At 73.4% G+C, this 223,631-nt stretch carries 214 protein-coding genes, 2 tRNA genes, 1 rRNA gene, 1 other RNA gene and 1 pseudogene (1 of these 219 running past the window's edge); 112 read left to right on the plus strand and 107 right to left on the minus strand.

Annotated elements, in window-relative coordinates; all coding sequences use genetic code 11:
* Window positions 1-8: 8 nt before the first annotated feature.
* Together rrf and HOQ23_RS06985 are read left to right on the plus strand one after the other, a co-directional pair.
* Window positions 9-125, plus strand: a 5S ribosomal RNA gene (gene rrf, locus HOQ23_RS06980).
* Between the two features lie 93 nt (window positions 126-218).
* A complete protein-coding gene (locus HOQ23_RS06985) occupies window positions 219-1,322 on the plus strand; it encodes a tetratricopeptide repeat protein (RefSeq protein WP_172213232.1) in 1,104 nt (367 codons plus the stop codon).
* Here HOQ23_RS06985 and HOQ23_RS06990 read toward each other — a convergent pair whose 3' ends face one another.
* Window positions 1,323-1,835 (minus strand): hypothetical protein, encoded by a 513-nt coding sequence (locus HOQ23_RS06990; protein WP_172213234.1) that lies wholly within the window; start codon window positions 1,833-1,835, stop codon window positions 1,323-1,325.
* Between the two features lie 90 nt (window positions 1,836-1,925).
* Here HOQ23_RS06990 and HOQ23_RS06995 point away from each other — a divergent pair, with 90 nt between their 5' ends.
* Both HOQ23_RS06995 and HOQ23_RS07000 read left to right on the plus strand, forming a co-directional pair.
* The gene (locus HOQ23_RS06995) at window positions 1,926-2,759 is read left to right on the plus strand and encodes a PP2C family serine/threonine-protein phosphatase (protein WP_172213236.1); all 834 of its coding nucleotides are present in this window, start codon (window positions 1,926-1,928) and stop codon (window positions 2,757-2,759) included.
* Window positions 2,760-2,917: 158 nt separating this feature from the next.
* Window positions 2,918-3,436, plus strand: a complete 519-nt coding sequence (locus tag HOQ23_RS07000; RefSeq protein ID WP_172213238.1) for a DUF3145 domain-containing protein — start codon at window positions 2,918-2,920, stop codon at window positions 3,434-3,436.
* Window positions 3,437-3,463: 27 nt separating this feature from the next.
* On the opposite strand, the gene HOQ23_RS07005 is transcribed toward HOQ23_RS07000, so the two are convergent.
* From HOQ23_RS07005 to HOQ23_RS07035, 7 genes are all read right to left on the minus strand, one after another.
* A complete protein-coding gene (locus HOQ23_RS07005; RefSeq protein ID WP_172213240.1) occupies window positions 3,464-3,916 on the minus strand; it encodes a hypothetical protein in 453 nt (150 codons plus the stop codon).
* Between the two features lie 140 nt (window positions 3,917-4,056).
* Window positions 4,057-5,499 (minus strand): acyl-CoA carboxylase subunit beta, encoded by a 1,443-nt coding sequence (locus HOQ23_RS07010; RefSeq protein WP_172213242.1) that lies wholly within the window; start codon window positions 5,497-5,499, stop codon window positions 4,057-4,059.
* The gene (gene fabF / locus HOQ23_RS07015) at window positions 5,499-6,749 is read right to left on the minus strand and encodes a beta-ketoacyl-ACP synthase II (protein WP_172213244.1); all 1,251 of its coding nucleotides are present in this window, start codon (window positions 6,747-6,749) and stop codon (window positions 5,499-5,501) included. The genes HOQ23_RS07010 and fabF overlap by 1 nt, the downstream gene beginning before the upstream one ends.
* 35 nt (window positions 6,750-6,784) lie before the next feature.
* Window positions 6,785-7,030 (minus strand): acyl carrier protein, encoded by a 246-nt coding sequence (locus HOQ23_RS07020; protein ID WP_172213246.1) that lies wholly within the window; start codon window positions 7,028-7,030, stop codon window positions 6,785-6,787.
* A gap of 96 nt (window positions 7,031-7,126) precedes the next feature.
* On the minus strand, window positions 7,127-8,128 hold the full coding sequence (locus tag HOQ23_RS07025; protein ID WP_172213248.1) for a beta-ketoacyl-ACP synthase III: 1,002 nt from the start codon (window positions 8,126-8,128) through the stop codon (window positions 7,127-7,129).
* Window positions 8,128-9,312, minus strand: coding sequence for an acyltransferase domain-containing protein (locus tag HOQ23_RS07030; RefSeq protein WP_172213250.1), 1,185 nt, complete (start codon window positions 9,310-9,312; stop codon window positions 8,128-8,130). Before HOQ23_RS07030 ends, HOQ23_RS07025 begins: the two co-directional genes overlap by 1 nt.
* A gap of 138 nt (window positions 9,313-9,450) precedes the next feature.
* Entirely contained in the window at window positions 9,451-10,653 is a 1,203-nt protein-coding gene (locus tag HOQ23_RS07035) for a PucR family transcriptional regulator (protein WP_367650410.1), read from the minus strand.
* A gap of 91 nt (window positions 10,654-10,744) precedes the next feature.
* On the opposite strand from HOQ23_RS07035, the gene HOQ23_RS07040 reads away from it, so the two are divergent.
* Window positions 10,745-11,698: an alpha/beta fold hydrolase gene (locus HOQ23_RS07040; protein ID WP_367650411.1), complete on the plus strand. Its 954-nt coding sequence runs from the start codon at window positions 10,745-10,747 to the stop codon at window positions 11,696-11,698.
* 107 nt (window positions 11,699-11,805) lie between these two features.
* Here HOQ23_RS07040 and aceE read toward each other — a convergent pair whose 3' ends face one another.
* Entirely contained in the window at window positions 11,806-14,544 is a 2,739-nt protein-coding gene (gene aceE, locus HOQ23_RS07045; protein ID WP_367650412.1) for a pyruvate dehydrogenase (acetyl-transferring), homodimeric type, read from the minus strand.
* 361 nt (window positions 14,545-14,905) lie between these two features.
* Between aceE and HOQ23_RS07050 the strand changes: the two genes are divergently transcribed.
* The 4 genes from HOQ23_RS07050 (at window position 14,906) to HOQ23_RS07065 (ending at window position 17,805) form a co-directional block, all read left to right on the plus strand.
* Window positions 14,906-15,346, plus strand: a complete 441-nt coding sequence (locus HOQ23_RS07050; RefSeq protein WP_367650413.1) for a DUF3052 domain-containing protein — start codon at window positions 14,906-14,908, stop codon at window positions 15,344-15,346.
* A 48-nt stretch (window positions 15,347-15,394) separates the two neighbouring features.
* On the plus strand, window positions 15,395-17,026 hold the full coding sequence (locus HOQ23_RS07055) for an AMP-binding protein (protein ID WP_367650414.1): 1,632 nt from the start codon (window positions 15,395-15,397) through the stop codon (window positions 17,024-17,026).
* The gene (locus tag HOQ23_RS07060; RefSeq protein WP_172213256.1) at window positions 17,023-17,508 is read left to right on the plus strand and encodes a peroxiredoxin; all 486 of its coding nucleotides are present in this window, start codon (window positions 17,023-17,025) and stop codon (window positions 17,506-17,508) included. Before HOQ23_RS07055 ends, HOQ23_RS07060 begins: the two co-directional genes overlap by 4 nt.
* Window positions 17,509-17,733: 225 nt before the next feature.
* Window positions 17,734-17,805: transfer RNA gene (locus HOQ23_RS07065), tRNA-Val, on the plus strand.
* A gap of 43 nt (window positions 17,806-17,848) precedes the next feature.
* Here the strand turns inward: HOQ23_RS07065 and HOQ23_RS07070 are convergent.
* Complete coding sequence (locus tag HOQ23_RS07070; RefSeq protein WP_172213257.1) at window positions 17,849-18,142, minus strand: DUF6221 family protein; 294 nt, start codon at window positions 18,140-18,142, stop codon at window positions 17,849-17,851.
* A gap of 317 nt (window positions 18,143-18,459) precedes the next feature.
* Here HOQ23_RS07070 and HOQ23_RS07075 point away from each other — a divergent pair, with 317 nt between their 5' ends.
* From HOQ23_RS07075 to HOQ23_RS07090, 4 genes are read left to right on the plus strand one after another with little or no spacing between them, the layout of a single operon-like run.
* The gene (locus HOQ23_RS07075; protein WP_172213258.1) at window positions 18,460-20,787 is read left to right on the plus strand and encodes an HAD-IB family hydrolase; all 2,328 of its coding nucleotides are present in this window, start codon (window positions 18,460-18,462) and stop codon (window positions 20,785-20,787) included.
* Complete coding sequence (locus tag HOQ23_RS07080) at window positions 20,787-22,025, plus strand: zinc-binding dehydrogenase (RefSeq protein ID WP_172213259.1); 1,239 nt, start codon at window positions 20,787-20,789, stop codon at window positions 22,023-22,025. The genes HOQ23_RS07075 and HOQ23_RS07080 overlap by 1 nt, the downstream gene beginning before the upstream one ends.
* A complete protein-coding gene (locus HOQ23_RS07085) occupies window positions 22,022-23,602 on the plus strand; it encodes a lactate racemase domain-containing protein (RefSeq protein WP_172213260.1) in 1,581 nt (526 codons plus the stop codon). Before HOQ23_RS07080 ends, HOQ23_RS07085 begins: the two co-directional genes overlap by 4 nt.
* A complete protein-coding gene (locus tag HOQ23_RS07090) occupies window positions 23,602-24,534 on the plus strand; it encodes a lysophospholipid acyltransferase family protein (RefSeq protein ID WP_172213261.1) in 933 nt (310 codons plus the stop codon). The genes HOQ23_RS07085 and HOQ23_RS07090 overlap by 1 nt, the downstream gene beginning before the upstream one ends.
* Before the next feature lie 9 nt (window positions 24,535-24,543).
* Here HOQ23_RS07090 and HOQ23_RS07095 read toward each other — a convergent pair whose 3' ends face one another.
* From HOQ23_RS07095 to HOQ23_RS07115, 5 genes are all read right to left on the minus strand, one after another.
* Entirely contained in the window at window positions 24,544-25,761 is a 1,218-nt protein-coding gene (locus tag HOQ23_RS07095) for a Dyp-type peroxidase (RefSeq protein WP_172213262.1), read from the minus strand.
* Window positions 25,758-26,321: a copper chaperone PCu(A)C gene (locus HOQ23_RS07100; RefSeq protein WP_172213263.1), complete on the minus strand. Its 564-nt coding sequence runs from the start codon at window positions 26,319-26,321 to the stop codon at window positions 25,758-25,760. The genes HOQ23_RS07095 and HOQ23_RS07100 overlap by 4 nt, the downstream gene beginning before the upstream one ends.
* 96 nt (window positions 26,322-26,417) lie before the next feature.
* A complete protein-coding gene (locus HOQ23_RS07105; protein WP_172213265.1) occupies window positions 26,418-27,161 on the minus strand; it encodes a hypothetical protein in 744 nt (247 codons plus the stop codon).
* A gap of 25 nt (window positions 27,162-27,186) precedes the next feature.
* Window positions 27,187-27,693: a MarR family transcriptional regulator gene (locus HOQ23_RS07110; protein ID WP_172213267.1), complete on the minus strand. Its 507-nt coding sequence runs from the start codon at window positions 27,691-27,693 to the stop codon at window positions 27,187-27,189.
* The gene (locus HOQ23_RS07115; RefSeq protein ID WP_172213269.1) at window positions 27,668-29,347 is read right to left on the minus strand and encodes an MDR family MFS transporter; all 1,680 of its coding nucleotides are present in this window, start codon (window positions 29,345-29,347) and stop codon (window positions 27,668-27,670) included. Before HOQ23_RS07115 ends, HOQ23_RS07110 begins: the two co-directional genes overlap by 26 nt.
* 232 nt (window positions 29,348-29,579) lie before the next feature.
* Between HOQ23_RS07115 and HOQ23_RS07120 the strand changes: the two genes are divergently transcribed.
* Window positions 29,580-30,011 (plus strand): hypothetical protein, encoded by a 432-nt coding sequence (locus tag HOQ23_RS07120; RefSeq protein WP_172213271.1) that lies wholly within the window; start codon window positions 29,580-29,582, stop codon window positions 30,009-30,011.
* A gap of 22 nt (window positions 30,012-30,033) precedes the next feature.
* The gene (locus HOQ23_RS07125) at window positions 30,034-30,969 is read left to right on the plus strand and encodes a serine/threonine-protein kinase (RefSeq protein WP_172213273.1); all 936 of its coding nucleotides are present in this window, start codon (window positions 30,034-30,036) and stop codon (window positions 30,967-30,969) included.
* Here the strand turns inward: HOQ23_RS07125 and HOQ23_RS07130 are convergent.
* The 3 genes from HOQ23_RS07130 to HOQ23_RS07140 are packed head-to-tail and all read right to left on the minus strand — an operon-like array spanning window position 30,956 to window position 33,385.
* A complete protein-coding gene (locus HOQ23_RS07130) occupies window positions 30,956-31,633 on the minus strand; it encodes a response regulator transcription factor (protein WP_172213275.1) in 678 nt (225 codons plus the stop codon). The genes HOQ23_RS07125 and HOQ23_RS07130 overlap by 14 nt on opposite strands.
* Complete coding sequence (locus HOQ23_RS07135; protein WP_367650415.1) at window positions 31,618-33,087, minus strand: ATP-binding protein; 1,470 nt, start codon at window positions 33,085-33,087, stop codon at window positions 31,618-31,620. Before HOQ23_RS07135 ends, HOQ23_RS07130 begins: the two co-directional genes overlap by 16 nt.
* Window positions 33,071-33,385, minus strand: coding sequence for a hypothetical protein (locus HOQ23_RS07140; RefSeq protein ID WP_172213277.1), 315 nt, complete (start codon window positions 33,383-33,385; stop codon window positions 33,071-33,073). The genes HOQ23_RS07135 and HOQ23_RS07140 overlap by 17 nt, the downstream gene beginning before the upstream one ends.
* A 202-nt stretch (window positions 33,386-33,587) precedes the next feature.
* Here HOQ23_RS07140 and HOQ23_RS07145 point away from each other — a divergent pair, with 202 nt between their 5' ends.
* Window positions 33,588-35,120: an AMP-binding protein gene (locus tag HOQ23_RS07145; protein ID WP_172213279.1), complete on the plus strand. Its 1,533-nt coding sequence runs from the start codon at window positions 33,588-33,590 to the stop codon at window positions 35,118-35,120.
* A 145-nt stretch (window positions 35,121-35,265) separates the two neighbouring features.
* Here the strand turns inward: HOQ23_RS07145 and HOQ23_RS07150 are convergent, their stop codons facing one another.
* Complete coding sequence (locus HOQ23_RS07150; RefSeq protein ID WP_172213280.1) at window positions 35,266-35,574, minus strand: antibiotic biosynthesis monooxygenase; 309 nt, start codon at window positions 35,572-35,574, stop codon at window positions 35,266-35,268.
* A gap of 51 nt (window positions 35,575-35,625) precedes the next feature.
* Here HOQ23_RS07150 and HOQ23_RS07155 point away from each other — a divergent pair, with 51 nt between their 5' ends.
* The 3 genes from HOQ23_RS07155 to HOQ23_RS07165 are packed head-to-tail and all read left to right on the plus strand — an operon-like array spanning window position 35,626 to window position 38,737.
* On the plus strand, window positions 35,626-36,786 hold the full coding sequence (locus tag HOQ23_RS07155) for a Nif3-like dinuclear metal center hexameric protein (protein WP_172213282.1): 1,161 nt from the start codon (window positions 35,626-35,628) through the stop codon (window positions 36,784-36,786).
* Window positions 36,738-37,526, plus strand: coding sequence for a zinc ribbon domain-containing protein (locus HOQ23_RS07160; protein WP_367650416.1), 789 nt, complete (start codon window positions 36,738-36,740; stop codon window positions 37,524-37,526). Before HOQ23_RS07155 ends, HOQ23_RS07160 begins: the two co-directional genes overlap by 49 nt.
* Window positions 37,523-38,737 (plus strand): bifunctional RNase H/acid phosphatase, encoded by a 1,215-nt coding sequence (locus HOQ23_RS07165; RefSeq protein ID WP_172213284.1) that lies wholly within the window; start codon window positions 37,523-37,525, stop codon window positions 38,735-38,737. Before HOQ23_RS07160 ends, HOQ23_RS07165 begins: the two co-directional genes overlap by 4 nt.
* A 24-nt stretch (window positions 38,738-38,761) precedes the next feature.
* On the opposite strand, the gene yaaA is transcribed toward HOQ23_RS07165, so the two are convergent.
* Window positions 38,762-39,541, minus strand: a complete 780-nt coding sequence (yaaA, locus tag HOQ23_RS07170) for a peroxide stress protein YaaA (RefSeq protein WP_172213286.1) — start codon at window positions 39,539-39,541, stop codon at window positions 38,762-38,764.
* Window positions 39,542-39,558: 17 nt separating this feature from the next.
* Here yaaA and HOQ23_RS07175 point away from each other — a divergent pair, with 17 nt between their 5' ends.
* A complete protein-coding gene (locus HOQ23_RS07175; RefSeq protein ID WP_172213288.1) occupies window positions 39,559-41,112 on the plus strand; it encodes an RNB domain-containing ribonuclease in 1,554 nt (517 codons plus the stop codon).
* Window positions 41,113-41,116: 4 nt separating this feature from the next.
* Here the strand turns inward: HOQ23_RS07175 and HOQ23_RS07180 are convergent, their stop codons facing one another.
* Window positions 41,117-43,666, minus strand: coding sequence for a SpoIIE family protein phosphatase (locus tag HOQ23_RS07180; protein ID WP_172213289.1), 2,550 nt, complete (start codon window positions 43,664-43,666; stop codon window positions 41,117-41,119).
* A gap of 115 nt (window positions 43,667-43,781) precedes the next feature.
* The gene (locus HOQ23_RS07185; protein ID WP_172213290.1) at window positions 43,782-44,360 is read right to left on the minus strand and encodes a TMEM165/GDT1 family protein; all 579 of its coding nucleotides are present in this window, start codon (window positions 44,358-44,360) and stop codon (window positions 43,782-43,784) included.
* A gap of 368 nt (window positions 44,361-44,728) precedes the next feature.
* Between HOQ23_RS07185 and HOQ23_RS07190 the strand changes: the two genes are divergently transcribed.
* Window positions 44,729-45,625, plus strand: a complete 897-nt coding sequence (locus HOQ23_RS07190) for a hypothetical protein (RefSeq protein WP_172213291.1) — start codon at window positions 44,729-44,731, stop codon at window positions 45,623-45,625.
* Entirely contained in the window at window positions 45,622-45,984 is a 363-nt protein-coding gene (locus HOQ23_RS07195; protein WP_367650417.1) for a TraR/DksA family transcriptional regulator, read from the plus strand. The genes HOQ23_RS07190 and HOQ23_RS07195 overlap by 4 nt, the downstream gene beginning before the upstream one ends.
* 63 nt (window positions 45,985-46,047) lie before the next feature.
* On the opposite strand, the gene HOQ23_RS07200 is transcribed toward HOQ23_RS07195, so the two are convergent.
* On the minus strand, window positions 46,048-47,304 hold the full coding sequence (locus HOQ23_RS07200; protein WP_172213292.1) for an amidohydrolase: 1,257 nt from the start codon (window positions 47,302-47,304) through the stop codon (window positions 46,048-46,050).
* A 43-nt stretch (window positions 47,305-47,347) separates the two neighbouring features.
* Window positions 47,348-47,533 (minus strand): hypothetical protein, encoded by a 186-nt coding sequence (locus HOQ23_RS07205; RefSeq protein ID WP_172213293.1) that lies wholly within the window; start codon window positions 47,531-47,533, stop codon window positions 47,348-47,350.
* Between the two features lie 296 nt (window positions 47,534-47,829).
* Between HOQ23_RS07205 and HOQ23_RS07210 the strand changes: the two genes are divergently transcribed.
* Window positions 47,830-48,231, plus strand: a complete 402-nt coding sequence (locus tag HOQ23_RS07210) for an Hsp20/alpha crystallin family protein (RefSeq protein WP_172213294.1) — start codon at window positions 47,830-47,832, stop codon at window positions 48,229-48,231.
* Window positions 48,232-48,237: 6 nt separating this feature from the next.
* Here the strand turns inward: HOQ23_RS07210 and HOQ23_RS07215 are convergent, their stop codons facing one another.
* The 5 genes from HOQ23_RS07215 to HOQ23_RS07230 all read right to left on the minus strand — a co-directional run bounded on the left by HOQ23_RS07215 (window position 48,238) and on the right by HOQ23_RS07230 (window position 54,066).
* Window positions 48,238-50,181, minus strand: a complete 1,944-nt coding sequence (locus HOQ23_RS07215) for a cation-transporting P-type ATPase (protein WP_216653871.1) — start codon at window positions 50,179-50,181, stop codon at window positions 48,238-48,240.
* Window positions 50,182-50,190: 9 nt separating this feature from the next.
* Window positions 50,191-50,832 (minus strand): cation-transporting P-type ATPase, encoded by a 642-nt coding sequence (locus tag HOQ23_RS20515; RefSeq protein WP_216653873.1) that lies wholly within the window; start codon window positions 50,830-50,832, stop codon window positions 50,191-50,193.
* A gap of 75 nt (window positions 50,833-50,907) precedes the next feature.
* Window positions 50,908-51,834: a carbamate kinase gene (arcC, locus tag HOQ23_RS07220; RefSeq protein WP_172213295.1), complete on the minus strand. Its 927-nt coding sequence runs from the start codon at window positions 51,832-51,834 to the stop codon at window positions 50,908-50,910.
* Between the two features lies 1 nt (window position 51,835).
* Window positions 51,836-52,837: an ornithine carbamoyltransferase gene (argF, locus tag HOQ23_RS07225; RefSeq protein WP_172213297.1), complete on the minus strand. Its 1,002-nt coding sequence runs from the start codon at window positions 52,835-52,837 to the stop codon at window positions 51,836-51,838.
* A 5-nt stretch (window positions 52,838-52,842) separates the two neighbouring features.
* Window positions 52,843-54,066 (minus strand): arginine deiminase, encoded by a 1,224-nt coding sequence (locus tag HOQ23_RS07230; RefSeq protein ID WP_172213299.1) that lies wholly within the window; start codon window positions 54,064-54,066, stop codon window positions 52,843-52,845.
* A 161-nt stretch (window positions 54,067-54,227) separates the two neighbouring features.
* Here HOQ23_RS07230 and HOQ23_RS07235 point away from each other — a divergent pair, with 161 nt between their 5' ends.
* Window positions 54,228-55,775 (plus strand): YfcC family protein, encoded by a 1,548-nt coding sequence (locus HOQ23_RS07235; protein WP_172213301.1) that lies wholly within the window; start codon window positions 54,228-54,230, stop codon window positions 55,773-55,775.
* 10 nt (window positions 55,776-55,785) lie between these two features.
* Here the strand turns inward: HOQ23_RS07235 and HOQ23_RS07240 are convergent, their stop codons facing one another.
* Entirely contained in the window at window positions 55,786-56,037 is a 252-nt protein-coding gene (locus tag HOQ23_RS07240) for a hypothetical protein (RefSeq protein WP_172213303.1), read from the minus strand.
* Window positions 56,038-56,332: 295 nt separating this feature from the next.
* Between HOQ23_RS07240 and HOQ23_RS07245 the strand changes: the two genes are divergently transcribed.
* Together HOQ23_RS07245 and HOQ23_RS07250 are read left to right on the plus strand one after the other, a co-directional pair.
* The gene (locus HOQ23_RS07245; RefSeq protein ID WP_172213305.1) at window positions 56,333-57,013 is read left to right on the plus strand and encodes a response regulator transcription factor; all 681 of its coding nucleotides are present in this window, start codon (window positions 56,333-56,335) and stop codon (window positions 57,011-57,013) included.
* Between the two features lie 194 nt (window positions 57,014-57,207).
* Window positions 57,208-58,974: a sensor histidine kinase gene (locus HOQ23_RS07250; RefSeq protein WP_172213307.1), complete on the plus strand. Its 1,767-nt coding sequence runs from the start codon at window positions 57,208-57,210 to the stop codon at window positions 58,972-58,974.
* A gap of 25 nt (window positions 58,975-58,999) precedes the next feature.
* Here HOQ23_RS07250 and HOQ23_RS07255 read toward each other — a convergent pair whose 3' ends face one another.
* On the minus strand, window positions 59,000-59,872 hold the full coding sequence (locus tag HOQ23_RS07255; protein WP_172213309.1) for a universal stress protein: 873 nt from the start codon (window positions 59,870-59,872) through the stop codon (window positions 59,000-59,002).
* Between the two features lie 284 nt (window positions 59,873-60,156).
* Here HOQ23_RS07255 and HOQ23_RS07260 point away from each other — a divergent pair, with 284 nt between their 5' ends.
* The 4 genes from HOQ23_RS07260 to HOQ23_RS07275 are packed head-to-tail and all read left to right on the plus strand — an operon-like array spanning window position 60,157 to window position 65,028.
* On the plus strand, window positions 60,157-62,877 hold the full coding sequence (locus HOQ23_RS07260; protein ID WP_172213311.1) for an HAD-IC family P-type ATPase: 2,721 nt from the start codon (window positions 60,157-60,159) through the stop codon (window positions 62,875-62,877).
* A gap of 58 nt (window positions 62,878-62,935) precedes the next feature.
* On the plus strand, window positions 62,936-63,769 hold the full coding sequence (locus tag HOQ23_RS07265) for an alpha/beta fold hydrolase (protein ID WP_172213313.1): 834 nt from the start codon (window positions 62,936-62,938) through the stop codon (window positions 63,767-63,769).
* A complete protein-coding gene (locus HOQ23_RS07270) occupies window positions 63,762-64,349 on the plus strand; it encodes a TetR-like C-terminal domain-containing protein (protein ID WP_216653883.1) in 588 nt (195 codons plus the stop codon). The genes HOQ23_RS07265 and HOQ23_RS07270 overlap by 8 nt, the downstream gene beginning before the upstream one ends.
* A gap of 4 nt (window positions 64,350-64,353) precedes the next feature.
* Complete coding sequence (locus HOQ23_RS07275; protein ID WP_172213315.1) at window positions 64,354-65,028, plus strand: maleylpyruvate isomerase N-terminal domain-containing protein; 675 nt, start codon at window positions 64,354-64,356, stop codon at window positions 65,026-65,028.
* Here the strand turns inward: HOQ23_RS07275 and HOQ23_RS07280 are convergent.
* The 3 genes from HOQ23_RS07280 to HOQ23_RS07290 form a co-directional block, all read right to left on the minus strand.
* Window positions 65,025-66,464: a GntP family permease gene (locus HOQ23_RS07280; protein WP_172213317.1), complete on the minus strand. Its 1,440-nt coding sequence runs from the start codon at window positions 66,462-66,464 to the stop codon at window positions 65,025-65,027. The two genes, HOQ23_RS07275 and HOQ23_RS07280, sit on opposite strands and share 4 nt — an antisense overlap.
* 2 nt (window positions 66,465-66,466) lie before the next feature.
* On the minus strand, window positions 66,467-67,000 hold the full coding sequence (locus HOQ23_RS07285) for a gluconokinase (RefSeq protein ID WP_216653885.1): 534 nt from the start codon (window positions 66,998-67,000) through the stop codon (window positions 66,467-66,469).
* 79 nt (window positions 67,001-67,079) lie between these two features.
* On the minus strand, window positions 67,080-68,750 hold the full coding sequence (locus HOQ23_RS07290) for a bifunctional 3'-5' exonuclease/DNA polymerase (protein ID WP_172213319.1): 1,671 nt from the start codon (window positions 68,748-68,750) through the stop codon (window positions 67,080-67,082).
* A gap of 89 nt (window positions 68,751-68,839) precedes the next feature.
* On the opposite strand from HOQ23_RS07290, the gene HOQ23_RS07295 reads away from it, so the two are divergent.
* Both HOQ23_RS07295 and HOQ23_RS07300 read left to right on the plus strand, forming a co-directional pair.
* Window positions 68,840-69,412 carry a class I SAM-dependent methyltransferase gene (locus HOQ23_RS07295; RefSeq protein ID WP_172213321.1) on the plus strand — a complete coding sequence of 191 codons (573 nt, stop codon included), beginning with the start codon at window positions 68,840-68,842 and terminating at the stop codon, window positions 69,410-69,412.
* A 131-nt stretch (window positions 69,413-69,543) separates the two neighbouring features.
* Window positions 69,544-70,743, plus strand: a complete 1,200-nt coding sequence (locus tag HOQ23_RS07300; RefSeq protein WP_172213323.1) for an endonuclease/exonuclease/phosphatase family protein — start codon at window positions 69,544-69,546, stop codon at window positions 70,741-70,743.
* Window positions 70,744-70,783: 40 nt separating this feature from the next.
* Here the strand turns inward: HOQ23_RS07300 and HOQ23_RS07305 are convergent, their stop codons facing one another.
* Window positions 70,784-71,080: a hypothetical protein gene (locus HOQ23_RS07305; protein WP_172213325.1), complete on the minus strand. Its 297-nt coding sequence runs from the start codon at window positions 71,078-71,080 to the stop codon at window positions 70,784-70,786.
* Between the two features lie 32 nt (window positions 71,081-71,112).
* On the opposite strand from HOQ23_RS07305, the gene HOQ23_RS07310 reads away from it, so the two are divergent.
* Window positions 71,113-71,778 (plus strand): alpha/beta fold hydrolase, encoded by a 666-nt coding sequence (locus tag HOQ23_RS07310; protein WP_172213327.1) that lies wholly within the window; start codon window positions 71,113-71,115, stop codon window positions 71,776-71,778.
* Window positions 71,779-71,856: 78 nt separating this feature from the next.
* Here HOQ23_RS07310 and HOQ23_RS20520 read toward each other — a convergent pair whose 3' ends face one another.
* Window positions 71,857-72,534 (minus strand): GNAT family N-acetyltransferase, encoded by a 678-nt coding sequence (locus HOQ23_RS20520; protein ID WP_172213329.1) that lies wholly within the window; start codon window positions 72,532-72,534, stop codon window positions 71,857-71,859.
* A 113-nt stretch (window positions 72,535-72,647) separates the two neighbouring features.
* Here HOQ23_RS20520 and HOQ23_RS07320 point away from each other — a divergent pair, with 113 nt between their 5' ends.
* Entirely contained in the window at window positions 72,648-73,958 is a 1,311-nt protein-coding gene (locus tag HOQ23_RS07320; protein ID WP_172213331.1) for a CaiB/BaiF CoA-transferase family protein, read from the plus strand.
* Window positions 73,959-74,007: 49 nt separating this feature from the next.
* Here the strand turns inward: HOQ23_RS07320 and HOQ23_RS07325 are convergent, their stop codons facing one another.
* Window positions 74,008-74,601: a TetR/AcrR family transcriptional regulator gene (locus HOQ23_RS07325; RefSeq protein ID WP_172213333.1), complete on the minus strand. Its 594-nt coding sequence runs from the start codon at window positions 74,599-74,601 to the stop codon at window positions 74,008-74,010.
* A gap of 90 nt (window positions 74,602-74,691) precedes the next feature.
* Here HOQ23_RS07325 and HOQ23_RS07330 point away from each other — a divergent pair, with 90 nt between their 5' ends.
* Window positions 74,692-76,146, plus strand: coding sequence for a DHA2 family efflux MFS transporter permease subunit (locus HOQ23_RS07330; protein WP_172213335.1), 1,455 nt, complete (start codon window positions 74,692-74,694; stop codon window positions 76,144-76,146).
* An 18-nt stretch (window positions 76,147-76,164) separates the two neighbouring features.
* On the opposite strand, the gene HOQ23_RS07335 is transcribed toward HOQ23_RS07330, so the two are convergent.
* Together HOQ23_RS07335 and HOQ23_RS07340 are read right to left on the minus strand one after the other, a co-directional pair.
* Window positions 76,165-77,202, minus strand: a complete 1,038-nt coding sequence (locus tag HOQ23_RS07335; protein WP_172213337.1) for an RNA polymerase subunit sigma-70 — start codon at window positions 77,200-77,202, stop codon at window positions 76,165-76,167.
* A 101-nt stretch (window positions 77,203-77,303) separates the two neighbouring features.
* Window positions 77,304-78,524, minus strand: coding sequence for an MFS transporter (locus HOQ23_RS07340; RefSeq protein ID WP_172213339.1), 1,221 nt, complete (start codon window positions 78,522-78,524; stop codon window positions 77,304-77,306).
* A gap of 23 nt (window positions 78,525-78,547) precedes the next feature.
* Between HOQ23_RS07340 and HOQ23_RS07345 the strand changes: the two genes are divergently transcribed.
* The 5 genes from HOQ23_RS07345 (at window position 78,548) to HOQ23_RS07365 (ending at window position 83,869) form a co-directional block, all read left to right on the plus strand.
* The gene (locus tag HOQ23_RS07345) at window positions 78,548-79,135 is read left to right on the plus strand and encodes a TetR/AcrR family transcriptional regulator (protein ID WP_172213341.1); all 588 of its coding nucleotides are present in this window, start codon (window positions 78,548-78,550) and stop codon (window positions 79,133-79,135) included.
* Window positions 79,136-79,307: 172 nt separating this feature from the next.
* Window positions 79,308-80,081, plus strand: a complete 774-nt coding sequence (thiM, locus tag HOQ23_RS07350; protein WP_172213343.1) for a hydroxyethylthiazole kinase — start codon at window positions 79,308-79,310, stop codon at window positions 80,079-80,081.
* Between the two features lie 76 nt (window positions 80,082-80,157).
* Complete coding sequence (locus HOQ23_RS07355; RefSeq protein WP_216653888.1) at window positions 80,158-81,540, plus strand: LLM class flavin-dependent oxidoreductase; 1,383 nt, start codon at window positions 80,158-80,160, stop codon at window positions 81,538-81,540.
* Window positions 81,537-83,111, plus strand: a complete 1,575-nt coding sequence (locus HOQ23_RS07360) for a rhodanese-like domain-containing protein (protein WP_172213345.1) — start codon at window positions 81,537-81,539, stop codon at window positions 83,109-83,111. Before HOQ23_RS07355 ends, HOQ23_RS07360 begins: the two co-directional genes overlap by 4 nt.
* 104 nt (window positions 83,112-83,215) lie before the next feature.
* Window positions 83,216-83,869, plus strand: a complete 654-nt coding sequence (locus HOQ23_RS07365) for a GntR family transcriptional regulator (protein WP_172213347.1) — start codon at window positions 83,216-83,218, stop codon at window positions 83,867-83,869.
* Between the two features lie 23 nt (window positions 83,870-83,892).
* Here HOQ23_RS07365 and HOQ23_RS07370 read toward each other — a convergent pair whose 3' ends face one another.
* A complete protein-coding gene (locus HOQ23_RS07370; protein ID WP_172213349.1) occupies window positions 83,893-84,300 on the minus strand; it encodes a hypothetical protein in 408 nt (135 codons plus the stop codon).
* A 169-nt stretch (window positions 84,301-84,469) separates the two neighbouring features.
* A complete protein-coding gene (locus HOQ23_RS07375; protein WP_216653889.1) occupies window positions 84,470-84,766 on the minus strand; it encodes a hypothetical protein in 297 nt (98 codons plus the stop codon).
* A gap of 616 nt (window positions 84,767-85,382) precedes the next feature.
* Here HOQ23_RS07375 and HOQ23_RS21480 point away from each other — a divergent pair.
* The 5 genes from HOQ23_RS21480 to HOQ23_RS07400 all read left to right on the plus strand — a co-directional run bounded on the left by HOQ23_RS21480 (window position 85,383) and on the right by HOQ23_RS07400 (window position 87,620).
* Window positions 85,383-86,075 (plus strand): LuxR C-terminal-related transcriptional regulator, encoded by a 693-nt coding sequence (locus HOQ23_RS21480; RefSeq protein WP_367650418.1) that lies wholly within the window; start codon window positions 85,383-85,385, stop codon window positions 86,073-86,075.
* 81 nt (window positions 86,076-86,156) lie between these two features.
* Window positions 86,157-86,585, plus strand: coding sequence for a MarR family winged helix-turn-helix transcriptional regulator (locus tag HOQ23_RS07385; RefSeq protein WP_216653890.1), 429 nt, complete (start codon window positions 86,157-86,159; stop codon window positions 86,583-86,585).
* Window positions 86,586-86,605: 20 nt separating this feature from the next.
* Window positions 86,606-87,025: a hypothetical protein gene (locus HOQ23_RS07390; RefSeq protein ID WP_172213351.1), complete on the plus strand. Its 420-nt coding sequence runs from the start codon at window positions 86,606-86,608 to the stop codon at window positions 87,023-87,025.
* Complete coding sequence (locus tag HOQ23_RS07395) at window positions 87,022-87,288, plus strand: hypothetical protein (protein WP_172213353.1); 267 nt, start codon at window positions 87,022-87,024, stop codon at window positions 87,286-87,288. Before HOQ23_RS07390 ends, HOQ23_RS07395 begins: the two co-directional genes overlap by 4 nt.
* Window positions 87,285-87,620, plus strand: coding sequence for a rhodanese-like domain-containing protein (locus HOQ23_RS07400; protein WP_172213355.1), 336 nt, complete (start codon window positions 87,285-87,287; stop codon window positions 87,618-87,620). Before HOQ23_RS07395 ends, HOQ23_RS07400 begins: the two co-directional genes overlap by 4 nt.
* 206 nt (window positions 87,621-87,826) lie before the next feature.
* Here HOQ23_RS07400 and HOQ23_RS07405 read toward each other — a convergent pair whose 3' ends face one another.
* Window positions 87,827-87,991, minus strand: a complete 165-nt coding sequence (locus HOQ23_RS07405; RefSeq protein ID WP_172213357.1) for a DNA-binding protein — start codon at window positions 87,989-87,991, stop codon at window positions 87,827-87,829.
* A 159-nt stretch (window positions 87,992-88,150) separates the two neighbouring features.
* On the opposite strand from HOQ23_RS07405, the gene HOQ23_RS07410 reads away from it, so the two are divergent.
* The 3 genes from HOQ23_RS07410 (at window position 88,151) to HOQ23_RS07420 (ending at window position 89,108) form a co-directional block, all read left to right on the plus strand.
* Complete coding sequence (locus HOQ23_RS07410) at window positions 88,151-88,429, plus strand: hypothetical protein (protein ID WP_172213359.1); 279 nt, start codon at window positions 88,151-88,153, stop codon at window positions 88,427-88,429.
* Complete coding sequence (locus HOQ23_RS07415; protein WP_172213361.1) at window positions 88,426-88,722, plus strand: hypothetical protein; 297 nt, start codon at window positions 88,426-88,428, stop codon at window positions 88,720-88,722. The genes HOQ23_RS07410 and HOQ23_RS07415 overlap by 4 nt, the downstream gene beginning before the upstream one ends.
* Window positions 88,723-88,877: 155 nt before the next feature.
* Window positions 88,878-89,108: a hypothetical protein gene (locus HOQ23_RS07420; protein ID WP_172213363.1), complete on the plus strand. Its 231-nt coding sequence runs from the start codon at window positions 88,878-88,880 to the stop codon at window positions 89,106-89,108.
* A 254-nt stretch (window positions 89,109-89,362) separates the two neighbouring features.
* On the opposite strand, the gene HOQ23_RS07425 is transcribed toward HOQ23_RS07420, so the two are convergent.
* The 10 genes from HOQ23_RS07425 to HOQ23_RS07470 all read right to left on the minus strand — a co-directional run bounded on the left by HOQ23_RS07425 (window position 89,363) and on the right by HOQ23_RS07470 (window position 97,145).
* Entirely contained in the window at window positions 89,363-89,878 is a 516-nt protein-coding gene (locus HOQ23_RS07425) for a hypothetical protein (RefSeq protein WP_172213365.1), read from the minus strand.
* A gap of 85 nt (window positions 89,879-89,963) precedes the next feature.
* Window positions 89,964-93,218, minus strand: a complete 3,255-nt coding sequence (locus HOQ23_RS07430; RefSeq protein WP_172213230.1) for a hypothetical protein — start codon at window positions 93,216-93,218, stop codon at window positions 89,964-89,966.
* Entirely contained in the window at window positions 93,218-93,496 is a 279-nt protein-coding gene (locus HOQ23_RS07435) for a hypothetical protein (protein ID WP_172213367.1), read from the minus strand. The genes HOQ23_RS07430 and HOQ23_RS07435 overlap by 1 nt, the downstream gene beginning before the upstream one ends.
* A gap of 46 nt (window positions 93,497-93,542) precedes the next feature.
* Window positions 93,543-93,962 (minus strand): hypothetical protein, encoded by a 420-nt coding sequence (locus tag HOQ23_RS07440; RefSeq protein WP_172213369.1) that lies wholly within the window; start codon window positions 93,960-93,962, stop codon window positions 93,543-93,545.
* Window positions 93,959-94,336 (minus strand): hypothetical protein, encoded by a 378-nt coding sequence (locus HOQ23_RS07445; protein ID WP_216653891.1) that lies wholly within the window; start codon window positions 94,334-94,336, stop codon window positions 93,959-93,961. Before HOQ23_RS07445 ends, HOQ23_RS07440 begins: the two co-directional genes overlap by 4 nt.
* Window positions 94,337-94,531: 195 nt before the next feature.
* Window positions 94,532-95,482: a hypothetical protein gene (locus HOQ23_RS07450; RefSeq protein ID WP_172213371.1), complete on the minus strand. Its 951-nt coding sequence runs from the start codon at window positions 95,480-95,482 to the stop codon at window positions 94,532-94,534.
* 210 nt (window positions 95,483-95,692) lie between these two features.
* Window positions 95,693-95,872 carry a hypothetical protein gene (locus tag HOQ23_RS07455; RefSeq protein WP_172213373.1) on the minus strand — a complete coding sequence of 60 codons (180 nt, stop codon included), beginning with the start codon at window positions 95,870-95,872 and terminating at the stop codon, window positions 95,693-95,695.
* Window positions 95,872-96,201: a hypothetical protein gene (locus HOQ23_RS07460; protein WP_172213375.1), complete on the minus strand. Its 330-nt coding sequence runs from the start codon at window positions 96,199-96,201 to the stop codon at window positions 95,872-95,874. The genes HOQ23_RS07455 and HOQ23_RS07460 overlap by 1 nt, the downstream gene beginning before the upstream one ends.
* Window positions 96,201-96,899, minus strand: a complete 699-nt coding sequence (locus HOQ23_RS07465) for a hypothetical protein (protein ID WP_172213377.1) — start codon at window positions 96,897-96,899, stop codon at window positions 96,201-96,203. The genes HOQ23_RS07460 and HOQ23_RS07465 overlap by 1 nt, the downstream gene beginning before the upstream one ends.
* Window positions 96,900-96,944: 45 nt before the next feature.
* Window positions 96,945-97,145, minus strand: a complete 201-nt coding sequence (locus tag HOQ23_RS07470) for an AlpA family transcriptional regulator (RefSeq protein ID WP_172213378.1) — start codon at window positions 97,143-97,145, stop codon at window positions 96,945-96,947.
* A gap of 96 nt (window positions 97,146-97,241) precedes the next feature.
* Between HOQ23_RS07470 and HOQ23_RS07475 the strand changes: the two genes are divergently transcribed.
* Both HOQ23_RS07475 and HOQ23_RS07480 read left to right on the plus strand, forming a co-directional pair.
* Window positions 97,242-97,736, plus strand: coding sequence for a hypothetical protein (locus tag HOQ23_RS07475; RefSeq protein ID WP_172213380.1), 495 nt, complete (start codon window positions 97,242-97,244; stop codon window positions 97,734-97,736).
* Window positions 97,733-98,854, plus strand: coding sequence for a site-specific integrase (locus HOQ23_RS07480; RefSeq protein WP_172213382.1), 1,122 nt, complete (start codon window positions 97,733-97,735; stop codon window positions 98,852-98,854). Before HOQ23_RS07475 ends, HOQ23_RS07480 begins: the two co-directional genes overlap by 4 nt.
* 30 nt (window positions 98,855-98,884) lie before the next feature.
* Here the strand turns inward: HOQ23_RS07480 and rnpB are convergent.
* Window positions 98,885-99,295, minus strand: an RNA gene (rnpB, locus tag HOQ23_RS07485) — RNase P RNA component class A.
* Between the two features lie 52 nt (window positions 99,296-99,347).
* Here rnpB and HOQ23_RS07490 point away from each other — a divergent pair.
* Window positions 99,348-99,791 (plus strand): tetratricopeptide repeat protein, encoded by a 444-nt coding sequence (locus HOQ23_RS07490; protein WP_216653892.1) that lies wholly within the window; start codon window positions 99,348-99,350, stop codon window positions 99,789-99,791.
* A gap of 15 nt (window positions 99,792-99,806) precedes the next feature.
* Here HOQ23_RS07490 and HOQ23_RS07495 read toward each other — a convergent pair whose 3' ends face one another.
* Window positions 99,807-100,370, minus strand: a complete 564-nt coding sequence (locus HOQ23_RS07495; RefSeq protein WP_172213384.1) for a hypothetical protein — start codon at window positions 100,368-100,370, stop codon at window positions 99,807-99,809.
* Window positions 100,371-100,517: 147 nt separating this feature from the next.
* The gene (gene map / locus HOQ23_RS07500; protein WP_172213386.1) at window positions 100,518-101,366 is read right to left on the minus strand and encodes a type I methionyl aminopeptidase; all 849 of its coding nucleotides are present in this window, start codon (window positions 101,364-101,366) and stop codon (window positions 100,518-100,520) included.
* Between the two features lie 24 nt (window positions 101,367-101,390).
* On the opposite strand from map, the gene HOQ23_RS07505 reads away from it, so the two are divergent.
* Together HOQ23_RS07505 and HOQ23_RS07510 are read left to right on the plus strand one after the other, a co-directional pair.
* On the plus strand, window positions 101,391-101,594 hold the full coding sequence (locus HOQ23_RS07505; RefSeq protein WP_172213388.1) for a hypothetical protein: 204 nt from the start codon (window positions 101,391-101,393) through the stop codon (window positions 101,592-101,594).
* Window positions 101,595-101,597: 3 nt separating this feature from the next.
* Window positions 101,598-101,870 carry a hypothetical protein gene (locus tag HOQ23_RS07510; RefSeq protein WP_172213390.1) on the plus strand — a complete coding sequence of 91 codons (273 nt, stop codon included), beginning with the start codon at window positions 101,598-101,600 and terminating at the stop codon, window positions 101,868-101,870.
* Between the two features lie 25 nt (window positions 101,871-101,895).
* Here the strand turns inward: HOQ23_RS07510 and HOQ23_RS07515 are convergent, their stop codons facing one another.
* From HOQ23_RS07515 to HOQ23_RS07530, 4 genes are all read right to left on the minus strand, one after another.
* Complete coding sequence (locus tag HOQ23_RS07515) at window positions 101,896-102,309, minus strand: VOC family protein (protein WP_172213392.1); 414 nt, start codon at window positions 102,307-102,309, stop codon at window positions 101,896-101,898.
* Between the two features lie 5 nt (window positions 102,310-102,314).
* Window positions 102,315-103,496 (minus strand): PQQ-dependent sugar dehydrogenase, encoded by a 1,182-nt coding sequence (locus HOQ23_RS07520; RefSeq protein ID WP_172213394.1) that lies wholly within the window; start codon window positions 103,494-103,496, stop codon window positions 102,315-102,317.
* Between the two features lie 113 nt (window positions 103,497-103,609).
* Window positions 103,610-104,464 carry a 3-methyl-2-oxobutanoate hydroxymethyltransferase gene (gene panB, locus HOQ23_RS07525; protein ID WP_301539724.1) on the minus strand — a complete coding sequence of 285 codons (855 nt, stop codon included), beginning with the start codon at window positions 104,462-104,464 and terminating at the stop codon, window positions 103,610-103,612.
* 101 nt (window positions 104,465-104,565) lie between these two features.
* On the minus strand, window positions 104,566-105,078 hold the full coding sequence (locus HOQ23_RS07530) for a VOC family protein (protein WP_172213398.1): 513 nt from the start codon (window positions 105,076-105,078) through the stop codon (window positions 104,566-104,568).
* Between the two features lie 116 nt (window positions 105,079-105,194).
* On the opposite strand from HOQ23_RS07530, the gene HOQ23_RS07535 reads away from it, so the two are divergent.
* The 10 genes from HOQ23_RS07535 to HOQ23_RS07580 all read left to right on the plus strand — a co-directional run bounded on the left by HOQ23_RS07535 (window position 105,195) and on the right by HOQ23_RS07580 (window position 117,718).
* Window positions 105,195-105,953: a methyltransferase domain-containing protein gene (locus HOQ23_RS07535; RefSeq protein WP_172213400.1), complete on the plus strand. Its 759-nt coding sequence runs from the start codon at window positions 105,195-105,197 to the stop codon at window positions 105,951-105,953.
* An 82-nt stretch (window positions 105,954-106,035) separates the two neighbouring features.
* Window positions 106,036-108,258, plus strand: coding sequence for an NAD(+) synthase (locus HOQ23_RS21485; protein WP_367650419.1), 2,223 nt, complete (start codon window positions 106,036-106,038; stop codon window positions 108,256-108,258).
* Between the two features lie 151 nt (window positions 108,259-108,409).
* A complete protein-coding gene (glnA, locus tag HOQ23_RS07545) occupies window positions 108,410-109,747 on the plus strand; it encodes a type I glutamate--ammonia ligase (RefSeq protein ID WP_172213402.1) in 1,338 nt (445 codons plus the stop codon).
* A gap of 123 nt (window positions 109,748-109,870) precedes the next feature.
* Window positions 109,871-112,849, plus strand: coding sequence for a bifunctional [glutamine synthetase] adenylyltransferase/[glutamine synthetase]-adenylyl-L-tyrosine phosphorylase (locus tag HOQ23_RS07550; protein ID WP_172213404.1), 2,979 nt, complete (start codon window positions 109,871-109,873; stop codon window positions 112,847-112,849).
* 164 nt (window positions 112,850-113,013) lie between these two features.
* Window positions 113,014-113,640 carry a TasA family protein gene (locus HOQ23_RS07555; protein ID WP_172213406.1) on the plus strand — a complete coding sequence of 209 codons (627 nt, stop codon included), beginning with the start codon at window positions 113,014-113,016 and terminating at the stop codon, window positions 113,638-113,640.
* Window positions 113,641-113,983: 343 nt separating this feature from the next.
* Window positions 113,984-114,601, plus strand: coding sequence for a TasA family protein (locus tag HOQ23_RS07560; protein WP_172213408.1), 618 nt, complete (start codon window positions 113,984-113,986; stop codon window positions 114,599-114,601).
* Window positions 114,602-114,855: 254 nt separating this feature from the next.
* A complete protein-coding gene (locus HOQ23_RS07565) occupies window positions 114,856-115,518 on the plus strand; it encodes a TasA family protein (protein WP_172213410.1) in 663 nt (220 codons plus the stop codon).
* Between the two features lie 182 nt (window positions 115,519-115,700).
* The gene (locus tag HOQ23_RS07570; protein ID WP_172213412.1) at window positions 115,701-116,321 is read left to right on the plus strand and encodes a TasA family protein; all 621 of its coding nucleotides are present in this window, start codon (window positions 115,701-115,703) and stop codon (window positions 116,319-116,321) included.
* Window positions 116,322-116,702: 381 nt separating this feature from the next.
* Window positions 116,703-117,353, plus strand: a complete 651-nt coding sequence (locus HOQ23_RS21190; RefSeq protein WP_216653893.1) for a signal peptidase I — start codon at window positions 116,703-116,705, stop codon at window positions 117,351-117,353.
* Between the two features lie 5 nt (window positions 117,354-117,358).
* Complete coding sequence (locus HOQ23_RS07580; RefSeq protein WP_253945300.1) at window positions 117,359-117,718, plus strand: Hpt domain-containing protein; 360 nt, start codon at window positions 117,359-117,361, stop codon at window positions 117,716-117,718.
* Window positions 117,719-117,734: 16 nt separating this feature from the next.
* Here HOQ23_RS07580 and HOQ23_RS07585 read toward each other — a convergent pair whose 3' ends face one another.
* Window positions 117,735-118,481: a response regulator transcription factor gene (locus HOQ23_RS07585; protein WP_172213416.1), complete on the minus strand. Its 747-nt coding sequence runs from the start codon at window positions 118,479-118,481 to the stop codon at window positions 117,735-117,737.
* Window positions 118,482-118,608: 127 nt separating this feature from the next.
* Here HOQ23_RS07585 and HOQ23_RS07590 point away from each other — a divergent pair, with 127 nt between their 5' ends.
* Window positions 118,609-119,103: a hypothetical protein gene (locus HOQ23_RS07590; protein ID WP_172213418.1), complete on the plus strand. Its 495-nt coding sequence runs from the start codon at window positions 118,609-118,611 to the stop codon at window positions 119,101-119,103.
* 124 nt (window positions 119,104-119,227) lie between these two features.
* Here HOQ23_RS07590 and HOQ23_RS07600 read toward each other — a convergent pair whose 3' ends face one another.
* Window positions 119,228-120,682 carry an NUDIX domain-containing protein gene (locus tag HOQ23_RS07600; protein ID WP_253945273.1) on the minus strand — a complete coding sequence of 485 codons (1,455 nt, stop codon included), beginning with the start codon at window positions 120,680-120,682 and terminating at the stop codon, window positions 119,228-119,230.
* Between the two features lie 104 nt (window positions 120,683-120,786).
* On the opposite strand from HOQ23_RS07600, the gene HOQ23_RS20805 reads away from it, so the two are divergent.
* From HOQ23_RS20805 to HOQ23_RS07625, 5 genes are all read left to right on the plus strand, one after another.
* The gene (locus HOQ23_RS20805; protein WP_216653895.1) at window positions 120,787-122,025 is read left to right on the plus strand and encodes a lipase family protein; all 1,239 of its coding nucleotides are present in this window, start codon (window positions 120,787-120,789) and stop codon (window positions 122,023-122,025) included.
* Window positions 122,026-122,073: 48 nt separating this feature from the next.
* A complete protein-coding gene (locus HOQ23_RS07610; RefSeq protein ID WP_172213420.1) occupies window positions 122,074-122,691 on the plus strand; it encodes a GNAT family N-acetyltransferase in 618 nt (205 codons plus the stop codon).
* A 59-nt stretch (window positions 122,692-122,750) separates the two neighbouring features.
* Window positions 122,751-124,280, plus strand: coding sequence for an ABC transporter permease subunit (locus tag HOQ23_RS07615; protein WP_367650420.1), 1,530 nt, complete (start codon window positions 122,751-122,753; stop codon window positions 124,278-124,280).
* Window positions 124,277-125,041 carry an amino acid ABC transporter ATP-binding protein gene (locus HOQ23_RS07620; protein WP_172213422.1) on the plus strand — a complete coding sequence of 255 codons (765 nt, stop codon included), beginning with the start codon at window positions 124,277-124,279 and terminating at the stop codon, window positions 125,039-125,041. The genes HOQ23_RS07615 and HOQ23_RS07620 overlap by 4 nt, the downstream gene beginning before the upstream one ends.
* A 61-nt stretch (window positions 125,042-125,102) precedes the next feature.
* Window positions 125,103-125,178, plus strand: a tRNA-Gly gene (locus HOQ23_RS07625).
* Window positions 125,179-125,230: 52 nt separating this feature from the next.
* Here the strand turns inward: HOQ23_RS07625 and HOQ23_RS07630 are convergent.
* Window positions 125,231-125,521: a DUF1540 domain-containing protein gene (locus HOQ23_RS07630; RefSeq protein WP_172213424.1), complete on the minus strand. Its 291-nt coding sequence runs from the start codon at window positions 125,519-125,521 to the stop codon at window positions 125,231-125,233.
* Between the two features lie 218 nt (window positions 125,522-125,739).
* On the opposite strand from HOQ23_RS07630, the gene HOQ23_RS07635 reads away from it, so the two are divergent.
* Window positions 125,740-126,570 (plus strand): calcium-binding protein, encoded by an 831-nt coding sequence (locus tag HOQ23_RS07635; RefSeq protein ID WP_172213426.1) that lies wholly within the window; start codon window positions 125,740-125,742, stop codon window positions 126,568-126,570.
* Between the two features lie 83 nt (window positions 126,571-126,653).
* Here HOQ23_RS07635 and HOQ23_RS07640 read toward each other — a convergent pair whose 3' ends face one another.
* Entirely contained in the window at window positions 126,654-128,813 is a 2,160-nt protein-coding gene (locus HOQ23_RS07640; protein WP_172213428.1) for an ABC transporter permease, read from the minus strand.
* A 156-nt stretch (window positions 128,814-128,969) separates the two neighbouring features.
* Between HOQ23_RS07640 and HOQ23_RS07645 the strand changes: the two genes are divergently transcribed.
* A complete protein-coding gene (locus HOQ23_RS07645; protein ID WP_172213430.1) occupies window positions 128,970-129,578 on the plus strand; it encodes a TetR/AcrR family transcriptional regulator in 609 nt (202 codons plus the stop codon).
* 43 nt (window positions 129,579-129,621) lie between these two features.
* On the opposite strand, the gene HOQ23_RS07650 is transcribed toward HOQ23_RS07645, so the two are convergent.
* The 17 genes and pseudogenes from HOQ23_RS07650 to ureA form a co-directional block, all read right to left on the minus strand.
* Window positions 129,622-130,410, minus strand: coding sequence for a DUF427 domain-containing protein (locus tag HOQ23_RS07650; protein WP_172213432.1), 789 nt, complete (start codon window positions 130,408-130,410; stop codon window positions 129,622-129,624).
* A 125-nt stretch (window positions 130,411-130,535) separates the two neighbouring features.
* Window positions 130,536-130,895 (minus strand): hypothetical protein, encoded by a 360-nt coding sequence (locus tag HOQ23_RS07655; protein WP_172213434.1) that lies wholly within the window; start codon window positions 130,893-130,895, stop codon window positions 130,536-130,538.
* Window positions 130,896-131,067: 172 nt separating this feature from the next.
* On the minus strand, window positions 131,068-132,963 hold the full coding sequence (locus tag HOQ23_RS07660) for a RecQ family ATP-dependent DNA helicase (protein WP_172213436.1): 1,896 nt from the start codon (window positions 132,961-132,963) through the stop codon (window positions 131,068-131,070).
* A gap of 76 nt (window positions 132,964-133,039) precedes the next feature.
* A complete protein-coding gene (locus tag HOQ23_RS07665; protein ID WP_172213438.1) occupies window positions 133,040-133,993 on the minus strand; it encodes an alpha/beta hydrolase in 954 nt (317 codons plus the stop codon).
* Window positions 133,994-134,056: 63 nt separating this feature from the next.
* A complete protein-coding gene (locus tag HOQ23_RS07670; protein ID WP_172213440.1) occupies window positions 134,057-135,022 on the minus strand; it encodes an alpha/beta hydrolase in 966 nt (321 codons plus the stop codon).
* Window positions 135,023-135,187: 165 nt separating this feature from the next.
* Window positions 135,188-136,753: a peptide chain release factor 3 gene (locus HOQ23_RS07675; protein ID WP_172213442.1), complete on the minus strand. Its 1,566-nt coding sequence runs from the start codon at window positions 136,751-136,753 to the stop codon at window positions 135,188-135,190.
* An 82-nt stretch (window positions 136,754-136,835) separates the two neighbouring features.
* Window positions 136,836-138,224 (minus strand): glutamate decarboxylase, encoded by a 1,389-nt coding sequence (locus tag HOQ23_RS07680; RefSeq protein WP_172213444.1) that lies wholly within the window; start codon window positions 138,222-138,224, stop codon window positions 136,836-136,838.
* A gap of 72 nt (window positions 138,225-138,296) precedes the next feature.
* On the minus strand, window positions 138,297-140,390 hold the full coding sequence (locus HOQ23_RS07685; RefSeq protein ID WP_172213446.1) for a YhgE/Pip domain-containing protein: 2,094 nt from the start codon (window positions 140,388-140,390) through the stop codon (window positions 138,297-138,299).
* A complete protein-coding gene (locus HOQ23_RS07690) occupies window positions 140,387-141,202 on the minus strand; it encodes an ATP-binding cassette domain-containing protein (RefSeq protein WP_172213448.1) in 816 nt (271 codons plus the stop codon). Before HOQ23_RS07690 ends, HOQ23_RS07685 begins: the two co-directional genes overlap by 4 nt.
* 67 nt (window positions 141,203-141,269) lie before the next feature.
* Window positions 141,270-142,196, minus strand: a complete 927-nt coding sequence (locus tag HOQ23_RS07695; RefSeq protein WP_172213450.1) for an urea transporter — start codon at window positions 142,194-142,196, stop codon at window positions 141,270-141,272.
* A 17-nt stretch (window positions 142,197-142,213) separates the two neighbouring features.
* Window positions 142,214-143,206 (minus strand): urease accessory protein UreD, encoded by a 993-nt coding sequence (locus HOQ23_RS07700; RefSeq protein ID WP_172213452.1) that lies wholly within the window; start codon window positions 143,204-143,206, stop codon window positions 142,214-142,216.
* The gene (gene ureG, locus HOQ23_RS07705) at window positions 143,203-143,838 is read right to left on the minus strand and encodes an urease accessory protein UreG (protein ID WP_172213454.1); all 636 of its coding nucleotides are present in this window, start codon (window positions 143,836-143,838) and stop codon (window positions 143,203-143,205) included. The genes HOQ23_RS07700 and ureG overlap by 4 nt, the downstream gene beginning before the upstream one ends.
* Window positions 143,839-143,902: 64 nt before the next feature.
* Window positions 143,903-144,598, minus strand: a complete 696-nt coding sequence (locus tag HOQ23_RS07710) for an urease accessory UreF family protein (protein ID WP_216653897.1) — start codon at window positions 144,596-144,598, stop codon at window positions 143,903-143,905.
* A 9-nt stretch (window positions 144,599-144,607) separates the two neighbouring features.
* Complete coding sequence (ureC, locus tag HOQ23_RS07715) at window positions 144,608-146,332, minus strand: urease subunit alpha (protein WP_172213456.1); 1,725 nt, start codon at window positions 146,330-146,332, stop codon at window positions 144,608-144,610.
* 101 nt (window positions 146,333-146,433) lie between these two features.
* Window positions 146,434-146,742 (minus strand): annotated as a pseudogene (locus HOQ23_RS07720) (urease subunit beta); the annotation flags it as partial.
* A 47-nt stretch (window positions 146,743-146,789) separates the two neighbouring features.
* Entirely contained in the window at window positions 146,790-147,659 is an 870-nt protein-coding gene (locus tag HOQ23_RS07725) for a cobalamin biosynthesis protein CbiX (RefSeq protein WP_172213460.1), read from the minus strand.
* Window positions 147,660-147,662: 3 nt separating this feature from the next.
* Window positions 147,663-147,968, minus strand: a complete 306-nt coding sequence (gene ureA, locus HOQ23_RS07730; RefSeq protein WP_172213462.1) for an urease subunit gamma — start codon at window positions 147,966-147,968, stop codon at window positions 147,663-147,665.
* A gap of 190 nt (window positions 147,969-148,158) precedes the next feature.
* Here ureA and HOQ23_RS07735 point away from each other — a divergent pair, with 190 nt between their 5' ends.
* Genes HOQ23_RS07735 through crcB form a run of 3 tightly spaced genes read left to right on the plus strand, consistent with a single transcriptional unit; the run spans window position 148,159 to window position 152,479 of the window.
* On the plus strand, window positions 148,159-151,608 hold the full coding sequence (locus HOQ23_RS07735) for an FUSC family protein (protein ID WP_172213464.1): 3,450 nt from the start codon (window positions 148,159-148,161) through the stop codon (window positions 151,606-151,608).
* Window positions 151,608-152,102 carry a CrcB family protein gene (locus HOQ23_RS07740; RefSeq protein WP_172213466.1) on the plus strand — a complete coding sequence of 165 codons (495 nt, stop codon included), beginning with the start codon at window positions 151,608-151,610 and terminating at the stop codon, window positions 152,100-152,102. The genes HOQ23_RS07735 and HOQ23_RS07740 overlap by 1 nt, the downstream gene beginning before the upstream one ends.
* Window positions 152,099-152,479 carry a fluoride efflux transporter CrcB gene (gene crcB / locus HOQ23_RS07745; RefSeq protein WP_172213468.1) on the plus strand — a complete coding sequence of 127 codons (381 nt, stop codon included), beginning with the start codon at window positions 152,099-152,101 and terminating at the stop codon, window positions 152,477-152,479. The genes HOQ23_RS07740 and crcB overlap by 4 nt, the downstream gene beginning before the upstream one ends.
* Window positions 152,480-152,510: 31 nt before the next feature.
* Here the strand turns inward: crcB and HOQ23_RS07750 are convergent, their stop codons facing one another.
* Both HOQ23_RS07750 and HOQ23_RS07755 read right to left on the minus strand, forming a co-directional pair.
* The gene (locus HOQ23_RS07750; RefSeq protein ID WP_216653899.1) at window positions 152,511-154,121 is read right to left on the minus strand and encodes an ABC transporter permease; all 1,611 of its coding nucleotides are present in this window, start codon (window positions 154,119-154,121) and stop codon (window positions 152,511-152,513) included.
* The gene (locus HOQ23_RS07755) at window positions 154,118-155,041 is read right to left on the minus strand and encodes an ABC transporter ATP-binding protein (protein ID WP_367650421.1); all 924 of its coding nucleotides are present in this window, start codon (window positions 155,039-155,041) and stop codon (window positions 154,118-154,120) included. Before HOQ23_RS07755 ends, HOQ23_RS07750 begins: the two co-directional genes overlap by 4 nt.
* A 157-nt stretch (window positions 155,042-155,198) precedes the next feature.
* Between HOQ23_RS07755 and HOQ23_RS07760 the strand changes: the two genes are divergently transcribed.
* On the plus strand, window positions 155,199-157,625 hold the full coding sequence (locus tag HOQ23_RS07760; protein ID WP_172213472.1) for a phosphoketolase: 2,427 nt from the start codon (window positions 155,199-155,201) through the stop codon (window positions 157,623-157,625).
* A gap of 13 nt (window positions 157,626-157,638) precedes the next feature.
* Here the strand turns inward: HOQ23_RS07760 and HOQ23_RS07765 are convergent, their stop codons facing one another.
* Together HOQ23_RS07765 and HOQ23_RS07770 are read right to left on the minus strand one after the other, a co-directional pair.
* Window positions 157,639-158,316: an AI-2E family transporter gene (locus HOQ23_RS07765; RefSeq protein WP_216653901.1), complete on the minus strand. Its 678-nt coding sequence runs from the start codon at window positions 158,314-158,316 to the stop codon at window positions 157,639-157,641.
* 53 nt (window positions 158,317-158,369) lie between these two features.
* Window positions 158,370-159,503 carry an acetate/propionate family kinase gene (locus HOQ23_RS07770; RefSeq protein ID WP_172213474.1) on the minus strand — a complete coding sequence of 378 codons (1,134 nt, stop codon included), beginning with the start codon at window positions 159,501-159,503 and terminating at the stop codon, window positions 158,370-158,372.
* 118 nt (window positions 159,504-159,621) lie between these two features.
* Here HOQ23_RS07770 and HOQ23_RS07775 point away from each other — a divergent pair, with 118 nt between their 5' ends.
* The gene (locus HOQ23_RS07775) at window positions 159,622-159,837 is read left to right on the plus strand and encodes a hypothetical protein (RefSeq protein WP_172213476.1); all 216 of its coding nucleotides are present in this window, start codon (window positions 159,622-159,624) and stop codon (window positions 159,835-159,837) included.
* A 39-nt stretch (window positions 159,838-159,876) separates the two neighbouring features.
* Complete coding sequence (locus HOQ23_RS07780) at window positions 159,877-160,032, plus strand: hypothetical protein (RefSeq protein WP_172213478.1); 156 nt, start codon at window positions 159,877-159,879, stop codon at window positions 160,030-160,032.
* A 16-nt stretch (window positions 160,033-160,048) separates the two neighbouring features.
* Here HOQ23_RS07780 and HOQ23_RS07785 read toward each other — a convergent pair whose 3' ends face one another.
* Window positions 160,049-160,681, minus strand: coding sequence for an endonuclease (locus HOQ23_RS07785; RefSeq protein WP_172213480.1), 633 nt, complete (start codon window positions 160,679-160,681; stop codon window positions 160,049-160,051).
* 79 nt (window positions 160,682-160,760) lie between these two features.
* Window positions 160,761-161,897 carry a phosphotransferase family protein gene (locus HOQ23_RS07790; RefSeq protein ID WP_172213482.1) on the minus strand — a complete coding sequence of 379 codons (1,137 nt, stop codon included), beginning with the start codon at window positions 161,895-161,897 and terminating at the stop codon, window positions 160,761-160,763.
* Window positions 161,898-162,070: 173 nt separating this feature from the next.
* On the opposite strand from HOQ23_RS07790, the gene HOQ23_RS07795 reads away from it, so the two are divergent.
* From HOQ23_RS07795 to HOQ23_RS07810, 4 genes are all read left to right on the plus strand, one after another.
* Entirely contained in the window at window positions 162,071-162,676 is a 606-nt protein-coding gene (locus HOQ23_RS07795; RefSeq protein ID WP_172213484.1) for a TetR/AcrR family transcriptional regulator, read from the plus strand.
* A gap of 170 nt (window positions 162,677-162,846) precedes the next feature.
* Window positions 162,847-163,578 (plus strand): GntR family transcriptional regulator, encoded by a 732-nt coding sequence (locus HOQ23_RS07800; protein ID WP_172213486.1) that lies wholly within the window; start codon window positions 162,847-162,849, stop codon window positions 163,576-163,578.
* A gap of 70 nt (window positions 163,579-163,648) precedes the next feature.
* Window positions 163,649-164,767, plus strand: coding sequence for a hypothetical protein (locus HOQ23_RS07805; RefSeq protein ID WP_172213488.1), 1,119 nt, complete (start codon window positions 163,649-163,651; stop codon window positions 164,765-164,767).
* Between the two features lie 150 nt (window positions 164,768-164,917).
* Window positions 164,918-166,222 carry an OFA family MFS transporter gene (locus HOQ23_RS07810; RefSeq protein ID WP_172213490.1) on the plus strand — a complete coding sequence of 435 codons (1,305 nt, stop codon included), beginning with the start codon at window positions 164,918-164,920 and terminating at the stop codon, window positions 166,220-166,222.
* A 150-nt stretch (window positions 166,223-166,372) separates the two neighbouring features.
* Here HOQ23_RS07810 and HOQ23_RS07815 read toward each other — a convergent pair whose 3' ends face one another.
* Window positions 166,373-168,010, minus strand: coding sequence for an ABC transporter substrate-binding protein (locus HOQ23_RS07815; RefSeq protein ID WP_172213492.1), 1,638 nt, complete (start codon window positions 168,008-168,010; stop codon window positions 166,373-166,375).
* Window positions 168,011-168,200: 190 nt separating this feature from the next.
* Here HOQ23_RS07815 and HOQ23_RS07820 point away from each other — a divergent pair, with 190 nt between their 5' ends.
* Window positions 168,201-168,971 carry a GTP pyrophosphokinase family protein gene (locus HOQ23_RS07820; RefSeq protein ID WP_367650422.1) on the plus strand — a complete coding sequence of 257 codons (771 nt, stop codon included), beginning with the start codon at window positions 168,201-168,203 and terminating at the stop codon, window positions 168,969-168,971.
* Here HOQ23_RS07820 and HOQ23_RS07825 read toward each other — a convergent pair.
* The 4 genes from HOQ23_RS07825 to HOQ23_RS21490 form a co-directional block, all read right to left on the minus strand.
* Complete coding sequence (locus HOQ23_RS07825) at window positions 168,945-170,909, minus strand: FtsX-like permease family protein (RefSeq protein WP_172213494.1); 1,965 nt, start codon at window positions 170,907-170,909, stop codon at window positions 168,945-168,947. The genes HOQ23_RS07820 and HOQ23_RS07825 overlap by 27 nt on opposite strands.
* 5 nt (window positions 170,910-170,914) lie before the next feature.
* Window positions 170,915-171,691 (minus strand): ABC transporter ATP-binding protein, encoded by a 777-nt coding sequence (locus HOQ23_RS07830; protein WP_172213496.1) that lies wholly within the window; start codon window positions 171,689-171,691, stop codon window positions 170,915-170,917.
* A gap of 145 nt (window positions 171,692-171,836) precedes the next feature.
* The gene (locus tag HOQ23_RS07835) at window positions 171,837-172,502 is read right to left on the minus strand and encodes a response regulator transcription factor (protein ID WP_172213498.1); all 666 of its coding nucleotides are present in this window, start codon (window positions 172,500-172,502) and stop codon (window positions 171,837-171,839) included.
* On the minus strand, window positions 172,499-173,794 hold the full coding sequence (locus tag HOQ23_RS21490; RefSeq protein WP_172213500.1) for a histidine kinase: 1,296 nt from the start codon (window positions 173,792-173,794) through the stop codon (window positions 172,499-172,501). The genes HOQ23_RS07835 and HOQ23_RS21490 overlap by 4 nt, the downstream gene beginning before the upstream one ends.
* A gap of 97 nt (window positions 173,795-173,891) precedes the next feature.
* Between HOQ23_RS21490 and HOQ23_RS07845 the strand changes: the two genes are divergently transcribed.
* The 14 genes from HOQ23_RS07845 to HOQ23_RS07910 all read left to right on the plus strand — a co-directional run bounded on the left by HOQ23_RS07845 (window position 173,892) and on the right by HOQ23_RS07910 (window position 189,958).
* Entirely contained in the window at window positions 173,892-174,587 is a 696-nt protein-coding gene (locus tag HOQ23_RS07845; protein ID WP_172213502.1) for a hypothetical protein, read from the plus strand.
* Between the two features lie 162 nt (window positions 174,588-174,749).
* Window positions 174,750-176,387, plus strand: a complete 1,638-nt coding sequence (locus tag HOQ23_RS07850) for a class I adenylate-forming enzyme family protein (RefSeq protein ID WP_172213504.1) — start codon at window positions 174,750-174,752, stop codon at window positions 176,385-176,387.
* A complete protein-coding gene (locus tag HOQ23_RS07855; protein WP_216653903.1) occupies window positions 176,384-177,895 on the plus strand; it encodes an acyl-CoA carboxylase subunit beta in 1,512 nt (503 codons plus the stop codon). Before HOQ23_RS07850 ends, HOQ23_RS07855 begins: the two co-directional genes overlap by 4 nt.
* A complete protein-coding gene (locus HOQ23_RS07860) occupies window positions 177,892-178,716 on the plus strand; it encodes an enoyl-CoA hydratase-related protein (RefSeq protein WP_172213506.1) in 825 nt (274 codons plus the stop codon). The genes HOQ23_RS07855 and HOQ23_RS07860 overlap by 4 nt, the downstream gene beginning before the upstream one ends.
* A gap of 215 nt (window positions 178,717-178,931) precedes the next feature.
* Complete coding sequence (locus tag HOQ23_RS07865; RefSeq protein ID WP_172213508.1) at window positions 178,932-180,122, plus strand: acyl-CoA dehydrogenase family protein; 1,191 nt, start codon at window positions 178,932-178,934, stop codon at window positions 180,120-180,122.
* 11 nt (window positions 180,123-180,133) lie between these two features.
* Window positions 180,134-181,276: an acyl-CoA dehydrogenase family protein gene (locus HOQ23_RS07870; protein WP_172213510.1), complete on the plus strand. Its 1,143-nt coding sequence runs from the start codon at window positions 180,134-180,136 to the stop codon at window positions 181,274-181,276.
* On the plus strand, window positions 181,269-182,528 hold the full coding sequence (locus tag HOQ23_RS07875) for a CoA transferase (RefSeq protein WP_172213512.1): 1,260 nt from the start codon (window positions 181,269-181,271) through the stop codon (window positions 182,526-182,528). Before HOQ23_RS07870 ends, HOQ23_RS07875 begins: the two co-directional genes overlap by 8 nt.
* Window positions 182,525-183,817, plus strand: a complete 1,293-nt coding sequence (locus HOQ23_RS07880; protein ID WP_172213514.1) for a CaiB/BaiF CoA-transferase family protein — start codon at window positions 182,525-182,527, stop codon at window positions 183,815-183,817. Before HOQ23_RS07875 ends, HOQ23_RS07880 begins: the two co-directional genes overlap by 4 nt.
* 10 nt (window positions 183,818-183,827) lie before the next feature.
* A complete protein-coding gene (locus HOQ23_RS07885; RefSeq protein ID WP_172213516.1) occupies window positions 183,828-184,352 on the plus strand; it encodes a MaoC family dehydratase N-terminal domain-containing protein in 525 nt (174 codons plus the stop codon).
* A 23-nt stretch (window positions 184,353-184,375) separates the two neighbouring features.
* Window positions 184,376-184,843: a MaoC family dehydratase gene (locus tag HOQ23_RS07890; protein ID WP_172213518.1), complete on the plus strand. Its 468-nt coding sequence runs from the start codon at window positions 184,376-184,378 to the stop codon at window positions 184,841-184,843.
* A complete protein-coding gene (locus tag HOQ23_RS07895) occupies window positions 184,840-186,045 on the plus strand; it encodes a thiolase family protein (protein ID WP_172213520.1) in 1,206 nt (401 codons plus the stop codon). Before HOQ23_RS07890 ends, HOQ23_RS07895 begins: the two co-directional genes overlap by 4 nt.
* A 1-nt stretch (window position 186,046) precedes the next feature.
* Window positions 186,047-186,496, plus strand: a complete 450-nt coding sequence (locus tag HOQ23_RS07900; RefSeq protein WP_172213522.1) for a Zn-ribbon domain-containing OB-fold protein — start codon at window positions 186,047-186,049, stop codon at window positions 186,494-186,496.
* Entirely contained in the window at window positions 186,493-188,220 is a 1,728-nt protein-coding gene (locus HOQ23_RS07905) for an amidohydrolase family protein (RefSeq protein ID WP_172213524.1), read from the plus strand. Before HOQ23_RS07900 ends, HOQ23_RS07905 begins: the two co-directional genes overlap by 4 nt.
* 118 nt (window positions 188,221-188,338) lie before the next feature.
* Window positions 188,339-189,958 carry an ABC transporter substrate-binding protein gene (locus HOQ23_RS07910; RefSeq protein ID WP_172213526.1) on the plus strand — a complete coding sequence of 540 codons (1,620 nt, stop codon included), beginning with the start codon at window positions 188,339-188,341 and terminating at the stop codon, window positions 189,956-189,958.
* A gap of 68 nt (window positions 189,959-190,026) precedes the next feature.
* Here HOQ23_RS07910 and HOQ23_RS07915 read toward each other — a convergent pair whose 3' ends face one another.
* Genes HOQ23_RS07915 through HOQ23_RS07925 form a run of 3 tightly spaced genes read right to left on the minus strand, consistent with a single transcriptional unit; the run spans window position 190,027 to window position 194,055 of the window.
* On the minus strand, window positions 190,027-191,658 hold the full coding sequence (locus tag HOQ23_RS07915) for an NAD(P)/FAD-dependent oxidoreductase (protein ID WP_172213528.1): 1,632 nt from the start codon (window positions 191,656-191,658) through the stop codon (window positions 190,027-190,029).
* On the minus strand, window positions 191,655-192,611 hold the full coding sequence (locus tag HOQ23_RS07920) for an alpha/beta hydrolase (protein WP_172213530.1): 957 nt from the start codon (window positions 192,609-192,611) through the stop codon (window positions 191,655-191,657). The genes HOQ23_RS07915 and HOQ23_RS07920 overlap by 4 nt, the downstream gene beginning before the upstream one ends.
* Window positions 192,612-192,636: 25 nt before the next feature.
* Entirely contained in the window at window positions 192,637-194,055 is a 1,419-nt protein-coding gene (locus tag HOQ23_RS07925; RefSeq protein WP_172213532.1) for an aldehyde dehydrogenase family protein, read from the minus strand.
* A gap of 121 nt (window positions 194,056-194,176) precedes the next feature.
* On the opposite strand from HOQ23_RS07925, the gene HOQ23_RS07930 reads away from it, so the two are divergent.
* Both HOQ23_RS07930 and HOQ23_RS07935 read left to right on the plus strand, forming a co-directional pair.
* Window positions 194,177-195,592 carry an aldehyde dehydrogenase family protein gene (locus HOQ23_RS07930; RefSeq protein ID WP_172213534.1) on the plus strand — a complete coding sequence of 472 codons (1,416 nt, stop codon included), beginning with the start codon at window positions 194,177-194,179 and terminating at the stop codon, window positions 195,590-195,592.
* On the plus strand, window positions 195,589-196,749 hold the full coding sequence (locus tag HOQ23_RS07935; RefSeq protein ID WP_172213536.1) for a Zn-dependent alcohol dehydrogenase: 1,161 nt from the start codon (window positions 195,589-195,591) through the stop codon (window positions 196,747-196,749). The genes HOQ23_RS07930 and HOQ23_RS07935 overlap by 4 nt, the downstream gene beginning before the upstream one ends.
* A gap of 85 nt (window positions 196,750-196,834) precedes the next feature.
* Here the strand turns inward: HOQ23_RS07935 and HOQ23_RS07940 are convergent, their stop codons facing one another.
* Window positions 196,835-197,500, minus strand: a complete 666-nt coding sequence (locus tag HOQ23_RS07940) for a PadR family transcriptional regulator (RefSeq protein WP_172213538.1) — start codon at window positions 197,498-197,500, stop codon at window positions 196,835-196,837.
* A gap of 130 nt (window positions 197,501-197,630) precedes the next feature.
* Here HOQ23_RS07940 and HOQ23_RS07945 point away from each other — a divergent pair, with 130 nt between their 5' ends.
* The 4 genes from HOQ23_RS07945 to HOQ23_RS07960 all read left to right on the plus strand — a co-directional run bounded on the left by HOQ23_RS07945 (window position 197,631) and on the right by HOQ23_RS07960 (window position 202,506).
* Window positions 197,631-198,644, plus strand: a complete 1,014-nt coding sequence (locus HOQ23_RS07945) for an alpha/beta hydrolase (RefSeq protein ID WP_367650423.1) — start codon at window positions 197,631-197,633, stop codon at window positions 198,642-198,644.
* Window positions 198,625-200,223, plus strand: a complete 1,599-nt coding sequence (locus tag HOQ23_RS07950; RefSeq protein ID WP_172213542.1) for an NAD(P)/FAD-dependent oxidoreductase — start codon at window positions 198,625-198,627, stop codon at window positions 200,221-200,223. The genes HOQ23_RS07945 and HOQ23_RS07950 overlap by 20 nt, the downstream gene beginning before the upstream one ends.
* Entirely contained in the window at window positions 200,220-200,945 is a 726-nt protein-coding gene (locus HOQ23_RS07955) for an SDR family NAD(P)-dependent oxidoreductase (RefSeq protein ID WP_172213544.1), read from the plus strand. The genes HOQ23_RS07950 and HOQ23_RS07955 overlap by 4 nt, the downstream gene beginning before the upstream one ends.
* A gap of 67 nt (window positions 200,946-201,012) precedes the next feature.
* Window positions 201,013-202,506 (plus strand): class I adenylate-forming enzyme family protein, encoded by a 1,494-nt coding sequence (locus HOQ23_RS07960; protein WP_172213546.1) that lies wholly within the window; start codon window positions 201,013-201,015, stop codon window positions 202,504-202,506.
* Window positions 202,507-202,524: 18 nt separating this feature from the next.
* Here HOQ23_RS07960 and HOQ23_RS07965 read toward each other — a convergent pair whose 3' ends face one another.
* From HOQ23_RS07965 to HOQ23_RS08000, 8 genes are all read right to left on the minus strand, one after another.
* On the minus strand, window positions 202,525-203,502 hold the full coding sequence (locus tag HOQ23_RS07965; protein WP_172213548.1) for an MsnO8 family LLM class oxidoreductase: 978 nt from the start codon (window positions 203,500-203,502) through the stop codon (window positions 202,525-202,527).
* A gap of 96 nt (window positions 203,503-203,598) precedes the next feature.
* Complete coding sequence (locus tag HOQ23_RS07970) at window positions 203,599-204,450, minus strand: universal stress protein (RefSeq protein ID WP_172213550.1); 852 nt, start codon at window positions 204,448-204,450, stop codon at window positions 203,599-203,601.
* Window positions 204,451-204,534: 84 nt separating this feature from the next.
* Complete coding sequence (locus HOQ23_RS07975) at window positions 204,535-205,152, minus strand: DedA family protein (RefSeq protein WP_216653906.1); 618 nt, start codon at window positions 205,150-205,152, stop codon at window positions 204,535-204,537.
* Between the two features lie 135 nt (window positions 205,153-205,287).
* Window positions 205,288-205,491, minus strand: a complete 204-nt coding sequence (locus tag HOQ23_RS07980) for a DUF2892 domain-containing protein (RefSeq protein WP_172213555.1) — start codon at window positions 205,489-205,491, stop codon at window positions 205,288-205,290.
* Window positions 205,488-205,655 carry a hypothetical protein gene (locus HOQ23_RS07985; RefSeq protein WP_172213557.1) on the minus strand — a complete coding sequence of 56 codons (168 nt, stop codon included), beginning with the start codon at window positions 205,653-205,655 and terminating at the stop codon, window positions 205,488-205,490. The genes HOQ23_RS07980 and HOQ23_RS07985 overlap by 4 nt, the downstream gene beginning before the upstream one ends.
* Window positions 205,656-205,789: 134 nt before the next feature.
* Complete coding sequence (locus tag HOQ23_RS07990; RefSeq protein WP_172213559.1) at window positions 205,790-207,112, minus strand: DUF1501 domain-containing protein; 1,323 nt, start codon at window positions 207,110-207,112, stop codon at window positions 205,790-205,792.
* Window positions 207,113-207,122: 10 nt separating this feature from the next.
* Window positions 207,123-208,640: a DUF1800 domain-containing protein gene (locus HOQ23_RS07995; RefSeq protein WP_172213561.1), complete on the minus strand. Its 1,518-nt coding sequence runs from the start codon at window positions 208,638-208,640 to the stop codon at window positions 207,123-207,125.
* Between the two features lie 312 nt (window positions 208,641-208,952).
* Entirely contained in the window at window positions 208,953-209,987 is a 1,035-nt protein-coding gene (locus HOQ23_RS08000; protein WP_172213563.1) for an NAD(P)-dependent alcohol dehydrogenase, read from the minus strand.
* Between the two features lie 137 nt (window positions 209,988-210,124).
* Between HOQ23_RS08000 and HOQ23_RS08005 the strand changes: the two genes are divergently transcribed.
* From HOQ23_RS08005 to HOQ23_RS08015, 3 genes are all read left to right on the plus strand, one after another.
* Complete coding sequence (locus HOQ23_RS08005; RefSeq protein WP_172213565.1) at window positions 210,125-210,595, plus strand: tRNA (cytidine(34)-2'-O)-methyltransferase; 471 nt, start codon at window positions 210,125-210,127, stop codon at window positions 210,593-210,595.
* A 162-nt stretch (window positions 210,596-210,757) separates the two neighbouring features.
* Window positions 210,758-211,762 (plus strand): type I glyceraldehyde-3-phosphate dehydrogenase, encoded by a 1,005-nt coding sequence (gene gap, locus HOQ23_RS08010; RefSeq protein ID WP_172213567.1) that lies wholly within the window; start codon window positions 210,758-210,760, stop codon window positions 211,760-211,762.
* A 67-nt stretch (window positions 211,763-211,829) separates the two neighbouring features.
* Window positions 211,830-212,201: a hypothetical protein gene (locus HOQ23_RS08015; RefSeq protein ID WP_172213568.1), complete on the plus strand. Its 372-nt coding sequence runs from the start codon at window positions 211,830-211,832 to the stop codon at window positions 212,199-212,201.
* A 206-nt stretch (window positions 212,202-212,407) separates the two neighbouring features.
* On the opposite strand, the gene HOQ23_RS08020 is transcribed toward HOQ23_RS08015, so the two are convergent.
* Both HOQ23_RS08020 and HOQ23_RS08025 read right to left on the minus strand, forming a co-directional pair.
* Window positions 212,408-213,964, minus strand: a complete 1,557-nt coding sequence (locus HOQ23_RS08020) for an HNH endonuclease signature motif containing protein (protein WP_253945275.1) — start codon at window positions 213,962-213,964, stop codon at window positions 212,408-212,410.
* Between the two features lie 80 nt (window positions 213,965-214,044).
* Window positions 214,045-214,515: a MarR family winged helix-turn-helix transcriptional regulator gene (locus HOQ23_RS08025; RefSeq protein WP_172213569.1), complete on the minus strand. Its 471-nt coding sequence runs from the start codon at window positions 214,513-214,515 to the stop codon at window positions 214,045-214,047.
* 56 nt (window positions 214,516-214,571) lie between these two features.
* Here HOQ23_RS08025 and HOQ23_RS08030 point away from each other — a divergent pair, with 56 nt between their 5' ends.
* The 6 genes from HOQ23_RS08030 (at window position 214,572) to HOQ23_RS08055 (ending at window position 221,211) form a co-directional block, all read left to right on the plus strand.
* On the plus strand, window positions 214,572-215,621 hold the full coding sequence (locus HOQ23_RS08030) for a hypothetical protein (protein WP_172213570.1): 1,050 nt from the start codon (window positions 214,572-214,574) through the stop codon (window positions 215,619-215,621).
* Window positions 215,622-215,661: 40 nt separating this feature from the next.
* Entirely contained in the window at window positions 215,662-216,186 is a 525-nt protein-coding gene (locus HOQ23_RS08035) for a 2'-5' RNA ligase family protein (RefSeq protein ID WP_172213571.1), read from the plus strand.
* 59 nt (window positions 216,187-216,245) lie between these two features.
* Window positions 216,246-216,620 carry a hypothetical protein gene (locus HOQ23_RS08040; protein ID WP_172213572.1) on the plus strand — a complete coding sequence of 125 codons (375 nt, stop codon included), beginning with the start codon at window positions 216,246-216,248 and terminating at the stop codon, window positions 216,618-216,620.
* Between the two features lie 253 nt (window positions 216,621-216,873).
* Window positions 216,874-218,244 (plus strand): APC family permease, encoded by a 1,371-nt coding sequence (locus tag HOQ23_RS08045; protein ID WP_172213573.1) that lies wholly within the window; start codon window positions 216,874-216,876, stop codon window positions 218,242-218,244.
* A complete protein-coding gene (locus tag HOQ23_RS08050) occupies window positions 218,231-218,563 on the plus strand; it encodes a helix-turn-helix domain-containing protein (RefSeq protein WP_172213574.1) in 333 nt (110 codons plus the stop codon). The genes HOQ23_RS08045 and HOQ23_RS08050 overlap by 14 nt, the downstream gene beginning before the upstream one ends.
* A gap of 134 nt (window positions 218,564-218,697) precedes the next feature.
* Complete coding sequence (locus HOQ23_RS08055; protein WP_172213575.1) at window positions 218,698-221,211, plus strand: protein-arginine deiminase family protein; 2,514 nt, start codon at window positions 218,698-218,700, stop codon at window positions 221,209-221,211.
* An 83-nt stretch (window positions 221,212-221,294) separates the two neighbouring features.
* On the opposite strand, the gene HOQ23_RS08060 is transcribed toward HOQ23_RS08055, so the two are convergent.
* Window positions 221,295-221,888, minus strand: a complete 594-nt coding sequence (locus tag HOQ23_RS08060; RefSeq protein ID WP_172213576.1) for a GNAT family N-acetyltransferase — start codon at window positions 221,886-221,888, stop codon at window positions 221,295-221,297.
* 70 nt (window positions 221,889-221,958) lie between these two features.
* Entirely contained in the window at window positions 221,959-222,699 is a 741-nt protein-coding gene (locus tag HOQ23_RS08065) for an alpha/beta fold hydrolase (RefSeq protein ID WP_172213578.1), read from the minus strand.
* An 86-nt stretch (window positions 222,700-222,785) separates the two neighbouring features.
* Here HOQ23_RS08065 and HOQ23_RS08070 point away from each other — a divergent pair, with 86 nt between their 5' ends.
* Window positions 222,786-223,631, plus strand: the 5' portion of a protein-coding gene (locus tag HOQ23_RS08070) for a YafY family protein (protein WP_172213580.1). Its footprint extends 123 nt past the window's final position; the window shows 846 of its 969 coding nt (coding positions 1-846); its start codon is at window positions 222,786-222,788; its stop codon lies off the right edge, out of view.

Consider the following 223,631-nt stretch of genomic DNA (forward strand, 5'->3'; position numbering starts at 1 on the left):
GATAGAGTTACGGCGGCCATAGCGAAAGGGAAACACCCGGTCCCATCCCGAACCCGGAAGTTAAGCCTTTCAGCGCCGATGGTACTGCAACCGAGAGGTTGTGGGAGAGTAGGACGCCGCCGGACAAAAATTCCGTAGGGGCCACCATCTGGTGGCCCCTACGTGCATTTCGTCATAGAATTCGGCGTCCCGCGCCAGACCCAGGAGCACAGATCATCATGGCTGACCAGCGACGAAACCAGCGCCCCGAGGGCGACGGACCCGGACGCGGCGGTCGCCCCTCGGGTGGCAAGCCCTCCAGCGGCCGGCCGCAGAGCGGCGGGCGCGGCGGTTCGAAGCCCCAGAGCGGCGGCTCGAAGCCCCAGGGCAGCGGATCCAGCCGCTACGAGCGCAGCGACCGTCCCGAGCGTGGTGGCGACCGCCCGCGCAGCGGTGACCGTCCCGAGCGTGGTGGCGACCGCCCCCGCAGCGGTGACCGTCCCGAGCGTGGTGGCGACCGCCCCCGCAGCGGTGGTCGTCCCGAGCGTGGTGGCGACCGGCCCCGTGGTGGCGGGCGCCCCGAGCGTGGGGGTCGTCCCGACCGCGGCGGGCGCTCGGAGGGTCGCGGCGCCGAGCGCGGTCCGCGCACCGGTGACCAGGCCCGCTACGACGGCCCCGAGCTGCCGCCGGAGATCACGGGCCAGGAGCTCGACCGTGCCGTCGGCGCCCAGCTGAAGGGCCTTCCGGAGAAGCTCGCGGCCCGGATCGCGCGCCACCTGGTCGCGGCCGGCCACTTCATCGACACCGATCCCGAGCTGGCCTACCAGCACGCGATGGCCGCGCGCGCCCGCGCCGCCCGGCTCGCCGTCGTGCGTGAGGCCGTGGGCGAGGCCGCCTACGCCGCCGGGCACTACGCGGAGGCGCTCGCCGAGCTGCGCGCCGCCAAGCGGATGAACGGCGCCACGGCGTACCTGCCGATCATGGCCGACTGCCACCGCGCCCTCGGCCAGCCCGAGCAGGCGCTCAAGCTCGCCAAGAGCCCGTCGGTGGTGAACTTCGTCCCCGAGGCGAAGGCCGAGATGACGATCGTCGAGGCCGGGGCGCGCCGCGACCTCGGACAGTTCGACGCCGCGCTGCGCACGCTCGAGCTGGCGCCGCTCAACAACAAGACCCGCGCCTCCTGGGTCGTCCGGCTGCGCTACGCGTACGCCGACACCCTCGAGGCCGCCGGCCGCTACTCCGACGCGCTCGCGTGGTTCCACCGCACGAACGCGATCGACAGCGAGGAGATCACCGACGCCGCCGACCGCGCCGAGGCGCTCGAGAAGCGGCTCGCCGACTGATCAGCGGGCCAGCAGGGTGACCTGGCTGGAGGCTCCGGCGGTGCGCACGCCCCGCTGGAGCCCCTCGGCAAAGGCCAGGCGCACCGGCTCGATGCGGACGGTCCCGGGCTCGGTGCCGCTGACCCGCAGGGCGACCGTGTCGCCCGCCCCGAACTCGACGTCCTCGCTGTCGAGCACCTCCTCGCAGAACGCGAGCGGATCGGTGGTCACCCGGAACGAGCCATGACGGCACAGCAGCGGCTCGACCTCCACGGGCACGTCCGAGACGACCCGGACCCGCACGCCGCTCATCGTCAGCGAGCGGTCGAAGTCCGCGCCCGCGCCGAACACGCCCACGTGCACGGGAGTGCCGGCGGGCGTGGAGGCGACCACGGCCTCCTTGGAGGTCGGCAGGGCCGCCGGGCTGTTCACGTACCACGCGACGGCGCCCAGGAGGGCGGCGACGCCGACGACCGACAGTGCGAGCCGCACGCGGGGACTGCTGCTCAGGGCCAGGGGCGCGGGGGAGTCCACGGCCCGGAGCGTAGGGCACGCACGGAACCGGCGGGGGTTGACCGCGCCGATCAGGCAACGCTGTACTCACGATCGGCAGGAGGAGGGTCCATGCTCCGCTTCGCGGGCTCAGGCGCGAGTGAGGTCGGCCTGGTGCGGGTGCACAACGAGGACGCCGGCTACGTCGGTCGCACGTTGGCCGTGGTTGCCGACGGGGTCGGGGGAGCCGCGGCCGGTGAGGTCGCCTCCGCGACCGCGGTGCATGCCCTCGTCGCGTCCTGGCGCGCATCCCTGACGGCTGCTCCGGCTGGCGGTGGCGGCGTCGGGTGCCTGGAGGATCGGGTGGTCGCCGCGGCCGACGCGGCTCGCGCCGCCGTACGGCTCGCCGTCCAGCGCGACCTCAACCGGCTCGGCATGGCGACGACGGTGACCCTCCTGGCGTGTGACGGCGAGCGCGTCGTCCTGGGGCACATGGGTGACTCCCGCGCGTACCGATGGCGTGGCGGGACCCTCGAGCAGGTCTCCACCGACCACACCTACCTCGAGCAGCTGCGCCGTACGCCGCGCGTCTCGGCGGCGGTGCTGGCCACCCACCCGTGGCGCAAGGTCGTGCTGCGGGCGCTCGACGGCGACCCCGCCGACTCCGGGCTCGACGTCCTCGCGGTGGAGGTGCGGGCCGGGGACCGGCTGGTGCTGTGCACCGACGGCGTGAGCGACCTCCTCGACGACGCCACGTTGGCCGGCCTCCTCGACGGGGAGGCGGCCGACGTGGTCTCCGCCGTGGTGGAGGCGGCCCTGGCCGCCGGCGGGCGCGACAACATCACCTGCGCGGTGCTGGACGTCGTGGAGGTCCCCGACGAGCTCCGGCCGCCGGCGGGGCCGGGCCTGCTGCTCGGTGCGGTGCGCGACGGCACCAACGTGGTGTCCGCGGGCGCCGCCTCCTGACGGCGATCGCGACACGCACGCGCGTCACACTGGTGCGCAGCGGCCTCATGCGCCACAATGGTGCGACAACCGAACATCTGTCACACACGACTGATCTCTCCTCCATGACGAGACCGCTGGGGAAGGCGTAGCTCGCGCCGGAGAAGAAGGAGGTCACCGTGACCGCACGCACTGCCACCCGTTCGACGACGAGGGGCGTACTTTACGTCCACTCCGCGCCGTCCGCGTTGTGCCCGCACATCGAGTGGGCCGTCGGTGGTGTCCTTGGCGTGCCCGTGAGCCTGGACTGGACTCCCCAGCCGGCGCAGACGGGTACCTATCGCGCCGAGCTCTCGTGGACCGGTGCGACGGGATCCGCCGCCGCCATCGCCTCGGCGCTGCGCGGCTGGAACCAGCTGCGCTTCGAGATCACCGAGGAGCCGACCTCCGCCACGGAGGGCGCGCGTTACTCCTACACCCCCGAGCTCGGGGTGTTCCACGCCGTCACCGGCATCCACGGGGACATCATGATCCCCGAGGACCGGCTCAAGGCGGCCGTGGTCAAGGCCGCGCTCGGTGAGACGACGGTGCTCGTGGAGATCGACAAGCTGCTCGGCAAGCCGTGGGACGACGAGCTCGAGACGTTCCGCCACGCCGGCGACGGCGCGCCGGTGCGCTGGCTGCACCAGGTCGTCTAGGACCCCCGGCCGGCGTCGTTCCTGAGGTCAGGGGCGACGCAGCCGGAAGCGTGCCGGGAGCACCCAGCCCGACTCGGCCTCGAGCGGGCCGTTCTGGATCGTCATCTTCCCCTTGATCCGGAAGCGGCCCGGCCGGGTGCCGGTGCGGCACAGGCGGAACCAGGTGCGCCCGCGGGTCTCGTCGTGCCCCGACATGAGCACGTCCGAGGCGAGTGGGCGGCCGCCGGGCCCGATGAGGAACGTCTCCACCGCCCAGTCGCCGTCGGGCGGGGTGAAACGGTAGCGGTAGGCGTAGTCGTGGCAGCCGCGGCGCAGCACGCCGTCGGGACGGGCGATCTTCCCCCAGTCCGCCCGGTGGGCGTGGGCGGGGCCCGGTGTGGCGAGTGTGAGCCCGGTCGCGAGCAGGGCCAGGATGACCGGCGCGCTGGCGATCGCGCCGAGCCGTGTGGTGGTGGTGCCGCTTCCGTGCGTGTGATCCACGTCATGTCCAACGGCCTCGGGTGGCAGGCGTTACGCCGCGACGACCCGGTGCTGACCGGTGCTGGTCCCCGGCACGCGAGAAGGGCCCCACCTGGTGGTGGGGCCCTTCGTCGTGGGGCTGCGCCCGTGTGGCGCGTGCGTCAGAGCGGGATGTTGCCGTGCGCCCCGCGGCGTACGCCGTCGGCCTGGACGGCCGCGTCGATGGCGAGCGCGATCGCGGAGCGGGTCGTGCTGGGCTCGACGACCTCGTCGACGACGCCGATCTCGACGGCGCGCTCGACGCCGCCGGCGATGCGCTCGTGCTCGGCGGCGAGCTCGTTCTCGACCTGCGTGCGCAGGTCCGGCTCGACCTCGGCCAGGCGACGTCGGTGCAGGATGCGCACGGCGGCGACCGAGCCCATGACGGCGACCTCGGCGCCCGGCCAGGCGAGCACCTTGGTGGCGCCCAGCGAGCGGGAGTTCATCGCGATGTAGGCGCCGCCGTAGGTCTTGCGGGTGACCAGGGTGACGCGGGGGACCACGCACTCGCCGAACGCGTGCAGCAGCTTCGCGCCGCGGCGGACGACGCCGTCCCACTCCTGCCCGACGCCGGGCAGGTAGCCGGGCACGTCCACCAGGACGACCAGCGGGACGCCGAAGGCGTCGCACATCCGCACGAAGCGCGCGGACTTCTCCGCGGACGCGGAGTCCAGGCAGCCGCCCAGGCGCAGCGGGTTGTTCGCCACGACTCCGACGGTGCGGCCGCCGAGGCGGCCCAGCGCGGTGACCACGTTGGGCGCCCAGCGGGTGTGCAGCTCCTGCACCGAGCCCTCGTCGAGCACGGCCTCCACGAGCGGGTGCACGTCGTAGGCGCGCTTGCGCGACTCCGGGAGCAGCGCCTCCAGGTCGCGGTCCTCCACGTCGCTGACGCGCAGGCTGCCCTGGGCGCCCAGCAGGCTGGAGATCGCCCGGGCGCGCTCGAGCGCCTCGGCCTCGGAGTCGGTGAGCACGTGCACGACACCGGAGCGGCGACCGTGCGGCTCGGGACCGCCCAGGCGCAGCATGTCGACGTCCTCGCCGGTGACCGAACGGACCACGTCGGGGCCGGTCACGAAGATCCGACCCTCGGGGCCGAGGATGACCACGTCGGTCAGCGCCGGGCCGTACGCCGCGCCTCCCGCCGCCGGGCCGAGGACGACCGAGACCTGCGGGATCTTGCCCGAGGCCTGGGTCATCACCTGGAAGATCCGGCCGACGGCGTGCAGCGAGAGCACGCCCTCGGCGAGGCGTGCGCCGCCGGAGTGCCACAGGCCGATGATCGGCACCCGGTCGGTCATCGCGCGGTGGTAGGCGTCGACGACCACGCGGCAGCCGAGGTCGCCCATCGCGCCGCCCATCACGGTGGCGTCGGAGCAGAAGGCGACCACGGGGGCGCCGTCGACGTGGCCGATGGCGGCGAGCATCCCGGAGTCGTCGTCGGGGCTGATCAGCTCCAGCGTGCCTTCATCGAGGAGCGCGGTGAGCCGCTTGAGCGGGTGGCGCGGGTCCTCCTCGCGCGGCAGCTTCGCCGGGCGCGAGGTGGTGGGGGCGGGGGCGACGGTCATCAGAAGCTCCCGAACGCGACGGCGACGTTGGCGCCGCCGAAGCCGAAGGAGTTGTTCAGCGCCGCGATGTCGCCCTGCGGGAGCGGGCGAGCGGTGGTGGCGATGTCCAGGTCGACCTTCGGGTCCTTGTCGTCCAGGTTGATCGTGGGCGGGCTGACCCGCTCGTGCAGCGCCATCACGGTCGCGACCGCCTCGAGGGCGCCCGCGCCGCCGAGCAGGTGACCGGTCATGGACTTGGTGCTGGTGACCACCACGTCGTCGATGCCCGCGCCCAGGGTGGCGTGCAGCATCAGGCCTTCTGCGATGTCGCCGAGCGGCGTGGAGGTCGCGTGGGCGTTGACGTGCTTGATCGCGGAGGGGTCGATGTCGGACTCCGCCAGCGCGCGCAGGATGGCGCGCGAGCCGCCGCGGCCCTCCGGGTCCGGCTGGGCGATGTCGTGGGAGTCGGCGGTGATGCCGGCCCCGAGGACCTCGGCGTAGATCCGGGCGCCGCGCGCCTGGGCGTGCTCGAGGGACTCCAGCACGAGTACGCCGGCGCCCTCGCCGAGGACGAACCCGTCGCGTGCGGTGTCCCAGGGACGCGACACGGTGCTCGGGTCCCCGTCGTTCTTCGACAGCGCCATCATGTTGGCGAACGCCGCCATCGGCAGCGGGTGGATCGCGGCCTCGGTGCCGCCGGCGACGACGACGTCGGCGCGGCCCAGGCGGATCTGGTCGATCGCCATCGCGATGCCCTCGTTGCCCGACGCGCAGGCCGAGATCGGGGTGTTCACGGCGCCGCGGGCGCCGACGTAGAGGCTGATGTTCGCGGCTGCGGCGTTGGCCATCAGCATCGGGACCGCGAGCGGGGAGACCCGCCGCGGGCCCTTGGCCTTGAGGGTGTCGTAGTTGTCGAGCAGGGTGGTCACGCCACCGATGCCCGACGCCATCGCGACGCCGACCCGGTCGCCGTCAAGACCGTGGTCCTGGACGGCGTTCTCCAGGCCGGCGTCGCGCCATGCCTCCATGGCCGCGACCAGGGCGAACTGCGCCGAACGGTCCAGGCGGCGGGCCTTGACCCGCTCGAGGACGTCGGTCGGCTCGACGGCGATCCGACCCGCGATCTTGACCGGCAGGTCGGCGGCCCACTCCTCGGTGAGGTGACGCACGCCGGAGCGCCCGGCGAGCAGGCCCTCCCAGGTGCTGGCCACGTCGCCGCCCAGCGGGCTGGTGGTGCCGAGGCCGGTGACCACGACTCGGGTTCGACTCATCGTGTGTTGGCTCCTGATCGTTGGGGTGGGGTGGCTCAGGCCTGCGCGCGCTCGATGAACGCGACGGCGTCACCGACGGTCTTGAGGTTCTTGACCTCGTCGTCCGGGATCGAGACGCCGAACTTCTCCTCGGCGGCCACGACGACCTCGACCATCGAGAGCGAGTCGACGTCCAGGTCGTCGACGAAGGACTTGTCGAGCTGGACGTCGGCGGCGTCGACGCCGGCGACCTCGTTGACGATCTCGGCGAGGTCGGAGCGGATCTCTTCGGTGGTGGCCATGGGGCTTCTCCTTGGTCGTGGTCGTGCTGATGGATGGTGCTGTGGGTCGTGCGGGTGCTGCGGGGTCGTGCGGGTGGTGCGGCCCGGATGGGCGGCTCAGGGGACGACGACGACCTGCGCGGCGTACGCGAGGCCGGCGCCGAAGGCGATGAAGAGCGCCGTGTCGCCGGAGCGGGCCTCGCCCTCGGCGCGCATGCGCTGCAGGGCGAGGGGGATCGAGGCGGCCGAGGTGTTGCCCATCTCGGCGATGTCGCGCGCGATGCGCACGGTGGCGGGCAGCTTCATCGTGCGCGCCAGGGCGTCGATGATGCGCATGTTGGCCTGGTGGGGCACGAAGCAGTCGAGCTCGTCGGCGGTGATCCCGGCGCGCTCGAGCGCCTCCTGGCCGATCTTCGCCATCGCGAAGGAGGCCCAGCGGAACACCGGGTTGCCCTGCATCGTCAGGTGCGGCATCAGCGGCTCGTCGGCGGTGAGGACGTCGCGCCAGTCCTCGCGCTGCCGGATCAGGTCGAACTGCTCGCCGTCGGAGCCCCACACCACCGGGCCGATGCCGGGGGTGTCGCTCGGGCCGACCACTGCCGCGCCGGCGCCGTCGGCGAAGATGAACGCCGTCCCGCGGTCGGTGGTGTCGGTGATGTCGGAGAGCCGCTCGACGCCGATGACCAGCACGTGGCCGGCGGAGCCGCCGGTGACCATGTCGTTGGCCATCGCGATGCCGTGGCAGAAGCCGGCGCAGGCCGCGGAGATGTCGAACGCCGCGGAGTTCTCGGTGCCGAGCTCGTGGGCGATCAGCGTGGCGACCGCCGGGGTCTGCATCAGGTGGCTGACCGTCGCGACGATGACGCAGTCGATCTGCGCGGCCTCGAGGCCGGCGTCGGCCAGCGCGTGGCGCGCCGCGGCCGAGGCCATCATCTGCACGGTCTCCTCCGGGGAGGCCCAGCGGCGCGAGACGATGCCGGAGCGCTGCCGGATCCACTCGTCGCTGGAGTCGATCGCGTCCACGATCTCGGAGTTCGGTACGACGCGGGTCGGGCGGTAGGCGCCGACGCCCTTGATGGCGGCGTACCGCGCGCCGGTGGCGGGGGAGAGGGTGGCCATCAGGCGGCGCCCTCGGGGTGCAGGCGCAGCAGGGGCTGGCCGGGGGAGACCGGGTCGCCGTCCTCGACGAGCCACTCCACGACCTGGCCGCCGTGGGCGGCGGTCACCTGGATCCGGTCGCGCAGGCTGGCGACGTCGCCGACGGTGGCACCGGCGTGCAGCGCGCCGAGGTCGCGGGCCTCGGGGGCGACGTGGAAGGTGCCCTTGGCCGGGGAGACCACCATCCGCCAGGTGGGGCTGGCGCCGAAGTGGCTGGCCTCGCCGTGCTTGTCACAGAACGCGCGGGCGTCCTCGAGCTGGTCGGGGGTCTTCAGCGCGAAGGTCTCCACGCCCTTGAGGGCGCGCTTGGCGATGCCGGTCAGGGTGCCGGCCGGCGGCATCTCCAGGATCCCGGTCACGCCGAGGTCGGCCATGGTCTCCAGGCACAGGTCCCAGCGCACGGGGTTGGCGATCTGCCCGACGAGGCGGCGCAGCACCTGCTGGCCGTCGTGGACGATCTGGCCGTCCTTGTTGGAGATCAGGCGGGTGCGCGGGTCGTGGACCGAGACCGAGCGGGCCAGCTTCTCAAGGTGCCCGACCGCGGGGGCCATGTGCTCGGTGTGGAACGCGCCGGCGACGCTCAGCGGCATCAGGCGGGCCTTGGCCGGGCCGTCGGCGCGGAACGCCTCGAGCTGGGCGAGGGTGCCGGCCGCGACCACCTGGCCGGGGCCGTTGTCGTTGGCCGGGGTCAGGCCGTGCTCGGCGATCTTGGCAAGTACCTCGTCGCGGTCGCCGCCCAGGACGGCGGTCATCCCGGTCGGGGTCGCCGCGGCAGCGGCGGCCATCGCGTTGCCGCGCTCGCGCACCAGCACCATCGCCTGCTCGGCGGTGATCACCCGGGCGCCGGCCGCAGCGGCCAGCTCGCCCACGCTGTGGCCCGCGACCGCACCGATGCGGCTGAACGCGTCGGCCGGGTGGGGGAACAGCTCGAGGGCGGCGACCAGAGCGGTGGCGACCAGCAGTGGCTGGGCGATCCGGGTGTCGCGGATGGCCTCGGCGTCGGCCTCGGTCCCGTAGTGGGGCAGGTCGATGCCGGCGACGGTGGAGAGCCAGTCGAACCGCGACGCGAAGGTCGGGTCCTCCAGCCAGGGCCTCAGGAAGCCAGGCGACTGGGCGCCCTGGCCGGGAGCAACGATGACGAGCACGCGGACCACTCTGCCGGTCCCGGGCCCCGGATTCGGCTCCGCCGCTCACGAAAGTGTCGGGCGCTGTGTTGTGGGAACCCTACAAAAATCGACGTCGGAGGGGCCGACGGGCCCGCTGCGGTCGCCGAGCGGCGTGGATCACTCCTCCGCGGCGGTGCGTCCGGACTGCCGGCCGAGGACGAGGGCGATCTCCAGGGTGAAGGCGTCGCGGGGGTCCGCGGGGCTGAAGCCGGTGAGGTCGGCGGCCTGGCGCAGCCGGTAGCGCACGGTGTTGGGGTGCACGAAGAGCACGCGGGCGGTGCCCTCGATCGAGCCCCCGGCGCCGAAGTACGCCGCGAGGGTCTCGGCGAGCGCGGCGCGGGCCCGGACCAGCGGCAGGTAGACCTCCTCGACCAGCAGCCGGCGGGCGTGGCCGTCGCCGGCGAGCACCCGCTCGGGGAGCAGCTCGTCGCTCAGCACCGGGCGCGGCGCCTCGGGCCAGCCGGCCGCGGCGCGGTGCGCGGACAGCGCCGCCCGGGCGGAGGAGTGGGCGTCGGCGAGGTCGTTGACGACCGGCCCGACCACGACCGGGCCGTCGGCGAACAGGTCGGCGACCGCGCTGGCCCCGACGCGGGGATCGCGCGCGCCGCCGAGCACGACGACCAGCCGCTCGCCCTGCACCGCGCAGAGCGCCTCCATCCCGGCGGCGCGGGCGGTACGACGTACCTCCTCGAAGAGGTCGGTCTCGGTACGCCGTGCGGGGACGCCGCCCAGGACCACCGCCACGTCGCCGCGGGCCGACCAGCCCAGCGCGCTCGCCCGCGACAGCATGGCCTCGTCGGTCTCGGCGCGCAGCACCGCGTCGACGACGAGGGCCTCGAGGCGGGCGTCCCAAGCGCCGCGCACCTCGGCGGCGCGGGCGTAGACCTCGGCGGTGGCGAAGGCGATCTCCCGGGCGTAGCGGGAGACCGCGACGTGGGCGTCGGCGGAGTCCTCGGCGTCGAGCAGGTCGTCGAGGTTGGACTCCACCACCTCGATCGAGAGCCGGACCAGGTCGACGGTCTGGCGCAGGGTGATGACGCCGGCCAGCGCGCGCGGGGCGGCACCGAAGATCGAGGCGGCCAGCAGCGAGCCCTCGGGCGCCGGCGTCTCGCCGGGGTCGCGCCGGTACCAGTCCACGAACCCCTTGACGCCGGTCTGCACGATCACGCCCACCCAGGAGCGGTCCTCGGCGCTCAGCGCGCGGAACCAGGCGTACTCGGTCTCCATGCGGGCCATCGCGGCGGTGCTCAGCGCGCCGGTCGCCCGCTGGAGGGCGGCGGTGGCGCGCGGATGGGCGGTGACGGGGACGCGACGGGACACGACCCGAGGCTAGACCGCGGCGCGCCGCCGCGGACCCTCCGGTCTGGTTGAATCGGCAGTCTGGGCAAGCGGCGGGGAGACGGTGGTGGCGGTGGTGGTGCAGACGGCGCACGAGGTGCAGTCCGTGACGATCCACGGGCACCGGCGCGCCTTCGTCAAGGTCGGCACCGGGCCGGTGCTCCTGCTGCTGCACGGGATGGGCTGCGACCACACGACCTGGTCCCCGGTCATCGACGAGCTCGCGCTGCGCCACACCGTCATCGCCCCGGACCTGCTCGGCCACGGGGCGTCCGACAAGCCGCGCGCCGACTACAGCGTGGGCGGCTACGCGAATGCGATGCGCGACCTGCTGACGGTGCTCGGCATCAACCGGGTCACCGTGGTCGGGCACAGCCTGGGCGGCGGGGTGGCGATGCAGTTCGCCTACCAGTTCCCCGAGCGCACCGAGCGCCTCGTGCTGGTCGCCCCCGGTGGCCTGGGCCCCGAGGTCTCACCCCTCGTGCGGGCGGTCACCACGCCCGGGTTCCACCAGGTGATGGGCGTGCTCACCCTGCCCGGTATCCGCCACGTCGGCGTCGTCGGCATGCGGATGCTCGCCGGGAGCGGGCTGCCCCAGGCCCGCGACCTCGGCGAGGTCGCCACGATCTACGACTCGCTGCGCGACCCGGCCACCCGCCACGCGCTGCGTCACGTGGTCCGCGCGGTCGTCGACTGGCAGGGCCAGATCGTCACGATGGCCGACCGCGCCTACCTGACCAGCGCGCTGCCGATGGCGGTCGTGTGGGGCCGCGAGGACGCCGTGATCCCGGTGGAGCACGCCGAGCTCGCGGGCCGCCTCGCCCCGGAGGCCCGGATCGAGGTGATCGAGGACGCTGGGCACTTCCCGCACAAGGACCACCCGGTGCGCTTCGCGCGGATCCTGGCGGACTTCGTCGACGCCACGCCGCCCGCGACGTACTCCCGGGCGCGCTGGCGCGCCCTGCTCCGCGAGGGCGGTACGCCGGGCGCCGGCCCGCTGCGTGCGGTCGGCGACGGCCCGACCTGAGCCCTCCGGACGCGCCGGACGCCTGGACGCGTTGAACGCGACAGGGCCCGCCGCGCGAGGCGCGACGGGCCCTGGTCAGGCTGGGTCAGCCAAGGGAGCGGGACGCCTCAGGCGTCGCCACCCTCCTGCTCGACGTCGGCGACCGCGGTCGGGTCGTCGATGCGGTAGGTCGCGAACGCCTTCTCCACCTGGGCGCGGTCGACCTGCCCGGCGTCGGCCAGCGCCTGGAGCGCCTGCACGACGACCGACTGGGCGTCGATGTGGAAGAAGCGACGCGCGGCCGGGCGGGTGTCGGCGAAGCCGAACCCGTCGGCACCGAGCACCCGGTAGTCCCCGGGGACCCAGCGGGCGATCTGCAGCGGGACCGCACGCATGAAGTCCGACACCGCGACGACCGGGCCCTCGACATCGACCAGGCGCTCCTCGACGTAGGAGGTGCGCGGGTCGTCGCCGGGGTGCAGCAGGTTCCACTCCTCGGCCGCGACGGCGTCGCGGGCCAGCTCGTTCCAGGAGGTGACCGACCACAGGTCGGCCTGCACGCCCCAGTCCTCGCGCAGGATCCGCGCGGCGTCCTCGATCCACGGGTAGCCCACGCCGGAGCCCATCAGCGTCACCCGCGGGCCCTCGCCCTCGGCCTTCGCCGTCTGGTGCATGCCCTTGAGGATGCCCTCGATGTCGACGTCGGCCGGTTCGGCCGGCTGGGCGATCGGCTCGTTGTAGACGGTCACGTAGTAGATGACGTTCTCGCCGTTGCCCTCGGGCCCGCCGGTGCCGTACATCCGCTCGAGACCGTTCTGCATGATGTGCGCGATCTCGTAGGCGTGCGCCGGGTCGTAGTGCACCACCGCCGGGTTGGTCGCGGCCAGCAGCGGGGAGTGGCCGTCGGCGTGCTGGAGGCCCTCGCCGGTGAGCGTGGTGCGACCGGCGGTGGCGCCGATCAGGAAGCCGCGCGCGAGCTGGTCGGCCATCGCCCAGATCGAGTCGCCGGTGCGCTGGAACCCGAACATCGAGTAGAAGATGTAGAACGGGATCATCGGCTCGCCATGGGTCGAGTACGCCGACCCCGCGGCGGTGGCCGAGGCCACGGCGCCGGCCTCCGAGATGCCCTCGTGGAGCATCTGGCCCTGCTTGGACTCCTTGTAGGAGAGCAACAACTTGCGGTCGACCGACTCGTACTGCTGGCCGGCCGGGTTGTAGACCTTCGCGCTAGGGAACATCGCGTCCATGCCGAAGGTGCGGTACTCGTCCGGGGCGATCGGCACGAGGCGCTTGCCGATCTCCGGGTCGCGCATCCATTCCTTGAGCAGGCGGACCACGGCCATGGTGGAGGCGATCTTGTTCTTGCCGCCGCCCTGCTTGAGGTCCTTGTACGCCGCGTCGCCGGGCAGCGTCAGCGGCTTGGCGCGCTGCACGCGGCGCGGCACCGAGCCGCCGAGCTGGCGACGGCGCTCCATCATGTACTCGATCTCGGGGGACTCGGCGCCGGGGTGGAAGAACGGCGCGGCGCCGGTCTCCTCGTAGGAGCGCTCCAGGTCGCGGTCGGAGATCGGGAGGTAGAGGCGATCGCGGAAGCGCTTGATGTCCTCCGGGGTCAGCTTCTTCATCTGGTGGGTGGCGTTCTTGCCCTCGAGGGCGTCGATCGTCCAGCCCTTGACCGTCTTGGCCAGGATCACCGTCGGCTGACCGACGTGCTTGGTCGCGGCGTCGAACGCGGCGTACACCTTGCGGTAGTCGTGGCCGCCGCGCGGGAGCTTCGCGATCTGGGCGTCGCTCATGTGCTCGACCATCTTGCGCAGCCGCTCGTCGGCGCCGAAGAAGTGCTCGCGGGTGTAGGCGCCGTCCTCGACCGAATAGGTCTGGAAGTCGCCGTCGGGGGTGTTGTTCATCTGGTTGACCAGGACGCCGTTGACGTCGCGCGCCAGCAGGTCGTCCCACTCGCGGCCCCAGACGACCTTGATGACGTTCCAGCCGGCGCCGCGGAAGTTGGCCTCCAGCTCCTGGATGATCTTGCCGTTGCCGGTGACCGGTCCGTCGAGCTGCTGCAGGTTGCAGTTGACGACCCAGGTGAGGTTGTCGAGCTCCTCGCGGGCGGCGATCCGGATGGCGCCGAGGGACTCGGGCTCGGCCATCTCGCCGTCGCCGAGGAACGCCCACACGCGCTGGTCGCTGGTGTCCTTGATGCCGCGGTTGTGCAGGTAGCGGTTGAACCGCGCCTGGTAGATCGAGTTGATGCCCGTCAGGCCCATGGAGACCGTGGGGAACTCCCAGAAGTCCGGCATCAGGCGCGGGTGCGGGTAGGACGACAGCCCGGCGCCGGCCCCGTGCTGGACCTCCTGGCGGAAGCGGTAGAGGCGCTCCTCCTCCAGGCGGCCCTCGAGGAAGGCGCGGGCGTAGATGCCGGGGGAGGCGTGGCCCTGGAAGTAGATCTGGTCGCCGCCGCCGGGGTGGTCCTTGCCGCGGAAGAAGTGGTTGAAGCCGACCTCGTAGAGGCTCGCGGAGGACTGGTAGGTGGCGATGTGCCCGCCGACCTCGAGGCCCTTGCGGTTGGCGCTGGAGACCATCACCGCGGCGTTCCAGCGGATGAACGCGCGGATGCGGCGCTCGATCTCCTCGTCGCCCGGGAACCACGGCTCACGCTCGGGCGGGATCGTGTTGATGTAGTCGGTGGAGCGCAGGGCGGGCACGCCGACCTGCGTCTCGCGGGCCCGCTCGAGCAGGCGCAGCATCATGTAGCGGGCGCGCGAACGGCCACGCTCCTCGACGAGGGAGTCGAAGGAGGCGAGCCAGTCCGCGGTCTCGTCGGGGTCGATGTCCGGCAGCTGGGTCGGCAGTCCCTCGTGGATCACAGAAGGGGTGCTGCCGGAGCGAGTGCCTGAAGGGAAGGGTGTTTCCTCGGTCACCCGACCATGTTCCCACGCCGTGGAAGCGCGCGGTATCTACCGCCCAGTAGATGAGGGTGCGGGGTGCGAGAGCCCGTCGGAGCGACGGTTCCGGGAGCCGCGGACCCTGCCCGCGGGTGGTCGGACGGGCCCCTGGCGGGGGCTGCGAGGGGGCCGGACGGAGACCCGTCGAGGGGTCCTCGGGACGCCGTTCGTCGAGGTCGTGGCGTGTACCGGCTTGCGCAGCGGCCCCGACTCCGCTGGACTACTCCTCACATCCGGCTTCTCCGACCCCGGAGAGCCCTGTCCACAGATGTTGGAGGCCTCAGTGAGTTCGACCGCGGGTGGCGGGTCCACCCAGACAGGCGCCCCCGCCGATCCGGCTGCCCGGCTCGGCTTCAAGGCTGGCATGGTCATTCAGGAACTTGGCTGGGACAACGACGCCGACGACGAACTCCGCGTTGCCATCGAGAACGCCCTCGACGCCGACATGGTGGACGGCGACTACGGCAATGTCGTGGACGCCGTGCTGCTGTGGTGGCGCGCGGACGACGGCGACCTCGTCGACGGCCTGGTGGATTCCCTGACCGATCTCGTCGGCGGCGGCTCCATCTGGCTGATGACCCCGAAGGTCGGCAGGCCGAACGCCGTCGACGCGTCCGACATCGCCGAGGCGGCCCCGATCGCGGGTCTCGCGCAGACCACGACGGCGACCGTCAGCAAGGACTGGGCGGCGACCCGGCTGGTGGCGCCCAAGACCCCGGCCTGACCTGCCGGGCCGTACGTTCCTGACCGCGGCGACCGAAGGAACCGACCTGTGCTCGACACCCTGACGGCCCGGCTCTCCTCCACGGCCACGGCCGCCAGGGTGCTGCTCGGTTCCGGAATCGTCCGCCCGCACTCCCCGGCGGTCCTGCTCGGCCTGGTCACGACGCTGCGGCGCTGGGGCACCGGGCCGGCAGGCGGGTTCGCGAGCGTCGCGCTGCGCGCACCGGACCGGGTCGCGATCATCGACGACCGCGGGTCCGTGACGTACGCCGAGCTGCACCGCCGCGCCAACGCGCTGGCGCGCGGCCTGCGCGACCTCGGCGTCGGCGAGGGCGACTCGGTGGCGCTGATGTGCCGCAACCACCGGGGCTTCGTCGAGGCCACGATCGCGGTCAACCGCCTCGGCGCGGACGCGCTCTACCTCAACACCGCGTTCGCCGGCCCGCAGCTGCGCGAGGTCCTCGAGCGCGAGCAGCCGGCCGTCCTCGTCCACGACGAGGAGTTCGCCGGTCTCCTGGGTGACGGTGGCCCGGTCCGGGTGACCGCCTGGACCGACGAGCCGCCCGCGGACGGCGCCGCGGCCGACCGCCCCACCGTGGACGGCCTGGTCGCCGCGAACCTGGGGGAGGACCTCGAGGCGCCGCGACGCCACGGCCGCATCGTCATCCTGACCTCGGGCACCACCGGCACCCCGAAGGCCGCGCCCCGGGAGGAGCCCGGGATCGACGCCGCGGTCTCGCTGCTCTCCCGGATGCCGCTGCGCGAGGGCTGGCGCGCCCACATCGCGGCGCCGCTGTTCCACACGTGGGGCTACGCCCACCTCGCGCTGGCGATGCTGCTGGGCACCACGATCGTGCTCCGGCGCCGCTTCGACCCCGAGGACGCGCTGCGGACCGTCGCCGACGAGCGCTGCGAGAGCGTCGTGGTCATCCCGGTCATGCTCCAGCGCATCCTGGCGCTCCCCGAGGACGTGCTCGCGGCGCACGACCTGCCCACGGTGCAGGTGGTGGCCTCGTCGGGCTCGGCGCTGCCCGGCGACCTCGCGCTGAGCTGGATGGACCACTTCGGCGACCACCTCTACAACATCTACGGCTCCACCGAGGTCGCCTACGCCTCGATCGCCACGCCCGCCGACCTGCGCGAGGCGCCGACCTCCGCCGGCCGCCCGCCGTGGGGCACCGTCGTGCGCATCTACGACGAGGAGGGCCGCCCGGTGCCGGCCGGCGCCGCGGGGCGGATCTTCGTGGGCAACACGATCCTGTTCGAGGGCTACAGCGGTGGCGGCGGCAAGGACATGATCGACGGCCTGATGGCCACCGGCGACGTCGGCCGCTTCGGCGAGGACGGGCGGCTCTACGTCGAGGGACGCGACGACGAGATGGTCGTCAGCGGCGGCGAGAACGTCTTCCCCCGCGAGGTCGAGGACTGCCTGGCGCGCCACGAGGCGGTCCTCGAGGTGGCCGCGGTCGGCGTCGACGACGACGAGTACGGCAAGCGGCTGGTCGCCTACGTCGTGCTGCGCGACGCCGCGGAGGTGACCGACGTGCAGCTGCGCGAGTGGGTGAAGGAGAATCTGGCCAGGTTCAAGGTCCCGCGGGAGATCGTCATGCTCGACGAGCTGCCCCGCAACGCCACAGGAAAGGTCCTCAAGCGGGACCTGGTCAGGAAGGAGTCGTCGTGAGCACCGACCAGGAGGGCGTCGCAGGGCTGTCCCTCGGCGGGCTGGCGCCCGACTTCACGCTGCGCGACCAGTTCGGCCAGGACGTGACGCTCTCGTCCTTCCGCGGCTCCAAGGCCGTGGCGGTGCTGTTCTACCCCTACGCGTTCTCCGGTGTCTGCACCGGCGAGCTCGCGGGCGTGCGTGACCGCCTCGACGAGTTCCTGACCTTCGACACCGAGATCCTCGCGATCTCCTGCGACCCGATGTTCGCGCTGCGCGCGTTCGCCGACACCGAGGGCCACAACTTCCCGCTGCTCTCCGACTTCTGGCCGCACGGCGCCGTCAGCCGGGCCTACGACGTCTTCGACGAGCGGATCGGCGCGCCGCGGCGCTCGTCGTACGTCGTGGACCGCGAGGGCCTGGTGCGCTGGTCGGTGCACAACGCGATGCCCGACGGGCGCGACCTCGACGAGCACCTGCGCCAGCTGCACGCGCTCACCTGACGCCGGAGCGCAGGCGCTGGCCCGGAATGGGGTCCCGCGGACTAGACCGCCGGGGCCGATGGGGACGAACCCTCCCGTGGCGGCGGCGGATGCTCCTAGGATCGGGCGCGTCGGACCGCTGGTGACCCGAGACACCGGCGGTCCGACACCCATCTCGGGTCTCGCCACGCGGCCGCTTCGCGCAGGCCCCGGCGCCTCGTCTAGTCTGTGCCCGCGGACGTGCACGGGCGTATAGCTCAGCGGTAGAGCCCCTCGCTTACAACGAGGTGGTCGGGGGTTCGATCCCCTCTGCGCCCACCCAGCACCCGGCCGGCCTCGTGGCTCGGGTAGGTCGGCCGTGTCAGGGCCGCCAGGCGTCGAGGTAGTCCGCGTGTTCGGCGTACGGCTGCGCGAGGCGTCGCAGGATCGCGCCCTCGTAGCGGGGCAGGCCGTCGGCCGCCGCCGCCTCCGCCAGCTCCAGCAGGCCGCGCTTGGCCTCGCAGTCGGCGAGCACCCGCGCCACCCCGGTCACGGCGACGTGGTCGGCCTCCTCGGCCGGGACGTCGCGCCCGTGGCGGGCGTCGGACTCGACCTCGCGGGCCAGCTCCTCGTCCTCGGCGATGCGGGCCCGCACGAACTCCACGATCTCGTTCATGGCCCCAGCGTGACACCGCGGCCGTCGCGGGAGTCATTTCGGTTCGATCACTCGTTGAAACAAGTCGACCAACGTACGCCAGTTGCGCCATTGTGGGACCTCGCCCGCTGGCGGACCGGGCAAGCGCTTGCCCCGGGGCCGCCGCTGGCAGCGTCCGGTGTCCTACGGTCGGCCTACGGGGGGGTCGACCGCAGGACGCCGACGCGCGCGCTGCTCGAAGCAGGCGCGCCGGCAGGGTCGCGGCGGGCCCCACGGACCGCTTCGGTGTCGTACGGTGCTGAACGCCACCCTTGGGGAGCCAGCCCGCAGGAGGACCGATGCCGTCGTCCGAGTCGCCGTCTTCACCGCTGTCGCTCGCCGCGCGCCTGGAGGGCAGCCACGTGCTCCTCACCGGGGTGACCGGCTTCGTCGGTGAGGCGCTGCTGCACCTGCTGCTGAGCGAGGTGCCGGGGTGTCGCACGACGGTCCTGGTGCGTGCGCGGGGCTCGCAGGGCGCGCAGGCCCGGGTGGCCGCGCTGCTCGACAAGCCGATCTTCGCGGACGTCGTCGAGGCGGCAGGCGGCGCGGAGCGACTGCTGGCCACCACGCTCGGCGTCCTGGAGGGCGACCTGGCCGCGCCCCCGCCGCTGCCGGACGGGCTGGACGCGGTGGTGCACTGCGCCGGGGACGTCTCCTTCGACCCGCCGGTCGACCAGGGCTTCGCGACCAACGTGGTCGGCACCCGCGACCTGCTGGCGCGCATCGACGAGGCGCTGGCGCGCGAGGGGCGCGCCCCCGACACGTTGCACTACGTCCACGTCTCCACGGCGTACGTCGCGGGCCGCCGGCGCGGCCACGTCGCGGAGGCACCGGTGGAGCACGACGTCGACCTGGCGGCCGAGCTCGACTGGGGCCTGAGCCAGCGCGCCGACGTCGAGCGGCGCTCGCGCGCCGCCGAGCACCTCACCAAGGCGCGCCGCCGGGCCGAGCGCGAGCACGGCCGCGCCGGACTGCTCACGGCCGCGCGGGCCACGGAGGCGGCGCGGCGCGCATGGGTGTCCGAGGAGCTGGTGCGGATCGGCAGTGAGCGGGCCCGCAGCCTGGGCTGGACCGACTGCTACACCTTCACCAAGGCGCTCGGGGAGCGGGTCGTGGAGGGCTGGGCGGGCACCCACCGTGCCTCGATCGTGCGGCCCAGCATCATCGAGTCCGCCCTCGTCCGGCCCCACCCCGGCTGGATCGAGGGCTTCAAGATGGCCGAACCGCTGATCCTCGCCTACGGACGCGGCGAGCTCCCGGAGTTCCCCGCGGCCGTCGACACGATCGTCGACATCGTCCCGGTCGACCACGTCGTGGCCGCGCTCGTCGCGGTGCTGGCCCACCCGCCGCCGCCCGGCGCGCCGGCGTACTTCCACGTCACCTCCGGGGACCGCAACCCGCTGACCTTCGGGGTGCTCTACGCCGAGGTCCGCGGATACTTCGAGCGCCACCCGTTCACGACCGGCGACCGCGGCGCGGCCCGGCTGCCGGAGTGGCGCTTCCCCGGCGCGCCGGCGGTCGAGCGGCTGCTCACCACCAGCGAGCGCGCCCACCGGGCGGCCGACTACGTCCTGGGCCACGCCCCGCGCAGCGACCGGACCCGCGAGCTGGCCCGGCGCCTGGACCAGCAGGGCCGCCGCCTGGCGTTCCTGCGCCGCTACCTCGACCTCTACCACGAGTACGCCCAGGCCGAGCTCCGCTTCTCCGACCGGTCCACCGTGGGTCTGCTGGAGTCGCTCGCCCCCGAGGACCGGGAGCGGTTCGCCTTCGACACCGCCGTCATCGACTGGGGGGTCTACCTGCAGGAGATCCACTGCCCGGCGGTGACCGAGCCGGTGCGGGCGATGGACGAGCTGCGCCGCGCGAGGGGCCGCACGGCGCGCACCCGGGCGCGCGAGGTGGGGGAGCAGCCGGGCACCGCGGCGTTCTTCGACATGGACGGCACGCTGCTCTCCTCCAACGTCATCGAGACCTACCTGTGGATGCGCCTGCGCGAGCTGCCCGCCGGCGCCCGGTTCGCCGAGCTGGCCCGGATCGCGGCGAAGGTGCCCGCGCTGGTGCAGGCCGACCGGCGTCAGCGCAGCGACTTCCTGCGCACCGTCTACCGCGAGTACGCCGGGGCCCGCCTGGCCGACCTCGAGCAGGTCGTCGACGAGGAGCTGGCCGCCCACGTCGTGTCCCGGCTCTCGCCCGACGCGGTGCGCCGGATCCGCCAGCACCGCGCCGCCGGGCAGCGCACCGTGCTGATCACCGGCGCCATCGCCCCGCTGACCCGCCCGCTCGCCCCGCTGTTCGACCACATCGAGGCCGCCCGGCTGGCCGTCGACGAGCGCGGCGTGTGCACCGGCCACCTCGCGGGCTCGCCGCTGGTGGGGGAGTCGCGGGCGGCGTTCCTGCACTCCTGGGCCGCCGAGCACGACGTGGACCTCGCGGCCTCCTTCGCCTACGCCGACAGCCACTCCGACCTCCCGCTGCTCGCGGCGGTCGGCAACCCGGTCGCGGTGCGCCCGGACGTCGCGCTGTTCCGGCACGCGCGCCGCCAGCACTGGACGATCGTGGACTGGACCAGCCCGCCGTCCTCGGTGCGCTCGCTCAACCCCGCCGGCGGGAGCGGTGGTGCCCGGTGATGCTCGCCCTGGAGATGTTCCGCTCGGTGCCGCGCACCGTCGCCGGCCGGCTCGTGGGCGCCCGGCTGCCCGGCATCCTGTCGGGGTACGCCGCGCCGCTGCGGCTGACCACGCTGGACGCGCCGCGGGTCGCCCGGCCCGGCTGGGCGCGGCTGCGCACCCGGCTCTCGGGCATCTGCGGCTCCGACCTCGCGATGCTGTCGGGGCAGACCTCGCTGTACTTCTCCGCGGTCGTCTCGCTGCCGTTCGTGCCCGGGCACGAGGTCGTGGCCGAGCTGCTCGAGGACTGCGAGGACCTGCCGGCCGGCACCCGGGTGGTGCTCGACCCGGTGCTCACCTGCGCGGCCCGGGGTGTGGAGCCCTGCGGGTCGTGCGCCGTGGGCGCCACCAACCGCTGCGCGCGGATCACCGTGGGCGCGCTGTCGCCCGGGCTGCAGACCGGGTTCTGCCACGACACCGGCGGTGGGTGGGGCGAGCAGCTGGTCGCCCATCGCAGCCAGCTGCACCCGGTCCCCGACGACCTCGACGACGTGCAGGCGCTGCTGCTGGAGCCGATGGCCTGCGCGGTGCACACCGCGCTGCGGGCCGGGGTCCGTGCCGAGGACCGGGTGCTGGTCAGCGGCGCCGGGCTGGTCGGGCTGCTGACCACCCACGCGCTGCGCGCCCTCACCCCGGCCGGCGAGCTCCTCGTGGTCGCCAAGCACCCGCACCAGCGCGAGCTCGCGGCGGCGCTGGGCGCCAGCGAGGTCGTCGGGCCGGAGGAGGTGCTGCGCCGGGTGCGCCGCGCCACCGGCGCCTTCCAGGTGCAGCCGGAACTCTCCTCGCCGTACCTCCTCGGCGGGGTGGACGTGGCGGTCGACGCGGTCGGCTCGCGCCGCTCGCTGGAGACCACGCTGCACGCCACCCGGGCCGGTGGCCGCGTGGTGCTGTCCGGCATGCCCGCTCCGGCGGACCTCTCGGCGGCGTGGTTCCGCGAGCTCGAGGTGGTCGGCAGCTACGCCTCGGCGGCGCAGGAGCCGGCCGCGGGCGGGCCGTGGGCGGGGCGCAGCGCCTTCGAGATCGCCACCGGCCTGCTCACCGCCCCGGTGCTCGCCCAGGTGTCCGAGGCGGTCGCCCGCTATCCCCTCCACCGCTGGCGCGAGGCCCTCGACCACGCGCACTCCGCCGGCCGCCTCGGCACGGTGAAGGTGGCCTTCGACCCCCGCTCGTCCCCGCCCGCGCAGCAGGAGATCTCATGAGCCGACCCGGATTCGTGCTGGAAGTCGACGACCGCACCCCGCCGCTCGTGGTGCACGAGGGCCTCGGGTTCCGCCTGGAGCGCTTCCCGCTCGGCACCCGGGTGGTCTACCCGCCCGAGTCGCTGCCGGTGGTGCCCGACGTGGACGAGGCGATCCGCGAGGCGCTGCTGCACCCGGTCGACGCCGACCCGCTGCCGACGCTGCTGCACTCCGGGATGCGGCTCACCATCGCCTTCGACGACCTCTCGCTCCCGCTGCCCCCGATGCGCGCGCCCGACATCCGCGGCCGGATCATCGAGCACGTGCTCGGCCTCGCCGCCGACGCGGGCGTCGACGACGTCGCGCTGGTCGCGGCCAACGCGCTGCACCGGCGGATGACCCCCGCCGAGCTGCGCCACATCGTGGGGGAGCGGGTGTTCCGCTCCTTCCACCCCCAGGGGCTGCTCACCAACTTCGACGCCGAGGACCCCGACGGCCTCGCGCACCTCGGCACCACCGAGCACGGCGAGGACGTCGAGATCAGCCGCCGCGCGGCGGAGTCCGACCTGGTGGTCTACGTCAACGTCAACCTGGTCGCGATGGACGGGGGCCACAAGTCGGTCGGGATCGGGCTGGCGTCGTACCGCTCGCTGCGCCACCACCACAACGCGCACACGATGGTGCAGTCGCGCTCGTTCATGGACCACACCCGCTCCGCCATGCACCACTCGGCGTGGCGGATGGGGCGGGTGATCAAGGAGCACGTGCGGGTGTTCCAGATCGAGACGACCCTCGACAACGACGTCTTCCCGCGGCCCTACGACTTCTTCCAGAAGCGCGAGTGGGAGTGGTCGGTGCGCGACCAGGCCTCGATGCTCGCGGCCAAGCGCGGGCTGGCCGTCGCGCCGCAGCGGCTGCGCCACCGGGTCTTCCACGACCTGCGCAGCGGCTACGGGCTCACCGGCATCAGCGCCGGGGAGGTGGAGGCCGTGCACGCGCAGACCCTCGAGCGCGTGCACCGCCAGCAGCTGGTCGAGGTGCAGGGCCAGTCCGACGTGCTGGTGCTGGGGGTGCCGTACCTGGGCCCCTACAACGTCAACAGCTCGATGAACCCGGTGCTGGCGACCTGCATGGGGCTGGGCTACTACTTCAACTCCTACCTCCACCAGCCCGTCGTACGACGGGGCGGGGCGGTGATCCTCTACCACCCGCTCGACGAGGGGTTCCACCAGCTGCACCACCCCTCCTACGTCGACTTCTACGAGGAGGTGCTGGCCGAGTCCACCGACCCGGCGGTGATCGGGCAGAAGTACGAGCGGCAGTTCGCCGAGGACGAGTGGTACCGCCACCTCTACCGCACCTCGCACGCCTACCACGGGGTCCACCCGTTCTACATGTGGTACTGGGCGGCGCACGCGATGGACCACGTCGGGGACGTGATCTGGGTCGGCGCGGACCGCCGCGCCGCCACCCGGCTGGGGTTCCGCGCGGCCTCCACGCTCGCCGACGCGCTGGAGATGGCGAGCGGCACCGTCGGGCGCAGCCCCACCATCACCTACCTGCGCAACCCGCCGCAGCTGCTCGCGGACGTGCGCTGATGGGCTTCCTCGCCGACACCGCCGACGACGTGCGCACGGTGGCCCGCGGCTGGCGCTGGGGACGCCGCTCGCAGGTCCCGCGCTCCGCCGAGCCCTGGGTGCCCGCGCAGCGTGCGAGCGTCTTCCCCTCCGACTGGGCGCGCCGCCGGCCGGCGATCGCCGCGCGCGAGGTGGCGCAGAAGGGCGGGCTGGAGCCGCTGTTCCGTTCCCAGGTCCGCACCCGCGTCGAGGGCCTGGACGTGCTGGAGCGCCTCGAGGGGCCGGTGATCTTCGCCGCCAACCACGCCTCCCACCTCGACACCCCGCTGGTGCTGCTGTCGCTGCCCGCCGAGTGGCGGCGGCGTACGGCGGTGGCCGCGGCCGCGGACTACTTCTTCGACACCTGGTGGCGCGCGGTCGGGTCCTCGCTGCTGTTCAACACCTTCCCGATCGACCGGCACGGCGGCACCCTGGCGGCGACGCCGGGGGAGGTGCTGGCCGACGGCTGGAGCCTGGTGATCTTCCCCGAGGGGACCCGCTCGCGCGACGGCTGGACCGGGCCGTTCCGGATGGGCGCGGCCTGGCTGGCCCACGCCCACGGCGTGCCGGTGGTGCCGGTCGCGCACCGCGGGACCTTCGCCGCGATGCCCCGCGGCCAGGGCTGGCCGAGCCCGGGGCGCCGCCGGCTCACGATCCGCTTCGGCGAGCCGCTGCGGCCCGCTGAGGGAGAGTCGGTGCGCGAGTTCGCGCCACGGGTCCGCGCGGCGCTCGCCCAGCTGCTCGACGAGGACGCGACGACCTGGTGGGACGCGCGCCGACGCGCGGCGGACGGCGCCACGCCCGACCCGTCGGGACCGGACGTGGCGCCGTGGCGCCGGGTGTGGGAGCAGACCGCCTCGCCGCGGGTCGAGGACGAGCCCGGCGGGGCGCTGCTGCGCGCCTGGCGGCGCTGAGCGCGCCGCTCAGGCGAGCAGGGACTGCCCCAGCCAGCCGCCGGGCTCGAAGCCCGGGAGCACCGCGAAGCTCGCCGAGCCGATCGCAGTGGTCCACTCGTTGAGCGAGTCCAGCTCGTCCAGGGTCTGCTGGATCGGGACGAACTGGTCCAGCAGGTCGGCCTGGAAGCTGGAGAACACCAGCCCGGACTCCACGCCGCGCTCGGTGTCGAGCACGTAGTTGGCGCCCTTGCGGAAGATCCGGCGCCCGCCGTTGAGGCCCGGGTGGGAACGGCGCGCGTGCGCGTCGCGGGCGATCACCAGGCGCTCGCCGGACCGGGCCCGGAGGTCGATGTCGTCGGTCTCCTTGCTGCCGGTGAGTGGCGCCCCGTCGTCGAGGCGACGGCCCACGGAGCGCTCCTGCTCCTCGCGGGTCAGCTCGTCCCAGGTGTCGAGGTCCATCCGGATCCGGCGCACCACCAGGGTGGTGCCGCCGGCCCAGGCGCCCTCGCGGATCCAGACCGTCTCGTCGAACAGCGCGGTGCCCGGCTGCGGGTTGGCCGAGCCGTCGACCTGCCCGAACAGGTTGCGCCCGGTCACCGGCTGGCCCTGCGGACCGGTGCCGTTCCAGGACCCCTGCTGGCGCCAGCGCAGGGTCGCGAACGGCGCCGCGTCCGCCACGAGGCGTCGTACGGCGTGGGCGACGGTGGTGGCGTCGCGCCCGGCGACGAACAGCACCAGGTCCCCGCCGGTCCAGCGCTCCTGGAGCCGGTCGTGGCGCATCGGGGGCACCTCGCCGAAGCCGGCCGGGGGAGCGCCGAGGCGGCGCGGCCCGAAGGCCCCGGGCCCCGCGCCGACGGTGATGGTCAGGTCGGCGTTCGCGGTGGCCAGCCACGGCGCGGTGTCCCCGGGCGCCGGGCGGCCCTGGGTGAGGGACTCGACGTCCCCGGTCCACACCCGCATCAGCCGGCCGAGCGCGTCGCGGTCGGTGCCGGCCAGCAGGTCCAGGGCGACGACCTCGGTGACGTGGGCGGCCGGTGCCGCGACCCCCGGCTGGTGCGGTCCGTGCGGCGCGATGGTGCGCCCGGCCCAGGCCGAGCTGTCGGCGGCGTCGCCGGCCGGGACCTGCTCCTCCGCGCGGCCGCTCGATCCGGCGAGGGTCGCCCCGCCGACGCCGGCGGCCGCCCCCGCGACCGCCGTGCCGACGTAGCCCAGGAAGCCGCGGCGTCCGACTCCCGAGGTGCTCACGGGTGCTCGTGGTCCTCGTCGTCGCCGTGGTCGTGGGAGCCGTGGTCGTGGTAGCCGCCCTCCTCCTCGGTGAAGGCCTTCACCGGGGCGGTGACCTCCTGGGTGCTGCCGTCGGAGAACTCCAGGGTCAGCTCGACCTCGTCGCCGGCGTCGAGGTCGTCGGAGAGCCCCATGAGCATCACGTGGTAGCCGCCGGGCTGGAGCAGCTGGCCGCCGTGGGCCTTGAGCTCGACGCCGTCCGCGGCCTCCTGCATGACGGCCTTGCCGTCGACGTGGGCCATCTCGTGGATCTCGACGGTGCCGGCGACCTCGCTCGAGGCGGAGACGAGCGTGACGGCCTCGTCGCCCTGGTTGGCCAGGTCCATGAACGCCGCGGTCATCGAGGTGTCCTCGGCACCGTCGGTGGCACGGACCCAGGGGTCGGTGACGACGATCTCGGGTCCGCTGGTGGCCGCGGGCCCGGCCTGCTCGGTGTCCTCGCCGCAGGCGGTCAGCGCGAGGGCGCCGGTGAGGGCGAGCGCGCCGAGGGCGGACAGGCGGCGGGTGGTGGTGCGGTGCATCTGGTCTCCTCCAAGACAGGGGTGGCTGGCGCACGGACGCGCGCCGGGGCCGGGTCCGTCTCTGGACCCGGTGCGGTCGCCTGGACGCGGTCGCGCTCAGGCGGGGAGGAGACGCGGCGGCCCGCGGCGGGCCACGTCGTGGCCGAGGAGGCGGTCCGGCGCCGGCCGCCAGACGGTGGTGGCCGGCGGGCGGGGCCGGCCGGCGGCGAGCGTGTCGCGGACGAGGGCGAGCCCGGCGCGCAGCACCAGGTGGGCGCGGGTCGCCGTCTCGATCCGGGCGATGCCGAGGTGGATGAGGCGCCACAGCGCGGTCTCGCCGACCGCGAGCCACAGCCCGAGCGCCACGGCCCCGAGGGTGTGCGCGAGGACCATCGCCGGGCCCTGCTCGGCGAGGTGCGCGAGCTGGTGGCCGACCAGGCCGGTGGCCCAGGAGAGCGGATCGGTCGCGTGCTCGCCGGGGGCGGCGCCGGACGCGGCGGCGTACTGGTCGAGCAGCGGGCCGGTACGACGGCCCGAGGAGTCGGTGACCGGTGCCAGGACGGGGCCGGCCGGTGCGGTCGCGGCTGCTGCGGTGCTCGCGCGGTCACCGGCGTGGCCGGCGAGCGCGCTCAGCGCGACGTGGGTGAGCGCTTGGCCGCCGACGACCAGCGCGACCAGCCGGCCGGTGCCGGCGCGTGAGCGCAGGAACGGTACGGCGGCCGCCGTGCTCAGCCCCAGCAGCGCCAGGAGCGCGACGAGATGGGGGAGAGCACCGTCGGCGGCGACGTGGGAGACGACCCCGGCACCGAGCGCGGCCGTGGCGAGGACCACGGCTCGCGTCCACAGCAGCGGTGTGCTCATCGGGTCTCTCTCCTCGGGTGCCCCCTCAGGCTACCGAGCCACCGGGCTCCGCGTGCCCGGACCCGGTGGCCGGGGGAGTGATGTCGGCGTCGTTGAGCCGGGTGAGCAGCTCCCGCAGCCGCTGGACCTCGCCGAGGGTCCAGCCGTCGAGCCGCCCGTGCAGCAGCTCGCGGGCCCGGGCATCGGACGCCTCGAGGGCAGCGGCGCCGGACTCGGTCACCTCGAGCAGCTGGCTGCGCCGGTCGCCCGGGTCGCACTCGCGGCGTACCAGCCCGAGCTGCTCGAGCTGGGTGACCGCCCGGCTCACCGCGCCCTTGTCGGCGTGCAGCGCGTGCACGAGGGCGCTCTGCGGAGAGCGCCCGAGGCGCCGGGACGCGGTGAGCACGGCGAAGCCGAGCGGGTTGAGGCCGGGGTGGACCGAGTCCGCGTGGTCCCGCATCCGGCGCCGCGAGGCCGCGGCCATCCGGGTGAACTGGACCTCGATGTCCTCGACGGCCTCGGCGCGCTCAGCCGCGGTGGTCGCGTCCGTCACCGGGGTGCTCCGGTCCGTTCTGGCCGGCGGCCGCCTCGGCGGTCGTGGCCACGGCCACGGCGTCCTCCTCGGCGGTGAACTTCTCGTGGCGGGTCAGGGTGCCGAGCGCGAGGTTCGGCAGCAGGGCCACGGCGAGGACGGTCAGCAGACCCATCGGAGCGGCCACCACGAAGATGTCGGCGACCGAGGCGCCGTACACCGACTCCACGATGGCCCGCACCGGCTCGGGCAGGCTGCTCACCGCGGGGATGGAGCCGCTCTGCAGGGCCGCGGCGACCTCCTTGCCCTGGGACCCGAGCGAGCCGATGGCCGCCTGGAGGTCCCCGGCGCGCTCGGCCATGTGGGAGGTGACCTTGTTGCCGAGCACCGCGCCGAGGACGGCGACGCCGATGGTGCCGCCGACGGTGCGGAAGAAGTTCACGCCCGAGCTCGCGACGCCGAGGTCGCGCGGGGGCACGGCGTTCTGCACGACGAGCACGAGGTTCTGCATCACCAGGCCGACACCGGAGCCGAGGACGAACATGTAGACCGAGACCAGCACGAAGTTGGTGTCGTACTCGATCGTGCCCATCAGGCCCATGCCGATCGTCAGCAGGATCGAGCCGCCGAGCACGTAGGGCTTCCACACGCCGGTCTTGGTGATCTGGCGACCGGCGATGGAGGAGACCAGGAAGAGGCCCAGCATCATCGGCAGCGTCATCAGGCCGGACTCGGTGGCCGAGGCGCCGCGGGCCAGCTGCATGTACTGCGAGAGGAAGACGGTGGTGCCGAACATCGCGACGCCGACCGAGAGGCTGCCGATGACCGCCCAGGTGAAGGTGCGGTTGCGGAACAGCGTCAGCGGGATGAGCGGCTCGCTGGAGCGCAGCTCGACGGCGATGAACGCGGCGATCCCGACGACGGTGCCACCGACCATCCAGGCGGTGGTGGAGCTGGCCCAGTCGAAGGAGCTGCCCACCAGGGAGATCCAGATCAGCAGCGTGGAGACCGACGCCGACAGCAACACGATGCCGGCGTAGTCGATGCTCACCTTACGCTTCGGCAAGGGGTGCAGGTGCAGGGTCTTCTGGATCATCACCAGCGCGACGACGGCCACCGGGACCGCGACGTAGAAGTTGTAGCGCCAGTTGGAGAGGTCGGTGATCGCACCGCCGATGAGCGGTCCGCCGACGGTGGCCAGCGCCATGACGCCGCCGAACAGGCCCATGTACTTGCCGCGCTCGCGCGGGGAGATGATGTCCGCCATCGCGATCTGCGTCAGCGCGCCGAGACCACCGGCGCCGATGCCCTGGATGGCGCGGCAGCCGATCAGCCACTCGCTGTTCTGCGCGAAGCCGGCGGCGGCGCTGGCGAGGATGAAGATCACCAGGGCCAGCTGGAGCAGCAGCTTGCGGTCGAACAGGTCGGCCAGCTTGCCCCAGATCGGGGTGGAGACGGCGGTGGTCAGCAGGGTCGCGGTGACGACCCAGGTGTAGGCCGTCTGGCCGCCCCCGAGGTCGGCGAGGATCACCGGCAGCGAGGTGCTGACGACGGTCGTGGCCAGCATGGAGACGAACATGCCGAGCAGCAGCCCCACCAGAGGCTTCAACGGACTTCCCGAGGGTCCGGTGAGGGATGCGGCCGGGGAACCGGCCGCGACGGTGGGTGTGCTCATGCAGTGCTCCATAAGGTTGTCGACGACAATTGTTGTGCTTAGCAACGATAAACCCCCGTGCCCCGCCGGGTGGCATCCGCCGGACGTGAGAGTGCTCTCATCGTGGGCTCATCGCCGGCTCACCGCGGCCGATCAGAGTGGTCGGTGCCAGCACGGATCCGCCGCCACTCGGGGGCGGACCATCCCCATCCCCCCTGCGTGCCGGGCTCGCACCCGGCGGAGAGGAACCATCATGAGGAAGCTCGTGAGCATGGCCACCCTGGGCGTCGCCGGAGGCGTCGCGGCCGGTCTCGTCGCGTTCCAGACCCCGAGCGTCGCCGCCGACGAGGGCGCCTACCAGCGTAAGGACGACCAGCCCGACGTGGTAATGGCGGTCGACGACGAGGACGACGACGACACCTTCGGCCGTGACGCCGACACCTTCACCCGTGACGGCAAGACCAAGGCCACCCGCGACACCCGTAGCCGCGACACCGGCGACAGCCGCTCGCGCGCGGACAACACCAACAGCCGGGTGACCGCCGTGAGCCGGGACCGCGACCGCAGCCGCGGCGACCTCACCAAGGACTGGACCCGTGACGGCGGGGACAAGACCCGGGACCGCACCAAGAACTCCACCAACGACCGTTCGCGCAACGACACCCGCGGCGTCCGCCGCCGCTGAGCACGAGCAGGAGGAGAGCCAGATGAGCGTCACCACCGCCCCGGCCCGGCCCGCAGTGGCCGCCGCCAGCCCGGCCGTGGAGCCCGCCCGAGACGGGTGGGAGCTGCACGAGGGCGACCTGATCACGCCCGATCTCAGCGTCGTGCGCCTGCTCGGCGGTGGGTCGGCCTACGAGGCCTACCTCGCCTTCGACGAGGTCACCTACGGCCCGGTCGTGGTCAAGGTGCTGCGCCCGGGCCAGGTCGAGGACCCGGTCAGCCTGCGGGGGCTGCGCCGGGAGGTGGAGGCGCTCGGCACCGTCAACCACCCGGTGGTGGTGCGGGGCCTGCGCCACCAGCTGGACGGCCCACGGCCGCACGTCGTCCTCGAACAGGTCGACGGGCCGCGGCTGTCCACGCTGGTGCGCAGGTACGGCCCGCTCCCGGAGCAGCAGTACCTGCCGCTGGCGATCGAGGTCGCCGGCGCCCTGCACTACCTGCGCCGCCTCGGGTGGACCCACCTCGACATCAAGCCCGCCAACGTGATCATGGGGGCACCGGCCCGGTTGATCGACCTCTCCGTGGCTCGGCCGATCGAGGCGGCCGCCTCGCTGCGCAGCGTGATCGGCACCGACGCCTACCTCGCTCCCGAGCAGGCCGACCCCGAGGGCCCGGTGTCGCCCGGGCCGGCGAGCGACGTGTGGGGGCTGGCGGCGACGGTGTTCGAGGCCGTCGCCGGCTACCGGCCCTTCGAGTCCGGGGACACGGAGGCACGCGACGTACGCGAGCGGTGGCCGCAGCTGGTGCAGGCTCCGCGGGCGCTGCCCGAGGGGGTGCCCGGGGAGGTCGTCGAGGTGCTGGCGGCGGGCCTGGAGAAGGACCCCGCGCGCCGACCGCTGCCGGCGGAGTTCGCCGAGGCGCTCGAGCCCGCCCTGGCGCGTCAGCCGCGGGCGCGCTTCGCGGGGTTCAAGGTGCGCTGAGGAACCGGTAGCCCATGCCCCGGACCGTCTGGATGCGCGCCGCGCCGAACTTGCGGCGCAGGTAGCCGACGTAGACGTCGACCACGTTGGAGCCGGGGTCGAAGTCGAGGCCCCAGACATGGTCCAGCAGCTGCTCGCGCGAGAGCACCTGACCGGGGTTGAGCATGAAGATCTCGGCGAGGGCGAACTCGCGCGCCGACAGGTCGACCTCGTGGCCGGCGACGCTGGCGCGGCGGGTACGCAGGTCCAGGCGGACGCCGCCGGCCTCCACCGCGTCGCGGGCGCCGGCCTCGCCGCCGGGCTGGGCGTGGCGCAGGCGCAGCCGCACCCGGGCGACCAGCTCGGCGAAGCGGAACGGCTTGGGCATGTAGTCGTCGGCGCCGCCCTCCAGCGCCGACACGGTGTCGGTCACCGAGTCGCGTGCGGTGAGCACGATCACCGGGATCCGGGAGCCCTGCGCCCGCAGCTGCTCGAGCACCTCGAAGCCGTCCATCCCGGGCAGCCCGATGTCCAGCACCATCAGGTCGAAGTCCCCGCTCAGGGCGCGATCCAGCCCGCCCGGCCCGTCGGCGACGACGGTGGCCTGATGGCCCTCGGCGCGCAGGCCCTTGGCGACGAACGACGCGATCCGCGCCTCGTCCTCGACGATCAGGATGCGGGCCACGCGGGGACCTCCGGGTGCTCGGTGCGGGCGGGGACGGTCAGCACCACCATGGTCCCCTCCGTCCAGGTGGGGTCCAGCGCCACGGTGCCACCGTGGGCGTGGGCGATGGCACGGACGATGGACAGGCCCAGGCCGAAGCCCTCGTCGTCGGCCGGGACGGCGCTGCGGCCGAAGCGCTCGAAGATCCGCTCGCGGTCGGCCTCGGGGACGCCGGGACCGGTGTCGCGCACCCACCAGCGCAGCCGCGAGCCGTCCCGCGCCGAGCCCAGTGCGATGGTGTCGCCGGGCCCGGTGTGCTTGATGGCGTTGTCGCACAGCGCGAGCATCGCCTGGGTCAGTCGCTGCGCGTCTGCGTACGCCGTGCCCTCCGCGCGGGAGTCGAGGACCCAGCGGCGCTCGCCGAGCCCGCGGACCTTGGCCGCGACGTCGTCGGTGAGGGCGGCGAGGTCCACGGGCGCGAGCCGGACGAAGTCCGGACGGTCGCTCTTGGCGAGCAGGATCAGGTCGCCGACCAGTCGCGACATCCGGTCCACCTCGTCGAGCAGGAGCTCCTTGGTCTCGGCCACGTCGCTCGGGCTGCCGGTGTCGAGGACCTCGAGGTGGCCGCGGAGCACGGTCAGCGGCGTCTTGAGCTCGTGCCCCGCGTCGTCGAGGAACTCGCGCTGGCCCGCGAACGCCGCGTCCAGACGGGCCAGCATGTTGTTGACGGTGCGGGTCAGGGCGGTGATGTCGTCGTTGCCGGACTCGGGGATGCGGCGCGACAGGTCGGTCGCGCCGATCTCGTCGGCGGTCTCGCGCAGCGTGCGCAGCGGCGCCAGCAGGCGACCGGACTGCCAGAACGCGAACGCCGTGATGAGCAGCATCGACAACAACGACACGATCGCGTAGGTGCGCATGGTGTCGATCAGCTCGGCGCGGTCCTCGGCGAGCTTGACCGCCACGAGCAGCGCGCCGTGCTGGCGTCCGCGCACCAGCGGCTGGCTGGCGATCAGGACCTCGCCCTCGGAGGTGTCCAACCGGGTGCTGCCGCCGTCCCTGACCAGCGGGCGCGCGGCGTCCTGGAAGGCTGGGTCCTGGGCGAGCGGGTCGGCGGGGGAGCGCACCACCGGGCGGTCCCCGACCCAGCCGACCAGGAGCTCGTCGTCGTCGGGGACGTTGCGCTCCATGAAGAGCACCAGCACGTCCTTCACCGACGCGAACGGCTCGCCGGTCTGCGGGTCGACGCCCTCGCGGCTGAGCAGGTCGAACTCGTCGAGCTCCTGCTCGACCTCCTCGGTCGTCTGGGCCTCGATGCGCTGACTCTCGACCAGGTAGACGATCATGCCGGCGCCGCCGAGGGTCAGGCCGACGAGCAGGGCGACGGTGGCGGTGATGCGCGCGCGCACCGACACCCCGGACCTGCGCAGCCGGGCCCGGGGGCGGCCGGCCGGGGGGTGCTCAGTCGTCGTCCCCACCCCGGTCGTCGTCGCCGTCGTCGTTCTTGTCGTCGTCGTCCAGGTCGTCGAGGGTCCCGGGCTGCGGCACGACGACGTCGATGTCGTCGTCCGGGTCGTCCCGGTCGTCCGCGTCCGGCTCGGGGGAGCGGGTGATCGTGGTGCCCGGCACCGGCTCGGGCGCGGGCTCTGTGGGCAGGACGATGGCCGGACGCGGCGCGGGGTCCGGCACGGAGGACACCGCCAGTGCACCCGCGACGTACCCGCCGAGCGGCAGGACGAGACCGAGCCCGACGACGACCTGCCCCAGCCTGCTCATGATGAGGACGATCCTGCCCCACGATGGGCCCGGGGTGAGAGCACGATGAGAGGACTCTCATCCACGCGCTGCCGCTCGTCGAGGCCGACCGGCCGCTCGCCGCAGCGGATCGGCGCCGGCCGCGGGGCGGGTACCGCGTCACTACAGTGTCGTGCGTCACCTCCCAGATCCACCCCAGACCAGGTCGAGCCGAGGAGTGCCCGTGATCGTCCCGTTCAGTGTGTCCGACTTCATCGAGCGTGCGGTCGGGGTGTACGCCGACCGGGTGGGGGTCGTCGACGAGCCCACCCAGCCCGCCCCCAGCCAGGGCGAGCTCACCTACGCCGAGATCGGCGAGCTCGCCCGCCGCCAGGCCGCGCGGCTCGACGAGCTCGGCATCGGGGTCGGGGAGCGGGTCGCCGTCGTCAGCCACAACAGCTCGCGGCTGCTCACCTCGTTCTTCGGGGTCGCGGGGTTCGGCCGGGTGCTGGTGCCGGTGAACTTCCGGCTGCGGCCCGAGGAGGTCCAGTACATCGTCGAGCAGTCCGGCGCCCGGGTGCTCTACGTCGACCCGGAGGTCGACGAGGCGCTGGCGTCGGTCACCTGCGAGCACCGCTTCGTGCTCGGCGACGACGAGACCCTGTACGCCGCGCCGGGCGCGGAGCCGGTCGCGTGGGAGCCGGACGAGAACGCCACCGCCTGCATCAACTACACCTCCGGCACGACCGCGCGGCCCAAGGGCGTGCAGATCACCCACCGCAACATCTGGGTCAACGCCACCACGTTCGCGATGCACGCCGGGGTCGGCGACCGCGACGTGTACCTGCACACCCTGCCCATGTTCCACGCGAACGGCTGGGGGATGCCGTTCGCAGCGACCGGCCTCGGCGTCAAGCAGGTGGTGATCCGCAAGATCGACGGCGCCGAGATCCTGCGGCGCGTCGAGGAGCACGGAGTGACCTTCATGTGCGCGGCGCCGGCGGTCGTCGCCGCGGTGCTCGAAGCCGCCCAGACCTGGGACGGGCCGATCCCCGGACGCGACCGGGTGCGGATCATCGTCGCCGGCGCCCCGCCGCCGACGCGGACGGTCGCGCGGGTCGAGGAGGAGCTGGGCTGGGAGTTCATCCAGATCTACGGCCTCACCGAGACCTCCCCGCTGCTCACCATCAACCGCTCGCGCCAGGAGTGGGACCACCTCAGCCCCGACGAGCGGGCCGCCAAGCTGGTGCGCGCGGGTGCTCCGGCCCTCGGCGTACGACTGGCGCTGGGGCCCGACCACGAGGTGCTGGCCCGCTCGAACGTCGTGCTGGAGGGCTACTGGGAGAAGCCGGAGGAGACCGCGGCCGCGCTCGCGGACGGCTGGTTCCACACCGGCGACGGCGGCACGATCGACGCGGAGGGCTACCTCACGATCAAGGACCGCAAGAAGGACGTGATCATCACCGGCGGCGAGAACGTCTCCTCGATCGAGGTGGAGGACGTGCTCTTCTCCCACCCCGCGGTCGCGGAGGTCGCGGTGATCGGGGTGCCCGACGAGAAGTGGGGCGAGACGATCATGGCGCTCGTCGTCCTCGCGCGCGGCGAGGAGGTCACCGAGGCCGAGCTGATCTCCTGGTGCAAGGAGCGCGCCGCGGGCTACAAGGCCCCGACCGCCGTGGAGTTCCGCACCGACCTCGCCCGCACCGCCACCGGCAAGCTGCAGAAGTTCAAGCTGCGCGCGCCGTACTGGGAGGGCCGCGACCGCCAGGTCAACTGACACCCCGCCGAGTCGGCGTCAATGGCGCGCCGAGTCGGCGCTTGTGGCGCAGTTCTCCCCAGGAGTCCCACCACAAGCGCCGACTCGCGCAACCACAAGCGCCGACTCGCGCAACCACAAGCGCCGACTCGGGCAGAGGCAGGGGTCAGGCGGAGGGCTTGACGTCGAGGACGACCTCGAACTCCAAGAGGTTGGCGCCGGAGGCGACGGGCTTGCCGTGCTGGCCGGCGTGGGCGGTGCGGGCGTCGCCGTCGCGCCAGGCCGCGAAGGACTCCTCGTCGGCCCAGCGGGTGACGACGAAGTAGCGGTCCTCGCCGGCGGTCGGGCGCAGCAGCTCGAAGCCCTCGAATCCGGGGGAGCCCTCGACGGTGTGGGCGCGCTCCGCGAAGCGGCGCTCGAGCTCCTCGGCGGCCTGCGGCGGGACCGAGATGGCGTTGATCTTCACGACTGACATGTCCTCGAGCGTAGTCCTCGGGCGCCACGGGGCCCGGCTAGCCTGAGCGCCATGCCCTCCTCCGAGACGACCCTCCGTGACCTCGTCGACCTGCTCCACGGGTGGTACCCGCCCGCCACGGCCGAGTCGTGGGACGCCGTCGGGCTGGTCCTCGGGGACCCGGACGCGAAGGTGTCGAAGGTGATGTTCGCCGTCGACCCCACCGAGGCCGTCGCTCGCGAGGCCGTGGAGTGGGGCGCGGACCTGCTGGTCGTCCACCACCCGATGTTCCTCAAGGCCGTGCACGGCGTACCGGCCACGACCCCGAAGGGCCGCGCCCTCGCGACGCTGGCCATGGCGTCCTGCGCGCTGCTCACCGCCCACACGAACGCCGACCAGGCTGAGGGCGGCGTCTCGGAGTCCCTCGCACTCGCGCTCGGTCTCAGCGACCTGCGCCCGATCCTGAGCGCACCCGCGGCGGCGCTGGACAAGCTCACCGTCTTCGTCCCGGTCGACGCCGCCCAGGTGGTCCGCGCCGCGCTGGCCGAGGCAGGGGCCGGGCGGATCGGTGACTACGACCACGCGTCCTTCTCCACCCCGGGCGAGGGCCGGTTCCGCCCGCTGGCCGGTGCCCAGCCGAGCATCGGCCAGGTGGGGGTGCCCGAGGTGGTCGCGGAGGAGCGCGTGGAGGTCGTGGTGGAGCGCCACCTGCGTGCCCGGGTCGTCCACGCGATGCTGCGGGCGCACCCCTACGAGGAGCCGGCGTACGACGTGGTCGAGCTGGCGGACCCGCAGATCGCCGTCACCGGCACCGGCCGCATCGGCACCGTGCCGCGCACCACGTTGGGGGAGTTCGCCGAGACGGTGGCCGCGGCCCTGCCGGCGACCGCCCACGGCGTGCGGGTCGCGGGCGACCCCGACCGGCCGGTACGACGCGTCGCGCTGTGCGGCGGGTCCGGCGACTTCCTGCTCGACACGGTGCTCGGCACCGACGCCGACGTCTACGTCACGAGTGACCTGCGGCACCACCCGGCCTCGGAGTTCGTGGAGAAGGGCGGGCCCGCCCTGGTGGACGTGGCGCACTGGGCGGCGGAGTGGACCTGGCTGCCGACCGTGGAGGCGCGCGTGAAGGCGGCGCGGGGCGATACGGTGGAGACCCGCGTCAGCACGACGTGCACCGATCCGTGGACCTTCCGTCCGAATCACCCCGAAGCACCAGGAGCCCCGCGCTGAAAGCCGACCCGTACGCCCAGCTGAAGCTTCTCGATGTCCAGGCGCTCGACACCCGCGCCGACCAGCTGCGGCACCAGCGTGCCCGCCTGCCCGAGATCGCCCGCCTCGCCGAGCTGTCCGCCAAGCGCGCCGACGTGGCCAACCTCGTCCGTGACGCACGCATCGACGTCGACGACCTGACCCTGGAGCAGTCCAAGGTCGAGGCCGACGTCGAGCAGGTCAAGGTCCGCCGCGACCGTGACCGCGACCGCGTCGAGCAGGGCCTGATCACCAACCCGCGCGACCTCGAGCGGATGAACCACGAGCTGCAGTCCCTCGAGCGCCGGATCGCGAGCCTGGAGGACCAGGAGCTCGAGGTCATGGAGCGCCTCGAGACCGCGCAGGCCCGTCTCGACGAGCTCACCGGGATGCTCACCGAGACCGAGGCGGAGATCGCCGAGCTCGAGACCGCGCGCGAGGAGAAGCAGAGCGACATCGACGCCAAGCTCGTCGACGTCGAGGCCCAGCGCGGTCCGTCGGTCGAGGGCATGCCCAGCGACCTGCTCGCGCTGTACGACAAGCTGCGCGCCGCGAAGAACGGCATCGGCGCGGCCGAGCTGCGCCAGCGCCGCTGCAACGGCTGCCAGCTCGGCATCGACGCCGCCGAGCTCGCCTCGATCAAGGCGACTCCGGCCGACACGGTCGTGCGCTGCGAGGAGTGCTCGCGGATCCTGGTGCGCACCGCCGAGTCCGGGCTGTGAGCGCGCGCCGCGTCGTCATCGAGGCCGACGGCGGCTCGCGGGGCAACCCCGGCCCCTCGGCGTACGGCGCGGTGCTCCGCGACGCCGACACCGGCGAGGTGATCGCCGAGGACGGCACCACCCTCGGGGTGGCGACCAACAACGTCGCGGAGTACTCCGGGCTGATCGCCGGGCTGCGGCTGGCCGCCGAGCACGCGCCGGACGCCGAGATCGAGGTCCGGATGGACTCCAAGCTCGTCGTCGAGCAGATGTCGGGGCGCTGGAAGATCAAGCACCCCGACATGGTGCCGCTGGCCGCGGAGGCCACCGCCCTGGCGCCCTTCGGCACGACCTACACCTGGGTCCCGCGCGCCGAGAACGCCTACGCCGACCGGCTCGCCAACGAGGCCCTCGACGGGCGTCGCCACGGCGTGACGGTGCACCTCGACACCCGCGACGAGGAGTCGCTGCTCGAGGAGATCCAGAGCCCGGCGTCGGCCGCGGAGGGCGAGCGCCCGGCCACCATCCAGGCCCAGGCCCGCGGCTGGTCCGCCGGGACCGGCGAGCCCACCACGCTGGTGCTGGTGCGCCACGGCGTCACCGCCCACACCCTGGAGAAGCGCTTCTCCGGCGGCCTGGCCAGCGCCAACCCCGGACTGAGCGAGGAGGGCCGGGCGCAGGTGCGCGCCACCGCCGAGTGGATCGCGCCGATCGCCGAGCAGGTCGACCTCGTCGTCGCCTCGCCGGTACGTCGTACCCGTGAGTCCGCGCAGATCGTCGCCGAGGTCCTCGGGGTCGGGCTGGCCGAGGAGCCGGGCTTCGCGGAGATGGAGTTCGGCCACTGGGACGGACTCACCTTCGCCGAGGTGGCCGAGCGCCACCGCGACGAGCTCGACGCCTGGTTGGGCTCGCTCGACAACGCGCCGCGCGGCGGGGAGTCGTTCCGGGTCGTGCAGAAGCGGGTGCTCGCCGGCCTGGAGCGCGTGCTGGACGAGCACGCCGGCCGGACGGTCGTCGTGGTCAGCCACGTGACCCCGATCAAGACCCTCGTCGCGCACGCGCTCGGCGCGCCGCTCGACGCGGTCTTCCGCATGGAGCTCACGCCGGCGTCGGTCACGGTGGTCTCGTTCCACCCGCCGGGTCCGGGCGAGAGCGAGCCCCGCGCGTCGATGCGGCTCTACAACGCGCAGCCGCCGGCGCACGACGCCTTCCTCGACGCCGCCCGCTGGTAGGCCGCCCGCGGGTGGCCCGCCTCCTCAGAGGTCGCTGACCACGACGTCGAGCTGGGTGCCCTTCGCCGTGGGGGCGCCCACCTCGACGTGCCAGGACAGCTCGCGCAGCGCCTCGGCCAGCGCGTCCGGGGTGCGAGGGTCGGCGCCGGACTCCATCAGCGCCCGCACGATGCGGCCCTTGGTGGCCTTGTTGAAGTGGCTGACCACCTTGCGGCGCCCGCCCGACTCGTGGAGGACGCGCACGGTCGCCACCCGGGGCGCGAGGTCGACCGGCGGGCGCCAGAACGCGGCGTACGCGCTCGAGCGCAGGTCGACCAGGAGCCCGGTGCCCAGCGCCTCGGTCACGGCCGGACCGAGGTGCTCGCGCCACACCGCCGCCACCGGGCCCACGCCGGGCAGGGTGGTCCCGCCCGAGAGCCGGTACGCCGGGATCCGGTCGGAGGGCCGGACCAGGCCGAAGAGGGCCGAGGCGATCGCGACCCGGCTGCCCAGCCGGCGCTTGGCGGCGGGGGAGAGCGTCGCGACGTCCAGGGCGTCGTACAGCACCCCGGTGTAGACGGCGTCCGCGCGCGCCGTCGGCGCCTCCGCCAGGGTCGCGTTGGCGCCCACGAGGGCGAGCTGGGTGGACCCGATGCCGAGCACCTCGGCGGCCTTCTCCGGGTCGCCGGTGCACAGCTGCACCAGCGCCTCCAGCATCCGGGCGCGCGGCTCGGCGAGGACCGGGAGGGACAGGGAGGCGAGGTCGAGCGGCGTGCCGCGCCGGGGCGCGGCCTTGCCCTCGCTGGGGGGCAGCAGGATCAGCACGTGGTTATGGTGCCGTCATGCCGTCGAGTCGCGTCGTCCGGGTCCGCAGCGTCCACGAGGGAGTGGCGGCTGCGTCACTTCGCAGCGGGATCGAGGGGATCCGCGCCGAGCTGGGGGTGACCCCGGAGTTCCCGGGGGACGTCGAGGCCACGGCCCGGGAGAGCGCCGCGGCGCCGGTGCTGCCCGAGCTGGACCGCACCGACCTGCCGATGCTCACCATCGACCCGCCGGGGGCGCGCGACCTCGACCAGGCCCTGCACATCGCACGCGACGGCGACGGCTACGTCGTGCACTACGCGATCGCGGACGTCGCGGCGTTCGTGCGCCCCGGGGACCCCGTCGACCTCGAGGCGCGCCGCCGCGGCGAGACGCTCTACGGCGCCGACGCCGCCGTCCCGCTGCATCCCCGGGTCCTCTCCGAGGACGCCGCGTCGCTGCTGCCGGACCGGGTCCGACCGGCCCTGCTGTGGCGCATCGAGGTGGACGCCGAGGGGGAGGGGACGGCCGTCCTGGTCGAGCGGGCGCTGGTGCGCTCGCGTGCCCAGCTGAGCTACGCCGAGGCGCAGGAGCAGATCGACGCCGGCACTGCGCCCGAGTCGCTGCGCCTGCTCGCTGAGCTCGGCCCGCTGCGCCTGGCCCGCGAGGCGGCCCGCGGCGGGGTCTCGCTGCCGCTGCCGGACCAGGAGATCACCGTCGACGGCGAGCACTGGCGCCTCACCTTCCGCCGCCGGCTGCCGGTCGAGGAGTGGAACGCCCAGCTCTCGCTGCTCACCGGGTACGCCGCCGCGACGCTCATGCTGCATGCGCAGGTCGGCCTGCTGCGCACCCTGCCGCCCGCGGACCCCCGCGACGTCCAGCGCCTGCACCGCACCGCCCACGCCCTGGGCATCCACTGGCCGGCGGAGCTGCTCTACCCCGACTTCATCCGCACCCTCGACCCCGCGCGCCCGCACCACGCCGCGATGGTGGTGGCCTGCACCCGGCTGCTGCGCGGCAGCGGCTACACCGCGTTCGACGGCGAGCTGCCCGAACAGGCGCAGCACGCGGCGCTCGCCTCGGAGTACGCCCACGTGACCGCACCGCTGCGCCGCCTGGGCGACCGGTTCGCCGGGGAGGTCTGCGTGGCGGTGTGCGCGGGCCGTCCGGTGCCGGAGTGGGTGCGCGAGGCACTGCCCAGCCTGCCGGGCCTGATGCGCGACTCCGCGCGGGTGGCCGGCGCGCACGAGCGCGCGGTGCTCGAGCTGGCCGAGGCGGGGATCCTGCACGAGCGGGTGGGTGAGGAGTTCGCCGCCGTCGTGGTGGACGTGGACGACGACAATCCCCGCCGCGGCGAGATCACCATCGAGGACCCCGCGGTGGAGGCGACGCTGCGGGCCGACGAGGACCTGTCACTGGGCGCGGAGGTGCGGGTCCGGCTGGTGTCGGCCTCGGTCGAGGAGCGCCGCATCGAGCTCGCGCTGGTCCCGGGCACGGCGACGGGCGGTGCCCGGGTCGGGAGCGCGCAGCAGGGCGGCCAGCCCGCCTCCACCGGCTCCGCTTCCCACGGCGAGGAGCACCCGCCGCGCGGGTAGCCGCTCAGCGCAGCCGGATCACCAGCAGCGCGACGTCGTCCTCGCGGCGCTCGGGCCGCATCCGGGCGAGCAGCTCGTCGCAGCCGGTCTCGAGGTCCATGCCGGTGAGGTCGGTCAGGGTGTCGGCGAGCCGGTCGATGCTCTCGTCGATGCTCTCGTCGCGCTCCTCGACCAGGCCGTCGGTGTAGAACAGCACCACGTCGCCGCTGCCCAGCACGGTCTCGGCCTCGGCGCGCTCGACGTCGGGGGCGAAGCCGAGCAGCAGGTTGGGCTCCTCGGGGGCGAGCACGCTGACGGTGCCGTCGGTGCGGATCAGCACCGGCGGGGGATGCCCGGCGCTGCTCCAGCGCAGGCGCGCGGTGCCGGCCGCCCGCTCCTCGTCGGTCTGCTCGATGCGGGCCACGATCGCGGTGGCGGTGGTGCCGAGGTCGAGGGTCTCCATCGCCTGGTCCACGCCGCACAGCACCTCGGCGGGCCCGGCGCCGGTGTGCACGGCGATGCCGCGCAGCAGGCTGCGCAGCTGGCCCATCGCGGCGGCGGCCGCGATGTCGTGGCCGACCACGTCGCCGATCACGGCCACCGTGTCGCCGTCGCGCTGGACGAACGCGTCGTACCAGTCGCCGCCGACCTGGGCGGCCTGCCCGGCCGGCTCGTAGCGCACCGCGATCTCGAGGTGCTCGGGCTCCGGGGGGGCGGTCAGCAGGCTGCGTTGCAGGCCCTCCGCGAGCGCGCGCTGCTCGCCGTAGAGCCGGGCGTTGTCGATCGCCAGCCCGGCCCGGGCGGCGATCTCGTGCATGGTGCGCCGGTCGTCCTCGCTGAAGCCCGCGCGGTCGCGCCCGCGGAACGCGGAGACCAGGCCGACGGTGCGCCCGCGGCCGCGCAGCGGGACCACCAGTCCCGACTCCGGGTCGAGGGTCCGCAGCAGGGCGCGGGCCTCGCCGCCGACCAGCACCCGGCTGATCGCCAGCGCGGCGTCGTTCTCGATGAGGACGGGGCGACCGCCCTCGAGGGCTTGGGCGACGAAGGAGTCGTCGGTGAGCGAGGGGATGCGCAGGGAGGCGTACCGGTCGACCACCGGGCGCAGGTCGGGGTCGGCGTGCCACCAGCCGACGTCCTCCAGGCGCTGGCGCCAGGAGGCGGGGCCGTCCTTGACAAGGGTCACCAGGCACCAGTCGGCCAGCTCGGGCACCAGCAGCCGCGCGAGCCGGGCGACCGCGTTCTCGGCGTCGAGGGTGCCGGTCAGGGTGTCGCTGACCCCGGCCAGCAGCTCGCTGCGGCGGACGGCCTCGTCGAGCAGGGCGTCGGACTGGCGACGCGAGGTCACGTCGTTGAAGTAGACCGCCAGGCCGTCGGAGTGCGGCCAGGCCCGCACCTCGTACCACGCGTCCAGGGGCGGCGGGTAGTAGGCGTCGAACATGGTCGGCTGGCCCGACTCCATCGCGCCGCGGTAGTGGGTCTCGAAGTCGCTGCCCACCGCTGCAGGGAACAGCTCCCAGATGACGCTGCCGTTCAGCTGCTCGCGGCTGTGGCGCAGCACCCGCTCCGCCTCGGCGTTGGCGTAGGAGAAGCGCCAGTCGGGCCCGAGCTGGAAGAACGCGGTCGGCATCGTCTCCAGCACGCGCGCCAGGCGCGTCTCGCCCGCGTGCGCCTCGGTCGAGTCGAAGGCGGCGCCCAGGACCCGCGAGACGGTGCCGTCCGGGCCGGCGAGGGCGCGTCCGCGGACGGTCACCCAGCGGACCAGCTCGTCGGGGTCCGCGGGGTCGACGGGCAGGAGCACCCGGTAGTCGGCCGCATGGTTCCCGCCGGTCCGGACGGCCTCGGTCAGGGCGTCGTGCAGCCGGTCGCGGTCGGCGGGGTGGGCGAGCGCCTCGAAGGCCTCGATGGTGTGGTCGAACTCCGTACGGCTGGTGCCGAGCAGCTCCAGCAGCTGCTCGTCGGCGTCGAGCACCCCGGTGCGCAGGTCCCAGTCGAAGGTGCCGATGCCGGCGGCCGCCACGGCGAGCTGCCCGGTGACCCGGGCGGCCTCGTGGGCGGCGTTCAGGCCGGTCGGCTCGAGCTCGGCGACCAGCGGCGTGACGAGGTGCTCCAGGAGATCGCGGTCGTGCTCGGACCAGGAGCGCGGCGCGGTGTCGAGCACGCCCAGCACGCCGAGGATCCGGCCGCTCTCGCGCGCCACCGGCACGGCGAGGTAGGCCCCGACGCCACCATCGCGCACGCAGGCCAGCGCGGCGCTGCGCGCGTCGGCCCGCGTGTCGGGGAGCACCAGCGGCCCGGCGTCGGGATCCTCCCCTGCGTGGGCCAGGGCGAGCCGGCCGAGCGGGGCGGCCTCGGGGCCGCCGAGCTGCTCGTGCCCGGGCTCCCGGCCGTGCTCGGCCGCGTGCCCCAGCACGGCGGGCAGGTGGGCCAGGTCATCCGCCAGGACCAGGTGGGCCTGGGGTGCGCCGGTCAGGCGCGCCGCGAGGACGACGAGGCGGTCGATCCCCGTCAGCGAGGTCTCGCCGGGTCGCCGCGACGGCGCGCGGAGGTTCCCGGTCTCCTCGGTGGTCAAGTGCATGCCTCTCGTCGCCGGCGTCATCGTCGCTGCCGGAGGCACCCGGCGCCTTCTCTCACCCTTTCACATGACTGCCCCCGACCGGTGTCGAACGGGCCGGTGACCGGCGCGGGGCTGGTCACAGCGAGATGGCGCCCTCGACGAGCAGCAGCACGCCGAAGATCGCGAAGAGTGCCGCGGCGCCGTACTTGATGACCTTCTCGGGAAGCTTGCGCCCGAGCAGGGCGCCGACGATGATCGCGAGCGCGTCCGCGGCGACCATGCCCACGGTGGAGCCGATCCAGGTGCCGAGCCAGCCGTGCTGGGTGGCGAGGGTGATGGTGGCGAGCATCGTCTTGTCGCCGAGCTCGGCGAGGAAGAACGCGAGGCCGACGGCGAGGATCGCCGCGCCCGAGGCACTGCGGGCCTTCTTGGCCTCCTCCTCGGTGAGCTCGTCGCCGCGCAGGGTCCAGGCGGCGAAGCCGAGGAACGCCACGCCGGCCACGATCCCGATCCAGCTCTGGTAGTCGGCGAACGCGTCACCGATCGCATAGCCGATGCCGACGGAGGCGAGGTGGACGACCGCGGTGGCGACCGTGATGCCGATGAGCACGTCGCGGACGCGGTACCGCGCGGCGAAGGTCATTGCCATGAGCTGGCTCTTGTCGCCGAGCTCGGCGATGAAGATGACGGCGGTGGAGATCAGGAAGGCGGACATCGGTTCCTCTCGGCGCGGGCCGAGGACGCTCCCAGCTGCGGGGACGGCTCTCGACCAGACGCCCGTGACGGGTCTGTGAACTGGTCGAAAGTCTCGTCCGCCACCGAGGTGGCCTGCCGCACCGGACCCGGAGGTCAGCATGTCGACGCGGCTGTTGGGGACTACTCCCTTTCGCCACGGACGCTAGCACGCACGGCGGCGCCGACGGGGCCGGCCCGGCAGGCCGCGGTGTGGTCTTGGCCACGCGCCGGCACCCCGCGTCGCGGCCGTCCTCGCCGGGATTCCGCGGCGGCGGTGTCTGCTCGGTCCCCAGTCGGTGATCCGGGCCATGGCAGGCCGTGCCCGGGGTCGGTACCGTCGAGGGCGATATGGCTGACGAGAACCACGACCGACTCGACATCGACTGGGTGCGGACCACGGCCGGCGCTCTCGCGGCGGTCTCCACGGCCGTCCTCCTCTCGACCCTCGGCGCTGCGGGGACCCTGATCGGGGCGGCGCTGGGCAGCGTGGCCGCGACCGTGACCACGGCGCTGTACAGCCAGGGCCTGGCGCGTTCGCGGCAGAAGGTGACGGCGGTGCACCATCAGGCGCTGCAGAAGGTGGGCGTCGCGCAGGCCGACGTACGGCGGGCGGCCCAGGACCCCCGGGCGGGTGCCGAGCTCGACGAGGCGGGGGAGCGGCTGGAGCAGGCGCGCGCCGAGCTCGACGAGCTCGGCGGTGCCGGCGACCCCGATGCCGACGTGTTGCCGCAGGGCGACCCGCGACCCCTGCGCGAGCGCCTGCGGGCGCTGCCGTGGCGCCGGATCGGCGTGTACGCCGCCGGCACGTTCGCGGCCGCGGTGCTCGCGCTCAGCGTGGTGGAGGCCGTGGTGGGCAACCCCGTCTCGTCCTACACCGGCGGCTCCGAGAAGGGCGGCGGCACCTCGATCAGCCGGCTGACCGGATCGGACCGGGACACCGGGGACCGCGACGGCGGCTCCGAGCGCGACGGCTCGGGCGACCGCGACGGCTCCGACCGGGACGGCGACACCCGCCCCGACGACGGCGCCCCCCAGCCGGACCAGGACCAGGACGGCGCGACCCCGACCGAGGGGGGCTCCGAGGCGCCGGACGAGGACCTCGGGACGCCGTCCCCGAGCGCCCCGGCCACGCCCAGCGAGACCCCGCCGACCAGCAGTCCCACGCCGACGCCGGAGCTGTCCGAGGCGCCGACGCCCGGCCTCCGGGCGCCGTCGGGCTCGCCGACGGCGGGTGCGTCGGAGTGACCGGCGCCGACGCTCCCGAGGAACCCCGCGACGCCCACGCGCGCCTGGTCGCCGAGCGGGGCGCCGTGGTGGCCCGCCTCGCCGGGCTGCGCGGGGACCGGGAGCGGTTCGTGGAGGCCTCGCGCGACTCCAACGCCGACGACGAGCACGACCCCGAGGGGCACACGATCGCCTACGAGCGCTCGCAGGTCGACACCCATGTGCGGCTCGCCGAGCAGCGGCTGGCCGAGATCGACGCGGCCCTGGAGCGGCTTGCGGCGGGCGGCTACGGCGTGTGCACCCGCTGCGGCCGTCCGATCCCGCCAGAGCGCCTCGCGGTGCGTCCGGCGGCGAGCACCTGCGTGAGCTGCGCGGTCTGACCCCGGCGGAGGGGCACGGCGGGCCGAGCCCCGGCCGTGCCCCTCACCCCGGCCGTCGGTGCGTCACGCAGTACGCGCCGGCAGCCAGGCCCGCGCTGCCGTGACCAGCGCGGTGACCCCGAGTGACAGCGTCGGGTCGATCACCGGCGCGTACTTCGGGGAGTGGTTGGAGGGCACCTTCAGCAGCGCAGGATCGCTCAGGTCCCCGGTGGTGAAGAGCGACGGGTCGCTGCCGCCCAGCAGCCAGAACGACAGCGGGGCGTCGGCGCTGGTGGCCAGGATGCCGACGTCCTCGCTCCCTGCCCCGGCACCCGGATCGAGCAGGTGGTCGGGTCCCAGCCAGTCGCCGAACGCCTGGAAGGTCCGGGCCAGGGCGTCGTCGTCGTTGACCACGACCGGGAAGCGCTCGAACTCCGTGACCGTGGGGTCCTCGGGCGCCCCGGCCGCGGCCGCCTCGGCCCGCACGATGCGCCCGACGCCGTCGAGGATGTGCTGGCGGGTGGCGTCGTCGTAGCTGCGGATGTTCAACTGCAGCTCGGCCTCGCCCGGGATCACGTTCGCGGCCTGACCGGCGTGGATCGAGCCGACGGTCAGGACCGCGACCTCGGTGCTGGGGATCTCGCGGGAGATGATCGTCTGCAGCCGCAGCACCGTCGCGGCCGCCATCACGACCGGGTCCACCGAGCTCTGCGGCATCGACCCGTGGGCGCCCTTGCCGACGATCCGCACCCGCAGCGAGTCCGAGCCGGCGTAGGCCGCGCCGTGGTGCCCGGCGATCTTCCCGGCCGGGAGCGGTGACACGTGCTGGCCCAGGACCACGTCGGGGCGCGGGAAGCGGTCGTAGAGTCCGTCGTCGACCATGGCCTGCGCGCCCGCGGCGAGCTCCTCGGCGGGCTGGAAGACGAGCACCAGGGTCCCCGACCAGGAGGAGAGGTCGCCGGCCAGCTGCTGCGCCGCCCCCAGGAGACAGGTGGTGTGCAGGTCGTGGCCGCACGCGTGGGCCACCCCGACCACCGAGCCGTCGGCGCCGGTGGCGGTGACCGTGCTCGCGTAGTCCAGGCCGGTGTCCTCGGTGACGGGGAGGGCGTCCATGTCGGCACGCAGCAGGGCGGTCGGGCCGGGGCCGTTGCGGATGACCGCGACCACGCCGGTGCCACCGACCCCGGTGGTGGCCTCGATGTCGAGGGCGCGCAGCCGCTCGGCGACCAGGGAGGCGGTGCGGTGCTCGCGGAACCCGAGCTCGGGGTGCTGGTGCAGGTCCTTGTAGAGCGCGACCAGCGCCGGGTCCAGCGACGTGCCGGCGGGGACGGTCAGGGACATGCGTGCTCCTCGGGCTCGTCTGCCGGGCGCCCGGGCAGACGGCTCATGCCATCCCCGGGAGCGCGCCGAGCAGCAGGTGGACCAGGCGGACCAGGAGCAGGCCCACGGTCGCCCCGAGCAGCACCCCGAGGAGCACCATCAAGACGACGCCCGCTGTCGCGGTCGCTCGGCGGTGCCGCTCGAGGTAGCCGCCCGGGGTGCCGTCGGGGGAGTCGTGTGCTGTGGTCACCTGCCCAGCCTCGCCAGCGGCGCGCCAGCGGGCGCAGGGCCTTATGACGCCGTACGTCGATGACCTTGGACTCTCCGGGGGCTCCTCCGGGGCTCGACGGGCGGGGTGCCGGGCCGCCCGGGAGGAGCGTGGCCGCGCGTGGGGACGTGGGCGCTCCGGCGCGGGACACGGGGCGCGTACCGGGCCCCGCGATGACGAAGGATCGGACCGCCGGGGACGTTCTGCCCTGTCGGCGCGGCGCCGACGCCGCTTGCGTGACAGGGACACCGCAGAGGCACGAGGAGAGGAACCGGACCATGAGCAAGCAGGTGCAGCGCGACAACCAGTCACTCTTCGCCGACCTGATGGGGTGGATGAACTCCACGGTCGCGGAGCCCCAGGTCCGGGTCGAGGAGTGGGTCGAGGACGACCGGCGATTCATCCGGGTCGACCTGCCCGGGGTGGACCCGGACAAGGACATCGAGCTGACCGTCGACGGCGGGATGCTCCAGCTGCGGGGCGAGCGCCGGGCCGAGGAGCACCACCGCCACCGCACCGAGATCCGGTACGGCAGCTTCGCCCGGGCGCTCCCGCTGCCGGCCGGCACCCGGCCCGAGGACATCACCGCGGAGTACACCAACGGCGTCCTCACCGTGTCGATGCCGGCCGGGGACGCCTCTGGCACCCGCAAGATCCCGATCACGCGCACCGGGTCCTGAGATCGGTCACCCCGCCTGGCCCGCGGCCGGCCGCACCGGCTCGGCCGGGGCCGGGTCGGGCTGCCACGACCGGCGGCGGACCAGCGCCTTGGACGCGCCGTCGGCCAGCAGCACGCCGGGTACGGCGAGCGCGGCGAGCGCCCAGCCGAAGGTCGAGGGCCAGCCGCCTCCGAGCAGGTCGCGCATCCAGGGCACGCCGAGGAAGACCAGGAGCAGCACCACCTCGGCGGCGACGGCCGCGAGCAGCAGCCGGTTGCCCAGCGGGTTCATCCGCCACACCGGGTGCAGCGCGCTGCGACAGGCGAAGGCGTTGGCCATCTGGCCCAGGGAGATCGCGGCGAACGCGGTGCCCGACGCGGTGGCAAGCAGCGCGCCGGAGGGCACGTCTCCCCAGCTCCAGCCGCCGGCGCGCAGCACGAGGGTGAACGCGACCAGGGCGAGGACCGCCTCGGTGGCGCCGAGCACGAGGAAGGCACGCAGCACCACGGCCCGGTCGACGATGCGCCGGCGCGCAGGTCCGGCCATCACCTCGCGCCGGGCCGGCTCGGCGCCGAGGGCCAGGGCGGGCAGCATGTCGGTGCCGATGTCCAGGGCCAGCACCTGGAGCACCCCGATCGCCAGCGGGAGCTCGCCCCCGGTGAGCGCCCAGGCCGCGAACGGCGTGAGCTCGGCGACGTTGTCGCTGAGGTGGTAGGTCAGGAAGCGCCGGACGTTGAGGAAGGTCGCGCGTCCCAGCTCGATGGCGGTCACGATCGTCGCGAAGTGGTCGTCGAGGAGCACCATGTCCGCGGCCTCCCGGGCCACGTCGCTGCCGCTGGCGCCCATGGCGACGCCGACGTCGGCCTCGCGCAGCGCGGGGGCGTCGTTGACGCCGTCGCCGGTCATCGCGACCACGTGCCCGCGCCCCTGGAGGGCCCGCGCGATGCGCAGCTTGTCGGCGGGCGCCGCGCGGGCGACCACCACCCCGTCCGGCCGGTCCACGACGGCGGCCAGCGCCTCGTCGTCCGGGGGCAGGTCGCTGCCGTCCACCACCACGCCGTCCGGGCCGAGCAGGCCGATCTGCCGACCGATCGCGGCCCCGGTGCGGGGGTGGTCGCCGGTGATCATGGCGACCCGGATGCCGGCGCGTCGGCAGGTGGACAGCGCGTCGGCCACGTCGTCGCGCGGCGGGTCCTGGAGCGCCAGCAGGCCGACGAGGGTCAGGTCCTGCTCCATCGCGGGGTCGGCGGCGCGGTCCCAGTGCCCGACCGCGACGGCCAGGACGCGCAGACCGGCGTCGGCGAGCCGGGCCAGGTCCGCCGAGACACGTTCGGGCGTGGCCGAGCAGACCGCCAGGACCGACTCGGGGGCACCCAGCACGGAGACCACGCCGTCGGTCAGCGCCGAGCTGCGCCGGCGCTCGGCGGTGTAGGCGCAGCGGTCGCCGGGGTCGCCGGTGTCCACCCCGGTACGCAGCGCGAGGGCGTGCAGCGCCGCCTCCATCGGGTCGCCCGAGGCGGTCCACGTCCCGTCGACCTCGTGGACCCGTCCGGTGACGCAGCGCAGCGCGTGCAGCGCCGCCGTCCCCGCGGCACGCTGCGCGTCGTCGTCCCCGGAGATCTCGGCCCGGGGCTCGTAGCCGCTGCCGTGCACGGTCGCCCGGCCCGACGGCGTGATCACCTCGACGACGTTCATCCGGTTCTGGGTGAGCGTGCCGGTCTTGTCGGTGCAGATGAACGTCGTGGCGCCCAGCGTCTCCACGGCGTCGAGGCGGCGCACCAGCGCCTGGTGCCCGGCCATCAGCTGGGCACCGCGCGCCAGCGAGAGGGTGACGGTGGGGAGGATGCCCTCCGGCACGAGGGCGACCGAGACCCCGACCCCGAAGAGGAACGCCTCGGTGGCCCCGAGCCCCAGCCCGAGCGAGGCGGCGCCGAGGCCGAGCCCGGTGGCGGTCGCGATGACGGCGATCACCCGCACCACCTAGTTGAGCTGGGTGGTCATCGGGCTCGGCGGGCGGGTGGCGCCGCCGGCGAGCCGGGAGATGCCGGCGAGGGTGGTGTCGGCGCCGGTGGCGGTGACCCGGGCGCTGCCCTCGACCTGCACGACGTAGGTGCCGCACATGACCTGCTCCCCGGACGCGTGGGGGACCGCGGTGCTCTCACCGGTGAGCACCGACTCGTCGAGGGCCAGGCTGCGGCCCTCGACCACCTCCGCGTCGGCGCCGACGCGGTCGCCGGCGGCGAGCAGCACGAGGTCGCCGGGCACCAGGTCGGCGACCTCGACGTCGGTGACCCGGCCGTCGCGCACCACCCGGGTCCGGGACGGGACCAGGGCCTGGAGCTGCTCGGCGGAGCGGTCGGCGCGGTGTTCCTGCCAGAACGCGAAGGCGGCGTTCAGCACGATGATCGCGACGACCGCCACGGCGATCTCGGGCATCCCGGCGAGCACCGCGAGCCCCGCGGCGATCCAGAGCAGCAGGGCCAGCAGGTGGGTCAGCTGGGCCGCGAGCTTGCGCCAGGCCGGCTCCCGCGGTGCCGGCGGGAGCTGGTTGGGGCCGTGCTGGGAGAGCAGCTGCGCGGCCTCGGCGCCGGTGAGGCCGGCCTCGTCGACATGGTCGGTCATGGCGTCCCCTGGGTCGGCGCGACCGGTGGGTCACCGGACCCGGAGGCCCGGGGGGAGGGCCCCCGGGTCCGGCGGTCACTGACCGCGATAGCGCCCGGTCGTCGTGACGATCGTTCCCGACTTGCCGTCGAGGATCGCGGAGGCCTCGTCGAGGCTCCCGATCGCCGCCATGCCGCCGGTGACCTCGACGAAGCGGCATGCCGCCTCGACCTTGGGGCCCATCGAGCCCGCGGCGTACGTCACCGCGCGCAGCCCGGGCGGCGTCTCGCGGTGGATCGGCGCCTGGTCGGGCGTGCCGAAGTCCTTCATCACCGCCGGGACGTCGGTGAGCACCATCAGCGCATCCGCGTCCAGGGCCTCCGCCAGCACGGAGCTGGCGAGGTCCTTGTCCACCACGGCCTCGACACCGCACAGCTCGCCGACCTCGTCGCGCACCACCGGCACTCCACCGCCGCCCGCGCAGATGACGATCGCTCCGCTCTCGAGGAGCAGCCGGATCAGCCGCGTCTCCACGATGCGCTGGGGACGGGGCGACCCCACGACCCGGCGCCAGGAGTCGCCGTCCTGACGGATCTGCCAGCCCCGCTCCGCGGCGAGCTTGCGCGCCGTCTGCTCGTCGTAGGTCTCACCGACGAACTTGGTGGGGTTCTCGAAGGCGGGGTCGTTGGCCTCGACCAGCGTCTGGTTGATGATCGCCGCGACCGGCTGCCGCGGGATCTCGTTCTGCAGGGCCTGCAGGAGCCAGTAGCCGATCATCCCCTGGGTCTGGGCGCCCAGCACGTCGAACGGGTACGGCGAGGTGAGGCGCGGGTCGGAGGCGCTCTGCAGCGCCAGGACGCCGACCTGCGGGCCGTTGCCGTGCGTGATCACCAGCTCGTGCTCGTCGGCGAGCGGCGCCAGGGCGGCGATCGCCCGGCGGACGTTTGCCTCCTGCACGTCGGCGTCCGGTCGCTGGCCGCGCTGCAGCAGCGCGTTCCCGCCCAGGGCGGCGACGATGCGCATGTCAGCCTCCCAGGGTGGCCACGAGCACGGCCTTGATCGTGTGCATCCGGTTCTCGGCCTGGTCGAAGACGATCGAGCTGCTCGACTCGAAGACCTCGTCGGTGACCTCGAGGGCCTCCATGCCGGTGCGCTGGTAGATGTCCTCGCCGACCTTGGTGTGGCGGTCGTGGAAGGCCGGCAGGCAGTGCAGGAACTTCGCCTGCGGGTTGCCGGTCGCCTCCATGACCTGGGCGGTGACCTGGTAGTCGCGCAGGAGGCCGATGCGCTCGTCCCACACCTCCGGGGGCTCGCCCATCGACACCCACACGTCGGTGTAGATGAAGTCGGCTCCCTCGACCCCGGCGCGGACGTCCTCGGTCTGGGTGATCCGCGCCCCGGTCTCCTGGGCCCGCGCCTTGGCGGCGTCGACGACCTCCTGGGTGTTCCACAGCGCCTTGGGGGCCACGACCCGCACGTCCATGCCCATCATCGCGCCGGTGACCAGCAGCGAGTTGCCCATGTTGTTGCGGGCGTCGCCGAGGTAGGCGAACGTGATGTCGCGGTCCTGCTTGGCGCAGTGCTCGCGCATGGTGAGCATGTCGCAGAGCATCTGGGTGGGGTGCCACTCGTCGGTCAGCCCGTTCCAGACCGGTACGCCGGAGTACGCCGCGAGCGTCTCGACGTTCTCCTGGCGCGACCCGCGGTACTCGATGCCGTCGTAGAACCGGCCGAGCACCCGGGCGGTGTCCTCCATCGACTCCTTGTGGCCGATCTGGGAGCCGGACGGGTCGAGGTAGGTGACCCGGGCGCCCTGGTCGAAGGCGGCGACCTCGAAGGAGCACCGGGTGCGCGTCGAGGTCTTCTCGAAGATCAGCGCGATGTTCTTCCCGGTCAGCCGGGGCTGCTCGGTCCCGGCGTACTTCGCCTCCTTCAGGTCGGCGGCGAGGTCCAGGAGGAACGTCCACTCCTTGGTGGTGAAGTCGAGCTCCTTGAGGAAGCTGCGGTGACGCAGGTTGAAGGCCATGGAGATCAGATCCCTTCGCGCTCGAGCGGGCAGCTCATGCACCGCGGGCCGCCGCGGCCACGCCCCAGCTCGTTTCCGGCGATGGTGATGACCTCGACCCCCTTCTTGCGCAGGTAGGTGTTGGTGGTGACGGCGCGCTCATAGGCGACGACGACACCCGGGCGCACGGCGAGCACGTTGCAGCCGTCGTCCCACTGCTCGCGCTCGGCGGCGTGGACGTCCTGGACGGGGGTGAGGACCCGGATGTCCTTGAGCCCGAGCGAGTGCGCGATCGTCTTGTGCATGTCCTCCGGCGGGTGGGAGGTGACCTTCAGCTCGCCGGCCTTGTCGCCGCGCTTGATCGTGTAGGACGGCAGCATCCCGAGACCGGCGTACTTGGTGAAGGTCTCCTCGTTGACCATCGTCATGACGGTGTCGAGGTGCATGAACGCGCGGCTCATCGGCATCGACAGTGCCACGATCGTCTCGGCGCTGCCCTCCTGGAACAGCTTGCGGGCCAGTCGCTCGACGCCCTGCGGCGTCGTGCGCTCGCTCATCCCGACCAGGACCACGCCCCGGCCGATCACGAGGATGTCGCCGCCCTCGGTGGTGGCCGCGCCGGCCGCGGTGCCCTCGCCCCAGGCCTTGAAGTCCTGGTCGGCGAAGAACGGGTGCCAGCGGTAGATCGCGTCGTAGTGGATCGTCTCGCGCATGCGGGCGCGCTTGCGCATCGCGTTGATCGACACCCCGTCGTACACCCACGCCGAGGTGTCACGGGTGAAGAGGTGGTTGGGCAGCGGCGGGAGGAGGAAGTCGTAGGGCTCGAGGGCCTGGATCACCACGGACGCGGGCTCGTCGACGTGGTCCACCAACTCGGCCTTGGTCAGGCCGCCGATCAGGATCTCGGCCAGGTCCTTGTCGGACATCGAGTTCAGGTGGCCGTAGATCGAGTCGATGGCCAGGGGGCCGTAGATGCGCTCGTCCAGGGTGTGCTCGAGCACGTGCTTGCGTGCCTCGGGGATCGCGAGCGTCTCTGAGAGCAGGTCGCCGAGCAGGTGCACGTTGATGTCGAGGTCGCGCAGCGTGCTCGCGAACGCGTCGTGCTCCATCTGGGCCCTCTTGACCCACAAGACGTCGTCGAAGAGGAACTCGTCCTTGTTGCTCGGTGTCAGCCGCTTCAGCTCCAGCCCCGGGCGATGCAGGATCACCCGCTTGAGAAGGCCGACTTCGGAATTGACCTGGAGCGCCATGGCCCCTCCTTCTGCTTGGTGTGGCTCCCCACACAACGCCTCCGTCGCAGCGACCATGAGGGTCCAAGGTCCCACTGCCGCAATGACGATCGGCAGGTCTCACGCACCAGCGCCGAATGGTTCGTTGAGCAGGCTCCATTGCCGAGCAGAGAGGCAGGCACATGGTTTCCAACCGCCGCCGTCGAAGCCGTGGGAACGCGGACGCATCAGGCGCATCAGCCAGCTCCGAGCCCAGGACCTTCCATTTCCCGAGCGCCCTGACGGTGCTCGCCGCGGTCACCCTGCTGGTCTGGCTGCTGGCCTTCGTGGTGCCCACCGGCAGCTACCAGAACGACCCGGACACCGGTCGCCCGATCCCCGGCAGCTACGAGGAGACCAGCGACCCGCTCACGCTCGGCGGCCGGTTCGCCCAGCTCTTCCTGGCCCCGGTCAACGGCCTGTACGGCATCATGAACGCCGACGGCTTCGTCGGTCCCTACGAGACCGGTGAGCTGTACGGCGCGGCGGGGGTCTTCTTCTTCGTCATCGCCATCGGCGTCTTCATCACCATGTGCATGCGCACCGGCGCCATCGAGAACGGCGTCGCGCGGATCGCCGTCCGGATGCGCACCCGCAGCTCGGTGCTGATCATCGTGCTGATGATCCTGTTCTCCATCGGTGGCACCACGGAGGGCATGGCCGAGGAGACGCTCGGTTTCTATGCGCTGCTCATCCCGCTGATCCTGGCACTCGGCTACGACCGGATGGTCGTCGTCGGCGTCATCATGGTCGGCGCCGGCGTGGGGGTGCTGACCTCGACGGTCAACCCGTTCGCCACCGGCGTCGCCTCCGGGGGCGCCGACATCTCCATTGGCGACGGCATCGGGTTCCGCCTGCTCATGTACGTCCTGCTGGTGCCGGTGGGGATCTGGTGGGTGCTGCGCTACGCCCGGAAGGTGAAGGCCGATCCCGCCCACTCGATGGTCGGCACGGCCGAGGGGGACGACGAGCTGGTCGCCCAGGGCACCCGCGACGTCGGCCCGCTCCGCGGGCGCGACAAGCTGGTCCTCACCATCGTCGGGGTCACCTTCGTGTTCATGATCTTCTCGATCGTGCCGTGGGCGCAGGTGATCAACGGCCCCGAGGCCGAGAGCTACTCCTGGCAGCTGGACTGGTACTTCCCCGAGCTCGCCGCGCTGTTCGTGGCAATGTCGATCGTGGTCGGGCTGATCGGCGGCATGGGGGAGAAGGGCGTGACCGACACGGTGGTCTCCGGAGCCGGGGACTTCATCGGGGTCGGCCTGGTCATCGTGCTGGCCCGCGGCGTCACCGTGATCATGAACAACTCCGAGATCACCGGCACGATCCTGAACGCGATGGAGCAGGTCGTCGGGGACAGCTCGTCCTGGCTCTTCGGCGGGCTGATGTTCATGGTCAACATCCCGCTCGCGTTCCTGGTGCCGTCGTCCTCGGGGCACGCCGCCCTGGCGATGCCGATCCTGGCCCCGCTGGCGGACTTCGCCGGCGTCCAGCGGTCGATGGTCGTGACGGCGTACCAGTCGGCCTCGGGCCTGGTGAACCTGATCACCCCGACGTCCGCGGTGGTGATGGGTGGTCTCGCCCTGGCGAAGGTGCGCTACGACCACTACGTCCGCTTCGTGCTGCCGCTGGTGATCATCTTGTTCGTGCTCTGCCTGGTGCTGATCGCGGTCGGGTCGGCGCTCTCCTGAGAGGACCGCCTCACGCGGACGCGATGTCCCCGACACCGCCGCGCGCCTCGCCCGCAGCCCGCTCGTCGAGCAGGCTGCGGGCGATCGTCTCGCACAGGACGACCGGGTTGCGGGTGGTCCCCGCGCACCTCAGCACCAGGTGGTCGGCCTGGTAGACGATGCGGCGGATCAGGCCCGGAGCGAGGACGCCCTGGAACTCGGCGATCAGGCGCTCCGCCAGGTCGGTGATGTCGACGCGGTGGCTGGTGGCGTCCACACTCATCTCCCTCCGCATGTCCTGACCGGGCGGGGCCCGGTCTCGAGGTCAGGTGTCCCAGCGTGTGTTCGCAGGCGCTGCGCCGCATAGAGACGAACGGCCCCGCCCGATCGGGACCGACCCGGTGCACCTGGCGGGCGGATCCTGCTCGCCCGGAGGACCGTGCGAGCGCCGTGGCCGGTCGCTGCGTCGCACCGATGGCGGCGGGTGATCGTCATCACCGAAACTAGGGACTAAAGTCCCGGGCCAGCATGGCCCTGGACAGGGGCCGCCGTCGTCGTCGCCGTCGTACGTTCAGCCCATGTGGGAGTCCTCCGCAGAGCCCGAGCAAGGACCGCGCCCCCCGGTGACGGTCTTCCTCCTTGATGACCATGAGCTGGTCAGACACGGGATACGTGGGCTGCTCGAACGCGAGGGCGACATCGAGGTGGTGGGCGAGTCCGGGTGGGCCGCCGAGGCCGCGCGCCGGATCCCGGCCCTGCGGCCCGACATCGCCATCCTCGACGTGCGGCTCCCCGACGGCACCGGCGTGGAGGTCTGCCGCCAGATCCGCTCGGTCGACCCCGGGATCGCCGCACTGATGCTGACGTCCTACGACGAGGACGAGGCACTGTTCGCCGCGATCATGGCGGGCGCCGCCGGGTACGTCCTCAAGCAGGTGAAGTCGGTCGACTTCGTCGACACCGTACGCCGGGTGGCCGACGGGCAGTCGATGCTCGACCCCGCGGTCACCGCCCAGGTGCTGACCCGGTTGCGCAACGGCCCTCCGGAGGACCCCGTGACCAAGCACCTCACGCCGAAGGAGCACCAGGTCCTGGAGCTGGTGGGCCAGGGGTTCACCAACCGCCAGATCGCCGCCCGTCTGGGGCTGGCGGAGAAGACGACCAAGAACTACGTCTCCACGATGCTGGGCAAGCTCGGCGTGGAGTCCCGGACGCAGGCCGCGATCATCGCGGCACGTCAGAGCACCGCGCCGCGGTGATCGCGAGGCGCTGATGGTGCGCCGCTCCGGCCCGTCCGTGAGGGCTGGGCCGCGGCGGGCACCGCGCTCCGCGACGCCCGACCCGCGTGCGGTGTAGTCGCGCTGCAAACCCTGGTTGGAGAACACCACGACTGCTACGGTCCCAAAACTCGACCGGGCGGGTCGCGTGGGGACGTTTGTCGCATAGGAGCGCAATGCGAGATATCTCGGGAGAGCTCGCGGAGGAAGAGCCGTCCTCACCTCATGAGGACATTTCCTTCGAGGAGCTGATGCGGATAGCCGCCCAGCAGCTGGGCGACGTGAATGCCGAGCCGGACCGATGGCACCTGCTCCTCGACGTGGTCGTGACGATGGCGGCCGAGCTGTCGTTGGAGGACCTCCTGGCGAACATCCTCGAGGCGGCCGCGGACATGGCCCGCGCCCGTCACGCCGTGCTGGTCGTCGACGAGCCGGGCACCAGGGGACGCCGCCGCGCCCTGGTCGCCCACGGCCTGACCCATACGGAGGCCGCCGGCCTCGCGGGGCCCCTCGACGGCCTGGACGAGCCCCGGGGGCCGGGAAGGCCCGAGGACCCGGAGAGCCCCGAGAGCCCCGAGAGCCCCGAGAGCACTGGGAACCCCGGGGACCCCGAGGACGACGACCCCGCGGCGCCGGAGCCGGCACGGCGTACCCGCCTCGGCGTACCCGTGCGGCTGGGGGAGCGGGAGGCCGGCACCATCGTGCTGTCCGAGAAGCTGGACGGCTCGGACTTCACCGTGCACGACGAGCAGATCCTGCTGGCGCTCGCCGCCGCCGCGGAGGTGGCGATCGACAACGCTCGGCTGCGCGAGGAGGCGCAGCGGCGCGAGCGCTGGCTGGCCGCCGCCGCCGACCTGACGACGGCGCTGCTCCGCCCGGAGGCGGACGACACCGCGCTCCAGATCGTGGCCGACCGCACCCGCGAGCTCGCCGGCGCGGACATCGCTTGGGTCGTGGCCGCCCCGGACCCGGCCGCGCTGCGGCTCCAGGCGGTCTCCGGCCTGCCGGCGGACCCCGACGTGATGGCGGGGCTGTCCTTCGAGCGCTCCCTCGAGCGCTGCGTGGCCGTCTCGGGTCGCTCGCTCACGGTCCGCGCGCTCTCCGACCACCCGCGTGCCGTGGATGTCGCCAGGGTGCTCGCCGGCGAGCGGGCCGGGCCGGGGATGGTGGTCCCGCTGCGCAGCGCGATCGGCGTCGAGGGTGTGGTGGGGCTGGCCTGGTGGAGCGACGTGGACCCCACGGACGTCTCCCAGGACCCGAGCCTGCCGACCCTTCTGGCCGAGCAGGCGGCGCTCGCCCTCCACGTGGCCCGGGCGCGACGCGACCAGCAGCGCCTGGCGGTGCTCGAGGACCGCGACCGGATCGCCCGGGACCTGCACGACCTGGTGATCCAGCGGCTGTTCGCGATCGGCCTGGAGCTCCAGGGCACGGCCGGCCTCGGGGACGCCGAGGAGATGGGACGTCGTCTGGACGCCACCATCGAGGACATCGACGTGACGATTCGCGATATTCGCCGCACGATCTTCGGATTGCGCTCAAAACCGGATTCCGGAGATCCGCGCGCGGTCGTCGTGGAGGTCGTGGAACGGGCGGCGAGAATGATGAAGTTCCACCCCACGCTCGAATTCCGCGGGCCGGTGAAGATGCTCGCCTCCGACGATCTTCTCCCCGATGTCCTCGCGGTTCTCACCGAGGCTCTGTCCAATGCCGTGCGCCACGCGCACTCGGCGGTCTGCGCCGTGGAGGTCAGTGTCGGCGACGGCGTCACGGTGCGCGTCAGCGATGACGGGCTGGGGATGCCCGAGGGGGTGGAGGAGAGCGGCCTGGCCAACGTCCGGCTGCGCGCCGAGCGGCGCGGCGGCACGCTGACGATCACCTCCCAGCGCAACCGCGGCACCAGCCTGCTGTGGTGGGTGCCGTCGCCCGGCGACGAGATGGACTGATCTCGGGGCGCGTGCTGGGCAGCGCTCAGGGATGTCCGCCCAGCGGATTCCCGTTCACGGCGCCCGGGTGCAGCGCGGACGTCGGCGTGTCCGGGACCACGAGCACCGGACAGGCGGTCTGGTGGAGCAGGCCGCGGGTGACCAGGCCGAGCCCGGGTGCGGTGCGGTACACCGCCCGGCGTGCGCCGATCAGCAGCGCCGAGGACTCGTGGGAGTGGCCCACCAGGGCCTGCACCGGCGAGGCCACGTGGACCTCGAGGTTCACGAAGACGTCGGCGCGCTCGCGCAGGGCGCCGAGCTCCTCGACGATGCGGTGCGACCACCGGCTCAGCGCCGCCTCGGAGGGCCGGTGCCCGCCGGGGGGCTGCTCCAGGCCCCAGGCGTGCACGACGCGCAGCGGGAGCCGGTGGGCGGCCGCGACATTGAGAGCCACGCCGAGCAGGTGCCGCGAGGTCCCGGGATCGTCGACGGCAACGGTGATCGGCGGCCCCGGGACGGTCGTGGTGTGCCAGCCGGGCGGGACGCAGGCCACGGCGGGTACGCCGGCGGAGGCGTCGATGCGTCCCACGCCCTCGAGAAGCGCTCCGAGGTCGCTGCGCTGGGCCACCACGACCCGGGCGTCGGCCTGGGCACGGAGCGCGGACTCCAGCGTCGGGGCCGGGTGCAGCTCGCCGCTGACGGCGGTCGACGGGCCGGCCAGCGCCCGCGCGGTGCGCAGGGCGCGCTCCATGGGCGGGTGCGCTCCGCTCCGCGACCCGCGGTCGGGGCCTTCGTGCCCGACGATGCGCAGGCGGCACCCGAGGACCTCTGCCTCCCGCACGGCGAAGCGCAGGGCAGGGTCGAGGTCACGCATCGGGACGCCGATCACCACGCTCGACGCCCGGGTCTGGGGGGACACGACTGGCTACCACCTCGCTCGCCGGAGCACCCACCGTCTCGCGGGGGAACCGGGACGCGGCAGGGCTTGGTGCCGAGAACCGGGAGGACCAACGTCCCACCGTCGCCGGGTCCTCCACGTCGCGCTGCCGCACGCGGGCCGCGGGCCGCACGGGACCGTGAGCGTGCCTCGAAGGCGTCGGGCGTCCGGAAGGGGCCGGGGTCGTCGACCGCGCCGGGCGGGACCCGCCCGACAGGGGACCATCGGCCCTGTGACGGATGCGCCGGGGGCGGTCGACTCGGATGATGGACGCGGACACAGCCGACGTACGCGGACGGACCCCTCACGATCTGGCGGTCCCCGAGGTCCTCGCGCTCCTGCACACCGATGCCGACGCGGGACTGGACGGGCAGGAGGCGGCCCGCCGGCTGGCCGCCGACGGGCCCAACCAGCTGCCGCGCCCGCGCACGGCCGGACCGGTCCGGCGCTTCCTGCGCCAGCTGAACAGCCCGCTCGTCTACGTCCTGATCGCGGCCGGGATCGTCACCTTCGTGCTCCGGGAGTACGTCGACGCCTCGGTGATCGCGGGCGTCGTGGTGGTCAACGCGATCCTGGGCTTCATCCAGGAGTCCAAGGCGGAGTCGGCCCTGGACGCCCTGCGCTCGATGGTGACCACCGAGGCGCGGGTGATCCGCGACGGCTCGATCCGGACGGTGCCCTCGGAGGACCTCGTGACCGGGGACCTGGTCCTCGTCGAGGCCGGCGACAAGGTCCCGGCCGACCTGCGGCTGGTGCGGAGCACCGAGCTGCGCGCGGACGAGTCCGCCCTCACCGGGGAGTCGCTGCCGGTCGACAAGGCCGACATGGTGCTGGCGCCGGAGACCCCGGTCTCGGACCGGCGCAACATGCTCTACTCCGGCACGCTGGTCACCAACGGCACCGGCGCCGGGATCGTGGTCGCCACCGGCGCCGGCACCCAGCTGGGCGAGATCCACCGACTGGTCGGCAGCGCGGACACGATGGCCACGCCGCTGACCCGCAAGCTGGCGTCGTTCAGCACCTGGCTCACCGTCGTCATCCTCGCCCTGGCGCTGGTGACCTTCGTCGTCGGCGTGCTGCGCGGGGAGCCGGCGGCCGACATGTTCGTCGCCGTCGTCGCCCTCGCGGTGGGCGCGATCCCTGAGGGGCTGCCCGCGGCGGTGGCCATCACTCTCGCGATCGGTGTCTCCCGGATGGCGCGGCAGCACGCCGTGATCCGTCGCCTGCCCGCCGTCGAGACCCTCGGTGGGGCCACCGTCATCTGCTCGGACAAGACCGGCACCCTGACGCAGAACCGGATGACGGTGCGCACCTTGTGGACCTTCACCCAGGAGGTCCCCGTCGAGGGCGCGGACGCCGTGAGCCCGGGCGGGCCGCAGCCGGAGGTGCTCCTCGACGAGGCGCTGCGCTGGACGCTGGTGATCGGCGCCAACTGCAACGAGTCGCGGCTGGACGACGACGGCGGCGACATCGGGGACCCCACCGAGACCGCGATGCTGCGCGTCGCCCGACGCTACGGCGTCGGCACCCACACGCTGCCCCGTGTCGGCGAGGTGCCGTTCACCTCGGAGCGGCAGTACATGGCGACGCTGCACACCGATCCCGGGAGCGGCGGGCAGGTGCTGCTGGTCAAGGGCGCGGTCGAGCGGGTGTCGGCCCGGTGCACCGGGCAGCTCGGCGCCGACGGCTCGAGCCTGCCCCTCGACGCGGACGCGGTGCACGAGGCGGCCGAGCGGCTGGCCGCGGACGGGATGCGGGTGCTGGCGACCGCCGTCGCCCGGGACCCCGCGCCCGATGCGCTGGACGAGCTCGCCGCCGGCCGCGGCCACGGCCTGGTCCTCGCCGGTCTCCAGGCGATGATGGACCCGCCGCGCGACACCGCGCGGAGGGCGGTGGCGACGTGTCGCAACGCGGGGCTCCAGGTCAAGATGATCACCGGCGACCACGCCACGACGGCCGCCTCGATCGCCCGCCAGATCGGGATCCTCGGCAACGGCGCCCCGGAGGGGGTCCTGGCGGGCGCGGAGCTCGAGCGGGTCACCGACGAGGAGCTGCCGGACGCCGTGGAGCGGACCTCGGTGTTCGCGCGGGTGAGCCCGGACCAGAAGCTGCGGCTGGTCGGCGCGCTCCAGTCGCGCCACCACGTGGTGGCGATGACGGGGGACGGGGTCAACGACGCGCCGGCGCTCAAGCAGGCCGACATCGGGATCGCCATGGGGCGCGGCGGCACCGAGGCGGCGAAGGACGCCGCCGACATGGTGCTGCTCGACGACGACTTCGCGACCATCGAGGCGGCCGTCGAGGAGGGCCGCGGCGTCTACGACAACCTCACCAAGTTCATCGTCTGGACGTTGCCGACGAACCTGGGGGAGGGCCTGGTCATCCTGGTCGCGATCCTGCTCGGCGCGGCCCTGCCGATCCTCCCGACCCAGATCCTGTGGATCAACATGACCACCGCCGTCGCGCTCGGCCTGATGCTCGCCTGGGAACCGAAGGAGGCGGGCATCATGGACCGCCAGCCCCGGGACCCGCGCCAACCGTTGCTCACCCGCACGATGGTGCTGCGCACCGTGCTGGTCTCGGTGCTGTTGGTCGTGGGCTCGTGGTGGGTCTTCCAGTACGAGCGCGGCGCCGGGGCGTCCCTCGACGTGAGCCGCACCGCGGCGGTGAACCTGTTCGTGACCGTCGAGGCCTTCTACCTGTTCATCTGCCGCTCGCTGACCGGCCCGTCGTGGCGCGTCGGCCTGTTCACCAACCGGTGGTTGCTGGTCGGCGTCACGGTGCAGGCGATCGGGCAGGCGGCGCTGACCTACGTGCCGGCGATGAACACCCTGTTCCAGACCGCCCCGCTGGACTGGGAGACCTGGCTGCGGATCCTCGGCGTCGCGGTGGTCATCAGCCTCGTGGTCTCGCTCGACAAGGCTCGGGCGATCAGGTCCGAGGCGCGGTCCTCCGCTCGGACCGCGGTGGGTGCGGGGGCGGGGTGACACCAGGGGCTAATGCTGTTAGCCTTTTGGCTATGAGTATTAGCCACGTGGGGGAATCATGACCCAGCACCTCGCCCGGGAGAGCGGCCGGATCGCCTACGAGGTCGAGGGCGCTGGGCCGCTGGTCGTCCTCGCCCACGGGATGGGGGACAGTCGCGCGGCGTACCGGTTCCTCGCGCCGCAGCTCATCGCGGCCGGCCACCGCGTCGCGGTGACGGACCTGCGCGGGTGCGGGGAGTCGAGCACCGGCTGGCCGTCGTACACGCGCACCGACGTCGCGGGCGACCTGCTCGCGCTGGTGCGCCACCTGGGTGGCCCCGCCGTGCTGGTCGGGCACTCGTTCTCGGGCGGGTCGGTGACCATCGCGGCCGCGCAGGCGCCCGACCTGGTGCGCGGCATCGTCGAGCTGGCGCCCTTCACCCGCAGGCAGTCGCTCCGTCCGCGGGACCTGCGCGCGCGGAACCACCGCACCGCCATGCTCCGGCTGCTGATGACCGCCGTGCTGGGCAGCACCACCTGGTGGCAGCGCTACCTCGAGGTCGCCTACCCGGGACGCCGGCCCGCGGACTGGTCCGCCCAGCTGCGGCGGATGGAGGCCGAGCTGGGGGACCGCGGCCGGATGCGGGCGCTGCAGGCGATGGCTCGATCGGCCCCGGTCGACGCCGGTGCCCGGCTGGGCGAGGTCCGGTGCCCCGCACTCGTGGTGGAGGGCTCGCTCGACCCGGACTGGGCCGACCCGCGCGCCGAGGGGGAGGCGGTCGTGGCGGCGATGCCGGCCGGGATCGCGACGCTCGCGGTGGTCGAGGGTGCCGGGCACTACCCGCACACCCAGTTCCCCGACGAGACGGCCGCGCTGGTGCTGGGCTTCCTCGAGGCCAACGCCCGTGCCTAGGGCCGGGCTGGACGCGGAGCTGGTGGCGGCCGGCGCGGCCGCGCTCGCCGACGAGGTGGGGCTCGCGAACGTCACGATGGGGCTGCTCGCCGAGCGGCTCGGCGTACGCGCGCCGTCGCTCTACAAGCACGTCAGCGGACAGGCCGACGTGACCCGGCGGGTCGCCGTGCTCGCCCTCACCGAGCTCGGCGACGCCCTGCGCGACGCACTGGCGGGCAGAGCCGGCAAGGACGCCCTGACCGCGGCAGCGCGCACCCTGCGGGAGTACGTCGTCGCCCACCAGGGCCGCTACTCCGCCACCGTCCGCGTCGACCCCGACGGGGGACCCGACGACCCGCTCGTCGCCGCCGGTGCGCGGGTCCTGGACGCGCTGTCGGCGGTCCTGGTCGGCTACGAGATCGAGCCGGCCGACACGGTCCACGCGCTGCGGACGCTGCGCAGCCTGCTCCACGGCTTCGCGGTGCTCGAGGCCGCCGGGGGGTTCCAGATGCCCACCGACCTGGACGACAGCTTCACCTGGCTCGTCGACTTCGCGGATCGTGGACTGCGTGCGCACGGGGGCGGCGCGGGGGCACCATGACCGGATGGGGACCACACATTCGACCGACACGGCACCCACCGGGCGGCCCGAGCACCTCGCGGTGGCCGCCGCGGGGAGGACCGCGGAGCTGATCGCGGACCCGGCCGTAGCCCGGGGCTGGGGCGAGGACTCGGTGCTCCCGGGCTACCGGGTGGGCGGTCTGGCCGCCCACCTGGCACGCGCGCTCGAGACGGTGCGCACCTACCTCGCTGCCGACGCGCCGGCCGTGGACGCCCGGCTCGTCGACGCGGTGGGCTACTACCGCGCGGTCCTCGGTGAGCACGACCCGCGCAGCAGCGACTTCCACCAGGCCGTGCGCGAGCGCGGGGAGGCCCGTGTCGCCGCGGGCCACGACACGCTGGTGACCGAGGTCCGCGGCGCCGCCGACTGGTTCGCGGCCGAGGAGCTCGACCTCGACCGGCCGGTCAGCGTGCTCGCCGGCACCGCGATGCGGCTGGGCGACTACCTCGACACCCGGCTCGTGGAGATGCTCGTGCACGGGCGTGACCTCGCCGCCAGCGTCGCCCTCCCCATCCCGGCGTACGACGAGGAGGCGTGGCGCACGGTCGCGCAGGTGCTGACCCGAGCGACGGCGGCGCGCCACGGGTGGCGGGGCCTGGCGCTCGGCCTCGCGCGCCCCGAGCTCGGCGTCGGGGCGTTCACCGTCGGGCCCGCCTAGACGACCAGGCCCAGCAGCAGCACGAACACCAGGCCGACCACGGAGATCGCGGTCTCCATCACCGACCAGGACTTCAGCGTCTGGCCGATGGTCAGCCCGAAGTACTCCTTCACCAGCCAGAAGCCCGCGTCGTTGACGTGGCTGAAGAAGACCGAGCCGCAGCCGATCGCGAGCACGAGCAGCGCCAGCTCGGGGGAGTCCAGGCTCGCCGCGACGCCGCTGACGATCCCGCTGGCGGTGATGGTCGCGACGGTCGCGGACCCGGTGGCCAGGCGCACGCCGACGGCGACCAGCCAGCCGAGCAGGAGCGGGGAGATCCCCGAGCCCTGGGCCCAGTCGCCGATCACGTCGCCGACGCCGGCGTCGACGAGCATCGCCTTGAAGCCGCCGCCGGCCGCCACGATCAGCAGGATCGAGGCGATCCCCGGCAGCCCGGAGCCGAGGGACCGCTCGACCTGGGTGCGGTTCATGCCGGTGCGGAAGCCGAGGAACCACATCGAGACGAGGACAGCGGCGAGCAGCGCCACGGCCGGGGTGCCGATGAAGACCAGTGTCTGCAGCACGCGGCTGTCGTCGTCGTCGATGGTCAGCTCCGCGATCGCCCGCGCGAGCATCAGCACCACCGGCAGGGTGATGCACACGACCGCGGCCGCGAAGCCGGGGCGCCGGGTCACGCCCTCGGCGAGCGGGGTGCGGGCCTCGTCCTCGACGCCCGCGCCTGCGCGCCCCGAGGCGGGGCCGGCGTCCTCGGCGCCCGTGCCGGTGCCACCGGTGGGAGCGAGCGCGAGGGTGGTCGCGTGGGTGGGGACCCACTGCTCCACGAACCGCGCGAGCAGCGGGCCGCAGATGACCAGGGTCGGGAACGCGACGATCAGCCCGAACAGCAGGGTGAGGCCCAGGTCGGCGCCGAGGTTGTCGATGGCGACCAGCGGTCCCGGGTGCGGAGGCATCAGCCCGTGCAGCACGGACAGGCCGGCGAGGGCGGGGATCCCGACGCGCATGATCGGGATGTCCATCTTGCGGGCGACCAGGATGACCACGGGGACGAGCAGCACCACGCCGACCTCGAAGAACAGCGGCAGGCCGAGGATGGCCGCGATCAGCGCCATCGCCCAGGGCAGGCCGGCCTTGCCGACCCGACCGATGATGGTGTCGACGATCGTGTCGCTGCCGCCGGAGTCGCTCAGGATCTTGCCCACCATGGCGCCGAGCGCGATGAGCAGCCCGACCGACCCCACGGTGTCGCCGAACCCGACCGTGAAGCTGTCGACGATGTCGAGCGGCGCCACCTCGGCGGCGGTGCCCATCACGGCCGCGCCGAGGATCAGCGCGAGGAACGGATGGATCTTGGCCCACACGATGAGCACCACCACGGCGGCGATGCCCAGCAGGGCGGCGATGACGAGCTGGGTGTTGCCGGCATCGGTGAGCTCCATGGCTACTCCGTTCGGGGTGCGGGGAGGTGCAGCGACTCGACGGCCCGGGCGAGCACGTCGGGCACGGATCCCTCGACCGAGACCGTGACGCCGGGCTCGTCGGGCTCCAGCGGCTCGAGGGCGGCGTACTGGCTCGGGAGCAGGGAGGGCGGCATGAAGTGGCCGCCGCGGTGGCTGAGGCGGTCACCGACGAGGTCCTCCTGCGCCGCGAGGTGGCAGAACTCCACCTCGGGGCGTCCCTCGCGCAGCAGGTCGCGGTAGGAGCGGCGCAGCGCCGAGCAGGTGACCACGGCCGAGCGGCCGGCAGCGATCTCAGCGGACATCCAGTCCCCGATCGCCCGCAGCCACGGCCAGCGGTCCTCGTCGGTCAACGGGTGGCCCTCGTGCATCTTGGCGACGTTGGCCTCCGGGTGGAACGCGTCGCCCTCGGCGAAGGTCCACCCGGTGAGCGTGGAGATGCCCTTCGCGATGGTGGTCTTGCCGACTCCCGAGACGCCCATCACGACGATCTGCCTGACCCGTACCTCGGACCCCATGCTGGGACGGTACTGAACCGCGACGGCCGTGTCGCGGTTCAGTACGGGTCCGACGGCGAGCGGACGGCGCCGGGCTGGCTCAGGTCTCCGGGACGACGCCCACGCCCGACTTGCCGGCCTCGGCGTAGGACCGCACCGTCGAGACGCTCAGCGGGAAGTCGACGGGCAGGTCGCGGAACAGCAGGGCGGAGGCGGTGGCGGCCGCCGCGCGGGCCTCGGTGGCGACGGCCTCGGCGAGGGCGGCCGGTGCGTGCACGACCACCTCGTCGTGGAGGAAGAGGACCAGGTGCGGGTGCGAGGTGAGGGGACCGCTGCCGCCCAGGCGCCACAGCCGGTTGCGCAGGTCCGCGATCCAGCACAGCGCCCACTCCGCCCCGGTGCCCTGCACGACGAAGTTGCGGGTGAAGCGGCCGTACGCGCGCCGTACGCGGGCCTGGCGGTCGGGGTCGGCCGGCGACTCGCCCGGGTCGCGGCCGGGGTCCCCGGCGTCGCCGGCGTCGCCCGGGCGCGGCGAGCCGCGCCCCAGCAGCGTGCGCACCACCTGCCCGCGCTCGCCGGCGCGGGCCGCCGCCTCGAGGAGGCCGAAGGCGTCGGGGTAGCGCCGGGTGAGCCCGGCGACCATCCGCCCGCTCTCGCCGCTGGTGGCGCCGTACATCGCGCCGAGGAGGCCGAGCTTGGCCTCGTTGCGGCTGGCGACCGCGCCGTCCTCGACCATCCCCTGGTAGAGGTCGGTGCCGCGGGCGGAGCGGGCAAGGGCGCGGTCCCCGCTCATGCCGGCCAGCACGCGCGGCTCCAGCTGGGCGACGTCGGCGACGACGAGCACCCAACCGTCGTCGGCGATCGCCGCCGCGCGCACCTGCGCCGGGAACGACAGCGCCCCGCCGCCGTTGGACGACCAGCGCCCGGTGCTCGAGCCGGCCGGCTGGTACGACGGGCGGAACCGGCCGTCGCTGACCCACTGGTCGACCCAGGCCCACCCGTTGGTGGAGAAGAGCTGGGCCAGCTGCTTGTAGCGCAGCAGCGGCGCGATGCCCGGATGGGGCAGCGCGCGCAGCGAGGACGCCCGGGTGTCGGTGACCTCCAGCCCGGCCCGGCGCAGCGCGGCCAGCAGCTCGGGGCGGGAGTCGGGGTTGAGCCCCGGGGCGTCGAACGCGGCCCGTACCTGGGCGGCGAGCTCCTCGAGCCCGCGCGGGCGGGCGCCGCGCGGCGGTCGCGGACCGAGCAGGTCGGTGAGCAGCCGCTCGTGCACGTCGGCGCGCCACGGCACCCCGGCGTCCGTCATCTCGGCGGCGACCAGGGCACCGGCCGACTCCGCCGCGAGCAGCAGGCCCAGCCGGGACGCCTCGCCCGAGGCGACCACGGCCGCCTGCTGCCGGGCGTCCTCGAGGTCGGCGCGCAGGCACGCGGTGGCGTCGTCGACGGCGAACAGCGCCGGGTCCGAGGGGGTGCTGGGCCCGAGCCGGTCCCAGAGCGCCGACTGCTCGCCCTCCAGCAGCCCGGCGCCCACGGCGGGCGCGCGCCGCAGCAGGTGGTGGGCCAGCCGCAGGTCGTGGCAGCGCTCGACACGTACGCCGGCAGCCAGCAGCGGCGGGTACCAGCGCGCGGTGTCGTCCCACACCCACCGCGGCGAGCCGGCCTCGCGGGCGTCGACGAAGGCCGCCAGCTCGCTCCCCGCGATCACGCGCTCCGCGCCGTCGTCGACCACCAGCACCCGGTCCCCGGGCAGGCGCGACAGGGAGACGCGGGACATGCCACCACCCTCTCAGCCCACCCGCCGTCCCACGTCGTCGGCCGAGCGGCGTTCTGTTGGTCGAGCCTCTCGAGCCCTGGGGTCGCCGGATGAGCCGCGAGCACTGGGACCGCGAGGCCGCGACCTTCGACGACGAGGCGGACCACGGGCTCGCGGATCCCGCCGTCCGCGCCGCCTGGCGCGCGCTGCTGCTGGGGGTGCTGCCGCCGGCCCCGGCGCGGGTGGTCGACCTCGGCTGCGGCACCGGGACCCTGACCCGCCTCCTCACCGACGAGGGGTACGTCGTGGACGGCCTCGACCTCTCCCCGGAGATGGTCCGCCGGGCGCGGGCCAAGGTGCCCGAGGCCCGCTTCACGGTCGGCGACGCCGCCGACCCACCGCTCGAGCCCGCGGCGTACGACGTGGTGCTCGGCCGCCACGTGCTCTGGGCGCTGCCCGATCCCGCCGCCGCGTTCGCCGCCTGGGCGGGCCTGCTCGTGCCCGGTGGCGTCGCGGTCCTCGTCGAGGGCAGGTGGGCGACGGGCGCCGGCCTCCCGGCGGAGGCGGCCGCCGCGATCGTGCGGGGCGCGGGCCGGGAGGCGACGGTGCAGCCGCTGCCGGACCCTGCGCTGTGGGGTCGGGCGATCACCGACGAGCGCTACCTGCTGCTCAGCCGCCACTGAGCCGGCGTACCGGGCGAGCGGTCTGGACCGCCGTCCCGATACCGCCGAACGGGGATGCGCCTCTCGGTGCCGCCGACCACAGTGACCTGACCGCGGTCAGCGTGGACCGCCCGTCGATCGGAAACGCATCCATGAGACTCACCCACCGCCTGCTCGCCCTCCCCGCCACCGCCGCACTGGTGGTCGGCATGCTCGCCACGGGCGGGCCAGCGGCGGCGGAGCGATCGGACCCGGGGACAGCGCAGCTGGCCGGCCAGGCCCAGGGGGCCCAGGAGGTCGCCGCCCGGGGCGGGAAGAAGAGCGGGCCGAAGCTCAAGGTGATGACCCAGAACCTCTACCTGGGCTCCTCGCTCGACCCGGCGCTCAACGCGGGCACGGCCGGGGAGTTCCTCGGCGCGGCCGCGCAGATCTACGGCGGCGCCGTGGCCAGCAGGTTCCCGGTTCGTGCCGCCGCGATCGCCAAGACCGTGGCCCGCACCAAGCCGCACCTCATCGGCCTGCAGGAGGTCACCCGCTGGACGACGCTCCCGCTGGCCGCCGGCGCGAACCCCCCGTCGTACGACTTCTTGAAGATCCTGCAGTCCGCGCTGCGCAAGCAGGGGCTCTCCTACCGCGTCGCCGGGGTCGTGGACAACGCCACCATCGGCCCGGTTCCGCTGGTGGCGCCGCAGTTCGGCTGCGTGAACGTCGCCTCGACCAGCAGCTTCGACTGCGCGGTGACGCTGAAGGACCGCGACGTGATCCTGGTCCGCAAGGGCATCCGCGGCCTCGAGCTCGGCAAGGCAGTGACCGGCCGCTACGCGGAGCAGCAGTCCTTCCCGGTGCCGGGCACCGACGGCCTCACCCTCGACTTCGGCCGCGGCTGGGTGTACGTCGACGGCACGCTGCGCGGCTCGCGGTTCCGCTTCCTCAACACCCACCTGGAGATCGGTCGCTTCGGGGCCGTGCAGGAGGCGCAGGCCGCCGAGTTCCTCGCCGGTCCCGCCAAGGCCGGCCGCCCGGTGATCGCGACGGGTGACTTCAACTCCCCGGCCGACCCGACGGTCTCCACCACCAGCACGTACGTCGACCTGACGCGCCGCTGGTTCGACGACGCGTGGGCTGTCCGCGGCAGCGCGCTCGGCTTCACCTGCTGCCAGAGCGGGGCCCTGGACAACCCCACCAAGAGCCTGCGTACCCGCATCGACCTGATCCTGACGCGCGGCGTCCAGACCCGCTTCGCGCGGGTGGTCGGCGCCAAGCCGATCGCCGAGACCGTGCCGCGCTGGGCCTCCGACCACGCGGGCGTGGTGGCCGGCCTGCAGCTGAAGGCCAAGCGGACCGCTCGCTGAGCGGTCCCACCGACCCGACCGGTCCGGACCGGCTCGCGCCTCAGGGGCGCGGGTCGGTCCGGGTCCAGGGCTTCTCGTCGCGGCGGTGCCCGGTGCCGGCGAGGCACCTGCGACACACGGAGGTCACCTGGTCCGCGTCGCGCCCGGTCGCGGGCTGCACGTCGAGCCAGTCGATGTGGGAGAACCGGCCCAGCCTGGCCTTCTTGATCGGTACGCCGCACACCGTCTGGTTGGTGCCCGGCAGCCAGGCATGGACCTCGCCGGCCGGTGACCGGAAGCCGTCGGGGTCGATCCAGGAATCGGTGGCGGCCACGGCCGCCCGGACACGTCGGGGCATGGCCGTGCGGTACCCACCCGCACACTGAGGTGGTGGACGCCTCGAGGGTCATCGCCGTACCCGGCCTCGGTCTGGGGGTCGAGTCGTGGCGCCCCGTGCTCGCCGAGTGGGGCGTGGGGGAGGAGCGGGTGCGGCTGCTGCCCGGCTACGGCCTGCCGGTCGGGCCGGAGGGCGTCCGGGCTCCCGCCGAGCTCGCCGTGGACCTCTGCGCGACGCTGACGGGCCCGACCACGCTGCTCGGCCACTCGGCGAGCTGCCAGGTCCTCGCCCACGTCGCGCGCCTGCGTCCCGACCTCGTGGACGCCTTGGTGCTCGTCGGTCCGGCCACGGACCCGCGCGCCCGCTCCTGGCCGGCGCTGGCCGCGCTGTGGGTGCGGACCGCCGCGCACGAGGACCCGCGGCAGGTGCCGGTGCTCGTGCGCCAGTACCGGCGTACGACGCTGCGCTCCATGCGCGCCTCCATGGACGTGGCCCGGCGTGACGACCTCGCGGCGACCCTGGCCGCGGTCACGCGCCCCGTCGTGCTGGTGCGCGGCGCCCACGACCGGCTGGCCCGCCACGACTGGCTGCGCCACCTCGCCGACGGCGGGCCGGACCGACAGGTGGTCGAGATCGGGGGCGGTGCGCACATGGTGCCGATGACCCACCCCGGGCCCGTGGCGCGCGGGGCCGCGTCCGCCCTCAGCCGGCTGCGCTGACCCCGGCCGTGCTGACCCCGGCCGTGCTGACCCCGACCGTGCTGACTCCGACCGGGCCGACGCGCGACGCGCCGCCGCTCACGGGACGCGGTGGCCGTGGAAGGTCACCCGCCGGTGCAGCGTGAAACCGAGGCGCTCGTAGAGCTCGATGGCGCCCCGGTTGTCCTCGCTCGCGTGCAGGAAGGGCCGTTCCCCGCGCGCCAGGACCTGCCCGACCAGGTGGCGCACCAGCCGGCTCGCGTGCCCGCGTCCCTGCGCCTCGGGGGCGGTGCACACCGCGCTGATCTCGGTCCACCCCGGCGGCCGGAGCCGTTCGCCGGCCATCGCCACGAGGCGTCCGGCGTCGCGGACCCCGACGTACGTCCCCATCTCGACGGTCCGCTCCCAGAACGGCCCCGGGTGCGTGCGGTCGACCAGCGCGAGCATCTCCGGGACGTCCGCAGTGCCGAGGCGCACGACGTCCGCGTCCCGGACGGGCGGTACGGCGGTGGGGCCGACCATCTGCACGCCCGCCATCGCGAAGACCGGCTCCCAGCCGGCCGGCGGCCGCACCGGGGCGCTGAACAGGTCGGCGAACCCGCCGCTGCCCAGCAGGGCGGCCAGGTCGTCCCAGTCGGCGCGCTCCGGCCGGGGCGGTACGGCGACGAAGGTGGCGACGTCCGGCCGGTAGGCCAGGGCGCGCCCGCGCCGGCGGGCCAGCGGGGCGTGGCGCCCGCGCAGCGAGGCGGCGACGGGGTCGTCGGGAGGACCGGACACCGCCCCAGCATCCCGTGCGGCCTCCGGGCCCGGGTCGCCGGACCGCGCCAGACCACCCGGACCACATCGCGAGCGAGCGCGTCGCCGGTCCGTGGTGACGCGATCATGGGGCCATGACCTCCCGCGAGACCGCTGACAGCACCGCCCCACGGACCGGCGCCGACGCCCTGCCTCTGGCGGGGGTCCGGGTCGTCGAGCTCGGCAACTACATCGCCGCGCCGACCGCCGCGCGGATGCTCGCCGACTTCGGCGCCGAGGTCATCAAGGTCGAGCGGCCTCGGACCGGCGACGAGCTGCGCAACTGGCGCCTGTACGCCGGGGACACCTCGATGCTCTACCGCACCATCAACCGCGGGAAGCGGTCGATCGAGCTCGACCTGCGCTCCGAGCAGGGCCGCGAGACGGTGCTCGACCTGGTCGCGGTCTCCGACGTCCTGATCGAGAACTTCCGCCCCGGCACCCTGGACGCGTGGGGGCTGGGCGCCGACGTGCTCGCCGCCCGGAACCCCGAGCTGGTCGTGTCCCGGATCTCCGCGTTCGGCCAGACCGGCCCGATGTCGCAGCGCCCCGGCTTCGCGGCGGTCGCGGAGGCCTACGGCGGGATGCGCGAGCTGGTCGGCGAGAGCGACCGGCCGCCGTCGCGCGTCGGGGTCTCGATCGGGGACTCCATCGCGGGGCTCTACGCCGCGTTCGGCGTCGTGATGTCGCTGTTCGACCGAGACCGGCGGCGCGGGCGGGGCGACCGTGCGTGGGCGCCCACCGAGCGCCAGGTCGACGTCGCGCTGCACGAGGCGGTGTTCTCGATGATGGAGTCGCTGCTGCCCGACTACTCCGCCCACGGCGTGCTGCGGGCCCGCGCCGGCGGCCGGATGGAGGGGATCGCGCCGTCCAACGCCTACACCTGCGCGGGCGGTGAGTCGGTCGTCATCGCCGGCAACGGCGACTCGATCTACGGCCGGTTCATGGAGGCGATCGGGCGCCCCGACCTCGCCACCCAGCCCGACCTCGTGACCAACGCCGGGCGCTGGGCGCGCCGCGACGAGATCGACGACGCGATCAACGCCTGGACCGGCGCCCGCGACCGCGCGGAGGTGCTGCGGGTGCTCGACGCCGCCGGGGTGCCGGCCGGGCCGATCTACACGGCCGAGGACATCGTCGAGGACGAGCAGTACCTCGCCCGGGACATGGTCCAGCACCTGCCCGTCGACGTGGCCGGTTCCACCGTCGAGGTCGCCTTCCCGGGCATCGTGCCGCTCCTGGGCGAGCGCTCGGTGCCGGTCAGCGCCCCCGGCCCCGACCTCGGCGCCGACACCCACGCCGTGGTCGTCGACCTCCTCGGCCGGAGCAGCTGCCCGTGCCGCGACTGCGCCGCGGCCGCCTCGGCCGCCGAGGCCGGGCAGGAGCGGGTCGCGCCCCGCGGCTAGCGGCACCGCACGTCGCCCCGGACCGTCCGCGTTCCCCAGCCTTCGGGGCTCAGAGACCGCCTTGGCGCCGCAGCGACTCGCACGCGGCGTCGTACGTCGCGACCAGCCCGGGTCCCGAGGGATCGGCCGCCCACTGGTCCAGCGCGACCCGGACCACCGCCGCCGTGCGCACCAGCGCGACGCGCACGGTCAGCGGGTCCAGGCCGAGCGTCTCGGTGAGGGTCGCCTGGGCGCGGGCCAGCCGCTCCTCGTCGACCGCGATCGCCGCGAGCAGCAGCTTCGGCTCGTGCGCGACGAGCCGCCACTGGCGCAGGGTGTCGCGCCCGACGCCGTCGCGGCCGTCCTCGATGGCCGCGAGGGTGTCGCGCGACATCGCCGACAGCTGCGGCACGAGGGGCTCGCCCGGGCGCAGCGCGATCAGGGCCTCGTCGTAGGTGCGCTCGACGGCCGGATCGGGCAGGAGGGCGGCGCGCTCCTTGCTGACGGCGTAGCGGAAGACGGTGCGCGGTGACACGCCCGCCGCGTGGGCGATGTCCTCGACCGTGGTCCCGTCGACCCCGCGCTCCTCGAACAGCGCGAGCGCGGCCTCACGGATCTCGCGCTCCGTCTGGTGGCGCCGACGGTCCTGCAGGGCCTCGGTCATGAGATCAGCCTAGCGGGGAACAACGACACTTGCTGTCGCGTTGACACAGACTGCCACCACGGCATCCGCTGCCGCACGACCAGGAGAACCATGACGTCGCCCGCCACCACGGCACCCACGGACCACTCGGCTCCGTCCCTCCCGCCCGACCTGCGAGTGGGGCCGCTCATCGCCCTGCTGGTCGGCTCGGCGTTCGTCCTCATCCTCAACGAGACGATCATGAGCGTCGCGCTGCCGGAGCTGATGAGGGAGTTCTCGGTCGCCGCGACGAGCGCCCAGTGGCTGACCACGGCGTTCCTGCTGACGATGGCGATCGTCATCCCGGTGACCGGCTACCTGCTGCGACGCTTCACCCTGCGCCAGGTCTTCCTGGCCGCGATGATCTCCTTCGTCATCGGTACGGCGCTCGCCGGCGCGGCGCCGACGTTCGAGGTCCTGGTCCTCGCCCGGGTCATCCAGGCGGTCGGCACCGCGCTCGTGATGCCGCTGCTGATGACGACCATCCTCACCGTCGTCGAGCCCGCGCGGCGCGGCCGGATGATGGGCACGATGTCCATCGTCATCTCCGTCGCCCCCGCCATCGGGCCCACGGTGTCGGGCGTCATCCTCGACCGGCTCGACTGGCGGTGGATGTTCTGGATCGTCCTCCCGTTCGCGCTCCTCGCCCTCGGGCTCGGCGCGGCGTGGGTCCGCAACGTCACCGAGCCGGTGCGCTCCCGGATCGACGTGCCCTCCGTGGCGCTCTCCGCCTTCGCCTTCGGTGGCCTCATCTACGGGCTCAGCAGCATCGGGGAGTCCGCCGCCGGCCATGCGCCGGTGGCGCCGTGGATCCCGCTCACGATCGGTGCCGCGGCGCTCGGGCTCTTCGTCTGGCGCCAGCTCGCGCTGCGTGATCGCGCGCTGCTCGACCTGCGAGCCTTCGCCAGCAGCACCTTCGCGATCGCCGTCGTCCTGGTCGCCGTGAGCATGATGGCGCTGTTCGGCTCCCTCATCCTGCTCCCGATCTACCTCCAGTCCGTCCTCGGCCTCTCCACCCTGGACTCGGGCCTGATGCTGCTGCCCGGCGGGCTGGCGATGGGTCTGCTGGCGCCCGTCGTCGGCCGGGTCTACGACCGCGTCGGGCCGCGCCCGCTCGTCGTCCCGGGCGCGGCCATCTCCTCCGTCGCGCTGTGGTCGATGACGACCTTCGGCACCGGCACGAGTCAGGGGACGGTCGTGGCCGTCCACGTGCTGCTCAGCGTCGGCCTCGCGCTGATGCTCACCCCGCTGATGACCTCGGCGCTGGGATCGCTCCCGCAGCACCTCTACGCCCACGGCAGCGCCATCGTCTCGACGCTCCAGCAGGTCGCCGGCGCCGCGGGCACTGCCATCTTCATCACCGTGATGACCCGCGGCCAGGTCGCCGGCGCCGAGGACGGTCTCTCGCTCGTCGACGCCACCGCCGACGGGATCCATGCCGCCTTCCTGTACGGCGGCGTCATCTCGGCGATCGCGGTCGTGATCGCGTTCGCCGTACGACGCCCCGCGGTGCCCACGCCCTCCTGAGGGGATCGGCGGCTCGGCTCAAGGCAGCACCAGCGGCAGGTCGAAGAACGCGAGGTGCCGCGGCCCGAACGTGGTGATGGCGGTGATCTCGCCGCCGGCGACGGTGATCACGTCCAGGCCCTGGGCGCGGTGCTCGCCGCTCATCTCGCGGGTCTCCTCCGCGGAGGGGCGCTGGACGTAGTGGGCGAGGGCGGGCTGGCGGTTGGCCCAGGTCAGGACCGAGCGCCGCTCGCCCTGGTAGCGCTCCGAGGTGGGGTCGAGGTCCCGCGCGGTGAGCGTCATCAGGGCGGCGCGCCCCGCCAGCCAGTCCTGCTGCGACGGGATGGTCTGCTGCACGTCCGCGGCCAGGAGGTCGGCGATCCCCTGGAGGTCGGCGCGCTCGTGGGCCTCGGCGAGACGGCGTACGAGCGCGAGCTCCTCCGCACCGGGTTCCGCGCCCGCGGTGGGCTTCTCGTGCTCCGGCGCCAGGTTCACCCTCATGCTCAGCCGCGCCCGCTGCAGGGCGCTGGCCACCGAGGTGACGCCCCGGTCGAGCAGCGCCGAGGTGTCGTTGGTCGACCACCCGAGGACGTCGCGCAGGACGAGCACCGCGCGCTGCCACGGGGAGAGCTGCTGGAGGGCCACGACGAACGCCAGCTCGATGGTCTCCCGCGGCGCCGGGTCGGCGCCGGGCTCGCCGTCGGCTGGTGCGGCGGCGTCGAGCAGCCGGTCCGGGTACGGCTCCAGCCAGCCCACCGCCAGCGGCGGTCGGGCACCGGGTGACTCCACCAGCGGCGGCCGGAGGTAGCGGGTGACCCGCCGGTTCTCGCGGTCCAGGAGGTCCAGGCAGGCCAGGGTGGCGACCTTGTGCAGCCAGGCCCGCAGGGACGGCTCGGCGCGCAGGGTCCCGCGCCGTCGCCACGCTCTGAGGAACGTCTCCTGCACCAGGTCCTCGGCGTCGTGGAACGAGCCGAGCAGCCGGTAGCAGTGCACCCGCAGCTCGTGGCGGTGCGTCTCGACGGCGGCCGCGAAGGCCTCGGGCTCACCCACCAGCGTGGCGACCGACTCCTCGTCCATGCTGCCCCTCCTGGAGCTCGTGCCGGACCGTGGCCCCGGGGGGCGATCGTATGGCCGTCCGCCCCACGGGGGACAGGCCGCCGGGGAGGCGGTGGACGGGCTCAGGTCCTCCCGACGCTCCGGGCCTCTGCGCCCGGCTCGGCCGGGGCCGCGTCGAGCGCGGGGGCCGGGGGAGGGGGGAGCCGGCGGCGCCCCCCGCACGCGGCCGCGAGCACGGCGGCGAGCGCGGCAAGCAGGAACGTCGCCGACAGGTCGGCGCGCGCGGAGATCGCGCCCCCCGCCGACGACCCGGCCGCCTGGCCCACCACGAGGGTGATGAAGACGACGGAGGTGCCCGCGGCGGCCCGGGTCGGGACGAGGCGCGCGGTCCAGGCGATCAGGGCCGAGGTCGCCGCGACGAAGCCCCACCCGAAGACCGCGCACGCGAGGACGGTCAGCGCCAGCGGGCCGGGCGCGATCAGTCCCGCCGTCGCGAGGGCGGCGACCAGGGTGGTCAGCAACCAGGCGCGCGGTGCCGGAAGCGCGCTCAGCCGGCGCGCGGTCAGCACCGTCGCCGTGCCGCCGACGCCGATGCCGATCCACGCGAGGATCGAGCCGGAGTCGCTGGCGCCGGCGGCGACCAGATGGGCCCGCCCGTAGGTCCACACCGCGGACGAGGCGCCGCCGAGCAGCAGCGCGCCCGTGGCGGGAAGACCGAGCGCCGGCAGCCACCGGGTCCCGCCGCCGGCGGCGGTGGTCGGCTCCTCGACCGGGGTCGGGCGCGGCCGGTCGAGGAGCAGGACGCAGAGCCCGGCCGCGGCCGTGAGCGCCGCGCTCACCGCGAAGCCGAGCCGCCACTGGGTGAGCACCAGGGCCAGCAGGCCGGCGCCGACCAGGCCGGGGCCGGTACCGCTGTTGACCACGGCCTGGGCGCGGTCCCGTCGGGCGGTGGGGATGTTGCGCGCCACGACCGCCACCATCCCGGGTGAGGCGAGTCCGGCGCCGGCCGAGGCGAGGATCGCCGACGGCACCAGGAGCGCCATCCCGGGGGCGAGCGCCATGCCGAGCGCGCCGAACGACGCCGTGCCCCACGCGCCGACCACGAGCAGCCGCGCCCGGCCGGGCGCGAGCAGTCCCACCAGCGCTCCCGCGCAGTAGGCGGCCGAGGCCCCCGAGGACACGTAGCCCGCGACGGCGGAGCCCATCGACACCGAGGCCTGGATGTCGGGCAGGAACAGCCCGTAGGCCAGCCGCACCAGCCCGTAGGTCCCGGCGATCAGGCAGATGCCCGCGAGGACCAGGGCGGTCTCCCGATCGGGCCGCCACGAAAACGCTCGTTTCACTTTGCCAACCTATAGTTCAGGAGGTGAGCACCCGCGAATCCACCCGGACCCGGCTCCTGGACGCCATCGACGAGGTGGTCTTCGCCGCGGGCGACGCCACGGCGCCGGTGGACCGGATCCTGGAGCGGGCGGGCGTGTCGCCGGCGACGCTGTACCGGGCGTACGCCAGCAAGGACGAGCTCGTCGCCGCGGCCCTCGACCGGCGGCACCGCGAGTGGCTGGAGGTCTGGGACGCGGCGGTGGCGCGCGCCGACACCGACCGTGCCCGGTTGCTGGCGGTCTTCGACGCGCTCGAGGACTTCCGGGCGCGCGCGAGCGGCGCCCGGTGGTGCGCCTTCCTCGGGACCGCCGCCGGGTACGCCGACCCGCCGCCGACCCTGGCCGAGGCCTTGCGTCAGGAGTCCGGCGCGCTGCGCGCCCGGCTGCGCGAGCTCGCCGAGCCGGTCGCCGGGCCAGGGGCGGCCGCGCTCGCCGAGGCCCTGGTGCTCGTCTACTCCGGCGACCTCGCGATGCGGCTGCGTCCCGATGGCCCCGAGCCGGTCCCGGGACTCGCCCGGCAGGTCGCGGCGCTGCTCGTCGAGCACGCCGAGCACGCCGAGCACCTGCGGTAGGCGGCCGTCGTGGCGCCAGGGGGCGCGTCCCGACCGCGCGACGAGAGAATAAGTCGATGTCTTTAGTTGACTTCGGGGTGGCGCTGCATCAAACTGCATACAGTTGTATGCGTAGGTGCGAGGCGGTTGCCTCGGTGCCGCGCCACCCACCGTCGCGAGGAGCACGAAGCACATGGACACCCTGAGCTGGGCGGACGCGACGGCGCGCGCCGACGTGCGAGCGGTCCGCGAGCAGGCCCCGTTCGTCTACGGCCTCACCAACTTCGTCGCCGCCGGGCTCAGCGCCAATGCGCTGCTCGCGCTCGGCGCCGGCCCTGCGTTCGGTGCGGCCCCCGGCTGGGCCCGCGCATTCCCCGCCGGTGCCGGCGCGGTCTTCATCAACGGAGCGGCGATGATGTCGGGCGCCACCCCCGAGGACCTCCTCGAGGCGGCGTCGACGGCGGCCACGGCCGGTACGCCGTGGGTGCTCGACCCGGTCGCGGTGGGCGCCGGCGCCCCGGCGTACGACGACGTCATCGCCTCGCTCCTGGCCCACAGGCCGGCGATCGTCCGCGGCAACGCCAGCGAGGTCGCCGCGCTCGCCGGGCGTGCCGGCGGGGCCTCGGGCGTGGACTCCACGCTCGACTCGAGCGCCGTCGTCGGGCTGGTCGCCGAGCTGGCGGCCCGCCTCGAGACGGTGGTCGCGGTCTCCGGGGCCACCGACTACATCTCCGACGGGACCCGCACCGTGGCCGTCGCAGGCGGCTCGGAGATGATGCCGCGCGTCACCGGCACCGGCTGCAGCCTCGGTGGCGTCTGTGCTGCGCTCGCGGCGGTGACCGACCCGTTCGCCGCCGCGGTCGCCGCCCACGTCGCCTACGCCGAGGCCGGCGAGCGCGCCGGTGCCCGCACGAGCGGCCCCGGGTCGTTCGCCGTCGCGTTCCTCGACGAGCTCGCCGCGCTCTGACACGCCCCCTCTTCGTCCCCTCCACCCGCGCGGTCCGTCTCCGCGCACCACCTCGCCCGCACTGAGGAGATCCACCGTGCCCACCAAGAAGTCCATGCACCTGGCGGCGTTCATGAACGCCGGCCCGCAGGGCACCGTCGGCTGGCGCCACCCCGACGCCGGCGACGGCTTCCTGAGCGCCGAGCACTACATGCACATCGCCAAGGTCCTCGAGGACGCCTGCTTCGACCTGGCCTTCGTCCCCGACGCCCTCGCCGTGCCCCGCAGCCTCGGCGGCTCCTTCGACCCGGCGATCCGCTACGGCTCGGGCAGCCCGCGCCTGGACCCGATGACCGTCCTCTCGATCATGAGCGCGGTCACCACCGACCTGGGCGTGGCCGGCACGATCTCGACCGGCTACAACGAGCCCTACAACGTGGCCCGCCAGCTGGGCACCCTCGACCACCTGAGCGGCGGCCGCGCGGGCTGGAACATCGTCACCAGCTTCCAGGACGCCGAGGCGCAGAACTTCAACCAGGACAAGCTCCCCGATCGTGCGGCGCGCTACGCCCGCGCCGAGGAGCACCTCGAGGTGACCACCCGGCTGTGGGACTCCTGGTCCGACGACGCGCTGGTGCGCGACAAGGAGAGCGGCGTCTTCGGGCGTCCCGAGGAGGTCGAGGCCATCGACCACGTGGGGACCTACTTCCAGGTCCAGGGTCCGCTCGGCGTGCCCCGCACGCCGCAGGGCTACCCGGTGCTGATCCAGGCTGGCGCCTCGCCCGCCGGCCGCGACTTCGCCTCCCGCTGGGCCGACGTCGTCTTCTGCAGCCACGAGTCGCTGGAGTCGGGCATCGCGTTCTACCAGGACATGAAGAAGCGCGCCGCCGACCACGGGCGTGACCCCGACCAGCTGCTGATCCTCCCGGCGGCCACCACGGTGGTCGGCACCGACGTGCGTGACGCGATGGCCAAGCACGAGGCGTTCTTCGACCTCGTCGACCACATGGCCGGGCTCTCGCGGCTGGCCTACCACGTCAACGTCGACCTCACGAAGTACGACCTCGACGGCCCGCTGCCGTCGCTGGAGGTCGTCGGCGTGGAGGGCCACTACCGCGAGGTCGTGGAGTTCGCCGAGCGCGAGAAGCTCAGCATTCGCGAGATCGGGCGCTGGTACGGCGCGCGCACCGAGGGCAACATGATCGGCTCGGCCTCCGACATCGCCGACACCATGGAGCAGTGGATGGACAGCGGAGCCGCGGACGGCTTCATGATCCAGGCCACCCACGTCCCGGCAGCCTTCGAGGACTTCGCGGCCGAGGTCGTGCCCGAGCTCCAGCGGCGCGGCCTGTTCCGCACCTCCTACGAGGGCGCCACCCTGCGCGAGAACCTCGGCCTGCGCCGTCCCGAGCGGGGCGAGTGGCGCAACCGTGCCGCCTCCGCGCTGGCCGAGCGCCGCGCCGGCCAGGACGGCAAGTGACCTCGGCGAGCAGCCCGGTCTCCTCGCTGGTCCCGGCCGGCTGGCTGGTCGAGCACGCTGGCGACGAGCGGCTGGTCGTCCTCGACGCGAGCATCACTCGCGGCGAGGACGGCGACGGGCGGACCGTCTTCAGCGACGGCGAGGAGACCTACCGGGCCGGGCACGTCCCGGGCGCGGTCTTCGCCGACCTGTTCACCGTGTGGTCCGACCCCGATGGCGAGTACGGCTTCACCCGGCCGACGCCGGCGCAGGTCGAGGCGGCCGCCCGGGCCGCCGGGATCGGTCCGGACTCCACGGTGGTCGTCTACGACCAGCTGAGCGGGGCCTACGCCGCCCGGTTGTGGCTGGTGCTGCGGTCCTACGGGTTCCCCGACGTCCGCATCCTCGACGGCGGGTACGCCGCGTGGCTCGCCGCAGGTGGTGCGGTGGAGACCGGGCCCGGCGTCGAGCCGACGCTCGGCGCGGGGTTCACCGCGGTCGACGCCGGGGTCTTCGCCGACCTCGACGAGGTCCGCGAGGCGGCCCTGGGGCCCGACGCGGGCGTCCGGCTCGTCTGCGCGCTGCGGCGCCCGGAGTTCCTCGGCGACGAGACCCGCGAGCGGTCCGGGCACATCCCCGGCAGCGTGAACCTGCCCTACCCCGACGTGCTGGAGGAGGACGGGACGGTCTCGCTGGACCGGACCCGCGCGCTCGCGGCAGAGCTCGGCATCGACGCCGGCACACCGGTGGTGGCCTATTGCGGCGGCGGCGTGAACGCCGCGGGCCTTGCGCTGGCCTTCGTCGAGGCGGGCCTGCCGCTGCCGAGGGTCTACGACGCCTCCCTCAACGAGTGGCGCGCCCGCACCGAGCTGCCGATGGAGGTCGGCGAGGGGGCCGGCGCCATCCGGGAGACCCTGGTCGTCTTCGACATCGACGGCACCCTGCTGCACTCCGACGGCCAGCACAACACCATCATCACCGCGGTGCTGGCCGGCCACGGGCTGGACGCCACGATCAAGGCGTTCGGGACCTACACCCACTACACCGACTCCTGCGTCATCAACGAGGTCCACGAGGCGACCTTCGGGGCCCCGGCGAGTGCCGAGCTCCTGGAGCGGCTGGACCGCGAGTACCGCGAGGCACTCGAGGCCCACGTCGCCGAGCACCCCATCGTCGAGGTCCCCGGTGCACGCCGCGTCGTCGAGGAGCTCGCCGCCCTGCCCGGCGTACACACGGCGTTCGCGACCGGGTCGCTGCGCGGGATGGCCGAGCTGAAGCTCGCGATGGTCGGCGTCGACGCCGCCTCGGTCGTGCTGTCCACCGCGAGCGAGCACTACAGCCGCGAGGAGATCGTGCGGGCCGCGATCGCCGGCGTCGTCGAGCGGGTCGGCCACGACCGGCTGGACCTGGTCATCCTGGGCGACGGCGCCTGGGACGAGCGGACGGCGGCGCAGCTGGGGATCCCCTTCGTCGGGCTCGCCACCGGCAGCCACACGTTCGGCGCAGAGGCGGTCCGGGTCCTCGACGACTACACGGGCCTGACCGGGAGCGACCTGGTCGCGCTGGCCCGTCCCTGGCCGTCCTCCCTGTGATCGAGCAGACACCGTGTGCCGTGGGTCGCAGGCTCTGAGAGACTTCCGCCCGGTGCCGGCGGACCCGTCGGCGGACCTGTCGGTGGTGGGGGAGAGGAGGGGACGTGGCCAGCGCACGTGACACCGTCTACGCCGCCCTGCGGGCGCGGCTGCTGGACGGCGAGTACGCCCGCGACGTCTCACTGATCCCGCAGGCGCTGAGCGAGGAGTTCCAGGTCTCGCGCACCCCGGTCCGCGAGGCGCTCGCCCTGCTCGAGCAGGACGGCCTGCTGGTCTCCACCTCGCGCGGGTTCACCGTGCGCCTGCGCTCCGACGAGGAGATGCTGGAGATCTTCGAGGTCCGCGGGATCCTGGAGTCCAGCGCGGCGTACGCGGCCGCCACCCGGCGCAGCCCGATGGACCTGGCCCGGCTCCAGGAGCTCGCGCACCGCGCTCGCCGCGAGCCCGACCCCGCGGTCCAGCGCCGGCTCTTCAACCTCTTCCACGACTGCGTCCGCGACGCCGCCCACAACACGACGATCTCCACGCTGGTGAACACGCTGAGCGCGCAGATCAAGCTGGCGGCCCCGTGGAAGACCGACGAGTCCGACGAGGGCCTCGCCCGGTCGATGGCGGAGCACGACGCGATCCTCGCCGCGATCGTCGCCGGCGACGGCGAGGAGGCGCGCGCCCGGATGCTCGAGCACCTCGCCCACGACCGCGACAACCGGATCAGCCAGCTCGTCGCCAAGCTCGCCGAGCAGCCCGAGCTGGGCTGAATCGCCCCGGGCGTCGCGGCTGATCAGCAGGTGTCGTCGAGGGCGTCGTCGAGGTCGTCCACGGCATCGTCGAGCGCCTCGTTGGCCGATGCCACGTCGGCCAGGGTCGAGGGGTTCGGCGTTGCCCGCGCGGCGTCGAGGCTGGTCGACAGGTCCGCAGCGGCCTGCTCGACGGCGTCGATCTCGGCGGAGTGCTCGTCCGCCGCCTCGGCGCGGATCTGTTCCACGTCGGTCCGCACGTCGCCGGCCTCGGCCTCCAGCTTCGTGAGCGTGTCCTGGTCGAGGTCCCCGTCGGTGACGTCGATGATCGACGCGTCCAGGGAGTCGAGCGTCGCGCAGACCTCGGAGGAGTCGTCATCGCCGCACGCGGTCGTCGCCGTCAGCAGGAGGGTCGCCACGCAGACGAGCCCGAGCAGTGGTCTGGGTGTCATGCCACCAGAGTCCTCCCCGGGGATGCCCGCGGCCCTCACCCGGACGGTGTGATTCGCGGACCACTTCGTGGGTCGAGCGTGCCGAAACCAGGGGGGGTGGAGCTCGCTCAGGCGCGAGAGCGCCCCCGCCTCCGGACGGAGACGGGGGCGCTCGGCCGCTGCGCGATGGTCAGGCGTGGCTGTTGGTGCCCGCGTGGTCCGCGCGGTCGTCGAAGTAGTCGCGGCTCCCGGACTTGGCGAGCCCGCGGCTGATCATGTAGCCGATGGTCAGCAGCGTGACGTAGAACCAGGCCTCCTGGGCGCCGAAGTCGCCGGCGTCCACGACCGCCGCGGCGATCAGCACGCCGATGACGGTGGCGACGTACGCGATGAGCTCGGTCGTCTTGTAGGAGGACTTGGTCTCGGTGCTGATGCGACGCGCCCCTGTGGCGTCGGTGCTGACGGTGCGGTGAGCGGTGGTGCTCATGTGGGTGCTCCTTTTGTCGCCGGGCACCGGCGGTCCCATGTTGGTGCCGCCGGGTCCCCGGCCGGTAGGGGACTCCGCCTCCTGGCTCGGAGCGTGTCGCGAGCCGTGAGCGGCAACCCCAAGTGACCACCCGCTCCGGGCGACACTCCCGCCCGTGCGGGTGAGTCAGGAGGTTGCGGCTGCCGCACGCATCGAGGCGACGAACGTCAGCCCGATCGCGGTGACGGTGAGGATGGCGCACAGGGTGAAGGACCTCCAGGCGGTCGGTGCCACCCAGGACGGGACGAGGTCGTGTGGCTGCCCGTCCCACCATGCGCTGCGAGGACTGGCGAGTCGGGTTGAACGACTATGTCCGTGCCGTGGGCGCGCAGGTGCTGCACAGGCCGGTCGCCCAGGTCTTCGCGCACCGCCGGTCACACCGCGCCGTGAAGGACCTCAGCGGGACCCGGGAGGACACCTGCTGATCGCCGGCCGCGAAGGCGATCCGACGGCGGCGACTGCTTTGACCCCGAGGCGTGGTGTCCGCGTGCGACCTGCGAAACAGCCGGCGCGGCCGAAGGGGAGTCCCACTGCCGACAGGGCCCCGCTGGGCGACGGCTGGGTTAGGGTTTGGCTCGTGACTCACGACCCAAAGCGCCCGTTACGCCTCGCGATCGTCGACGACTATGCGGTGGTGGTGGCGGGGGTCGCGGCGTTCTTGGCAGACGAGCGGATCGACGTGGTCGAGACCGGCGCGTCGACGCCAGTTGTCTCGGACGTCGACGTAGTTCTGTACGACACGTTCGCCCAGGTGCAGGGCACCGGAGTCGACCTCGAGGACTTCGTACGCGACAGCGACGCCTATGTGGTGGTCTACAGCTGGAACCTCGATCACAAGCTGATCCAGGAGGCGATCGATGCGGGCGCACGGGGCTACCTGTCCAAGGTGCTGACCGGGCCCCAGATCGTGGCAGCCTTGGAGCGGGTCGTCCGCGGCGAGATCGTCATCCTCCCCGGCGACGAGGAGTCGAGCGTCGAGGGCGACGGCGACTGGCCCGGCCGCTCGGCCGGGCTGTCACCGCGCGAAGCGGAGGTCATCGCGCTGATCACTCAGGGGCTGAGTAACCAAGAGATCGCCGCGAGGGTGTTCCTGAGCATCAACACGGTGAAGACCTACATCCGTACGGCGTACCAGAAGATCGGGGTCACCCGGCGTCCGCAGGCGGTTCTGTGGGGCATGCAGAACGGGTTCCAGCCCGACACGCTGCGTACCATCGACTCCGAGCTCGTGCTGCGCACCAGTCGCCGCTTCCGGGGACCTGGGCGCTAGCGAATCCGCAGGACGTGACACCCGGGTTGACTACCCGACTCTCCTAGGTCCTCCCCGGGTCTCGCAACTAGCCTTCCGTTCATGTCCGACCTGCCTGGATCGCCGCCGTTCAGCCCGACCGTCATGCTCCTGACCGTCGCCCGGGTCTGGGACGCGGCGTACGCCGAGGCGCTCAAGCCGTTGGGCCTGACCACCCGCAAGTACGGACTGCTGGGTCATGTCCGCGGGACTCCGGGGATCTCGTTCAGCGAGCTGGCCCGGCGCTCGCGGATCACCGTGCAGAGTGCGCACACCGCCGTCGCGGCCTTCGTCACCGCCGGGCTCGTGGACGACGGGACGGCGCACGCCGGGTCTGCCTCGACCCTGCGGGTGACGGCCGCAGGGGAGGAGCTGCTGGCCCGCGCCGCTGAGGTGGTGTCCCGGCTGGACGAGGAGTTCGCGGGGCGGCACCCGGGGCTGACCGAGGCGCTGGCGGCCGAGTGGCGTGGCGTCGTCGACGAACGAGGCTAACCTTCAGTTAACCTGAAGGTATGGAGTCCCTCTTGTTGTCCGTCCATGTCCTGGCGGGCATCCTCTTCGTCGGCCCGGTCGCCGTCACCTGCAGCCTCTTCCCGCGCTACGCCGGCGCCGCCCCGGATGTCGCTGGCCTGCTGCACCGCGTCACCCGTGCGTACGGCGGGTGGGCGCTCGCCGTACCCCTGGTCGGCCTGGCCCTGGCCGCCGTGCAGGGGCGGACGACGGAGGTCTGGGTGGTCGTCGCGATGGTGCTCACCGCGATCGCGGGCGGTCTGCTGGCCCTGCAGATCGTGCCGCGTCAACGCGACGCGCTTCAGGGCGACGGCGCCGCCACCGGGCTCCGGACGCTCGGGATCCAGGCGGGCGTCTTCAACCTGCTGTGGAGTCTGGTGGTGGTCCTGATGATCACCCGCCCCGGATCGAGCAACGGGTGAGCCCGCTGCTGCGCGCGCTCGCCGTGCTCTCCGTGCTGGAGCTGGTCACCGTGGCCGTGCTGCTGGGCAACCTCGCCACCGTCCACGACGACGCGGTCACCAGCGTCCTGGGTCCCGCCCACGGGGCGACGTACCTGGCCGTCGCGACGACCGCGCTGCTGGGCCGTGGCCTGGCCGGGCGCACCCGGGCCGGAGCGCTGGTGCCCGCGATCGGCGGGCTGCTGACGCTGCTGAACGTACGCCGCGAGGCGGCCCACGGATGAGCCTGCGCCACTACCTGCACCGGCCGCCGGCGATCTCCGCTGCCGACGCGGTCCGCCTGGTCGCCGAGGGTGCGCTGGTCGTCGACGTACGCCGCGACTTCGAGTGGCGCCGCGCGCACATTCCCGGTGCCGTGCACGTTCCCCTCGACGAGCTGCCGCAGCGCTGCCTGGAGCTGCCCGAGGACCGGCTGCTGATCACCTTCTGCACCGGCGGGATCCGCTCGGCCGGGGCCGCGAACCTGCTGGTCGAGAACGGCTTCGACGCGGTCAACATGAGCCGCGGGCTGATCGACTGGCGCGCCGCGGGCGGCCCACTCAGCGCCGGGTCCTGATCCGGCGGGGTACCGGACGGTGCGACTGCTCGCGCTACAGGTCGGCGGGCGGGTGCGGACGGGCTGGCCTGTAGGCCGGGTTCTGTCCCCGTCTGATGGTCGTCAGTGACTGCTTATGGCTACTTGTGCTCTGACCTGCGGAAACGTCCATGCTCGGTCATTGCTATTTGCGGCTATTGGTGGCGCTCCTGCGGACTCTGTGCGGACTAGAGTCGGCCGGTCTTGCGCGCCCAGGACTCGATATCCGCCCTCTCCCAGATCGGTCCTGCCGCGAGGCGAGCGATGGGCTCGGGGAAGGTCGCCGTGGCGGCGAGCTGGCTGACGCGCTGGGAGGAGACGCTGAGCAGCTTGGCGATCTCTGCGACGCCCATGAGGTGATCCGACATACCGGGAAACACTAGGGCTTGACGTTCGTAAGGTCTAGGGGCACAGTGACCCTCGCCCTTACAAACGTCAAGGGCGACCCTCGGACCGGCTGGCGGGCCGGCCCGAGGGCCTAGGAACCACGTGCAACGGAGGCACGCAGAACCATGAGCACATCATCCACCACTCCCCACGACACCGTCCCCCCGTGCCCTGCCTGGTGCGTGCAGGAGTCCGGTCACAACCCGGAGGAAGTCGCGGAGGGCCGTCACGTTCACCGGGGGCCGTCGTTCGGCGACGTCACGGTCTACGGGAACGAGAACCTCGCGGACGGTAGCATCGAGTTCGACGCCATGGTCGACGCTGACGATTTCGTGGTCGATCGTTTGCGGCGGCTCGCCGCGGATGCTCTCACCGCCGCGGACTGGATCGAGGCGGTCCGTTGAGCACGCGCTGCCCGGCCTGGTGCGCCTACCACGCCGACGACGACCGGTTCGTGCCCGCTGACCCGCGCCTCGACCCTGCCCTGACCTACCACCGCGGCTGGAGCACGCTGGTGGGGCACGACGGCGAGGGGCGGGAGGTCTCGGCCGGTCTGCAGCGTGTTGACGACCCGGGCGCCGGCGTGGTCGGTGAGGAGGTCCTGCAGCTGTTGGACGGGGACACTGGTTGGGTCCGGGAGGACCTGCCGGCGGACTTCCTCGCGGAGCTCGTTGTGGCGCAGCTGAGGACGCGATAGCCAGAGGCTGTGTCGCGAGGGCCCCACCGTGGTGGTGGGGCTCTCGTTGCGTCTGGGCGGCCTCCCCGCAGGCAGGTGGCGCTCGACGAGGCGCCCGGGATCTGTTCGGATGGACGAATGATCCCCGTGATGACGACGGCCGCGTGGTGTAGACGATGAGCGCGGTGCTCAAGGTCGTCCTGGCCCGGCAGGTAGCGCCCGTGCAGCGCGTTGCGCTCACGCTCGAGGAAGCCGGCAACGCTGTCGGGCTCTCAGGCGACACGATGAGACAACAGGTGCTCGCCGGTCGCCTGCGGGCAAAGCGGAGCAAGGCGGCTGGGCGGGGACGGGTCCTGGTCAGCCCGGAGGCCCTGCGGGCGTGGTTCGACGCTCTCCCCGACGCGTGAAGAAGCGCAGCGTCGCGCCGGTAGCTCGCGTGGCCTTCACCCTGGACGAGGCCTCTGCAGTGGCACGGGTCGCCCCGCAGGTCCTGAAGGCGATGATCTTCCACGGCTTCCTCCGCGCCAAGCGCACTGGACAGCCGAGTTCGCGCCCTGGCCGCCTCTCATCGGGGAACGGCCGCTACCTGATCGGCGTGCGGGACCTAGCCGACTGGATGGCAGTCAGACCCGACAAGGGTGTAGGCGCGCCCCCGCAGTAGTCAGCAGGGCATCGCCGCCAAGATCACGGAGGTGACAGCCTGCGCAGCGTCTCGTTGCTTTCGCGTCTCGGGCGGGTAGCCGGTCAGCGGAAGGCGGAGCTGGGTGCCGTCGGCGAAGGTGATCACGTCGCGGGAGAACCAGTCGAGTTCGTCGGAGCCGTTGCCGCGCTCGCGCGGGTGGGAGTCCCGGATCTCGACCAGGGTGACTGCACTGACGCGCCGCGCCCATGCTGCGGCGGTGTCTGGTCTCTGGTCTCGAGTTGTTGCGGACCACTGGCCGGCGTACTCGCCTGTCTTGGTGGCCTGGGCGTAGAGCACGCGGGTGGGGGTCACCCAGACCGCGCGCCAGGTCGCCATCCGGGCGTTGTGGTCGAGGTCGACGTGGACGTGTGCGGCAAGAACTTCCTCGGTGCCGGCGAGGCGGGTGAGAGGTTCTTCGATCGCTCGAGGTGCGACGAGGTCGGTCAGGCTGTCGAGGAGTCGCTGGGGGGCTACTTGCTCCGTGCTGGATGTCATGGCAGGACGGTAGCGAGTGGCCTCCCCACCCCGCCGGCGGTGCCGTCCCGTCTGGCACGACAAGCAGCACCGCCGGGGGTGAGATTCAGCGGTCTCGCCGCCGGTTCCTCTTGCCCTTGGTCCCGGCCCCGTTGACGCCCTTGGTGACGTCGTCGGCGTTCTTCTCGGAGGCCTTCTTGTTGTTCCGGTCCGCCTTGCGGACGTCCTTGCGCAGCGCACGGACCTCGCGCTCGATGCCGTTCACGGACTTGTCGAGGCCTCGGATCGAGGATCCGTAGCGGGCGTCACCTCCGACCGCGCCGGCGCGCTGCAGCACCCGCTCGCGGACCTGGACGCGCTGGGTGAACCCGGCCAGCTCCGCGCGTGTCATCTCGGAGTAGGCCGCCATGCGGTCGATGTCTCCGGTGCCGATGACCTCGACCAGCGCCTGGCCCTTGAGGCCCTTGCGGCGCAGCTCGCGCGTGAGCCGGACGAAGGCGCGGCCCTCCCGGATGTCGGCGTCCGCGACCGACGACGCGCTCTGGGCGCCGCCGCTCCAGGCGTTCCCGCTCTGCTCCCACAGGTCGGAGCGCAGACCGGTGCTGATGCCGGAGGCGAGCTCGTCCCTGCGGGAGACCAGGGCGTCGCGCTTCTTGGTCTCCTTGTCGAGCACCTTCTCGGACTTCTCCAGCGCCCGCTGTAGCTCCTTGAGGCCGCGGGCGGACTCGTGGAGCCAGTCGACCAGGCCGGCGCCCTCGAGGTCGCGGTACGTCATGGAGGCGGCCGTCCCGACGCTGCGGCCCACGACGCCGCCGCCGGCGAACCCGGGGAGGTGGCCGTAGCGGGTACGGAGGAAGTCCCAGTCGCGGCGAACGTCCTCCTGAGGGATGACGACCTCACCGCGGTGCACGACGCCGGCGGGCTCGTACTTGCCGCCGGGGCCCGTGTAACCACCGGTGGAGTAGGAGCCCTTGCCCCGGCGGGGGGTGCCGCCGGAGACGAAGTCGACACCGGTGCTGTCGGTGCGCACGGTGTGGATGCGGATCGTCTTGTCGCCGATCTGGAAGTTGCGCAGCTCGTAGAGCTTGCCCATCGCCTCGCGGGTCTGGGCATCGACGATGATGACGCGCTTGGGCGGGATCTCCATCAGGCGATCGGCCAGCTCGCGGGCCTTCTTGATGGGCATGCCCATCGCGACCGCGGTGTCGATGAAGTTCTTCCGGGCTGCCTGCATCGCTCCGGCGGCGTTCTTCGCCCCCTTGCCCTGCGCGTTCCACGCCTCGGCGAGCGCGTAGAGCGAGCGCAGGTTGGCCTGGCCGGCGCGGGTGTTCTCGTTGACGGTGCGCCCGTTCTCCTTGAGCGCGTCACGGGCGTCGAGGATCGAGGCCTTGTAGTTCAGCTGAGCGTTGACGTTGCGCAGCCGCTCGGCGCGCAGGGCCCGCATGGAGGCGATGAGCTGGCCCCGGATGGTGTCGGCCTCTTCCTGCGCCGCCGCGGCAGCGGCGAGCAGCGCCGCCTCCTGCTGCTCCGCGGACAGGTTCGTGAACTTCATCGACTCCGCAAGCTCGCGCTGCGCGGCGGCGGCCTTCTGCTGCGCCTCGTAGGCCTCTTCGATGTCGGACTTGCCGAAGACTCCCTCGACGAAGTTCTTCGCGCCCGCGACGGCGTCGCCAGGGTTCGAGATCTGCCAGAGCGGGTTCCAGCCCTCCTCGCCGAACCGGTCGAGTTGGTTCCACAGCTCGCCGTACTTCTCGGTCGCCACGTCGAGCTCAGAGGTCACCCGCGTGAGGTCGGACCTGGTCGGGTTCGCCGATTCGAGGGACTTGTTCACCCGGTCGAGGGCGTCCCACAGGTCGTCGTTCGCCGCGGCGAAGTCCATCGTGAGACCGACACCGGCACCGATCGCCGCACCCCACGGGCCGGCGAGGGTGCCCATCAGCGCGAGGGAGGCGGTGTTCGCCAGCCCGATGTTGTCCGCGGCGCCACTGGTCAGTAGCGCCATGCCGGCGACCGCGGCACCCGCGGGCGCCGCCTCGCGGGCGAACCCGCGCACCGCCGAGCGTGCCTCAAGGGTCTTCGTGCTCGCGAACTGCGCGGACTGTCCGACCTTCGCGAACGCGGTGCCGACCTGCGCCACGCTCGGCAGGCTCGCCTTGATGTCTCGCGCGTGCCCGCCGATCAGGCCGGTGAGCCCGCCGGCGCCCGGGGCTGCCATGCGCGCCTGCAGGGCGCCCGTGGTCGCCAGGAGTCGGTTGTAGGCGGCCAGCGCGGCCATGCCAGCGAAGATCGGCGTGCCGATGTCCGACTTGGCGATCGCCGCGAGCACCTCGAGCATCTTGGTCAGGATCGGCAGGACCACGTCACCCACTGGGGCTGCGGCCTGGGCGATCCCGGACAGGGCATCGATGAAGGCGGCCACGAAGTCGAGCGCCTTGGGTCCGGTCTCGATCAGGTAGTCGAGGAACGCCTGGAAGGTGTCGTTGTCCTCGAGCCCGGCGGACCAGTCGGCGAAGGCCTCCGACATCTCCAGCAGGCCACCGGAGAACCGGCGGCTCGCCGGGTCGAAGGCGACCATCATGTTGGCGAGGCCGAGCCCGAAGTTGCCGAGCGTCGTCATGAACTCTGTGAGGATCGGCGCGGCGCGCTCGTCGAGGAAGTCGAAGAACGCGTCCCACTTCGGCCCGCCCAGGGACTCACCCGCGGTCGAGGCGAGGTCGCCGACCGAACCGGAGATCTCCGCGATGATCTGCCGCACCTGCGGCAGCCGGGTGAGCGACGCGTCGATGCCGTCCTCGAAGCCGGGCAGCATCCCCGCGCGGGCCGTCATCTGCAGGCTGCGCAGCGTCGGCTCGAGCTGGTCGAGGTAGCGCACGAACGACGCGGCGTCCGGGCCGAGCTTCTCCATCTCGAGGCGCATCTCCGCGAGGTTCTCCGCGGTCGGCTCCAGCTGGTAGGCGTTCAGCGCCTTGAGACCGTCCCCGAGACCCTTCAGCCCGAGGACCATGACGCCGATGCCACCCACCGCGGCGCCGACCTGGGTGGCCATCGCCGCGAGCCCCGGCACAAGGCCCGCGGCCAGTGGGAGGGTGGCGGGGCCAACGGCCGCCGCGGCGTCGAGCATCAGCCGGATGCGCCCGGTCAGCTGGTTGATCGACTGGTCGGCCTTGCGGGCGTTGCGCTCCACGCCGGGGAGGGCGTTCGCGTCGTTCAGCCCCGAGACGCCCCGGCGGGCGCGTACCGAGGACCCGTCGAGGTCGTTGAGGCCCTTGTCGAGCAGTGCCGTCGCCGCGTAGGCCCGGGCCATGCCGGAGGTGAACTGGTCGTCGAGCTCCAGTACGACGCGCTCGTGACGGGTACCCATCAGCGCCCCTCCTCGGCGTCGGCGGGGCAGAGGTGGGCGTCGATCTCGGCGAGGAGCTCCACGAGCTGGCACAGCAGCTGCACGGTCGGTGCGAAGTGGTGCGCCTCGGGGTGGCCCGCGAGCTGCGCGCGCACGAACTGGTCGGCGAGCGCAGCGACCGCGCGCACCGCATCCATGCGCTGGTCCTGGGTCATCGCGGTGAGCTGGCCGAGTAGCTCAGCGAGGGGAGTGTGGACGAGCTCGGGCAGAGCCGCGAGCTCGAGGTCAAGGGTGTTCATCGGGGGGGGGCCTCTCGGGGTAGGGGGTGTGAAGGAGCGGGCAGTCTCAGAACGACTCATCGGGTCCGCGCCGGGGCGCCTGGTCGAACAGGTCCACGGCCTCGCGGCGCAGGGCGGCCATGTCGACGCCGCCGGCCGGTGCCAGGCGGGCTGCTGCGAGTTCGGCAGAGGTGGCGTAGCCGGCCACCGGGACGGCGGCGGCGGTCACAGACCACGGCGAACCGTCCCGGATGGCGCGTCGCTGGTCGCGAGGCGACGTGATCTCGTGGCGCTGCAACCACCAGCTGCGCACCGCGGCGAACCGGGCGGCGGCCGAGCGACGTGCGGACATCGCCAACGGGTCAGCGAGATGCTCCTCGGCCGTCCACACCTCGACGCAGCGGCCGATGCGCAGGCTGGGCGGCACCTGGCCGGCAGCCGCGGCCGGCAACGCGCGCGGCGCCCGTGCACGCCGCCGCGCGCTCACTCGCTTGCCCCGGGGTCGAGGATCCGCCAACCCATCGAGACCATCGCCTTCGGAGTCAGGCCCAGGGACTCGGCCGCGTGCCGCGCCTCCTGGGCGACCCATGCCGAGGCGCGGTCCTCGAAGATCATCGACTCGTAGATCACGAGCGTGGCCACCGTCCCGCGCGCGGAGTCGTCCCACTGCGTCGCCTGAGGCGACTTCCACAGCTCGCGCCAGCGTGCGCGCTGGTGGGTGGTCCACTCCCGGCCCTTGGGCATCGAGGGCACCGGCAGGTCGCAACCGGCGGCTGGGAGGTCGATCAGGGCCTGTTTTGCCCCGATGGTGCCCCGATGCGCGCGGGAATTGGGCTTGCTGGGGTCACGCTTCGCGGGCATCGGCACCACCTCCCTGAGCGTGCGGGCGGGGTAGGCACAGGGCCGCCCCGGCCCCCGATTGAGGTTGATTGGTTGCCGCACCCCTCAGAGCCCTCCCCCACGGTCCCCTAAATCGAACAGGCGTTCGGGGGTACCCCCACCCCTTTCGAGCGGTGCTCGGCGGGCTGTGCGGGCACTCGGCGGCCGCGGACGCACTCATCGAGATGACCTACGCCCGTTCCTGGCGCCGGCATCGAGGAAGGCGGCGGTACCCGGGTCCCAGGTGCCCATCTGCGGCTCCGTCGGGCCGTCGAGGGCCGCGGCCGCGGCGGCTTCCTTCTCGGCTGCCAGCGTCGACTGGAGACGCTCGTAGGCGGCGTACATGTCCTCCGGGTCGGGCAACCACAGGTCCTCGCGGCTGACCACGGCGCGCACGGCCTTGCGCGCTGGCATGCCCTTGCCAGGCAGACCGCCGGGGCCCGGCGCGGAGACCTCGTGCAGCCCGGTCTCGAAGAAGTCCTGCCACCGGTACCCGACCCGGAAGTCGCTGTCACCGGGGATGCGCAGCGAGCTGGAAGCCAGCGCGTCTCGCTGACCGTTGCGGATCAGCCGGTACTCCCGGGTCTGGTGGGCGATGGTGACCAGGGCCTTCTGCTGCTTGGAAGTGGCCTGGGCGACGACCAGCGGGTCGGGCGCGTGGATGTCGAGGTCGCCGGCGTCGGCGTAGGCCTGGCGCAGGATGCCCGCCACCTCATCGAGTCGAGCACGCAGCCCGGCGAAGATCTCGGGTAGGGCGTTCGTGATCGCCTGAGGCAGGTGGTCCTCCGCGGATTCCTGTGCCCGCTGGAGGATCCGGGCGGCGATGTCGCGGCGGTCGTGCTCGAGGCTGGTGTCGACGGCGGCGGAGAGAGCCTCCTCGAGCTCCCCGCCGTTCCTCAGCGCAGCGAGCAGCTGCTGAGCCTCACCGCCCCGCGCCGGGGCGCTGGCGTACAGGTTCTGCAGGGCGGTCTCGAGCGTCTCGCGGGCGTTCAGCGCGGCGCGGAGCTGCTCGGGGATGACGGGGTACCGGCCGGCGCGGATGCTGGCGCGGAACGCTGCGGAGGGGAACGCCGCGTGCGCCGGGTCTCCGCCGGTGTCGTAGTCGTGGGTGGCGGGTGTCTTAGCCATGGGTGGTGCCTTCCTGGGATCGGGTGGTGGGTCGCACGCCGGTGGCGGCCTGCATCTGCGCGAGCGCCTCGGCGACCGCCGCGTCCAGCGCGGGCGACGCCGTGGCCGGGGGCTGTCCGGCCGCTCGTGGCCCCCGGACGCCGGTGGCAGCCCGCATCTGGGCGAGGGCTACCGCGGTAGCGGCGGGCGTGGCGGGAGTCGACTGGGTCATCAGGGCCTGCCCATCTCGGTCGAGACCGCGACGTACTGGCCCGGGCGATCGAGAACGCGCCACGAGCACAGCCCGCGGACCACGAGGTCGCGCGCGAGGCGTTCGAAGGTGGGCTGCCCGACGGACTCGGTCGTCCGGTAGTGCTTCGGGGCCTTGGTGCGGCGGTTGCGGCGCGGCATCAGCGGGCCACCTCCGTGGTGGTGATCATCGGGACGTGTCCTCCGTGGGTGGGTGTGTGGTTGCAGCCGTCGCAGCACGGGCCGCGGCGGATGGTCGTGAGGTTGTGGCAGGCCTGGTACGGCGCGGAGCAGATGCGACAAGAGACGTGCGCGAGCCATGGGCGGCAACGCCGGCACGGCACCGGCCGCCCTTCGTCGTCCTCGCCCAGCCAGCCGCCCCGGCACGTCTCAGCGTGCTCGCGCTGGGCGGCCGCCTCAGCCTCGAGGCGGGCGGCTTCGGCCTCGCGGTGCTCGCGTGCGTCGCTGGAGTCGAGCGGGATGGTCGCCATCAGCTGGCGGCCCGCTCGCTGATGCCGGCCGCGGCCAGGTGCCAGGCGTGGCCGGTGGGCTTACCGCACAGATCGCACCGCTGGGCACCGATGCCGGACTCGAAGGAGTGAATATAGGGATCGATCTGCTCTGTCGGCTCCGGGTCGGGCGCGACACCTAGAGGTACAAGCGGCGGCGGGGTCGTGTGTTCTGGGAGTAAGTCCTCCGTTGCTCCTAGGTCCTTCCTAGGGCCCCCTGTTTCCGGGGGGCTCGACCCACGGTTTGTGGGGGGCTGCTGCACCCCTGTTTCGGTGGGGCTCAGCCCCACTACTTCGGTAGGGCTGCTGCCCCCCTGTTCCAGTGGGGCTGAACCCAGGGCGCTGACGGTGAGCTTGTAGACCTGGCGATCGCCATGGCGAGGGTGCTCCACCAGCCGCTCGAAGACGCCCTCGCGCGCTAGCTGGCTGACCGCACGGCGGACGTACTCCTGCAGCTGGTCGCGCCTCGCAGTGACGCCAGGGTCGCTCTTGTCCTCGAGCGGGACCTCGTGCCCGAGCGCGCGCGCCAAGGGCTCCCAGCCGCCGAAGTAGAGCCGGGCCGGCTTCCCATCCACCGGGCGATCGAGCGCGGTCTGTGCCATCGCCATCAGCACCTTGTACGCGTTGCCCGGGAGTCGGCCGTGTCTGTGGACGACGATCTTCATCAGCTCAATGCCCATGCCACACCTCCCGCCGCGACGATGGCTGCCGTGCCGACGCGGCCATCAGGCGGCGGGCGTCCCGTCAGCGGCAGCGAACTGCTGGTCGATCCACGCCTCGACGTCCTGACGCCGGTAGACCACCCGCCGGCCGAGCTTGGCCGACTTTGGACCTGTTCTGGTGTTTGCGCGCCAGTAGCGCAGCGTGTTCAGCGGGATGCCGGTCAGCTCCGACACCTCCTCGATCCGCATCAGATCGGTCGCCATGAGGACCCCTTGAGTTCTAGTGGTTTTCGACTAGGAGAGACTGTACCCCCTCGGACGTGGTGGATCGTCATTAGAATTCCTAGTAGCGTGTCGCGCATGGATGACCAGAGCATCGGCCGCAATCTCCAGCGCCTCCGGGGCGCCATGAGCCAGCAAGTCCTCGCCGACGAGATGCGCGCGCGCGGCTTCAAGTGGTCTCAGGCCACCGTCTGGGCTGCAGAGAAGGGTGAGCGTCCCCTGCGCGTTACCGAGGCCAGTGCGCTCGTGGACATCCTGGGCGGTGGGTACGTCTATGGGCTCGGCCAGCTCGTAGCTCCAGACACGGAAGCCGAGCTGCTGGCTCAGATGCGCGCCGTCAAGGCGGCGTACAAGAGGCTCTCGGAGCAGGCCCACGAGTTCTTCGAAGCGCAGGCCGGCATCGAGGCCGCGTTGGACGACGCAGATCGGCACGACGACGCGATCTCGAGTCGGCTTCGCGATGACGCGAAGGACTGGCTGGGTAAGGAGCCTGCCGACGCCGTCCGGGAGGCCACCGAGGTGTGGAGGCGGGACTTCGACCCGCGTCGTGCCGGCGGGGCCTCCGAGTCATGAGCGGCAGCGTCAAGAAGCGCGACAACGGCAAGTGGCGGGCCCGGTATCGCGACGCCGGCGGCCGCGAGCACGCCCGGCACTTCGCGCGAAAGGTGGACGCGCAGCGGTGGCTTGACGAGGTGACCACGTCGGTCGTCACGGGGCAGTACGTCGACCCCAAGGCCGGTTCGGTGACCTTCAAGGCCTACGCCGAGCAGTGGCGGCTCGCCCAGGTCCACCGCCCGAGCAGCCAGGCGCACGTAGAGACGATGCTCCGACGGCACGCCTACCCGACGCTGGGGGAGCGGCCGCTGTCGTCGATTCTGCCGAGCGAGATCCAGGCGTGGGTGAAGCGGCTGAGCGTCGGAGGTGCCGATCGGAAGCCACTGGCGCCGTCGACGGTGAGCGTCGTGCACTCGATCGTGTCGTCGGTGATGAAGGCTGCGGTGAAGGACAGGCGGCTCGTGGCGAACCCGTGCGAGGGCACGCGGCTGCCGAAGACGGCGAAGCGGAAGGTGGTGCCTCCGACGACCGAGCAGGTCGAACAGCTGCGCGCAGCGCTGCCCGATCGGCTCCGCGCGCTGGTCATCTTCTCGGCTGGCACCGGGATGCGACCGGCCGAGGTTCGTGGCCTCACGCTCGACCGGCTGAACATGCTCCGGCGCGAGGTTGTCGTCGACCGGCAATTGGTCTCGGTCGTGAAGGGTCAGCCCGTGTTCGGTCCGCCGAAGACCGCGGCGAGCGAACGGACCATCCCGCTCCCGCAGGCGGTGGTCGATGCTGTCGCCGCGCATCTCGCGGCGTACCCGGCGAACGCAGACGGGCTCGTGTTCACGCTCGAGGGAGGGGAGCCGATCAGTCGGCAGGCGATGGGCCACTTGTGGCGCCCGCTCGCCGCGGCGGTGGGTCTGCCCGACCGGTCGGGGCCGCACGCGCTGAGGCACTACTACGCCTCGCTGCTGATTCGGTACGGCGAGAGCGTGAAGACCGTCCAGGCTCGGCTCGGGCACGCCTCGGCGGCCGAGACGCTGGACACCTACTCCCACCTTTGGCCGGACTCCGACGACAGGACCCGCGAGGCGATCGACTCGGTTCTTGGCGCTCCTGCGGACTCCTCGCGGACCGCCGCGGACAGCTGATCGAGTTTTCGCAGGTCAGAGGGGGTGTTGCGGACGGGCTGGCCTGTAGGCCGGGTTCTGTCCCCGGGGCCCTTGCGGGCGTCCGGGTGGCGACCATCCATCTACGACTGCCGTTGCCGACAGCCTCCAGCGATCTACCCGCGTGCTCGGGCGGGCCGCCCTCGAACGCACGCGCACCGCGGTGCGAAACCGCGGCTTCTTGACCTTGCTCCGGGTGGGGTTTACCTAGCCGGCCCGGTCGCCCGAGCCGCTGGTGGTCTCTTGCACCACCGTTTCACCCTTACCTCCCGGCCCGGTTGCCCGAGCCTGGAGGCGGTCTGTTCTCTGTGGCACTGTCCCGCGGGTCACCCCGGGTGGGCGTTACCCACCACCCTGCCCTGTGGAGCCCGGACCTTCCTCGACGCACTCCGAGGAGTACGGCGCGGTCGCCCGGCCAGCCCATCCGCGGGCACAGCCTCTCACATCCACGATCACACCCGTCTAGGTTGGTCGCATGGACGAGTCCTTCGAGGAGCTCCAGGCCCCGCCGGTGGTGTTTCCGGGCCAGCGCGGCCACGAGGCGGCGTACAGCACCGCCCACGACCTGCTGTCACGCCGCGCGCCGGTGGAGGCCCTCGAGGTGATCGAGCCGGCCTTGGCCGAGGAGCCCACCAACACCGGGCTGCGTTCGCTGCGGGCGTGGGCCTTCCTGATCCGCGCCCAGCTCGGGCGTGCCGAGGAGGAGCTGAAGGGCCTGGTCGCCGACAACCCCGACGACGACTGGGCGCGCCACGCGCTCGGGCGGGCGCTGGAGCGTCAGTCGCGCTTCGCCGAGGCGCTGCCGCACCTGCGCCTGGCGGCCGCGATGAGCGGGGACCCCGAGCACGAGACCGCGGTGCTGCGCGTCGAGCGCCGCCTCGCCGAGATCGGCGAGCGCTCCTACGACGACCTGGACTGAGCGCGGCGCCCGTGCTCAGCCGCGGGCGACCCAGCCCGTGACGCCCACGTCGGAGCCGTCGGCGGCCCCGGGGGCGTAGTCGGCGTCACGGCCGCCCTTCTCGGTGAGCACCGCGAAGCGGAGTGCGCCGTAGTCGCCGTCGTGCAGGCAGCGCGAGGGCAGCGCCAGCCGGGCCACGGTCTCCCGCCAGCGCACCCGGATGTCGGAGCAGGTCGGGCCGGCGACGCCACCGCCCTCGGGGTCGGGGTCGGTGAAGGCGCCCGGCAGCACCGAGGAGCGCACGAAGCCGTCGCGCGTGCGCTCGGCGACCAAGCGGATCCCGGTGTCCTTGCGGGGGCCGACACTGACGACCAGCTCACCGGACGCCTCGCGTGCGAACTCCACCCGCGCCACGATGCGGCGGTCCAAGTTGCGGAAGGTGACGCGGGTGATGTCGAGCTTCTTCTTCGCCGTGTCGCCGGCCGGGTCGACCACGACCAGCTGGGCGGCGTGGGCGCTCGGCGCTGCGGCGATGCCGAGCCCGGCGGTCGTGATCGTGGTGAGCAGTACGCCGGCCAGTGCCGTCCCCCGTGTCTTCATGGCCGGACCCTCCCACGGTGGGCGGCCTGGGCGGAGGGTGGCGCGCGGCGCGTCGTACGACGTCTTCGCAGGCGGTGTTGACGCTTCCGCAACCGCAGGACGCGTGTGAAGCGACGATAACCCCGCGTTACAGGTAGCCGCGGGCGCTCACACCTCCGTGAGCACCTCGGCGCCCTCGGGGGTGACCAGCAGGGTGTGCTCGAACTGGGCGCTGCGGCGGCGGTCCTGGGTGACGACCGTCCAGCCGTCGTCCCACATCTCCCACTCGTGGCTGCCGAGGTTGAGCATCGGCTCGATGGTGAAGGTCATGCCGACCTCGATCAGGTCGTCATAGCCGGACTCGTCGTAGTGGGGGACGATCAGGCCGGAGTGGAACGAGGTGCCGATGCCGTGCCCGGTGAACTCGCGGACCACGCCGTAGCCGAACCGCTTGGCGTAGGACTCGATCACCCGGCCGATGACGTCGATGCGCCGACCCGGACGCACGGCGTTGATGCCGCGGCGCAGCGCCTCGCGGGTGCGCTCGACGAGCAGCCGGCTCTCCTCGTCGACGTCGCCGGCGAGGAAGGTGGCGTTGGTGTCGCCGTGCACGCCGTCGAGGAACGCGGTGATGTCGATGTTGACGATGTCGCCGTCCTCGATCACCCGGCTGTCCGGGATCCCGTGGCACACCACCTCGTTGACGCTGGCGCACAGCGACTTCGGGAACCCGCGGTAGCCGAGCGTGGAGGGGTAGGCGCCGTGGTCGCAGAGGAACTCGTGGCCGATCCGGTCCAGCTCGTCGGTGGTGACGCCCGGGCGCACGTGGGAGCCGACCAGCTCGCGGGCCTGCGCGGCCAGGCGGCCCGCGCGGCGCATCCGCTCGATGGTGTCGGCGTCCTTGACCTCGCTGCCGGTGTACGCCGCGGGGGCGGGCTGGTCGACGTACTCGGGCCGCGGGATGTGGGCGGGGACGGGACGGCGGGGAGAGATGGTCGCAGGAGCCACAGGAGTCACGGACGGTGAGTGTAGGTTCTGGCCATGAGCGACGGTGAGTTCTGGTTCTGCCTCAAGCACCGCACGGTCGAGGGACGTGACGGGTGCCGCAACGCCGACCGGCTGGGCCCCTACACCTCGGCCGCCGAGGCCTCGCAGGCCCTCCAGCGCGTCGAGGAGCGCAACGAGTCCTGGGACAACGACCCCGAGTGGAACGACGACGCCGGGCCGGACACCGACGAGACCTGACCCATGGCCCCGCCCGCCTCGCGCGCGGTCTCCCCGTGGCCGTTCGTGGGGATGTCCGGGATGGCCGCCGCCTTCTTCCTCTACGCCGCCAGCGGCCTGGTCGCCCCGTGGTGGGGAGTCGTGCTCCTGCTCGCGGTGTGGCTGGCGCTCTTCGTCACCGCCTGCCGCTGGTGGACCGCACGCCCCCGCGGCGTCGTGGTGCTGGCGGTCGCGGCGATCGTGCTCTGGTACGTCCTGGTGCTCGCCGGTGACGTGCTGCTGGACTGGAACGGCTGACGCGCGTCGCACCAGGCCGATCCGCTCAGGCGACGAACAGGCAGAACGGGTGCCCGGCCGGGTCGGCGAGCACGTAGAGCGGTTCCTCTGGGTCGTCGGTGCGGTCCAGGAGCAGCCGCGCGCCCAGCTCCTCGGCCCGCGCCCGGTGCTGCTCCAGCCGGGGGAGGTCGGGGACGGTCAGGTCCAGGTGCAGCTGCATCGGTACGTCGTGGCTCGGCCAGGTCGTCGGCTCCAGGCGCGGCACCGCCTGGAAGGCCAGCCGGCGTGCGCCCGCGTCGTCGACGAGCACCAGCCAGTCCGCGTCGTCCGGTGTGCCGTCGGACGGGGGCTCGTCGCCGGGGCGGTAGCGCAGTCCGAGCAGCTCGCGGTAGAACTCCGCGAGCCCGCGGACGTCGGTGGTGTCGAGCACCGTGTGCAGTAGATGCGGGTACTCCTCCATGGTCCTCAGCGCGGGGAGACCCGCAGCACCTTGTCGTTGCCGCCGTTGGAGGTGGTGATCAGCAGCGAGCCGCCCGGCGCGACGCTCACCGAGCGCAGCCGGCCGTAGCGGCGCAGCGCGTCGGGCACCCGGGTCCGCACCACCTTGCCGCGGCGGTCGAGCTGGAGGAAGACGACCCGCTGGCCGGCCAGCGCGGCCACGGCCAGGTTGCCGCCGTAGGCGCCCCAGCCGCGCTCGGGCACGAACGCAGCGCCGCTGGTGGCGATCGTCGAGGGCCCCGAGCGCCAGCGGGCCGCGCGCTGGCGGCCGGGCAGCGACTGGTCGGTCATCGGCACCGACTGGTTGTAGCCGGGCACCGGGTTCCAGCCGTAGTCGCCGCCCCGGATGAGCCGGTTCACCTCGTCGTCGCGGTAGCTGCCGTGCTCGACCGACCACAGGGTGCCGTCGCGGCGCTGGGCGAGGCCCTGGACGTTGCGGTGGCCGTAGGTGAACACGTAGCGCTTGGCCTTCTTCCTGGCCTTCGCCCACGGGTTGCCCGGCCACGGAGCCCCGGTGGTGCGCACCAGGCGCAGCGTCTTGCCGCCGTAGGAGGAGAGGTTGCGCGGGTTGGTACCGACGGTGGCGTCCCCGGTGCCGAAGAGCAGCGAGCCGTCGCGCAGCACCAGCAGCCGGCAGCCGCCGTGGCGGCCATCGCGCGCCGCGGGGAGCCCGGACAGCAGGGTGCGCACGCGTACGGCGCGCCGGGCACCGGGGCCCAGGCGCCAGGCGACCACCTGCACCTGCGGCGAGCCGCCCGCGCCCCGCGCGCCCTGGCAGGTGTAGAAGCGCCGGTTGTCGGCGAAGCGCGGGTCGCCCTCCAGCGACATCAGGCCGGTCTCGCCGGACCGCCACACCTGCCGGCTCGGGAAGCGGACCTGCCGCTTGGCGCCGTCGCGCACCAGCCACAGCCGTGCGCTGTTGCGCTCGGTGACCAGCAGCCGCCCGCCGCCGATCGGCTGGACGTGCCAGGGGATGTCCAGGCCGCCGACGACGGTGCGCACCCGCAGCGCGGGCGCGGCCCGGGACGCGGGCGCCTCCGCTCGCGCGCCTGCTCCTGCGGCAGCGCCCGGGTCGGGTGCCGCCGAGGCGGCGGGGGAGAGGAACCCGAGGGCGAGCAGAGCGGTCGCGGCCACCGAGAGCGTGCGCATGCCCGCCGGTAACCACGACGCCCCGGTTCAGGCGGCGCGTCCGGCCCGCACCCCTGCGCGAGTAGGCGCTCGTGGTGCGACCAGCCGGCGGGCGCGCCGCCCGGGGGCCTGGCTCAGAAGGTGTGCTCGGGACCGGGGAAGGTGCCCGCGCGCACGTCGTCGGCGTAGGCCCGGGCGCCGTCGAGCAGGGTGGTGCGCAGGTCGGCGTACTGCTTGACGAAGCGGGGCATCTTGCCGGTGCGCAGCCCGAAGGCGTCCTGCCACACCAGCACCTGGCCGTCGCACTGGTTGCCGGCACCGATGCCGATGGTGGGGATCGAGAGCTCGCGGGTGACCTCCGCGGCGACGTCGCCGGGGACCATCTCCATCACCACGGCGAATGCGCCCGCGGCCTCGACCGCGCGGGCGTCGGCCAGGATGCGGCGCGCGGTCTCGCCGCGGCCCTGCACCCGGTAGCCGCCGAGGGTGTGCTCGCTCTGCGGGGTGAAGCCGATGTGCGCCATCACCGGGATGCCGCCCTGGGTCATGCGGGTGATGACCGGCGCCATCTCCTCGCCGCCCTCGAGCTTGACGCAGTGCGCGCCACCCTCCTTCATGAACCGCACGGCGGTCAGGTAGCCCTGCTCCGGGGAGGCCTGGTAGGAGCCGAACGGGAGGTCGCCGACCACCAGCGCGCGCCGCGCGGAGCGGGAGACCGCGCGGGTCAGCGGGATCAGCTCGTCGACCGTGACCGGCAGCGAGGTCTCGTTGCCGAAGACGTTGTTGGAGGCGCTGTCGCCGACCAGCAGCACCTCGATCCCGGCCTCGTCGAAGACCTGGGCGGTGTACTGGTCGTAGGCGGTGAGCATCGCGAAGCGCTCGCCGCGCTCCTTGAGCTCGCGCAGGTGGTGGGTGCGGATCCGCCGGCGGGGGGTGGCGGCAGGGGTCGCTGCGGCACCGCCGCCGTACGGCGAGGTCTCTTCGCTCATCGTCGAGCTCCGTTCCTGTGGCATCTCGAGGCTCCCTGCTGGAGTCCCCGGACGGACCTCAGGCTAGACCGGGGTGCCCGCGGCGATCACCGTGAGGGCCCTCACGTCCGTGAGGCGGCGTCTGCGGCCGCCTCGAGGTCGGCCACGACGATCCGGCGCATCCCGAGCATGGCCTCCTGTGCCGCGTGCGCCCGGGTCGGGTCCGGGTCGCGCAGCAGCTCGTAGAGGCGACGCGGGATGACCTGCCACGAGACACCGAAGCGGTCCTTGAGCCACCCGCACATCGACTCCTCCCCGCCGTCGCCGAGCCGGTCCCAGTAGTGGTCGGTCTCGGCCTGGTCGGCGCAGTCGATCTGGAAGGAGACCGCCTCGCTGAAGCGGAACTGCGGGCCGCCGTTGATGCCGCGGAACATCACCCCGCCGAGGGTGAAGTCGGCCGCGAGCACCTGTCCGGTGCCGCCGTCGGGGTCCGGCCGGCGCAGGACGTCGCCGACCGAGGACCCCGGGAAGACCGAGGTGTAGAAGTCCATCGCGGCCTCGAGGCCGTCGTCGAACCACAGGCAGGGACTGATCACGACGGTCGTCGGGAGCGAGCCGGGAACGGGTTCGGACATGGTTCCTCCAGGAGGGTGGTGCGCCGGGGTGCGCACGGAGTCAGACTGCTGGGGCAGTGCCGATTCATCGGGCGAGCTCCTCGCCCGCCCCAGGTGCCGAGTCCCGGGAGTCAGGTGTGTCCTTCGACGTGTCCGCGGAGGCCTACGACCAGTTCATGGGCCGTTACTCCGAACCGCTGGCCCCTCTCTTCCTCGCCGCCAGCGGCGTCGAGCCGGGCCAACGGGTGCTCGACGTCGGGTGTGGCCCCGGCGCGCTGACCGCTCGCCTGGTGGAGCGTCTCGGGCCCGGCTGCGTGGCGGCCGTGGACCCGGTGCCGGCCTTCGTGGAGGCCGCCCGCGCCCGCTGCCCGGGTGCGGTCGTACGCCTCGGTGACGCGCAGCGGCTGCCCTTCGACGACGCGTCGTACGACGTGGTGCTGGCGCAGCTGGTGGTGCAGTTCCTGCCCGACCCGGTGGAGGGGCTGCGGGAGATGGCCCGCGTGGCCGGTCCCGGGGGCGAGGTGGCGGCCTGCGTGTGGGACCACGCGGGGGAGGGTGGCCCGCTCTCGCCGTTCTGGGGTGCGGTGCGGGCGCTGGAGCCCGACGTGCTCGGGGAGGCGGCCCTGCCGGGCACCGGCGAGCACGACCTGGCCCGTCTGGCGAAGGAGGCCGGCCTGACGGTCACGGGGGCCGAACGGCTGACGGTGCGGGTGTGCCACGAGACCTTCGACGACTGGTGGGAGCCCTACACGCTGGGCGTCGGCCCGGCCGGGGCGCACGTCGCGAGCTGCCGCGGCGACTCCGCCGAGCGGCTGCGCGAGGAGTGCCGTCGTCGGCTGCCAGAGGCGCCGTTCGAGGTGCAGGCCTCGGCCTGGTCGGTCCGCGCCCGCGCCTAGCCCGCGTCCCGCCCGCCCGTGGCGGCGGTCCAACCCCGGCAGGGTGGAGGCGCGCACCGGCCCGGAGTGCCAAACTCACCGCGTGGACTTCTACTCCGCCTACGCCCACGGCTTCGCGCGCGTCGCCGCCGTCACCATGCCGGTGCGGGTCGCCGATCCGGCGACCAACCTCGCCACCGTGCTGGAGCAGGCCCGGGCCTGCCACGACGACAGCGTGGCGGTGGCGGTGTTCCCCGAGCTGTGCCTGTCCGGCTACGCCCTGGACGACCTGTTCCTCCAGGACCCGCTGCTCGACGCCGTGCTCGCCTCGATCGAGGTGCTCGTCAGCGCCTCGGTCGACCTGTCCCCGGTGCTGGTGGTCGGTGCCCCGCTGGTCTACGGCAACCGGGTCCTCAACACCGCCGTGGTGGTGCACCGCGGCCGGGTCCTCGGGGTGGCGCCGAAGTCCTACCTCCCGACGTACCGCGAGTTCTACGAGCGCCGCTGGTTCGCCCCCGGCGACGACGTGTCCGGGACCGTCGTCCTGGCCGGCCAGGAGGTGCCGATCGGGCCGGACCTGCTCTTCGACGCGATCGACGTGCCCGGCCTGGTCCTGCACGCCGAGGTGTGCGAGGACATGTGGGTGCCGGTGCCCCCGAGCGCCGAGGCCGCGCTCGCCGGCGCCACCGTGCTGGCCAACCTCTCCGGCAGCCCGATCACCGTGGGCCGCGCGGAGGACCGGCGGCTGCTGGTGCGCTCGGCGTCCTCGCGCTGCCTCGCCGCCTACGTGTACGCCGCGGCCGGCCAGGGCGAGTCGACCACCGACCTGTCCTGGGACGGTCAGACGATGGTCTACGAGCACGGCGAGCTGCTGGATGAGACCGAGCGGTTCCCCGACGGCCCCCGGCGCACCGTCGTCGACGTCGACCTGGACCGGATCCGCCTGGAGCGGCTGCGCACCGGCACCTTCGACGACAACCGTCGCGGCCTGGAGGCGCGCTTCGCCCGCACCGGGGCCATAGCGGGCGACGGCTTCTCCCGCACGTCCACTGGAGTGGGCAACGGCTCGGCCCGCTCCCTCTCGGGGGTCGGCGACGGGCTGGCCCGGCCCGCGGCCCCGGCCGCGGCCGCCGAGGGCGACGCGCGCCGCCGCGCGTCGGCGTCGGTCGGCCTGCGGACCTCGCGGGTGGGCCGCTTCCGCCGCGTCGAGTTCGAGCTCGAGCCGCCGGCCGGCGACGTGGGCCTGCGGCGCCGGGTGCACCGCTTCCCGTTCGTGCCCGCGGACCCCGAGCGGCTCGCCCAGGACTGCTACGAGGCCTACAACATCCAGGTCTCCGGGCTCGAGCAGCGGCTGCGCGCGATCGGGAACCCCAAGATCGTGATCGGGGTGTCCGGCGGCCTGGACTCCACCCACGCCCTGATCGTGGCCGCGAACGCCATGGACCGCCTCGGCCGCCCGCGCAGCGACATCCTCGCCTTCACCCTGCCCGGATTCGCGACCAGCGAGACGACCAAGAACAACGCCGTGCGGCTGATGGAGGCGCTCGGCACCACCCACGAGACCATCGACATCACCCCCGCCGCGCGCCAGATGCTCGCCGACATGGGCCACCCGTTCGCCCGCGGCGAGGAGGTCTACGACGTCACCTTCGAGAACGTCCAGGCCGGGCTGCGCACCGACTACCTGTTCCGTCTCGCCAACCAGCGCGGCGGGATCGTGCTCGGCACCGGCGACCTCTCCGAGCTCGCACTGGGCTGGTGCACCTACGGCGTCGGCGACCAGATGTCGCACTACAACGTCAACGCCGGCGTCCCGAAGACCCTCATCCAGCACCTGATCCGCTGGGTCATCGGTCACGACCAGCTCGAGGGCGAGACCGTCGCGGTGCTCCAGGAGATCCTGGACCAGGAGATCTCACCCGAGCTCGTGCCGAGCCGCGAGGACGAGCGCCCGCAGAGCACCGAGGACACGGTCGGGCCCTACGCGCTGCAGGACTTCACCCTCTTCCACGTGCTGCGCTACGGCATGCGCCCCAGCCGGGTCGCCTTCCTGGCCTGGCACGCCTGGCACGAGGCGGAGGCGGGGCAGTGGCCGCCGGGGTTCCCGGAGGACAAGCGGGTCGCCTACGACCTCGGGGAGGTACGCCGCTGGCTGGAGGTCTTCGTGCGCCGCTTCTTCGCCAGCCAGTTCAAGCGTTCGGCGCTGCCCAACGGGCCGAAGGTGAGTGCCGGCGGGACGATGTCACCGCGCGGCGACTGGCGGATGCCCTCCGACGCCAGCCCAGCCGCCTGGCTGGCGGACCTGGAGTCGGTGCCGGAGTCCTGAGCGTCCGCAGCGGCTCGGAAACCCTGCCGCAACGGGGTCGAAATCTGTCTGAAACATGCATGGTCGGGGCGTGGCGCACCTCACGCCGGGAGGCCCGGGCTCGCAGGCGGGTGCCTTCGCCGCTGTCCGCGCACGTGGATAGGGTGCGCTCATGAGCAAGCAGGAAGACTTCGTTCTCCGCGCTCTTGAGGAGCGAGACGTCCGGTTCGTCCGGCTGTGGTTCACCGACGTGCTCGGGTTCCTCAAGTCGGTCGCGGTCGCGCCGGCCGAGCTGGAGGGTGCCTTCTCGGAGGGCATCGGCTTCGACGGCTCGGCCATCGAGGGCTTCGCGCGCGTGCACGAGGCCGACATGCTGGCCAAGCCGGACCCCACGACGTTCCAGATCCTCCCGTGGCGCGGCGACTCGCCCAGCACCGCGCGGATGTTCTGCGACATCGAGATGCCCGACGGCTCCCCGTCGTACGCCGACCCGCGGCACGTGCTGAAGCGCACCCTGGGCCGGGCCGCCGACAAGGGCTTCACCTTCTACACCCACCCCGAGATCGAGTTCTACCTCTTCAAGGACACCCCGGTGCCGGGCGCCGAGCCCGAGCCGGTCGACCGCAGCGGCTACTTCGACCACACCGCGCAGTCGATGGGGGCGGACTTCCGCCGCGAGGCGATCCACATGCTCGAGTCGATGGGCATCTCGGTGGAGTTCAGCCACCACGAGGCCGGCCCCGGCCAGCAGGAGATCGACCTGCGCTACGCCGACGCGCTCAGCACGGCCGACAACATCATGACCTTCCGCACCGTCATCCGTGAGGTCGCGCTCAACCAGGGCATCTGGGCCTCCTTCATGCCCAAGCCGTTCACCACCCACCCGGGCTCGGGCATGCACACCCACGTGTCGCTCTTCGAGGGCGACCAGAACGCCTTCTACGAGGCGGGCGCGGAGTACCAGCTCTCCCAGACCGGGCGCCAGTTCATCGCCGGCGTGCTGCGCCACGCCAGCGAGATCAGCGTGGTCACCAACCAGTGGGTCAACAGCTACAAGCGGATGATGACCGGCGGTGAGGCCCCGTCCTACATCTGCTGGGGTCACAACAACCGCTCGGCGATGATCCGGGTGCCGATGTACAAGCCGGAGAAGGGCCAGTCGACCCGCATCGAGCTGCGCACCATCGACGCCGCCTGCAACCCCTACCTCGCGTTCGCGGTGACCCTCGCCGCCGGCATGAAGGGGATCGAGGGCGGCTACGAGCTGCCGCGCGAGGCCGAGGACGACGTCTGGGCGCTGACCGAGCGCGAGCGCAAGGCGCTGGGGATCCAGCCGCTGCCGCGCAGCCTGTCCGAGGCGATCAGCGTCGCGGAGGACTCCGAGCTCCTGGCCGAGACCCTGGGCGAGCACGTCTTCGACTACTTCCTGCGCAACAAGCGCGCGGAGTGGGACGAGTACCGCGGCCAGGTCTCCGCCTTCGAGCGCGACCAGATGCTGCCGGTCCTCTGACCGGGCGCGCGGGCGGCCCAGGGGTCACGGACTTCACGTGGACAGCGACGGGACGGCGGCGGTGGGGATCCCGTCGCGTCGTGCCCGGCTGCTCGCGCTGAGCCCTGCCGGGAGGACCGCGCGATGATCCGTCCGACCACCGGCAAGACCGCGCTGCTGCGTCTGGGGTTCGTCGACACCGACGCGGCCCTGGAAAGGCTGCGCGGGCTTGGCGACGCCGCCGACCCGCTGCTCGCGGTGCTCGGCCACACCGCCGACCCCGACGAGGCGCTGGCCGGGCTCGGCCGGCTGCTCGAGGCCGCGCCGGACGCCCCGGTGCTGCTGGAGACCCTGGCCGACGACGAGGGCACCGCGATGCGCCTGCTCGCGGTGCTCGGCGCCAGCCCTGCCCTGGGCGACCACCTGGTCCACCACCCCGAGCACTGGCACGAGCTCACCGACCCGCTGCTCGGATCGACACGCCCCCCGGCGTACGCCCTGCGCGAGAGCCTGCTGCGCGCCGTCGGCGCCGACCCGCACGCCGACTCACCGGTCTCGGCGATGGCGGACGCGGAGGCGGTCGACGCGCTGCGGGTGGAGTACCGCCGGCTGCTGGTGCGGCTGGTGGCCCGGGACCTCGCCCACGGGCTCGGGGTCGACGACGTGGCCGCGGAGCTCTCCGACCTGGCGGCCGGCACGCTCGAGGCCGCGCTGGCGATCGCACGCCAGCGGGTGGGGGTGGCCGCCGACCTGGTGCGCCTCGCGGTCGTCGCGATGGGCAAGTGCGGCGGTCACGAGCTCAACTACGTCTCCGACGTGGACGTCATCTTCGTCCACGAGCCGGTCGAGGGCGCCCCCGAGGCGGCCGCGCTGCGCGCCGCGACCCAGCTGGCGAGCAACCTGATCCAGATCTGCTCCGACCACACCGGCGAGGGCACCATCTGGCCGGTCGACGCCGCCCTGCGCCCCGAGGGCAAGGCCGGGCCGCTGGTGCGGACCCTGGCCAGCCACCGCGGCTACTACGAGCGCTGGGCCAAGACCTGGGAGTTCCAGGCGCTGCTCAAGGCCCGCCCGGTCGCCGGCGACCTCGCGCTCGGGGCGGCGTACGTCGAGATGGTGGCGCCGATGGTGTGGAGCGCCGCCGAGCGCGACAACTTCGTCGAGGACACCCAGGCGATGCGCCGCCGGGTGGTCGACCACATCCCGGCCCGTGAGGCCGAGCGCCAGATCAAGCTCGGGTCCGGTGGCCTGCGCGACGTCGAGTTCGCCGTCCAGCTGCTCCAGCTGGTCCACGGTCGCGCCGACGAGCGGATCCGGGTGCCCACCACGCTGAGCGCGCTCGCCGAGCTGACCCGTGGCGGGTACGTCGGGCGCGAGGACGGCGAGGCGATGCACGAGGCCTACGCCTTCCTGCGCAAGCTCGAGCACCGCATCCAGCTGCGCCGCCTCCAGCGCACCCACGTGGTGCCCGACGACGAGGAGGCGCTGCGCTGCCTGGGCCGCAGCCTGGGGCTGATGAAGACCCCGGTCGCGAGCTTCACCCGGGTCCTCGAGCACCACCGCCGCGAGGTGCGCCGACTGCACGAGAAGCTCTTCTACCGCCCGCTGCTGTCGGCCGTGGCGGCGATCCCCGGCCACGAGGTGCGGCTCTCCCCGGAGGCGGCCGAGAAGCGGCTGCGCGCGCTGGGCTACCTCGACGCCCGCGCGGCGCTGCGTCACCTCGAGGCGCTCACCAGCGGGGTCTCGCGCCGTGCCAACATCCAGCGCACGCTGCTGCCCGCCATGCTCGGCTGGTTCGCCGAGGGCGCGGACCCCGACGCCGGGCTGTTCGGGTTCCGCCGGATCAGCGAGTCCCTGGGCTCCACGCCGTGGTACCTCGCCACCCTGCGCGACGAGGGCGAGGTCGCGCACCGCCTGGCGCGGCTGCTGGCCACCTCGCGCTACGCCACGGCCCTGCTCGAGCGGGAGCCGGAGGGCGTCCGGATGCTCGCGGGCGACCTCGTCCCGGCCGGCTCGGCGGCGCTCACCGCCGAGATGATCGCGACCGCGACCCGCCAGGAGGACCCGGAGGAGGCCGTCCGGCGGATCCGTGCGATCCGGCGCCGCGAGCTGGTGCGGATCGCCGCCGGCGACGTGCTCGGCCTGACCGACGTCGCTGACGTGGGCGACGGGCTCACCCGGCTCACCGACGCCACGCTCGAGTCGACGCTGCGCGTCGTGGAGGCCGCCGTACGCCGTCAGCGGGGGCTCGACGAGGCGCCCACCCGGATGGCGATCGTGGCGATGGGGCGCTACGGCGGCTTCGAGCTGTCCTACGGCAGCGACGCGGACGTGCTGTTCGTGCACGACCCGGTGCCGGGCGCGGATGCCCAGCAGGCCTCGTCGTACGCCCAGGCGGTGGCCAACGAGCTGCGCCGACTGCTCGCCGCCCCCGGGTCGGACCCGGCGCTGGAGGTGGACGCCGACCTGCGTCCCGAGGGTCGTCAGGGCGCGCTGGTGCGCACGCTGGACTCCTATGCCGCCTACTACGCCCGCTGGTCGAAGGTGTGGGAGGCCCAGGCGCTGCTGCGCGCCGACGCGGTGGTGGGTGACCCCGACCTCTGCCGCCGGTTCACCGAGCTCATCGACCCGCTGCGCTTCCCGGAGCAGGGGATCAGCGAGGACGACGTGCTGGAGGTGAGGCGGATCAAGGCGCGCGTCGACCGCGAGCGGCTGCCGCGCGGCGCGGACCCCCAGACCCACCTCAAGCTCGGCCGCGGCGGGCTCAGCGACATCGAGTGGACCGTGCAGCTGATCCAGATGCGTTTCGCGGGGCAGGTCCCGGGACTGCGTACGCCGCGCACCCTCGCGGCCCTTGAGGCGGCGCGCCACGCGGGGCTCATCGAGGACGCCGACGCGGAGGTGCTCGAGCACGCCTGGCGCCGGGTCAGCCGCACCCGCAACGCCGCGACCCTGGTGCGTGGCAAGCCCAGCGACCAGCTCCCGCCCGACACCCGCGAGCGGGTCGGGGTGGCCAACATCCTCGGCTACGGGCCGGGGGAGTCGGAGGAGATGGTCAACGACCACCTGCGCTGCACCCGCAAGGCGCGCGGCGTGGTGGACCGGGTGTTCTGGGAGGACTGAGGGCCGCGCGCCGGCTGGCGGCGGAGGCTTCACCCTTCCTTGAGACAACGTGAGGCAACGCGAGGGGTTCTGCCGGTCCTTGCCTTGAATCGCGGGCGGCAGAGTTCTGGTCATCGAGAGAACGCCAGCCAATCCGGTCTGGCCCCGACCGGAGGAGAACCCCGATGCGCAAGACCACCCGCCCCGCCCGCCGTGCCACCGCCACCAAGGTCGTCGCCTCGGTCGCCCTTCTCGCGGGTGCGGCCTCGGTCGCCGGCCTCGGCACCTTCGGTGCGTTCACCGACACCACCACCGCCGACCAGGCGGTCGCCACGGGCACGGTCAAGCTCGGCATGAACTCGAGCATCAGCCAGGACGTGGCCGGCCTGGTTCCCGGCGACCGGATCGAGCGCCAGGTGAAGCTGACCCGCGCCGAGGGCAGCGAGACGTTCGGGTCGCTGCGGCTCACCACCACCGCGACGGGTGACGACATCCTGACCGCCGCTGCCACGGGGCTCAAGCTGTCGGTCGAGCAGTGCTCGCTGCCGTGGATCGAGGTCGGCAAGGTCCTCGAGTGCAAGGGCACGGCCTCCAACGTCGTGGGCACGTTCCTGGCTCCCGTCGACGTCCTCGGTCAGGGACGCGACCTCGTCACCCCGCTGGCCAGCGTGAACGCTCCGGGCGCGGCGGCACACCTGCGGGTCACGATGTCCCTTCCGCGGACGACCGCTGACCAGAACGGTCTCCAGGGCAAGGCGGCGAGCGTCAAGTTCACCTTCGACGCCGGTCAGCGCGACGGCGAGGCCCGCTGACCCCAGGCCGACCTCACGACCCGGTCGTCCACCTTCTCGGTGGTCGGCCGGGTCGTTGCCATTTCCCCGAGTCGGCGCGTGTGGTGCGCCGAGTCGGCGCGTGTGGTGCGCCGAGTCGGCGCTTGTGGTGCGCCGAGTCGGCTCTTGTGGTGCGCCGAGTCGGCTCTTGTGGTGCACCTGAAGGACATCTCCGGGTCGGGTGAAGAGGCCGCGAAACGCTTGCTCCTTCCTTGAGGCAAAGGCGTGCATGTGCAGGGCCCAGCCTTGAATCGCGGGCGGCAGAGTTCTGGTCATCGAGAGAACGCCAGCCGACTCGGACTGGCCCGAACTGCAGGAGCCAGTCATGCGCAAGACCACCCGCCCCGCCCGCCGTGCCACCGCCACCAAGGTCGTCGCCTCGGTCGCCCTTCTCGCCGGTGCGGCCTCGGTCGCCGGCCTCGGCACCTTCGGTGCGTTCACCGACACCACCGCCGCCGACCAGGCGGTCGCCACGGGAACGGTCGAGCTCGGTGCCCTTCCGACGACGATCGACGCGCCGGTCACCGGCATGGTCCCCGGCGACCGCGTGGAGCGTCAGGTCACCCTGACCCGGGCCGCGGGCAGCCAGACGTTCGGGTCGCTGCGGCTCACCACCACCTCGGTTGGCGACCAGGTCCTGACCGCTGCCGACACCGGGGTGAAGCTCTCTGTCGATGAGTGCTCCGTGCCGTGGACCGCCGACGGCAAGGCGCTGGAGTGCGGAGGCCAGACCACCCCCGTCCTCACGTCGGGTCCGGTGCTGGGCCAGGGTCGCGACCTGGTCACCCCGCTGCTCAGCGTGAACGGGACGGGTGCGACGTCGCACCTGCGGATCACGATGCTGCTGCCGCGCACGGAGGCCGACCAGAACGGTCTCCAGGGCAAGTCCGCCACGGTGAAGTTCACCTTCGACGCCGGTCAGCGCGACGGCGAGGCCCGCTGACCGCCGGCCCCCACAGACCCCCGGGCGGGCGCGTACCCCGTCCCGTGCCCGTCCGGGGCTCCACTCGACCCGGTCGACCGCCTTCCCGGTGGTCGGCCGGGTCGCTCGTCGTTCCACGCCGTCCGCGCGGTTTGCGGCTTCCTTGAGGCAAAGGCGCGGATCCGCACGGTCCCGGCTTGAGGTCGCGGCGGCAGAGTTCGGCTCATCGACACAACCGCCGCCCGGGAGGGCGGCCGATCAGAGGAAATCCCCCCATGAGCTCCGCCACCCACCGCGCCGCCCGCCGTACCACCGCCCGCCGTACCACCGACCGCCGCTCGGCCGCCCGCCGCTCCACGGCGACCAAGATCGTGGCGTCGGTGGCACTGGTCGCCGGTGCCGCCTCGGTGGCCGGTCTCGGCACCTTCGGTGCGTTCACCTCGACGACGTCGGCCAGCCAGGACGTGGGGTCCGGCACCGTCAAGCTCGGCCCTACGGCGAGCAACATGAACATCGCGGCCGCCGGCCTGGTCCCGGGCGACACCGTGCAGCGCTCGGTGACCCTGACCCGTGAGACCGGCAGCCAGACCTTCGGGGCGGTCAAGCTCAGCACCACCGCCAACACCCAGAACATCCTCGTGAACGACGCCACCAACGGGCTCAAGATGACCGTCGAGCAGTGCCCCACGCCCTGGAGCACCTCGGGCAACGCCCTGACCTGCTCGAGCGCCCCCACCACGGTGATCGCCGCCCGCCCCGTCCTGGCCACCGGCATCGACCTGGCTGCGCCGCTGACCGCCCTGAACGGCGCCAGCGCGACGTCCTTCCTGCGGGTCACCCTGCAGCTGCCCGCGACGGCCGGCAACGAGTTCCAGGGCCAGAACAACTCGCTGACCTTCACCTTCGACGCCCAGCAGCGCGGCAGCCAGGCCAAGTGACGCCCCGGACGGGCGCGGCCGGCGGCTGGTCCGGCGTGCCACGTGCTTGTCGGTTCCTTGAGACAACCTGAGGCAACGCGAGGGGTTCCACCGGTCATGGCCTTGAAGCGCTGACGACAGAGTTCGAGACATCGAGAGAACGCCGGCCGACATCAGGGCCGGCCACAACGGAGGAGAACCCGATGCGCAAGATCACCCGTCCCGCCCGCCGTGCCACTGCGACCAAGGTCGTCGCCTCGGTCGCGCTGCTCGCGGGTGCGGCCTCGGTCGCCGGTCTCGGCACCTTCGGTGCGTTCACCGACACCACCACGGCCGACCAGGACGTCGCCACGGGCACGGTCCGGCTCGGTGCCCTGGACTCGAGCATCAGCGAGCAGGTCACCGGCCTGGTCCCCGGCGACTGGATCGAGCGCCCGGTCACCCTGACCCGGGCCCAGGACAGCGAGACCTTCGGGTCGCTCAAGCTCACCACCACGGTCACGGACATCAAGGGCGGCATGGGCGCGGCGGTGGACGGCCCGCAGCTCGCGGTCGACGCGTGCAGCGTCGCGTGGGTCCCGAAGAGCGAGGGGTCGAAGGAGCTCACCTGCCCGGCCGGGCCCGAGAGCGTCGTGACCGCGCGTCCGGTGCTCGGCAGCTTCTCGCTCAACGACGTGGTGCCCGCCCTGAACGAGGAGGCCGCCGTCGCCCACCTGCGCGTGACCCTCAAGCTCCCGGCCACCGCTGGTGAGGAGTTCAAGAACGCCAGCGCCAAGGTCAGGTTCACCTTCGACGCCGTGCAGCGCAACGGCCAGGCGGCCTGAGGCGGCACTCTCTGCCCCGGTCCTGTCGAGGCACGAGGCTCGCTGTCGTCACGGCCCGGTCGTCCACCCGATGGTGGACGACCGGGCCGTTGCCGTTCTGCGGCGCAGCCTCGCGCAACCACGAGCGCCGACTCGCGCAACCACGAGCGCCGACTCGCGCAACCACGAGCGCCGACTCGCGCAACCACGAGCGCCGACTCGGCGGGTGGTGCGGCCTGCGGCCTGTGGCTTGCGGGTTCCTTGAGGAAAAGGGCCGGGTCAGGAGGGTCCGGGCTTGAGGTCGCCACGGCAGAGTTCTGTCCATCGGGGGAGCACGAACCCCGCAGCACCCCGGCTGAAGCAAGCAGTTCCCACCCAGCGCCACGTTCCAGGAGGTACGCCGTGAGCACGATCGCACCGGTCCAGCCCGGCCGCCACCGGAGCACCGAGCGCCCGCCGACCGCGCGGAGCGAGGTCCCCGCGCGTCACGAGGCCGGCTCGCGCGCCGGCCGCCTGGGCCGTGGGCTGCGCCGCGCGGGCAGCGTCCTCGTGACCACGGTGCTGGTGGTGGCGATGGCGGGGTTCCTGTTCCTCGCGATCGGCCCGCACCTGCTGGGCTACCGCACCTCCACGATGCTCACCGGCAGCATGGAGCCGATGATCGCGCCGGGCGACGTCGTGGTCACCAAGCCGGTGCCCGCCACGGAGATCGAGGTCGGCGACGTGGTGACCTACCGCATCCCGGTCGACGACCACCGCATCGAGACGCACCGTGTCGTCGAGGTCAGCACCGCCGACGGCGAGGTGACGATCCGCACCAAGGGCGACGCCAACAAGGGCGTGGACCCGTGGACCGCCGTCGTCGAGGGCGACACGATGTATGAGGTCCAGGCCGTGGTGCCGTACGTCGGCAAGGCGATCCGGGCGCTGCACAACCCCTGGGTCAGCAAGGGGGTGCTGTGGATCGCCGTGGGCGGGATGATCGTGCTCGGGTTCCTGCAGATCTGGGGCCGCACCGAGGACGACGAGGACGACGAGGCCGAGACCTCGTGACCGTCATGGACGGGCTGGCGCTGGACGTCTCCGTCCTGGAGGGCCTCGCCGAGGACCTGGCCGACCGGGCGTTCGTCGCCTCGCTGGCGGAGCGGTTCGAGGCCCTGCTGGACCCTCGCCTGGCGCGGATCGCCTCGGCGCTGGAGACCGGGGACGCCGAGGCGGCGATGGACTCCACGCTGAGCCTGAAGGCCTCGGCCGCGACCATCGGTGCCCGGGAGCTGCTCGACCTGGCGGTCCGCGTCGAGGACGCCGTGCGTGCCCACGACCCCGCTCGGGCGCTGGCCGAGCTGCCCAGGCTGTACGCCGCGACGCGCGGCTTCCGCAGCGCGCTGGCCGACTACCTCGGCCGCGAGCGCGACTGAGGGGAGCGGTCCGCGCTCAGACCGGGGACTCCATGCGGTAGCCGACGCCGCGCACGGTCCGCACGAACTTGGTCGCCTTGTCCTCGCCGAGCTTGCGGCGCAGGTTGCCGATGTGGACCTCCACGAGGTGGGTGTCGGAAGCCCACTCGGTGTCCCACACCGAGCGCAGCAGCGCCTCGCGGGTCCAGACCCGCGCCGGCGTGCGCATCAGCTCGGTCAGCAGGTCGAACTCGGTCCGGGTGAGCGCCAGCTCCTGGCCGTCGCGGAACGCCCGGCGCCCGTCGACGTCGACGCGCAGCAGGCCGTGCTGCAGCACCTCGTGGTCGGTGCCGCCCGGAAGCGTGACGGGGGCGGCGTCCGCGGTCGCGGCTCCCGGCCCGCGGCGCGGCCGGCGGAACATCGCGTTGACGCGCGCCTTGAGCTCGTGGACGTCGAAGGGCTTGGAGATGAAGTCGTCGGCGCCGGTCTCGAGCCCGATCAGGCGGTCGATCTGCTCGTCGCGCGCGGTGATCATGACGACGTAGGCGTCGCTGAACTCGCGGATGCGCCGGCAGGTCTCGATGCCGTCGATGCCCGGCAGCCCCAGGTCGAGGGTGATCAGGTCGGGGTCGAGCTCACGGGCGCGCTCGACGCCCTCCGTCCCGGACCCCACGGCGGCCACGACGAACCCCTGGGTGGAGAGGGTGAACTCGATCAAGGACCGGATGTCCTCGTCGTCCTCGACCACCAGTGCCTGACGTTCTGCCCCCGAAACGCTGACCATTTGCCACATGGTGCCAGACCTTGAGAATTACTTGAGGCCGACCCTCGGGCGACTTGAGACGCATCCATGAGACTGGGTCCAACGCCGGCGTTCTCGCAGGCGCACCACGCTGCCGAGAGAGGTGACCATGAGCCCGCTGACCGACCGCCTGCGCCGCGCGACGACGCTCGTCCTGGTCGTCCTCGCGCTGGTCCTCGGCCCGCAGCTGGCCTTCGCCACGTTCGGCTCCTCGGCGCCGGCGCAGAAGCTCCAGGTCGGTACGGCGACCATGGCGGCGCCCACCAACGTGACCGGCACCTACTCGTGTGGTGGTGGCTTCTTGCCGTTGCCGGTACAGCCGACCGTGAACGTCACCGGCCTCGTCGACAACGGACCTGACCGACCGAGGAGCTACGTCTACACGCTCGCGCGGCGGGACGGGAGCAACCCGCCAGTGATCGTCCAGTCTTCACAGGCGCCTTCGCGGGCCACACCGGTGGTGCTGCGGGATCCGTCGCCGCGGCCCTTCATCGCCACGTGGTACCTGACCGTCACCGTCAAGCTGGCCAGTGGCTGGGAGAGCCCCGCATCCACGACGACGGAAATCACCTGCGCCACGGCGTGGGGCTCCGGGAGCCTCTGACCCCCGCCGGCCGGCGCTCAGTCCATCCCCGGGATAACGGACTGGGACGCCGTCCAGCTGACAGGGTGTCTGGACCAAGATGCCCGGGGCCGTAGGCCGTCAAACCCGGGCGGTTGCCGCCAACTCAGCGGGAGACGTCGGCCAGCAGGGCCGGCAGCACGTGCAGCTCCAGGAGCGGCGCGAGCGGGACCTCCGCGGCGGCCGGGTCGATCCAGCGGGCCTCGGCGATCTCGGCGGCCGCGACGGGGGTGTCGGTGGAGCTGGCGGTGTAGATCGTCGACTCCACGATCGCGCCCGGCTCGTTGGCGGCCGGTGCCTCGAAGCGCCCGAGCTCGCGGACGTCGGTGAGCTCGAGGCCGACCTCCTCGCGGGTCTCGCGGATCCCGGCGGCGAGCGGGGACTCGCCCGGTTCGAGCTTGCCGCCGGGGAGCTGGAAGAGCCGGCTGGTCGCCTTGCGTACGACGAGCAGGTGCCCGCGCTCGTCGCGCACGCACACACCGGCGACGACGATCCGCTCCTGCCCAGCCGGGGGAGCCGGAGCGTGAGCCGGAGCAGCGGCAGGCGGCTCGGTGAGCACCCGCAGCGCCAGCGCGGTGGTGGAGCCGACGCCGAGGAAGTCGACGACCCGCGCGACCCGGTCGTGGTCGAGGGGGAGCAGCCCGCGCGAGCCCGGCACGTCGGGGGTGAGCCCGAGGTCGAGGTCGGTGCGGCCGGACATGATCGCGAGGTTGAAGTGGTAGCGCTCGCGGGCGCCCGGCGCGCTGAGCCGCTTGAGCAGGGTGGCCCCGACCCGGCGCAGGCCGTGCTCCTCGCAGTAGGAGTCCAAGGTGGCGACCAGGTTCGCGCCGCCGCAGTGGTCGATGTCGGCCCAGACCGCCTGCATCGAGCCCATCTGCGAGAGCAGCAGGGGAGCGGTCTTCTCGCCGATGCCCGGTACGCCGGGGAGGTTGTCGCTCGCGTCCCCGCGCAGCGCCGCGAAGTCGAGGTAGTGGTGGGCCTCCACGCCGTACAGCGCCTTGAGCCGGCGCGGGTTCAGCAGCGGCGAGGCGGAGATGCCGCCGTTGATCAGCCGCAGCACCTCGGTGTGCTCGCTGATGTGGGCGAAGGAGTCGCGGTCGGAGGTGATCAGCACGCAGCGCCAGTCGTGGGCCACGGCCCAGGCGGCGGCGGAGGCGTTGACGTCGTCGGCCTCGAGCCCGGGGGGCGTCAGCGTCAGGAAGCCCATCGCGTCCAGCAGCGCACCCGCGCGGTCGAGCTGGTCGACGAGGGTGGCGTCCTTCGCGGCGCGCCCGGCCTTGTAGCTGGGGTAGAACCGCTCGCGCTGTGAGGTCACCCGGTCGTCGAGCCCGAAGATCAGCGCGTCCGGCGCGAACAGATCGATGGCCTCGAGGATCTGGCGCAGCATCCCGTGCAGCGCCCAGGCAGGGCGGCCGTGCCGGTCGCGCATGTCGGTGTGTGCGCGAGCGTGGTGGTTGCGGTGCAGCAGCGAGGGCGCGTCCACCGCGAGCAGCAGGCGCCGCTCCCCGGGGTCAGGCGCCACGGACGCGGTGCTCTGGGCGGAGGACGGGACGGTGTGCATGGCCGCTCGTACCTTACGTGCTCGCGCCCCCACGGGCCTTGTCGGTGACGTGCGTCACGTGGTCTGCTGTGCCGGCCCGTCCCCCCTCAGAAGGAGCCCCGCACGTGTCGAACCGTCTCGGGAGGATGGTGGCCGCCACGGCGGCGGCCGTCCTGGTCCCCCTCGCCGCCCTGCCCGTCGCCGCAGGCACCGCCGCCGCCCAGCCCGCCGAGGAGGAGCTGCCCGCCTTCTACCGGGCGCCGGCCACCCTGCCGGCTGCGAACGGCGACCTGGTGCGCAGCGAGCCGATGCGCTTCACGCTCGACCCGGCCGGCGCCTCGCGCGTCGCGGTCACCGCCACCCGCGTGCTCTACCGCTCCACCGACCGCACCGGGACCCCGCACGCGGTCTCGGGCAGCGTGCTGGTCCCGCGGGCCCCGTGGATCGGACCGGGGAAGCGCCCGGTGATCGGGTACGCCGCGGGCACCCAGGGGATCGGCGACACCTGCGCGCCGTCGCGCCAGCTCAGCGAGGGCTTCGAGTACGAGAGCCTGTTCATGACCGGCATGCTCGCCCGGGGCTGGGCGATCGCGCTGACCGACTACGAGGGCCTCGGCACCGCCGGAATGCACACCTACATGGACCGCGAATCCCAGGGCCGTGCGGTCCTCGACGCGGTCCGTGCCGCGCAGCGCCTGCCCGGCTCGGGCGTGACCGGCGCCCACCCGGTCGGCCTCTACGGCTACTCCCAGGGCGGCGCCGCCGCCGCGTCGGCGGCCGAGCTCGCCTCGTCGTACGCCCCGGAGCTCCGGGTCAAGGGCACCGTCGCCGGCGCGGCACCAGCCGACCTGACCCAGCTGCCGGGCGCCATCGACGACAGCCTGTTCTCGGAGTTCAGCTGGTACGCCATCGCCGGGCTCACCGCGAGCTACGACGTCGACTTCGAGCCGTACCTCAACAACGCCGGTCGGGAGATGTACGCCGAGATGGCCGACAACTGCGTCTTCGACCTCTTCGGCAGCGCCTTCACCAGCTCCGCCGACTACACCGCGGACGGCGCCTCGCTGGCCCAGCTGATCACCCGGGAGCCGTTCCGCACCATGATCGACGACCAGCGGATCGGGCGGCGCACGCCGTCCGCGCCGGTGCTCATCACCCACAGTCGCCTCGACGACGTGGTCCCGTTCGCTGTGGGCGAACAGCTCGTGCGCGACTGGTGCGCACGCGGCGCGACGGTGCGGTTCAGCCCCAACGTCACCCCGCTGCACGTCGGCGGGATGCTGAACAACGCCACCGAGGTCTATGCGTTTCTCGAGGCACGGTTCGCCTCGCTCCCGGCTCTCTCCTCGTGCCGGCGCCTGTGACACCTCGGTGAGGTCTGCCCGCTGAGCCCCGCCTGTGAGACTGGGGCCGTGGAGATCATCGACGCAGACCCTGCCCGCCGGACGGCGGTCGTCAGCCTCCTGGAGCGCTCGTTTCCTCCGGAGCTGCTGGCGCCGCCGTCCGAGCGGGGGACGGAGCTCGGGTCGGACGTACGCCGGGTGCGGGTCGCCCTCGACGGCGACCGGGTGGTCGGCTGCGCGGTCCTGCGTCGGCTGCCGCTGGCGGCCACCTGCCTGGAGTACCTCGCGGTGGACCCCGACACACGCTCCGGCGGCGTCGGGCGCGCTCTCCTCGACGACGCCGTGGCGCTGGCGGCGGAGGCCGGTGGCGACTGGCTGGTGCTCGAGGTCGAGCCCGTGGACAGCGCCACCGCGGACCCCGACCACGGCGACCCGGCGCGCCGGATGCGGTTCTACGAGCGCGCCGGGGCGTTCGCCGCCTGCACCGGGTACGGCGCGCCCGACCTGGCGGCGGGCACCGGCATCGTCGACCTCGAGCTCCTCGTGATCGCGGCACGCCCCGGGGCCTCGGGCCCGACGATGAGCCAGGTCGTCGACTGGACCCGCGCCCTGTGGGGCCCCGACGGCTACGGCCGGGCCGCGGACGACCCGGACCTGCGCGCGGTGCTCGCCCGGCTCGGCTACTGACCAGCCGCGGGGCGGGGTACCGACTTCCTGATGCGAACCCCTGCCCCTCCGCGATCCGCGTGAGCGCCGTGTCCCGGCACGCCCGACCCCACCGGTCGCGGCGCGCGCCGGCGCTGCTCGCCGTGCTGCTCGGCGCGATGCTCGCCGCGCTCACCGCCGTCCTCGGCGTGGGGACGGCCCCCGCGCACGCCGCGGACGAGGGCGGCGACCTGGTCGTCGTCCGCGTCGGCACCGAGGGGACCTACCCGCCGTTCACCTACGTCGACCCCGACGACGGCCTCACCGGCTACGACGTCGAGGTCATCGAGGCCGTCGCCGACCGGGCGGGCTGGGAGCTGGAGTTCGTCCGCGCCCAGTTCGACGCCCTGTTCCCGGCGCTGGACTCCGGGCGCGTCGACGTGCTGGCCAACCAGGTCACGATCAACCCCGAGCGGCGGGCGCGCTACCTGTTCAGCACGCCGTACACGTTCTCCCGCGGGGTCATCGTCACGGCCGCCGACAACGACGACATCACCTCCCTGGAGGACCTGCGCGGGCGCACCGTGGCGCAGTCCGAGACCAGCAACTGGGCCCAGGTCGCCCGCGACGCCGGGGCGAACGTCGAGTCCGTCGAGGGCTTCGCGCAGACCGCCGAGCTGCTGGTGCAGGGCCGCGTGGACGCGACGGTCAACGACAACATCGCGGTGCTCGACTACCTCGCCTCCAGCGGCACCGACAAGATCAAGATCGCCGGCGACGCCGAGGGGGAGGAGGGACGCCAGGCGCTGGTGTTCCGCCGCGACGAGGCCGAGCTGCGCGACCAGGCCGACCGGGCGATCGCCGAGCTGCGCGCGGACGGCACGCTGGAGGAGATCTCGGAGAAGTACTTCGGCGCCGACGTCTCCGTCGCCGACGGTGGCGAGGTGGACGTGGCCGGCTCGGACGCCGATCGGGGCAGCCTCGAGGTCCTCCAGGACGCCGCCTGGCCGATGCTGCGCGGTGCCCTCGTCGGCACGATCCCGCTGACCGCGGTGAGCTTCGTGGGCGGCCTGCTGATCGCGCTGCTCGTCGCGCTGGCCCGGATGTCGCCGTCACGTCTGCTGCGGGCGCCGGCCCGGTTCTACGTCTCGCTGATCCGCGGCACGCCGCTGCTGGTGCAGCTGTTCATCGTGTTCTACGGGCTGCCCCAGGTCGGGGTGGACCTGCCCAGCTTCGCCGCGGCCTGCCTGGCGCTGAGCCTCAACGTGGGCGGGTACGCCGCGGAGATCATCCGCGCCTCGGTCCTCTCCGTGCCGACCGGGCAGGTCGAGGCGGCCGCGACCGTGGGCCTGGACGGGTGGGCCGCGATGCGCCGCATCGTGCTGCCCCAGGCCGCGCGGATCGCCGTACCGCCGCTGTCGAACACGCTGCTGTCGCTGGTCAAGGACACCTCGCTTGCCGCGGTGGTGCTGGTGACCGAGCTGTTCCGCGAGGCCCAGGTGGCCGCGGCGCTCAGCACCGAGTACCTCCCGCTCTACTGCCTGGCGGCGCTCTACTACTGGGTGCTGTGCTACCTGATCACGCTGGCGCAGGAGCCGCTCGAGCGGCGGCTGGGGAGGTACGTCGCATGAGCGCGCTCATCCGGGCCGAGGGCCTGCGCAAGAGCTTCGGCGACCAGGAGGTGCTGCGCGACGTCGGGTTCGAGGCCGAACCGGGGACCTGCACCGTGCTGCTGGGCCCCTCGGGGTCGGGGAAGACCACGGTGCTGCGCTCGCTCAACGCCCTCGCCGAGCCCGACTCGGGCACGGTCCGCATCGGGGACGTCGAGGTCGACTACGGCGCGCTGCCGCGTGCCGCCCGGGAGCGGCGGGCCCTGCTGCGCCGGCTCCGCTCGCGCAGCGGGATGGTCTTCCAGTCCCACAACCTCTTCCCGCACCGCACGGTGCTGGGCAACGTCATCGAGGGCCCGGTGCGTGCCCAGGGCGTGGACCACGACGAGGCGGTGCATGCCGCGCGCGAGCTGCTGGCCCAGGTCGGCCTGGCCGGCCGTGAGGACGCCTACCCCTCGCAGCTGTCCGGCGGGCAGCAGCAGCGGGTGGGCATCGCCCGGGCGCTCGCGCTGCGCCCGGAGGTGGTGCTGTTCGACGAGCCGACCTCGGCGCTGGACCCCGAGCTGGTCGGGGAGGTGCTCGGCGTCGTGCGCGACCTCGCCGCGACCGGCTGGACGATGGTGATCGTGACCCACGAGGTCCGCTTCGCCCGCGACGTGGCCGACCAGGTGCTCTTCCTCGACGGCGGCGTGGTCGCCGAGCGTGGTGGGCCCGAGGTGCTGAGCGACCCGGTCACCGAGCGGGCCCGGCAGTTCCTGCGCCGTGTCCTGGAGGCGGGCTGAGCCCGAGGGTGACCCCGATGTGGGACTGATGGGACTCGTGGTGCATGATTCTCTTGCACCTGCGGACGTAGCTCAGTTGGTAGAGCGCAACCTTGCCAAGGTTGAGGTCGCGAGTTCGAGTCTCGTCGTCCGCTCCAGATGCAGCAGCCCCCGGCCGTTCGGCCGGGGGCTGCTGTGCTTCCGGGACCCTCACATGCTGGGGGCGTAGGTCATGCAGTCGGCCTCGTCGCCGCCCCACGCGATCGTCACCGAGTCGGCGTGGCACATCAGGTCGTGGTTGTGGGTGCAGTCGGCGCGCTGGCAGGCCCCGACATGGGCGCGCACCGTCGGCAGCCCGCCGCTGACGCCCAGGGAGATGAAGGTCGCGCAGGTCGCGTGGTCGCCGGCAGAGCCGACGGTGATCGCGTCCGCCGTGCAGCCGTCGTGGTTGAAGGAGCAGGACTCGACACTGCAGGTGCCGACATCGGCCATGGTGCTCATGGGGAGACCTCCGGTGGGCGTCGGGTGGTTCGTTCCACCGTGCGCCCGATGCCGACGGGTGTCCAGACAGGACAGGCTGCCCTCACCTGCCGCCGTCTTGGGCGCCGGCAGCGGCCCGACTACGGTGGGCCCGCCACCTCTGCGGCGGAAGGGGCGGGGCCGCCCGGGACGGGTGGCCCTGGCTGGGTGCAGTGGCCACCACTCCTTGGAGGAACTCCATGCCCCGCCGCCTGGTCCACGGCCTGCTCGCCGCCGCCACCGCCGGTTCCCTGCTCGCCGCTGTGGTGAGCCCCGCCGCCGCCGACCCGCTCCCCACCCCACCGAACGGCGTGGGGACCGCCGGGCCGCCGTACGACTACACCACCGAGCTCGTCGGACAGTTCCCCTTCATCCCGCTGAAGGACAAGTCGCTGCTCACCCGCACCGCGCACGGCTACCGCTACTGGAGCGGCCAGCAGGACAACGACATCACCCTGCGGGTGCGCGGCAACCGGATCCGGATCACCGACACCGGCACCAAGCGCTTCAAGCGGCTCGCCGGCTCCTGCCGCCGGGTGCCGGTACGCCGGGGGATCGGCGCGTCGTGCCGGCTCCCGGACGCCAGCCCCCGCAAGCCGGTGCTGCTGGAGATCTGGCCGCGCCTCGGCGACGACCGCGTCGACGCCTCGACCCTGTCCGCGTCGTTCGCGGTCGCGGTGCTGGGCGATGCCGGCAACGACACGGCGCGCCTCGGCGCCGGTGACGACTTCTTCAACGGCCACACCGGGCGGGACCGGGTCTGGGGCGGCCGCGGTCGCGACTGGATCCGGGCCGGCCGGGGGAACGACGTGATCCACGGCGGCGCGGGACGTGACCAGCTGATCGGCCAGGACGGCCGCGACCGGCTCCATGGCGGCGCCGGGGACGACCGGGTCGGCGGCGACGACGGCCACGACCGCCTCTGGGGCGGCCGTGGGCGCGACTTCGTGCTCGGCGGCAACGGCCGCGACCGGGCCTGGACCGACGGCCTGGACCGGCTGCTCACCGTCGAGGTGGTCCGCCGCCGCTGAGCGCGGCGGCCCGACAGCGCGAAGGGGCGGGAACCAGGTCGACCCTGGCTCCCGCCCCTTCGTGGTGCGTGGTGGTGCTGACCTCAGACGCCGGCGCCCTCGAGGACCGGGTCCTCGGTCGGGGTGTCGTCGCCGCCGTTCCTCGGCTTGCGCTCGGGGGTGTGGCGCGGGCCCATCGGGGCGGGCGGGGGTGCCGAGGGGCGGTTCACCCACCGGTCGACGACGAGCGCGTTGAGGGCGAGGCCGACGGCGCCCCAGATCGCGAGGACCAGCAGGTTCCCGCCGACCCCGGAGCCGTCGAAGTAGACGACCGAGCGGGCGATGTCGACGGCCGCCGGCAGCGGCAGGACGTCGGCGAGCGGACGGAAGAACTCCGGGACCATGTAGATCGAGAGCCCGCCGCCGGACGCCGGGACCCCGGCGAGCATCACGACGATCATCACCGGGACGAGCGCGCCGAGACCGAAGACGCGGGTGAACACCGCGCTGGCCCAGCCGACCGCGAACACGGTGAACGCGCCGTACCCGATCATCGCCAGCGGGTGGCCGTTGACCGCGCCGATCAGCACGTCGAAGAGGAACCACAGCCACACCGAGATGCCGACCGACCAGCCCGCGACGAGCGGGAGCAGACGACGGGTGCGGGTCAGGTCCGGGGCGCCGCCGCGCATCACGGCGAAGAACAGGAAACCGCCCATGATCCAGGCCATGCCGACGTAGAGGCTGTTGCTGCCGTTGGAGTCGTCGCCGGTGAGGGGCGAGATGTCCTCGACGGCGAGCTCGGCGCCACCCTCGGCCGCGACCGCGCGGAAGATCTGCACCGCGACGTTCTGCTGGCTCAGCCCGGCGCCGCTGGCGCTCAGCAGGGTGGGCTGCTCGCCGGTGGCGGCGGGCAGCACGTAGGCCGCGACGAGCTCCTGGTCGAGGATCAGCTCGCGGGCGTCCTCGGCCGACTCGACGACGCGCAGGTCGGTCACCTCGCCCATGCTCTCCTCGAGCGCGGTGACGACCTGCTGTGCCTGTGCCGCGGGCGCGACCACGGCCACGGGCAGGTCGGAGACCTCGGGCTTGTGCATGGACAGGCCCATCACCGTGACGACGGTGACCACGATGGCGAGCGGGAACAGCGCGACCGCGACGAGACGCTTGCGGTACGGCGCGACCGGGCCGCCGGACAGGGCGGGGAGCGGCGCGTCGGGGGCGGTGTAGAGCGGACCGCCGACGATCAGGTCGCCGGCCTTGCGCTCCTTGAGCGCGGACAGGACGAGTGGCACGAGGAACCACAGCGCGAGGGTCAGCACGTGGCGCCAGGCGCCGTTGCCCTCGAAGTAGATGACCGAGCGCAGCGCCTCGCCGGCGGCCGGCAGCGGGAGCACGTCGTGCAGCCAGCCGAAGAAGCCGGGCATGGTGTGGACCGACATCGCGAGGTTGGAGGCGGGCATGCCGAAGACCACCCACAGCAGCATCCCGAGCAGCACCGCGAACGGGCCCATCACCTTGGTGAACAGCAGCTGGGTGGTGCCGACGGCGAGCACCGCGAGGGTGCCGAGGCCGAGGAACAGCGGGTAGTGCCCGCTGACGGAGCCCACGACCGGGCCGAGAATCAGCCAGGTCAGCGAGCTGGTCAGCACGCCCCAGCCGAGGGCGACCGGGAGGAACCTGCGTAGGCGCAGCAGGTTCGGCGCGCCCATCAGCAGGCCGCTGAGCGGCACGTAGCCGGCCAGCATCAGGCCCATCGCGGCGAAGAGCACCATGGTGCCGGAGCCGTCACCCTCCGGGAGCGGCGCCAGGTCGACGGTCTCGACCTGCCAGCCCTCCGCGATCGCGGCGGGGCTGAGGAGCTGGGTCACGAGCGTCGCCTGGGACGCACCGCCGCCCATCGCGTGGTAGACGGTCGCGACGTCGTCGCGGGCCGGCAGGGCGATCGCGCCGGCGATGTCCTGGTCGCGGACCAGGTCCTCCACGGTGGCGGTGTCGGGGACGACCCGCACGTCGAGCGCACCGTCGGAGCCCGACTCGAGCCCGGCGGCGAACGCGTCGGCGCTCTCGCCCTGGCCGACGACCGCCACAGGCAGGTCGCTCGGCCTGGGGTCGTGCATGGTCGCCATGTACGTCGCGTACATCATCGTGATCATCAAGAACGGCATCACGAACAGGGCGACGATCCGCCCCTTGCGCTCGGCCGCCGTCTCGGGCGGCGGCGGCGGGTACTTCTCGGCGTACGCGGCAGATCCTGCGCTCAACGTGTCTCCTCGGGGGCGGCCGGGCCCGAGGGAGGGCGGCCGCGAAAGTCGGTGCGGAACCGATGCGGCCCGCCAGCCCAGAGTAAGTCAGATGGCGTAAATCCTGTGAGGTCACGTACCGTAACCGTCGTCACTGTCCGCCGGGAGGAGCCCGCGATGCCACGAGTCGATGCGAGTCGTCCGCTGCTGGACGCCGCCGAGCGGCTCTTCGCCGAGCAGGGGATCGCCCAGGTCTCGGACCGCAGGATCGCGGAGGCCGCCGGCAACACGAACCACTCCGCGGTCGGCTACTACTTCGGGGGCCGGGCCGGGCTGCTGCGTGCCCTCATCGAGCGGCACCAGCAGGAGCTGGACCCGCCGCGCCGCGCCGCCTTCGCGGAGTCCGACTCCCTGATGGGCGACATCCGTGCCCTGGTCGTCCCGCTGACCACCGTCTTCGCGGCGCTGCCCGCCCCCAGCTGGCGCGCGCGCTTCCTGGATCAGGCCTACCACGACCCGGCGACGCAGCAGGTGCTCGGCGCCGCCGACGACATCTCGCTGATGGGCGTGCAGGTCTACGAGTCGATCGCGGCGCGCCTGGCCCACCTCGACCCCGAGGTCGTGCGCGCCCGCGCGTCGCTGATGGGTCACATCGTGGCCACGGTCTGCGCCACTGTCGAGGCGCGCGTCGCAGAGACCGGCGACGTCGACGAATGGGCCGAGACCGCCGACTTCCTCTCCGACGCGCTCGCCGGGCTGCTCGAGGCGCCCATCACCCGGCGATGACCCCAGCGCCCGCCGCGGAGCCGGGCCGGCCGGTGCCGGCCGCCTACCGACGCGTGGCGGAGGGGCGGTGGGCCCGGTCGCTGAACGGCGACCGCGGGCGCGGCTGCGCGACGCCGTCCACGGTGAGGTCGACCAGCTCGTTGTAGAACGCGACCCGCCCCGCGATCTTCTCGACCGGGGGCAGCGGCGTGGCGTAGGACCAGGCGATGTCGGCGCCGTCGGGATGGCCCGGGGCGCTCCAGTAGGCGTCCGCCTTCCCCTTGTAGGGGCACTGGCTGCGGGTGGGGCTGAGCTCGAGGACGCCGGGGGTGACGTCCTCCCGCGGCAGGTAGAAGCGGGCGGGCAGGCCGGTCTCGAGGAGCACGACCGGCTGCCTGCTGTCGGCGAGGCACACACCGCCGAGCTCGACCACGACGTGCCGGCTGCTGGCGAGCGCCTCGACGCGCTTGTGCGGGTCCCGGGGGTGCACGCCGACCAGCTCGTCCTCCTCCAGCCAGCGGTCCAGCACGCCGGGTTGCCAGGTCAGGATCACGTGGTCGGCCAGCTCGGGGGTGTCGCGCACCCAGGCCGCGTGGTGGAGCGTGCGGCCGCCCAGCGTCACGTCGTACCACTGCTCGACGGGGCCGTGCGGCAGGAAGAAGCTGGGCTCGCGCGGCAGTCGGCCGAGGGCGGGCGTCAGCAGGTCCGTGCGTACGTCGCTGCGCGGGAAGGCGTAGCCGGGAACGGGGAACCCGGGCTCCCAGAACAGCAGCGGCTGTCGGCTGTCCACGACCGCCTGGTCCTCGAGATAGGCGCGCACCCACTTGTCGATGCGCTCGGTCCGCAGGGTCATCGGCTGCCTCCTGCTCTCCAGCGTCCCACCGGCGGACGAGGAGGAGAACCCTCGGCGCGACACCGGGCCCGGGCCCCGAGGCCGGTCAGCGTGTGCAGGTGACGCTCACCGGCAGGGTGTCGACGTCAGCAGCGAGAGATGCTCGACCGCGTCATCGTGCCACCCAGCCCCTCGCCGGTGACCTCCTCGAAGCCCACTCCGACCTGGTCCCCGCGCTTCACGCGCAGCGCCTTCGTCCCCGACATCTTCCCGCTCGCCGCGCGGACCCGGGCCTCGGTCCTCTGCTCGCCGCGCACTCGGTAGACCGACCCGATGTGGGCGTGCTGCGCGCCCCGGTTGTCCAAGCGGACCCGGACCCTGAGGTCGCCGTCGCCGAGCGGCACCTTGCAGACCTGGACCTTCGCGCCCTGCACGGCCAGCCCGTTCGTCCAGGCCGCCTGGGCCGGCGGGGCGAGCAGCGCCCCGGACGCCAGCACGGACGCCATGGCCGAGGTGATCAGGATGCGCCGGAGGCGGGAGCGGGCGGGCGTGCGGAGGTATCGAGGCATACGGAGAGGTATGCCCGTCCAGGACCTGCGCCAATCGCGAGGAGGTTCCGAGGGGCGATGTCGAAGGACCGGGCGCCGGCGTGCCACAGCAGCGCGGGACCTCGCAGGGTCAGCCCCGCGCGAGGACCTCGAGCACCGGTGCGCCCCACCGCTCCAGCTTCTTCGGCCCGATGCCGGCGACGTCGAGCAGCTGCGCGGCGTCGGCGGGGTTGCGCGCGGCGACCGCGACCAGGGTGCGGTCGCTGAGGACGAAGAAGGGCTGCAGGCCGAGCCCGGCCGCCTGCTCGGCGCGCCACGCGTGCAACGCGTCGTAGCGGTCTCGGGCCGGAGCATCCAGGTCGCCGAGGGCGACCGGAGCGGCGACGGCGCGCGACGTCGACCGGGTGCCGCGCTTCCGGGTCGTACGGCGCCGCGAGCGCTTCGTGGTGCTGCGGCGCTTGCGGGTGGCCCGGGCGGCGCGCGGGGCGGGCGGGGCCTCGACCGGCTGGTCGCGGCGCAGCCCGACGCGCACCTCGCCGGCCAGCACCCGCGCCGAGGTCGCGGTCAGGTGCAGCGTCTGGCGGCCGCGGACGTCGCAGGCGAGGTGGCCCATGGCCAGCAGCTGCCGTACGACGGCGCGCAGGCGCTCCGCGGGGACCTCGGCGTCACCGAGGTGCTCGAACAGCCCGGCGACGTCGACCACCCGCCGCGCCTGGGCGAGCTCCGCGACCGCGGTGAGCAGCATCCGGGCCGCCGGCGTCGCGTCGTACGCCGCGGGCGGGGCGAGGCAGGTGTCGCAGCGCCCGCAGCGCTCGGGCCCGGGCTGGCCGAAGTGGGCCAGCAGCTGCCCGCGACGGCAGTGCAGGGTCTCGCAGAGCGCGAGCATCGCCTCCACGTTGGCGCTCTGCACGGCACGCTGCGCGGCGCCGCCGGGGGAGCGCGCGATGAAGCGGCGCAGCTGGGCCACGTCGCTGGTGCCGTAGGCCAGCCACGCGGTGGCCGGCGCACCGTCGCGTCCCGCGCGGCCGGTCTCCTGGTAGTAGCCCTCGACCGACTTCGGCAGGTCGAGGTGCGCCACGAAGCGGACGTCGGGCTTGTCGATGCCCATCCCGAAGGCGACGGTCGCGACCACCACCAGCCCCGGCTCGTGCTGGAAGCGGGCCTGCGCCACGCCACGGACCTCCGTCGCCAGCCCCGCGTGGTAGGCGAGCGCCTCGATGCCGTGGGCGGTGAGGTACGCCGCGGTCTCCTCGACCGAGCGGCGGGTGAGGCAGTAGACGATCCCCGAGTCACCGGGGTGCTCGCTCATGAGCAGGTCGAGCAGCTGGCGGCGCGGGTCGGCGTCCTTGGCCACGATGCGGTACTCGATGTTGGGCCGGTCGAAGGACGCCACGAAGCGTCCCGACCCGTGGTCCGCCCCCGGCTCGGCGCCGCCGTCCGCACCCAGGCGCAGCCCCAGCCGCTCCTCGATCTCGGCGGCGGTGGCGAGGGTGGCGGTGGCGGTCAGCGCGATCCGCGGCACCTCGGGGAACCGCTCGGTGAGGCGGGAGATGGTCAGGTAGTCCGGGCGGAAGTCGTGGCCCCAGGAGGCCACGCAGTGGGCCTCGTCGACCGCGATCACGCTGATCGGGGCCCGCGCCAGCAGGTCGAGGGTGCCGGGCGCGGCGAGCCGCTCGGGGGAGAGGTAGAGCAGGTCGAGCTCGCCGGCGGCGTACGCCCGGGTGACCTCGCGGCGCTGATCGGGGTCCAACGAGGAGTTCAGGAACGCCGCGCGCACGCCGATGCCCGCCAGCGCGCCGACCTGGTCGTGCATGAGGGCGATCAGCGGCGAGACCACGATGCCGGTGCCGGGGCGCACCAGCGCGGGCACCTGGTAGCACAGCGACTTCCCGCCGCCGGTCGGCATCAGCACCAGGGCGTCGCGGCCGGCGACGAGCGTCTCGATGACGGCCGCCTGCTGGCCGCGGAACTCGCGGTGCCCGAACCTGCGCCGGAGGACCTGGAGAGCGGGGTCGGCGTCGGGCACGGGCGTCAGCGTCTCGCACCCGCCACGGACGAGCCGCCACCGGGGTGGTGGCGGCCCGCCCGAGGTCAGGCGTGCGTCACGGGGAGCTGGTCACCGTGACGGCGGTGTCCGCGGCGTCGCCCGTCGAGTAGACGTACGTCGCCGCGGCGGTGTCACCGAGCTGGGCGCGCAGCCAGAGCGCGGACCACCGGGCGGTGGTCTCGATGCTCGCGGCCTGGGTGCTCGCCTGGGTGCTGGTCTCCGCCGCCGCCCCGCTGGGGTTCTGGACGTTGGTGATGCCGTAGTGGTTGGCACCGGAGACCCGGACGATCTGCTTGCGCCCGTTCGCGATCTTGGCGTAGGTGCTCTCGGCCTGCGCCGGCTCGGCCATGCCGTCGGACTGGCCCTGCACGAGCTGCACGGGGATCTGGTTGTCGATGGACGGGTGGATCCCCAGGATCGCGTTGTTGGTGCCGTAGAACGACCCCGCCTTGACCGCCGCGGGCAGGTCGAAGGACAGCGTCGTGCAGAACGGGATGGAGCACCTGTCCTCGGCGATGCTCAGCCCGGTGGCGCCCCCGAAGGAGTGGCCGAGCAGGACCATCGTGTCGGTGTCGATGCGCCCGTGCAGCGGCGAGGACGCCGAGGCGTTCTCGCTCGCCATCCACGACAGCGTCTCCCCGACCTGGCTGGTCGAGGTGTAGTAGTCGGTGTCGAAGAAGTTGAAGCGGCGGTGGTTCGGCGTGACCACGACGAAGCCGTACGACGCGACTGCCGCGGCGTACTCGCTGTAGTGCTGGCGGTGCACCTTGCCGCCCTGGAGCAGCAGTGCGACCGGCAGCTCACCGGTGGCGTGGGTGGGGTGGTAGACGGCGGTGCCGTCGTTCTTGATCTGCGACTGGTACGTCGAGACCGCCGCGGGCGTGATCGCGGACGTGGGGTCCGCGGTGGCCGTGCTCGGCGTCGCCAGCCCGAGGAGGGCGGTGAGCAGCAGGGCCGAGAGCACGCGCAGGGGGAGTGCGCGTGGGGACATCGTGATGCTTCGGTTCATGCGTCTGTTCATCCTTCGGCTGGGGGGAGCGCCTGCACCGGACGGGCAGGCCGGTGGGGATGATCAGCGGATCGGTGCTGCGAGGGGCAGGGTGCGGTCGACGAGGTCCTTCACCTTGGTGCCGCACGTGGAGACGGCGGCCGCGTCGGTGCAGTAGTACGCCGCGGTGCGGGTGCCGGTCGCGAGGTCCTTGGCCCAGGTGGAGCCGAAGTCACGCAGGCGCGCGGTCTGGGTGGTGTTGGCCGAGCAGCCGGCGCCGGCGATGCCGATGAGGTCGGTGTTCTCGCCCTCGACGTCGATGTGGCAGCTGCCGCCGACGGGCATGCCGAGGGTGAACTTCTCCCACACCAGCTGGAGGCCGACGTAGGGGTTGTCGAGGCCGACGAGCGCCTCGGCGGAGTTGTTGAACAGGTTGGTGATGCTCGGGCGGGCCGTCACGGCCAGCACCTCGCGGGCGCCGCCGTCGGAGATGGCCTCCAGGTTGGCGGTGAAGCCGCCGCTGGCGACCGGGTCGAACAGGATCGCGCCGGCGAGGTCGCCGTACCCGTTGGCGTCCAGCCGGGCGCCGAGCGCGCTGGCGAAGTGGCCGCCCGCAGAGTGCCCGCCGACGATGTAGCGGCTCGGCAGCGCCTTGCCAGCCGGCGGGGTCACGGCGCGCGAGGTCAGCAGGTCGCCCAGGTCGGCGGCGAGCTCGGGGTTGCCGGCGGTCATGTCGCCGTTGACGCAGAGCACCATCACGCCCTTCTCGGCGATCGCCTTGCTGGTGCCGCGCAGGTTGCCGCAGCCGCGGCTGAACCCGTGGTTGAGCACCATCAGCGCCGAGGCCGAGGTGTTCGGCAGGTACCAGTCGACGCTGTGGCTGGTGCCGTCGATCCGCAGCTGGGTGTTGACGCAGGTGCTGCTCGAGGAGCTGTAGTTGTGGCACGCCTGCTCGGCCGCCTGGGCCGTCGGTGCGAGGCCGACCAGGCCGCTGAGCATCGTGCCGGCCGCCAGCAGCCCGGCGAAGAGAGCCCTCTTGTTGCTTCTCACCATCATCCTCCGATGTCGTGATGCAGCGGGGTGCCGCATCCCCACGCCGGAAGGTAGGGCTCGGAGCGCGTAGAAGGATATATACCCTGGTCGTCCTCGGGCAGAGTGTGACCGGGTCGTGACCTGGGTTCCGCTGTGCGGATCAGGAACGGACCCGGACGGTGCTCAGCTCCCGCCGGCCGGGAGTGCCTCGAGCAGGATGTCGGGGTTGTCGCGGGCAGTGACGTTCGCGCGCCACTGGTCCACGAAGAGCGCCAGGTGGGTGCCGTCGGTGCGCTGGAGGACCTCGACGCCGCGCTTGCCGCGCAGTGCCAGGGCGCCGTCGGCGTCGGTGATCCGCGCGACCTGGTAGTCGAGGCGGGAGAAGCGGATGGGGGAGTTGAACTCGTTCTTCATCCGGTCCTCGACGACCTCGAACTGCAGCGGGCCGACGGCCGCGAGCACCGGGCTCTGGTCGCCGCGCAGGTCCGAGCGCAGCACCTGGACCACGCCCTCCTGGTCCAGCTGCTCGATGCCGCGGCGGAACTGCTTGTAGCGACCGATGTCGCCGGCGCTGGCCGCCATGAAGTGCTCGGGCGCGAAGCTCGGGACCGGCGGGTACTCGATCGGGTCGCCGACGTACACCGTGTCGCCGACGCGCAGCGCCTGGGCGTTGACGAAACCGATGATGTCGCCGGGGGAGGCGTGCTCGACCGAGGCGGTGTCGCGGCCGAAGACCGACTGGGCGTACTTGGTCGCGAACGGGCGCCCGGTCGAGGCGTGGGTGACCACCATGCCGCGCTCGAAGCGCCCGGAGACCACCCGGGCATAGGCGAGGCGGTCGCGGTGGGCGTTGTTCATGCCCGACTGGACCTTGAAGATGAAGGCGCTGAAGTCGTCGCCGACCTCGCGGACCTTGCCGTCGACCCCGGCCGTCGCGCTGGGCTCGGGGGCCAGGTCGAGGAGCAGGTCGAGGAGCTGGGCGACGCCGAAGTTCTGCAGCGCCGAGGCGAACATGACCGGGGTGGTCTCGCCGGCCAGGAAGCGCTTCTGGTCGTGGTCGGCCTCGTCGAGGGCGAGCAGCTCGTGCTCCTCGACGGCGTCGGCCCAGACCGCGGCGTCGACCTCCTCGACCTCGGTGGGCGACATCCGGCGCTCGGGTGCGATGGTCGCGCCGCCGGCGGTGCGGGTGTACTTCACGAACTCCCCGGTACGCCGGTCCAGCACGCCGCGGAAGTCTCCGGCCTCGCCGACCGGCCAGGTCAGCGGCGTCGGGCGCAGCTTGATCCGGCGCTCGATCTCGTCCATCAGCTCCAGCGGGGAGAGGCCGGGGCGGTCCCACTTGTTGATCACGGTGATCACCGGGATGCCGCGCAGCGCGCACACCTTGAACAGCTTCAGGGTCTGCGGCTCGAGCCCCTTGCCCGCGTCGATCAGCATCACCGCGGAGTCGACGGCCGACAGCACCCGGTAGGTGTCCTCGGAGAAGTCGCTGTGGCCGGGGGTGTCGACCAGGTTGATCACGTGGTCGCGGTAGACGAACTGCAGCGCGGCGGAGGTGATCGAGATGCCGCGCGCCTTCTCCATCGCCATCCAGTCCGAGACGGTGGCGCGCCGGTCGCCCTTGCCGTGGACCGCGCCGGCCTCCGTGATGACCCGCGCGTGCAGCGCGAGCGCCTCGGTGAGGGTGGACTTGCCGGCGTCAGGGTGGCTGATGACGGCGAACGTACGGCGGGGACGGGTGTCGGACACCCGCTGAACCTACCGGGGAGAGGCTCCCGGCACTCAGTCCGCGGGGCCCGCTCCGGGGTCCGGACGGAGCGGGCCCGCGGGGTCAGTGATGGAAGCCTCCTGCTTCCTTCTCCGTGAGCGGCTCCTTGAGCCCGTGCTGGGTGAGGATCTCGATGGCGCGCCGGTAGTCCTCCAGCAGCAGCGAGGCGAGGTCGCGGTTCAGGTCGTGGCGCACCAGGATGCGCTGGACGGCCAGGTCCTCGCGGTGCGGCGGCAACGTGTAGGCAGGCACCTGCCAGCCGCGGGTGCGCAGCCGGTCGGCCAGGTCGAAGAGCGTGAACCCGTGCTCGACGCCCTCCTTCAGCTTCCAGGTGAGGCCGGGGATGCCGCCGCGGCCGTCGTAGACCAGGTCGAAGGGACCCATGGCAGCGATCTCGTCGGCGAGGTACTGCGCGGTCCGGTAGCCCGCCTCGTGGATCTTGCGGTAGCCGGCGCGGCCCAGGCGCAGGAAGTTGTAGTACTGCGCGACCACCTGGCCGCCGGGGCGCGAGAAGTTCAGCGCGAACACCGCCAGGTCGCCGCCCAGGTAGTTCACGTGGAAGACCAGCTCCTCGGGCAGGTCGGAGGAGTCGCGCCAGATCACCCAGCCCACCCCGAGGGGCGCCAGGCCGAACTTGTGCCCCGAGGCATTGATCGACTTCACCCGCGGCAGCCGGAAGTCCCACACCAGGTCGGGGTCGACGAACGGCGCGATGAACCCGCCGCTGGCGGCGTCGACGTGGATCGGGACGTCGAGGCCGGTGTCCTCCTGCAGCCGGTCCAGCGCCGCCGCCACCTCGGCCACCGGCTCGTACTGGCAGGTGAAGGTGACCCCCAGGGTCGGGACCACGCCGATGGTGTTCTCGTCGACGCGCTTCACCGCCTCCTCGGGCGTCATGATCAGCCGATCGCCCTCCATCGGGATCTCGCGCAGCTCCACGTCCCAGTAGCGGGCGAACTTGTGCCAGCAGATCTGCACCGGACCGGTGACCAGGTTGGGTCGCTCGGTGGACCGGCCCTCGGCGCGCCGGCGCTGGCGCCAGCGCCACAGCATCGCCATGCCCCCGAGCATCGCCGCCTCGCTGGAGCCCGTGGTCGAGGTGCCCATCGTGTCGGCGGCCTCCGGGCTGTGCCACAGGTCGGCGAGCATGTGCACGCAACGGCCCTCGAGCTCGGCGGTCTGCGGGTACTCGTCCTTGTCGATCATGTTCTTGTCCAGCGAGGTCGCCATCAGCTCCTGGACCTCGGGCTCCGCCCAGGTCTGGCAGAACGTCGCCAGGTTCTGCCGCGAGTTCCCGTCGAGCATCAGCTCGTCGTGCACGACCTGGTAGGCGTGCCGGGCGACCTGCTCGGTCTCGGGCACCCGGTACTTCGGCAGCGGGGTGGACAGGTCGCTCGAGGCGAACACGTCGTCCTCGAGGTCGTCGCGGACCGAGTCCTTGCGGTGCAACATGTCGGGTGCTCCTCGCTCCGGCGCAGGCGCCGGGGATTCGGGGTCGGGTGCGGCCTCGGGGTGGTGGCCGGGTCACAGCACCAGCTCGGGCTGGAGCCGGTTGGGGGTCCACACCTTCTGGCGCCGCGCGGCGATCGCGGTGGCCAGCAGGGCGAGCAGGCACACGCCGAGCAGCACCCCGAGGTTGCGCGCCACGATCGGCGCCTCCCCGCCGTACAACGTCTGGCGCAGGCTGTCCACGGCGTAGGTCATCGGCAGGAACCAGTGCAGCGAGCGCAGCGGCTCCGGGATCGTCTCCCAGGGGAAGGTGCCGCCGGCGGTGACCAGCTGGATGAGCATGAGCACCAGCCCGAGGAACTCCCCGACGGTGCCGAGCCAGGCGTTGAGGGCCTGGATGATCGCCACGAAGGTCACCGAGGAGACCACCAGGACGGCGATCGTCCCGAGCTCGTGCACCGCGTCGATGTCGAGCGCGTAGCGGACGATCGCGTACATCACGCCGGCCTGGAGCAGGCCGACCAGAGCAGGTGGGACCAGCCCGCCGAGCGCGGTGCGCAGTGAGGGGCCGTCGGCGGCGAGCGCGCGCAGCGAGAGCGGCCGGACGAGCAGGAACAGCACGTAGGCGCCGATCCAGCCGCCCAGGGACATGAAGAACGGGGCGAGGCCCGCGCCGTACGACCCGGCGCGCGCGAGGGTGTCGTCGCGGACGCCCACGGGGTCTCCGATGGTCTGCGCGGTACGGCGCTCGGTCCGCTCGTCCAGGTCGGGCACCTTGCGCAGCCCGCGCGCCAGGCCGTTGCGGAGCTCGGCCGTCCCGGACTCCAGGCGCCGTCCGCCGTCGCGCAGGGTCGTGCTCGCCGACGCCAGCCGGTTGGCCCCCGCGGAGAGCTCGTTCGCACCGGCGACCAGGCGGCCGGTGTCATCGGCCAGCGTGCGCGCGCCCCCGGCGAGGCTGGCGCTGCCCGAGGCGACCTGGCTGCCGCCGGAGGCGGCGCGTGAGATGCCGTCGACGAGGGTCGGCGAGGCCGCGGCCAGCCGGGCCGCGCCGGCAGCCACCTCCTCGGAGCCGCGACCGAGCTGGTCGAGCTGCGCCGAGGCCCGCTGGACCTGCGCGGCGGCGCGGTCGACCGGGATGGCGCCGGCGCTCAGCTGGTCCAGCAGCTGGTCCGCCTCGGCGCGGGTGAGCAGCCCGTCCTGGACCAGCGTCGCGAGCGCGTCGGCGAGCGAGGCGCGCGCGGCGCGCAGCTGCGCGGCGACCACCCGGGAGACCTCCGCCGCCTCCCGGCCGAGGATGGCGACGCGCGCGTTGCCGGCCGCGACCTCGCGCGCACCGGTGGCGAGCCTGCTGGTGTCCGCGGGCAGCGAGGAGGTCCGCTCACGCAGCGTCTGGAGCCCGGAGGAGAGGGTCTGGGTGCCCTGCTCCAGCTGGGTCGCTCCCTCGGAGAGCCGGTTCGCGCCGTCGGAGAGCTGCCCGGCGCCGCTGGCGGCCTGCTCGGCGCCGCTGGCCAGGCGCGCGGTGCCCTCGACCAGCTGCACGGTGCCGCGGGAGAGCCGGCTGGTGCCGTCGACCAGCCGGTTCGCGCCCTTCACGCCGCGGGTCAGGTCGGTGTGGACCACGTCGAGGCCCTGCAGGAAGGCGCTGGCCGCCTTGGTCCCGACCTGCTGGGCGATCGCCTTGCGCACGTCCTCGGCGATGGTCTTCGCGATCGTGGTGGCGAGGTAGTTGGTCGCGTCGTTGGTGAGCAGGTCGAGGCTGGCCTTGCGGGGCTGGTAGCGCGTGGAGGAGACGAGGTCGGCGGAGAAGCGCGGGCCGATCACCAGCGCGGCGTCGTAGCGCCCCGTCGCGATGCCGTCCTCGGCCTCCAGCTCGGAGGTCTCGACCCAGCCGAAGCCGCCGTCTCCATCGAGCAGCCGGCTGGCGACCTCCTCGCCGTAGTCGACGCGCCGCGAGGTCCCGTTCGCGGCGTCGCGGAGGACCGCGCCCCGGTCCTGCACGACCAGCGCGGCCGGCACCCGGTCCAGGGAGGCATAGGGGTCCTTGTTGGCGTAGACGTACAGCCCGGCGTACAGCGACGGGATGACGACGAGGGCCAGGATCGCGAGCTTGGGCAGCACGCCTGCGGTGATCCGCCGCAGCTCGGTGATGGCGAGCCGGATGACGATCATGGCGCCTGCTCCCTCCGCGGCGGAGCCGGCGGCTCCCGGTGCTTGCCTCCAGCTGCTGTCGAGCCCGACAGCCAGGTGGTGTTGACGACGTCGCCGGTGGGCGGCGGTGCCGTGCCGGGTGGCTGACGCGGCTCGGGGCTCGGACGCAGGCGCATCGCCTCGAGGGGCGTCGTGCGCTGGTCGCTGCCGTGGGCGGGCGGCGGCAGCGTCGCGCCGAGGTCGCGTGCCGAGGACAGCCCGCACTGCACCAGCACGCCGTAGCCCACGGCGGCGTAGGCCTGGGCGATCGCCCACCACTGCGAGGGGTCGCCGCCGTGCCGGTCGGGCAGGGAGAGCACGAGGAAGCGCACGCTCTTGCGCTCCACCGCCAGTGCGGTGAGCAGTGCGGTGCGCACCGGGCCCGGCACGGTGTCCACCCGCTTGCGCTCCAGCGTGGCCAGCCGGTGCGAGGACAGCCAGGTCCGCGGCGTACGCGGCCAGACGACGCGCCGCGACAGCGCGAGGTCCTCGGCGGTGACGGTACCGACCCGGATGGCGTCGAACGGCTCGGAGACGGCCGGCAGGTCGACGACCGCGCTGCGCCGGCGCAGCTCCTTGCGCTGGATCGACTGGGTGCCGTCGTCGCGGACCAGGCGGACCTGGCCGGTGTACGGCGACAGCCGGCCGGTCAGCACCAGCGCCAGTGCGGTGTGGCCCTGCCCGGGCTCGCCGGCCAGGAGCACGCACTCCCCGGTCGACAGGGCGAAGCCGCCCAGCTGGAGGAGCGGGCCGCGCCGGCCCTGGACGTGGCCCCGGTCCAACACCAGCTGCATCTCAGTCACTCCCTCGTGCGGCGCGTGGGCGAGCAGCCCGACGTGGGCGAGCGCCCGCGGGGTGGGCTCATGGCCGCTTCAGCGCTGGGATGTAGGCCGCGACGACGAGCAGGACCCAGGTCGTGAGGATGTAGGGCCAGGTGTAGTGCGGGTCGCCGTACCAGTCGGTCATCGCGAGCGTCGTCACCGCGGTGATCGCGGCGCCTATCGCGGCATAGACCCAGGCGGCGGCGGTGCCGACGAGGAACACGGCGGCGAGCGCGATCGCGGTCAGGACGCCGGAGTAGCCGGAGAGGCCCTCGTTGATCGTCTCGGAGGTCTCGCCCATGGCCCAGGCGCACAGGGTGCCGACGATGCTGCCCATCGAGGCGGCGAGGCCGACCTTCCAGGAGGCGACGAAGAGCCCGATCAGGATCAGGGCGCCGGACCAGACGCTGTTGACCAGCACCACCTCGGAGACGTTGGTGAGCAGCGAACGCAGCATCGACTCACCGGTGCCGTCGGCGACGTGGTGGGGCGTGTCGCGGACGTGCACGCTGGTCGTGAGGGCATAGATGATCCCGGCGACCGTGCAGAACGGCGCCGTCGTCGACGGCAGGGCGTACCGCGCGAGTGGGCGGGTGGCGAAGAGCCAGCCGAAGAACCAGGTCACCGGGGCGCAGGCCACGCCGCCGGCGATCGTCGCCACGTAGGACCAGCCCTGGTCGCCCAGGGCGGTGAACGCCGCGGCGCCGATGAGCGCGCCGTTGAAGCCTTGGAAGCCGATGTCGAAGTGGCCGGGGTCGACACGCAGGGCGTACCCGGCGAGCGTCGAGCAGACGGCCCCGATGACCACCAGCAGCGCCATCTGCCAGTCGGCCACGAGGAAGGCGAGCAGGATCAGCAGCCCCGTCCAGACGTTGTTCTGGAAGAAGATCTGCGAGACGCCACGGGGAAGCAGCGAGAGCGAGTCGAGCCAGGTGCGGGACGGTGCGGTGGCTCCGGTCGTGGACATCTCAGTCCCTCCGTCCGTCAGTTCTTGCGGATGAGCGGTGCCTCGGTGCCGGTCAGCACGGGGCGAAGCGCCTTCCAGGCGCGGGTGAGCGCCTGTCCGACGGAGAGGGTGTCGTCACCCAGGATCCGCACCCAGGCACCGGCGTCGCCGGGCAGCGCGCTGACGCCGAGGACGAGGTCGGTGAACGGTGTCAAGGTGTCGTGCAGCAGATCGGCGATCTCGCCGGCCGGTACGCGCTCGGTGAGCACGTAGAGCATGGAGAGCACGTCGTGGTCGTCAAGGACCGCGAGCCCGCCGGTGACCCCGTCGGTCGGGGTCAGGCGGACCCGGTCGAGTGCGACCACGGTGCCGTCGGGACGGCGTACCTCCAGGTCGGTGGCGAGCACCGAGTAGGCGTGTCGCTCGTCGCGTGCGAGGCGGCCGGACACCAGCGTCTCGCCCAGGACGAGGGTGGCCGACGGGGAGAGGGTGACCGCGGTGCGTTGGTAGAAGCGGGCGTCGGCGAAGGCGATCACCGGGTCGGGGAGGAACTCCACGAAGGCGTCGTCGCCGACGGTGATGTTGGTCTGCGCGACGGCGTAGTCGTGCTCCATCTTGAGGACCTTCGTGTACGCCGCGGTGGTGACGTGCGCGGAGGTGCCGGGGCCGAAGACGAGGTCGGTGCGCAGGCGGTCGCCCTGGACGATCCCCGGCCCCGTGGACATCAGGTACGTGTAGGGCATGTCCGGGCGCGCGAGGTCGTAGTACAGCGGGCGCATGATCTGCAACGGCGACTTCTGGTAGTGCCCGACGAGCTCGGTGCCGCGCTCGTTGCGGGCGAACTCGAGCTCCAGCACCCCCACCTTGCCCGGGCTGCCCGAGGGCAGGGTGTCCGGTACGCCGCTCAGGCGTGCGACCTCGGCCGGCACCCGCACCGGCTCGTAGTGGCCCGGGTCGAGGCGGTGGCCGCCGTACCCGGCCGCCACCGGTGGGGGCTCGGGGGCCGACACGGGAGCGACGAGCGACGTCATCGCGACAGCGCGGTGGGCCGCGCGTTCCAGAGTGCCAGGACCTGGTCCTGCAGGGCGTCGACGCCCACCCCGGTCAGCGAGTTGGTGAGGATCACCGGCTTGCCGTCGCGGACCCGGTGGGCGTCGGACTCCATCACGCCGAGGTCGGTGCGGACGTACTGCGCGATGTCGATCTTGTTGATCACCAAGATGTCGGACTCGGTGATCCCGGGACCGCGCTTGCGCGGCATCTTCTCGCCCTCGGAGGTGTCGAGCACGAAGACGAAGACGTCGGCCAGCGAGGGGGAGAAGGTGAGCGTGAGGTTGTCCCCGCCGGACTCGTAGAGCAGCGTGTCGACCTCGGGGTGGCGCTCCAGCATCTCCGCGCCGGCGGCGAGGTTCATCGTCGGGTCGTCGCGCACGGCGGTGTGCGGGCAGGCCCCGGTCTCGACGCCGACCACACGGTCGGGGTCCAGGATGCCGGCGAGCTCGCGGCGCACGTGCTGGGCGTCCTCCTGGGTGTAGATGTCGTTGGTGATCACGGCGGGGTGGCGCCCGGCAGCAAGGAGCCGGGGGACCAGCGCCTCCGTCAGCGCGGTCTTGCCCGAGCCCACGGGCCCGCCGATTCCGATGCGCAGCACGTTCTCGCTCATCCGTCCTCCATCGTGTGTCAGTTGTTCAGTCATGGACGGTCGTGTCGACCGTGGGGGAGCGGCCTCAGCTGGCGAACAGACGGGCCTCGGCCCGCTCGTGCTGGGCCGACATCACATCCGCCATCGGCGCGCAGCCGCCCAGGTCCTCCAGGTCGCGGTGCACCGCGGCGCGCGTCGCCTCCTCGATGACCGAGCCGATCCCGTGCAGCACCACCTGGACCTGGCGGTGGTCGAGCAGGCGCAGCCGCAGGGCCGCGCCGAGGAAGCTGACCGCGAAGGCCGACATGTCGGAGGCGACGGCCTGCTCCTGGCCGACCCCCGAGGCGGCGTACGCCACCGCCGTCGCGACCGGCTGGCAGCCGGGCGTGCTCTTGTCGTGGACGTCGCGCCGCCACCGGGCGAGCTCGGGGCCGCCGATGGTCTCCGCGGCGATGTCGGTCAGCTGGTGGCCGCTGCGTACCGATGCCCGGCGCATCTCGGCGTTGAGCTTCGAGGCGAAGAGCATCTGGTCGACGAGCTGCACCCGCGGCCAGTCCTCGGCGAGGACCGCCTCGTGGGCCCGGGCGAGCGCCGTGGCGTCGCCCGGGCCCACGGAGTGGATCAGCACCCCGCTGAGCAGGTTCTCCACCCCGTCGGTCGTGACCGCCCCGGCCTGGCGATACCCCTCCAGCCCGTGCGACATCGTGTAGAAGCCGCTCGGGAACGCGGAGTCCGAGAGCTGGAGGCTGACCAGCAGGTCGTGCACGGGGGTCGCGGTCACGGTGTCTCCTCAGGCCAGGAAGAAGAGCTGGTTGAGAGGCAGCGACTGGGCCGGGTCGATGTGGGCCGGCTTGCCGTCGAAGGTGACCTTGTAGGTCTCCGGGTCCACCTCGATCACCGGTCGTGTGCTGTTGCGGACCATGTGCTCCTTGCCGATGTTGCGGCACCCCCGCACCGGCAGCACCTGGCTCTCCAAGCCGAGCTCCTCCGGTACGCCGGCGGCGATCGCGGCCTGGGACATGAAGGTGATCCGCGTGGTGCGCTGCGACTTGCCGTAGGCCCCGAACATCGGGCGGTACAGCACCGGCTGCGGCGTGGGCAGGGAGGCGTTGGGGTCGCCCATCTGCGCCCAGCTCACGATGCCGCCCTTGATCACCATCTTCGGCTTGGCGGCGAAGTCCGAGATCGGCCAGAGCACGAGGTCCGCCACCTTGCCGGTCTCCAGGGAGCCGATGTAGGGGCTGATGCCCTGCGCGATCGCCGGGTTGATCGTCACCTTGGCCAGGTAGCGCAGCACCCGGAAGTTGTCGTGCCCCTCGGCGTCCTCGGCCAGCTTGCCCCGCTTGTCCTTGTTGTGGTGAGCGGTCTGGAAGGCGCGGGTGACCGACTCGCCGATGCGGCCCATGGCCTGGGAGTCGGAGGAGAACATCGAGATGACGCCCTCGTCCTGGAGCACCGTCTCCGCCGAGATCGTCTCCGCACGGACCCGGGAGTCGGCGAACGCGACGTCCTCGGGGATGTCGTGGGAGAGGTGGTGGCAGACCATCACCATGTCGAGCAGCTCGTCCACCGAGTTCACGGTGTAGGGCAGCGTGGGGTTGGTCGAGGAGGGCAGCACGTTGGGGTGGCCGGCGAGCTTGAGGATGTCGGGTGCGTGACCGCCGCCGGCGCCCTCGGTGTGGTAGGTGTGGATGGTCCGCCCGGCGATCGCCTCGGCGGTGTTCTCCACGAAGCCGGACTCGTTGAGGCTGTCGGTGTGCACCGAGATCTGGACGTCGTAGTCGTCGGCGACCGAGAGCGCGGTGCTGAGTGCCGCGGGGGTCGTGCCGTAGTCCTCGTGCACCTTCAGGCTCGACGCGCCGGCCATCAGCTGCTCGATCAGCGGGCCCTCGTGGGAGCAGTTGCCCTTGCCGTGGAAGCCCATGTTGACGTGGACGTCCTCCGCGGCCCCGATCATCTTCTTCAGGTACCAGGCGCCCGGCGTGGTGGTCACGCCGTTGGTGCCGTCGGTCGGCCCGGTGCCACCACCGAACAGCGTGGTGATGCCGTTGGACAGGGCGGCCTCCGCCTGCTGGGGGGAGATGTAGTGCACGTGCGGGTCCATCGCGCCGGCGGTGACGATCAGGTGCTCGCCGGCGAGCAGCTCGGTACCGGCCCCCACGATGAGGTTCGGGTCGACGCCGTTCTGCAGGTGCGGGTTGCCGGACTTCCCGATGCCGGCGATCTTGCCGTCCTTGACGCCGATGTCGCCCTTGAGGACGCCCAGGATCGGGTCGAGGATCACCGCGTTGGTGATCACCAGGTCCAAGGCGCCCTCGGCGCCGGTGGTGTAGGGGTCGGCGCCCATCCCGTCGCGTGCGGTCTTGCCGCCGCCGTAGACGATCTCGTCGCCGTAGAACCCCTCGTTGAAGTCCTTCTCGATCTCGATCACCAGGTTGGTGTCGGCCAGCTGGACCCGGTCCCCGACGGTGGGGCCGTAGAGGTCGGTGTACTGCCTGCGGGAGATGATGGCCATCAGCTCTTGCCCTTCTTCGAGGTCGTGCCGGACTTCGGTGTGCCGTCCTGATATCCGCGGTCACGCATGCGCTCGAGCGCCGCGGCCTTGGTCACCGGGAGGTCGAGGCCGCCGTTGACCAGGCCGTTGAAGCCCCAGGCCCGCCGTCCGCCGGCGTACGCCACCAGCGTGACCTCGCGGGTGTCGCCGGGCTCGATGCGGACGCCGGTGCCGGCGGGGATGTCCAGGTGCATCCCGTAGGCCTGCTCGCGGTCGAACAGCAGGGCGCTGTTGACCTCGAAGAAGTGGAAGTGGGAACCGACCTGCACGGCGCGGTCGCCGGTGTTGCTGACGTTGAGCGTGACGGTCGGGCGACCGGCGTTGATCTCGATGTCGGTTTCCTGGTGGTGGTACTTGGGGCTGCCCAGCATGGGGATTCCCTCCGGTGGACGGGCACGCGATGCGGCGCCCGGCGGTGTCAGTGGGACGAGGACAGGGCCTCGCCGGGGGACGTACCGCGCGATCGCGGCGTCTCGTGTGGTGTGTCGTGCCCAGGGTGCGGGTGGGCGTGCGCGTGCCCGCCTCCCTCGCCGTCGTGGGAGTGGGCGTAGCCGTGCCCGTGGTCGGCCATCAGGCCGGCGGCGATCCCGTCGTCGCCATGGCTCATTGCGTGCTGGGCCTCGCTCACCCGGCGGCGCACGATGTCGAGAACGGCGCGCTCGGACAGCAGCGGGCCGAAGAAGGACGCGTGGGCGGGGGGCAGGCCTCCCGGGGCGTTGCGGGCGAACCCGGCGGGTACGACGACGACGTCGTCGCTGCCGAGCAGCTGGGCACGGCGTACGGCGCGCGCAAGGTCGGGTCCCGGGTCGACCAGGCAGGCGACCTCGACCTCGACGCCGGCCCCGTGGCTGCGCACCAGGTGCGCGACCCGGTGCAGGTCGGCGTCGTCGAACGGGTTCGAGGCCGCCGCCGCGATGACGACCCCGGCGCCGGGGCGGCCGGCTGCGGTCTGGGTGGCGGCGCGGCGCAGCCACGAGACCAGGTGGTCGGGGGTGCCGAAGTCGGCACACAGCGACAGGCGGCCCGCGCCTCCACGGGAGGCGAGCCAGCTCAACGTCTTGGCGGTCTCGGCGACCGTGCTCGGGTCACGGCCCCAGGTCATCGGCAGGACCACGGCGGACCCGCCGGCCGCGAGCAGAGCGCCGAGGGCGTCCTGCAGCGCGCGGCCCGACGGGCTCACCACCGCGTGGGGGAGGGCGTCGAGCAGCGGCACGAGGTCAGCGCCGTCGGCGCTCTCGTGCCCACCGACGAGGACGGTGACCGGTGTGGGCTCCCCCGAGAGGAGCATCGGTCACGCCGCCACGGGGTCGTGGCAGGAGACGAGCTTGCTGCCGTCGACGAAGGTCGCCTCCACCTGGAGCAGCGCGAGTCGCTCACGGACACCGGGCATGCAGTCGGCCTCGGAGACCACGTGCTTGCCCAGCTCCATGCACTCGGCCACGGACTTGCCGTCGCGTGCCGCCTCCAGGATCGCCTCGCAGATCAGGGCCTGGACCTCGCTGATGTTGAGCTTGGTGCCGCGTTCGCGGCGGCGCCGGGCCAGGTCCGCGACTTGGTAGATGTAGAGCTTGTCCATCTCGCGAGGGGTCAGGTTCATGGCCTCGACGACCTTCCGGATTTTGGGGGGGGGAGTTCCAGCGGACCGGACTAGATGTGCCTCAAATCACCATACGCACAAATGAGTTTGTGGCAAGTCTGGTCAGAATGGCCGGCGTCGTGTGGTAATGGCAGACATGGCTCCTTCGATCGCCCGTCGGCACGCCCCTGCGAGCGGCTGACAGCCCTCGATGGAAGACTTCTGGCTCCTTCTCGGGATCGTCGTCCTGGCGGCGACCCTTCTCGACCTGTTCCTGACCGCCCTCAACTTCGACGAGGCGGGCTTCATCGCCGGGCGGGTGACCCGTGGCCAGTGGACCGTCGTGCGCCGGTTCACCCGGCGGATGTCGAGGCGCTGGCGACCGGTCGCGCTGCGCCAGGTCACCGGGCTACAGATCGTCGCGGTCATCACGACCTGGCTGTTCGGGATCATCACCGGGTTCGGCCTGATCTACTACGGCCTGATGTCGCGCGCGGCGTTCTCGGTGTCGGGCACCGACGCCGGGCTGACGCTCTTCGACGCCCTCTACTTCAGCGCCGCCCAGCTCTCCACCGTCGGCGGCTCCTCGCTCACCGCCGAGACCGACCTGCTCCGCTTCCTCAGCATCGCGGAGACCTTGAGCGGGGTCATCCTGGTCTCGCTCATCCTGACCTTCCTGCTCGGCGTCTACTCGGTGATCGGCGACCTCAACTCGCTGTGCCGCTACTTCTTCACCACCGAGCGCGGCGCCGGCTCGCCCACCGCCAGCCTGGCGCCGTTCTTCCACGACGGGCAGCCCGACGGGCTCGACAGCCACCTCGACGGCATCGCCGGGTCCTTCGCCTCCTACGTCGACGGCCTGCGCCTGCACCACGCGGCGTACTACTTCCAGAGCGGGCGGGACCAGTTCGCGCTGCCGTACGCCGTGCGCATGCTCGCCGGGACGCTGAGCGCGCTGCGCTGGGGGCTGCCCACCGGGCACCCGGCGTCCACCGACCCGGGGCTGGTGCCGCTGAGCTTCCAGCTCCTGGAGTTCGGGGAGTACGTCGACCGCACCACGCCGGCGAGGAGCCTCGCGGTGCCCGAGGTCGTGACCCGCGAGCGGTTCGAGCAGATCGCCCGCGACCGGGGCCGGGCCGGCGAGGACCGCTGGGTCGCCCGGTTCGTCGAGCTCGACGCGGCCATGGCGAGCCTGGCGCAGGTCGAGCCGCTGGCGGACGGCGACGACGCCTACCGCCGCTACTCCTCCTGGCTGCCGTTCGCCTTCCGCGCCGAGCGGATCACCCTGGCCCTCAGCGACGACCTCGACTACCAGCCGGTCATCGTCACCGACCGACCGGTGTCGATCCTCGAGCCGGCGGACGCCGTCGCGCTGGGCGCGGTGCAGGGCGGGGACGGTCCGCCGCTGCGGCTGCCGGGCCCACCCGGCGGCACGGCCCGCCCGTGGCCGATGCGCTGGGAGGCCTTCGTCGCGCGCTACCTCTCGCGCACCGACCCCGGCAACGCCCGGCTGCGCGCCGCGGCACGGGCGGTCCTGTCCGCGGTCACCGCGGGTGCCCTCCTCTTCCTCGTCCTCGACGTCATCGACCACGCCAAGGTGGAGCCGGCGATCTTCGGCGGCTTCGTCGCGATGCTGGCCGCCGGCACCGCAGTCGGGGCCACGGCGCGCCAGCGGCGGATCACCAGCATCGTCGTGGTGGTGCCGGTGGTGGCGCTGGTGGTGCTGGGAGCGCTCGTGTCCGACTCCGCCTGGCTCACCGGGGTGCTGCTCGTGGCGGTCGCGACGGCCGCGGTCTGGGCGCGGGGCCACGGGCCTCGGTGGATGGCACTGGGCCAGGTCTCGTTCATGTCCTACTACTTCGCGCTGATCCTGCGGCTGCAGCCGCAGGAGATCCTGGACTTCGCAGGCGCCGCGGTGGTCGGGGTCGCGGCGGGGTTCGTGTTCGACCACCTGATCCTGCCCGAACGGCCGCGGGTGGTCCTGCGCAGTGGTCTCGACGGCTTCGGGCGCCGCCTGGTGTCCTCGATGGACGCGCTGCTCGACGCGGTCTCGTGGGCGCGGTGGGACCACTCGGTGCGCAAGCACGTCGAGTTCCAGGTGCGCCAGGTGCGCAGCCATGCCGCGTTCGCCGGTGGGCAGCTGTCCCGGGAGGACTGGGGGACGGGCGTCCCGCCCGAGCGCGCCGTGGCGCTGCGCCTGCGGCTCTTCGACACCGAGCTGGCGCTGATGAGCCTGGTCTCCGCGGCTCGCGACCTCGCCGGCGTGACCGTCTCGCTCGAGGTGCGCGCCCGGCTGGCCGGCCGCATCCAGCTGCTCCAGGCCCACCTCGCGGCGATGGCGCTCGCGCCGGCGTCCGGCGAGCGGCCCGCGGAGCACTTGACGCCGTGGGCGGACGAGGAGCCGCCGGCCGCGTGGCCACGGGCGGCCCGGCTGCTCACCCAGTCGGTCGACGAGCTCCACTGGGCGGCCCAGGGACTGCGGACAGCGGCGCTCGCCGCGCTGGACCCGACGCTCCCGTACGACGTGCCGCTGAGCGCAGCGGAGCGCGAGGAGGCGAAGGCCGAGATCGACGACACCACGTCGGTGCCGGTGGTCCACGACACCGACGACCGGCCCGTGCCCGCGGGGCGGCGGCTGCGCCCGCCGGCCCGGCGCGCCGTCCAGGCTGCCACCGCGTCAGCGCTGTCGCTGGGTGTCGGGTGGCTGGTCTCCTCCACCCACCAGTACTGGGCCACGCTCTCGGCCTATCAGGTGCTCGGCGAGACCGACGGCGACACCTTCGTCAAGGGCGCACGCCGGGTCGCGGGCACGGTGGCCGGGGCGATCGTCGGCTTCGCGGTCGCGATCTCCGACATCGGGGTCCCTGGTGTGATCATCCCGTTGCTCGTCGTGGCCATCTTCGGGTCGGTGTACAACCGCCAGGTCTCCCCGGCGGTTTCGACGTTGTGGACCACGATGATCTTCGCGCTGCTCTACGAGTACCTCGGCAAGCTGACCGCGCTCGCGTTGGAGCAGCGGGTGCTGGAGACGCTCCTGGGGGCCGTCCTCGCGCTGGGCGTCGCGTTCTTCCTGCTGCCCACGCACACCAGGACGGTGCTCGACAAGGACGTCGTGGCCCTCGCCGAGGACGTCGACGCGATCGTTGCGGCCTGCATGGACCGGCTCGCCGGCGGGTCCTCCGCCGCCCTGCCCGCGCTGCGCCAGCGCCTGCTCACCGCCAGCGAGCACGTCCGCAGGATCGGCGCCACGGCGGCGCCGCTGCGCTGGGCGGAGGGGGCGCTGGGCCCGGAAGGAATCGAGGGCAGGTTGACCGCCGTGTGGGCGCTGACCAGCCACAGCCGCCGCCTGGTCCGCGCCACCGAGCACGCGGTGCGGGCCGGGGTGGGTCCCGAGGACCAGGACTGGCATGCGCTGGGCCGGGCGACGACCCAGAATGTCACCGCACTGAGGACGGCGCTCGCGGGCGAGCTTCCCGGCGCCGTCGTCTCGGACGCAGCCGGCTTCGAGACCACCGGGGCCGATTCCGAGACCCGGGCCGCCGACGACGTCCTGCGCGAGCTGGCCCGGGTCAACCAGACCGTGCTCGCCCTGCTCGAGACGATCTCACCCGGTGCCGTGGACCAGGACACCGTGACGCCACACGAAAGGACGGACGGCTGATGTCGGATGTGACAGGCGCCCCCGGGCGCGACGATGGCGGGCAGCGCAAGCGGCCCTCGGCCCGACCGGCGTACCTGCACCCGGCGTCGATCGCGCTGGTGCTGGTCGGCGGCGGCATCGGCGCCGGGTGCCGGGAGGTCCTCTCCCGGGAGATCTCCGGCTGGGACGGGGTCCCGGTCGTGGTCCCGGTCGTGAACCTCCTCGGTGCCTTCCTGCTCGGGTTCCTCTACCAGGGCCTGACCAGCACCCACACCGGCGCGGCGCGCACCTCCCAGCTCAAGGCGCTGCTCGGCACCGGGTTCTGCGGCGGCCTCACGACGTACAGCTCGCTGGCCACCGACACCGCGGTGCTCCTCGACGACAGCCGGGTCGGCGTCGCGGTGCTCTACGCGCTCGGCACCGTGGTCCTGGGCGCCTGCGCGACGGTCGCCGGCATCGCGGCCGGGGCGCAGCTGCGGCCCTCCGCCGAGCACGAGGGAGGTGTCCGGCGATGACGCTCGGCCTCTATCTCCTGCTGATCCTCGCCGGTGGCGTGGGCGCCTCGCTGCGCTACGTGCTCGACGGCCTGATCAAGTCCGGCACCAAGGGATCGTCGTTCCCGTGGTCCACCGCGATCATCAACCTCACCGGCTCCTTCGTGCTGGGCCTGCTGACCGGCCTGGTGGCCGCGCGGATCGAGGACACCGACGTCAGCGCGATCATCGGCACCGGCCTGCTCGGCGGCTACACGACGTTCAGCACCGCCAGCTACGAGACCGTCCAGCTGGTGCAGAAGAAGAAGCACGGGCTGGCCCTGGCCTACGGGATCGGCGTGCTGGTGGTCTGCGTCGCCGCCGCGTTCGGCGGCTACGTCTGGGGCAAGCATGCCTAGCCGCTGACGGCGGTCCGGCGGTCCGGTCGCCTCAGACGACGTCGCGGCGCCGGAAGCCGGCGAAGCCCACGAGGAGCAGCACCACGACCACGCCGCCGAGCAGGGCCAGCCCCGACCAGTCCGGCGACCTGGCGGTGACGTCGGGGACGTGGCGCAGCGGGCTGATGTCGAGGGCCCAGCCGGGGAGCTTGAACGTCGGGCCGAGGAGGGTGAGCCCGAAGGTCGCCACGACGCCGAGCCAGCCGACCAACCGGCGCGACGGCGCCGCCCCGACGACGGCGAGCGCGAGGGCGACGAGGACCCAGGTGCCCGGGATCGTGACCCCCGACTGACCGACGACGTCACCGAACGCGACCGTGTCGTCGCGGGCGGACGCGACCGCGGCGAGGGTGGTGCCGGCGACGAGCATCGCCATCGCGGAGCCGAGCAGGGCGACGACCGTGTTGCTGGCCAGGTACGTCGCGCGTCGCAGCGAGCCGGCCAGGAGCGGCTCCACGCGGTAGGCGACCTCCTCGGCGTAGACCCGCTGCACGACCTGCACCCCGGCGACGGCGGCGACGATCGCCACGATCTGCAGGATCGTGGCGATGAAGGCGGAGGTCAGGCTGGCGGACCCGGCGGCGCCCGACGCGAACACGTCGGCCACCGCCTCGCTGTCGGCGGCGATCTCGCCGATCGAGGTGGCCAGGTTGCCGAAGACGAAGCCCAGCGCGAGGAACGCGATCAGCCAGGTGAGCAGCGCGGTCGCATGGAGGCGCAGCGCCAGCCCCCACACGTTGCCCACCAGCCGTGCGCCCGCCGGTCCCGGGCGCTGGGCGAGCAGTCCCTGGCCGAAGTCGCGGCGTGCCTGGAGCACGAACGCCACGGCCACGAGCACGACGGCGAGCGCCAGCGCGAGCAGCAGGGGCCGCGGGTCGTCACCGGTGGCCGGTCGCGTCTGCTCCAGCCAGCCCAGCGGCGTCAGCCAGGTGGCGGCGCCGCCGGCGTCGGTGGAGTCGACGTAGCCGCGCGCGACGTAGCAGACGCCGAGCACACCGATGGCGAGGCTGGAGGCGGCATGGGCGTCGGAGCCCAGCTGCGCGGTGATGGCGGCGACACCGGTGAACATCAGCCCCGAGGCGGTGAAGCTCGCCGACAGGACCAGCGTGGCGGCGACGCCGCCACCGCAGGCGACGGTGAGCGCGAAGCACACGACACCCAGGGCGACCGAGGCGAGGACCGCCACCAGCACCGCGACCGCGAGCCGGCTGCTGCGGGCGAGGACGCCGGAGGCGACCAGCTCCGCCTGCCCCGAGTCCTCGTCGGCGCGGCTGTTGCGGACCACGACCAGGATCGCCATCAGGCCGGCGAAGAAGGCGCCCAGCATGCCGGCGCGCCAGGCGTTGAACCCGTCGGCGCTCATCAGGTCGCGGGCGGGGCCGAAGACCAGGGCCAGCGCAGGGTTGGCGCCGATGGTGCCGGCCAGCTCGCGGCGGTCCTCGGTGTCGGGAAAGATCCAGGTGTAGGCCAGCACCGACGACGCCGAGAGCACCGAGATCAGCACCACCCAGGGCGCGATCCGGCGGGCGTCCTGGTGGAGGGCCACGACCAGCAGCCGCCGGGTCCCGAGGAGCGCTCCCGAGCCGCGTCCGGTGCGGCTCACGGCGTCGGGGCCTCGTCGTAGTGGCGAAGGAAGAGGTCCTCCAGGGAGGCCGGGGAGACCGTGAGCGCGGACATCTCGTAGGTCACGAGCGCCGCCATGGCGTCGTTGACGCGGTCGGGCTCGACCATGGCGGTCATCCGGCGGCCCTGGAGGCGCACCTCGTGCAGCAGGGCCTCGAGGTCGGCGAGCCCGCCGGGGTCCGGAGTGCGGGTCAACGTGGCATTGATGGTCACGCGCGCCTGGCCGCGCAGCTGCTCCAGCGTCCCGGTCTGGGCGATCGCGCCCTGGCGGATGATGCTCACCCGGTCGGCGAGCGCCTCGACCTCGCTCATGATGTGGCTGGACAGCAGGATCGTGCGCCCCTGCGCCTTCTCCGAGGCGACCTCGTCCTGGAAGACGGCCTCCATCAGCGGGTCGAGGCCGGAGGTCGGCTCGTCCAGGATCAGCAGCTCGACGTCGGCCGCGAGGGCGGCGATGATCGCGACCTTCTGCCGGTTGCCCTTGGAGTACTGGCGCCCCCGCTTGGTCGGGTCCAGCTCGAAGCGCTCGATCAGGCCGCCGCGCCGCGTCGGGTCCAGGCCACCACGCAGGTTGCCGAGCAGGTCGATGGCCTCACCGCCGGTCAGCGACGGCCACAGCACGACGTCGCCGGGCACGTAGGCGAGGCGCCGGTGCAGGTCCACCACGTCGCGCCACGGGTCGCCGCCGAGCAGCTCGACCGTGCCGGCGTCCGCGCGCAACAGCCCGAGCAGGACCCGGATGGTCGTGGACTTGCCGGCGCCGTTCGGGCCGAGGAACCCGTGGACCTCGCCGCGCCGTACCTCCAGGTCGAGGCCGTCGAGGGCGGTGAAGGAGCCGAACTTCTTCACCAGCCCCTCGATGCGGATCTCGGCAGCCGTCTGTGGTGTCGTCGCGGCCACGGGGCCTCCCTCGGTGGGTGCGTGCGAAGCCTCTGTCACCGTACGCGCGCCGACGCCGGGGTTGCACGGGTCCGGACGGTTCCGCTGCCGCACGATCCGCCCTAGCGTGCTTACCAGCCGTTCGGCCTGCCCCTCCTCACCAGCACAGGAGCGCCCCATGACCGACCACGCCCTCGACGACGACCAGCTCGCGGATCTCGACGCGTGGTGGCGGGCGGCGAACTACCTGTCCGTCGGTCAGATCTACCTGATGGATGACCCGCTCCTGAGGACGCCGCTGACCCGCGAGGACATCAAGCCGCGCCTGCTCGGCCACTGGGGGACCACCCCGGGACTGAACCTGCTGTGGACCCACCTCAACCGGCTGATCCGCGAGCGCGACGTCGACATGATCTTCCTCGCCGGCCCCGGGCACGGCGGGCCGGCGGCGATCGCGAACGCGTGGCTGGAGGGCACCTACAGCGAGGTGTACCCGCAGGTCAGCGAGGACGCCGAGGGGATGCGCCAGCTGTTCCGCCAGTTCTCCTTCCCGGGCGGGGTGCCCAGCCACGTGGCGCCGGAGACCCCCGGCTCGATCCACGAGGGCGGCGAGCTCGGCTACGTCCTGTCCCACGCGTACGGCGCGGCGATGGACAACCCCGACCTCGTGGTCACCGCCGTGGTCGGGGACGGGGAGTTCGAGACCGGCCCGCTGGCGGCGTCGTGGCACGCCAACAAGTTCGTCGACCCGGTGCACGACGGCGCCGTGCTGCCGGTCCTGCACCTCAACGGCTACAAGATCGCCAACCCCACCGTGCCGGCGCGGATCCCGCGCGAGGAGCTGCTCGCGCTGCTGCGCGGCTACGGCCACGAGGTGCTCACGGTCGAGGGCGACGAGCCCGCCGACGTACACCGTCAGCTCGCCGCGGCGCTGGACCAGGCGCACGACCGGATCACCGAGATCCAGCGCGCGGCGCGCGAGGACGGCGACCTGGAGCGGCGCCCGTGGCCGATGGTGCTGCTGGTGACCCCGAAGGGGTGGACCGGTCCGCACACGGTCGACGGCGTCCAGGTGGAGGGCACCTGGCGCGCCCACCAGGTGCCGCTGTCGGGCACCCGGGACAACCCCGAGCACCGCGCGATCCTGGAGGAGTGGCTGCGCTCCTACCGTCCCGAGGAGCTCTTCGACGCCGACGGCGCGCCGGTCGCGCGGCTGCGGGCGATCGCGCCGACCGGTCAGCGGCGGATGAGCGCCAACCCGCACGCCAACGGGGGGCTGCTGCGGCGACCGCTGCACCTCCCGGACTTCCGCACCTGCGCGGTGGAGGTCGCGCGCCCCGGCGCGACCGTCCACGAGGCGACCCGGGTGCTGGGCCGCTACCTGGTCGAGGTGGTGGGGCAGAACCCCGACAACTTCCGCATCTTCGGACCCGACGAGACCGCCTCGAACCGGCTCGACGCCGTCTACGAGGTCACCGACAAGGTCTTCGCCGGGGAGATCCGCGACAGTGACGAGCACCTCGCCCACCACGGGCGGGTGGTCGAGCTGCTCTCCGAGCACACCTGCCAGGGCTGGCTGGAGGGCTACCTGCTCACCGGGCGGCACGGGCTGTTCAGCTGTTACGAGGCGTTCATCCACCTCGTCGACTCGATGCTCAACCAGCACGCGAAGTGGCTCAAGACCACGCGCACGATGAGCTGGCGCCCGCCGATCTCCTCGCTCAACTACCTGCTCACCTCGCACGTGTGGCGCCAGGACCACAACGGCTTCTCCCACCAGGACCCCGGCTTCATCGACCACGTCGTGAACAAGAAGGCCGAGGTCGTGCGGGTCTACCTGCCGCCGGACACCAACACCCTGCTGTCGACGATGCGGCACTGCCTGGAGACCACCCACTACGTCAACGTCGTGGTCGCCGGCAAGCAGCCGACCTTCGACTGGCTGGACCCCGACGCGGCCGACCTGCACTGCGCGCGGGGGCTCGGCATCTGGGAGTGGGCCTCCAGCGACGACGACGGCGACCCCGACGTGGTGATCGCGTGCGCCGGCGACGTACCGACCGTGGAGGCGCTGGCGGCGACCTCGATCCTGCGCGAGTACCTCCCGGACCTGAAGGTCCGCTTCGTCAACGTGGTCGACCTGATGCGCCTGCAGGACGACACCGAGCACCCGCACGGGCTGTCCGGGCGTGACTTCGACACCGTGTTCACCGCCGACAAGCCGGTCATCTTCGCCTACCACGGTTATCCGTGGTTGATCCACCGGCTGACCTACCGGCGCACCAACCACGCCAACCTGCACGTGCGCGGCTACAAGGAGGAGGGGACGACCACGACGCCCTTCGACATGGTGATGATGAACGACCTGGACCGCTTCCACCTGGTCATGGACGTCATCGACCGGGTGCCGTCGCTGGGCCAGCGCGCGGCCGCGGTGCGCCAGGTCATGGTCGACACCCGCCGCCGCGCCCACCTGTGGACGCGGGAGTACGGCGAGGACCTGCCGGAGGTCCGGGACTGGTCGTGGTCGCCCGGCACCCCGCCGGCGCGCGCCGCCTCCCCGTCGACGACCGCCCGCCCGGAGGTTCCGGCCGACCGGCGCTGACGGCGTACGCGGCTCAGGTGCAGGACACCAGCGGCACCAACCAGCGGGCCCGTGGATCGGCGTCGACGAGCAGCGCCCGCGCGAGGAGGCTGAAGGGGACGGCGAGCAGGGCGCCCAGCGGGCCGAACACCCATGCCCAGAACACCAGCGACAGGAAGGTCAGCGTGGTGGACAGCCCCACGGCCTGGCCCACGAAGCGTGGCTGGATCACCGACTGGATGACCACGTTGAGCACGCAGTAGCCGAGCACGACGGCCAGCGCGTCGGCCCAGCCGTGCTCGAGCAGCGCGAGGAGGGCGGGCGGTGCCAGGCCGATGACGAAGCCGATGTGGGGGATGTCGTTGGTGACGAAGGCGATCAGCCCCCACAACCAGGGGGACGGGACATCGAGCCAGTAGAGCAGGGCGACGTCGAGAAGGGCCACGATCAGGCCGAAGACCGTCGACACCACGAGGTAGCTGCGGGTGGCGGACGCGAATCCCGCGAGAGCGTCGACGAAGCCGCGGTGGCCCGGACGCAGGGTGCGCAGGATCGCCGGGAACGCGACGGCGTCCACGGCGAGGAACAGCAGCAGCGTGACGATGAAGAACAGGTCGGAGAGGAGGGAGAAGACGCTGCTGAAGGGGCCGGCCACCGCCGAGATCAGCTTGCCGTCGACCGTCTCGCACGATAGGCCGCCGTCCGGCCGCACGGCATCACCCGTGTCGGGTGGGGCGGGGCGTCTCCGGGGTGCGGGTGCTGGTGTCAGGCCTCGAGCACCTGCACCACCTGACGCGCGATCGAGAGCTCCTCGTCGGTCGGGACGACCAGCACCGTCACCGCGGAGTCCTCGGCCGAGATCCGGACGGGCGCGCTCGGGTCGGCGGACGCGTTGAGGAGCGGGTCGAGGTGGATGCCGAGCGGCTCCAGCCCGCTGGTCACGTCGGCGCGCAGGCGCGGGACGTGCTCCCCGGCGCCGGCGGTGAAGGTGACGACGTCGGCGCCGCCGAGCACCGCGAGGTAGGCCCCGACGTACTTGCGCAGCCGGTGGCAGTAGACGGCGTACGCCGTCGCGGCCGCCCGGTCGCCCGCGTCCACGGCCGCCTGGATGTCGCGGAAGTCCTGGAGGCCGCACAGCCCGCGCAGGCCGGCGCGGTGGTGCAGCAGGTCGTCGAGCTCGGCGACGTCGAGCCCACCGACGCGCAGCAGGTGCAGCAGCACGCCCGGGTCCAGGTCGCCGCCCCGGGGGCCCATGACCAGGCCCTCGAGCGGGGTGAGGCCCATCGAGGTCTCGACCGGGCGGCCACCGCGGATCGCGGCCGCCGAGGCGCCGTTGCCGAGGTGCAGCACGATCTGGTCGAGGTCGGCGAGCGGGCGCCCGAGGAACGCCGCGACCTGGCCGGCGACGTAGCGGTGGCTGATGCCGTGGGCGCCGTATCGCCGGATCTCGTGGCGCTCCATGACCTCGCGGTCCAGGGCGTACGTCGCGGCCTCGGGCGGCAGGTCGGCGAAGAAGGCGGTGTCGAAGACCGCCACCTGGGGCAGGTCGGGGTAGGCCTCGCGCGCGTGGCGGATCCCGCGGATGGCCGGCGGGTTGTGCAGCGGCGCCAGCGGGACCAGGCCCTCGAGGCCCGCGAGGACGCCGTCGTCGACCAGGGTGGGGGCGACGAACCGGGAGCCGCCGTGCACCACCCGGTGCCCGACGCCGGCGAGGGTGTCGGCGCCCATGCCGGCGGCCTCCAGGTCCGCGACGAGACGGACCAGCGCGTCGGCGAAGTCGTCGTGGTGCAGCCGCTCGAGGTGGCCGGAGAGGAGGCGCTCGCCGCTGCCGGGACGCAGCACGCGGTACTTCAGCGAGGAGGAGCCGGCGTTGAGGACGAGCACGGGTCGATCGGTCATGCCGGGCTCCCTTCCGCGGTGGCTGCACCGTAGCCGTGCGCGCCGACGCTGTCGCGCATGTGCGGCCGGGACCCGGGTACCGCCCGCGTCGAACCGCGAGCGATCCGGAGGGACGGAGATGGCCGACAGGTCCGGGAACATCAAGAACGAGAAGCAGTACGAGGCCCTCAAGGACAAGGGCATGTCGAAGGAGCGGGCGGCGAGGATCGCGAACGCGAAGGACTCCTCCAAGCACGGCGGGCAGCAGTCCGGCAAGGGCGGCGACAGCTCGCAGGGCGGCACGACCGCGCAGAAGAAGGAGGCCGGCCGCAAGGGCGGCAAGGCCAGCCACTGACCCAGCCCCACTGACCCAGCCCCACGACAGGAGGGCGAGATGACGCCGTTCGGACTGATCATGATGCTGCTCGTCACCGCGGGCGTCGTGGCGGCGATCCTGCTCTTCGAGCGCAGCCGGGCCGAGGGCATCCGGCGCGACCTCGCCGAGGACGCACGCCGCGACCGCGAGCGCCACGACCGCGGCGAGGCCTGAGCCGCGCCCGCCGGCCTCAGTCCCGCCGGGCGAGCACGTCCTCGACGACCCTCTGCGCCCGCGCCGCGCGCACGCAGCCGGCGACCAGCCGGGGGAGGTCGGCGGCGTCGACCAGGCCCGCCAGGGCGTCGGGCGAGGTCGGGAGCCCCAGGCGGGCGGCGCCCTTCGCGCTCAGCGGGTCGACGTACGGCGCGAGGTCGGGCCAGACGCCCTGCACCTCGCGGCAGAAGATCGCCGCGCCGGCGGGCCCGATCCCCTTGAACTGCTGGAGGTCCGCCTCGAGGTCCTCGCCGCGCTGGTGCAGGCGACGCAGGTCCCCGGCGTACTGCTCGATCACCGTGTCGGCGAGCTCGCCGAGCTGGGTGGTTGTGCGTTCGTCGTAGCGGCGGTAGTGCCCGCGCCCGAGCGCCGCCACCCGCTGCGACCGGGTCGTCGACGCCGTGCCGCGCGGCGTCGTGCAGCCGGCGGCGAACAGCTCGCGGGCGGCGGCCACCGCGGTGTCGGAGCGGATCCGCGCGGAGAGCAGCAGGCTGAGCACGAGCAGCTGCCACAGCGGCGCCGGCTCGTCGGCAAGCCGGATGCCCGCGTCCTCGGCGTACGTCGTGCCGTGTCGCGCGAGCAGTGCCTGGGCCGTCTCCCTCTCGTCCATGGGGGAGCGGTACCCGCAGGAACCCGCGGGACCTGTCCTCCGCGCGAGTGCGCCGGTCGTCAGGTCGGGACGTCCGCGCTCATCGCTCCCAGGAGTAGGTGCCGTCCAGCAGGGCCCCGAGCATCGCGTGGTGCAGGACGTACCCGTCGGGGTGGGCGGGCGCCTCGACCTCGCCGAAGTGCATCCGGCGCCGGTGGATCTGGCCCATCACGATGCCGTGGCGCAGGGCGGCGTAGACGATGAACCAGTCCAGGTCGCGCACCTCGACGCCCGCCGCCTGCTCGTACGCCGCGACCACGTCGTCGCGCCGGAACAGGTGGGGGAGCCCCGGCATCTCGAAGACCTCGGCCAGGTCCTGGAACTGGCGGTGGAAGAAGAGGAACCACCCCAGGTCGAGCTCGCGCGGGGCGAGGACGGCGGACTCCCAGTCCAGCACCGCGGCCACGTCGGTGCCGTCGTACATGATGTTGCCGATCCGGGAGTCGCCCCAGCAGAGCACGTCGGGCGACGGCTCGGCCGGCCACCAGGCCTCCAGCCACTCGAAGGCGCGCTCGAGGCAGGGGATGCGCAGGCCGTCCTCGCGGCGGGTCCACTCGTAGTAGGCGCGCTCGTTCTCGAAGTGCGCGCGCAGGCTGGATCCGGCGGTCGACGGGGCGGAGAGGCCGGTCGCGGGGGACTCGATCGCGTGGATGTCGGCCAGCACCCGCACGCTCGCGTCCTGGATCGCGCGTTGCTCGGCCTGCCCCATCTCCAGCAGCCAGCCGGTGAAGACGTACGGCGGGTTGTCGGCCGGCACCGCCCCGGAGACCTGGTCCATCACCATGAACGGCGCGCCGAGGGCCTCCCCGGACGCCTCGACCCAGCGCACCCGCGGCACCGGCACCGCGGATCGCTCCGCCACGGTCCGCATCACCTCGAACTGGTGGGCCACGTCGTAGGAGGGGAACACCGGGAAGGCGTCCGCGACGGGGACCATGCGGGCCACGAGCACGGCGCGGTGCTGTTCGCCGCCCGTTCGCCAGGAGAGGTCGAACAGCATCGAGATGCTCGACATCCCCGAGTGCTCGGGGCGGCGCAGGTTCGAGACCTCCGGCTCCTCGTCGGCGTCGAGCTGCTCGGCCAGCCACCGGGTCAGGCGGCGCCGTACCTCGTCGAGGTCGGTGTCGGTGGTCTTGATCGTCATCTCCACGCGGGGCGACGCGGCTGCCTCGGTCATCGGGTCTCCTCGGGTCGGCGCCACGGCGCACGGGGTCCTTGTGACGCGCGTCACGGACGGTGCGTGCAAACCTAGACCCGGGATCCAGAAATGTGCACGGGGTCTAGACGGGCCGGTCCGGTCCGCCTCGGGACGTCCGCCGGATCCGGCGCCGGGGGCGGGAGGATGGGCCCATGGACACGCGAGCACGCCCCGGTCGGCGCGAGCTGAACAAGCTGCAGACCCGCGAACGCCTGCTCGGCGCGACCAGGGAGCTGCTCGCCGAGGTCGGTGCGGTCACCACCGTCGAGGAGATCGCCGAGCGCGCCGGGGTCAGTCGCGCGACGTTCTTCAACTACTTCGCGAGCAAGGACGACCTGCTCGCCGAGCTCTATGCGGCACTGCTCGCCCAGATGGACGAGGTCGTGGAGGGGCTGCTCGTCGGCGACCTCAGCACCGAGGAGCGCGTCGTCGGCGTGTTCGCCGACTTCGGCCACCACGCCCGCGAGCGCCCCTCCTACCTGCTCGCCTTCACCTCGGCACTGGAGCGGGTGTCGACCAGCGAGCAGGTGGCCGAGCGCAGCGACCGGCTCGCCGGACTGTTCGCCCGCGTCCTCGAGCCCGGGCTGGCGGCGGGCGAGGTCCGCACCGACCACCCGGTCCCGTTCCTCGCCCGGATGGTCTCGGCGATCTACATCGCCTCGCTGCGTCAGGCCTGGGGGCGGGAGGAGACCGCCGAGTTCGCCGCGGGTTTCGAGCGCGCCGGCCGGTTCGCCGCGGAGGCGGTCCTCGTCAGGTGATCCGAGGATGCCTGTTTGTAGAGACAAAGTGACGGGCGATCGGCCACACTCCTCGGCATGACCCAGCCTGCTACGACCGGGCGCCACCAGAGGACGGCGTGCACGCGCCCCGACGTGGCCCCCGCTCCGTTCACGCTCGCCGGCAAGGCGCGTACGGCGGTGTCGCTGCGATGAGCCCGAAGGAGGGGCGCGCCCAGGTCCCGCAGCACCGGCAGCTGGCGGACCTGCTGACGGCGGAGATCCGCTCCGGGCGCTACGCCCCGGGAGCGCGGCTGCCGACCGAGGCCGAGCTGTGCGCCGAGCACGGACTGAGCCGCGGCACGGTCCGCCAGGCGATGCGCCGCCTCGAGGACGACGGTCTCATCCTGCGCCGGCCCGGTGCGGGCACCATCGTGATCGCCCGCGAGGCTGCGAGCCGCTACTCGCCGTTCGTCACCAGCACCGCCGACATCGTCGACTTCGCGCGCTACACCGAGATCCAGGCCCCGGAGACCGCCGAGCTGCGAGCCGACGGCGAGCTGGCCGACCTTCTTCGGGTGGAGGAGGGGTCCGCCTGGTTCCTGGTGCGCGGGCGGCGCCGGCTGCGGGGCAGCCGACAGCCGATGTGCTGGAGCGAGCACTACATGCGCTCCCACCTGCCCTACCGCGAGGAGCTGCTGCGCGGCGGGGAGTACACCGTCGCCACCTTCGAGTCCCAGCGCATCGAGCAGGAGGTGACGGCCACGGTGCTGCCCGCCGACATGGCGCAGGCCCTGGGCGCCGAGCCCGGCGCACCCGCGCTGGTGATCAGCCGACGCCACCTCAACGCGGCCGGCGACATCCTCACCGTCAGCTACTACACCCACCCCGCGGACCGCTTCCGGCTCACCAGCGTGCTGCAGGCCGCCGACCCGACCCCGTGACGGCGGCGGACACCGTCCGCCGCCGAACCACCCGACCCGACCCGCGAGCGATCGCGTCCGAGGAGTAGCCGTGCTGACCCCCTTCGACGACTACCCGATCCACCAGACCCCGCTGCCCGTCGCCCAGGTCGCCTCCGGGCATCCCGACCACTACGACAGGTACTGGTTCAACGGCTACACCGAGGACACCTACTTCGCGGTCGCCCTCGGGGTCTACCCCAACCGCGGCGTCATCGACGCGGCGTTCAGCGTGGTGCACGAGGGGGTGCAGCGCTCGGTGTTCGCCACCGGCCGGGTGCCGCTGGACCGCACCGAGACGAGGATCGGCCCGATCTCCATCGAGATCGTGGAGCCGCTGCGGGTGAACCGGGTCCGGGTGGACGCCGAGGAGCACGGGCTCGTCGCCGACCTCACCTACCGCGCGCGCACCGCGGCGTACGAGGAGGCGCGCCAGACCCTGCACTCCCACACGACGCTGATGATGGACGTGACCCGCGCGACCCAGCTGGGCAGCTGGACCGGGAGCGTGCGCAGCGGCGGCACGAGCGTGGCGATGGACCGCACGGTCCACGGCACCAAGGACCGCTCCTGGGGCATCCGCCCGATCGGCCAGCCGGCACCGGCCGCGCCCTCGCCGCGCGACCACCAGGTCTTCTTCCTCTACTCCCCGCTGAACTTCGAGGACCGCTGCCTGCACTACATGGTCTTCGAGGACTCCACCGGCGCCCGCTGGGCCGAGAGCGCCGCTGTGCTGCCGGTGATCGGCGACCACGACCCGGTCTTCGGCCCCGACCTGGGCGTCTCCCACGTGCGGGTGGACCACCAGGTGCGCTGGGCGCCCGGCCTGCGGCGCTCCGAGGGGGCGACCCTGCTCGTGGCCGGCGGGGACGGGCCGGGGGACGGCCTCGAGGCGATCGAGCTCGAGCCGCTGCTCACCTTCCGCCAGAAGGGCGTGGGCTACCAGCACCCCGAGTGGAAGCACGGCACCTGGCGCGGCGAGCTGCTCGTCGGAGCCGAGGAGGCGGCCGTCGAGGACCTCGACGACCTGGCTCCCGAGAACATCCACGTGCAGCAGGTGGTGCGCGCGACCTGGGGCGAGCGCCAGGGCCTCGGCGTGCTCGAGCAGCTGGTGATCGGCCCGCACGCACCCAGCGGCTTCACCTCGGTCCTCGACGGCGACCCCGCCTGAGCGACGCGCGGTCCTCGGGCCCGACTGGTTCGGATCCGACCGGCGGGGTACTGCGACGGGGAAGCGACGTACGCCGTCGTACCGCAGCGGATCCCGCGAGCCATGGCGGGCCGCTACCGCCAGCCGGGGCCGTCACGGGAGGCCGATTTCATGAGCGAGACACAGGATCCAGGGGCCAGGAGCACCGACCAGGGCCAGCAGGCGCCGACTCTCAACAGATGGTGGCTGGTCGGCGGCGGGCTGCTGCTGCAGTTCTCCATCGGCGCCGTCTACGCCTGGTCGGTGTTCGCGAAGGCCTACCAGGACGCCGAGCCCTGGCAGCTGACGAAGGTCGAGGCATCGCTGCCGTTCACGGTGACGATCGCGATGATCTTCATCGGCAGCTATCTCGGCGGCCGGGTGCAGGACCGCCGAGGCCCGCGGGTGGTGGCGCTCGCCGGTGGCGTGATCTACGCCGTCGGCATCGTGCTGGCCTCCTTCACCCGCGGCTCCGAGGACCTGTGGCTGCTCATCGCCAGCTACGGCGTGATCAGCGGCTTCGGTCTCGGTGTCGCCTACATCGTGCCGATCGCGATGCTCCAGAAGTGGTTCCCCGACAAGAAGGGGCTGATCACCGGCCTCGCGGTCGGCGGGTTCGGCTTCGGTGCAGTGCTCACCTCGCCGGTCGCGAGCTGGCTGATCGGGATGGACGAGGACCAGCCGTCGAAGGCCTTCCTCTGGCTCGGGCTGGCCTACCTGGTGATGTCCCTGGTGGGCGCCTCGGTCTTCCGCAACCCGCCCTCGGGCTACGTCGTGCCCGGCTACGAGCAGGCAAGCGCGGCGGCGGGTGCCGTGGCGGCGAAGGACTACACCGAGAAGGAGGCGCTGCGGACCCCGCAGTGGTACCTGCTCACCGCGATCCTGACCCTCAACGTGGCGGCCGGCATCGCGCTCATCTCCCAGGCGGCGGGCAGCGCGGAGGGGCTCGCCGGCTACAGCGGCGGCGCTGCCGCGACCGTGGTCGGCGTGCTCGCGATCTTCAACGGCGGCGGCCGCATCGTGTGGGCGGCCGCGTCGGACTCGGTGGGCCGGATGCCGGCGTTCGCGGCGATGCTCGCCCTGCAGGGCGTGTGCCTGATCGTGCTCCCGCACGCGAGCAACCAGGTGCTCTGGTTCGTCCTGGCCGCGGTGATCTACCTCTGCTACGGCGGTGGCTTCGGCACCATGCCCGCCACCGCGGGCGACTTCTTCGGCGTCAAGAACGCCGGCGGGATCTACGGCCTGATGCTCATCGGCTGGAGCCTCGGCGGCGTGCTCGGCCCGATCCTCATCTCCGCGCTGTTCGGGGACGGCGACACCCCGGACTACACCCTCGGCTACACCACCATCGGCATCATCGCGCTCGTCTCCGTGGCCCTGACCTTCGTGACCAAGGTGCCGCGCGAGCGCCGGGCCGACGCCGCCACCCCCGGCTGAGACCCGCCCCGTCCCTGTCCCGCGAGTCGGCGCTTGTGGTGTGCCGAGTCGGCGCTCGTGGTGGTCAAGAGCATCGACTCGAGCGTCACAAGTCTCGACTCGACCGGTACGCCGAGGGCCGGTGCGTGGTGCGGGTGGGGCGGGGAGTGATCAGTCCTCGGCGACCCAGGCGTCGTCGAAGAGGATCGCGGTCTGGCTGGTCGGCTTGATGCCGTGGACGTCCTTGTCCCAGACGTTGAAGAACGCGCCGCCGGCGAGGCTGATGTACGGCACGTCCTCGTGGAAGATCTCCTCGATGGCCGCCATGGTCTCGGCGCCCTCCTCGGGGGAGGCGTGGCCCTGGAGCTCACCGAGCAGGCGGTCCATCTCCGGGTTCGCGTAGCGGCCCGGGTTCGACAGCGAGGTGCTCGACAGCGGCTCGGACATGCTGGCATAGGGATCCTGGTCGAAGACGCTCGACGAACCGGTCGCCAGGTCGAAGTCGCCGTCGACGTAGATCGCCTTGGTCTGCTCGGCGATCGTGTTGACCAGGTCGAGCTCGATCTCGAAGCCCACCGCCTCGAGCATCGCCTTGAACGCCACGGCGCCGTCACGCGAGGCGGAGTCGGACTGGCTGAGGAAGCGCAGCTTGCCGTCGAAGCCGTCGGCCTTCGCCTCGGCGAGCAGCTCCTTGGCCTTCTCGATGTCGACGCCGGTCGGCTCGACGTCGGTGTTCCATGTCGAGGACTCCGACATCAGGCCTCGGTCGGCCAGGTCGCCGTTGCCGGTCATGCGCTCGAGGTAGAGCTCGGCGTCGATCGCGGCGCTGACCGCCTGGCGCACCCGGACGTCGCCGGTGGCGCTGTCGGGACGCGCGTTGATGTTGACCGTGCGCCCGCCGTTCACGGCGTTCACCATGCCCGGCCAGCCGTCGCGGCGCGCCTGCTGGACCATGTCGTCGGCGCGCAGGTAGGCGACGTCGATCTCGCCGGCCTTCAGCGACTCGTACTTGGTGACGTCGGCGCCGAGCATGACGAACTCGATCGAGTCGAGGTGGGGGCGACCGCCGACGTAGTCCTCGTTGGCGCTGACCACGAGCTTCTCGCCGGCGGCCTGGCTGGTGAAGACGAACGGCCCGGCGCCGATCGGCTTGAACTTCTCCGGGTTCGCGTACGCCGCGGGCGCCATGATCAGGCCCGGGCCACTGGCCAGCATGTTCGGGAAGGTCGCCCACGGCTTGTTCATCGTGAAGACGACGGTGGTGTCGTCGACGGCCTTCATCGACTTCGCGTTGCTCTGGATCAGGTTGCCCTGGAAGCCGTAGTTGGCGATGTAGTACTCCAAGCTCCCGAGCACCGCCTTGGCGTCGAGCGGGGTGCCGTCGGTGAAGGTCACGCCGTCACGCAGCTTGAGGGTCCAGGTGATGTCGTCGTCGCTCTCCAGCGACTCCGCGAGCTGGGGCTCGTAGGTGCCCGCCTCCTGGTCGTAGCGCAGGAGGGTGTCGTAGACCGCGGCCATCACGTTCATGCCGGTGGAGCCGGTCGCGTAGGTCTGGGCGGGGTTGAGGGTGGCCGTCTCGCTGTACTCCGCCACGGTCAGGGTGCCGCCGTCCACGGGCTCGCCCGGGTCGTCCTCGACGCCGACCAGGCCGGTGACGTAGATGTCGGCCAGGCTGAGGTCGCCGGAGCCGGCGTTGTTGCCGCTGTCGCTTCCGCCGTCGTCGTCGGTGTTGGCGCATCCGCTGACGGCGAGCGCGCCGATGCTCAGCACGGCGGCCACGCGGGCCCGCACGCTGATGGGCTTCTTCACTGTTCCTCCAGGGTCTGGTCCCGAGCGCTCAGCACGGACCGAGCGGCTGGCGTGACATGTGTCACAGCGGACAGTAGGGGCGCTCCGGCGAGATTCCTGCGAGGCGATCCCGCTCAGCGGGCAACCGGTTGCAGCGGTCCGCGATCCCCGCTCCCGGCGTCGGTCGGGGCGCCCGGCGTAGCCTGCGCTGGTGGGCGACGAACCTGGGCCGGAGCCGGACGCGACACCTCCGCTGGAGCTGTCCGAGGTGCTGACCACGCTCGGCTCGGCCCGTCGCGAGCTGACCCGCTTCATGGCGACCTACGAGTTCGCGATCCAGGAGATCGAGACCAAGGTCTCGATCCTGCGGGGCGAGTTCCGCCTGCTCCACCGCTACAACCCGATCGAGCACGTCGTCAGCCGGCTGAAGACCCCGGAGAGCGTGATCGCGAAGGCCCGCCGGCTGGGCCTCGGGCCCGACCTGGACGAGCTGCGCGCCGCGATCCGCGACATCGCCGGCGTCCGGGTGGTGTGCAGCTTCACCAGCGACGTCTATCGGGTGCAGGAGATGCTCTGCGGACAGAGCGACATCCGGCTGCTCGAGCTCAAGGACTACGTCGCGGCGCCCAAGCCGAGCGGCTACCGCGCGCTGCACGCCATCGTCGAGGTGCCGGTGTTCCTGTCGGGGGAGACCGTGCCGGTCCCGGTCGAGGTCCAGTTCCGCACCATCGCGCAGGACTTCTGGGCCAGCCTCGAGCACAAGATCTTCTACAAGTACGACAAGGCGGTGCCGCGCGAGCTCAGCGACGGCCTGCGCGCGGCCGCCGCGACGGCCGCCGACCTCGACCGGGTGATGGAGGGGTTCTCGGTCGAGATCGACGAGCTCGGCGACGGCGACCCGGGCACGGACGCCGTCGCCGAGGAGACCGCGGCGGAGTTCCTCGCCTTCCTCGCCTCAGCCCGCCAGGACCGGGCCGACTGACGCTGTCGTGGCGCGGGGTCGACGGGGACCCGCCGCGCTCCGCGCGACCACCGGGACGACCGTGAGCAGCGGGATCAGGAACACCGTGGCGCTCAGGACGGCGTACGTCGTGAGGGCGAGCGCCGGCACCGCGGGTCCGAGCAGCCCGGCGCTGACGCCCAGGACCGCGGGGACGATGGTGAGGGTCCCGATCAGCCACGCCACGGCGCCGGTGACCAGCGCCTCGACCGCGGCCATCGCCAGCAGCTGGCGCCGGGTCGCGCCGGTGCGCCAGAGCAGCACCAGCTCCTCGCGTCGCCCGGCGGTGGCCAGGACCAGGGCGTTGGCGGCTGCCACGCCCACGAAGACCAGCAGCAGGAGCAGCATCACGGCCGAGAGGTCGCGGGCCGAGTCGCCGGCGGCCATCGCGGAGGCGACGTACTCCTCCTCCCCGCTCGCGGTGAGCCCGAGGCCGGTGGCCGCGTCGGTGAGGGCCGAGGCGGCGCTCGCGTCGTCGGTGCGCAGCAGCACCGTGTCGGTCGGCACGGCGGCGCCGTGCGCGGCGGGGGTGTCACTGCCGACGAGGTAGTCGCCGAAGCCCAGGCCGCGGTCGTAGACGGCGACCACCGTCGCCCAGGCGAGGTCGGCCCCGTCCCAGCGGATCGCGATCCGCTCGCCGACGCCCTTGCCGGTGTCGAGGCGCGCGTCGCGGCTGACCGCCACGGTGTCGAGGCCCTCGGGGCCGCTCAGGGCGGCCAGGTCGCCCTCGACGACGTCGGGGTCCAGGGTGCCGTCGACACCCTGCGCGGGAAGGGCGCGCACCTGCAGCGGCTCCCAGCCGAGCGCTCCGAGCCAGCCGCTCTCGTCGTCGGTCCGCACCTGCGCGGGCACCGCGGCCAGCGGGACCGCCGTGTCGACGCCCGGCACCGCGGCGAGCGTGTCGAGCGCTCCCTCGTCGATGCTGCTGCCCTCGCCGGTGACGACGAGGTCGGCGTGCAGCCCGTCCGCGAGCTGCGCGGCGCCGGCGGTCGCGACCGTGTCGTCGATGGTGGCCTGCACGGTGCCGACGCCCAGCGCCAGCGCCAGCGGTACGACGACTGTCGTGAGGCGCCGGGAGAAGCCGCGGGTGTTCGCCAGCGCCAGCCGGGTGGCCGGGCCTCCGCGGCGACCGGTCCGGTCGAGGAGCCACCCGACCAGCACGGGGCCGCCGAGCGCAGCCGCGCCGACGAGCAGGAACGCCGAGACCGCCGCGGTCGCGACCCCGATGGTGCCCGGCACGACCAGCGGGCTGAACGCGGAGCCCAGGCCGGCGACGGCCACCGCGACGGCGGCGGTGCGGCGGACCCGGCCGATGCCGGCGGGCTCGACGGTGCTCCGGGCGACGGCCGCGGTGGGGGAGGTGCGCAGCGTGCCGCGGGTCGCCAGCCGGGCGGCGAGGTGGGCCACCGGCAGCAGGAAGAGGGTCGCGGCCAGCACCGGCCACGGGGAGAGGGTCATCTCGAAGCCCGGGTCGACCATCCCGGCACCGGTCAGTGCCGGGGTCAGCCGACGCACCGCGACGAGGCCGACGACGGCCCCCAGCGGTGCCGCGATCCCGGCCACCAGCCCGATCTCGCGGGCGACCAGGCCGCGGACCTGTCCGCGGGTCGCACCGACCGCGCGCAGCAGCGCGAAGTCGCGCTCGCGCTGGCGCAGCGCGAGCGACACGGTCGCGGCGATCACGAAGACCACCAGCAGCAGCGCGGTGCCGCTGAAGGAGAGGGCCAGGGCGACGAGGAAGCCGGCGTCGCCGGGGGAGCGGAGCCCGGACTCGACGAGCACGCCGGTGCCCGAGACCAGGACCCCGGCCAGGGCCACCACCAGGAACGGTGCGACCAGGCCCGGCAGGTGCGCCAGGGCGCCGGAGCGGGCGAGCCGCCAGCTGGCACGCCGTGTGCTCGAGGTGCTCGAGGTGCTCATGGCGCTCACTGCTCCAGGCCCAGCATGCGGTCGGCGACCGTCTGCGCCGTCGGGTCGAGGAGGTGGTCGACCAGGCGGCCGTCGGAGAGGAACAGCACCTGCTCGGCGGTCGCGGCCACCTGGGCGTCGTGGGTCACCATGACGACCGTCTGGCCGAGGTCGCGGGCGGTGTCGCGCAGGAGCGTCAGGACCGCGGCCCCGGTGCGGGCGTCGAGGGCGCCGGTGGGCTCGTCGGCGAACACCACCGTCGGGCGGGCGAAGAGGGCCCGCGCGATCGCGACCCGCTGCGCCTGGCCGCCGGAGAGCTCGCCCGGGCGGCGCTGCTCCATCCCGGTGAGCCCGACCGCCTCCAGGAGCTCGGCCTGCCAGTGCAGGTCGGGCTCGCGCCCGGCCAGCATCGCCGGCAGCTGGACGTTGTCGGCCACGCTGAGGTGGGGGACGAGGTTGTAGGCCTGGAAGACGAAGCCGATGTGGTCGCGGCGGAACCGGGTCAGCGCGTCGGGCGACAGGGCGCTGATGTCGCGCTCGCCGACGACGACCCGCCCGCTCGTGGGGACGTCGAGGCCCGCAGCGCAGTGCAGGAGCGTGGACTTGCCGGAGCCCGAGGGGCCCATCACGGCGGTGAAGGAGCCGGTGTCCAGGGTCAGCGAGACCCCGCGCAGGGCGGGGACCGGCTCCGGCGCCCCGGCGTACTGCTTGCGTACGTCGAGGAGCCGGAGCGCGGCCGTGGTCGTGCCGGCGGGGCGCGGACGGGTGGTCTGGTCGGTCGGTGAGGGGGTCATCGGGCTTCCTCGGTCGCAGGTGGGGGACACCCACGAACCTAGGAATTCCGGCGGCCCGCCACGAGCGGCGCGGGAGGGAGATCACGAGGTTGCATCCTTCGATGCAAGCGCCTCGTCCGGGGTCGGCCGCGAGGGCCGGGGGGCCTCAGTCGGGGACCGCGACGACCTTGTTCTGGTAGGCCCAGACCGCGGCCTGGAGCCGCGAGCGGACCCCGAGCTTGGGCATCATCCGGGCCAGGTGCGACTTCACCGTGGAGGTCTCCAGCACCAGCTCCGCGGCGATCTCGTCGTTGGAGAGCCCCTGGGCGAGCAGCAGCAGGATGTCGTGCTCGCGCGCGGTGAGCAGCTCGGAGGCGCGGCCGGCGGTGACCGGCACGATCTCGCGGCGGGTGACCACCTCGCGCAGCACCCGCTTGGTGAGCGCGTCGTCGAGCGTGCCGTTGCCGCGGGCGACGGAGCGGACCGCGGCGACCAGCACCTCGGGCTCGGCGTCCTTGAGCAGGAAGCCGGAGGCGCCGGCCTCGAGCGCGCCGAAGAGGTACTCGTCGATGTCGAAGGTGGTCAGCACCAGCACCGGCACCGGGTCCTCGACCCCGGGACCGCAGAGCTCGCGGGTGGCGCTGATGCCGTCCTGGCCGGGCATCCGGATGTCCATGCAGACCACGTCGGGGCGCAGCGTGCGCGCGGCCTCGACCGCCTCGCGCCCGTCGGTCGCGACCGCGACCACCTCGAGGTCGCGCTCGGCGTCGAGCAGGGTGCGCAACCCTGCGCGGACCAGCGGCTGGTCGTCGGCGACCACGACCCGGATCATGCGTCCTCCCCGGTTGTCTGCCCTGTCCGTCCGGGCTGCTCGGCCTGCCCAGCCCGTTCGAGGCGGTCGCGCGGCACCCGCAGGGCGACCTCCCAGCCGCCGTCGGCCGTGGGGCCGACGACGAGGGCTGCGCCGGTGAGCTCGGCGCGCTCGCGCATCCCGAGGATCCCGAAGCCGTCGCGCCCCTGCTCGCTGCCGGAGCGCGGGGAGCGCTCGTTGCGCACCGTCACCAGCACGCCGTAGGGGTCGCGGTCGTCGAGGACGACCTCGGCGCGCGCCCCGGGCGCGTGCCGCGCGGCGTTGGCCAGCGCCTCCTGCGCCATCCGGTACGCCGCGAGCTGGGCCAGTGGGCCGACGCCGTCGCCGAGCGGGTGTCCGCCGCTCAGCACGGTCAGCCCGACGTCGCGGCCGGCGGTCGTGAGGTCCTCGACCAGCGCGGTGATGCCCGCCAGCGACTCCGGGCGCACCCGGTCGGGGCCGCCCGCCCCGGCGTCGTCCTCGCGCAGCAGGCCGACCAGGCTGCGCAGGTCGCGCAGCACCGCGGTGCTCTGCTGGCGCACCTGGGCGACCGCGGCCTTGGCGCCGGCCGGGTCGGAGTCGATCTGGGTGCCGATCGCCGCGGTCATCACGGCGATCCCGGAGAGGTGGTGGGCGGCGATGTCGTGCAGCTCGCGCGCCATCGCGGTGCGCTCGCGGGCGACCGCGGCCTGCACCAGTGCGCCGTGCTCGCGCTCCAGCGCCGCGGTCCGGCTCTCGCGCGCCGAGCGGATCTCGCGCCGCGCGGCCACCACGACCGCCACGACCAGCGGTACGCCGACCGTCGAGACGCCCTGGAGCAGGCCGAGACCCACGGAGAGCCCGAGCGGCTCGTCGCCGCGCACGCCGCTCGCCACCGAGCCGGCACCCGCGATCAGCGCGGCCAGCACGAACGCGGACCAGGTCCGCGAGAGCGGCGCCGTGACCCCGAGCGTGTAGGCGGCGACCAGCACCGCCGGCTGCGCCAGGCCGATCGCGTCCCCGAGGCCCGCGAGCCCGCACAGCAGCATCCCGAGAGCGGTCGCGAGCAGCACGGCCCGCGGCGCCGTACGACGCCACAGCAGCGCGGTCGCCTGGAGCAGCAGCGTCACCGCGCCGAGCACCCACGCCGTCGTCGACGGCACCGGCCGGACCACCCCGGCCTCGGGTGCGACCGTCGAGACCACGACGAGCACGACCAGGGCGAGAAGCACCAGCGCGCCGGTGACCACCGCGACGCGCACGTCGACGGCGGCGACCCTGCCTCGACGACTCACGACCGGCACGCTACCGGCGCGGGGAAGGCCCCCGGCACGGTTCCGCTGGCCGGGACCGTGCAGGGCGCCGACGACGTGTCCTGTGCCACACAGGAGGATGCGCGCGATCACGCCCGACCAGACCGACTCCGCGACCTACGGCCCGGACGGGGCCGGCTACGTCATGAGCGACTACCTCGGCGCCCACACCGCGAAGGAGCCCGGCGAGCAGGCCTACCTGGTCGAGCAGCTGGCCCCGGAGCTGCGCGCGCACTTCCACGAGGTCGACCAGTTCCAGGTGGTCCTCGCCGGCGGCGGCTCGATCGGGCGCGAGGACGCGGCCCCCGGCGTCGTGCACTACACCGACGCCTACACCTCCTATGGCCCGATCCGGTCCGAGCCGGGGGTCGGGATCTCCTACCTGACCCTGCGCCGCGACCCGACCACCGGCATCAACTACATGCCGGAGGAACGGGAGAAGCGACGCCGCCTGGCGGGCCGCGGTGAGCACTTCACGGTCGTCCTCGACGGGCGGGTCGTCACGGGGGCCGGACCGGTCGAGCTGGGCGGCACCGGCCGCGGCGCGCGGGCCTACGGCGTACGCCTGGCCGTCGGCGAGAGGCTGGGTCTCGGCGACCTTCCGGCCGGGCAGGCGGGGTACGCCGTGGTGCTCGCCGGCGCGCTCGTCGCGGCGGAGCGTCCGCTCCCGGCGGGGAGCCTGGTGTCCTTCGAGGACGTCGCCGAGGTCACCGGCCTCGCCGCCGGACCCGAGGGGGCCGAGGTCGCGGTGGCGCTGTTCGCGCCGTCGCGGTGAGGGCCAGGCATTTTTCGGTGAGCGGGAAGCCCTCGCCGTGTGATGCGGGTCGCGGCTAGCGTCCGAGCCTCCGAGCCCGCCCCGAGGAGCCAGCATGCCTACCCCCGTCACCGCGGACGCCGTCCGTACCCCGCACGTCCCGAGCGAGCGGAGCCGGCGCCGATGAGCGCCCGAGACGAGGCCCTCGCGCGGCTCACGGCACCCGGCCAGCCCTTCGAGATCCGCACCGAGGACGTCCGCGGGCAGAAGCTCCAGGTCTTCGCCGGCCGCCAGCACAGCCTGGGCCGGCTGCTGCTCGACTCGGCGCGGCACGGCGACACGGAGTACCTCGTCACCGAGCGCTCCCGGATGACCTTCGCCCAGCACCTCGACGCCGTCGCGGCCCTGGCCGAGGCGCTGCGCACCGAGCACGGCGTCGGCCGCGGCGACCGGGTCGCGATCTGCGCCGCGAACTCCCCGGAGTGGATCGTCGCGTTCTGGGCCGCCCAGGCCCTCGGCGCCGTGGTGGTGGGCATGAACTCGCTGTGGGCCGGGCCGGAGATCCACTACGGCCTCGAGCGCACCGAGCCGACCGTGCTGATCGCGGACGGCCCCCGCCGTGCGCTCGTCGGTGATGCCGGAATGCCCGTGCTCTCCGTCGAGGAGGACGTCCCGGCGCTCCTCGAGCGGTACGCCGGAGCGTCGCTGCCTGCCGACCTCGACGCCCTGGTGGAGGAGGACGACCCCGCCGTCGTGCTGTTCACCAGTGGCACCACCGGCCGGCCCAAGGGCGCCACCCACTCGCACCGCAACGTGGTCGCGGCCGTCTGGTTCCACCTGCTCAACGACGCCGTGGCCACCGAGCTCGGCATGGCGCCGCCGCCGCGCCGCTGGCTGCTCGCGACCCCGCTGTTCCACATCGCCGCGCTGCACAACATCGCCGTGATCCGCCTCGCGGTCGGCGACACCGCCGTCATCCACCAGGGCAAGTTCGACATCGACCGGGTGCTGCGCCTCGTCGAGGCCGAGCGGGTCACCAACTGGGGCGCCGTGCCGACCATGGCCAGCCGCCTGGTCGAGCACGCCGAGAAGCACGGCCTGGACGCGTACGACCTGTCCTCGCTGCGCACCTTCACGGTCAACAGCGCGCCGTCCGCGCCGACGCTCAAGCAGCGGGTCCGCGAGGTGCTGCCGGTCGCCGGCCGCGCCCTCGGTACGACGTACGGGCTCACCGAGTCCTCCAGTGCCGCCACCCTGGCCAGCGCCGCCGACCTGGTCGCGGACCCCGAGACCGTGGGGCGGCCGGTGCCGACCATGGAGGTCGAGGTGCGCGACGCCGAGAACCGCACGGTGCCCGACGGCGTCGAGGGGGAGGTCTGCCTGCGCGGCCCGCTGGTGATGACCGGCTACTGGCGAGACCCGGAGGCCACGGCAGCGGTCACGACTGCGGACGGCTTCTTCCGCACCGGGGACCTCGGCACGATGCACGACGGGCAGCTGCGCATCTCCAGCCGGCGCTCGGACCTGATCCTGCGCGGCGGCGAGAACGTCTACCCGGCCGAGGTGGAGAACGCGCTGGACGCCCACCCGGTCGTGCGCGAGAGCATCGTGCTCGGCGTCGAGCACCCCGACTGGGGCGAGGAGGTGGCGGCCGTCGTCGTCCTCGACGAGGGCGCGAGCACGACCGCCGAGGACCTGCGCGAGCACGTGCAGTCACTGATCGCGCGCTACAAGGTGCCGACCCGCTGGACGCTCACGACCGAGCCGCTGCCGCGCAACGCGACCGGCAAGGTGATGCGGCGCGAGGTGCGGGTGTCATGAGCCCGACCGGGCACCGCGACGAGTGGGAGCCGCTGCTGGCCGACCTCGAGCGCCGGCGGGCCGCCGCGCGCGAGATGGGGGGCCCGGAGAAGCTGGACCGGGTACGCCGTGCCGGTCGCCTCGACGCGCGTGCCCGGGTGGCGGCCCTGCTCGACCCGGGCAGCTTCACCGAGCTCGGCACCCTCGCCGGCGACGGGTCCACCCCGGCGGACGCGTTCGTCGCCGGCTCCGGGCTGGTCGACGGCCGCCCGGTGCTGGTGGGCGTGGAGGACTTCACGGTCGCCGGCGGCTCGATCGGAACGGCCGGGGCCACCAAGCGCGCCCGCCTCGCCGCGCTGGCCCGCCAGGAGCGGGTGCCGCTCGTCCTGGTGCTGGAGGGCGCGGGCCACCGCGCCACCAACGCCCTCGCCGTCCACCGCCCCGCGCCCAACGACCTCCAGGCCCTGGTCGAGCTGGCCGGCCTGGTCCCGACCGCGGTCGTGGTCACCGGCCCCTCCGCCGGGCACGGCGCCCTCGCGGCGCCGCTCGCGGACCACGTGGTGCTCGTCGAGGGCGACGGCTCGCTGTTCACCGCCGGCCCGCCGCTGGTGAAGGCCTCGCTCGGCGAGGTGGTGACCAAGGAGGAGCTCGGCGGCGCCGCGGTGCACGCCGAGGCCAGCGGCGTCGTGCACGAGGTGGCAGCCGACGTGCACGCCGGCCTGCGCGCGGTGCGGCGCTGGCTGTCCTACCTCCCGACGAACGCCTGGGAGCATCCGCCGACGGCCGCCGGCCCGGACACCGGTGAACGGCGCCTGGAGCGGGTGCTCGACGTGGTCCCGCCCAACCCGCGCCGTCCCTACGACATGCACCTGCTGCTCGAGGAGCTGGTCGACGACGGCTCGCTGCTCGAGGTCGGGGCCCGCCACGGCCGCTCGCTGATCACCGCGCTCGCCCGGCTCGGCGGCCGCCCGGTCGCCGTGGTCGCCAACCAGCCCGACGTGCTCGCCGGCGCCATCGACGTCGCCGCCGCGGAGAAGGGCGCCCGCTTCGTCGAGCGCGCCGCCGCCTTCCACCTCCCGCTGGTGCAGCTCGCCGACAACCCCGGCGTGCTCGCCGGGAGCGCCTCCGAGCGCGCAGGAATTCTGCGCGCGGCCGCCCGGATGTTCGCCGCCCAGCACCGCGCGGACGTCCCGAAGCTCCACGTCACCGTCCGCAAGGCCTTCGGCTTCGGCAGCTCGGTGATGGGCCAGAACGCCTTCGGCGGCCAGACCGTCTCGCTGGCCTTCCCCGGTGCGGTCCTCGGCGGCATCCCGGCCGCGGTCGGCGGCGCCACCTCCGGCGCCGACGCCGAGACCCGCGAGGCACTGCTCGCCAACGAGGCGGGCGGCCCGTGGCGCCTCGCCGCGAGCGCGACGTACGACGAGGTGATCGACCCGCGCGAGCTGCGCAACGCGCTGCTGGCCGGGCTGCGCCTGGCGCGCCCGCACCCGCGGCCCGAGCCGGTCGTGCACACGGGGTACCTCCCGTGAGCGCGGCCACCGTCCTCGTCGACGTCGCCGACGGGGTCGCCACCCTGACCCTGCACGCGCCCGAGAAGCGCAACGCCTTCGACGCCGCCACCGGCCGCGAGCTGGCCGCGGCGTACGCCCGCTGCGACGCCGACGACGAGGTCCGCGCGGTGGTGCTGACCGGCACGCCGCCCGCGTTCTGCGCCGGCGCCGACCTCAGTGGGGGAGAGGGCACCTTCGCCGGCACCGACGTGGGGTTCAGCGCCGCCGGTGTGCGGTTCCCGGCCTTCGCCGTCCGCAAGCCGGTGGTCGCCGCGGTCAACGGCCACGCGCTCGGCATCGGGTTGACCCTGGCGCTGCAGTGCGACGTGCGCTTCCTCGCCGCCGACGCCCGGTACGGCGTGGTGCAGGCGCGCCTGGGCGTGCTCGGCGACGCGTGGTCGCACTGGGTGCTGCCCCGGATGATCGGCGTCTCCCGGGCCGCGGAGGTGCTGCTCTCCGGGGCCACCTTCGACGGGCATCGCGCGCTCGAGCTGGGGCTGGGCAGCCGGGTGCTCGCCGCCGACGAGGTGCTGCCCGCCGCCCAGGAATGGGCGCGCGAGGTCGCCGTCCACACCGCCCCGCAGTCGGTCGCGGCCAGCAAGCAGCTGCTCTGGTCGTCGTTCGACCTCGACGCCGCCGAGGTGGAGCGCCTCGAGACCGCCTGGCACCGCCGACTGATGGCCCACGACGACGTCCGCGAGGGCGGACGCGCCGTCAAGGAGCGCCGCGCTCCGCGGTGGACCGGCCGGGTCAGCGACCTGCCGCCGGCGCCCTCGCCGATGTCGCCTTCCGCGGGCTGACGCCGGACCGCTCGTCCCTCTCGCCCGAGGCGTCTCGACAGGCTCGAGCAACGTGGCCTCGTGCGACCAGCGGGTCTCGACGAGCTCGAGCGACGCGTCCGGACCGGCGGTGGGACGGGCCGTTGACACCACCACCTCGATGTCGTTGACTGCGCATGCAGGACATATGCCGAACAGACATAGTTCGGATCAGACGGACGAAGGGTGACCCGCCGGTGGACTTCGAGCTCGACAGCGACCAGCGAGCGTGGCGTGAGGAGGTCCGGGCGTTCCTGCGCGAGCACGTCACCCCGGCGCTGCGCGCCGAGCTGGCCGAGCACGACCTCGAGAAGCGCGACGGGGAGCTGATGGCCTTTCGCCGCAAGATCGGCGAGAAGGGCTGGTTCGGCCTCAACTGGCCCGTCGAGCACGGCGGCCTGGGGCTCGGCCCGGTGCACCAGCACCTGCTGGTGAGCGAGTTCGAGTACTGGGGCGTCCCCGGCCCGGACCTCACCGTCACCTCGGTCGCGCCGATGATCATGCGCCACGGCACCGAGCGCAACAAGGCGGAGTTCCTCCCGCCGATCGCGCGCGGCGAGATGGTCTGCGCCGTCGGCTACTCCGAGCCCGGGGCCGGCACCGACCTGGCCAGCCTGCGCACCCGCGCCGTCCTCGAGGGCACGATGGAGGACGGCGCGTGGGTGATCAACGGCGCCAAGACCTGGAACAGCGGCGCGCAGCGCTCCACCCACGAGTGGCTCTGCGTGCGCACCGACCCCGACGCCCCCAAGCACCGCGGCATCTCGGTGATCATCGTCCCGATCGACCACCCCGGGGTCACCATCCGCCCGCTCACCGCCTGGTCGGGCTACCGCACCAACGAGGCCTTCTTCGACGACGTCCGGGTGCCCGCGACCAACCTGGTCGGCGAGGTCAACCAGGGGTGGCGCTACATCACCGGCGCGCTCGACCTCGAGCGCGGCGCCCTCACCAACGCCGGCGACCTGCGCCGGGCCGTCGACGACCTCCTGGAGCTCGCGCGCAGTCCCCGGCGCGACGGCTCGGTGCCGGCGCACGACCCGACGGTGCGCCACCGGCTCGCACTGCTGGACGCCGACGTCGAGGTGGCGACGCTGATGGGCTTCGAGGCCGCCTCGCTGCTCGGCGAGGGCGTCATCCCCAGCATCGAGGTGAGCGTCGAGAAGGTCTTCACCAGCGAGCTGCGCCAGCGCATCGCCGAGGTCGCGCTCGACCTGCTCGGCCCCGACGGCCTGCTCGGCCACCGCACCTCCGCCGCTCCCGACGACGGCCGCTTCGAGCGGCTCTACCGCATCGCCCCGCTGCTGCGCTTCGGCGCCGGCACCAACGAGGTGCTGCGCGACGTCATCGCCCAGCGCGGCCACGCCATGCCGTCCTACGGACGCTGAGAGAGGATCTCGTGAAGCTCGTCGTCACCACCCAGGAGCGCGACCTCGCCGCCAGCCTGCGAGAGCTGCTCACCACGCACTGCCCGCCCGAGCTGGTGCGCTCGCTGCGCGAGCCCGGCACCGACCGGGTCCCCGAGAAGCTCTGGGCCGCCCTGGTCGCCGCGGAGGTCCTCGCGCTGCCGTTCGTCGAGGAGGTGGGCGGCGCCGGCGGCACGCTCGACGACCTCGCGGTCCTCTACGCCGAGGCCGGCCGGGCGCTGTGCCCCACCGTCGTGCTCAGCACCCTCCACCTCGGCCTCGCGGTCGCGGAGCTGGGCGACGCCGAGCAGCAGGCGCGGGTGCTCGGCCCGCTGTGCCGCGGCGAGCTGCGCGGCGCCGTCTCCCTGGCCAGCCCCTACGACGCCGCCGACGTGCGACCCGCGTTGCGCGCCGAGCGGCTGGGCGACGGCAGCCTGGCCGTGAGCGGACGCCTTGACCACGTCCTCGACGCCGACCTCGCCGACCGGGTGCTCGCCACCGCCACCCTCACGTCGTACGGCGAGCCGGACCGGCTGGTCGCGCTGCTGCTGGACCCGCGGGCCGCGGGCGCCACGCTCACCGCCCTGCCCACCAGCGACGGCGACCGGCTCCAGCAGCTGGACCTCGACCACGTGATCGTCCCCGCCGCCGACGTCCTCGCCGGTCCGGGAGGCGACGGCCTCGCCGCCGACCGGGTGCGCCGGATCTCCCTGCTGGTGCGCGCGCTGCAGTGCGTCGACATGGCCGGCGGGGCGGAGGCGGTGCTCGAGCGCACCGTCGCCCACGTCCGCGGCCGTGAGCAGTTCGGCCGGCCGATCGCGTCCTTCCAGGCCGCCCAGCACCTCGTGGCCGACATCCACATCGCGGTGCAGGGCGCCCGGCTGGCCGCCCGCAGTGCGGTCTTCTGGCACGGCCGCGGCCGGCCCGCGGTCCGCGAGACGGCGATCGCGGTGGTCCACGCCGCCACGGCGTACCGGCGCGCCACGCTCGACGCGCACCAGCTGCACGGCGGCATGGGCTACGTCGTCGAGACCGACCTGCACCTGTGGTCCGAGCGGGCCCGCCTGCTCGGCGCGCTGGGCGGCGGTCCCGACGTCGCCGGCCGCTGGCTCGAGGAGGAGGTCGGTCGTGGCTGAGCAGGTGCTCTCCGGCGTGCGGGTGATCGACCTGTCGCGCTGGGTCGCGGGGGAGTACGCCACCAAGCTCTTCGCCGACTTCGGCGCCGACGTGGTCAAGGTCGAGAAGCCCGGCGAGGGCAGCCTGACCCGGCGCTGGGGCCCGTTCCCCGACGACAGCCCCGACCCCGAGCGCAGCGCGCTGTTCCTGCACCTCAACACCAACAAGCGCTCCGTCGCCCTCGACCTGCACGACCCCGCCGACCGCGAGGTGCTGCTCGGGCTGGTGCGCGAGGCGCACGCGGTCGTGGAGTCCTTCCGCCCCGGCCACCTCGAGCGCCTCGGCCTGGCCCCCGACGTGCTGCGCGCGGCCAACCCGCGGCTGGTCGTCACCCGGATCAGCGCGTTCGGCCAGACCGGCCCGCGCCGCGACCACGAGGCCAGTGGCCTGGTGCTCCAGGCGGCCGGCGGTCCGATGCACGCCACCGGCCAGGCCGACCGGGAGCCGCTGCGCAAGCCCGGCCTGCTCGAGCACTACACGGTCGGGCGCAGCGCCGGGCAGGCCACGCTCGCCGCGGTGCTGGGCGCCCGGCGCACCGGCCGCGGGGCCACGATCGACGTGTCCGGCCAGGAGGTGCTGCTCGCCGGCGCCGACCGGCGCGCGTCGTACCTGCTCTCCGCGTCGTACTCCGGCATCACCGCGCCCCGCGGCGCGCGCAGCCCGCACCGGCACGGCGCCACCTTCACCGGGCCGTTCCGCGCGGCCGACGGGTTCGTGATGGTCTACGTGACCAATCAGGCGTTCTGGAACCGCTTCGTCCACCTCGTCGGCGCCGAGGACCCCGGCTTCCGCGAGCGGTTCCTGGACCGCCAGACGGTGTCCGGGACCGACCGGGAGGAGTTCCTGGCCCACATCGCGCAGTGGATCGAGGCCCGCCCCAAGGTCGCGGTGATGGAGGCGGCCGAGGCGGCCCGCATCCCGGTGACCGCCTATCTCTCGGTCTCCGAGGTGCTCGCCCACCCGCACTTCCGCGAGCGCGGCGCGTTCGTCGCCGGGGACCACCCCCGCGCCGGGCGGCTGGAGTACGCCGGGGCGCCGTGGCGCATGGAGCGCGGCTACGCCCTGCGGGCGACGGCCCCGCTGCTGGACCAGCACGGCGCCGAGGTGCGCGCCGAGGCCGCCGCCCCCACCGGACCCACCGGACCCACCGAGCCGACCGAGCCCACCGAGCCCACCGAGCCCACCGAGCCCACCCAGGAGGTGCTCGCATGAGCACGCGTGAGGACCTGCCGCTGTCGGGGATCCGCGTCGTCGACCTGACCGTCGTGTGGTCCGGGCCCGGCGCGACCGCGCTGCTGGGCGACCTCGGCGCGGAGGTGATCCGCGTGGAGGGCAACGACCGGGTCAGCCGGCAGGTCTCGGCCAAGGTCACCAAGGCGTCGTTCGAGAAGACCGGCTACCACGGCGGCACCTACCCCGACAAGGATCCCGGCGCTCGCCCCTACGACCGCTCGGCGCTGTTCAACTGGCACGCGCGCAACAAGCTGTCGGCCTGCATGAACCTGGACACCCCCGAGGGCCACCGCGCGTTCCTCGACCTGGTCCGGGTCAGCGACGTGCTGGTCGAGAACAACTCCAACGGCGTGCTGGAGAAGCTCGGGATCGGCCACGAGCGGCTGCTCGAGGTGAACCCCCGCCTCGTCGTGGTGCGGATGCCGCCGCTCGGCATGACCGGGCCGATGAGCGACTACCTCGGCTACGGCCCGAACTTCAACAGCCTGGTCGGCATCGCGGCGATGGACGGCTACGAGGGCGAGGACCCCGACTCGGCCGGCGAGAACTACCACATGGACGAGGCCGCACCGGCCGGCGTCGGGTTCGCCGTGCTGGCCGCGCTCTGGGACCGCGAGGCCACCGGCCGCGGCGGGCTGGTGGAGTTCGCCCAGGCCGAGAACGTGATGGCCGAGGTCGGCGAGCTCTTCCTCGACCACCAGCTCAACCACCGCGACCCGCCGGTGCTCGGCAACGCCGACCCGTGGGCGGTGCAGGACGTGGTCCCGGTGCTCGGCGAGGACCGCTGGGTGGCGGTCACCGTCCGCGACGACCGTGACTGGCGCGGCCTGCTCACCGTGCCCGGGCTGACCGACGACCCCCGCCTGCCGGGCCCGGAGGCCGACGGCGCCGTGCGCCGCGACCGCAGCGCCGACATCCGCGCGGCCATCGCCGCGTGGTGCGCCGGACGCGAGGCCGAGGACGTCGTGGAGACCCTCCAGCGCGCCGGCGTACCGGCGGCGGAGGTGGTGAGCGAGCCGCAGCTGCTCACCGATGCCCACCTCGAGGAGCGCGGCTGGTGGCGCGAGCGCAGCCACCCCGCGGTCGGCACCCACCGCTACCCGGGGCACCCGTGGCGCAGCGACGACCTGGACCTCGCGTTCGGTCGCCCCGTCCCGGGCTTCGGCGAGGACAACGAGCACGTGTACCTGAGCGTCCTGGGCTGGTCCCGGGAGGAGTACGACGACCTGGTCGCCCGCGGTCTGGTCACCGACCACCAGCTGGCCTGAGAGGAAACCCATGACCCAGCAGACGCAGGAGCCCGAGCAGGTCCCCGACCTGGTCCCGGCCGAGGCCGCGGCCCAGGTGGGGGCGGTCGTCGCCCGCGCCAGCGGCGAGGTGATCCGCCGCGACTGGCAGCGGTGGGCGGTCGCGGTGGGGGAGGACAACCCGCTGTGGTTCGACACCGACCACGCCCGCGCGCACGGCTTCGACGACGTCGTCGCCCCGCCGCTCTACCTGCAGTACGCCGTCCTGGGCGTCACCCCCCTCGACCGGCTGCGCGCCGACGGCTCCTCGGGGGCGTCCTCGGGCGACCTCGCCTTCCCGGACGCCCCGCGGCGGATGGCGGGCGGGGAGAGCACGACGTTCCACCGCTACTGCGGGCACGGCGACGTCGTGACGATGGAGCGCCGCGTCGAGTCGATCGTGCAGAAGCAGGGCCGCAGCGGCCCGTTCGTGCTCGTCACCTGGCGCACGACCTACACCGACCAGCGCGACGAGCTGGTGGCCGAGGCCACCACCTCGATGATCGCGCGCCCGTGAGGAGCACAGGAGTGAGCGCGGGAATGAGCACAGGAACCAGCCCGGAGACGACGGCGGAGCAGCTGCACTTCGAGGACGTCGCGGTGGGCGAGGAGCTCCCGGTCCTCGAGATCGTGGTCGACGAGACCCAGATGTTCTTCTTCAGCGCGGCGACCTACAACGGCCACCGCATCCACTACGACAAGGAGTGGGCCCGCGACCGCGAGGGCTACGACGACGTGCTCGTCCAGGGCCCGCTGCAGTCCGCGCTCCTGGCCCGCGCGGTCACCGACTGGATCGGCGGCGCCGGCCGGCTGGTGGGCTTCTCGGCGCAGAACCGCGCCGTCGCCTTCCCCGGGCAGACGCTCTCCTTCGGCGGCCGGGTCACCGGCACCCGCGTGGAGGAGGGTCGCGGCCTGGTCGAGCTCGAGGTCGCCGGGCGCCGCGGCGACGACGTCCTGATGCCCGGCAGCGCGACCGTCTCGCTGCCGCTGCGCGGGGACGCCGGATGAGCGGCCTGCGCGGCGAGGCCGCGATCGTCGGCATCGCCGAGCTGCCGGCGGAGAAGAAGCAGAGCGGTCCCGCGACGTTCACCCTCGACCAGTACGCCCGGTTGGCCCGGATGGTCCTCGACGACGCCGGGCTGCCCGCCTCGGTGGTCAACGGCCTGGTCACCCACGGTGTGCAGGAGTCGGACATGTTCGCCCCGGCGACGCTGTCGGAGTACCTCGGCCTGCCCCTCGACTTCGGCGAGCGCGTCGACCTCGGCGGCGCCACCTCGGCCGGCATGGTCTGGCGCGCGGCCGCCGCCGTCGAGCTCGGCATCTGCGACGCGGTGCTGTGCGTGGTGCCGGGCTCGATGATCCTGCCGCGCTCCTCGCGGGCGGGCGCCCCGGGGACCCCGCCCTGGTACGGCGCCTCGAGCGGCAAGTACGGCTCGCCCCAGGCGGAGTTCGAGATCCCCTACGGCAACGTCGGGCAGAACGCGCCGTACGCCCAGATCGCGCAGCGCTACGCCGCGGAGTTCGGCTACGACCCGCGGGCCACCGCCAAGATCGCCGTCGACCAGCGCACCAACGCCGCGGCGCACCCCGGCGCGGTCTTCCACGACAAGCCGCTGAGCGTCGAGGATGTGCTGGCCAGCCCGGTGATCGCCGACCCGATCCACATGCTCGAGGTGGTGATGCGGGTGCAGGGCGGCGCCGCGGTGCTCGTGGCCAACGCCGACCTCGCCCGACGCTCGCGGAACCGGCCGGTGCGGATCACCGGCTTCGGCGAGCACGTCGCGTTCAAGACCCCGACGTACGCCGAGGACCTGGTGCGGACCCCGATCGCCCGCGCGGCGGACCGGGCGTTCGCGATGGCCGGGCTGGAGCGGTCCGACGTCGACATGGCCTCGATCTACGACTGCTACACGATCACGGTGCTGATGAGCCTGGAGGACGCCGGCTTCTGCCCCAAGGGCAAGGGCATGCAGTGGGTGACCGAGCACGACCTCACCTTCCGCGGCGACCTCCCGGTCAACACCGCCGGCGGCCAGCTGTCCTACGGCCAGGCCGGCATGGCCGGCGGCATGCACCACGTGGTCGACGCCGCGCGCCAGGTGATGGGCCGCGCGGAGCGCGCCCAGGTCGCGGACTGCCACACCGCCTTCGTCACCGGCAACGGCGGCATCATGAGCGAGCAGGTCGCCCTGCTCCTGCAGGGGGAGTGAGATGAGCCAGTCCACCGACGCACCGGCCTCGCGGCCCGCCGAGCCCCGCCCGCTGCCGGAGCCGACCCCGGTCTCCCAGCCGTTCTGGGACGCGCTGCGCGAGCACCGGATCCGCATCCAGTGGTCCCCGTCGGGACAGCAGTGGGTCTTCTACCCCCGACTGCTGGCCCCCGGCACCCTCGCCGACGACCTGGAGTGGCGCGAGATCTCCGGGCGCGGCACCCTCCACACCTTCACGGTGGCCCGCCGCCCCACCGCCCCGCCCTGGGCCGACGCCGTGCCCCAGCTGCTCGCCGTCGTCGAGTGGGACGAGGGCCCGCGGGTCAGCACCGAGCTGGTCGACGTCGACCCGGATGCCTTGCGTGTCGGCATGCGTGTCGTGCCGGTGTTCCACGACGACCCCGACAGCGGCCTGACGCTGCTGCACTACCGGCCGGAGGACGAGGGATGACGAGCAACGAGCACGACCTGGTGGTACGCGGCGGCACGGTCGTCGACGGGACCGGCTCGCAGCCGTTCACCGCCGACGTCGCGGTCCGTGACGGCGTGGTGGTCGAGGTGGGCCAGGTGTCCGGGCGCGGGCACCGCGAGGTCGACGCGGACGGCGCGCTGGTGATGCCCGGCTTCGTCGACGTGCACACCCACTACGACGGCCAGGCCACCTGGGACAGCCGCCTCCAACCCTCCTCGTGGCACGGCGTGACCACCGTCGTCATGGGCAACTGCGGCGTCGGGTTCGCCCCCGCCGTGCCCGCCGACCACGGCCGGCTGATCGCGCTGATGGAGGGGGTCGAGGACATCCCCGGCGTCGCGCTCACCGAGGGGCTCGCCTGGGACTGGCAGTCCTTCCCCGAGTACCTCGACGCCCTCGAGCGCCGCCCCCACGACCTCGACTTCGCCGGCCAGGTGCCGCACGCGGCGCTGCGGGTGCGGGCGATGGGGGACCGGGCGGCCGCGCACGCGCTGGCCACCGACGAGGAGATCGCGCTGATGGCCAAGCTGGCCGCGGAGGCGATCGAGGCCGGGGCCCTCGGCTTCACGACCTCGCGGACGCTCAACCACAAGACTCGGGCCGGCGAGCTCACCCCGTCGTACGCCGCGGGGCGCGACGAGCTGGTCGCCATCTCGCGTGCGGTCGGGCAGACCGGTCGCGGCGTGCTCCAGCTGGTCACCGACTGGGACGACGACAGCATCGAGACCGACTTCGACCTGATCACCTCGATGGTCGCGGCCGCCGGCCGGCCGATGTCGTTCTCGCTGGGCCAGAGCCCGTCGCACCCCGACCGGTTCCGCAAGGCGCTGGCCTTCCTCGACCGGGCCAACGCCGAGGGCCACCGGCTGCGCGCCCAGGTCGCGGCGCGCGGCATCGGCATCCTGATGGGGCTGGACTGCACGCTCAACCCGTTCGCGGCGAACCCCGCCTGGCTGCGGATCTCGCACCTGCCGGTGGCGGAGCAGGCCCGCGCGATGCAGGACCCCGCGCTGCGCGAGGAGATCCTCGCCCTCGGCATCGTCAAGGCCGACAACATCATCGGCGGCGCCCTGCTGGACCGCTTCGAGATCATGTTCGAGCTGACCGACCCGCCGAACTACGAGCCGGACCCGGCCGACACCATCGCCAACCGCGCCGCCGCGCGGGGGATCAGCCCGCTGGAGCTGGCCTACGAGATCCTGGTCTCCGCCGAGGGCCGCGGCATGTTCTACCTGCCGTTCTCCAACTACGTGAACGGCTCGCTCGACGGGTGCGCGGAGATGCTCGGACACGAGTTCACCATCCCGGGGCTCTCCGACGGCGGCGCTCACGTGGGCACCATCTGCGACGGGTCCTTCCCGACCACGCTGCTCCAGCACTGGGTCCGCGACCGGGGCACGTTCCCGCTCGAGATGATGGTCGCGCGCCAGGCGCGGGCCACCGCCGAGGCGGTCGGGCTGTTGGACCGCGGCCTGCTCACGCCCGGGCACAAGGCCGACCTGCTCGTCGTCGACCTCGACGCGATGCACCTGCACAAGCCGGAGATGCACCACGACCTGCCGGCCGGCGGTCGCCGCCTGCTGCAGCGCGCCGACGGCTACCGCCACACGTTCGTCTCCGGGGTCGAGACCTACACCGACGGCGAGGCGACCGGTGAGCTCCCGGGCCGGCTGGTGCGCGGCGATCGACCGGGACCGTCCTGAGGTTCCACCCGCAGATGGAGTAACTAGTTGCTACATGCTTCCCGGATGTATTCCTAATCGATATAGTCCGAGATCTGGCGACCCCTTCCAGATGGGGCTGCCCGACCAGGAGGATGCGATGAAGCGACGCAGGAACGTGCTGCGGCCCGCGGTGGTGCTGGTGGCGGCCCTGGCGTTGGTGGCCGGCTGCGCGAGCGACAGCTCGGACGAGGGCAGCGGCGGTGACACCGAGGCCGGGGGCCGGTTCGAGTACAGCGAGGGCATGGTCGGCGGGGAGGACGCCGGCGGCGAGCCGAAGACCGGGGGCCAGATCAGCTACGCGCTGTACTCCGAGCCCCGCAGCCTCGACCCGGCGGTCTCCATCGCCGCGGTGACCACGGGCGGCGCCGAGATGGCGGCCCTCTACGACGTGCTGCTGCGCTACGACACCGACACCCGGGAGTTCGCCCCGCAGCTCGCCGAGTCGATCAAGGCCAACGGCGACAACACCGAGTGGACACTGACCCTGCGCGACGGGGTGAGCTTCTCCGACGGCACGCCGCTGGACGCCGCGGCGGTCAAGGCCAGCCAGGAGCGGTACGCCGCGGCGCCGGCGCCGGAGGCGGCGCTGTGGAACGACAACGTCGCCGGCATCGAGGTCGCCGACCAGCGCACGGTCGTCTACTCGCTCAACAAGCCGTGGGCGATGTTCCCGGCGATGCTCGCCTCGGGTCCCGGCATGATCGTGGCCAAGTCCTCCGGCCCGGTCGGCGAGGGCTTCACGCCCGTGGGTGCCGGCCCGTTCACCCTCGTCCACCAGCGTCCGAGCGAGGAGGTGCTGGTCGAGGCCAACGAGGACTACTGGAACGGCCGGCCCCACCTCGACGAGGTCCGCTTCGTCTACCTCGGCGACCAGGCCACGGTCGAGGACTCCTTCAACAACGGCAGCCTCGACCTGGCGTTCTTCCGCGACCCCGACGTGGTGGACGCCGTCCTCGAGGAGGGCACCCGCGGCTACTCCAACCTGGTCGCGGTCAGCGACACCGCGCTGATCAACGGCACGGAGGGCCGGCCGGGCGCCGACGTCCGCGTGCGCCAGGCCATCCAGCTGGCGCTCGCTCCCGACCTGGTGCGCCAGCGGGTGTACGACGGGCACGGGATGGCCAGCACGCTGCTCTTCCCGGAGTACTCCCGCTGGTACTCCGAGGAGATGACCGGCATCGAGCCCGACCAGGACGCCGCGCGCGAGCTGCTCGAGGAGGCCAAGGCCGACGGCTACGACGGCGCGATCACCTACCTCGACGCCCAGACCTCGGCGGCGCGCGACACCGCGCAGGTCGTCAAGGCGAGCCTGGAGGCGGTGGGCTTCGAGGTCGAGATCGAGATGGTCCCGACCGTCACCGACCTCATCACCCGCCTGGCCGCGGAGCGTGACTACGACCTGGCCGGCTGGGGCATCAACTACCGAGAGGGCGACCCGTTCTCCAAGCTCTACGCCTCCCTGCACAGCACCGGCACCCAGACCTACGGGATGCCGACCACCCCCGAGATGGACGCCGCGCTGGAGGAGTTCCAGGGGGCCGCCGACGAGGGGGCCCAGAAGGCAGCGGTCGTGAAGATCCAGGAGGCCTGGAACGACAGCGTGCCGTTCCTGGCCTGGATGCCGATGGCCGAGCTGACCGCGTGGAGCGACGAGGTGCACGGCGTCAAGGGCGCCGCCAACTCCATCGTCCTGCTCGACGAGGCATGGCTGGGCTGAGTCCGCCGCACGCAACGAAGCGCCCGCCCCGGTGACGGGGCGGGCGCTTCGTCGTGCACGGCGGCCGATCAGCCGATCAGCAGCCCGGGGTAGCCGTCGCGGGCGACCTGGTCGCAGTGGGCGCGGTAGTTGCCGACCCCGCCGATGTAGGGGAGGAACACCCGGGGCTTGCCCGGGACGTTGGCGCCCATGTACCAGGAGTCGGTGCGCGGGTAGAGCGTCGCGTTGCCCGCCAGCTGCACGTGCTCGGTCCACTCCTTCTCGGCCCGGTCGTCGGCCTCGACCACGCGGGCGCCCCGCTCCTGTGCGTGGGCGAGCAGGTCGGCCAGCCACTCCACGTGCTGCTCGATCGAGACGACGGCGTTGCTGAGCGCCGACGGGCTGCCGGGCCCGGTGAGGGTGAACATGTTCGGGAACCCCGACACCGCGATCCCCAGGTAGCTGTGGGGGCCGTCGTGCCACTCCTCGCGCAGGGTGCGTCCGTCGCGCCCGCGGATGTCGATGCCCAGCAGCGGGCCGGTCATCGCGTCGTACCCGGTGGCGTAGACGAGGTCGTCGAGCGGGTGCTCCACGCCGTCCACCACCACACCGGTGGCGGTGATCCGCTCGATCGGGGTGCGGCGCAGGTTGACCAGGGTGACGTCCTCGCGGTTGAACGTCGCGTAGTAGCCGGTGTCCAGGCACGGGCGCTTGGTGCCGTAGGCGTAGCCGCGCGGCATGAGGTCGTCGGCCACCTGCGGGTCGCGCACCATCTCGGCGATCTTGCGGCGCACGAACTCCGCGGCGGTGTGGTTGGACTCCTCGTTGCGCACCAGGTCGTTGTAGGCCTGCAGGATCCCGGTGAGGGTGCCCTCCTCCCAGCGCCGGCGGTACTTCTCCTCGCGCTCCTCCTCGGGCACCTCCAGGGCGCTCTGGGTCGGCGGCTCCAGCAGGATGCCGTACGACGAGGAGCGCAGCTCCTCCTTGACCCGGGCGTGGTCCTCGCGCAGGCGTGCCACCTTCTCGGGGTCGGGGGCACCGTTCTTGGCCGGGAGGCTGAAGTTCGGGGTGCGCTGGAAGACCGTGAGGTGCTCGGCCTGCTCGGCGACCAGCGGGATCAGCTGGATGCCCGAGGAGCCGGTGCCGATCACGCCGACCCGGCGGCCGGTGAAGTCGACCGGGTCGTGCGGCCACGCGCCGGTGTGGAACGTGCGTCCGGCGAAGTCCTCGCGGCCCTCGATCTGCGGCAGGTTGGTGCTGGAGAGCAGGCCGACGGCGAGCACCAGGTAGGTCGTGGAGATCCGCTCCCCGGCGTCGGTGGTCACCGTCCACCGGTCGGCGTCCTCGTCGAGGTGTGCGGAGACCACCCGGGTGTCCAGGGTGATGTCGCGGCGCAGGTCGAAGCGGTCCGCGACGTGCTGGAGGTAGGCGAGGATCTCCGGCTGCGCGGCGTAGCGCTCCGACCACTCCCACTCCCGGGCCAGGTCGGCGTCGAAGCTGTAGGAGTAGAAGACGCTCTCGATGTCGCAGCGTGCGCCCGGGTAGCGGTTCCAGTACCAGGTCCCGCCGACGTCGGAGCCGGCTTCGACCACGCGGACCGACAGGCCCTGGCTGCGTAGCCGGTGCAGTGCGTAGAGGCCGGCGAAGCCGGCGCCGACGACGACCGCGTCGACGGCGTCGTCGGGCGTGGCGGCGTGCTCGAGGGGGTCGGGGGCGCTCATGCGTGCTCCTGTGCGTGCTGGGCGGGACGGGATCCGGCGAGGCGCCGGTCGATCTCGGTGGCCACGTGGTCCAGCGCCTGCGCCGAGGCCGGGAGCAGCCCGACCATGGTGAAGAAGCCGTGCATCTGGCCCTCGAAGCGGCGGCACGACGTGGGCACGCCGGCCGCCTCGAGCGACGCGGCGTACGCCTCGCCCTCGTCGCGCAGCACGTCGTGCTCGGCGGTGAGGACCACCGCGGGCGGCAGGCCGGCCAGGTCCTCGGCGCGCGCCGGCGACACGTCGGGGTCATCGCGGTGCTCCGCGGGCACGTAGTGGTCCCAGAACCAGCGCAGCGTGTCGCGGTTCAGCGCGAGCTGGTTGGCGGGGTCGGTGTAGGAGCCGTTGTCGAAGTCGTGGTCGACGACCGGGTAGACCAGCACCTGGAGGGCGATCGAGGGGCCCCCGGCGTCGCGCGCGTGCCGGGCCACGATCGTGGCCAGGTTGCCGCCGGCGCTGTCGCCGGCCACGACCAGTGGCGCGCCGGGGCCGGCGAGGTCGGCGCGGTGCTCGTCCACCCACGTCACCAGGTCCCAGGCGTCCTCCACCGCCGCCGGCCACGGGGACTCCGGGGCGAGGCGGTAGCTGCCGAGGACGACGGTGCACCCGGTGCGGTGGGCGAGCTCGCGGCCGAGGGCCTCGTGCTCGGCGGGGGAGCCGACGACCCAGCCGCCGCCGTGGAGGTAGAGCAGGACGCCGCGCGGCGATGCGGGGGCGATCACGCGCACGGGCAGCGAGCCGGCGCGCGTGGGCACCGTGGCGTCCTCGGCGCGGGCCGGCTCCGGGCCGGGCGGGTAGAGCGCGGCGAGCCCCGCCATCCGCGCGCGGGCGGTGTCGGGGTCGACCTCGTGCATGGGTGGCCCGCCCGCAGCGGCGAGCTGCTGGAGCAGGGCGGTGGTGGCGGCGTCGAGGGCCATGGATCCTCCGGGGTGGTGGGCGTGGTCAGCCGCGCGGCGGCGGCTGGATCGACTTGACCTCGAGGAACTCCTCGAGACCGAAGCGGCCGTACTCCCGGCCGAGGCCGGACTGCTTGTAGCCGCCGAACGGTGCGAGCCGGTTGCCGTTGATGCCGTTCACGTGGACGGTCCCGGAGCGGATCCGGCGGGCGACGGCGAAGGCGCGGTCGGGGTCGGCGGCGAAGACGCCGGCCGACAGCCCGTAGTCGGTGGCGTTGGCGAGCCGGACGGCGTCGTCGTCGCCGCGGTGGGTCTGCACGGCCAGCACCGGGCCGAAGACCTCCTCGCGACCGACCGCCATCTGGGGGGTGACCCGGCCCAGGACGACCGGCGCGAGGTGGAACCCGCGCTCCGGGCGCGCCGGCGCGGGGTCGCCGTGGACCACCTCGGCGCCCTCGTCCACGGCCCGCGCGAGGTGGCCCAGCACCCGGTCCCACTGCGCCGCCGACGCCAGCGGACCGAGGTTCTCGCCGGGCACGAACGCCGCCGCGGTCGCCGTCGCGAGGGCGACCGCGTCGTCGTAGCGCTCCTCCGGGACCACCAGCCGGGTCCAGGCGGCGCACGTCTGGCCGGTGTTCATCAGGCAGAAGCCGACGCTGGTGCGCACCGCGGTGGCGAAGGCCTCGTCGTCGAGGTCGTCGAGCAGCACGCTGGGGGACTTGCCGCCCAGCTCGAGGGCGACCCGCTTGACGGTGCCGGCGGCGGCGCGCTGGATCGCCCGCCCGACCGCGGTGGAGCCGGTGAAGGAGACCATGTCGACGCCCGGGTGCTCGGCCAGCGCCGAGCCCACCACGTCGCCGCGGCCCGGGAGCAGCTGCAGCCACCCGGGCGGTACGCCGGCGTCCCGCGCGGCCTCCACCAGCAGGTACGCCGTGAGCGGGGTGGTCTCGGCGGGCTTGAGCACCACCGGGCACCCGGCCGCGAGGGCGGCGCCGACCTTGGCCAGGGCCTGGTGGAGCGGGAAGTTCCACGGCGTGATCGCCGCGACCACCCCGATCGGCTCGCGCGCGATGGTCGAGTCGCCGAGCGGCTCGTCGAAGGAGTAAGCCTCCAGCACGTCGACGGTGGTGGCCAGGGTGCCCAGCGGCATCCCGACCTGCACCTGGCGCGAGAACGTCGCCGGAGACCCCATCTCCGCCGAGATCGTGTCGGCGAACAGGTCGGTGCGCTCGGCGATCGTGTCGTGCAGCGCCCGCAGCGCGGCGACCCGCGCCGCGACCGGCCACGCGGGTCCCTCGTCGACGACGCGGCGGGCGCCCGCGACCGCCCGGTCGACGTCGGCGGCGTCCGCGAGGCGCACGGTGGCGTGCACCTCGCCGGTTCGGGGGTCGACCAGCTCGAGGCGCTCGTGCCCGTGCGGCTCGACCCACTCCCCGTCGAGGTGGATCCGGTCCCTGGTCTCCATCGCATGCCCCTTGACCACTTGAATGTATTAGGTTGAAGTATTCCTAGATGACATATGGCGACATGGCAAGCATGGCAACCATGTCGGGGTCGCCGCTCGTGCGGCGAGATGAGGGGACGGGATGCAACAGGTGCAGGCGACGTACGTCGACGGGACATGGGCCGCGGGCGGTGGTGCGGAGCTGGAGGTCGGAAGCGCCGCCGACGGGAGCGTGCTGGCGCGCTTCCGCGGCGCGGACGCCAGGGACGTGGACCGGGCCTGTGCGGCGGCGGACACGGCCTGGGGCGCGTGGGCCGCGACGAGCGTGGGGGAGCGCGCCGACCTGTTGCGGGCGACCGCGGACCTGGTCGCCAAGCGGGCCGACGAGCTGGGCGCGGTGGCCTCCCTCGAGGTCGGCACCCCGGCCCGGATGGCGAGCACCGTCCACGGCCACCTGGTCGCGGCGACGATCCGCGACGTGGCCACCACGCTGGAGTCCTACGCCTTCGAGGAGCGGGTCGGCACGTCGCTGGTCCTCAGGGAGCCGATCGGCGTCGCGGCCGCGATCACCGCCTGGAACTACCCGCTCTACCAGCTCGCGACCAAGCTCGTCCCGGCGCTCGCCGCCGGCTGCACGGCCGTGCTCAAGCCCTCGGAGGTCGCGCCGCTGACCACCGTCGCCTTCTTCGAGGCCCTGGCCGAGGCCGGTCTTCCCGCGGGCGTGGCCAACCTCGTCGTCGGCACCGGCGCCGCGGCGGGCGAGGCCCTGGTGACCGACCCCCGGGTCGGCATCGTCAGCTTCACCGGCTCCACCCGCACCGGTGCGCGGATCGCCGAGCTGGCCGCCCCGGGCATCACCCGGACCACCCTCGAGCTCGGCGGCAAGTCGGCGAGCGTGGTGCTCGACGACGCCGACCTGGGCCAGGCCGTGGCCGCGTCCCTGCGCGGCTGCCTGATCAACAACGGACAGACCTGCGCCGCGCTCACCCGTCTGGTGGTGTCGCGCTCGCGGCTCGCCGAGGTCGAGCAGCTGCTGGTGGACGCCGTCGCCCAGCTGGTGACCGGCGACCCCCGCGACGAGGCCACCGACGTCGGCCCGGTCGCCTCCGCCGCCCAGCGCGAGCGGGTCCTCGCTCACATCGAGGACGCCCTCGCCCAGGGCGCCGTGCTCGTGGCCGGCGGTCCCGGACCGGTGGACGGCGCTCCGGCGGGCGGGCACTACGTGCGACCCACCGTGCTGCGCGTCGAGCCGCACCTGCGGATCGCGCGCGAGGAGGTCTTCGGGCCGGTGCTGTGCGTGATCGCCGTGGACTCCGAGGACGAGGCCGTCGCGGTCGCCAACGACACCGACTACGGCCTCTCCGGGGCGGTCTGGTCCGGCGACCCCGACCGCGCCCTCGCGGTCGCTCGCCGGTTGCGGACCGGTCAGGTCGCCGTCAACGGCGGCGCGTTCAACATCTCCGCGCCGTTCGGCGGCTACAAGCGCTCGGGCTACGGGCGTGAGGGAGGCCGATTCGGCCTGGAGGAGTACTTCGAGACCAAGGCGGTTCAGCTGTGACGACCTACCCGACCACCGGCGCCCCGGCGTTCCAGGCCGCGGCCACCCCGGGCGCCTCGCGCACCCGGGTCCGCGCCGCCGTGCTGAGCGCGGCGCCCGGGCACCTCGAGGTGCTCGACGTCGAGCTCGACGACTGGCTGGCGCCCGACGAGGTGCGGGTGCGCGTCGACGCCTGCGGGCTGTGCCACTCCGACCTGCACATGATCGACGGCGAGCTGCCCGTCGTGATGCCGACCGTCCCCGGCCACGAGATCGCCGGCACGGTGGAGGGCGTCGGCGCCGCGGTTCTCGACCTGGCCCCCGGGGACCGGGTGGTTGCCTGCCTGTCGATGTTCTGCGGCACGTGCGCCGAGTGCCGCGCCGGGCGCACCTTCCTCTGCGAGCGCCGCAACGACCTCGGCCGCGCCGAACGGCCGGTGCCCCGGCTGGTCCGCGACGGCCAGCCGGTCGGGCAGGTGGCCGGCCTCGGCGGCCTCGCCGAGCGCACGATCCTGCACCGCAACTCCGTGGTGCGGGTGTCCGCCGAGCTGCCGGTGGACCGCGCCGCGCTGCTGGGCTGTGCCGTGCTGACCGGAGTGGGCTCCGCCCTCCACGGCGCGGGCGTCCGCCCGGGTGACAGCGTGGCGGTGATCGGCTGCGGCGGCGTCGGGCTCAACGTCGTCCAGGGTGCACGGCTGGCCGGCGCGACCCGGATCGTGGCCGTCGACCTCGGCGCCGACAAGCTCGAGGTCGCGCGCCGCTTCGGCGCGACCGACGTGGTCGACGCCGGGACGACCGACCCTGTCACGGCCGTGGTGGAGCTCACCGGCGGCGTCGACCACGCCTTCGACGTGGTCGGCCGGCAGGCGACGGTCGCGCAGGCGGTCGGGATGGTGCGCGCGGGCCGGACGGCGTACGTCGTCGGGATCCCGCCGGTCGGCGAGCAGTTCGTGCTGCCCGGTCTGCCCCTCGTCACCTCGGCGAAGGGCGTGCGCGGGCTGCTGATGGGCGCCAACCACTTCCCCCGCGACATCCCGGTGCTCGCCGACCTCTACCAGCAGGGCCGCCTGGAGCTCGACGCCCTGGTGTCCGCCCGGATCCCGCTGGACGAGGCGGACGAGGGCTTCGCCCAGATGCGCCGCGGCCAGGCCACGCGCGTGGTCGTCACCTTCGACTGACTCGCCGCTCCGGTCTCTCACCCGCCCCGGACGGACCACGCCCCCGGACGCCGGCCCCGCCGGTGTCCGGGGAGCGCGCCCGTGCTCAGGCCTTGTGCGAGCGCAGCTCCTCCGAGGACCGCCGGGCGGGGTCGACGGCGTCTGCGGAGTCCGCGGCGCGCTTGCTCTTGCTGAACGCCTCGTCGAGCTCGGCGAGCATCTGGTCCGCGCGGTCGCGCTCGTCGGCGTAGTAGCGTTCCGACCAGCGCAGCACCATCTCGGGGAACGCCCAGCCGGGCTCCCGGCGCGCGCCCTCGGCGTCGACCTCGGCACGCACCCGCATCTTCTCGCTCTGGTCGCGGTGCTCCTCGAGCATCGAGCGCAGCCGCGTGGGGTCGCTGGCGTGCCCGAGCCACATCCGCAGCATCACGCCGTGCTTGAGCACGACCGGCTCGACGGGGGCCTCGGCCGCCCACCGCGCCACCGCGCGCTCGCCCTCCGGCGTGATCCGGTACAGGCGCTTGCCCCGCACGTCGTCCTTGTTGACCACGCGGGAGGTGGCGAACCCGAAGCCCTCGAGCTTGCGCAGCTCGCCGTAGATCTGGCTGTACGACGGGGCCCAGTAGAAGAACCGCATGCTCCAGTCGGCCCACTTCTTCAGGTCGTAGCCGGAGAGCTCCTCGCCGAACGAGAGCAGGCCCAGGACCGCCCAGCTGGTGTTGCGCAGGTCGGGGAGAGGTGCCTCGTCGGGCGTCTCGTCGTCGTTCGCCATGCCTCAGCGTACCCCGCGTCGACTTCTCGGCATGTTCCGCATCAGAACATGCCGAGCGCGACCTTCGTCCCTCTTGTGGCTGGACACTATTTCGGTTAGTAATAGTTCAGACCAGAACGAGGAGGCAGGGGTGACAGTGCTCGACGACGCGCTCGGAGGCGAGGTGGCACGGCTGCTCGCGGTCCTCGAGGAGGGCTTCCCGCCCGTGCACCTGATGAGCGGACCCGAGGCGCGGGCCGCGGTGGCCGCCCGGGCGGTGGCTCCGGACAACCTGGACGACGTCCGGGCGACGGAGGACCACCGGGTGCCCACCGAGGGCGGTGACCTGCGAGTGCGGGTCTACCGGCCGTGGGACGACGCGGGCCCCCGCCCCGCGGTGGTCTTCCTGCACGGTGGCGGCTTCGTGTTCTGCAGCATCGAGAGCCACGACGGCTTCTGCCGCACGATGTCGCGGGCGCTCGGCGCGGTGGTGGTCTCGGTGGACTACCGCCTGGCCCCCGAGCACCCGGCGCCCGCCGCGGCAGACGACGCCCTCACAGCCCTGCGCTGGGTCCACGAGGGCGCCGCCGGCCTCGGCGTCGATCCGCGACGGGTCGCGGTGGCCGGGGACAGCGCCGGCGGCAACCTCGCGGCGGTCACGGCCCTGCGGGCGCGCGACCACGAGGACCTCCCGCTGGCCGCCCAGGTCCTGCTCTACCCGGTGGTGGAACCCGACTTCGAGTCCGAGAGCTACCGGCACTACGCCACCGGGCACTTCAACACCAGGGCCGCGATGGAGTGGTACTGGCGCCAGTACCTCGGAGGCGACCCGGCGACGACCCCGCTCCCGGGGCCGCCCGAGCACGTCGTCCCCACCCGTGCGGCCAGCCTGGCCGGGCTCGCCCCGGCGGTGGTGGTCACGGCCGGCCGCGACCCGCTCGCCAGCGAGGGCCGTCGCTACGCCGGGCTGCTCGGCGAGGCCGGCGTCCGCGTGCGGCACCGGCACTTCCCCGACCTGTTCCACGGCTTCGCCACCATCGGCCCGTTCCCGGCGGCCGCCTCCGCGCGCGAGCTGCTGTGGCACGACCTGCGAGCCCTGCTCGCCGTACCCGCCGACGCCACCGGCGTCGCGACGAAGGAGAACCATGACCAGCACCGCCGTTGACGTCCTCGTGGTGGGCGCCGGCTTCTCGGGCCTGTACGCCGTGCACCGCGCGCACCAGCGCGGGTGGACCGTCGCGGGCGTGGAGGCCGCCCCGGAGGTCGGCGGCACCTGGTGGTGGAACCGCTACCCGGGCGCCCGCTGCGACGTCGAGAGCCTCGACTACTCCTACTCCTTCGACGAGGACCTGCAGCGCAGCTGGCGCTGGAGCGAGCGCTACGCCACCCAGCCGGAGATCCTGCGCTACATCCAGCACGTCGCCGACCGCTTCGACCTGCGTCGCCACTACCGCTTCGGCACCCGGGTGGAGGGCGGCCGCTTCGAGGAGGAGGAGGCGCGCTGGGTGGTGCGCACCGACGCCGGGGAGGAGCTGCGGGCGCGCTACCTCGTCCTGGCGACCGGCAGCCTCTCCGCACCGCTGGACCCCGCGATCCCCGGGCTGCCCGGGTTCGAGGGACGGATCCTGAGGACCTCGAGCTGGCCCGAGGAGCCGGTCGACCTGACCGGCCGGCGCGTCGGCGTGGTCGGCACCGGGTCCTCGGGGATCCAGGTGATCCCCGAGGTGGCCGACCAGGCCGCCCAGCTCACCGTCTTCCAGCGCAGCCCGAACTTCTCGGTCCCCGCCTTCAACCGCCCCCTCAGCGACGAGGACTGGGAGCAGGCCCAGCGCGACTACGCCGAGCGCCGCCGCCTCTCCTGGGCCGGCGCCGCCGGCTCCCCGCACGTCAGCCACCCCGAGGACCCCTTCACGATGTCGGAGGAGGCACGCCGCGACGTGCTGGGCGAGTTCTGGCAGCGCGGCGGCGTGCTGTTCGGCAAGGCCTTCCCCCAGCAGTCCATCGACCCGCGCGTCAACGACCTGGCCCGCGCCTACGCGGAGGAGCGGATCCGCGAGGTCGTCAAGGACCCGCAGGTGGCCGACGACCTGGTCCCCACCGACCACCCGATCGGGACCAAGCGGATCTGCACGGACACCAACTACTACGAGACCTTCAACCGCGACCACGTCACGCTGGTGAACCTGCGCCGCGACCCGATCGAGGCCGTCGAGGCCACCGGGGTGCGCACGGCGTCGGGGTTCCACGAGCTCGACGTGCTGGTGCTGGCGACCGGGTTCGACGCGATGACCGGGGCGATGACGCGCATCGACCTGGTCGGGCCGCGTGGTGACCGGATCACCGAGGCGTGGGCCGACGGGCCGGTCACCTACCTGGGGCTGTGCGTCCCGGGGTTCCCGAACCTGTTCAACCTCGCCGGCGTGGGCAGCCCGTCGGTGCTGTCCAACATGGTGCTGGCGGGGGAGCAGCAGGTGAACTGGCTGGTCGACCTGTTCGCGCACTGCGAGGAGGAGGGCCACACCCAGGTCGAGGCGCGCGCGGACGCGGCGCGGGCGTGGACCGAGCACGTGGACGCGGTCGCGTCCCGGACGCTGTTCGTCCAGGCGAGCTCCTGGTACATGGGCGCCAACGTCGAGGGCAAGCCGCGTGGGTTCATGCCCTACCTGGGCGGTTTCGCGGCGTACGGCCGGCTCTGCGACGAGGCGCGCGACGGCGGGTACGCCGGATTCGTGCTGGGCTCGTGAGCGCCCCGATCGTCGACCTCACCGGCAAGGTCGCCCTGGTGACCGGTGCCGCTCGGGGTCAGGGAGCCGCGGAGGCGACGCTGTTCGCCGAGCTGGGCGCGACGGTGGTGCTCACCGACGTGCTGGCCGACGAGGTCGGCGCCCTCGCCGACAAGATCGGGGGCAGCGCCACCCACCACCGCCACGACACCTCCTCGGCGGCGGACTGGGCGCGGGTGGTGGAGGCGGTGCGCGCCGAGCACGGCCGCCTGGACGTGCTGGTCAACAACGCCGGCGTCTACCGCACCGGTGAGCTGACCGACTGGCCCGAGGCGGACCTGCGGGCGGTGCTCGACATCAACCTGCTCGGCCCGGTCCTGGGCATGCAGGCCGTCGTCCCGCTGATGCCCGCGGGCTCCTCGATCGTCAACGTCGCCTCGATCTCCGGCTTGCGCGGGCACGCCGGCGCGCTGCCGTACGCCGCCTCCAAGTGGGGCCTGCGGGGTGCCAGCCGCTCCGCGGCCCGGGAGCTGGGGCCGCGCGGCATCCGGGTCAACTGCGTGTGCCCGGGGTCCGTCGACACCCCGATGATCGCCGGCAGCACGATGGACCTCTCGCACCTGCCGATCCCGCGGCGCGGCACCGCCGACGAGGTGGCCGCGATGGTCGCGTTCCTGGCCAGCGACGTGAGCGGCTACACGACCGGGGCCGACTTCGTCGTCGACGGGGGCGCCACGGCCTGAGTGCCGGGGGACTCGGTGGGTGGGAACGGGGCGACACCCGGCGGGTGCCTTTGCTTGGATGCGACACATGTCCGCGACCGGGGGTGCCCGCACCCTGGGTGAGCTGTGCGAGCTGCGCGCCGAGACCCATCCGGACGCCGTCGCGGTGCGCGACGACACCACGTCGCTGACCTACGCCGGGCTCGCCTCGCGGGCCCGCGCCGTGGCCCGGTTCCTGGGTGAGCGCGGCGTCGTGCCGGGCGACCGGGTCGTCGTGCAGGGGCCGAACCGGACCGCCTGGGTGAGCGCGGCGTACGGCGTGCTGCTGGCGGGCGCGACGGTGGCCCCGCTCGGGCACCGGGTGGCCGTGGTCGAGCGGGTGCGGCTTCTGGACCGGATCGCGCCGCGGCTGGTGCTCCAGGACGAGTCGGTGGCGCCGGTGCCCGGAGCGGTCGGCTTCGCCGAGCTCGGGGCGTTGCCCGCGGAGCCGCCCGGTGCGGGCGTGCGCGACCGGCCGTCCGGTGGCCCCGAGGCGCCGGCGCTCGTGCTGTGCAGCTCGGGCACCTCGGGCGCGCTGAAGGCGGTGCCGATGACCCACGCCCAGCTGCTCCGGGTCTACGACCACGTGGCGCGGGTCCTCGACGCGCGCGGCGACGACGTCTGGCTCGCGACCGTGCCGCTGGCGCACTCGTTCGGGTTCAACGGGATCCTGCTGGTCGCGATGATGACCGGCGCGACGGTGCGCCTGCTGCCCGGCTACGACCCGGCGCGGCTGACCCGTCTGCTGCGCGAGGAGCGGGTCACCGTGCTCGCCGGGCCGCCGACGATCTACCACGACCTGGCGGGCCTGGACCCGGACGCCCCGGCACGCCACACCCGCCTCGGGATCGTCGGCAGCACCGAGGTCTCCGCGCCGGACATGGCACGGCTGGCGACCCGCCTCGGCATCCCGCGGATGGCCACCGGCTACGGGATGACGGAGACCTGCGGGACCGTCGCGCTGGGCGAGGTGCCGCGCGAGCCGGACGGTCCGCTGGCCTGGATGACGCCGCTGCCGGACTGCGAGGTGCGGATCAGCGACGAGGCCGGCCGCGCGGTCCCCGCCGGGGCTCGGGGCCGGGTGCAGGTGCGTGGCTACCACGTGTGCCGCGCCGACATCGGGGCACCTGCGGTCTCGCCCGAGGAATGGTTCGACACCGGCGACCTCGGCGAGCTGGACGCCGCCGGGCGGCTGGCGGTCGCCGGTCGCGCGAACGACACGATCATCGTCTCCGGGTTCAACGTCGACCCCCGCGAGGTCGAGGCCGCGCTGCGCGAGCACCCGCAGGTCGCCGACGTGGCCGTCGTCGGGGTGCACGACCCCCGCGTCGGCCAGCGCCTCCTGGCCTGCGTGATCCCGGCCGGGGACGCCCCCGACACCGCCGAGCTCGCCGCGCACGGGCGCGCCCGGCTCACGCCGTACAAGGTCCCGGGGGAGTACGTCGTGCTCGACGAGCTGCCCCGCACCGCCACCGGCAAGCTCTCCCGCGCCGCCCTGCGCCGGATGGTGGAGGACGGGCCGGCGACCGCCGGGCGCGACTGAGCGGTCCCTGCCGCTCGCTCAGCCCAGCAGGGCGGCCACCGCGGCGTCGGAGGCGCCCAGTGCGTCGCGGTCGTGTGTGGCGCCGGAGACCAGCAGCTCGTCGGCGCGGGTCCGCTCGGCCAGCCCCTCGACGCGGCGGCGCACGGTCGCGGGCGAGCCGGCGGTGACGGCGTCGAGGCCCTGCTCCACCCGCTCGCGGAGCCGGCCGGCGCGGTCCTCGGCGAGCCGGTCGTGGATCGTCGCGACCGGCTCGAGGGCGTCGAAGACGCCGGTGCGCCGCGACTGCGCCATCGCCCAGACCTCCGGCAGCGCCAGCTCGCGGGCTTCCGCGTCGGTGTCGGCGACCAGCACGTCGAGGGCGACGGTCAGGTGCGGGCGGCTGCCGCGGTGCGGACGGAAGTCCCGGCGGTACGCCGTGAGCAGGTCGCCCAGCTCGGGCCGCTCCAGCACCGGGCCGCCGAGGACGACGGGCAGGCCGAGCCCCGCCGCGACGGAGATGCCGTGACCGGTGGCGAGCACGAAGACGGGGACCTCCGAGTCGACCGCGGGGCGTGCGGTCACGGCCGCGGTGCGCTCCAGGTAGCCGCGCAGCTCGGCGAGGTCGTCGGCGAACGTGTCCGGCTCCTCCGCGGAGCGCCGCAGCGCGCGGCGTACCGGCTCGGTGAAGCCGAGGGAGCGCCCGACGCCGAGGTCGACGCGGTCCGGGTGCAGCGCGGCGAGCATGAGGAACTGCTCGGCGACCACCAGTGGCTGGTGGTGGGGCAGCATCACCCCGCCCGAGCCGAGCCTGATCCGCGAGGTCCGGGCCCCGATGGCGGCCAGCAGCACGGCGGGGGAGCCGGAGGCGATGCCGGGCACGCCGTGGTGCTCGGCCACCCAGAAGCGGTGGTAGCCCAGCCGCTCCGCCGCCACCGCTCGCTCCACCGTCTGGGTCAGCGCAGCACCCTCGGGTTGGCCGGCGCGCGTACGGGAACGGTCGAGCAGGGAGAGCCTCACGCCTGTGCGAACGCGCCGCCCGCCCTCAGCCTTCCCGCTGAAGTCTCACGTCCCGTGGGTGCGCCTGTCCAAACCCCTCGGCGGCGGCAGCCCGCCTCACGACGAGCGCGGCCCGACCGGCACCACCGCCACCGTCGAGTGCGCGCGCTCGATCACGGCGGTGGCGATGGAGCCGGTGAGCAGCCGCTGCAGCGATGTCTTGGGGTGGCGGCCGACGACGATCATGTCGCACCACCCGGCATCGCGCGGGCTGAGCGCCTCGTCGGCGAGGCCGTGCTTGAGCAGGAGGCTGACCGGGACGTCGGGGTACCGCGTGGCGACCTCCGCCATCCACGACGACAGGGTGGCGCGCAGGTCCGCGAGGTCGGGACCGCCGTCGCCCCCGCGTTCCCCGCGGTCGTGCTGGGCCAGTGCGGTCGTCGCGTCCCAGTAGGAGTGCAGGACGGTCAGCGGCAGGTCGCGCAGCGAGGCCTGGCGGAAGGCGAACTCCAGCACCGGGAGCGACTCGGGCGTCCCGTCGGCGCCGACCACGACCCCGGCCTCGGTGGGACCGACGTTCGCGGGCCGGCACACGACCACGGGGCAGGTCGCGTGCGCGCTCACCGCGGTGCTGACCGAGCCCAGCAGCATGCTGCGGACGGTGCCGCGACCCCGCGACCCGACGACCAGCAGGTGCGCGTGAGCGGAGGCGTCGATCAGCACCTGCCGCGGGTCGCCGGACGCAGCCGACGCGACCACCGTCAGCTGCGGGTCCAGCCGCCGTGCGGCCGCCGCGGCTCGCTCGGCCAGCTCGCCGCTCTGCTCGCCGGCCGAGACCACGGCGAGCCGCAGTCCCTCGAGCGCGGCCTGGTCGACCGCCCACGGGACGGCCCGCTCGGCGTCCTCGGAGCCGTCGACGGCCACGACGATGCTGCCGCGAAGGTGGGCGGGGTCCAGTGAACGGTCCATGTCCGCGAGGATTGCGCGTCGGCGCGCCGTACGACACGGCACAAGGGCTCTCGGGGCGGTGACGATCGGCCCTCGGGGCGACGGCTACCGCTCGGTCGCCGACCGCCGGGCGCGGCTGCGCCACCACCAGGCCAGGGCCGCCACGAGCACGACCCCGGCGATGATGTCGCCGCCGATGCCCAGGTCGTGGGCGAGCGCGCGGTACGACGCCCCGACCAGGTACCCGGCCACCGCGATGGTCGTGGCCCACAGCGAGCCGCCGAGCACGTTCGCGACCGTGAAGCGCGGCTGGGCCATCCCGCTGGTGCCGGCGACGCCGGGGACGATCGCGCGCAGGACGGCGACCCACCGGCCGGCCGCCACGGCCACGGCGCCGCGCCGGCGCACCAGCTCCAGGGCGCGGTCGAGGTCCCCGGAGCGGCGTACGAACGCGGGGAGGTGGTCCACCAGCCGGCCGCCGTAGCGCCGCCCGAGCAGGAACCCGACCTGGTCGCCGACCGCGGCACCGCTCGCCGCGGCGAGCACGACCGCCCACAGCGGCACCCCGCCCCCGTGGGCGATCACGCCACCGAGCAGGACGGCCGTCTCGCCGGGGATGAACACCCCGACCATCAGCGAGGCCTCGGCGGCCGGCAGCGCGAAGACGATCAGCAGCACCAGCCAGGGCGGCAGACCCACGAGTACGTCGAGCAGCGTGCCCACACGTCCTCCCGGCGGTTGCCGTGCCCTCTCGTCCAGGGTCGTCCCAAGCCGCCGATTCAACTCCACCGGGGGACGGAGCGGCAGGGGCATCCGGCCCGGGTCAGGGGGCGGTCGCCGCTGCCGGCGCCACCGGGGTCAGCGGAAGGCGGGCCCGCTCCCGACGCCGAGGCGGCGCAGGACCGTGGCGGCCGGGCAGAAGCCGGTGAGGCTCGACTGGAGCAGGTTGAGCCCGACGAAGGCCGTCAGGAGCAGCCACCAGGTGGAGACGGTGGCGGCGAGCAGGGCGCTGATCAGCGTCACGGTGCCCGCGATCAGCAGGACGGCACGGTCGAGGTTCACGCCTTGCGACCGAAGATCCGGCCCAGCAGGCCGGTGCGGGCCTCCTGGGGGTGGCCGGCGCACCGGTCGGCGCGCGGGACCCGGGCCATGACCTGGTCGACGTGCTGGCCGCAGCCAGCCCAGGTGGTCTTGCCGCACTTCTTGCAGGTCGCTGCTCGGCACATCGTGGTGATCCGTTCTTGGTTCGGGAGCGAGTCGCGGGGGAGAGAGGGGACCTAACCCCCGTGGGGGATGCGACTCACGGGCAGCCTAACCCCCTGGGGGGTTAGGTCCACAAACTGGCGAGGGCCGTCGTTGCTCAGCCGGCCATCGCCCCGACCGGCGCGGGCGAGAACCCCGGGAAGACCGCGGAGGTGGAGCGCCCGAACCGGGTGCGCACGACCTCGGCCAGCACGCTGCGGTAGTCGGTGGTGACCAGCAGGTCGGCGTCGCTTCCCAGCGTCAGTCCCGGCCAGGTGCCGTGGACGCGCCCGCCGAGCACCCCGGCGCCGGCGAGCAGCATCGCGTTGCCGTACCCGTGGTCCAGCCCCATGCTGCTGTTCTCCTCGGTGCGCCGGCCGAACTCGCTGAGCACCACCACCGTCGTGCGGTCCAGGTGCGGGCCGAGGTCGGCGAGGAAGGCGGCGAGCGCCTCGCCGAGCTCGGTCGCCAGGGTCCGCATGTCGCCGGACTCCACCGTGCCGAGGTCGGCGTGCATGTCCCAGCCCCCGTGGTCGACGGTGACGACCTGGGCGCCGACGCCCGCGCGGATGGTGCGTGAGGCGAACGAGAGCGCCTTGCCCAGGAAGGTGCCCGGGAAGGTGACGCTGGACGCCGCCGACGTCGCGGGGACGAACGCGTCCACCAATCCCGGGACGGAGCGGGCGGAGGCGACCAGGGGCGCCAGGTCCGCGCCGCCGTCGGCGCCCCACGCCGAGCGGAGCGACCTGCGCCGCGCCGTACGGCTCACGACGCCGTCGGCGGCCAGCCGCACCGAGCCGGGGTCCGGCACCGACAGCGACGGCTCGGGACCGGCGAGCGAGGAGGGCGGCACTGCTCCGCCCATGTGGACCGCCTGGAGCGGGGACCGTACGCCGTCCAGGCCGATCAGCCGGTTGAGCCAGCCCACTCGCAGCGAGGAGGTGGGGTCGGCGTCCTCGACCTCCTCCATCGCGGCGAAGTGCGAGCGGTTGCGTGCGGGCAGCCCGGCGGCGTGGACCGCCGCGACGCGGCCGGAGCGCCACCAGTCCGCGAGCGGGGCCAGCGCCGGGTGCAGCCCGAACATCTCGTCGGCGACGAGCAGCCGGTCCGCGGGGACCGCGAGCCGCGGCCGCGCCCGGTAGTACGCCGGGTCGCCGTGCGGCACCACCAGGCTCAGCCCGTCGGCGCCGCCGCGCAGCGAGAGCACGAGCAGCACCGGTGCCCCCGAGGACGAGGCGGCCGGTGCCGCGGTCGCGGCCTGGGCCCGGACATGGGTGTCGCCGAAGACGGCGGTGAACGCCCCGGCGGCACCGGCCGTGGAGAGCAGGGAACGGCGCGAGAGGGTCCAGTCGGTCATCTCGGCGCACGCGGGGTCGCTGCACCGGGTCGCCTGGGCGGGCTGGGCCTGCGGGGTCGGGGGAGTGGAGGGGGTCGAGGCCATCTGCTGCTCCTCAGCGGGTCAGGTGGTCGGGGGTGTCGAGGAGCGCGGTGAGCAGCACCGGCAGGTGGCGGCGCACCACGGGGTGCGTGCGGGTGATCCGGGCGCCGGGCTTCACGTCGACCGCGTGGCAGGCGGTCTTGAGCAGCCGGCTGGTGGAGGGCCGCCCGAGCATGGTGCGGCACAGGTGGTCGACGAACTCGGCCATCGTGAGGCGCTTCGCCGGCAGCCACTCCTCGGGCGCGCGCAGGCCGGCCCCGGTCGCCGGCCACCAACCGCCGGTCATCCGGTAGTGCACGTGGTAGGACGCCAGCATCCGGTTCGGGGTGGACCAGGCGTCGTTCGTGACGGGTGGCCCGTCCGGGCGCGGCCAGGCGTGGGTGCCGTCGCCGAGGTGGTAGCACTGCCACACGATCTCGTTGGCGGCGTCGCTGTCACGGGTGGGCCTCTTCGGCGTCGCCCCGAGGGCACGGTAGGTCGCCACGACGTCCTCGCCGGGGGTGCGCACCTTGGGCCGGCTGGCGCGGGTGAACTCGCCCGCCTCGACCATCGTGGTGAGCACCGCGGCGATGTCGCCGCCGGTGCGGCGCCAGGTCCGGGTCATCTTCGCCACCAGCGTCGCGGGCGGCGCGTCGGCGACGAACTTGGTCGCCAGCTTGCGGCAGATCCGGTCCGCGGTCGCCGGGTGGGAGGCCAGGTGGTCGGTGTAGCGCCGGGTCAGCGCGCGGCCGTCCGGGTCGGCGTTGGCGTCGCTGAAGCCCATCACCCGCACCGGCCCGGTCCAGTGGTCGGCCGGGCGGTAGTCGGTCGCCCAGGTCGTCCACGACACCACCCGCCAGCCGGTGAGGATCCGCGCGGACGCCTTCACGTCGTCCTCGGTGTAGTGGCCACGGCCCACCGTGTGCAGCTCGAGCAGCTCGCGCCCGAGGTTCTCGTTGGGCGCCATCCGGGTGGACTCGGCGTTGTCGAGGAACATGCCCATCGCCGGGTGCGTGGTGGTGGCGAACAACAGGTCGGCGAAGGAGCCGAGCGCGTGCCTGCGGATGGTGTCGCCGTAGTCGCGACGGAAGCCGAAGACCCCGTCGCCGTTGATCGGCACGTGGAAGTGGCTCTCCCAGAACTCCGTCATCACCTCCAGCACCTGGCGCCGGGTGAGCACCCGCCGGCACAGCAGCTGGCGCTGGTAGTGGTTCATCACCACGCCGGTGTGCTCGGTCCCGTCGTTGCTGCGCCGGGTCAGCGTGACCGGGTCGTAGGACAGGCTCGGCCACCAGCCCGGCACCCGGTCGGCGGCGGCGTCGGCGATCGCCTGCGGGCGCAGCTGGGCACGGAACCAGGCGCGGCCGCCGCCGGCGCGGCGTACCTCGCGGGCCAGTGCCGGGGTGATGCCGTAGGAGAACCGGGAGGCGATCAGCCGGTCCTCGCCGGACAGCACGGGCGAGGCCGGGCGGTACGTCGCGGGAGCCCAGCGGGCCCGCTTCGCGGTCGTCTCGGTCGGGTGGTGGCGCGCGGCGGCGAGCGGGTGGGGCACGGTCACTCTCAGGGGACGGGGAAGCGGGCCGACAGCCGACCCCCGTCATGACCGTCGCCGAGAATTGTCCGGTGCCGCGCTGCGCTGGCGAGCGCCGGCCCGTCGGCGGGTGCCGACCCGCGCGAGGTCCGTCACCTCCGCGCAACCGGACCCCGCTGCACTTCGGCGCAGCGATCACGCCGGGACGTGCACGTTCCCCACGTCCTCCGCGTGGGCGACGCCGATCTGCGCGCGAACGTCGACGTGGCCTGCGAACGACTGTCGAGACGCTCGCCGGCTGACGACCGGCCGGCCCATCGGTGTCGGTGCGGGTCAGGGGACGACGACGGCCCGCCCGCGCAGCGTCCGGGCGTGCATGCGCTCGTAGATCGTCGGCGCATCGTCGAGGCTGAACGTCTCGGTCTCGACCCGGATCGCGCCGGAGCGGGCCAGGGCGAGGACCTCGTGCAGCTCGGGGATCGTGCCCCAGTACGGCGCCCGCACGCGCACGTTGTAGGGCAGCGTCAGCATCCCGACCGGTACGGCGCCGTCGCCGACGCCGACCACGACGATCTCGCTCTGCGCGTGCACCATCCGCGCCGCCAGCGCGGTGCTCGCCTGCATCCCGACGAAGTCGAGGACGGCGTCGGCCATGCGGCCACCGGTGACCTCGCGGACCGCCTCGATGGCGGAGTCGTCGGAGGTGAAGGCGTGGTCGGCGCCGACCTCCCGGGCGAAGGCGAGCTTGTCCTCGCCGAGGTCGAGCGCGACGATCCGGCTGGAGCTGAGCGCCTTGAGCATCTGGATCCCGAGGTGGCCCAGGCCGCCCGCGCCGATGACGACCGCGGTGGTGCCCGGGACCAGCGTGGGCAGCACCGGCTTGATCGCGTGGTACGGCGTGAGGCCCGCGTCGGTCAGCGGCGCGGCCGCCACCGGGTCGAGCCCCTGGAGCGGAACCAGGTGCCGGGCGTCGTCCACGAGCAGGTACTCCGCCATCGCGCCCGGGTTGCCGAGGCCCGGCGGGCGGATGCCGAGCTCGCTCGCGCGCTCGCAGTACTGCTCGGCCCCCGTCGTACACGTGCGGCAGCGCCCGCAGCCCCACCCGCCGTACACCGCGACCTCCTCGCCGACCTCGACGCCGGAGGCGTCCGGGCCCAGCTCGACGACGACGCCCACGCCCTCGTGCCCGAGGGTGAGCGGGAGCGGCATGCTCAGCGCCTCGGACGGCAGGCCCATCAGGAACTCGTCGGAGTGGCACGCGCCCGCGGCCAGGACCTTGATCAGCACCTGCCCGCCCGTCGGCGTCGGTGTCGGCACCTCCCGCACCTCAGGGGGCTGGCCGGGCGCGACGTACTGCAGGGCCCTCATCTGTCGTCCTACCTTCGCCGGTGGAGCTCGTCGGATGGTGCGGGATGTCGCGGCTAGGGCGGCGGCGCGGGTCGTCAACGCGCTTGTCCCACTGGCCGCGCCGGCTGCGGGCCGGCTCGGTCGAGATACCGTCAGGCGTGTTCCACGTGATGTTCCTCGAGCCCCGCATCCCTCCCAACACCGGGAACGCGATCCGGATGGTGGCCGCCACCGGCGCCACCCTGCACCTCGTCGAGCCGCTCGGCTTCGACCTGTCGGAGCCGAAGCTGAGGCGCGCTGGGCTCGACTACCACGACCTGGCCTCGGTGGTCGTGCACCCCGACCTCGAGACCGCGCTGGCCGGCGAGGCGCTCGCGGCCTCACGGGTCTTCGCCTTCACCGCGCACGCGACCCGCTGGCACTCCGACGTCGCGTTCGAGCCCGGCGACGTCCTCCTCTTCGGCCCCGAGCCGACCGGGCTCCCGGACGAGGTCCTGGCCCACCCCCGCGTCACCGACCGCCTCCGCATCCCGATGGTCCCCGGCCGCCGGTCGCTGAACCTGTCCAACTCCGCCGCCGTGGTGACCTACGAGGCGTGGCGCCAGCACGGGTTCCCCGGCGCTCAGTAGCCGTACGGCGGGGCGGCTCGTAGTCACCAGGTCGTCCGGTCACCCGGTCGCCCGGGGGAGTCGGAGGTCCGTGCGGACCCGGCCTTTGGCCCTGCCGTACGCCGAGACGCGGGCCGAGTCTGGGTGCTGATGAGTGACCCCGGGACCGCGAAGGGAACGACCATGAGCATCCGAGTGGGTATCAACGGGCTGGGCCGGATCGGCCGCGCCGTCCTGCGGCGGGCCGCACAGAGCGACGACCTCGAGGTGGTCGCGGTCAACGACCTGGCGGACGTCGCGAGCCTGCGACGAATGCTGCGCCGGGACAGCACCTACGGCCGCTTCGCGGGCTCCGTCGACGTGGACGGCGACGCCCTCGTGATCGACGGGCGCCGGGTGGCGGTCAGCGCCGGTCGCGAGCCCGGTGACCTGGCCTGGGGCAGTCACGACGTCGAGGTCGTCGTGGAGTGCACGGGGAAGTTCCGCAGCCGGGACAGCGCGGCGGAGCACCTGCGCGCCGGGGCCAGGCGGGTCGTGATCTCGGCGCCGGGCAAGGGGGTCGACGCGAGCATCGTGATGGGGGTCAACGACCACGTGTACGACGCGGCCGCGCACCAGGTCGTCTCCAACGCCTCGTGCACGACGAACTGCGTGGCGCCGATGGTCAAGGTCCTCCACGACGCCTTCGGGCTGCGGCAGGGACTGATGTCGACGGTCCACGCCTACACCGGCGGACAGAACCTGGTCGACGGGCCGCACAAGGACCCCCGTCGGGCCCGCGCCGCCGCGATCAACATCATCCCGACCACGACGGGCGCGGCGAAGGCGGTCGGCGAGGTGCTCCCGGAGCTGGCCGGTCGTCTCGACGGGGTGGCGCTGCGGGTGCCGGTCGTCGACGGGTCCCTCGTCGACCTGGCGGTCGTCCTCGAGCAGGACGTCACGGCGGGCGACATCAACGAGGCGTTCGCCGCTGCCGCGCAGGGGACGCTGGCCGGGCGGCTGCGCTACGAGGAGGAGCCGTTCGTCTCCTCCGACGTGATCGGCGACAGCGCGGCGTGCGTGTTCGACTCGGCGCTGACCCAGGCGGCGGGGCCGTTCGCCAAGGTCTTCGGCTGGTACGACAACGAGTGGGGCTACGCCTGCCAGCTGGCCGACCTCACGCGGCTCGTCGCCAGCGACGGGAGCTGAAGGCGTCGTCCAGCCAGGCCGCCTGTCCCGGTTCCGGATGTCGGCACCGTCGCGTAGGGTTGCGAACATGCGTTCGAATCGCTGGTCCGCTCGAAGCGAGGACCAGCCGTGCCTGTGGGAGGACCACGTTCCGCGCGCGTCCCGGGGCCCGCGGCGCGGTCCGGACCACGCGCCCGCCGAGCGCACCGTCGTGGTCAGTGGGCCGGAGTTCGCCAGCCGGGGCTGGGCTCCCGGCACGGTGCTCCACCACGAGGCCGCGACGCGGGCGCGCCGCGGCGACCTGGTCGTCGTACGCGACGGCGAGGAGCTGCTGGTCGGCTTCTGGGGCCTGGAGATCGGCCGACCGGCGCTCTTCACCGACGCCGGCTCGACCTGGCTGGGGGAGTCGGCCCGGGTGATGGGCGTGGTGACCAGCGTGGAGGCGCCGCTGGCGTTCTAGCCGGGTTCTCGTGGGGCCGACGTCGTCGCGACCGGCCGGCACGCGCGTACCTCGCTCCCGCCGCGGCATCGGCGGGCCGGCGGGGATACCGAAAAGGGAGGTGGTCTATGCCGGTGGGGCTTCCTGGCCTCGGGACATGACCCTCACCGACAGTCGCGAGGTCGGTGCCCGGCTGGCGGTCCTGCTGGCCGAACGGCTGGAGGACGTCATCGCCGTCTGGGACGAGCTGGGGGAGGACGGTCCGACCTTCGGGTCCCCGGTCGCCGGCACCGCCATGGAGCGCCGGGAGCGCTACCTCCGCCCGCTCGCCAGGGTCCTGGTCGGTGCCCTGTCCGGTTCGGCGGAGCACGCGGCGATCTACCTCGACGAGCATCGTCGCTACGTCCCCGGGGCGGACCTGTTCGCGCGTGCCGGGTTCCGTGAGGTCGGCGGGCACCGCTGGGAGCTCTCGGACGGCGCGGAGCGCCCCGACGTGCCGGAGTGGTTCCGGTCGGCCTGGCACCGGCGGTGGAAGGTGAGCTTGCCGTCGGGCAGGCGCCGGTGTCGTAGGCGGGGTCGTGGGCGCGGGCGTGGTGGCGGGGGCAGAGCAGGCGCCCGTTGGCGACGCTGGTGGCTCCGCCGCGTGACCAGGGCTGGTCGTGGTGGGCGTGGCACAGGCCGGGTGGCCAGTCGCAGCCTTCGGCGGTGCAACCGCCGTCGCGGATCGCCAGGGCGATGCGGTGGGTCCTGGTGTGGAGGCGGCGCCTGCGGCCGACGTCGAGGGGGCGGCCCTGGCCGTCGAGGACGGCGGGGACGAGGCCGGCCTCGCAGGCCAGCCGCCGCGCCTCGGTGGCGGAGATGGTCTCCCCGGTGTGCAGGTGCGCGGCGCGCAGCCCGCCGAGCAGGGACTCCAGCGGCATCGTGACCACGATGGTCGCGGCCACGCCGCCTGCCTCGGGGAGCCGATCGGTCGGGTAGCGCTCGAGGTAGTCGCAGAACGCCTGACCCATCCGCTCCGGCCCGGGCCTGCGCTCCGCACCGGCAACGCCGGCGCCGTTCACGGCGTGCTGGTGCTTGGGCGCCGCGATCGCGAGGAGCGCGGCGCGGAGCATGGCGGCGTGGTGGGTGGGGATGGTGAACCGGCCGTGGGTCTTGCCGTGCTCGTCGTCGGACATCGTCAGCCGGGCCGCGGCACGCGCCGCGGCCTCCTCGCGCTCCAACCGGGCGGCCTCCGCGGCGTCGGCCTGCTCGGGCGCCGCGACCTCCACGAGCCGCTTGGCCAGGCGGCGCAGGGTGATCGCGTCGTGCTCGCGCGCCTGCTCGAGCAGGAACTCCTCGGCCTTCAGACGGACCTCGTCGTCGACCAGGTCGGCGGGCAGGTCGTCGACCGCGTCGAGGATGACCTGCGCCTGGTCGAGGTGGATCCGCCCCGCGGCCAGCGCTTCGCGGGTCGCGTCGTGGCGCCCGGTGTCCAGGGCGCGGGCCAGACGCATCAGGCGGTGGGTCTCCGGGCGGGTCAGGCGGGAGTGGTGGGCCCACCAGTTCGCGGTGCTGGTCGCCCCCACGCTGTCGCCGACCTCGACCGCGTGCGCGTGGGCCGCGACCCGCAGCCGCAGCTCCTGCAGCCGGGCGATCTCGGCGTCCAGGTCGAGCAGCGTCGCCCCGGCGTCGGCCTCGGTCAGTGACCACACCGGCGCGTCGGTGACGGTGTCGAGGGCCTCGTGCACGCACGCCACCGCCGCGGCCACCGGGTGGGCGGATCGGGGTGCGAACGGGGCCTCCATGGACCTACTCGACCATCGACCACCGACAGTCCCGGACCGCCGTCGTCGCAGGTCAGCGGCCCTGTGGACCACCTGCTCGGTCAGTCGCCCGAGCCGCGTCCGGCGCTTCGCGTCTCGCCGTCGTCGCCCTCGTCCTCCGCGGCGTTGTAGCGGCGCATGAGGGTGGCGAAGGAGCGCCGTTCCTCGAGGGTCCAGTCCGCCACCCGCTCGCCGAGCAGCCCCAGGAGCTCGGCGCGGGTCGCGCGCAGCAGACGCGCTCCCTCCGGCGTCACGTGGACGCAGCGCGCCTCGTCCCGCTCGACCAGGCCCCGTCGTACCAGCCCCGCGAGCTGGCGGCTGACCGTCGACTTGTCCAGGCCGAACACCCGTGCGAGGTCGTGGGCGCGAGCGGCGCCGGTAGTGGAGACCTGGCCAAGGAGGCTGTACTCGGCGAAGGAGAGCCCGGGGGCGACCCGCTCGACCGCGCCGCGGGCCCGGCGTCCGTAGAGGGAGAGCTGGTCGAGGAGGTCCTCGTTCACCTGCTCCTCGGCGGACTTCGCGCGACCGGTCATGAGTTGTAGGGTACAACCCCGCGATAGTTTCACTATGCAACTTACGAGAGGTATCGATGTCCCCGTCGTCCGCCGAACGCCACGTGCTCAAGCACGTCGCCGTCCATCTGCTGGTCCCGCTCTTCCTCGGCACCGGGATGGCCCTGGCCTATCTCGGCGGGTTCCACCAGCCGACCCCTCACGACCTGCGTGTGGACGTCGTCGGGACGGGAGCGGAGGCGAAGGTCATCGCCCAGTCGCTGCAGGACGAGCTCGGTGACACCCTCGACGTTCGCACCGTCGCGAGCGCCGAGGAGGCGCGCCAGCGGATCGAGGGGCGGGAGATCAGCGCCGCTCTCGTGTCCCGACCCGACGTCGCGACGCTGCTCTACAGCGACGCCGCGTCCGCGACCACCTCGACCGCCGTACTCACCGTCTTCCAGGCGGTCTCGGAGAAGGAAGGCGTGCGACTGCAGACCGAGAACGTCGTCCCGGTCGCCGCGGACGGCGACCCCAGCGGGCAGAGCATGTTCTTCTATGTCGTCGGCCTGACGGTCGGTGCCTATGCGGCGGGCATCGCCATCGGTGCCGCGGGTGCGGGTCTGAGGATCCGCACCCGGGTCGGTCTGGCGCTGGTCTCCTCGGCAGTGCTCACCGCCCTGGTCACCGCCACTGCGGGGCCCCTGTTCGGCGCGCTGCCGGACCACGTCGCCCAGATCGGTCTGCTGGCATGGCTCTACACCGCCGGGATCATCCTCTTCGGCGTCGGGCTGCACCCCTTCCTCGGGCGCCTGACCACTGCGGCGATGGTCGCGCTGTTCGTGATGCTGAACTTCACCTCCGCCGGGGGCGTCTACGCCCCCGACCTGCAGCCGGGCTTCTTCGGTGCCCTGCACTCGTTCTGGAACGGCGCGGCGCTCAACGAGGCGGGGCGCAACCTCGTCTACTTCCCGCACCTGGGGGTCGGGCGCGAGATCCTCACGCTGGTGGCGTGGCTGCTCGCCGGCGCCGCGCTCGTAGGCGCCGCTGGCGTCGCGGAACGCCGCCGCCGGGGCGGGGCCCATGCTGCCGAGCGCTCCGAGGCCGACATGGAGGAGGAGCTGGAGGAGGTCGTTGCGGTCGGGTGAGTGTGTCACTGGACGCCGGCCGCTGACCTATCCTCCCCACGTGCCCGACCACGCCCTCGAGCTCAGCTTCGAGCCCGCCTCCGCGGCCGCGGTGGTGGCGCAGTGGGAGGCGCTCAAGGCCGCCGGGCTCCCGTCGCAGGCGGACCACCGGTCGATGACCAACGCCCCGCACGTGACGCTCGCGGCGGCCGTCGTCGGCATCGAGGACGAGGCCGTACGGGTGGCACGCGAGGCGGTCGGGCCGCTGCTGCCTGCGCGGATGGGCCTGCGTGGGCTGGTCCTGATCGGCCGGGGAGCCCGGGTGACCGTCGCCCACCTGGTCGAGCCGGACCACGCGCTGGCTGCCGCCGTGGCGCGGATCCGTGCACTGGTTCCGACCCTGCGCCATCCGGTGTGGACTCCGCACGTCACGGTGGCGCGGCGGGTCCCGCGACGGTTGCTCCCGGAGGCGCTCGAGGTGCTGCAGGCCAGCGAAGGCCCCCGGGAGCTGGTCTGCGACCGGCTCCGGTGGTGGGACCCGGAGCTCGGCACCATCGAGGACGTCGTGGTCGCCGGGCCCGGCTGAGCCGGTGCCCGGCTGAGCCGGTGCCCGGGACTGTCGGTGCTCCCTGCGATGCTGCCGCGGTGAGTCCCCAGATCCGTCCCAGCTATCCGGTCGTCCTGCTCGTCGGACGGGAGGACTTCACGCCGCCCAGCTCGTTCGGTGACGCGAACGTCGCCGCGACGCACGACTGCCTCGCGGTCGGCCTGCGGGCCACCAGCATCGGCCCCGTCCAGGTGCAGGTGGTCCCGTCGACCGAGGCCGCCGTCGTGGACCGCCCCGATCTCGACCACCTCGGCGACTTCGAGGTGGAGTCCGAGGGCCAGCTGTGCGTGCGCGACGTCCACGGTCGCGAGTACGACGCGATGGGCGTCGAGCCGGGCACGCACCGGGTCACCGTGCTCGGCACCGACCTCTCCGAGCCGGACGACGTGGTCTTCGTCGTGACCCTCGCGTAGCCCGGGCGCCCGCGCACGGCTCGGGGTCCACGCGGATCGCGTCGCTCACGCCGCGCCGGCACCGTCTAGGGTGAGGCCCCGAACAGGGAGTTGACCCACAGCGTCGTGGCGTGAACATCGCGTACTCGTCGCTGGAGGGCATCCCCTGAAGCACTCACCCAGCACCGGACCCGTCGTCCGTGAGCGCCCGGTCTTCCGAGAGGTCCCGGTCTTCACCGGGCTGGCTCGCGACCAGGTCGGCCACCGGGACCTGGTGGCCCACTCGCTCGCGGTCCTGACCCCGTCCCTGAGCGCGCTCGGCACCGGCATGGTCCTTCCGACGATGGTCGGGCCGGGCTTCTGGGTGAGCACCCTGCTCGGGTTCGGCCTGGCGTTCGTCCTGGCCCTGGTCTTCGACGAGTTCGCCTCCCGGTTCAACGCCCCCGGCTCGCTGTACACCTATGCCGCCAAGGGGCTCGGCGCCACCGTCGCGCTCGTCGTCGGCGTCTCCCTCGTCCTCGGGTACGCCGTCCTCGCCGGCTTCGGGCTGAGTGGCGCGGCGCGGCGTACCCAGGCAGCGTGGACGGCCGCCGGAGGGGGCCCGCCGCCCGCCCTGGTGGGCTGGGCGCTGGTGCTCGGGCTCGCGTTGGTCTGCGGGTGGCTGATCCACCGCGGCATCTCCCGCTCGTCGCGCGCGGTGCTGGTGATCGAGGCGCTGAGCCTGGCGCTGCTCGCGCTGATCGGCGCCGTCTGGCTGGCGCGCTACGGGCTGCCCCGCCTCGAGGTCCTCTCGTTGACCGGGGCCGACCCGGGACGGATCCTCGCCGGCGCCGCTCTGATCGCCACGCTGACCGTCGCGTTCGAGAGCTGTGCCACGCTCGGGCTCGAGACCGGCCGACCGCTGCGCACGGTCCCCGCCGCGATGCGGACCAGCCTGCTGATCTGTGGAGGAGCGTTCCTCGCCGCCAACCTCCTCGGGACGGTCCACTCCGGGCGTGAGTCCGTCTCGCACTGGCGCTGGTTCAACATCGACGCCCCGGTGTCGCGACCCGACGCGGCGGTCCTCGTCGTCCTGGCGCTGTCGATGGTCGCGCTGGCCCTGAGCGCCAGCACCGCGCTGTCCCGGCTGCTGTTCTCCTTCGCCCGCGAGGGGATCATCTGGCCCGCGCTGGGGCGCACGAACGCCCACGGGGTCCCGGTGGCCGCCACCTGGTGCGCCCTGGCGCTGTCCCTGACCGGTCCGCTGCTCGCCTCGGTGACGGCGCACAGCGTCGCCCTCGTCCCCGGGCAGCTGCTGCCGGCGACCACGGTGATCATGTGCGTCAGCTACGGCTGCGTGGCGGCGGCGCTCGTCCCGTTCCTCCGCTCGCTCGACGAGCTGCGGCCCCGTTCGGCCGTGCTCGCCGCGACCGCCCTGGCCGGCGTGGGCGCGGTGACCTGGCACCGGATCACCGGCCCCGAGAGCGGGGTCTCGCACGTCGCGCTGGCGCTGCTGGGCAGCGTGGTCGTCCTCGGCCTGGCGTGGCGCCTGACCCTGGCCCGCCGGGCGCCGCGCCGCTCGCGGCGGCTGGGCGCCCACCAGGAGGCGCTGGCCGGCGACGTCGCGCCGACGGCGTACGACGGGGGCGGCGATGGGCTCCGCTGACCGCGACGGCTTCCTCGCCCGGCAGCCGTCCGCGGTGGACAGCGCGTTCGCCGTGCTCGAGGCGGTCGCCGCGCACGGCCCCGGGGTGACCACCCGAGAGCTGGTCGACGCGCTGCCGATGTCGCGGGCCACGGTCTACCGCATCCTCAAGCACCTGGTCGCCCAGGAGTACCTCGTCCGCACCCCCGACCTGCGCGGGTTCGCGCTCGGGGCCCGGGTCGCCGCCCTGGCCCGCGCGGCCGCCGGGCCGGAACCGTCCGAGCTGTCCGAGCAGCTCGCGCAGTCCGAGCCGGGCCGGGCGGAGGCCTCCCTCACCTGACGGTCCGGCCGCTGTCTCATTTGGGATCACGACATCTTCTTCTCGCCGGAATCGGCGCGGCACGCGGCGCTGATGGATTTGCCCCGGTCGACCTGCACGGGTCGACGTGAGCCAGATCTGTGAAGAGGGAGTCCATGACACGACGAAACCCCGAGCTCCGGACGAGGATGCGCCGCGCCGGCGCGGTGGTGATCAGCGGGACGGTGCTCGGCGCCGGTGTGCTCTCCGCGATGGCGATCGCCCCCGCGAGCGCGTCCCCCGGCACGTCGGCCCTGATCCTGGCCGACACCAACCGTGACGGCGTCGTGGACAGCGCCGACGCCGAGGGCCGGGGCACATGGACCAAGGAGCGCGGCGCGTTCTTCCTGCCCAACCTCGACGACGACCTCGACGAGTGCCCGACGGTCGGTCCGGGCGGCGTCCAGCTCACCGACGTCCAGCTCGCCTCCTGCAACGACGCGGCCGACGCGATCGTCAACGGTGACGCCGATGTCCTCGACCTGGTCCGGGTGCAGGTGCTGCCCGTCGACACCGGCAAGGTCACCTCCGTGCGCGTGGAGCTGCGCGGCGTGGGCGCCTCCAAGGTCAACGTCTTCGTCAAGAACGGCGACGGCTCCTCGGCGGAGGACTGGACCCCGTTGCCCGCCAACGGCGTGCTGCCCGCGGACCGGATCGGCGCCGGCGTCGAGCTCGGCGTCGAGGGCAAGGACATCATCCGCGACGAGTCGTGGGACGGCACGGTCACGCTCCAGGTGGTCCACCGCAACGGCGCCCGCCAGGTCGCCACCGACCGGGTCGAGCTGCGCGCTGCCCCGCTCCTCTTCGCGACCGACCGGATGCCGATCGAGACGCTCTACATGGCCGACAACACCACGTCGGTCTACGAGGGCCAGGAGGTCGGCGAGCCGCCGGCCGCCACGATCCGCGCCCAGGGCAACGCCGAGGCGCTCACCCGCGACTTCCTCGCCGGCATGGAGCGCATCGGCGCCGACGTCAAGCTGGAGAAGCTGCCCAGCCTCCAAGGCGCCCGGGGCGGCGGCGACGGCACCGACATCTGGACCCAGGACATCATGGAGCCGGGTCTCATGTCGGTCCCGTCCCCGGACGGCGAGCACCAGATGCGGGTCTTCGTCCGCGCTCCTGTCCGCGACGGCCGTGACAACTCCGGCGTGAACCCGTTCCGCCAGACCGGACGCGTGGTCTTCACCGAGCTGCGCGGCCCCGACGTGGCCGGCATCCAGCACTTCGACCCGGCGTACGTCCCGCCGAGCATCCCCGGGATGAGCTACGACAGCCGCGGCTCGACGGGCAACTACGGCACCGTGCCGGCGTACGAGCACGAGGGCAAGAGCTACCCGCTCGGCCGCAAGATCGTGGGGGCCGTGCCCGGCACCGTCTACACCGCGGACCCGGCGTTCAACACGATGCTCGAGCTCCAGGGATTCCAGGACCCGATCAACGTCGACACCAGCTGGCTGAGCGTCGGGCACATGGACGAGTTCATGTCGGTCATCCCCGCCGACAACGAGCGCGGCTGGGCCGTCGTCGTCGCCGACCCGGTGCTCGCGCTCGACCTTCTCAAGGAGCTCGTCGACGCCGGTCGTGGCGACGAGCAGCTCTACACCTCCTACGGTCTCGTGCCCGCCGCGGGCTCGACAGCCCCGGACCTGACCGTCGCGCAGGCGGTCACCGACACGCAGATCCTCAGCGGCGTGAAGATCGGGCACGCCGGCGTCAACCGCGGCATCAAGGTCCTCAAGAAGGAGATCGGCCTCACCGAGGACGACTTCATCCGGGTGCCCGTCCTCTATCGCGACAACGGCCACGGACGCGTCGGCGTGCAGATCCCCAACGCCGCCAACCTGATCGGCACCGGCCACGACGTGGTCTTCATCCCGACCCAGCACGTGCCCGCCGTGGACGGCAAGGACCTCTTCCAGAGCGTGATCGAGGAGCGGTTCGCGGAGGTCGGCACCGAGATCCAGTGGGCCGAGGACTACTTCTACACCAACCGCGGCGGTCAGATTCACTGCGTCACCAACGCGCTGCGCGACACGACGTACGGCGACGCCTGGTGGTCGGAGGGCGCCGTCGCCGACGGTGAGCCGGGCGACCCCGAGTTCGCGATCATCGCCCAGCCGTCGGTCTCCGGCACGCTGAAGGCCGGGCGCAGCATCACCGTCCACCCGGGCACCCTGTCGCCGACCCCGACCACCGTCGGCTACCAGTGGTACGTCGGCAGCAAGCCGATCCCGGGGGCCACCTCGCGCACGCTCAAGCTCAAGGCCGCGTGGGCGGGCAAGGAGATCCGGGTCGCGATCGTCAGCAGCAAGGAGGGCGTCGCCTCCCTGAGCACGATCACCTCGGTCGGCGACCTGCCGCGCTCCTTCGCCGTCACCAAGCGGCCCTCCGTCACGGGCGCCGCGAAGGTCGGTCGGGTGCTGACCGCGCGCCCCGGCTCGTTGAAGCCGGCGGCCACCACGGTGGGCTACCGCTGGTTCGTCGGCGACACGGCGGTCTCCGGCAAGGCGCGCCTCAAGGTCGCGAAGCGCTGGGTGGGCAAGAAGGTGACGGTGGTCGTCACCGCCAAGCGGGACGGCTTCGCCACCCACAAGACGACGGTCACGGTCGGCAAGGTGCGCCGCTGACCAACGGTTCCACCGCACCCGGTGCCCGCCTTCCCCTGTGGGGAGGCGGGCTCCGGCGTTCTGCCGCGACTTGGCGGCCGAGGTCAGGACGGGTCGCCCGGTCGTCGGCGTACCACCCGGCGCCGCAGCGTGGGGGAGGCCACGATCTCGTAGCCCGCCTCGAGGAAGACCTGCACCGGCCCGACCGAGGCCTCGTCCCAGATCACGGTCCGCCCGGGCGGCGGGTCGATCGGGTAGCCCTCCAGGAACCGGGCTCCGACCTGTCGGCCGTACTCGACGGTGGCGGCGGCGAGCTCGTAGGTCAGCCCCGACCTGCGCCATCCCTTGCGTACGACGAAGCAGGTCACCGACCAGACGTCGGCGAGCTCGGGGTCCATCCGCATCCAGGGCTGCTTGCGGCTCCAGATCCGGGGATAGTTCTCGCGTGGCTCGACCGCCACCCAGCCGGCCGGCTCGCCGTCGACGTACCCGAGGAGTCCGGAGGTCGGGCCGGCTGTGCCGCAGCCGGTCTGCTCGACCAGCGCGGCGTCCCTCTGATCCTGGGTGGTGTCCCGCCAGATCCACCCCGGCACCTTGAGGGCTTGGCAGCGGCACTTGCGGGCGCCGCCCGAGGCGAAGACCGTCTCGACGTCGTCCACGCTCGCCCGGTTGGCCGGGAGCCAGGTGAACTCAGGCATGCCTCGACCATAGGGCCGGCGGGAGGTCCGCGCACCGGTTGGTTCTCGGCCGGGACGCGGACCGCTGGGCCTACCGGCCGACCGACGCCAGCGCCTCGGCGAGCTCCGCGGGTCGGCTCACCATCGGCCAGTGCCACGTCGGAAGCTCGAGGTAGGTCCAGTCGCCGTCGACCATGTGCGCGAACACCGGCGCGTGCGGCGCCATCTGCCGCAGCTGCTCGAGGCTGAAGCTGCACAGCACGCCCGTGCGCGGCAGCCGCTCCCAGGCGCCGGTGAGTGCGACCGGCTGGGTGGCGGTCGGCCAGGGCTGGGGCCGTGAGCCCTCGACCAGTGCGGCGACCGCGGCGTCGTCGACCTCGGGGACCTCTGCGGCGAGCGCGGCCCAGGGCGGTGGCGGGAGCTTCCACCCCTCACCCTGCGTCCTGACCAGGTCGTCGTTGGCCGCGCGGGCCTCGGGCCCGTCGAAGTCGGCCTGGGCGACGCCGTTGGGCAGCGGTCCGGAGTCGATGTAGACCAGGCGCGCGACGCGGTCGGGCGCGCGGTCGGCCGCGCCGGTCGCGACGAGGGCGCCGTAGCTGTGGCCGACGAGCACGACGTCGTGCAGGTCGTGGTCCTCGAGCAGGCCCACGACGTCGTCGACATGGGTCGTCAGGTCGGTCTCGGGCGTCGCGAGGTCGGCGCGCTCGCCCATGCCCGTGAGGTCGACGGCGTGGACGACGTGGCCGCGCCGCCTCAGCGAGTCGGCGACGGGGCGCCAGACCTCGGCGCCGAGCCAGAAGCCGGGGATGAGGACGTAGGTGGTGGTGGTCATGAGCACGACGCTAGACTCGATTGCGGGCAGGTTCCGCCCGGTTTATTCAACTTGCTCGGCAGTTCTTCGAGCGCCCGAGGAGACCAGTGACTCGCCCGACCGCTCGCGTGCTGGCCATGCTGGAGCTGCTCCAAGCGGGCGGCCAGCGCACGGTCGGCGAGCTGGCTGCTCGGCTCGGGGTCGACGAGCGCACGGTCCGGCGCTACGCCGAGCACCTCACCGACCTCGGCATCCCCATCCAGTCGCAGCGCGGCAGGTACGGCGGCTACCGGCTCTCCCCGGGCTACAAGCTGCCGCCGCTGATGCTCACCGACGACGAGGCCATCGCCGTCGTCCTGGGGCTCACGGCCGCGGAGCGCACGGGCCTGGCCACGACCGACGACGCAGCCACCGCGAGCGCGTTGGCGAAGGTCTCGCGCGTGCTGCCACGCGCCCTGGGACAGCGCCTCGACAGCTTGCTGTCGACGGCCCAGTTCACGAGCCCGGTACGCGCTCCCGCTCCCGCCGGCGCCGGCACGTTGCTCGGTCTCGCCTCGGCCGCGCAGGCGCGGCGCACCGTCGTGATCGCGTACGCCGACTGGGCCGGGCGGGAGTCGCGGCGCGAGCTCGACGTGTACGGCCTGGTCTTCCACTCCGGCCGGTGGTACGTGAGCGGGCACGACCACTCCCGTGACGACCTGCGGACCTTCCGCCTGGACCGCATCGCCGCGGTCGAGCAGACGGACGGCTCCTACGTCGTGCCGGCCGACTTCGACGCCACGACCCAGGTGATGTCCGGCATCGCTGCGGTGAGGTGGTCCCACGAGGTGTCCGTCGTCTTGCGGACCACCCTCGCCGAGGCGGGCGAGCGGCTGCCACGCAGCGCGGGACGGCTCAGCGAGCACGCCGACGGGGTGCTCCTCGAGACCCGTGCCGAGCACCTTGACGGCATG

The organism is Nocardioides sp. zg-DK7169 (assembly GCF_013155365.1).
Taxonomy (GTDB): Bacteria; Actinomycetota; Actinomycetes; order Propionibacteriales; family Nocardioidaceae; genus Nocardioides.

Bases quoted from the DNA above. Each gene is read 5' to 3' on its own strand.
- HOQ23_RS07655 (WP_172213434.1), bottom strand. From the start codon at position 130,895: ATGGCGTCCGTGCTGGCGTCCGGGGCGCTGCTCGCCCCGCCGGCCCAG.
- HOQ23_RS07780 (WP_172213478.1), top strand. From the start codon at position 159,877: ATGACGCCGTTCGGACTGATCATGATGCTGCTCGTCACCGCGGGCGTC.
- HOQ23_RS07280 (WP_172213317.1), bottom strand. From the start codon at position 66,464: ATGGAGCTCACCGATGCCGGCAACACCCAGCTCGTCATCGCCGCCCTG.
- HOQ23_RS07080 (WP_172213259.1), top strand. From the start codon at position 20,787: ATGCTCGCCCTGGAGATGTTCCGCTCGGTGCCGCGCACCGTCGCCGGC.
- thiM (WP_172213343.1), top strand. From the start codon at position 79,308: ATGGACACCCTGAGCTGGGCGGACGCGACGGCGCGCGCCGACGTGCGA.
- HOQ23_RS07010 (WP_172213242.1), bottom strand. From the start codon at position 5,499: ATGACCGTCGCCCCCGCCCCCACCACCTCGCGCCCGGCGAAGCTGCCG.
- HOQ23_RS07770 (WP_172213474.1), bottom strand. From the start codon at position 159,503: ATGACCGATCGACCCGTGCTCGTCCTCAACGCCGGCTCCTCCTCGCTG.
- HOQ23_RS07210 (WP_172213294.1), top strand. From the start codon at position 47,830: ATGAGCAAGCAGGTGCAGCGCGACAACCAGTCACTCTTCGCCGACCTG.
- HOQ23_RS07475 (WP_172213380.1), top strand. From the start codon at position 97,242: ATGGATGACCAGAGCATCGGCCGCAATCTCCAGCGCCTCCGGGGCGCC.
- HOQ23_RS07290 (WP_172213319.1), bottom strand. From the start codon at position 68,750: ATGTCCCGCGTCTCCCTGTCGCGCCTGCCCGGGGACCGGGTGCTGGTG.
- HOQ23_RS07385 (WP_216653890.1), top strand. From the start codon at position 86,157: ATGTCCGACCTGCCTGGATCGCCGCCGTTCAGCCCGACCGTCATGCTC.
- HOQ23_RS07445 (WP_216653891.1), bottom strand. From the start codon at position 94,336: ATGCCCGCGAAGCGTGACCCCAGCAAGCCCAATTCCCGCGCGCATCGG.
- HOQ23_RS07105 (WP_172213265.1), bottom strand. From the start codon at position 27,161: ATGAGCACACCGCTGCTGTGGACGCGAGCCGTGGTCCTCGCCACGGCC.
- HOQ23_RS07260 (WP_172213311.1), top strand. From the start codon at position 60,157: ATGGACGCGGACACAGCCGACGTACGCGGACGGACCCCTCACGATCTG.
- HOQ23_RS07810 (WP_172213490.1), top strand. From the start codon at position 164,918: ATGAGCGAGACACAGGATCCAGGGGCCAGGAGCACCGACCAGGGCCAG.
- HOQ23_RS07250 (WP_172213307.1), top strand. From the start codon at position 57,208: ATGCGAGATATCTCGGGAGAGCTCGCGGAGGAAGAGCCGTCCTCACCT.
- HOQ23_RS07245 (WP_172213305.1), top strand. From the start codon at position 56,333: ATGTGGGAGTCCTCCGCAGAGCCCGAGCAAGGACCGCGCCCCCCGGTG.
- HOQ23_RS07760 (WP_172213472.1), top strand. From the start codon at position 155,199: ATGACCGACCACGCCCTCGACGACGACCAGCTCGCGGATCTCGACGCG.
- HOQ23_RS07390 (WP_172213351.1), top strand. From the start codon at position 86,606: ATGGAGTCCCTCTTGTTGTCCGTCCATGTCCTGGCGGGCATCCTCTTC.
- HOQ23_RS07490 (WP_216653892.1), top strand. From the start codon at position 99,348: ATGGACGAGTCCTTCGAGGAGCTCCAGGCCCCGCCGGTGGTGTTTCCG.
- panB (WP_301539724.1), bottom strand. From the start codon at position 104,464: ATGAGCGAAGAGACCTCGCCGTACGGCGGCGGTGCCGCAGCGACCCCT.
- HOQ23_RS07240 (WP_172213303.1), bottom strand. From the start codon at position 56,037: ATGAGTGTGGACGCCACCAGCCACCGCGTCGACATCACCGACCTGGCG.
- HOQ23_RS08015 (WP_172213568.1), top strand. From the start codon at position 211,830: ATGCGTTCGAATCGCTGGTCCGCTCGAAGCGAGGACCAGCCGTGCCTG.
- HOQ23_RS07230 (WP_172213299.1), bottom strand. From the start codon at position 54,066: ATGGCGCTCCAGGTCAATTCCGAAGTCGGCCTTCTCAAGCGGGTGATC.
- HOQ23_RS07620 (WP_172213422.1), top strand. From the start codon at position 124,277: ATGAGCGCGCTCATCCGGGCCGAGGGCCTGCGCAAGAGCTTCGGCGAC.
- HOQ23_RS07685 (WP_172213446.1), bottom strand. From the start codon at position 140,390: ATGATCGTCATCCGGCTCGCCATCACCGAGCTGCGGCGGATCACCGCA.
- HOQ23_RS07900 (WP_172213522.1), top strand. From the start codon at position 186,047: ATGAGCCAGTCCACCGACGCACCGGCCTCGCGGCCCGCCGAGCCCCGC.
- HOQ23_RS08030 (WP_172213570.1), top strand. From the start codon at position 214,572: ATGTCCCCGTCGTCCGCCGAACGCCACGTGCTCAAGCACGTCGCCGTC.
- HOQ23_RS07100 (WP_172213263.1), bottom strand. From the start codon at position 26,321: ATGCACCGCACCACCACCCGCCGCCTGTCCGCCCTCGGCGCGCTCGCC.
- HOQ23_RS07690 (WP_172213448.1), bottom strand. From the start codon at position 141,202: ATGCAGCTGGTGTTGGACCGGGGCCACGTCCAGGGCCGGCGCGGCCCG.
- gap (WP_172213567.1), top strand. From the start codon at position 210,758: ATGAGCATCCGAGTGGGTATCAACGGGCTGGGCCGGATCGGCCGCGCC.
- HOQ23_RS07835 (WP_172213498.1), bottom strand. From the start codon at position 172,502: ATGATCCGGGTCGTGGTCGCCGACGACCAGCCGCTGGTCCGCGCAGGG.
- HOQ23_RS07275 (WP_172213315.1), top strand. From the start codon at position 64,354: ATGGGGACCACACATTCGACCGACACGGCACCCACCGGGCGGCCCGAG.
- HOQ23_RS07550 (WP_172213404.1), top strand. From the start codon at position 109,871: ATGATCCGTCCGACCACCGGCAAGACCGCGCTGCTGCGTCTGGGGTTC.
- glnA (WP_172213402.1), top strand. From the start codon at position 108,410: ATGAGCAAGCAGGAAGACTTCGTTCTCCGCGCTCTTGAGGAGCGAGAC.
- HOQ23_RS08060 (WP_172213576.1), bottom strand. From the start codon at position 221,888: ATGCCTGAGTTCACCTGGCTCCCGGCCAACCGGGCGAGCGTGGACGAC.
- HOQ23_RS07985 (WP_172213557.1), bottom strand. From the start codon at position 205,655: ATGTGCCGAGCAGCGACCTGCAAGAAGTGCGGCAAGACCACCTGGGCT.
- HOQ23_RS07495 (WP_172213384.1), bottom strand. From the start codon at position 100,370: ATGAAGACACGGGGGACGGCACTGGCCGGCGTACTGCTCACCACGATC.
- HOQ23_RS07650 (WP_172213432.1), bottom strand. From the start codon at position 130,410: ATGACCCTGCGGACCGAGCGCATCGACAAGTGGGTGCGCGCCTATCTC.
- HOQ23_RS07895 (WP_172213520.1), top strand. From the start codon at position 184,840: ATGAGCGGCCTGCGCGGCGAGGCCGCGATCGTCGGCATCGCCGAGCTG.
- HOQ23_RS07175 (WP_172213288.1), top strand. From the start codon at position 39,559: ATGCCGTCGAGTCGCGTCGTCCGGGTCCGCAGCGTCCACGAGGGAGTG.
- HOQ23_RS07725 (WP_172213460.1), bottom strand. From the start codon at position 147,659: ATGCTCCTCTCGGGGGAGCCCACACCGGTCACCGTCCTCGTCGGTGGG.
- HOQ23_RS07075 (WP_172213258.1), top strand. From the start codon at position 18,460: ATGCCGTCGTCCGAGTCGCCGTCTTCACCGCTGTCGCTCGCCGCGCGC.
- HOQ23_RS07940 (WP_172213538.1), bottom strand. From the start codon at position 197,500: ATGGCGAACGACGACGAGACGCCCGACGAGGCACCTCTCCCCGACCTG.
- HOQ23_RS07530 (WP_172213398.1), bottom strand. From the start codon at position 105,078: ATGTCCGAACCCGTTCCCGGCTCGCTCCCGACGACCGTCGTGATCAGT.
- HOQ23_RS07235 (WP_172213301.1), top strand. From the start codon at position 54,228: ATGGTTTCCAACCGCCGCCGTCGAAGCCGTGGGAACGCGGACGCATCA.
- HOQ23_RS07735 (WP_172213464.1), top strand. From the start codon at position 148,159: ATGGAAGACTTCTGGCTCCTTCTCGGGATCGTCGTCCTGGCGGCGACC.
- HOQ23_RS07520 (WP_172213394.1), bottom strand. From the start codon at position 103,496: ATGCGCACGCTCTCGGTGGCCGCGACCGCTCTGCTCGCCCTCGGGTTC.
- HOQ23_RS07480 (WP_172213382.1), top strand. From the start codon at position 97,733: ATGAGCGGCAGCGTCAAGAAGCGCGACAACGGCAAGTGGCGGGCCCGG.
- HOQ23_RS07400 (WP_172213355.1), top strand. From the start codon at position 87,285: ATGAGCCTGCGCCACTACCTGCACCGGCCGCCGGCGATCTCCGCTGCC.
- HOQ23_RS07825 (WP_172213494.1), bottom strand. From the start codon at position 170,909: ATGAGCACCTCGAGCACCTCGAGCACACGGCGTGCCAGCTGGCGGCTC.
- argF (WP_172213297.1), bottom strand. From the start codon at position 52,837: ATGGCCTTCAACCTGCGTCACCGCAGCTTCCTCAAGGAGCTCGACTTC.
- HOQ23_RS07405 (WP_172213357.1), bottom strand. From the start codon at position 87,991: ATGGGCGTCGCAGAGATCGCCAAGCTGCTCAGCGTCTCCTCCCAGCGC.
- HOQ23_RS07460 (WP_172213375.1), bottom strand. From the start codon at position 96,201: ATGGCGACCATCCCGCTCGACTCCAGCGACGCACGCGAGCACCGCGAG.
- HOQ23_RS07180 (WP_172213289.1), bottom strand. From the start codon at position 43,666: ATGCACTTGACCACCGAGGAGACCGGGAACCTCCGCGCGCCGTCGCGG.
- HOQ23_RS07645 (WP_172213430.1), top strand. From the start codon at position 128,970: ATGCCACGAGTCGATGCGAGTCGTCCGCTGCTGGACGCCGCCGAGCGG.
- HOQ23_RS07905 (WP_172213524.1), top strand. From the start codon at position 186,493: ATGACGAGCAACGAGCACGACCTGGTGGTACGCGGCGGCACGGTCGTC.
- HOQ23_RS07740 (WP_172213466.1), top strand. From the start codon at position 151,608: ATGTCGGATGTGACAGGCGCCCCCGGGCGCGACGATGGCGGGCAGCGC.
- ureC (WP_172213456.1), bottom strand. From the start codon at position 146,332: ATGGCCATCATCTCCCGCAGGCAGTACACCGACCTCTACGGCCCCACC.
- HOQ23_RS07465 (WP_172213377.1), bottom strand. From the start codon at position 96,899: ATGGGCATTGAGCTGATGAAGATCGTCGTCCACAGACACGGCCGACTC.
- HOQ23_RS07570 (WP_172213412.1), top strand. From the start codon at position 115,701: ATGCGCAAGATCACCCGTCCCGCCCGCCGTGCCACTGCGACCAAGGTC.
- HOQ23_RS07510 (WP_172213390.1), top strand. From the start codon at position 101,598: ATGGCCCCGCCCGCCTCGCGCGCGGTCTCCCCGTGGCCGTTCGTGGGG.
- HOQ23_RS07455 (WP_172213373.1), bottom strand. From the start codon at position 95,872: ATGCCGCGCCGCAACCGCCGCACCAAGGCCCCGAAGCACTACCGGACG.
- HOQ23_RS07375 (WP_216653889.1), bottom strand. From the start codon at position 84,766: ATGAGCACCACCGCTCACCGCACCGTCAGCACCGACGCCACAGGGGCG.
- HOQ23_RS07070 (WP_172213257.1), bottom strand. From the start codon at position 18,142: ATGAACGAGATCGTGGAGTTCGTGCGGGCCCGCATCGCCGAGGACGAG.
- HOQ23_RS07200 (WP_172213292.1), bottom strand. From the start codon at position 47,304: ATGTCCCTGACCGTCCCCGCCGGCACGTCGCTGGACCCGGCGCTGGTC.
- HOQ23_RS07285 (WP_216653885.1), bottom strand. From the start codon at position 67,000: ATGGGGTCCGAGGTACGGGTCAGGCAGATCGTCGTGATGGGCGTCTCG.
- HOQ23_RS07970 (WP_172213550.1), bottom strand. From the start codon at position 204,450: ATGGACCGTTCACTGGACCCCGCCCACCTTCGCGGCAGCATCGTCGTG.
- HOQ23_RS07330 (WP_172213335.1), top strand. From the start codon at position 74,692: ATGACGTCGCCCGCCACCACGGCACCCACGGACCACTCGGCTCCGTCC.
- HOQ23_RS07185 (WP_172213290.1), bottom strand. From the start codon at position 44,360: ATGTCCGCCTTCCTGATCTCCACCGCCGTCATCTTCATCGCCGAGCTC.
- HOQ23_RS07635 (WP_172213426.1), top strand. From the start codon at position 125,740: ATGCCCCGCCGCCTGGTCCACGGCCTGCTCGCCGCCGCCACCGCCGGT.
- HOQ23_RS07855 (WP_216653903.1), top strand. From the start codon at position 176,384: ATGAGCCCGACCGGGCACCGCGACGAGTGGGAGCCGCTGCTGGCCGAC.
- HOQ23_RS07450 (WP_172213371.1), bottom strand. From the start codon at position 95,482: ATGGCTAAGACACCCGCCACCCACGACTACGACACCGGCGGAGACCCG.
- HOQ23_RS07430 (WP_172213230.1), bottom strand. From the start codon at position 93,218: ATGGGTACCCGTCACGAGCGCGTCGTACTGGAGCTCGACGACCAGTTC.
- HOQ23_RS07580 (WP_253945300.1), top strand. From the start codon at position 117,359: ATGGACGGGCTGGCGCTGGACGTCTCCGTCCTGGAGGGCCTCGCCGAG.
- HOQ23_RS07920 (WP_172213530.1), bottom strand. From the start codon at position 192,611: ATGGCCCTCGACGCCGCCACCACCGCCCTGCTCCAGCAGCTCGCCGCT.
- HOQ23_RS07085 (WP_172213260.1), top strand. From the start codon at position 22,022: ATGAGCCGACCCGGATTCGTGCTGGAAGTCGACGACCGCACCCCGCCG.
- HOQ23_RS07295 (WP_172213321.1), top strand. From the start codon at position 68,840: ATGAGCCGCGAGCACTGGGACCGCGAGGCCGCGACCTTCGACGACGAG.
- HOQ23_RS07505 (WP_172213388.1), top strand. From the start codon at position 101,391: ATGAGCGACGGTGAGTTCTGGTTCTGCCTCAAGCACCGCACGGTCGAG.
- HOQ23_RS07990 (WP_172213559.1), bottom strand. From the start codon at position 207,112: ATGGCCTCGACCCCCTCCACTCCCCCGACCCCGCAGGCCCAGCCCGCC.
- HOQ23_RS07435 (WP_172213367.1), bottom strand. From the start codon at position 93,496: ATGAACACCCTTGACCTCGAGCTCGCGGCTCTGCCCGAGCTCGTCCAC.
- HOQ23_RS07665 (WP_172213438.1), bottom strand. From the start codon at position 133,993: ATGAACCGAAGCATCACGATGTCCCCACGCGCACTCCCCCTGCGCGTG.
- HOQ23_RS07470 (WP_172213378.1), bottom strand. From the start codon at position 97,145: ATGGCGACCGATCTGATGCGGATCGAGGAGGTGTCGGAGCTGACCGGC.
- HOQ23_RS07630 (WP_172213424.1), bottom strand. From the start codon at position 125,521: ATGAGCACCATGGCCGATGTCGGCACCTGCAGTGTCGAGTCCTGCTCC.
- HOQ23_RS20515 (WP_216653873.1), bottom strand. From the start codon at position 50,832: ATGACCGACCATGTCGACGAGGCCGGCCTCACCGGCGCCGAGGCCGCG.
- HOQ23_RS07695 (WP_172213450.1), bottom strand. From the start codon at position 142,196: ATGTCCACGACCGGAGCCACCGCACCGTCCCGCACCTGGCTCGACTCG.
- HOQ23_RS07565 (WP_172213410.1), top strand. From the start codon at position 114,856: ATGAGCTCCGCCACCCACCGCGCCGCCCGCCGTACCACCGCCCGCCGT.
- HOQ23_RS07555 (WP_172213406.1), top strand. From the start codon at position 113,014: ATGCGCAAGACCACCCGCCCCGCCCGCCGTGCCACCGCCACCAAGGTC.
- HOQ23_RS07190 (WP_172213291.1), top strand. From the start codon at position 44,729: ATGGCTGACGAGAACCACGACCGACTCGACATCGACTGGGTGCGGACC.
- HOQ23_RS07930 (WP_172213534.1), top strand. From the start codon at position 194,177: ATGCAACAGGTGCAGGCGACGTACGTCGACGGGACATGGGCCGCGGGC.
- HOQ23_RS08020 (WP_253945275.1), bottom strand. From the start codon at position 213,964: ATGGAGGCCCCGTTCGCACCCCGATCCGCCCACCCGGTGGCCGCGGCG.
- HOQ23_RS07585 (WP_172213416.1), bottom strand. From the start codon at position 118,481: ATGGTCAGCGTTTCGGGGGCAGAACGTCAGGCACTGGTGGTCGAGGAC.
- HOQ23_RS07155 (WP_172213282.1), top strand. From the start codon at position 35,626: ATGCCCTCCTCCGAGACGACCCTCCGTGACCTCGTCGACCTGCTCCAC.
- HOQ23_RS07120 (WP_172213271.1), top strand. From the start codon at position 29,580: ATGAGGAAGCTCGTGAGCATGGCCACCCTGGGCGTCGCCGGAGGCGTC.
- HOQ23_RS07020 (WP_172213246.1), bottom strand. From the start codon at position 7,030: ATGGCCACCACCGAAGAGATCCGCTCCGACCTCGCCGAGATCGTCAAC.
- HOQ23_RS07025 (WP_172213248.1), bottom strand. From the start codon at position 8,128: ATGGCCACCCTCTCCCCCGCCACCGGCGCGCGGTACGCCGCCATCAAG.
- HOQ23_RS07785 (WP_172213480.1), bottom strand. From the start codon at position 160,681: ATGGACGAGAGGGAGACGGCCCAGGCACTGCTCGCGCGACACGGCACG.
- HOQ23_RS07590 (WP_172213418.1), top strand. From the start codon at position 118,609: ATGAGCCCGCTGACCGACCGCCTGCGCCGCGCGACGACGCTCGTCCTG.
- HOQ23_RS08025 (WP_172213569.1), bottom strand. From the start codon at position 214,515: ATGACCGGTCGCGCGAAGTCCGCCGAGGAGCAGGTGAACGAGGACCTC.
- HOQ23_RS07265 (WP_172213313.1), top strand. From the start codon at position 62,936: ATGACCCAGCACCTCGCCCGGGAGAGCGGCCGGATCGCCTACGAGGTC.
- HOQ23_RS07680 (WP_172213444.1), bottom strand. From the start codon at position 138,224: ATGTTGCACCGCAAGGACTCGGTCCGCGACGACCTCGAGGACGACGTG.
- arcC (WP_172213295.1), bottom strand. From the start codon at position 51,834: ATGCGCATCGTCGCCGCCCTGGGCGGGAACGCGCTGCTGCAGCGCGGC.
- ureG (WP_172213454.1), bottom strand. From the start codon at position 143,838: ATGAGCGAGAACGTGCTGCGCATCGGAATCGGCGGGCCCGTGGGCTCG.
- ureA (WP_172213462.1), bottom strand. From the start codon at position 147,968: ATGAACCTGACCCCTCGCGAGATGGACAAGCTCTACATCTACCAAGTC.
- HOQ23_RS07410 (WP_172213359.1), top strand. From the start codon at position 88,151: ATGAGCACATCATCCACCACTCCCCACGACACCGTCCCCCCGTGCCCT.
- HOQ23_RS07885 (WP_172213516.1), top strand. From the start codon at position 183,828: ATGACCCAGCAGACGCAGGAGCCCGAGCAGGTCCCCGACCTGGTCCCG.
- HOQ23_RS07320 (WP_172213331.1), top strand. From the start codon at position 72,648: ATGACCTCCCGCGAGACCGCTGACAGCACCGCCCCACGGACCGGCGCC.
- HOQ23_RS07305 (WP_172213325.1), bottom strand. From the start codon at position 71,080: ATGCCCCGACGTGTCCGGGCGGCCGTGGCCGCCACCGATTCCTGGATC.
- crcB (WP_172213468.1), top strand. From the start codon at position 152,099: ATGACGCTCGGCCTCTATCTCCTGCTGATCCTCGCCGGTGGCGTGGGC.
- HOQ23_RS08000 (WP_172213563.1), bottom strand. From the start codon at position 209,987: ATGAGGGCCCTGCAGTACGTCGCGCCCGGCCAGCCCCCTGAGGTGCGG.
- HOQ23_RS07960 (WP_172213546.1), top strand. From the start codon at position 201,013: ATGTCCGCGACCGGGGGTGCCCGCACCCTGGGTGAGCTGTGCGAGCTG.
- HOQ23_RS06985 (WP_172213232.1), top strand. From the start codon at position 219: ATGGCTGACCAGCGACGAAACCAGCGCCCCGAGGGCGACGGACCCGGA.
- HOQ23_RS07700 (WP_172213452.1), bottom strand. From the start codon at position 143,206: ATGACGTCGCTCGTCGCTCCCGTGTCGGCCCCCGAGCCCCCACCGGTG.
- HOQ23_RS07140 (WP_172213277.1), bottom strand. From the start codon at position 33,385: ATGAGCAGGCTGGGGCAGGTCGTCGTCGGGCTCGGTCTCGTCCTGCCG.
- HOQ23_RS07150 (WP_172213280.1), bottom strand. From the start codon at position 35,574: ATGTCAGTCGTGAAGATCAACGCCATCTCGGTCCCGCCGCAGGCCGCC.
- HOQ23_RS07425 (WP_172213365.1), bottom strand. From the start codon at position 89,878: ATGACATCCAGCACGGAGCAAGTAGCCCCCCAGCGACTCCTCGACAGC.
- HOQ23_RS07335 (WP_172213337.1), bottom strand. From the start codon at position 77,202: ATGGACGAGGAGTCGGTCGCCACGCTGGTGGGTGAGCCCGAGGCCTTC.
- HOQ23_RS07420 (WP_172213363.1), top strand. From the start codon at position 88,878: ATGAGCGCGGTGCTCAAGGTCGTCCTGGCCCGGCAGGTAGCGCCCGTG.
- HOQ23_RS07775 (WP_172213476.1), top strand. From the start codon at position 159,622: ATGGCCGACAGGTCCGGGAACATCAAGAACGAGAAGCAGTACGAGGCC.
- HOQ23_RS07560 (WP_172213408.1), top strand. From the start codon at position 113,984: ATGCGCAAGACCACCCGCCCCGCCCGCCGTGCCACCGCCACCAAGGTC.
- HOQ23_RS07300 (WP_172213323.1), top strand. From the start codon at position 69,544: ATGAGACTCACCCACCGCCTGCTCGCCCTCCCCGCCACCGCCGCACTG.
- HOQ23_RS07910 (WP_172213526.1), top strand. From the start codon at position 188,339: ATGAAGCGACGCAGGAACGTGCTGCGGCCCGCGGTGGTGCTGGTGGCG.
- HOQ23_RS07850 (WP_172213504.1), top strand. From the start codon at position 174,750: ATGAGCGCCCGAGACGAGGCCCTCGCGCGGCTCACGGCACCCGGCCAG.
- HOQ23_RS07915 (WP_172213528.1), bottom strand. From the start codon at position 191,658: ATGAGCGCCCCCGACCCCCTCGAGCACGCCGCCACGCCCGACGACGCC.
- HOQ23_RS08050 (WP_172213574.1), top strand. From the start codon at position 218,231: ATGGGCTCCGCTGACCGCGACGGCTTCCTCGCCCGGCAGCCGTCCGCG.
- HOQ23_RS08065 (WP_172213578.1), bottom strand. From the start codon at position 222,699: ATGACCACCACCACCTACGTCCTCATCCCCGGCTTCTGGCTCGGCGCC.
- HOQ23_RS08055 (WP_172213575.1), top strand. From the start codon at position 218,698: ATGACACGACGAAACCCCGAGCTCCGGACGAGGATGCGCCGCGCCGGC.
- HOQ23_RS07845 (WP_172213502.1), top strand. From the start codon at position 173,892: ATGCGCGCGATCACGCCCGACCAGACCGACTCCGCGACCTACGGCCCG.
- HOQ23_RS07515 (WP_172213392.1), bottom strand. From the start codon at position 102,309: ATGGAGGAGTACCCGCATCTACTGCACACGGTGCTCGACACCACCGAC.
- HOQ23_RS07600 (WP_253945273.1), bottom strand. From the start codon at position 120,682: ATGCACACCGTCCCGTCCTCCGCCCAGAGCACCGCGTCCGTGGCGCCT.
- HOQ23_RS07370 (WP_172213349.1), bottom strand. From the start codon at position 84,300: ATGACACCCAGACCACTGCTCGGGCTCGTCTGCGTGGCGACCCTCCTG.
- HOQ23_RS07800 (WP_172213486.1), top strand. From the start codon at position 162,847: ATGAGCCCGAAGGAGGGGCGCGCCCAGGTCCCGCAGCACCGGCAGCTG.
- HOQ23_RS07790 (WP_172213482.1), bottom strand. From the start codon at position 161,897: ATGACCGAGGCAGCCGCGTCGCCCCGCGTGGAGATGACGATCAAGACC.
- HOQ23_RS07125 (WP_172213273.1), top strand. From the start codon at position 30,034: ATGAGCGTCACCACCGCCCCGGCCCGGCCCGCAGTGGCCGCCGCCAGC.
- HOQ23_RS07890 (WP_172213518.1), top strand. From the start codon at position 184,376: ATGAGCACAGGAACCAGCCCGGAGACGACGGCGGAGCAGCTGCACTTC.
- HOQ23_RS07880 (WP_172213514.1), top strand. From the start codon at position 182,525: ATGAGCACGCGTGAGGACCTGCCGCTGTCGGGGATCCGCGTCGTCGAC.
- HOQ23_RS07115 (WP_172213269.1), bottom strand. From the start codon at position 29,347: ATGAGCACACCCACCGTCGCGGCCGGTTCCCCGGCCGCATCCCTCACC.
- HOQ23_RS07925 (WP_172213532.1), bottom strand. From the start codon at position 194,055: ATGGAGACCAGGGACCGGATCCACCTCGACGGGGAGTGGGTCGAGCCG.
- HOQ23_RS07090 (WP_172213261.1), top strand. From the start codon at position 23,602: ATGGGCTTCCTCGCCGACACCGCCGACGACGTGCGCACGGTGGCCCGC.
- HOQ23_RS07830 (WP_172213496.1), bottom strand. From the start codon at position 171,691: ATGACCCCCTCACCGACCGACCAGACCACCCGTCCGCGCCCCGCCGGC.
- fabF (WP_172213244.1), bottom strand. From the start codon at position 6,749: ATGAGTCGAACCCGAGTCGTGGTCACCGGCCTCGGCACCACCAGCCCG.
- HOQ23_RS07325 (WP_172213333.1), bottom strand. From the start codon at position 74,601: ATGACCGAGGCCCTGCAGGACCGTCGGCGCCACCAGACGGAGCGCGAG.
- HOQ23_RS06995 (WP_172213236.1), top strand. From the start codon at position 1,926: ATGCTCCGCTTCGCGGGCTCAGGCGCGAGTGAGGTCGGCCTGGTGCGG.
- HOQ23_RS07795 (WP_172213484.1), top strand. From the start codon at position 162,071: ATGGACACGCGAGCACGCCCCGGTCGGCGCGAGCTGAACAAGCTGCAG.
- HOQ23_RS07950 (WP_172213542.1), top strand. From the start codon at position 198,625: ATGACCAGCACCGCCGTTGACGTCCTCGTGGTGGGCGCCGGCTTCTCG.